This window comes from Micromonospora sp. WMMD710 (assembly GCF_029626045.1).
Lineage (GTDB): Bacteria > Actinomycetota > Actinomycetes > Mycobacteriales > Micromonosporaceae > Micromonospora.
Genome location: NZ_JARUBD010000001.1, coordinates 253,866 through 483,045 on the forward strand (window position 1 = coordinate 253,866; position 229,180 = coordinate 483,045).

Below are 229,180 nucleotides of genomic sequence, written 5' to 3' on the forward strand. Positions count from 1 at the left end.
GCAGCGGCGTGGGGGACACCCCACCATGCTGCCCCGGGGTGCGTGCGCGACGCGCGGCGACACTGCCAGACTGCCAAGCCATGAGGACCGAGGACTTCTGGCAGCTGATCGACCAGGCGCGGGCCGGCGGTGGGGGAGAGCCCGGCCCGGTGGCCGCGCGGGCCGTCGCGCTGCTCGCCGAGCGCGACCCGGAGGACATCGTCGGGTACGCCCGGCACCAGACGCGGGTGCTGGCCGCCTCGCACAAGGCGGACCTGTGGGGCGCCGCCTACCTGATCAACGGCGGTGCCTCGGCGGACGGGTTCGAGCACTTCCGGGGCTGGCTGATGACGCAGGGGCGGGCGGTCTTCGCCGGCGCGGTCGCCGATCCGGACTCGTTGGCCGAACTGCCCCAGGTGCGGGCGGCCGCACTCAGCGGGGAGGAGTTCTCCGCCGAGCAGATGCTGTCGGTGCCCTGGGACGCGTACCGCAAGGCCACCGCGACGGAACTGCCGGCGGACCGCGAGCCGGTGCGCACACCGGACCTCAACGACTTCTGGGACTTCGACGACGAGGAGGAGGCGCGCCGGCGGCTGCCCCGGCTGGCCGCGCTCTTCGTGGAGCCGCCGCCGGAGTGAGGTCCCCGGGGCCGATCCGTCGCCCGCGCAGTGGGCGCACCCCGGCGGCGTGGGAACATGGAGGGGGTCGGCGGCGCGCCGGCCTGTTCACGTCAGCCGACCAGAACGGACCGCTGTGCCACCGAAGCTCGATCCCGGCGCGAACGCCCCTGGTGCCACCGACCCCGGTCGCATCCGGAACTTCGGCATCATCGCCCACATCGACCACGGGAAGTCGACCCTGGCCGACCGGATGCTGCAGCTCACCGGCGTGGTCGACCCGCGGCAGATGCGCGCCCAGTACCTGGACCGGATGGACATCGAGCGCGAGCGCGGCATCACCATCAAGAGCCAGGCCGTTCGCATGCCGTGGACCATCCGCGAGGGCGAGCGGGCCGGTGAGCACGCGGTGCTCAACATGATCGACACCCCGGGGCACGTCGACTTCACCTACGAGGTGTCCCGGTCGCTGGCCGCCTGCGAGGGGGCCGTGCTGCTGGTCGACGCCGCGCAGGGCATCGAGGCGCAGACCCTGGCGAACCTCTACCTGGCCCTCGAAAACGACCTGCGCATCATCCCGGTGCTCAACAAGATCGACCTGCCGGCCGCCCAGCCGGAGAAGTACGCCGAGGAGCTGGCCCACCTCATCGGCGGTGACCCCGCCGACTGCATCCGGGTCTCCGGCAAGACCGGCGAGGGCGTGCCACACCTGCTCGACGAGATCGTCCGGCAGTTCATCCCGCCGGTCGGCGACGCCGAGGCGCCCGCCCGGGCGATGATCTTCGATTCGGTGTACGACGTGTACCGCGGCGTCGTCACGTACGTCCGCGTCATCGACGGCCGGATCAGCGCCCGCGACCGGATCAAGATGATGTCCACCGGCGCGGTGCACGAGCTGCTGGAGATCGGCGTCATCTCGCCGGAGATGGTGAAGGCCGAGGCGCTCGGCGTCGGCGAGGTCGGCTACCTGATCACCGGCGTGAAGGACGTCCGGCAGTCCCGGGTCGGTGACACGGTCACCATCAACAGCCGGCCGGCCGCCGAGCCGCTGGGTGGCTACAAGGACCCGAAGCCGATGGTCTACTCCGGCCTCTACCCGATCGACGGGTCCGACTACCCGAACCTGCGCGAGGCACTGGACAAGCTCAAGCTCAACGACGCGGCCCTGGACTACGAGCCGGAGACCTCCGGCGCGCTCGGCTTCGGCTTCCGCTGCGGCTTCCTCGGCCTGCTCCACCTGGAGATCATCCGGGAGCGCCTGGAGCGCGAGTACAACCTCGACCTGATCTCCACCGCGCCCAACGTGGTGTACCGGGCGATCACCGACGACGGCGCCGAGATCGTCGTGACCAACCCCAGCGAGTACCCCACCGGCAAGATCGCCGAGGTGTACGAGCCGGTCGTACGGGCCACCGTCCTGACGCCCAACGACTACGTGGGTGCCGTGATGGAGCTGTGCCAGGGCCGGCGCGGCACCCTGCTCGGCATGGACTACCTGTCCGCCGACCGGGTGGAACTGCGCTACACGCTGCCCCTCGCGGAGATCATCTACGACTTCTTCGACCAGTTGAAGAGCCGTACCAAGGGGTACGCGTCGCTGGACTACGAGCCCTCCGGCGAGCAGGCGTCCGACCTGGTGAAGGTGGACATCCTGCTGCACGGCGAGCCGGTCGACGCGTTCAGCGCCATCGTGCACAAGGACAAGGCGTACAACTACGGCGTCACCATCGCCGCCAAGCTGCGTACCCTCATCCCGCGCCAGCAGTTCGAGGTGCCGATCCAGGCGGCCATCGGCAGCCGGGTCATCGCCCGGGAGACCATCCGCGCGATCCGCAAGGACGTGCTCGCCAAGTGCTACGGCGGTGACATCAGCCGTAAGCGCAAGCTGCTGGAGAAGCAGAAGGAAGGCAAGAAGCGGATGAAGATGGTCGGCCGGGTCGAGGTGCCGCAGGAGGCGTTCATCGCCGCCCTGTCGTCCGACTCCGGTGACGGCAAGGCCGCCGGAAAGAAGTGACCCCGGCACCGGTGCGTCGGCTCTGAACCGGCGGCCCGTGGAGAAATTTTTCCGGCACCTGTCGGGGATCCAAGGCCCGACGAGATGGCCTCCTACCTGTGGGGACGCGCCCGGGCGCCAACCGACGCACCCTCCGAGCATCGACGTCTGACGCTGTCGCCTGACGTGAGTCGGTTTGGATTTTTGGCCGGCCGGGCACTTAGCCGCCACGACAGGAAGCACACACACCGTGTGTCAGACATTCTTTGAAGGAGGGCGACCGTGGAGCTCACCGTGTGGGGCATCATCACTGCGCTCGTTGTTGGTCTCATCGTCGGCGCGCTCGGCCGCCTGGTCGTCCCGGGTCGGCAGAACATGCCCATGTGGCTGCACATGCTGATCGGTGTGGGCGCCGCTCTGCTGGGCACCGTCCTGGCCCGGGCCATCGGCATCGCCACCGAGACCAACGGCGTCGACTGGGGCGAGCTGCTGGTGCAGGTCGTCGTCGCGGCCATCGCGGTCGCGCTGGTGGCCGGTGTGGGTCGCCGCCGCAGCGTCACCCACTGACACCCGCAACACCCCGTACCACCGCGACACTTCGATGGGCGCCCGACCGACAGGTCGGGCGCCCATCGGCGTTCCTGCCCGTGCGCCCCGCCTGCCGGGCCGCCCGGGATCGGCCGCCCAGGATCGGCCGTGCGGGAGGGCGGTGGCCGAGGAGAGCCTCGGCCCCGCGGGCGCGCTCATGATCGTGCTGGACCCATGAAGTAGTGGCCTCGGTGGGCAGACGAGGCCACTACTTCCATGTTCGAGCGCGATCTGGGGCGGGCCACCGCGATCTTGGGCGGGCGGGGAGCGCGGAACCTGCCCAGGTAGGCCAAGTCGTGATCGTCTGGTGGACAAAGTCGGTTTGGATTTTCCGCCGGTCGGGCACTTAGCGGTCACGACAGGAAGCACACACATCGTGTGTCAGACATTCTTAGAAGGAGGGCGACCGTGGAGCTCACCGTGTGGGGCATCATCACTGCGCTCGTTGTTGGTCTCATCGTCGGCGCGCTCGGCCGCCTGGTCGTTCCGGGCCGGCAGAACATGCCGATCTGGCTGCACCTGCTGATCGGTGTGGGCGCCGCCCTGCTGGGCACGGTGCTGGCGCGGGCGATGGGTATCGCGACCGAGACCGCCGGCATCGACTGGACGGAGCTGCTGGTGCAGGTCGTCCTGGCGGCCATCGCGGTCGCGCTGGTGGCCGGTGTGGGTCGTCGCCGCAGCGTCACCCGATAACAACCCGGTATCACCTGGTTGCATCGCACTGCATGGAAAGAGCGTCCGGCCATCGGCCGGGCGCTTTTTCGTGCTGGAGTGCCCGACTTCGGCCCGATGTCGCGGCGTCACCGCTCGGGCTGCTGCGGTACGGTCGCGACACCTCCCACTGTCGTAAAGGAATTCTTCGTACTAAGGTGCGGCGGAGAAGGTTAGTTCCAGGCGGCGCGAGGGGAGAAGTGGCGTGAACAGGTGGAAGCGGCTGGCCCCGGTCACCGCCATGGTGGCCTCGGCCGCGATGGTGCTGACCGGTTGCGGGGGCTCCGGTGACGAGGCTGCCGACGACAGCAAGCTCACGGTCTGGATGATGGGCGAGGGCGGCGAGGCGCAGAACGCCTTCCTCGATGGGGTCGAAACCGAGTTCCGCCAGAAGCACCCCGACACCGACGTGGTGGTGCAGTACATTCCCTGGCTCGAGGCGCCCAAGAAGTTCCAGGCCGCGCTCGCCGGTGGCGAGGGGCCGGACATCACCGAGCTGGGCAACACCGAGACCCAGGGCTGGGCGGCCCAGGAGGCGCTCGCCGACGTGAGCGGGCGGATGGGCGGCTGGGCCGACAGCAAGGATCTGCTGCCCGACCTGGTGCGCAACGCGCAGCTCGACGGCAAGCAGTACGGCGTGCCGTGGTACGCGGGCGTGCGGGCCATCTACTACCGCACCGACTGGTTCGCCGAGGCCGGCGTGCAGCCGCCGAAGACGTGGGACGAGCTGGTGACCGCGGCCAAGACCGTGCAGGCGAAGAAGCCGGGCACCTACGGCATCGCGCTGCCGGGCAACTCCGAGCTGCCCTTCTACTCCTTCCTCTGGGGCGCCGGCGGCGAGATCGCCAGCAACCAGGGCGGCACCTGGAAGTCCGGCTACACGACGCCGGAGGCGCAGCGGGCCGTCAAGTACTGGACCGACCTGGTAACCGTGCACAAGGTGGCCCCGCCGGCCGCCGCCGGGTGGAACGAGATCGACGCGCGCACGCAGTTCGCCACCGGCAAGGCCGCGATGGCGTTCGCCGGCAGCTGGCAGCAGGGCGCCATCAAGAAGGACAACCCCGAGATCGAGAAGGTCTGGGGTACGTTCCCGATCCCCGGCCCGGACGGCAAGGCCGCGCCCGGTTTCGCGGGCGGCTCGGACGTGGCGATCTGGAAGGACAGCGAGCGTCAGGACCTGGCCTGGGACTACCTGACCGTGCTGCTGAACAAGAAGAACTCGCAGAGCTTCGCGAGCAGCCTCGGCTTCTTCCCGGTCTACCAGGATCTGGTCGCCGGTGACACGTACGCCAACGACAAGGTGATGGCGGCGTTCGCCACCACCATGCAGAGCACCAAGCTCACGCCGCTCACCCCGAAGTGGGTGGAGGTCAGCCGGACGAAGACGGTGACCCAGGCGATGAACAGCTCGGTCATGAAGGGTCAGAAGACGGTCGAGAAGGCCACCGCCGACGCGGCCGCCGAGATGGAAAGCATCCTCAACGCCAAGTGACCACGCTGACCGAGGTGCCGGAGAACGCCGCCGCGCGGGAGACCCCCGCGCGGCGGCGTCGCCGGGTGGACCGCCTGCCCTACCTGCTGCTCCTGCCCGCACTGGTGATCATCGGGGTGTTGCTGCTCTGGCCGCTCGGCCAGGTGGTGACGATGTCCTTCTACCGCCTCAACAGCGTCCGGCAGTTGCGCGGCGACCGGGAGTGGCCGTGGGTGGGGCTCGGCAACTACGCCGACATCCTCTCCGACCCGTTCTTCCTGACCGTGCTGCGCAACACGGTCCTGTTCGCCGCGGCCAACGTGCTGCTCACCATGGTCCTCGGCACCCTCGTCGGGCTGCTGTTGAACCGGCTCGGTCGCAAGATGGCGACCTTCGTGGCCGGTTGCGTGATGCTCGCCTGGGCCACCCCGGCGTTGACCGGCACGATCGTCTGGAAGTGGATTTTCGACGACACGAGCGGCCTGGTCACGTGGCTGTTCAACGCGCTGCCGGACGGGCTGTCCAACGCCCTGTTCGGTCGTAGCGACTGGACGGGTTACGGCTGGTTCAACTCGCCGCTGCTGTTCTTCGCCATCCTCACCCTGGTGGTGGTGTGGCACTCGTTCCCGTTCATCGCGGTGAGTGTGCTCGCCGGCCTGAAGAGCGTGCCGAGTGAGTTGCACGAGGCGGCCCGGGTGGACGGCGCCAGCCCGTGGCGGGTCTTCTGGAAGATCACGTTCCCGCTGTTGCGCCCGGTCTTCGGGATCCTGATCGTGCTCTCCACGATCTGGGACTTCAAGGTCTTCACCCAGCAGTTCGTGCTGGCCGGCGGCACCCAGGACCGGCCCACGTTCATGCTCTCCATCTACTCGTACGCCGAAGCCTTCTCGCCGCCGCCGAAGTACGGGCTCGGCGCGGCCATCGCGGTGATCCTCACGCTGATCCTGCTCGTGGTGACCGGCTTCTACGTACGGATGGTGCTCAGGCAGGAGGACGAGTCGTGAAGAAGGTCGCCCTCAACGTCGCCGGGCTGCTGGTCGCGCTCTTCGCGGCGTTCCCGGTCTACTGGATGATCTCCACCTCGCTGAAGCCGAGCAGCGAGATCTTCTCGTCGACCCCGCAGCCGGTGCCGGCCCACCCGACGTTGGCGCACTACCGGGAGATCCTGACCGGCAACCTGATCCCGGGTGTGAGCTTCCTCGACTTCTTCCTCAACAGCGCGATCGTCGCGATCGCGACGGTGGTGCTCAGCGGCCTGGTCGCCCTGCTCGCGGCGACGGCGGTGGCCCGGTTCCGCTTCAGGCTGCGGACCAGCTTCCTGATCATGCTGCTCGTGGTGCAGATGATTCCGCTGGAGGCGCTTGTCATCCCACTGTTCCTGATGATCCAGCGGCTGGGGCTCTACAACACCCTGCCCAGCCTGATCCTCACGTACCTCGGCTTCTCGCTGCCGTTCGCGGTCTGGATGCTGCGCGGCTTCGTCGCCGCGGTGCCCAAGGAGTTGGAGGAGGCGGCGGCGATCGACGGCGCCAGCCGGGCCCAGACGTTCCGGCGGGTGCTGTTCCCGCTGGTCGCGCCCGGCCTGGTCGCCACCAGCATCTTCTCCTTCATCACCGCGTGGAACGAGCTGATCTTCGCGTTGACGTTCATCAACGACCAGGGCCGCTACACGCTGCCGGTGGCGATGACCTTCTTCTTCGGCCGTGACGACACCAACTGGGGACCGGTCATGGCCGCCTCCACCCTGTTCACCCTGCCGGTCATCATCTTCTTCCTGCTGGTGCAGCGACGGATGGTCTCCGGGCTGGTCGCCGGGGCCGTCAAGGGTTGACGTGTGAGCCGCCCGCCTGGAGGTCAGGCGGGAGGCTCCAGCCGCTTGATGGACTCGCGTACCTGGGTGGCCTGTGCCGCGACATCGAAGCCGTTGATGCGGGCGGTCCCCGCGTCAGCCTTGAGCAGCGTGGACAGGATCTTCACCACCGTGGTCTTGCCCGCCCCGTTGGAGCCGAGCAGGGCGAAGATGCTGCCCCGCGCCACGTCGATATCCACGCCGCGCAGCACCTTCTGCTGCCTGAACGACTTCTCCAGGCCGCTTATCTGGATTGCGGGCCGCTCGACCTGACCCGTTGTTGGTGGGGTGTTCATGGCCGACAGCATGGAGGGTTGACGTAGCGTCAAGGTCAAGCCCGGCGTGCGGATTCACCTAGGCTGGCCGGCATGACGGGCAGGGTGGCAGCGGTGAACCTCGGGATCGTGACCGAGGCGGAGTGGGCCGGCGACGCGAGCGGTCGTACCGGCATCGACAAGCGGCCGGTCGACGGGCCGGTGCCGGTGCTCGTCGAGGGCCTCGCCGGCGACTTCATCGGCGAGCGGCCCGTGCACGGTGGGGCGGACCAGGCCGTCTACGCGTACGCCGAGGAGGACGCCGCGTGGTGGTCGGCCGAGATCGGCCGGACGATCCGTTCGGGGGGCTTCGGCGAGAACCTGACCACCTACGCGGTGGACGTGACCGGGGCGGTCATCGGCGAGCAGTGGGCGGTCGGCACGGCACTGCTCCAGGTGACGATTCCGCGCACCCCGTGCACGACGTTCGCCGGCTTCTGGGGGGTGCCGGACCTGATCCGGCGCTTCACGGTCCGCGCCAGCCCGGGGGCGTACCTGCGGGTGCTGCGCGAGGGTGAGGTGGGCGCCGGCGACCCGGTCGAGGTGGTGGAGCGTCCCGCGCACGGGGTCACCATCGGCGAGGTGTTCCGGGCGACCACCCTGGAGCCGGAGTTGCTGCCCCGGCTGCTCGACGCGGAGGACCTGCCGGAGCGGATCCGGGAGAAGGCCCGCCGCCGGCTCGCCGGTCGCGGCTGACAAACGAGGTCCTGATCAATTGGGCGCCCTGCGGTGTAATGCCCGATTGTGCGGTAGCTGCCGGTTATATACGAAATTGGGGCGGCTCACCCCTCGGCGAAGACCTCCGCCAGCACCTGCCCGACCGGGCCCCGCTCGCCGTCGACCGGCCCCCAGGTGCCGTCCCGGGCGGTCCACTCCAGGTCGCCGAAACGGACCCACTTCACGCCGTGGTCCTGGGCGTGCGAGACCAGCCAGTGCGCGTACCGCCAGCCGTCACGCTGGTCGGCCGCGGGCACCGTCAGGCCGATCTGGTCGCCCGGGTCGGCGCCCGACAACCCCCAGTCCAACTTCAGGTTGCGGGTCAGCTGCGCGGCCGCGGCCGCGCCACGCATCACCGGGGTACGCCCCACGGTGCAGGCGACGGCGCTGGTGGCCTCGCCCAGCAGCGCCCTGCTGAGCACCTCGGACTCGTCGGCCCACTTCTGGTACGCCTCGGGGAACGCCGAGCGCTGCACCCGCTGGGCGGCGTCGGTGACCCGCATCTCCTCCCAGCCGCGCACCTTCTTCAGCGCCGCGTAGAAGCGTTTCGCCGCGTACCGCGGGTCGCGGATCTGCGCCTCGGTGCCCCAGCCCTGACTCGGCCGCTGCTGGAACAGTCCGACCGAGTCGCGGTCGCCGTCGGCGAGGTTGCGCAGCCCCGACTCCTGGTACGCGGTGGCCAGTGCGACCACGACGGCCCGCTCGGGCATGCCGCGCTGCGCCCCGATCGCCGCGATGGTCGCCGCGTTGGCCATCTGGTCGGCGTCCAACGCCACCCTGCCGTCGGCCTGGACGGTGCACTTGCGCGCCAGGGGCAACTGGAGACGGTCGCCGGCCTGCCGCACGACGAGCCAGATTCCGATCACGGCGATGAGGATGAGCGCCACTCCGCCTGCCACGGCTGTCCGAGTTCGCACCCACACCCCCTGGTCGACACAGTTCGACAAGCGTACGTCGCCGTTGGTGTCATCCGGGTCGTCCGACCGGTTCGGGGTCGGCTCTGCCGGCGCGTACCGATCGGGACCTTCCCGCTTCCGCGCCGATCTCACCTGCCGCGGCCGGCCTGTCTCCCGCGTCACCGGACCGGGCTCGGCGGGAGCGGTCGACTCGGGCCGTTCGCTCCTGCTGGAAGGCGTGAGGCCCTGCCGGCGCTCGTGACCCACATCGTCGTCATGCCGGGAGAGAAGTTCGCGCCCGGTCGGATCGTGCCGGTGCCGAGGTGGAAGAAGCTGGAAGTGTAGAGACGCGGCAAGGCCCCCAGCCAGTCGGCGCCGGGGGCCTTGCGCGGTAGTCACAGCGTGGCGTGGCTGGTTTCCTGCTGAGCAGCGCGCCGCAGCGCCCCCGACATCTCCTCGACGTTCAGGCCGGCGAGGTAGTCGATCATCAGCGACCGCGTGTCCTCGACCGTTGCCGGCATCCGGTCGGGGCCAAGCTCTGATGGCGGTATGACGGTGCGGAACCGGGGATCGTTGATTGCACTGCTAATCAGTCGCTCGGCCACCCACAGCGGTACGCGCTCCTTCAGTACGAAGGTCAGGTGCACGCTAGTCTCGACGGAGTTGCGCGAGTGCGGGTTGTGCACCCAGCCTCGCGGCAGCATGAGGATGTCGCCGGGGGTCAGCTCGACCGTCTGGTACGGGCCGTCCTCCTGCCACTGCTTGACCCAGTCGTCCTGCCACAGGTTCGTCGACATGGAGTGGTCGCGGTAGGGCGCGTCGACCTTGGGATTGAACAGCTCCCACGTCTTCGTCCCCTGGAGTTGCACCACGATCCCGAGGTACTGGTCCCAGTGGTAGTCAAGACCCTGCTTGCTGGGCGGGGTGATGAAAGCCGTGACGTACCCCGGATAGCCGGTCTCTGCCTGGATGCTCGCACAGATTGCGCTCAAGGGCGGGAACCAGCGATTCAGCTCGCGGAGCTGGATGGTGCAGCCCTGGTCGAGCAAGAGCTGTACGGAGGCTGGCGCAACCCGATCGTCGGCGGTGAAGCGGGCCGGGTGCAGCCCGTCGCCCTTGTGGAACACGTTCACGTAGTTGCTCGGTGCGCAGCCGGCGTCGAGGAAACCTCGGATCGTCTGCGCGTTGACCACCCGCCCGAGTGGGCTGCCGCTCGGGAGCCTCAGTGTGTACGGGTGCTCGGGCCATTCGCCGAGAATGGCGTTGGCAGCCTCGGGGCCGAGAATCATTTCGAGGGACATGTGCTTCTCCCAGTGTCGAAGGTCAGTTCGGCGGGAGGGGGCAAGGCGTCCTGGTGTGGTGGCGGTGCGGGCAACTGATGACCGCGTACACGACAACCCGGTTGGCGCTCAGGCTCACGGTGTAGTGCCAGATGGCGTCGCTGCCGCCCTCTAGACCTGTCCGGGAGTGCTCCAGTCGTGCCGCCGGGTCTACGTAGCTGAGCGTGGCGTCGGGTGGCTGTTGGGCGTAGGTGCTAGTAAGCCAGTCGAGCGCGCCCTGTACGTCGGTCCACGTCCGCTCCCGTGTTGTCTGGTCGCGTCGCAGCAGGTAGTGGCCGTTCTCCAGCGGCGGCGTCGATGCGCGGATGAACGCAGCCGTTCCGAGGTCGCCAGGAGTTGGACCGGGCCGCCGCTCGGGGTCATGCTCCCGCCCGAAGAACTGGTGTGGACCAATCCACGGCTCGTAAGCGTGCCAGTGATGCGTCACCAGCGCCATTGTTCCCCCCTAAAGGCGGGCTGGCCGCGCATCGTGCGCGGCCAGCCCTGGTCGATCAGACGATTTCGCCGGCCTGGTACGCGGCGAAGAAGTTGTCCAGCTCGCCGCGGCTGAACCGCAGGGTCGGCGAGTCGGCACCCAGCTTCGAGTCGCCAAGGATGATGGCGTCCTCGCTGCCGGGCAGGATGGCGGCGGCGACGCAGCTCTCCATCGTGTTGGTGATGCCGCCTCCGCAGAGCTTCCGGAGGTTGACGCCGGTGGTGTCGACCTCGTACAGGTCGAGCGGATTCTTGATCGTCATGAGACGATCTCCTTTCGGTGTACTGCCTGCGGGGATGCGGTCCCCGCGCCGGTGGCGCACCTTCACCCCGGCCTGGTCGTCTGCTTTCCACGGGAGGCGACCAGGCCGGGCTTATCGGGGCGGCCGGAATCTACGCGTCGTCGGCCCCTCGGAGGGCTCAGCGGCGGACTTCCGGTATGGCCCCCACGCAACGAAGCGCTCGTACAGCGCCTGCGGGGTCGGCCCATCGTGAGGGTTCAGGTGGTACAAGTCCTTGGTCGCCTCGTAGAACATGCCCGCCAGGTAGATGGACAGTCCGGGCGCGTTGTCCTCGAACTCAAGCCTCAGCCGGAGCTTGGCCTCGGCGCAGGGCCAGTGCTGACCGTCCACCCGGCAGAACCACATAGGGCGAAGCGGGGTGTGCGGCTTCTGCTCGTCCCGAGTGGACCGAGGTCGGTTCGGCGCCGGCCCCTTGAGAGGTGGGGCGGCCCGAGTGCTGAGGCTGCTCATGCGTCATCTCCTGCCTGCGGGTCACCAGCTCGGCGGCCAGCGTCCAATTGATCTGCGTCGGGGCGTTCCAGAGGTGATCGAAGGGTGGCGGCATCCGGGGGACTGGCGACGAGCTGATGCCGGTGATCGGCCGCTCAGGCGCGCTGGTCGCACGCTTCGGCTTGCGGGCGGTGCGGCAGGAGGGGCACGCACACTTCCGACCACCGGGGAAGCGCCTCGACCGATGCGGCCTGTGCCGTGGAAGGGTCAGGTCGGCGTCGTCATCGCTGAGCATCGCGCCCCTCCTGCCTGCCGAGGGAGTCCGGGCCGCGACCTACTCGTCCCCTCCACGACCCGGACCCCGAACCCTGGGAGCGGGCCGCTCCACCACGGGGGAGGCGGAGCGGCCCCGGGGCGAGCCCGCGGCAGCCGATTCACTGTCGAGCAAGTTCGCCTTGAGGACACTCTCTGTCGCCGAGCGTGATCGTGCAATGATTTACGTTGACACATGTCATGGTGGTTGTCCCATTCCTGCGAACCATCGAGAATCAGTCGCAGGTTCGATGGACGGATTGCTTCAATCTGAGACAAGGGGGCCGCATGACCCATGCGGGGTCGTCCATACCGCGCAGGCAACTCGGGCGGTATCTGAAGCAGGGCCGCGAAGAGGCCGGGCTGTCCTTGGAAGCTGCCGGCGAGGCGCTGGAGTGGTCCCGGTCCACCATGTACCGGATCGAAGGCGGCGGCTCAGCGGTCAAGGCCCGCGACGTAACGGCCATGTGCGTGCTGTACGGCATGTCCGCCGAGATGACGTCGGCGCTGATCGCGCTGGCCGCTGAGACCAAGGCAAACGGCTGGTGGCACGCCTACGGCGACACCTTGCCGACCTGGTTTGAGCTGTACGTCGGGATGGAGTCAGCGGCGTCGCGCCTGCGGCACTGGGAGCCGGACTCGCTTCCCGGGCTGCTTCAGACGCGGGCCTACGCCGAACACCTGCTTCGGTCGCACCCGGAGCTGGAGGAGCAGGAGGTCGGACGCCTGGTCGAGCTTCGCATGGAGCGCCAGAAGATCCTCAAGCGGAGACACCCGGAGCCTCCGCGCCTGGAGGTCATTGTGGACGAAGGCGTGTTGCGCAGGTCGTTCCCTGGCATGGCGGACCAGCTCAGCCACCTTCACAACCAGGTGGCCGCCGAGGTCGCGACGATCCGCATCGTGCCCCGGGACGCGCCGCCCAACTACGCCTTGACCGGCGGTGGTTTCGTCATGCTGGAATTTCCAACGATCGGAATTCGAACGCCGGAGCCCACGACCGTATACAGCGAGTCACTGACAGGCGCTTTATATCTCGACAAGCCAGCAGAGGTTGCGGCGTACTCTGTGAGGTGGAGAGCGCTCGAAGGTCTGTCGCTCGACGCGGACCGATCGGCCGACCTATTAGCCACGATCGCCAAGGAGATGTAGCAATGAGTAACCTAACCGGAGCCGTGTGGCGCAAGAGCAGCCGCAGTGGGGGCAACGGCGGGCAGTGCGTGGAGGTGGCCGACAACCTCTCCGGCATCGTCGGTGTGCGGGACAGCAAGGACCAGTCCGGCCCGGCACTGACGTTCGACCCGCAAGCCTGGAAGGCGTTCGTCAGCTTCGCCAAGCAGCACTGACCCGGAAACGCAAGAAGGCCCGGCTCCCACTCGGGGGCCGGGCCTTCGCGTTTCGTGCCTCTACCGCACACGTCGACCTTCGCTCACCAGTATCACCAGGGGGCGAACCGGGTCGCCCTCCGCTACCGACCCCTCCGGGCCGGGCAGGCTGGACAGCTTCATGGGGTCACCGTCGGGTGCGTACGCCCACGACCAACCCTGCGCGATGTTGCCCCGGTCGGCGCGAACCCACAGTCGGCTGCGGGCATCGATGACCAGGTCGTTGCCAAGCCACCGCTCGTCGGGGAACTCGCTGCTCATGCCCGCGAGAGTACCGATCTCCACCGACATCTCATTGCGCCTCCGAGACGCCGTCGACCGCAGTCGGCGGCGTCCCGGTCCGCTGGGGCCCGGTCCTACCCGGCATGCTCACCGGAATCCGTGTCGAGAGCGGCCACCCATCGAGTCAATCGCTTCTCCCGGAACGCCGTGACCCCCTCGCGACCCTCGTCGGAGAGGAAGAAGCCGGTCGAGAGAGCGGACAACCGGGCCAGGTCACCGCGCAGCTCGGCGGTCCCCGGTCGGCGCAGCAGCACCTTCGCGCCGGCCAGCGCGCCGGGCGCGCCGCGTACCAGCGAGTCGCAGTAGCGCCGCACCGCCTCGTCCAACCCGTCGGCCGGCACGGAGGCCGTCACCAGGCCGATCTCGGCCGCCCGTCGCCCGTCGAAGGTGTCCCCGGTCAGGTACAGCTCGGCGGCGGCGCGCGGGTGCAGCCGGGGCAGCACGGTCGCCGAGATCACCGCCGGGATCACCCCGATCCGCACCTCGGTGAACGCGAACGTCGCCTCGTCGGCGCAGACCGCCAGATCGGCGGCGGCGATCAGGCCCAGCCCGCCGGCCCGCGCCGGCCCGCCCACCCGGGCCAGCACCGGCTTCGGGCACTCCCAGAGGGCGGCGAGGACATCGCCCAGCATCCCGGCGGGCACCGTCCCGCTGGCGTACGCCGCGGCGGTCTCCTTCAGGTCCGCGCCCGAGCAGAAGACCGGGCCGGTGTGGTCGAGCACGATCACCCGGACCGCGTCGTCGGCGACCGCGTCGGCCAGCCCGGCCAGCAGTTGGGTCATCAGGCCGGTGGAGAGCGCGTTGCGGTTGTGCGAGCTGTCCAGGGTGAGGGTGGTCACCCCACGGGCCGTGGCGACCCGCACGAGGACGTCGGGAGAGGTCATGCCGGGCACACTAGTGGCCATGCCCGGCGTCCTTCCAGATGGTGAGACCGTCCCCGTCGACGGATCGCTGCCCGCCACCGCCACCACGGCGGTCGGCGCGCGCGGCTTCGGCGTGTACGTCCACGTGCCGTTCTGCGCCAGCCGCTGCGGCTACTGCGACTTCAACACGTACACGGCCGCCGAGCTGGGTGGCGGTGCCAGCCGTGAGGGGTATGCCGACACCGTCCTGGCCGAGCTGACGCTCGCCGCCCGGGTGCTCGGCGACAACCCGCCGCCCCGGGTCGACACCGTCTTCGTCGGCGGCGGCACGCCCACCCTGCTCCCCGCCGACGACCTGGCCCGCATCCTCGACGGCATCGACCGCACCTGGGGGCTGGCCGCCGACGCCGAGGTGACCACCGAGGCGAACCCCGAATCGGTCACCCCGGAATCGTTGCAGCGGCTGCGGGCCGCCGGCTACACCCGGATCTCGCTGGGCATGCAGTCCGCCTCGCCGGGAGTGCTGGCGATCCTCGACCGCACGCACAGCGCCGGCCGGGCCACCGCCGCCGCCCTGGAAGCCCGCGACGCCGGGTTCGAGCACGTCAACCTGGACCTGATCTACGGCACGCCGGGGGAGCGCGCCGAGGACTTCGCGGCCTCGCTGGAGCAGGTCGTCGCCGCCGGGGTGGACCACGTCAGCGCGTACGCCCTGATCGTCGAGGACGGCACCCGGCTCGCCGCCCGGATGCGGCGCGGCGAGCTGGCGTACCCCAGTGACGACGTCGCCGCGGACCGCTACCTGGCCGCGGAGGCCGCCCTCGACGCGGCCGGCCTGTCCTGGTACGAGGTCTCCAACTGGGCGCGCGACGACGCGGCCAGGTGCCGGCACAACCTGCTCTACTGGACCGGCGCGGACTGGTGGGGGTTGGGGCCGGGGGCGCACAGCCACGTCGGCGGGGTGCGCTGGTGGAACGTCAAGCACCCGTCGGCGTACGCCCAGCGGCTCGCCGCCGGCGTCTCACCCGGCCTGGCCCGGGAGGTGCTCACCACCGACGAGGCGCACATGGAGGACGTCATGCTCCGGCTGCGGCTCGCCAGCGGCCTGCCGCTGGCGGTGCTCGACGCCACCGGGCGGGCCGGCGCGCAACGGGCGCTGGCCGACGGCCTGCTGAGCGCCGAGGAGTACGCGGCCGGCCGGGCGGTGCTCACCCTGCGCGGCCGGCTGCTCGCCGACGCCGTCGTCCGCGACCTGCTGCCCTGAGCCGGCCCGCCGCCGGTGGCGGCGGTGTGCCGGGCCGGCCGGGGGAGCGGCCGGCCCGGGTCACTTGATGAAGCTGGCGGAGAGCGGGTAGCGGTAGAGCTGCCCCTCGTTGGCCTTGATGCCGGCGATGATGCCGAACACGGCACCGAGGATCACGGCGGCCGCGACCGGGATGAACCCGATCACGATGCAGGACAGCACCCAGCCGACCAGGCCGATGATCGACCAGATGAGCTGGAAGTTGAGCGCCGCCACGGCGTGCGCGCGGACCGTGGGGGACTGGTTGCTCCGGGCCAGCAGCGCCACCAGCGGCCCGATCCAGCCGAGCACACCGCCGCTGACGATCATCCCGGCGGCGCCGCCGAAGTGCGCGACCAACGCCCAGGTCTTGTCCTCGTTGTTGGCGTAGCCGCCGCCGGGGCCGCCGTAGGCGCCACCGGTCGGATATCCGCCACCAGGCGGCGGGAAGCCACCGGGCGGGTAACCACCCGGCGGAGGGTAGCCGCCCGACGGCGGTTGGTCACCGGTGGGCGGCGGATAGCCACCGGCCGGGGGATAGCCGCCCGGGCCGGGTGCCCCGGACAGTGGTGCGGTGGGTGGCTCGGCCGATGCGGACGAGCCCGGTGAGGTCGGCTCCGGCGGGTAGTTGCCGGGGTCTCCCGCTCCGGGAGGGCGAGGAGGTTCAGTCATGAGTGTCACGGTAGGGGCCGTTGGCAACGCCGCACCAGAGCGACACCGCCCGGTCGGGCGGGCCGATCGGCCCATCGGGGTGGCGCGGGCCGCACCGACGAGCTGTCGTTGATCATCGCGTCGGCGGGGGCCCCGACGTAGACTGGCACTCGTTACAGTCGAGTGCCAGGACGGTCCGCCGGCGTGAGGTGTCCGGCGGCCGACGTGCGACAGGAGGTGCGGAGGATGGGTCTCGACGACCGCAAGCTCGCCGTGCTCCGCGCCATCGTCGAGGACTACGTCTCCACCCAGGAGCCGGTCGGCAGCAAGGCGCTGGTCGAGCGGCACCAGCTCGGGGTCTCCCCGGCCACGGTCCGCAACGACATGGCCGTGCTGGAGGAGGAGGGCTACATCCGGCAGCCGCACACCAGTGCCGGCCGGGTGCCCACCGACCGCGGCTACCGGCTCTTCGTCGACCGGCTGTCCCGGGTCAAGCCGCTCAGCCCGGCCGAGCGCCGGGCCATCGAGCGCTTCCTCGTCGGCGCGGTCGACCTCGACGACGTGGTGCACCGCACCGTACGCCTGCTCGCCCAGCTGACCCGGCAGGTGGCCGTCGTGCAGTACCCGTCGCTGGCCCGCTCCTCGGTACGACACCTGGAGCTGGTGCCGATCTCCACGACCCGGTTGATGCTCGTCATGATCGCCGACACCGGGCGGGTGGAGCAGCGGCTGGTGGAACTGCCCGGCCCGGTGCCCGCCGACGACGTCACCGACCTGCGTCGACTGGTCAACGAGAAGCTCGCCGGCGCCCGCCTGTCGGACACGCCGCCGCTGGTGCAGGCGCTGGTCGAGGAGGCGCCGCCCGAGCTGCGTCCGACGATGACCACGCTCGCCACGGTGCTGCTCGAGACGCTCGTCGAACGGCACGAGGAACGCATCGCGCTGGCCGGCACCGCCAACCTCACCCGGGGCGGCCTGCTCGACTTCCAGGGTTCGCTGCGGCCGATCCTGGAGGCGCTGGAGGAGGAGGTCGTGCTCCTCAAGCTCATCGGCGAGACCGAGCCGAGCACGACCCGGGTGCTGATCGGCGACGAGAACGAGTTCGACAACCTGCGGGCCGCCTCCGTGGTCAGCACCGGGTACGGCCCGGGCGCCACCATCCTCGGCGGCCTGGGGGTGCTGGGGCCCACCCGGATGGACTACCCCGGCAATATCGCCACGGTGCGCGCCGTGGCACGCTACGTGGGCGAGTTGCTGGCCCAGAACTGACCAGTCAGGGCCGACGGCCGGCTGCGGCCGCCGGTCGGCGCAACGCGAGACGAACATGAGGACACGGAACGCAGTGGCCAGGGACTACTACGGCATTCTCGGTGTCAGCCGGGAAGCCTCCGATGACGAGATCAAGCGCGCCTACCGCAAGCTGGCGCGCCAGTTCCACCCGGACGTCAATCCGGACCCGGAGGCTCAGGAGAAGTTCAAGGACATCAACGCCGCGTACGAGGTCCTCTCGGACGACCGCAAGCGGCAGATCGTCGACCTGGGTGGCGACCCGCTCGCCCCGGGTGGCGGTGGCGCCGGCGGACCGGGTGGTCCGGGTGGTGCCGGCCCGTTCGTCGGCTTCCAGGACATCATGGACGCGTTCTTCGGCGGTGCGGCCGGCGGGGCTCGTGGCCCACGTCCGCGTACCCGGCCGGGCGCCGACGCGATCCTGCGACTCGAGTTGGACCTGCACGAGACGGCGTTCGGCGTCGAGGCCCCGATCACCGTCGACACCGCCGTGCTCTGCACCACCTGCTCCGGCGCCGGCACGGCCGCCGGCACCCACCTGGCCACCTGCGAGGCGTGCGGCGGCCGGGGCGAGGTGCAGTCGGTGCAGCGCACCTTCCTCGGCCAGGTGGTCTCGGCCCGGCCGTGCACCGTCTGCCAGGGCTACGGCACCACCATCCCGCACCCCTGCCCCACCTGCGCCGGCGACGGCCGGGTGCGCACCCGCCGCTCGCTGACCGTCAAGATCCCGGCCGGCGTCGAGGACGGCATGCGGATCCGGCTGGCCCAGCAGGGTGAGGTGGGCCCCGGTGGCGGCACCGCCGGTGACCTCTACGTGGAGATCCACGAGCGCCCGCACGACGTGTACTCCCGCAAGGGCGACGACCTGCACTGCCGGGTCACCGTGCCGATGACGGCGGCGGCGCTCGGCACCCGGCTGACCATCAAGACGCTGGACAGCGAGGAGACGGTCGACGTCAAGGCCGGCACCCAGCCGGCCAGCACGTTGCGGCTGCGCGCCCGCGGTGTGCCGCACCTGCGCGGCACCGGCCGGGGCGACCTCTACGTGCACCTGGACGTGCGGACGCCGACCAAGCTCGACCCGGACCAGGAGAAGATGCTGCGCGACTTCGCGAAGACCCGTGGTGAGGAGGTCGCCGAGCTGTCCAAGCAGGGCGGCTTCTTCTCCCGGATGCGCGACGCGTTCAACGGGCACGCCTGAGGTGTCCGCGCCGCTGTTCCTGGTCGAGGCGCTGCCCACCGGCGACACCCTGACCCTGGACGGCCCGGAGGGGCACCACGCCGCCACCGTGCAACGGCTGCGGGTCGGCGAGGAGCTGCTGCTCGCCGACGGGCGGGGCGGCACCGCCGCCGCCGTGGTCACCGCCGTCGGCCGGGGCACCCTGGAGGTCAGCGTCACCTCCCGGGGGTACGCGGACGCGTCCGTACCCCGGATCGTCACCGTGCAGGGCATCGCCAAGGGCGACCGGGGTGAGCTGGCCGTGCAGGCGATGACCGAGGTCGGGGTCGACGAGATCGTGCCGTGGGCGGCGTCGCGTTCGGTGACCCAGTGGCGCGGCGACCGGGGCGTACGGGCCCGGGACAAGTGGGTGGCCACCGCCCGGGAGGCGGCCAAGCAGGCCCGCCGGCCGTGGCTGCCGGTGGTGGCCGGTGCGCCGGACGAGTCCACCGCGACCGTGGCCCGCCGGATCGCCGGCGCGGCGGCCGCGTTCGTGCTGCACGAGGAGGCCGACGAGCGGCTGACCGTCGCCGAGCTGCCGAGCGCCGGGGAGATCGTCCTGGTGGTCGGCCCGGAGGGGGGCATCGCCCCGGCCGAGCTGACCGCCTTCCGCGAGGCCGGCGGCCGACCGGTGCGGCTCGGCCCGGCCGTGCTGCGCACCTCCACCGCCGGGGTGGCTGCCCTCAGCGTGCTCGCCACCCGCCTCGGCCGCTGGTAGCCGCCCCGCGCCGCCGCCGGCTCGACGGGAGGCTGCCAGGGTGCGGGCCGCAGGGCCTGGCGGTGGCCGTCGCGGTCAGCCACTCCGCGGGTGAGCCATCCTGCGGGTCCAGCCACCCTGCGGGTCAGCTGCGCAGGTAGGAGGCCCCGTTCAGGTCGACGATCGTGCCGGAGGCCCACTCGGCCTGCGGCGAGGCCAGCCAGTGCACCGCGGCGGCGATCTCCGCCGGCCGGGCCACCCGGTCGAACGGGCTCTGCGCCCGGATCGCCGCTCCCCGCTCGCCGCGCAGGTGCTCGGTGGTCATGTCGGTCGCCACGAAGCCCGGTGCCACGGTGGCCACCGCGATGCCGTACGGCGCGAGCGCCACCGCGAGGGACTGGCCCAGCGCGTTCAGCCCGGCCTTGCTGGCGCCGTACGCCGGCTGCTCCGGCTCGCCCCGGAACGCGCCCCGGGACGAGACGTTCACGATCCGACCGCCGCGCTCGCGCATGTGCTGGGCGGCGCACCAGGTGACGTTCCCAGCACCGGTCAAATTGGTCTCCAGCACCTGCCGCCAGCGCCGCTGCCACTGCTCGTAGGAGGCGCCGAAGATCGGGTGTGGGTCGTCCCGGTCGCCGTACATCCCGGCGTTGTTGACCAGCACGTCGAGCCCGCCGAGCAGTTCGGCCGCCCGGTCGACCATCACCCGCACCGCGTCCGGATCGGTGAGGTCGGCGCGGACCACCACGTGCCCCGTGCCGGGCAGGCTGGCGCGCACCCGCTCGGCCGCGTCGGCGGAGTCGCGGTGGTGGATGGCCACCCGGTCCCCGCTCGCCGCGAACGCCTCCGCCACCGCCCGGCCGATGCCACGCGAAGCCCCGGTCACCAGTACCGCCCGATCCGTCATGCCGGCCATCCTGCCGTAGCCGTTTCCTCCTTACACTGCCCGGATGGGATCCGACTGCCTGTTCTGCCGCATCGTCGCCGGGGAGATCCCGGCCACCCTGGTCCGGGAAACCGACACCACTCTCGCCTTCCGCGACATCGACCCGAAGGCGCCGGTGCACGTCCTGGTCATTCCAAAGGAGCACTACGCCGACGTCGCCACCCTCGCCCAGGGTGATCCAGGGCTGGCCGCGGACGTGCTGGCGACGTCCGCCGCGGTCGCCGAGGACGAGGGTCTGCTCGGCGACGGATTCCGGCTGATGTTCAACACCGGGACGTACGGCGGGCAGGAGGTGTTCCACGTGCACGCGCACCTGCTCGGCGGCGCGCCGCTCGGCCCCATGCTCGCCCGGGACCTGGCGTGACGGCCGGCCCCGACGTGCACGACCGGTTGCGTCGGCTGGTCCGCCGGGTGCAGGCCGACGCCCGGGTGCCGGCGGTGTCGGCGGCGCTGCACCGGGCCGACCGTCCCCTGTGGAGCTGCACGGTCGGCGACACCGGCACCGACAGCCCGCTGGGGCCGGACACCCAGTTCCGGATCGGCTCGATCACCAAGACCTTCACGGCGGTGCTCACCCTGCAGTGCCGCGACGACGGTCTGCTGGACCTGGACGACCCGGTGGGCCGGCACCTGGACCTGCCGGCGCACGGCGAGCTGACCGTACGGCGGCTGCTGTCGCACACCGGCGGCCTGCAACGCGAGCCGTACGGCGACGTCTGGGACACCCTGCGCGTACCGGACGCCGACCGGCTGACCGCGGACCTCAAGCGGGCCGAGCGGGTCCTGCCGCCGGGCCGCCGCTTCCACTACTCCAACCTCGGCATGGCCGTGCTCGGCCTGCTGGTAGCCCGGCTGCGTGGCGGCACCTGGGCGGAGGTGCTCGCCGATCGGGTGCTGACCCCGCTGGGCCTGACCGATACGACCGTGACGCCCGGGTCGACGGCGGCCGTCGGCTATTTGGTCGACGCGTACTCCGACGAGGCGCACCCGGAGCCACCGACCGACTTCGGCGCGGTCGGGCCGGCCGCCCAACTCTGGGGCACCGCGACCGACATGGCCCGGTGGGCGGCGTTCCTCGCCGACCCGGCGGCGCTCGACCCGACCGGCGCGGTGCTCGCCCCGGCGACCCTGGACGAGATGCGCTGGCCACTCACCACCACCGACGAGACCCTGTGGGGTGCCGGCTTCGGGCTCGGGCTGATCCTCATCCCGCAGGGCGAGCGTGTGGTGCACGTGGGCCACGACGGCGCCATGCCCGGTTTCCTGGCCGCCGCGTACGGCCGGCGGGGAGGCGACGGCACGGCCGGCGCGATGGGCGCCGCCGTGCTCGGTTCGTCCGGTACCGCGGCGGAGGTGTTCGACCTGCCACACCGGCTGCTGGCCGAGGCGGTCGAGCACGACCCGGCCGAGATCGAGCCGTGGCGGCCCGGTACGCCGGCTCCGGCGGCCCTGCGCGGCCTGCTCGGCCGCTGGTGGGGCGAGGGGTCGGAGTACGTCTTCTCCTGGCACGACGACGCCCTGCGGGCGCGTGGGGTGAAGGACCCGGCTGGGCGTCCGCCGGCGGTCTTCGCCCCGGTGCCGGACCGCCCGGACGTGTTCCGCACGATCTCCGGCCGGGAGGCCGGCGAGCTGCTGAGGCTGACCCGTGACGACGAAGGCACGGTGATCCGGATGCACTGGGCGACGTACCGGTTCACCCGTCACCAGGAGACGTTCGACCGGTACGACTTCCGGGCCGGGAGTTGATCGCGGCCAGCGGAAATGGGCGCGATGCGTCCCGCGTTGAACCGATACGATGGGTGTAACGTCCGCACGCCGTGCCACCAGGGCCGGCGCCGAGATCGAGAGCAGGTGGCGCAGGGCCCTTCGGCCCGACCTATGACCGGCACCCCACCTCCCGGCCCGCCCCGGGTGCAGACCAGGATCACCGTGCCCGACTCGAAGATCATGGTCAACCTCCTCGGCGCGGGTGACGAGATCCTGCGACTCGTCGAACGCTCGGTCACCAGTGACGTGCACGTCCGTGGCAACGAGATCACCATCACCGGCGCCCCGGCGGACAACGCCCTCGCCGAGCGGGTCTTCAGTGAGCTGCTCGAACTCATCGAGAAAGGCGAGACCCTGACCACTGACGCCGTCCGGCGTACCGTCGGCATGCTCGAGCAGGGCAGCGCCGAGCGGCCCGCCGAGGTCCTGACGCTCAACATCCTCTCCCGTCGCGGCCGCACCATCCGCCCCAAGACCCTCGGGCAGAAGCGGTACGTCGACGCGATCGACACGCACACCATCGTCTTCGGCATCGGCCCGGCCGGCACCGGCAAGACGTACCTGGCGATGGCGAAGGCCGTCCAGGCGTTGCAGGCCAAGCAGGTCAACCGGATCATCCTGACCCGGCCGGCGGTCGAGGCGGGCGAGCGACTGGGCTTCCTGCCCGGCACGCTGAACGAGAAGATCGACCCGTACCTGCGCCCGCTCTACGACGCGCTGCATGACATGCTTGACCCGGAGACCATCCCGAAGCTGATGGCCGCCGGCACGATCGAGGTCGCCCCGCTGGCGTACATGCGGGGTCGGACGCTCAATGACGCGTTCATCATCCTGGACGAGGCGCAGAACACGACGCCCGAGCAGATGAAGATGTTCCTCACCCGGCTCGGCTTCAACTCCAAGATCGTCGTCACCGGTGACGTCACCCAGGTGGACCTTCCCGGCGGGACGACCAGCGGCCTGCGGGTCGTCCGGGAGATCCTGGAGAACGTCGAGGACGTGCACTTCGCCCAGCTGTCCAGCTCCGACGTGGTCCGCCACCGGCTGGTCGGGGAGATCGTCGACGCGTACGCCCGCTGGGACGCCGAGCGGGAGACCCAGCAGGCGCAGGGCGTCCACGCCGTGCCCGGGCGACCCGCCCAGGGTGGCCGAGCCGGCCGCCGCCGCTAAAGCAGAGGAAAGCAGTTGTCCATCGAGATCGCCAACGAGTCCGGTGTCGAGGTCGACACCGACGCCGTGCTCGCCGTCGCCCGGCACGCCCTCGACGAGATGGGGGTCAACCCTCTCGCCGAGCTGTCCGTGCTGCTGGTCGACATCGACTACATGACCGAGCTGAACCACCGCTGGATGGGTGGCGACGGCCCGACCGACGTGCTCGCGTTCCCCATGGACGAGGGCAGCGTCGACCACGGCCCGGGCGAGAGCGCCCCGGCCGGTGGAGAGCCGGCCCTGCTCGGCGACATCGTGCTGTGCCCCGAGGTGGCGGCGAAGCAGGCGGCCACGGCCGGGCATGCCCCGGCCGACGAGCTGCACCTGCTCACCGTGCACGGGGTGCTGCACCTGCTCGGCTACGACCACGCGGAGCCGGAGGAGGAGCGGGAGATGTTCGGGCTCCAAGCCCGACTGCTGGCGAGCTGGCGGTCGACCCGCACCCAGTGATGTCCACTCCTCCGTTACTCGCGGCCGGCCCCACCGCCGGCCTTCCGGATGTGCAGCTGATCGTCTTCGCGGCCGGCCTGGTGGTGCTGGCCGGCGTGATCGCGATGACCGAGGCGGCGCTCGCCGCGGTCTCGCCGGCCCGGGCCGCCGAGTTGGCCCGGGACGGCGTACGCGGCGCCCGCACCCTGCAGGCCGTCGCCGGCGACGTGGTCCGGCACCTCAACCTGCTCCTGCTGTTGCGGCTGCTCGCCGAGTTGACCGCCACCACGCTGGTGGCGTTGGTCGCGGTGGACAGCTTCGGCGCCGGCTGGCGGGCCGCGCTGGTCACCGCCGGCGCGATGACCGTGGTCAGCTTCGTGGTGGTCGGGGTCGCCCCGCGCACCATCGGCCGGCAGCACGCGTACGCGGTGGGCCGGGCGGTGGCCCCGCTGGTCCGCTGGCTGGGCCGGGCGCTCAACCCGCTCGCGTCGCTGCTGATCCTCATCGGCAACACGGTCACCCCGGGGCGCGGCTTCCGGGAGGGCCCGTTCGCCACCCAGGTGGAGTTGCGTGAGCTGGTCGACCTGGCCGAGCAGCGCGGAGTGGTCGAGCACGGCGAACGTCAGATGATCCATTCGGTCTTCGCGCTCGGCGACACCATCGCCCGTGAGGTGATGGTGCCGCGTACGGAGATGGTGTGGATCGAGGAGGGCAAGACGCTCGCCCAGGCGCTGGCGCTCTTCCTGCGGTCCGGCTTCTCCCGCATCCCGGTGATCGGTGAGAGCGTCGACGACGTGCTGGGTGTGCTCTACCTCAAGGACCTGATCCGGCGGTCGAGAGGCGGCGACCCGTCGGCCGAACAGCTGCCGGTGGCCGAGCTGATGCGCCCGGCGACGTTCGTACCGGAGTCGAAGCCGGTGGACGACCTCCTGTCGGAGATGCAGGCGGCCCGCAACCACCTGGTCATCGTGGTCGACGAGTACGGCGGCACCGGCGGCCTCGTCACCATCGAGGACATCCTGGAGGAGATCGTCGGCGAGATCACCGACGAGTACGATGTCGAACGCCCGCCGGTCGAACGCCTGCCCGACTCCTCGGTACGGGTCACCGCCCGCCTGCCGGTGGAGAACCTGGGCGAGCTGTTCGACACCGATCTGCCCACCGACGAGGTGGAGACGGTCGGTGGTCTGCTCGCCCAGTCGCTCGGGCGGGTGCCGATCCCCGGCGCGGAGGTCGAGGTGGCCGGTCTCCGACTTGTCGCCGAGGGCACCACCGGCCGGCGCAACCGGATCGACACGGTTCTGGTCAGCCGGGCGGAGCCGGGCGACGAGCAGGACACCGCGGGGCGCGGCGAGCACGCCGGCCCCGGTGACGACCAAGGCCACAACCGAGACGAGGAGAGGCAACCCGCAGATGCCTGAGACACCCGCCGCGCCCACCGCACGGCCCACCCCCACCGCGCCGGCCGTACTGAGCGCCGAGGACGCCAAGCTGGTCGTCCTGGCCCGGGGCGCCCGCGGGCGGGTCGGTGCCGTGGAGGGCGCCGCGGTCCGGGACTCCGACGGCCGGACGTACGCGGCGGCGAGCGTCGCCCTGCCCTCGCTGACCCTCACCGCGTTGCAGTTGGCGGTGGCCTCGGCCGTGGCGGCCGGAGCGAACCGGCTGGAGGCGGCGGTGGTGGTGACCGAGGCGTCGACGCTGGACGGTGCCGGGCACGCCGCGGTTCGTGACCTGACCGTGGACGCGCCGATCCACGTGGCCGCGCCGGACGGCACCGTGCTCGGCACGGTGACCCAGTGAGCCCCGTGCAGGATCCGCAGGCACGCCCGTACCGGGCCGGCTTCGGTTGCTTCGTGGGCCGGCCCAACGCCGGCAAGTCCACGCTGACCAACGCGATCGTCGGCACCAAGATCGCGATCACGTCGAACAAGCCGCAGACCACCCGGCACGTCATCCGGGCGGTGCTGCACCGTCCGGATTCGCAGCTGGTCCTGGTCGACACGCCGGGCCTGCACCGCCCGCGTACGCTGCTCGGCGAACGCCTCAACGACCTGGTCCGGTCGACCTGGACCGAGGTCGACGTGATCGGCCTCTGCATCCCGGCCGACGAGCCGGTCGGGCGTGGTGACCGTTTCATCTCCGGCGAGTTGGCCGAGTTGAAGGCGACCGTGCTGGCGGTGGTCACCAAGACCGACCTGGTGGACAAGCGTCGGCTGGCCGAGCAGCTGCTCGCCGTCAGTGAGATGGGGGAGTTCGCCGAGATCGTGCCGGTGAGCGCGGTCTCCGGACACCAGGTGGACACGCTGGTCGACGTGATGACCACGTATCTGCCGCCGTCGCCGCAGCTCTACCCGGACGACATGCTGACCGACGACCCCGAGCAGGTGCTGGTCGCCGAGCTGATCCGGGAGGCCGCCCTGGAGGGGGTCCGCGACGAGCTGCCGCACTCGATCGCCGTGGTGGTCGAGGAGATGATCCCCGAGGGTCAGGTCATGAAGATCTACGCCGACCTGTACGTGGAGCGGCCCAGCCAGAAGGCCATCGTGCTCGGTCACAAGGCGAGCCGGCTCAAGGAGGTCGGCACCAACGCCCGCCGCCAGATCGAGGAGCTGCTCGGTGGCCGGGTCTATCTGGACCTGCACGTGCGGGTGGCGAAGGACTGGCAGCGCGACCCGAAGCAACTGCGCAAGCTGGGCTTCTGACCCACCACGCCGACCCGGCCGGACGCCCCGGTCGGGTCGGGCGCGGCGTACTCCATGATCTTTTCCGGTCGTACCGATGGCAGGTTTCACGTTTGGTCGGGGTGCCGGCCGTTTGGCGCCGGCACCGCGCAGGGTAGGGGAAGTACGCCCCGCGTCCCCGACCCAGATGCAGGCTGATGCGCAACAGGTATCTCGATCTGCTCCGTTTCCTGGCCATCGTCCGAGTGGTCGTCTACCACGTCACCGGGTGGGCGACCCTCACTCTCGTCTTCCCTGCCATGTCGGTGATGTTCGCCCTGGCCGGCTCGTTGATGGCCGCCTCGCTCACCCGGTCCGGTCCGGCCGCCGTCGGCCGCCGGTTGCGCCGGTTGCTGCCGTCGCTGTGGGTGCTGGCGGCGGTCTTCGTGCCGGCCATGCTGTTCAGCGGGCTGGCGTGGAGCCCTCGGGTGCTGCTGTGGCTGTTCCCGATCGCCGATCCGCCGGCCAACAACTGGGGTGCCCTGGCGCTGAGCATCATCTGGTACCTGCGCGACTACCTCTGGTTCGTGCTCGCCTCACCGATCGCGTTCTGGCTGTTCCGTAAGGCCCCGCTGCCCACCGTGGTCGCCCCGTACCTCCTGCTGGTGGCCATCGAGGTGGGCATCTATCAGGCGCCGCCACCGGTGCTGCGCGAGTTCGGGTTGTACTTCGGCGCGTGGCTGCTCGGGTTCGCCCACCACGCGGGGATGCTGCGCCGGCTCGCCGGCCGGGTGGTGTACCCGTTGGCGCTGGCGCTCGCGACGGCCGGCGGCGCGTGGATCGTCGCGCACCCCGGCCCGCGCGGATACGACCTCAACGACAACCACCTCGGCAACGCCCTCTGGTCCGCGGCGTTTATCCTGATCGTGCTCGGTCGGGCGCCGGCCGGGATCGCCTGGCTGGAGCGCAGCCGACTGGCCGACCGGACGGTGACCGTGGTGAACCGCCGCGCGCTGACGGTCTACCTCTGGCACATGCCGTTCGTGGTGGCGCTCACCCCGCTGGTCGACGTGGTCGGCTGGTCCCACCAGGACCCGTTGGGGTTGGCCATCCGCGTGCTGCTGGTGTTCGCGCTGGTCGGGGTCGTCACCCTGGTCGTCGGCTGGGTCGAGGACGTCGCCGCCCGGCGTCGCCCGGAACTGATCCCGGGCGGTCCGCCGGTGCCGGCCGAGCCAACCGCGCCGTCCGACGCGGAGCCAGCCGCCCGGCCCGGCGTGGAGTCGGCCGCCGGGCGGGGCGTGGAGCCAGCCGCTCGGCCCGGTGCGGAGTCGGCGGCTTGGCCTGGCGCGGCCGGGCGCGCCGTCGGATCGGCCGTGGTGCCGGCGCAGCGGACGGCCGGGGAGGCGGCCACCGTCGAGGTCAACGCTGGCTGATCGTGACGTTGCCGCTGCCGGCGGAGCCGTCGAGCACCAGGGACGCGGCCGGGTCGTCGGCGACGGTGACCCGCGTGTCGCCGGAGCCGGCGCTGGAGCGCACCCGGTAGCTGCCCGCCGGCACCAGCACCGTCACGTCGCCGCTGGACGCGTGTGCCCGGGCCGCCGCCGGCTTGTCCAGCTCGACGGTGACGTTGCCGGAGCCGGCCTCGGCGTCCGTCGCGCCCTCGAGCCGCCGCGCGGTGATGTCACCGGACCCGGCGCGCAGGCGAACCGCCGCGCTGGCCTCGCTGACATCGATGTTGCCGGAGCCGGTCTCCACCCCGACCGCGCCCGTGGCGCCGGCGATCCGCACGTCACCCGAACCCAGCCGAAGGTCCACCGTGCCGACCTGGCTCAGCTCGATGTCACCGGAACCGGACTCTCCCTGCACGGTCACACCCTCCGGCACGGTCACCTCGTAGGAGACGGTGCACCGGCTGCCGCAGTCGGTGTCCAGGACCAGTTCGCTGCCCTTGATCTCGTAGCGGGCCCGGGGCTCACCCCCCTGGTAGCGCACCACCCGCTTGATCCGCGCCTCGCCCGCCGAGCCGGTGCCCCGGACCACCACGTCGCCCGCGCCCCCCAGCATCCGGATCGTGGTGATCTTCACCGCCTCGGTGTCGTCGTAGTCGAGCCGACGGAACGAGAGGTTGTCGCACCCGGCGAGCAGGATGAGGGCGGCGGTCATCCCCATTGCGACGGGGGCCGTCGCACGACGACGGACGGCGGCGGTGGTCTCGAGCAGTGCCATGGTCAGCACGCTACGGCCGGGCACGAGTCGGGCGCATCGGGGTTCATCCGTGCGTCCACCCCGAACCGACCCTGATTTCACACCCCGAGGGAGAATGGTCCGATGGCCGGGTACCGCCGACAGCTCTACCGCGACGACGCGGTGGTGCTGCGCGTGCAAAAGCTCGGCGAGTCCGACCGGATCATCACCCTGCTCACCCGCCGGCACGGCCGGCTGCGCGCGGTGGCCCGAGGGGTCCGTCGCACCATGAGCAAGTTCGGTGCGCGACTGGAACCGTTCGGCCACGTCGACCTGCAACTCGCCGGCGACCCCAAGGGCAACCACGGCAGCTCGCTGCACACCGTCAGCCAGGTCGAGGGCATCGACCTGTACGGCAAGCGGTTCCTCGGCGACTATCCCCGCTACACGGCGGCCAGCGCGATCGCCGAGACCGCCGAGCGGCTGACCCCGGTGGAACGGGAGCCGTCGCTGCGACTGTTCCAGCTCACCGTGGGCGCGTTGAAGGCGCTGTCCCGGGGCGAACACGCGACGACCCTGGTGCTCGACGCGTACCTGCTGCGCGGGATGGCCCTCGCCGGCTGGGCGCCGGCGTTGACCGCGTGCGCGGTCTGCGGCACCCCCGGGCGACACCGGGCGTTCTCGGTGCCGGCCGGCGGCGCCGTCTGCCCGGACTGCCGCCCGCCCGGCGCCGCCCACCCCGCCCCGGCCACCATCGATCTGATGTCCGCGCTGACCACCGGTGACTGGGTGCTCGCCGACGCCACCGACACCGGCGTACGCCGGGAGTGCAGTGGGCTGGTCGCGGCGCACCTGCAGTGGCACCTGGAGCGCGCGCTACGCTCGCTGCCGCTGGTCGACCGGGGCCCCTCGGTCGACGGCACGGTCCCGCCGCCGGGCGGCGGTGGGGCTGCGATGCCCCGGCCGCGCGGCGACGTCGCGGCCGAGGCGGACGGTGCGAGCAGGGAGAGAGCCGAGTGATCCGATCGATGAGGGCCAGCCGGCGTGAGCCGACGCCGCCGACACCCCACCCGTCCGGCGCCCGGCCACCGGCCCTGCCCAGCGAGGCCGTGCCGAGGCACGTGGCCGTGGTGATGGACGGCAACGGGCGGTGGGCCAAGGACCGCGGGCTGCCCCGCACCAAGGGTCACGAGGCGGGGGAGCACAGCCTCTTCGACACCATCGAAGGCGCGATTGAGATGGGCATCCCCTACCTGTCGGCGTACGCGTTCTCCACGGAGAACTGGCGGCGCTCCCCGGACGAGGTCCGGTTCCTGATGGGGTTCAACCGGGACGTCATCCGCCGTCGCCGCGACCAGCTCGTCGACCTCGGTGTCCGGGTGGTCTGGTCGGGCCGGCCCGGCCGGTTGTGGAAGAGCGTCATCTCCGAGTTGCAGACCGCCGAGGAGATGTCCCAGGGCAACTCGACGCTGACCCTGCAGTTCTGCGTCAACTACGGCGGGCACGCGGAGATCGGCGACGCCGCCGCCGCGATCGCCCGCGAGGTGGCGGCCGGCCGACTGGACCCGGCGAAGGTCACCGAGAAGACCGTGGCGAAGTACCTCTACCACCCGGAGATCCCGGAGGTGGACCTGTTCCTGCGCCCGTCGGGTGAGCAGCGCACCTCCAACTTCCTGCTCTGGCAGAGCGCGTACGCCGAGTTGGTCTTCCTGGACACGCTCTGGCCGGACTTCGACCGCCGCCACCTCTGGTACGCCTGCGAGCTGTACGCCCAGCGCGACCGGCGGTTCGGCGGCGCGCTGCCCAACCCGGTGGCACCGACGGTCTGAGTCGAGGCTTACCGGCCGGTCACTCTGGGTACCAGATACGTCAGAAGCCACTGACGGAGGTGATCCCACATGATCCAGAAGCGCATTGCCCAGTGGGCGGTGATGGCTATCGCGGTGCCGCTGGCCGCGGCCGGTGCACGTCGGCTCAGCCACACCCTGGAGGCCCGGCGTGGTCCCTCCGGGGCGACCCGGCTGCTGACCAAGGGTGCGGACCTCATCCGCCCCCAGAAGGCCAAGCGCCGCCGTTTCTTCTAGCCAACCCCACGTCTCCCCGGCGCCGCCCGCACATGTTGTGCGGGCGGCGCCGCCCCATCCCCGCCCCGCCCGGTCGATCATGGAGTTGTGGTGGGCGGTTGGGCGGCATTCGCGACTTTCGTCCACCACCACAACTCCATGATCGACGCGGCCGTGGTGGGCGTTGCGGACCCCGGGGGCGGGGTGGGTGGTTTCGGGGTCTGGGGAGGTGGCGGCGGGTAGGGTCCGGAGGTGGTGGGACTCGGCGGGTGGGGGTGGGTGTGCGGGATCTCCGGTACAAGATGATCATGGCGTTGAACGCGGCGGATCTGGGCGACCCGATCTGCGAGCAGGTGGCCGAGATCTGCGCCGAGATCGCCGAGCAGCACTGCGCCGAGTTCGGCCACACGCCTGCGCTGCGTACCGGCGAGATCGCCGAACTGGCCACCGGCGAGCCGGCCCTGACCTGGGCGCCGTCCACCCCCGACGCCGGGCAGCGTGCCTGGTGACCGCCCCCGCCCCGGCGGTCGACGTACGCCGTGCCGACGACCGGTTCGCCACCCGGATCTCCTGGCTCGACTCCAAGCACTCGTTCTCGTTCTCCCGGCACTACGACCCGGCGAACACCCACCACGGCCTGCTGCTGGTCAACAACGACGACGTGGTCCGACCGGGCGCCGGCTTCGAAACCCACCCGCACCAGGACATGGAGATCGTTACCTGGGTGCTGCGGGGCTCGCTGGTGCACCAGGACTCGACCGGCCACTCCGGGGTGATCTACCCGGGTCTGGCGCAGCGGATGAGCGCCGGCACCGGCATCCTGCACTCCGAGAAGAACGACGCCTGGCGGCTCAACAACCAGGAGCCGCACAGCGACCCCGTGCACTTCGTGCAGATGTGGGTGCTCCCCGACGAGCAGGGCGTCGACCCCGGTTACGAGCAACTGGAGATCGAGGACGAGCTGCTCCGCGGCGGCCTGGTGCCGATCGCCTCCGGAATGGACCGCTACGACGGCGCGTCGGCGATCCGGATCCGCAACCGCTACGCGACCCTGCACGCCGCCCGGCTCGGCCCCGGCGACGAGGTCACCATCCCGGACGCGCCCTTCGTGCACCTGTACGTGCCCGACGGCACGGTCACCCTGGAGGACAGCGGCCCACTCGCCACCGGCGACGCCGCCCGGCTCACCATGACGGGCGGCCGACGGGTCACCGCCGACGAACCGGCCGAGATCCTCGTCTGGGAGATGCACGCCACCGTCGCGTGACCGGTGACAGCTCGCACCTGCGTCTCCCGTGATCACGCTCGAACATGGATGTAGTGGCCTCCCCGGATACGGAGGCCACTACATCCTGGATCGAGCACGATCTTGCGGGCACCCGCGCGGGCGCGCGGGCCGCGAGGCGCGCGGGCGTGGAGCGCCCGCGCGCCGTTGCGCCTACGCGGGGGACTCGGTGCGGTCGCCGGCCCAGGTGGTGTGGAACGAACCCGCGCGGTCGACCCGCTGGTAGGTGTGCGCGCCGAAGTTGTCCCGCAGACTCTGGATCAGGGCGGCGGGCAGCCGCTCCGCGCGCAGCGCGTCGAAGTACGCCAGGGACGACGAGAACGCCGGCGTCGGCACCCCGGCCCGCGCCGCGTCGGCCACGACCCGCCGCCAGCTCGGCACGCCGGCACCGACCGCCTCGGCGAAGTAGGGCGCCACCAGCAGCGTCGGCAGGTCCGGCTGCTCGTCGTACGCCTCGCGGATCCGGTTCAGGAAGCGCGCCCGGATGATGCAGCCGCCCCGCCAGATCGTCGCCGTGCCGCCGAGGTCGATGTCCCAGTCGTACTCCTGGCTGCCGGCGCGGATGTGGTCGAAGCCCTGCGCGTACGCGACGATCTTGGAAGCGAGCAGCGCCCGGCGGACGTCCTCGACGAACGCGTCCCGGTCGGCGACCTGCCACTTCTCACCGGCGTCCGGGAACGCCCGGCGTGCCGCCTCGCGCTGGTCGACGTGCCCGGACAGCGAGCGGGCGAAGGTCGCCTCGGCGATCCCGGTGATCGGGATGCCCAGGTCGAGGGCGCTCTGCACGGTCCACCGTCCGGTGCCCTTCTGCTCGGCCCGGTCCTGCACGATGTCGACGAACGCGCGGCCGGTCGCCGCGTCGGTGTGCGCGAGCACGTCGGCGGTGATCTCGATGAGGAACGACTCCAGCTCGCCGTTGTTCCAGTCGCGGAAGATCTCCGCGATCTCCGCCGGCGTCGCGTCCAGACCGGCCCGCAACAGGTCGTACGCCTCGGCGATGAGCTGCATGTCGGCGTACTCGATGCCGTTGTGCACCATCTTCACGAAGTGCCCGGCACCGTCCGGCCCGATGTGCGTGCAGCACGGGACGCCGTCCACGTGGGCGGCGATCTTCTCGAACATCGGCCCGAGCTTGGCGTACGACTCGGCGGAGCCGCCCGGCATGATGCTCGGCCCGAGCAGCGCGCCCTCCTCGCCACCGGAGACGCCGGTGCCGCTGAAGTGCAGGCCCTGCGCGCGCAGCGCCTCCTCACGGCGGCGCGTGTCGGCGAAGTGGGCGTTGCCGCAGTCGACGATGATGTCGCCCTCCTCCAGCAGCGGCACCAGTTCGTCGATCACCGCGTCGGTGGGCGCGCCGGCCTTGACCATCACGATGACCGCGCGGGGCCGTTCCAGTGACGCCACGAAATCGGTCATCGTCTCGCCGGGCACGAACGTGCCCTCGTCGCCGTGCTCGGCGACGAGGCTGCGGGTGCGCTCCGGTGATCGGTTGTGCACCGCCACCGTGAAGCCGTTGCGGGCCAGGTTGCGGGCCAGATTGCGGCCCATCACCGCCAGCCCGGTCACACCGATCTGCGCCGTCGCCTGCTCAGCCATCCGTGCCGCCACCTTTCGTCGCCACTATTGACTTGAACCTATCGTGACGCGCGCCGATACGGACCAGTGATCGACGTCCCGTTACTCCTGGTAGTTTCGGTGCTGCCGACGGTGGCCCCGGGGGTCAGCCCTCGGCGAGGCGGGCTTCGATCCGGGCGACCTTTCCGGCGAGCGCATCGGTGACCCCGGGCCGGACGTCGGCCTTGAGCACCACGCTGACCCGGGGTGCCTGCGCGGCCACCACGTCGACCGCCCGCTTCACCACCGCCATCACCTCGTCCCACTCGCCCTCGACGGTGGTGAACATGGCATCGGTCCGGTTGGGCAGGCCGGACTCACGGACCACCCGCACCGCCTCGGCGACCAGGTCGCCCACGGAGTCACCGCCACCGAGCGGGGTGATCGAGAACGCGATCAGCATGTGCCGATCGTGCCAGTAATTCGGGTGCGCGTCCGGCCGGGCGGTGGTTAGGGTTTCGGGCATGCGTAACTGACGCCCCATCTTCCGAGCCGGTCCGCCGCCCCGCGTCGCGGTCCGTGCGCTCCCGGGCGTCCCGCATCTCCCCGCCGCCGTGACACGGCTGGCGCTACCCGACCCCGGTGAGCAGTCCCTTCCCCATCCGACCGTCGCGTTTGCGGCGGTCGCCAGCCGATCCGACCGGCCGCCGGAGCGCGGGACCGGCCGTGCCGGTCGGCACCGAAGGAGGCCCGGATGCCCGCCAGGCGTAATCCGAAGAAGTCCCGTACCCCGCAAGCGACACCGCTCGGCATCGACCCGGCGGCCGGCCACGGCCCGCTCCCCACCCTGCCCGTGGAGTCGGCGCTGCCGGCGCTGCCGGTCGAGGTGGGAGCGGCCGGGACGCCGACGCCCGACGTGCCGGTCGTGGTCGACGTGCCCGCGGTGCTCGACGCACCGCCTGCGCTGGACGTGCCCGCGGTGCTGGAAGCACCCGCCGTGCCGGACGTTTCGCCGGTCGACCCCTCGCCGGCCGCGAAAGCGGTGGCACCGAAGGCCGGCCCGCCGCAGAACGGCGGAGCCCGCTCGGCAGGCGGCAAGAGCCAGCGAGCCGGCCAGCCCCGCCGCTACGCCTTCCGCCGCAGCTGACCAACCCACCGGGCCTCCCGGCCCCGCCCTCCCGGCCCCGCCGTTCCCGCCGATCTTGCTTGCACTTTCTGTCCCCGCATAACGGCTATACCAGCCGGGAACAGGCCGGGGGCGGGCGGGGGAATCAGCTGAGCAGGGGGCGGAAGGTGCCCAGGAGGACGCTTGTTGTCAGGGCTGCTCCGGCGAGCAGGACCGAGCCGGCGATCAGGAGGGCGTCGGCGCGGGTGAAGGACTGCCGGCGGGCCACGGTGCGGGGTGTGCCGGCGTCGAAGCCGCGCGCGTCCATCGCCACCGCGAGCCGGGTGCCCCGACGGATCGCCCCGACCAGCAGCGCGAACGCGGTGGAGGTGAACAGCCGCAGTTTCGCCACCGGGTTGCGTCCGGCGTCGACGCCCCGCGCCCGCCGGGCCATGCTGATCATCTGCCACTCCTGGCCGAGCAGCGGCACCAGCCGGAACGCGGCCAGCGCCCCGATGGCGAACCGCGCGGGTGCCTTCGCGTTCTGGATCAGCGCGTCGGCCAGGTCGGTGGGGTCCGTGGTGGCGAAGACGATCACGCCGGGCAGGGCCACCGCGAACACGCGCAGCACCAGACCGAGTGCGGTGAGCAGCACACCGGTGCTCACCAGCACTGGCCCCGCATCCAGCAGTACCCGGCCGGAGCGGTCGGCGGCGAACAGCACCAGGGTGACGAGGATGCCGGCGGCGCTGAGCAGTAGCGGCAGGGCGCGCCGGGCCAGCACCCGGTAGCGGATGCCGAACAGCGGCAGCAGCGCGAGTTCGAGGGCGATGGCGATCGCCGGGGCGACCGGGTCCAGAGTGGCCAGCAGGATGAACGAGAAGGCCAGCGCGGCGGCGACCTTCGCCACCGGGTTGCGGCGGGCCAGGGGCGCGCCGGGCGCGGCGACCGGCTCGATACTGATCATCGGCTGCCGTCCGGGGCCAGCTGGAGGGTGATGGTGCGGTCGGCGAGCGCGGCGACGAAGTCCGCGTCGTGGGTGACCGCGACGATGCCGTGCCCGGCGTCGCGGAGGTCGGCGAACAGGTCGACCAGTTCCCGCCAGGTCCGCCGGTCCTGGCCGAAGGTGGGTTCGTCGCAGATCAGCAGGCGGGGCGCGGTGGCCAGGGCGGTCGCCACGCTCAGCCGCCGCGCTTCCCCACCCGAGAGGGTGTACGGGTTGGCTGCCGCGAGCCGTGCCAGTCGTAGCCGCTCCAGCAGCGCGGCCACGGTGTCCTTGACGGCTGCCTCGGTCTGGCCGGTGCGGCGCGGGCCGAGGGCCAGTTCGTCGAAGACGGTGCCGGTGACGAACTGGTGCTCCGGGTCCTGAAAGACCGACCCGATGCGCCGGGCCAGCGCGGGCGCACGCCAGCGGTGCGGGGGAGTGCGGTGATCCGGCCCGGCCAGCTCGGCGGAGGCGGTGACCCGGCCGGTGCCCGGTCGCAGCAGCCCGCCGAGCAGTAGGGCCAGGGTGGACTTGCCGGCGCCGTTGGGACCTCGTACGGCGAGTGCCTCGCCGGCGCGTACCGCGAGGTCGGTGGGGCCCAGCCGGGGCGGCAGGCCGAGCCGTTCGGCGGTGATCAGCAGGTCCCCGGCGGCGGCGGTGGCCGGCCGGGGCGTGATGGGGTGACCGGGCACCCACACGCCCTGGGCGGCGAGGGCGGCACCGTGCGCGGCGAAGACCGCCTCGGGTGGCCCGTCGGCGCGGACCCCGCCGCCGGGTTCCAGGACGACCACCCGGTCGACCAGCGGCAGCGCCTCGGCGACCCGGTGCTCGACCAGGATCAGCGTGGTGTCGGCGTCCAGGGTGCCGGCCACCGCCTGCCGGACCAGGTCCGCGCCGGCCGGGTCGAGGTTGGCGGTCGGCTCGTCGAGCAGCAGCAGGCCGGGCCGCAGGGCCAGCGCGCCGGCCAGGGCGAGACGTTGCTGTTCCCCGCCGGAGAGCGCCGCCGTGTTGCGGTCCCGGGGGTACGGGAAGCCGACCCGGCGCAGCGCCTCGTCGACGCGGGGCCAGATCTCGCCGGTCGGTACGCCCCGGTTCTCCAGCCCGAACGCGACGTCGTCGCCGCTGCGGGCCATCACCAGTTGCGTCTCCGGGTCCTGGAAGACGATGCCGACCCGTTCCCGGCCCTTGCGCGGGTCGAGCCCGTCGATCTCGACGGTGCCCTCCTGCTCGCCGGAGTCCTCCGGCAGCAGCCCGGCGAGCGCGCTGAGCAGGGTGCTCTTTCCGGCCCCCGAGGGACCGAGCAGGAGAACCCGCTCGCCGTCCTCAACCCGCAGGTCAACCCCGCGCAGAGCCCACGCCCGCCGCCCGGCGTGCCGCCACCCGAACCCGCGCAGCAGTACCCCGCCCACCACACCCACCCCCTTCCGACCCGGGCTCCACCCTGCACGGTTGATCATGAGGTTGACGGTGGTTCTGACGATCCATCCACCCGTCAACCTCATGATCGACGCGAGTGGGTGGGGTCAGATGGGGGCTCGGTCCCGGGCCACCGGGAAGCGGTCCAGGACGCCTGTGTTGGCCAGGGCCTTTGTGAGCAGCCAGCCGCCTACGCCGGCGATCACGGTGGCGCTGACGATGGTCAGCAGCGCGTACGGGATGCGGTAGTCGACCAGCGCGTAGTCGACGTTCCAGATGAAGAAGTCGAACAGCGCGGCGCTGAGACCCGTCAACGCGCCGGCCAACACGGCGGTCGGCAGCCGGAACGACTGGTACCGGAAGGCGGCGAACGCCAGTTCGGCGCCGAGGCCCTGCACGATGCCCTGCGGGATCACCGTGCCGGCCCACTGGCTGCCCAGCAGCGCGGAGAGCACCGCCGCCACCGTCTCGCAGTAGAGGGCGGCGCCGGGCTTGCGGATGACCAGGCCGCCGATGACGGCCGGCATCAGCCACACGCCGTAGAGCAGGGTCTGCGCCGGTGGGAAGAAGGCGAACGCCCCCTCGGTGGCGCTCCAGACCAGGCCCCAGGCCCAGAAGATGACGCCGAAGGCCACCGCGATCACCGAGGCGACCACGATGTCGATGGTGCGCCAACGGTTGGTGGTGTTGTCCATGCTGTGCTCCCAGTTCAAGGAAAAGAACCAGGAGAAGACGCACGCCGCGCCCGGTGGCACCGGACGACGGCGCGGCTGGAGGTCGACCGAACTCCCTGCGCTGGCATTACCCAGATCAGGTTCGAGGGTCTGCGGGCGTGCCCGCACTCTCAGCGCTGTGCGCTCCCCTGTCGGATGTGAAGTTGTCTCGCTGACGCTAGCACCGACCAGGGGTGCCAGCCCAGCAGGGCGTCCGCCCCACCTCGGCGTCCGGCCCGGCGGAAGCCGGCTGGGTAGGCTGACGATCATGCGGGTCGACGCACGAGGTCTCATGTTCGAGGTACGCGCCGGTGGGCCGCCGGACGGCGAGGCCGTCCTGTTGCTGCACGGCTTCCCCCAGCACAGCGGCGAATGGGACGACGTCGTCCCCGCGTTGCACGCGGCCGGGCTGCGCACGTACGCGCTGGATCAGCGCGGCTACTCGCCCGACGCCCGACCGGCGGCGGTGGACGCGTACCGGATCCCGGAACTGGTCGCCGACGTGGTGGCGGTGCTCGACGCGCTCGGCCTGGACGCCGTCCACCTGGTCGGCCATGACTGGGGCGCGGTGGTGGCCTGGGCGGTGGCGGCCGCGCACCCCGAGCGGGTCCGCACGCTCACGGCGGTGTCGGTGCCGCATCCCGCGGCCATGGCGCACGCCCTCGCCACCGACACCGAGCAGAAGGCGCGCTCGTCGTACATGGCGCTGTTCCGCAAGCTGGGCACGGCCGAGAGGGTGCTGCTGGCCTTCCACGCCGCGGCCCTGTGCAAGATGCTCGGCAGCGTGGGTGACGCGTCCCGGGTGGCCCGCTACGCGGACCCGATGCGTGAGCCGGGCGCGCTCACCGCCGCCCTGAACTGGTACCGGGCGATGTCCCGATCCGACCTGGCCGGCGTCGGCCCGGTCGAGGTGCCCACCACGTACGTGTGGAGCGACCGGGACGTCGCGATCGGCCGCACCGCCGCCGAGGCGTGCGCCGCCAACGTCACCGGCGACTACCGCTTCGTGGCGTTGCCCGGGGTGAGTCACTGGATCCCGGACACCGCGCCCGGGCCGCTCGCCGAGGCGATCCTGGCCCGGGCCACCGCAACGGCCTGAGCCGGGCGGTCGACATCGGGATGTGGCGGGTCGATGCGCCGGCGGGCGGCGGTCGACCTCGCGTGCACTGGCTGGCCCGCAATCGGACGACGGAGGACGCATGACGGTGAGTGCCGAGGACTACCTGGCCGTGGTGACCGAGACGATCGGGCGGGTGGCCGCCAGTCAGCGCGAGGCGGTGGGGCGGGCCGCCGACCTGATCGCCGACGCGGTCCGTGCCGACGGGGTGGTGCACGCGTTCGGTACCGGCCACTCGGAGGCCCTCGCCATGGAGATCGCCGGGCGGGCGGGTGGCCTGGTGCCGACCAACCGGATCGCGCTGCGTGACCTGGTGCTGCTCGGCGGCGAACCGGCCGAGCGGCTCGGCCCGCTGCTGGAGCGCGACCCGGAGGTGGCCCACCGGCTCTACGAACTGGCCCCGGTACGGCCCACCGACGTGTTCGTGCTGGCCTCGAACTCGGGGGTCAACGGCGCGATGGTGGAGTTCGCCGCGCTGGTGAAGGAACGCGGGCACGGGCTGGTGGCGATCACCTCCGCGCTGCACTCCGGCCGGATGACCTCCCGGCACCCGTCCGGTCGCAAGCTGGCCGACCTCGCCGACGTGGTGCTCGACAACGGTGCGCCGTACGGCGACGCGACCCTGCCGTTGCCCGGCGGCGGCGCGGTCGGCGCGGTCTCCTCGATCACGGCGGCGCTGCTGGCCCAGCAGGTCACCGTGGAGGTGGTGGCCCGGTTGCTGGCGGCGGGGGAGCGGCCCCCGGTCTACCTGTCGGCGAACATCCCCGACGGTGACGCGCACAACGCGGAGTTGGAGGCCCGGTACGCGGGTCGGATCCGGCGCGGGTCCTGACACACGTCGCCGAGATGAACGGCAGGTGTCGTGAACCTGTTTCACGCTCGGCCGGGTGGGGCATTGGCGTTGCTGCCGGCGGCCGGGACCGCCGGCAGTAGCGTCTCACCGGAGGTAGCGCGTGTCGAAGGAGACCGAGAAGCAGCGCTGGCAGCGCAACTTCGCCGACCTGTTGCAGGAGTTGCGGGTCGCCCAGACCGGCGTGCAGATCCTCTTCGCATTCCTGCTCACGCTGCCGTTCAGCAACGGCTTCACCCAGACCACCGAGTTCCAGCGCGACGTCTACATCGTGGCGCTGCTCGCCGCGGCCGCCGCCACCGCGATGATCATCTCGCCGGTCGCGTTCCACCGGGCGCTGTTCCGTCAGGGGCGTAAGCCGGAGTTGGTCCGCTTCGCCCACCGGATGGCCACCGGCGGCCTGGCCTTCATGCTGATCGCGATGGTCAGCGCCGTCCTGCTGATCACCGACTTCGTGCTGGACCGGCCGATCGCCTTCGTGCTCAGTGCCCTGACCGGGCTCTGGTTCCTCACGTTCTGGGTGATGCTGCCGTTCGCCCGCCGCAGCTGGGGTGAGGACGACATCGACGACGAGGACGACGACCCGGACACTCTCAGCGGTCGCTGATCGGGCCGATCTTCACGCAGCGCTACCCCTGGGTAACAACCGGGGGTAGCGTGGCGGTAGTCGCGCACGTCGACGCAGCCGCACCGAGTTTCGAGGGGGCAGCCGTGACCACGACGCAGGACGGCCGACCGGCACCGGACGGCCCCGACGCCGATACCACGCCCGGCACCGCCGGTGCCGCCGCGCCACTTTCGGCAGAGGCCGGGCAGGTCTCGGAGAAGGAGGCCCGGCAGGTCGCCGAGGCCGCCCGCGAATCCGCCTGGGATCGGCCCAGCTTCGGCAAGGAGCTGTTCCTCGGCCGGTTCCGGCTCGACCTCATCGACCCGTGGCCCCGCTCCGACCCGGACGACGTGGCACGCGCCGAGGAGTTCCTCGCTCGGTTCCGCGCCTTTCTCACCTCCGAGGTGGACGGTGCCGCCATCGAGCGGGACGCGTCCATCCCGGACACCGTGTTCCACGGCCTGGCCGACCTCGGCGCGTTCGGCATGAAGATCGACCGTAGGTACGGCGGTCTGGGGCTGAGCAACCTGCACTACTGCCGGGCACTCATGCTGGCCGGCTCGGTCAGCCCGGCCATCGGCGCGCTGCTCTCCGCACACCAGTCGATCGGCGTGCCGCAGCCGTTGAAGATGTTCGGCACCGCCGAGCAGAAGCAGCGGTTCCTGCCCCGGCTCGCCGCCGGCGAGGTGTCCGCGTTCCTGCTCACCGAGCCGGACGTCGGCTCCGACCCGGCCCGGCTGGCCACCATCGCCGAGCCGACCGAGGACGGCACCGGCTACCGGCTCAACGGGGTGAAACTCTGGGCCACCAACGGCATCGTCGCCACCCTGCTGGTGGTGATGGCCCGGGTGCCGGCCGGCGAGGGCCGGCGCGGCGGAATCACCGCGTTCGTGGTGGACGGCGACAGCGCCGGCATCACCGTGGAACGCCGCAACGAGTTCGTCGGCCTGCGCGGCCTGGAAAACAGCCTCACCCGGTTCCACGACGTGTTCGTGCCCGCCGAGAACGTCATCGGCGGCGAGGGCAAGGGCCTCAAGATCGCGCTGACCACGTTGAACACCGGCCGGCTGTCGCTGCCGGCGATGTGCGTGGGCGCCGGCAAGTGGGCGTTGAACGTGGCCCGCGAGTGGGCCGCCGACCGGGTCCAGTGGGGTCGGCCGGTGGGCGAGCACGAGGCGGTCGCGCAGAAGCTCTCCTTCATCGCCGCCACCACGTACGGCATGGAGACCATGCTCGACCTGTGCTGCCTGCTCGCCGACGACGACCGCAACGACATCCGCATCGAGGCGGCGCTGGTCAAGCTGTACGCCAGCGAGATGGCCTGGAAGATCGCCGACGAGCTGATCCAGATCCGGGGCGGGCGCGGGTACGAGACGGCCGACTCGCTGGCCGCCCGCGGCGAACGCCCGGCCGCCGTCGAGCAGATGCTGCGTGACCTGCGGATCAACCGGATCTTCGAGGGCTCCACCGAGATCATGCACCTGCTGATCGCCCGGGAGGCCGTCGACGCCCACCTGTCGGTGGCCGGCGACATCATCGACCCGGACGCGGGGCTCGGCCGCAAGGCCCGCGCCGGCGCCCGCGCCGGTGCCTTCTACGCGAAGTGGCTGCCCACCCTGGCCGTCGGCCGAGGCCAGAGCCCGTCGGCGTACGCCGAGTTCGGGCCACTGGCCGCCCACCTGCGCCAGGTGGAACGGTCGTCGCGCAAGCTGGCCCGGTCGACGTTCTACGCGATGTCCCGCTGGCAGGGAAAGATGGAGCGCAAGCAGGCGTTCCTCGGCCGTGTCGTGGACATCGGCGCGGAGCTGTTCGCGATGTCCGCGGTCTGCGTCCGGGCGTCCGCCGAGCGGGACAGCCGTCCGGAGAACGTCGAGCTGGCCGACCTGTTCTGCCGGCAGGCGCGGGTACGGGTGGACGCGCTGTTCAACGCCCTGTGGGACAACACCGACTCGGTCGACACCGCCGCCGCGAAGCGGATCCTCGCCGGCCGCTACGCCGGCCTGGAGGACGGCGTCATCACCCCGTCCGACGAGCTGCCCTGGGTGGCCCGTTGGTCGCCCGGCCCGTCCACCGCCGAGGACGTCCGCCGTCGCATCCCGCCGAAGCCGTAACGCCCGCTGCTTATCGCGCTGCCCGCTGCTAGCTGCCCGCTGCCGCGCAGAGCCGAGAGCGGTCAGCGGTCAGCGGGCGACCGCCCAGGCCAGCACCGCCGCCAGGATCAGGCCGTTGAGCACCGCCAGACCCAGGTACGCCGCGGGCGGAATCTTCCTGCCCCGGCGGACGAAGGAGACCAGGACGGCGGCGTACACGAGCAGCAGGACGGCGATGACGACCAGGAAGTAGAACACCCGAAGACCTTAACGGCACCATCGCCGCAGGTCGGCTGCGGCAGGCGGGGGTGGCGTGGATCGCCGCCGGGGCGGCCGTCCGGGCCGTTCCGAAGAGCGCCGCCGACGTACGTCCGGCGGTATGGCCGGCCTCAGCGGCCTCTGCCGCGCAGGCCCAGCTGGCGCAGTTCAAGTGCGGCCAGGGCGTCGACGGTCTCGTCGTCGCCGCGTCGCCACGCCTCGGCGACGTCGGGCGCGATCCGGGTCAGCCGGCCCAGCGGCTGGGTGGCCAGCGCGCGCAGGGCGAGCAGATCCCGCCCGGCCGGCCCGGCGGCGAGCTTCGCGGCCGATCCGGCCCGGCGCATCCAGCGCACCCGCAGGGGCAGCCACCCGAACAGCACCAGACCGAGCGGGAAGATCAACACCGCGATGGTGAGGGCGAGGGCGAGCTGGTCGACGAAGTGCTGCTGGTCGCGGCCGGCGTCGGCGAGCCCCCGGGCGGCGTCGGCGGCCCGCTGGAAGGGCGCGGTCAACTCGTCGCCGACCAGCGGCACCCGGCGGACCTTGCTGCCGGCGTCGCCCAGGTTGTCGGCGAGTCCGCTGCCGGCGCCCTCCAACTTCTGCCCCGGCACGGCGAGCTTCTCCACCAGGTCGTGCAGCCAGAGCGCGCCGCGGATCGCCACGTACACCCAGGCGACGACGAGCAGGTCGGTGAGCAACTGGCGGGCGGCGGTCGGAAACCGATCGGCATAGATTTTCACGCCGGACAGCGTGCCACGAACGCCTTCGGCCCGACACCCGTCGAATCAGCGCTCGGGACGACACAAACCATGATCACTTTGTCGCCAGTAGTTGCCAGTGGGCTCGAAGAACTGCTGACGACAAAGTGATCATGACGGTGCCGCTCGGCGGCCAGGTGTCAGCGGACGCAGGCCGGGCAGGTGCCGAAGATCTCCATCGTGTGGCTGACATCGGCGTACCCGTGTTGGGCGGCGACCCGGTCGGCCCAGCTCTCCACCGCCGGGCCGGCCACCTCGACGGTGCGGCCACAGGCCCGGCAGACGAGGTGGTGGTGGTGGCCCTCGCTGCACCGGCGGTAGAGGTGCTCGCCGCCCGGCGGGCGCATGACGTCGATCTCGCCCGCGTCCGCCAACCCCTGCAGGGTGCGGTAGACGGTGGTCAGGCCGACCCGCTCACCGCGCTGGCGCAGCATCGCGTGCAGGTCCTGAGCGCTGTGGAAGCCCTCCATCTCGCCCAGCAACGCGCTCACCGCCGAGCGCTGTCGGGTGTTGCGCACCGCGGCGCTGCCCTCGCTCATGATCCCTCCCCGGCGTGGCTGACCGCGTCCGCCACGATGTGCGCGACGTGCTCGTCGACCAGGGTGTACGCGATCTCCCGACCTCTGCGGGAGCCCCGGACGACGCCCGCCCCGCGCAGCACCCGCAGGTGCTGGGAGACCAGCGGTTGCGCGGCACCCAGCTTCTCCACCAACTCGTGCACACACCGCTCACCGTCGGCCAGCTCGCTCACGATGGCCAGCCGGATGGGCGCCGACAGGGCGCGGAGCAGCTCGCTGGCCCCGTCGAACCCGTCGTACCCCGTGGTGCTGGTCATCGTGCAACGGTAACCAATACCGCCGGCCTGTCGCTGATCAGGATGAGCCCAGCACGACCTCGTGCGGCTCCGCCGTCGGCGCGGCGGCCGGCGTGGCCCGGCGACGCAGCCTCCGCCAGACCCCGGCCGCCACCGCCACCACCAGGAAGGAGGCGATCGCCAGCAGCACCACCGAGGCGCCCGGGGCGGTGTCCGCGGTGGCGGCCACCCAGACACCCGAGCCGGCGGCGAACAACCCGAGCGCCATCGCGGCGGTCATCGTGCTGCGGAAGCCCCGGGTGACCTGCTGGGCGGTGGCCACCGGCACCACCATCAGCGCGCTGATCAGCAGCACACCGACGGCGCGCATCGCGATGGTGACGGTCACCGCGGTGGTGACCGCGATCAGCAGGTTGAGCGTGCGCACCGGCAGGCCGGAGACCCGCGCGTACTCCTCGTCGTGGCTGATCGCGAAGAGCGCCGGGCGCAGCGCGATCATGGCGATCAGGATCGCCGTGCCGAGCACCGCGATGGTGATCAGGTCGCTGGGCGAGATGGTGGTCAGCGACCCGAACAGGTAGGCGTTCAGGGTGGCGCTGTTCGCGTCGGAGAGGCCGACCAGCATTACGCCGCCGGCGATGCCGCCGTAGAAGAGCAGCGCCAACGCCAGGTCGCCGGAGGTACGCCCGCGGGAGCGGACCAGCTCGATGGTGATCGCGCCGACGGTGGCCACGATCACCGCCACCAGCACCGGGGAGCGGTTGAGCAGCAGCCCGGCGCCGACGCCGGTCAACGCCACGTGCCCGATCCCGTCGCCGATCAGCGCGAGGCGACGCTGCACCAGGTAGATGCCGAGCGCCGGCGCGGCCAGGCCGATCACCAACGCGGCGATCAGGGCCCGCTGCATGTACGGGTACTGGAAGAGTTCCATGCTCAGTTGCTCCACAGCCCGGCGGGCTCGTCGGGACCGTGCGGATGCACGTGGTCGTGGTCGGGCTCCGCGTGATGGCCGGCCGGGTCCGGCACCGCGCCGTCGTGGCAGACACCCCCCTGGTGTACGACGACACAACGGGTGATCACCGGCCGCAGCGGACCCAGTTCGTGTGCCACCAGGAGCACCGTCCCGCCGCCGGCGACGAAGTCGCGCAGCGCGCTCGCGAACGCCTCCTGGCTGGCCGCGTCCACCCCGGCGGTGGGTTCGTCGAGGACGAGCAGTTCCGGCTGACCGGCCAGCGCGCGGGCGATCAGGGTGCGCTGCTGCTGGCCGCCGGAGAGGGTGGCGACCGGGTCGGCGGCCCGGTCGGCGAGCCCGACGGCGCGCAGCGCGGCGTCGACGGCGGCCCGGTCGGCTCGGCCCGGCGGGCGGAGCACCCCTCGGCGGGCCAACCGGCCGGAGGCCACCACCTCGCGGACGGTGGCCGGTACGCCGCCGCCGGCGCCCAGGCGTTGCGGGACGTACCCGATCCGCTCCCACTGCCGGAACCGGCGCAACGGGCGGTCGAAGAGGGTGACCGAGCCGGCGCTGAGCGGCACCAGCCCCAGCACGGCGCGGATCAGCGTGGACTTGCCGGAGCCGTTGGCGCCGAGCAGCGCGACCACCTCGCCGGCGGACACGGTGAGCGAGATATCCCGGAGCACGGGACGGCCGTCGTAGCCGACCGTCGCGTGCCGCACGGCGATGACAGGTGTGGTCACGAGCAGCTCAAGGCCGTCCGCAGTGCCTGCAGGTTCGTACGCATCACCGAAACGTAGTCCCCGTTGCTGCCCGCTGCGAGCCCTTCGATCGGGTCCAGCACCGCGGTCTTCGCGCCCACCTGACCGGCGATGGTCTCGGCGACCTTCGGGCTGACCAGCGTCTCGAAGAAGATCGTGGTGGTCTTGTGCTCCTTCGCCTCCTCGATGACCTGTGCGAGCCGCTGCGGGGAGGGCTCGACGTCCGGGCTCAGCCCGGTGATGCCGACCTGGTCGAGCCGGTACCGGTCGGCGAGGTAACCGAACGCGGCGTGGCTGGTGACGATCTCCCGCCGCTGGCAGGTCGCCAGGCCCTGGGTGAACTCGCCGTCCAGGGCCGTCAGGTCGGCGCGTAGCGCCGTGGCGCGCGAGGTGTAGTCGCCGGCGTGGCCCGGGTCGGCCTTGCCGAGCCGCTGGGCGAGCTGGTCACCGATGGCGGCCAGCCGGGTCGGGTCGAGCCAGACGTGCGGGTCCTTGCCGCCGGCGTTCTCCGCCTCGGCGTGCTCACCCTCACCCTCACCCTCGTGGTTGTGGCCGCCGGCGGTCGTGTCCAGCAGCGGTTGCACGCTCGTCACGTCGAACGTCCGGTCGCCGCCGTTCTGCGCGACGGCGTCGTCCACCGCCGGCTGGAAGCCCTTGAGGTAGACGATCAGCTCGGCCTCGGTGACCTGGCCGACCTGGCTCGGGGTGAGTTCCAGGTCGTGCGGCTCGGCGCCGGGCTTGGCGAGGTTGGTCACCCGTACCGCGTCGCCGCCGATCCGTTCGGCGAGGAACTGCAGCGGGTAGAACGCGGCCACCACGTCGACCCGTTGCGGGTCGGCGCCGGCGGGACCGCCGGTGGAGCAGCCGGCCCCGGCGCCCAGGGCGAGCAGGGCGGTCGCGGCGGCCAGGACGCGGGATGTGGTGTGGTTGGTCATGTCGTCAACTGTCCGTGGCAACGATAATGATTGTCAAAAACGCATGATTGCATGTCAGAGCAGCTTCGCGAGGCCCACCGCCACCAGGAGGGCCAGCATCAGCAGCCGGATCATCCGAGTCTGCGGCGCCTGAACCGGCCAGGTCGTCGCCAACAGGGCGATCAGCACCGCCGCGAGAGCGAGCGTCAGCAGCCCGCCGATCACGCCGGGCGTGAAGAACGCCACCAGCACCACCACCAGGGTGAGCAGGAACACCGACGTCGGGTTCGCCCCGGCCAGACGGGCCAGCAGAGGGCGCTGCGTACGCTGCATCCCACAGACTCTACGAGGAGGAACCCCCGGTGCTGGTGACCAACCGGTTCGTGGTCGACGTCGATGTCGCCGACGACTTCACCGAACGGGCGCACGCCGCCCTCACCGCGCTGGCCGCCTGCCCCGGCTACCTGCGTGGCCAACTGGTCCGGGCGCTCGACGACCCCCGGTACTGGTCCCTGGTCACCGAGTGGGAGTCGGTCGGCACGTACCGGCGGGCACTGGGCGCCTTCGAAGTCAAGGTCAGCGCCGTTCCGTTGCTCGCGCAGTCGGTCGACGAACCGTCCGCGTACGAGGCGCTGGCCACCGCCGCGCCCGGCGGGGCCGTGGTCGTCGCCGAGAGTGATCGGGCTGCGGGTCCTTACCGCTGAGCCGCCGGACACTACGCTGCTCCTATGACCGCACCCGCCCCGCCGCCCGGTCCCGGTGTGGCTCCGCCGTTCGCCGCGCCGCCCACCGAGGGCCGACGGACCCGGCTCTGGATCGGCCTCGGCGTCGGCGCGCTCGCCGTACTCCTCTGCTGCGGCGGTGGCGGCACGGCCGTCGTCGGCCTGGCCGTCAGTGGGGTGCAGGCCGTCCGGGAGCAGGGCCGCACCGTGACCGGCGACTACTACCAGGCGTTGGTCGAGAAGGACTACGGGCGGGCGTACGACCAGCTCTGCGACGACGCGCAGCGGCGCGAGTCGCGCGCCGAGTTCGAACGACGGGCCGCCGCCGAGCCCCAGGTGGCAGCCTTCCGGGTGGGTGAGGTGGACACCACCAACCTGACCGTCCCGGTCGACGTGACACTCGACGGCGGCGACCGGGAGCAGCAGCAGGTCGATCTGGGCCAGGACGGCCAGACCGGAGGTATGGAGGTCTGCGGGGTGAGCTGATCCGCCCCCGGTATTCTGCTGGGCTTGGGGTGACGGTGGTCGTACCGTTGTCCCGAACCGACCGTTCCATCCACATCTCGCCCCCGCCGACCGCCAGCCGGCGTAGGAGGAAACATGCCAGTCGACCGTATCGACGCCGTCGTCAGTCTCGCCAAGCGCCGAGGCTTCGTCTTCCCCTCCAGCGAGATCTATGGAGGCACCCGATCGGCGTGGGACTACGGTCCGCTCGGCGTGGAACTCAAGGAGAACGTCCGCCGGCAGTGGTGGAAGACCATGGTCCAGCAGCGTGACGACGTGGTCGGTCTCGACTCCGCCGTGATCCTGGCCCGCAAGGTGTGGGAGGCGTCCGGCCACATCGCCGAGTTCGTCGACCCGCTCACCGAGTGCCAGTTCTGCCACAAGCGCTTCCGGGCGGACCACCTGGAGGAGGCGTACGCCGAGAAGCACGGCAAGCCGCTGACCTCGCTCGCCGAGCTGAACTGCCCCAACTGCGGCAACAAGGGCACCTTCACCGAGCCGAAGATGTTCAACGGCCTGATGAAGACCTACCTGGGCCCGGTGGAGAGCGACGAGGGGCTGCACTACCTGCGCCCGGAGACCGCGCAGGGCATCTTCGTCAACTACAAGAACGTCGAGACGGTCGCCCGCAAGAAGCCGCCGTTCGGCATCGCGCAGACCGGCAAGTCGTTCCGCAACGAGATCACCCCGGGCAACTTCATCTTCCGGACCCGCGAGTTCGAGCAGATGGAGATGGAGTTCTTCGTCGAGCCGGGCACCGACGAGCAGTGGCACGAGTACTGGCTCCAAGAACGCTGGAACTGGTATCTCGACCTCGGCCTGTCGGCGGACAACCTGCGGCTCTACGAGCACCCGAAGGAGAAGCTCTCCCACTACTCGAAGCGCACCGTCGACATCGAGTACCGCTTCCAGTTCGGCGGCACCGAGTTCGCCGAGCTGGAGGGTGTCGCCAACCGCACCGACTTCGACCTCTCCACGCACAGCAAGCACTCCGGCGTCGACCTGTCGTACTTCGACCAGACGAAGAGCGAGCGTTGGATGCCGTACGTCATCGAGCCGGCCGCCGGTCTGACCCGCGCGGTGCTCGCCTTCCTGCTGGAGGCGTACGACGAGGATGAGGCGCCGAACACCAAGGGCGGCGTGGACAAGCGCACCGTGATGCGGTTCGACCCGCGGCTGGCCCCGGTGAAGGTGGCGGTGCTGCCGCTGTCCCGCAACGAGGCGCTGTCGCCGAAGGCGAAGGACCTCGCCGCACTGCTGCGCAAGCGGTGGGTGGTGGAGTTCGACGACTCGCAGGCGATCGGCCGCCGCTACCGCCGGCAGGACGAGATCGGCACCCCGTTCTGCGTGACCGTCGACTTCGACACCCTGGACGACAACGCCGTGACGGTGCGCAACCGGGACACCATGGCCCAGGAGCGGGTTTCCCTGGACCAGGTCGAGCGTTACCTGATCGAGCGCCTCCCCGGCTGCTGAGACGGTGGGCACGGGGCCCCGGCCGACGCGGAAAGCGCCGGTCGGGGCCCCGTACACTTGTGCGGTGACTGCGTCGACCGTGCCCGCGCTGCGCCCGCTGACCCTGGGGCCGCACCAGGTGTGGCCCCCGGTGGTCCTCGCGCCGATGGCGGGGATCACCAACGTCGGGTTCCGCCGGCTCTGTCGGGAGCAGGGCGGCGGCATCTACGTCTGCGAGATGATCACTACCCGGGCGCTGGTCGAGCGGAACCCGAAGACGCTGCGCATGATCGCCTTCGGTGACGACGAGAAGCCGCGCAGCCTCCAGCTCTACGGCACCGATCCGGAGATCACCGCGGCGGCCGTGCGCATCGTCGTGGAACGCAACCTGGCCGACCACATCGACCTCAACTTCGGCTGCCCCGTACCCAAGGTGACCCGACGTGGCGGCGGCGCGGCGCTGCCCTGGCGGCGTCGGCTGTTCGCCCGGCTGGTGAAGGCCGCGGTCGCTGCCGCGTCGCCGGCCGGGGTGCCCGTCACGGTCAAGATGCGCAAGGGCATCGACGAGGACCACCTGACGTACGTCGAAGCCGGGCTCGCCGCCCAGGACGCCGGCGTGGCCGCGGTGGCCCTGCACGGGCGGACGGCCGCGCAGCGCTACTCGGGCACCGCCGACTGGGACGCCATCGCCACCCTGAAGCAGGCCCTCGACGTGCCGGTGCTCGGCAATGGCGACATCTGGGAGGCCGACGACGCGCTGCGGATGGTCGCGCACACCGGCGTCGACGGCGTCGTGATCGGGCGTGGCTGTCTGGGCCGGCCGTGGCTCTTCGCCGACCTGGAGGCCGCGTTCAACGGTCGGCCGGAGCGGCGGCTGCCCACCCTCGGCGAGGTGGCGGTGACCATGCGCCGGCACGCCGAGCTGCTGGTCGACCAGTTCGTGGCGGGCGCGCGCAACCCGGCGCGGGGCGAGCGGGACGGCTGCACCGACTTCCGTAAGCACGTCGCCTGGTACCTCAAGGGCTTTCCCGTCGGCGGTGAGCTGCGCCGCTCGCTGGCAATGATCGAAAGCCTGGCCCAGCTCGACGACCTGCTCGGCAAGCTAGACCCGGCGGAGCCGTTCCCGGTCGCGGCCCTGGGCCAGCCGCGCGGGCGTACCAACTCGCCGGGCAAGGTCTTCCTGCCCGACGGCTGGCTCGCCAGCCGGGACGACGACACCGTCCCCGAGGGTGCCGAGATGGACGACTCCGGCGGCTGAGCCGCTCCGCGACCGGTGAGCGGACGGTGGTGGTCCCGTCCCCGCCCGTGGCCCGCTGCCGTGGCCGGCAGCCTGATGCCCGCGGTCCGCTGCCTGCGGCCGGCTGACGTTGGCGGCCGCGCCTGATTCGTTGACGACATCAACTCCAGGGGACTAGCGAGGTACACCCGCCCCCCGGGACATGCCGAAGGGCCGGGCCCCGGTTGGGGTCCGGCCCTTTCGGTGTGTGGGTGTGTGGGTCAGCTGGTGGAGTAGCCGCGGGTGGCGATCCAGTCGGCGAGGTGCTCGACGCTGATCCAGTAGGAGGCGGTGTCGGGGTTGGCGGAGTCGGCGATCTTCACGGTGTTGCCACCGTCGCGGTAGCCGACGACGCTGATGTAGTGCCCGCCCTCGAACGAGTGGGTGTTGCCGTCGGTGTCGGTGCTGGTGCCGGCGATGTTGGCGACCACGGCCCGTCCGTCGTCGACGGTGGTGACGATGTCGGCGCGCAGCTTGTCGGTCTGCGTGGCGTCGGCGTTCGGGTTGGGGATCTCGACGGAGTGGTAGGCGTTGGGCTTGCCGGTTTCCTTGTTCAGCACGGGGGTGATGTCGTTGATGGAGTTGGTGCCGGCCTCGGTGGTGCCCATTTCCTTGGCCATGTCGTCGACGTTGATGTTCTTGCCCTGTACGGACAGGGCGTTGCGGGTGGCGGCGGGGCCGCAGTAGTAGAAGTTCGGCTGGGCTTCGTAGCGCACGGCCAGTTCCCGCTCACCGCTCTTGCGGTCGGTGTGGGTGTGGGTGTGGGTGCTCGGTGTGGTCTGCGACGCGGCGTAGGCGGCGGTGACGGGGCCGGCGATGGCGCCGCCGGTGAACGCGAGGCCAGCGGCGGTCAGGGCGGTCTTACGGATCAGATCGGTACGCATGATGGCGTGCTCCTCTGCCTGTCGGGGGATACCGCAACGGCCGTGCCACGGGGGGTGCGTGCCGGTGCGGGGGAAGTTCAAGGGGAATCTGCCCGGCGACCCACAGGGGGGCCGGCGTCGGGACAGGATGTAACGGTCCGCAGCGGCGGATCATTCCGCCAGACCGTCGGGCCTGTGGTGCTCGGCTGTGCCGGGGTGTAACCGGGGCGGCCTGGCCGGTGTTCCCGGCGACCGCCGTGCGCCAGCGACCGTGCAGTCGCGGTGGCGTGCCAGGTATAACGACCCCGGCCCGCCGCCGATTCCGTCGGGCGGGTGGCCTTGACCACGGGACGGTGACGGTCAGACGGGACGATATGCGCGCCGGGCATCCCGACAAAACGGACAGGCGGCGTGATCGATTTCGGGTCGGTTATGTCGCTGTCTTCCGATGCCGGGCGGGCGGGGACACCCCGACATCGGCGAAGCCGAGTTGGATCAGGGGCCTATGTCGGGTTGACGTCCTCGCGCGTCGGGGTGCGCTGGGTGGGGACGGTCGGTGCGGACGGCCAGGGGATCTCGGGGGCGCGGTGGAAGGTGACGCCGGCGGTCGTCCAGCGCGGGCCGTGCCCGGCCAGCCGCTCGCGGAAGTCGTCCCAGTCGTGCGTGGCCCGGGGTGACCAACCCAGCTCGGCGATGGCGGGCAGACGGGGCAGCAGCATGAACTCGATCTCGGCGAGCGAGGTGACCGATTCGGTCCAGAGCGGGGCTTCCACGCCGAGTACGGCCGTGGCGGGTACGCCGGCAACGTGTGTGGCGGGATCCCAGTCGTACGCCCTCCGCACGTCGATCAGACCCGCCCAGTCGTGCCCGATCGGGGTGTCCGGGGCGTACTTCATGTCCAGGTAGGCGTGGTTGCCGGGGGAGACGATGAGCCGTGCACCGCGGCGTACCGCCTCGGTCGTCGTCGGGTCATCGCCGCCGTTCGTGCCCCACCACTGCAGGACCCTCCCGTCGACGTGCCCGGCCGGCGCGAGCTGGTGCCAGCCGACGACGGTCTTGCCGAGCCCGGCCACGATGCGCTGCACCCGCTCGACGAAACCGGTGTACACCTCACCCTTGACCTTGAACGCCTCGTCGCCGCCGATGTGCAGCCACCGGCCAGGGCTGAGCGCGGCCACCTCACCGAGCACGTCGGCGATGAAGTCGTACGTCCGCTCGTCGGTCGGGTCGACGTAGCTGAAACCGACCTCGGTGCCGGTGTACGGCGGGGGTGCGACCTTGTCCGGCGCCAGTTCCGGGTACGCGACGAGCGCCGCGTTGGTGTGGCCGGGCAGGTCGATCTCCGGGACGACGGTGATGTGGCGGTCGGCCGCGTAGGCGACGATCCGCTGGTAGTCGGCCTTCGTGTAGGACCCGCCGGGCGCCCCACCGACCGCCGTCGTTGCGCCGACGGCGGTCAGCTTCGGCCGGGAGTCGACCGTGATGCGCCAGCCCTGGTCGTCGGTGAGGTGCAGGTGCAGGTGGTTGAGCTTGTACCGGGCGAGGTGGTCGACGACGCGCAGGACGTCCTCGACGGTGAAGAAGTGCCGTGCCACGTCGAGCATCGCGCCCCGGTACGGGAATCGGGGAGCGTCGGTGATGGTGCCGCCGGGCAACGTCCACCGTTCGCTGACCGGGGTCGGGCTCTCGATCGACGGCGGCAGCAGCTGACGCAGGGTCTGCCCGCCGTAGAAGAGGCCGGTGGCCGTGGCGGCGGTGATGGTGACGCCGGCGCGGGTCACGGCGAGCCGGTACCCCTCGGCGCCCAGACTGTCGTCGCCGACCAGCGTGAGGGTAATGCCCCCGTCTTGCGTCGGTCGGGGTGAATCGGTGACCGGCAGCGGGTATCCGGTGGCCGGGCGCAGCAGGTCGGCGAGGTGCGTGGCGACCGTCAGCGCGCCCGGGTCGGCGCTGGCCACGATGACCGCGTCGGGTGGCAGCAGCCAGTCGTCGGTCGGAGCCGGCTCGACCTGCCGCGGGGCGGGTACGACGTCGGACAGCCGGATCGGAGTCGGTGGGGCGAGCAGATCGCCGGCGGACCGCTCGGCGGCCCGGGCCAGCGCGGCAGCGTCCGGTTCGTGCGACGGCAGCGGCACCGGGCCGGTGGGTCCGGTCGCGCCGGGGGTGAGACCGGGGGAGGGAATGGTCGACACGGCAGCGACTCCGAGGGGTGTATTCGCGTCGGTTATGGCAAAAGTGAGGTTCGCCGGCTGGCGTGCCGTCAAGCGTACGGCGCTCGGCCGGGATGCGTGATCCTGCGCGTGGAAGCGTTCCCAAAAACCGGTACGAACGCGGATAGTCGTGATGGCTGTGCCTATTGTCACCGAACGGTCGCAGCCCACTCGATGTTCGCTTAACCTTCGCCCTGAACCTTCGTTAAGTGTCAATCCCGGCGCGCGTGGGAGGCTCTGGTGGCATCGCAAGAGACCGTCGATCACAAATACGTCTACGACTTCTCCGAGGGCAACAAGGACCTCAAGGACCTGCTCGGCGGAAAGGGCGCCAATCTCGCCGAGATGACCAACCTCGGCCTGCCGGTGCCCCCCGGCTTCACGATCACCACCGAGGCCTGCCAGGCGTACCTCGCGACCGGTCGGGAGCCCGACGGGCTCGCCGGTCAGATCGAGAGGCACCTGGAATCGTTGGAGCGCGCCATGGGCAAGCGCCTCGGCGACCCGCAGGATCCCCTGCTGGTGTCCGTCCGCTCCGGCGCGAAGTTCTCCATGCCCGGCATGATGGAGACCGTCCTGAACGTCGGCCTCAACGACCAGAGCGTGGAAGGTCTCGCGCGGCAGGCCGGCGGCGCGACCGGCCAGGCCGCCTCCGGCGGCGCGACCGGCCAGGCCGCCTCCGGCGGCGCGGACAGGTCCGCGTGGGATTCCTACCGGCGACTCATCCAGATGTTCGGCAAGACCGTCTGCGAGGTGCCGGGCGAGGAGTTCGAGCACGCCCTCGACGAGATCAAGAGCGCCAAGGGTACGCACAACGACCTGGATCTGGACGCCGACGACCTGCGCGGGCTGGTCGACGCGTACAAGAAGATCTTCCTGAAGCACACCGGCCGGGAGTTTCCGCAGCAGCCGCGCGAACAGCTCGATCTGGCCATCCGTGCCGTCTTCGAGTCGTGGAACGCCGAGCGCGCGGTGCTCTACCGCCGCCAGGAGCGGATCCCGGCCGACCTCGGCACCGCGGTCAACGTGGTGAGCATGGTGTTCGGCAACCTCGGCCCGGACTCCGGCACCGGCGTCGCGTTCACCCGCGACCCGGGGAGCGGGGCGCAGGGCATCTACGGCGACTACCTGGCCAACGCCCAGGGCGAGGACGTGGTCGCCGGCATCCGCAACACGGTGCCGTTGCAGGAGCTGGAGCAGCTGGACAAGTCGTCCTACGACGAGCTGCTCGGCATCATGGCCCGGCTTGAGGAGCACTACAAGGATCTCTGCGACATCGAGTTCACCATCGAGCGCGGCAAGCTGTGGATGTTGCAGACCCGGGTCGGTAAGCGCACGGCCGCCGCCGCGTTCGTCATCGCCGGGCAGCTCGTCGACGAGGGTCTGATCGACCTGGACGAGGCGCTGCACCGGGTCAACGGCGCGCAGCTCGCGCAGTTGATGTTCCCCCGTTTCCAGATCGACCACGAGTTCGAGGCGGTCGCCACGGGCATCGGCGCCTCGCCCGGTGCGGCGTCCGGCACGGTCGTCTTCACCTCGGCGCGGGCCGTGGAGCTGGCCGCCGAGGGGCAGTCGGTGATCCTGGTCCGCCGGGAGACCAACCCCGACGACCTGAACGGCATGATCGCCGCCCAGGGCATTCTCACCTCCCGTGGCGGCAAGACCAGCCACGCCGCCGTGGTGGCGCGGGGCATGGGCAAGACCTGCGTGTCCGGTGCCGACGCGATCGACGTGAACGTGCCGGCGAAGCGGTTCACCGTGGCCGGACAGACCGTCAACGAGGGTGACGTCGTCTCCATCGACGGCACCACCGGCAAGGTCTACCTCGGTGAGGTGCCGGTCATGCCGTCGGAGGTCGTGCAGTACTTCGAGGGCAGCCTCGACCCCGAGCACATCGACAACGCGCTGGTCCGGGCCGTACACCGGATCATGACGCACGCCGACGGGAAGCGGCGGCTCGCGGTCCGCACGAACGCCGACACGGGCGCGGACGCCGCGCGTGCCCGGCGTTTCGGCGCCGAGGGCATCGGGCTGTGCCGCACCGAGCACATGTTTCTCGGCGATCGGCGGGAGCTGGTCGAGCGGCTGATCCTGGCGCGGGCCGAGGGTGAGCGGGAGGCGGCGCTGGCGGCGCTGCTGCCGTTGCAGCGGGACGATTTCGTGGAGATTTTCCGGGAGATGGACGGGCTGCCGGTCACGGTCCGGCTGATCGATCCGCCGCTGCACGAGTTCCTGCCGCCGTTGGAGCAGCTCGCGGTCAACGTGGCGGTCGCTCAGGAGCGCGGCGAGGACGTGGCCAAGGAGGAGGCGCTGCTCGCGGCCGTCCGCCGGATGCACGAGGAGAACCCGATGCTCGGGTTGCGGGGCGTCCGCCTCGGCCTGGTCATCCCGGGTCTGTTCGCGATGCAGGTGCGGGCCATCGCCGAGGCGGCCGTCGCCTGCGCCCGGGGCGGCGGGGTGGCCAAGCCGGAGATCATGGTGCCGCTGGTGGGTGCCGTGCAGGAGTTGGAGACCGTCCGCGCGGAGGCCGAGAAGATCATCGCCGAGGTGGTCGGGGACAGCGGCGTCGAGGTGCTGATCGGCACCATGATCGAGGTGCCCCGGGCGGCGCTGACCGCCGGGCAGATCGCCGAGGCGGCGCAGTTCTTCTCCTTCGGCACCAACGACCTGACCCAGATGGCCTGGGGCTTCTCCCGCGACGACGTCGAGGGCGCGTTCTTCTGGCGCTACCTGGAGTTGGGCATCTTCGGCATTTCACCGTTCGAGTCGATCGACCGCGACGGCGTCGGCCGGCTGGTGCGGATCGCCGCCGAGGAGGGCCGGGCGGCCCGCCCCGGGCTGAAGCTGGGTGTGTGCGGCGAGCACGGCGGCGACCCCGACTCGGTGCACTTCTTCCACGAGGTCGGGCTGGATTACGTGTCCTGCTCGCCGTTCCGGGTGCCGGTGGCGCGGCTGGAGGCCGGCCGGGCGGCCGTGGAGACCGGCGGGTCGGACAGCCGCTGACGTGGGCCGGCGGCGGACCGGGCGACCGGCCGCCGTCGGCACCGACGCTGAGATCGGCGGGCGACGCTCAGATCGGTGGGCGACGCCAGGTCGGTCGGGCCGAGCGGCGCAGCTGCGTGGGCAGGGTCGCCATCGGGGTACGCACGGCCAGCGGGGCGTGCGCGTCCGGAACGGGGGTGGCGCCGATCCCGCCGCCACGGGTGTCCAACACCGAACCGGCCCGGCGGGCCACCGCCCGAGCCTCCTCGTGCAGCGCCTCCAGGTCCTCTGTGGCCGACGCGGTGACCAGGGTCAGCAGGGCGGTGCGCCCCGCCGGGTAGGTCACCACGCAACCGGCGCTGGTGCGTACCACCGATTCCCGGAACTCGCCCCGGCGGACGGTGTCGGCCACCCGGTGGCCGAGCCCGAAACTGGCCGCGGCGAGCGCGGCGAGATGGGTGGCGTCGGTGCTGGGCAGGTCGCTGGAGATGAGCAGTCCGTCGGTGCCGGCCAGGACGGTGCCGGTGACCTCGGGGCGGCGTCGGCGCAGCCCGCGTAGTTCCGTTCCCACCACCGTGTCTGCGTCCACGAGATTGTCCCCTTACCGGTCGGGCTCTGCGCGTCGGTCGGCTGGTCACGTTCCGCGCTGGGAACGCTACCGGCGGCCACCCTCCGTCCGCGAGCCCGTAACCGTCGGCAATCGGTCGACAACTGCCGGCCGATCGGCGGTTGTGGACCCGCTACCGATGCGTCGCGGGCGGGTCGAGCGGGGTCGGCGGGCGTAACCTTGGCACGCTCGCACACGGCTGATTGCGTATGCCGGAGAACGGGAAGGGTGACTGAATGACCAGCGTCTGGGAGAGCCTCACCGTCGATGCCCGCGATCCGGCCCGGCTGGCCCGTTGGTGGGCCGAGGCGCTCGGCTATCAGATCGTCGCCGAGAAGCCGGGTGGCGTGGAGATCCGCCAGTCCGCGGACCGGTCTCCCGCTCTGTTCTTCGGTCTCGTGACCGAGGGCAAGGAGCGCAAGAACCGCCTGCACCTCGACCTGCGCCCCACCGATCGGGAGGCCGAGGTCGAGCGTCTGGTCGACATGGGCGCCCGGCACGTCGACATCGGCCAGGGCGACGTCGACTGGACGGTGCTGGCCGACCCCGAGGGCAACGAGTTCTGCGTCCTGCGTGAGCAGTGAGCCGGACGCCCGGCTGGTCGGGGAGTCGCCCAAGGACACCGGGCACCGCCGGTCACCGTACGAGCGTGACCGTGCCCGGGTGCTGCACTCCGCGGCGTTTCGTCGGCTGGCCACCAAGACCCAGGTGCACACCGCCGGGACGGACGACTTCCTGCGTACCCGGCTGACGCACTCGCTGGAGGTGGCGCAGATCGCCCGGGAGATGGGTGCCCGGCTGGGCTGCGACCCGGACGTGGTGGACGTCGCCGGGCTCGCCCACGACCTCGGGCATCCGCCGTTCGGGCACAACGGCGAGGCGGCGTTGGACCTGCTCGCCACGCCCTGCGGTGGCTTCGAGGGCAACGCGCAGACGCTGCGGGTGCTGACCCGGCTGGAGGCGAAGGTGCTCGCCCCGGACGGCTCGTCCGCCGGCCTGAACCTGACCCGGGCATCGCTGGACGCCATCGGCAAGTACCCGTGGCCGCGCCGTCCCGGGCAGCGCAAGTTCGGGGTGTACGCCGACGACCGGGCCGTCTTCGACTGGATCCGGGCCGGTGCGCCCGGCGACCGGCGCTGCCTGGAGGCGCAGGTGATGGACTGGGCCGACGACGTCGCGTACTCGGTGCACGACGTGGAGGACGGCATCCACGGCGGGTACGTCACGCTGCGCCCGCTGCTCGACGACGCCGACGAGCGGGCGGCGCTCTGCGCCGACGTGGCCGCCACGTACTCCGGGGAGTCCGCCGCCGACCTGGCCGACGTGCTGGTCGCGTTGCTGTCCGACCCGCTGCTCGCCCCGCTCGCCGGCTACGACGGCAGTCACCGGGCCCAGGTGGCCCTGAAGGCCACCACCAGCGGGTTGACCGGCCGGTTCGTCTCCGCCGCGGTCGCTGCCACCGAGGAGCGCTTCGGCCCCGGCCCGCACCGCCGTTACGCGGCCGATCTGGTGGTGCCGCGCCTGGTCCGGGCCCAGTGTGCCCTGCTCAAGGGCATCGCGTTGCGCTACGTGATGCGCCGTTCCGGCTTCCGGGGCCGCTACGAGCGGCAGCGCACGATGCTGGCGGAGTTGGTGGCCGCGCTGGTCCGGCGCGCGCCGGACGGGCTCGATCCGATCTTCGCGCCGCTGTGGCGGGCCGCGCCGGACGACGCCGCCCGCCTGCGGGTGGTGATCGACCAGGTCGCCTCGCTCACCGACCCGGCGGCGGTGACCTGGCACACCCGTCTGGTCGGCGACAGCGCATCGGGCGACTTAGGTTAACCTAACAATATGACGGTCACCTCGGTCCGGGTGCTGCGCACCGAGCGACCCACCCCGCATCTGATCCGGCTCGTCCTCGGTGGGGACGCGCTGGCCGATCTGCCGGTGGGAGAGTTCACCGACCACTACATCAAGCTGGTCTTCCCGCAGCCCGGCGTCGCGTACCCGCAGCCGCTGGACATGGCGGTGATCCGCCGGGACCTGCCCCGCGAGCAGTGGCCCCGGCTGCGCGCGTACACCGTGCGGCGCTGGGATCCGCTGGCCGAGGAGTTGACCGTCGACGTGGTGCACCATGGCGACGAGGGGCTCGCCGGGCCGTGGGCCGCCGCGCTGCGCCCCGGCGACCCGGTGCACTTCGTCGGCCCCGGCGGGGCGTACGCGCCGAGCCCGGACGCGGACTGGCACCTGCTGGTCGGTGACGAGAGCGCGCTGCCGGCCATCGGCGCCGCCCTGGAACGGCTGCCGCTCGGCGCCCCGGCCCACGTCTTCGTGGAGGTCGCCGACCCGACGGACGAGCAGAAGCTGCTCAGCCCCGGTGCCGTCCAGCTCACCTGGCTGCACCGCGGCGGCCGCCCGGTGGGCGAGGCGCTGGTGGCGGCGGTACGGGAGCTGGAGTTCCCGCCCGGGCAGGTGCACGCCTTCGTGCACGGCGAGGCGACCTTCGTGCGGGAGTTGCGCCGGCTGCTGCGCGCCGAGCGGGGCGTGCCCGCCGACCGGCTGTCCATCTCCGGTTACTGGCGGCGCGGCATGGACGACGAGGGGTGGCGCTCCACCAAGGCCGACTGGAACCGGCAGGTGGCGGCCGAGGAAACCTCCGCTCTTCCGGCTTGAGCGGGGGTCAGGCTTGCCGTTCGTCGAGGCCCGGGGCCGAACCGGGCAGCCCGATGGAGCGGGCAACGTCGAGCATCCGCCTGTCGTAGGTGACCAGGGCGGTCAGCGCCGGACCGATGATCTGCGCGCTGGCGACGTGAATGGCGTCGAGCGTCCTGACTCCGGCAGGCAGTAACGCAGCAGTGTCGCGCACCTCCTCGGTGAGGAGGATTTCGGTGAAGGTGCGCACGAGATCACTCATTGTGTCCGGAAAGTCGCCGACGCGGTCCAGCGTTCGGACGGTTTCCACGAAACCGATGGTGCTCGTCGCCATTGGCAGGCCGGGATGGGTGGCAAGGAAGTCCCGCAACTCGGACGCGTACGAGCGGCCCGAAACCAAGGTGATGATGGCGGACGCGTCGAGGTAGATCACCGTTCGTCCTCGGCTCGCTCGCCGAGAAGCTGGTCCAGCGGAGACATGTCGTCGGGTATGGCATATCGGGCAACGCGGTCGAGGTCGCTCGTGGTCGTGGCCTTGAGCTTGATCGCACCCTTGGCCACGAGCGGAGCGTACCGTCCCAGGGTGCCCGAGCCCGGCAGCAGCACGGCGATCACCTTGCCGTGTCTGGTCACCTCGATCGTCTCGCCTTGCTCGGCCCGGGCGAACATGCCACTCGGGTTGTACGAGAATTCGCGAACGGAGACACTGCTCATTCCTTCACCCCCCACATGTACCTACATGCTGCTCATCGTACCCACGTGAGTGCCAGGTGTGGCACGTTGAATGCCAGTAGAGGACCAGCCCGCAGAGCGTCCAGGCCACCACCGGGCGACGGTGACCGCCACACCCGGCGTCCCCCGGCGGGCACGTCGTCGGTCCGGCAGGGCAGGATGTACGGCGAGGGGGTGGCGCATGGCTGGGCGGATCCGGGACGAGGACATCGCACTGGTCCGGGAACGCACCTCGATCGGGGATGTGATCTCCGAGACGGTCACCCTGAAGTCCGCCGGTGGCGGCAACCTCAAGGGTCTGTGCCCGTTCCACGACGAGAAGAGCCCGTCGTTCAACGTCTCCCCGGCCCGCAACGTCTGGTATTGCTTCGGCTGCGGCGCCGGTGGTGACGCGATCAAGTTCCTGATGGACGCCGACCACCTGAGTTTCGTCGAGTCCGTCGAGCGGCTGGCCGGCCGCGCCGGCATCCAGCTGCGCTACGTGGAGGACGACCGGGGCACCCCGCGTCCGCGTCCGCAGCAGGGCCAGCGGCAACGTCTGGTCGTCGCGCACGCCGCCGCCGTGGAGTTCTACCGGGCGCAGCTCAGCACCGCCGGTGCCCGGCCGGCCCGCGAGTTCCTGGCCCAGCGGGGCTTCGACCGGGCCGCCGCCGAGCGCTACGGCTGCGGGTTCGCGCCCGAGGGCTGGGATCCGCTCACCAAGCACCTGCGCCAGCAGGGCTTCACGCATCAGGAGATGGTGACGGCCGGGTTGTCCCGGGAGTCCCGCTCCGGCACGCTGATCGACCGGTTCCGCCGCCGGCTGCTCTGGCCGATCCGCGACCTGGCCGGCGACGTGATCGGCTTCGGGGCGCGCAAGCTCTTCGACGACGACGACGGCCCGAAGTACCTGAACACCCCCGAGACGCCGATCTACAAGAAGTCGCACGTGCTCTACGGCATCGACCAGGCCAAACGGGAGATCGCCAAGCAGGGTCGGGCGGTGATCGTCGAGGGATACACCGACGTGATGGCCTGCCACCTGGCCGGCGTGACCACGGCGGTCGCGACGTGCGGCACCGCGTTCGGCGCGGACCACATCGGTGTGCTGCGCCGGCTCCTGCTGGACACCGACTCGGTGGCCGGCGAGATCATCTTCACCTTCGACGGTGACGCCGCCGGTCAGAAGGCCGCGCTGCGCGCCTTCTCCGACGACCAGCGCTTCGTCGGCCGGACGTTCATCGCGGTCAGCCCCGACAACATGGACCCGTGCGAGCTGCGGCTCGCCAAGGGCGACCTCGCGGTGCGCGACCTGGTCGCCCGGCGCGAGCCGCTTGTCGACTTCGCGCTGCGGCACGAGATCAGCCGCTTCGACCTGGACACCGTCGACGGCCGCGTCGAGGCGATGCGCCGCGCCGCGCCGCTGGTCGCGCAGCTGAAGGACCGGGAAAAACGCCCCGAGTACGTCCGCAAGCTCGCCATGGACCTCGGCATGGAGATCGAGCCGGTGCAACGGGCGGTGCTCGCCGCCGCCAACACCCCGCCGTCCGGCGGCCGGGACGGCGCATCCGCCGCGCGGCCCGCCCCGGCCCGCCCCGAACCGGTCCTGGACAGCCCGCAGTCGATGGTCGAACGGGAGGCGCTGAAGCTCGCCCTCCAACAACCGGTGCTGGCCGGGCCGATGTTCGACGCGGTCGAGGCAACCGAATACCGCCACCCGGTGCACGTCGCGGTCCGCACGGCCATCGCGGCGGCCGGTGGGGCCGCGTCGGCGACGGGTGGCGCGGTCTGGATCGAGAAGGTCCGCGACTCCTGCGACGATCTGGCGTCGGCGGCGCTCGTCGGCGAGCTGGCCGTCGAGCCGGTGCGGATCGACGGCGAACCGGATCCGCGCTACGTGTCGATCACCATGGCACGGGTGCAGTTCGGGTCGGTGACCGCCCGCATCCGGGACCTCAAGTCCCGGATCCAACGCATCAACCCGGTGAACAACAAGGACGAGTACTTCGCCGCCTTCGGCGAGCTGCTGTCACTGGAGCAGCACGCCCGGGCGCTGCGCGAGCAGGCCGCGGGAGGGCTCTAGATGGGACTGTTCAGCCGCAAGCCGAAGCTGCCCCCGGCCGACCGGCCGCCGCTGGCCGCCGACGAGCGGGTGCTCGCCTGGGCGGCGGCCGGCAACGGCGAGGGCGACGGCGTGGTGGTCGCCAGCAACCTCGGGCTGTGGCTGCCCGGCCGGGGCCACCGCCTCGGCTGGCACGACATCCTCAAGGCGGTGTGGTCCGGTCGGGAGTTGACCGTCACGCCCACCGAGCACGTCGCCGAACGCGACGGCTACGCGCTGGTCGCCGACGGCCCCGCCGAGACGTACCTGCTGCTCGACCCGGGTGAGCTGCCGCACCAGGTGCGGGCTCGGGTGACCCGCTCGGTCGCGTACACCGAACACCACCGACTGCCCGGCGGCGCGGCACGGGTCGCGGCCCGGCGGGTGGCCGGGGTCGACGGTCTGACCTGGACCGTCCGGCTCGACCCCGGCACCCCGGCGGACGACGTGGCCCTGCTCGCCGAGACCGACCATCTGGTCACCGTCGCCCGTGCCGCCACCGCACCGGTCGACGGCTGACCGGCCTCAGTTGGCGCCGAGATCCTTCAGCGCCTTGTCGGCGCCCCGGTGCAGCGGCACCGGCTCGGTCCGGCGGGCGGTCTCCAGGGAGATGCCCTTGGCCGCCGGGTTCCCCTGGGCCAGGGCGTCGCGCTTGTCGAACACCGTGCGGGTGATGGCGCAGGCGACGTTGGCGTCCAGATCCTTGCGGACCAGCAGCACGTTCGGCACCACGATGGTCGGCGTGTCGGTCGCCGTCCGGTAGGCGTCGCGGCCGATCGTGCCGGCCTGGTAGGCGGGGCTCAGCTCGGCCATCTTCGGCAGCAGGGGCGCGAGGTCGACGAGTGTGACCTTGTCGCCGGCCGTGGTGAACAGGTCGGTCAGGCCACCGGTGGGCAGGCCACCGGACCAGAAGAACCCGTCGACGCTGCCGTCCTTGACGCCCTCGACCGTCTTGGTCAGGTCGAGCCGCTGCGCCTTGACGTCCTTGGCCGGGTCGAGGCCGGCAGCCTCCAACAGCCGATTGGCGATGACCTCGGTGCCGGACTTCGGGGAACCGGTGGAGATCCGCTTGCCCCGCATCCCGGCCACCGAGGTGATCCCGGAGTCGGTGCGCACCACCACCTGCGTGTAGTTGTCGTAGATGCGGGTGAGCGCCTCGACCGGCTGCGGCGCGCTGAAGCTGCCCTTGCCCTCGACCGCGTTGACCGCCGTGTCGAACAGCGAGAACGCCACGTCGTACTGGCCGCCGACCAGCAGCGCCGCCGCCTGCGGCCCGAGGCCGGTCTTCATGGTGGTCGCCGTGATGATGCCGGCGGCGGCACAGACGGCGGTCACCGCGAGCACGCCGCGTACGCCGGTGTACGAGTGCGGTCACCAGCCGGGCCGGGGTGAGCCGGTACGTCCGGTCCGCCGTGCGGGTCCAGGAAGGACAGCGCGACCGCCAGGAGGGTGGCGAAGACGACCGCCCTGGTCGCGGACACCCCCACGGCCCGGGGGTAACCGGCGCGGCGCAACAGCGGCCAGGTCACCGCGCCGATGCTCACCGTCGTCGCCGCGCCGAAACCGGAGACGGTAAGACCCGCCGGGCGCGATCCGATCGGTGACTCGCGGTATCGAGTCGAAGGGCTGCCTGCCGCACCAATTAGCGCGGCAGGCAGCTCTTCAATTCGGGGTGCGGCTCACCGACGGACCCGGCGTCGCTCTGGTCTCGACAGACCAGCTCACAGCCCCGCGCAGCGACAACGCAAAGACCCTGACGTCCCGGGAGAGTCATCAATCGAGATGCCGCGCATTACAATCACCGGAGGGAAGGATGTGGAGCCGGATTTGGGTTAGAGCCAGAGCCTGATCCGCCGCGGTGGAGGTGGGACAGGTTTGCAGGGGAAGCCTGACCCGCAGTGGAATTACTTCCTGCGAACATCGCACCAGGATTCCTAATCGATACCAGGCTTGCTGCTGCCTCGACAACAGCGGCACCGTGCAGTCGGGTCATTTTCCTGTAGAAATCCATGTCTTGTGGACTCGCAACCCCCCTGCTGGACGGCGCCCCGCCAGGTATCGGCACACCGTGAGCACCCCCTCGCGCGCCCTGACCCACGCTCGAGGTGACGGGCTGCCGATACAACGGAGTGCTGTTCGCCAGCCTATTCCAGTCAGCCAACTTTACATTTTGATCACACCAGATCAGTTGGGGTTTTGGGGGCTCCCCAGAGTAGCCAAATCGGAAACCGAGCTTCTCCATAGCCCGAACTTCGTCCAGATCTTCAACTACGACATTCCCGAAGCGCCAAATTTTTTGATAAAGTGAATTGTTAACTGTGGCCGACGGCATGTTAGTTCTGTGCTGAGTTTGCCATTGGTTGATATCCGATATCAAACTTACAACCGACTTTCGCATTTCATCCCTCTCGTGACCATGTAGTGACTCGTCGTTCACGGCTGCTGCAGCGTTGCAGCACCACCGTTGGGTCGGTGACAAGATTTTCTTTCTTGTAAAGAAACGTGAAAATGGCCCTCCAGGTTCATGCCAGGTCGTGGGTCGCCCGTTCGGCGCTGCTCGGCTCGGTGCTGCCGGGCGGGGTGGGTTCGGCTGGCGCTCGCGGTCGGGGTGGCGCGCCATCGGTGCCCGCGGCCGACCCGCCGACGGGAGAGTTGCCTGGTCGGACGGGTGGCGACGAACCATCGGGCGAGCTGATGGGCGACACAAAGGGACGATGCACGTCGATCGGTCGACCGGTGGGGCATCGACCGGCGTTTCGGTGGCGGTGCCCGGGCGGCAGCGCGTCCGGCTGGTCGCGGGAGCTATGTGCGTGGAGGGCTGTCGGACCCGGCGGTTAGGGTCGGGCGGTGACTTCGGGGCGATCACTGATTGAGGCTCGCGGGCTGGTGAAGCGGTTCGGCGACTTCACCGCCGTGGCCGGCATCGACGTCGAGGTGCGCTCGGGGGAGGCGTTCGGCTTCCTCGGGCCCAACGGCGCCGGCAAGTCCTCCACCATGCGGATGGTCGGCTGCATCTCCCCACCGAGCGGCGGCGAGCTGCGCATCCTCGGCATGGATCCGGTGGTCGACGGGCCGGCGATCCGGGCCCGGCTCGGCGTGTGCCCACAGTTGGACAATCTCGACCCGGAGCTGACCGTCCGGGAAAACCTGACGGTGTACGCCCGCTACTTCGGCATCGCGCGCCGGGCGGCCCGCGAGCGGGCCGACGAGCTGCTCGACTTCGTCCAGCTCAGCGAGCGGGCCGACAGCAAGGTCGAGCCGCTCTCCGGTGGGATGAAGCGCCGGCTGACCATCGCCCGAGCGCTGGTCAACGATCCCGAGATCGTGCTGCTCGACGAGCCGACCACCGGCCTGGATCCGCAGGCCCGGCACCTGGTGTGGGAGCGACTGTTCCGGCTCAAGCAGCAGGGCGTCACGCTGGTGCTCACCACCCACTACATGGACGAGGCCGAGCAGCTCTGCGACCGGCTGGTGGTGATGGACGGCGGGCGGATCGTCGCCGAGGGCTCGCCCCGAGCGCTCATCGAGCAGCACTCCACCCGCGAGGTGGTCGAGCTGCGCTTCGCCGCCGAGTCGCAGGAGCCGTTCGCCGGCAAGCTCGACGGGCTGGGGGAGCGGGTGGAGGTGCTGCCCGACCGGGTCCTGCTCTACGTGCCCGACGGCGACGCGGCGGTCGCCGAGGTCTCCGCGTTGGGGCTCAACCCGGCGAACGTGCTGGTGCGGCGCAGTGGCCTGGAGGACGTCTTCCTGCACCTGACCGGCCGCACCCTGGTCGACTGACCGCACCGCCGGGCTGATCGTTGGCGGTTCAGCCGCCACATCCCCGGCGTGTCGTACCGCTGAGCTGCCAACGATCACCGCTCATCGCGTCCGGGCCCAGGTGAGGAAACGGTCGGTCAGCCCGTCGTGCCCGGCGAGGTCCCCGGTCGCCTCGTCGAGCAGCGTGGCGAGGTAGATGAGCAGGCCGATCCGGTTCTCGCGGTATTCGCCCAGCAACGCCAGGCGGGCCGGCGAGCAGGGCCACGCGGCGCCGCAGACCCGGCAACGCCAGGACGGGCGCGCCGCCACGTGCGGACGGTAGCGGGGCATCGGAGCCTCCCATGGTCGTGAGCCGGCCGGGCGAGTCGTACCGGGGTGGGTGGGAGCGCCCCGGATCGGGGGTCACGGGGCGCTCCCGGCCTGGTTCCGCCCGTCGTCCGATCCCGTGAGCGGTCCCGCTGCGTGACAGTCTGCTGAGCAGCCGACTACCGTGGGAGGTTCCGCGCGCCGACGACCAGCGCGTACGGCGATCGGCCCGGCGCGGTACGGGAATGTACGGAGGCTGTCCGTGGAGAGTTCGTCCATGCTGGAGCACTTCGCGGAGGAGCTACGGCTGGCCCGGGCCACCAGTGGCATGTCCCAGGCGGCGTTGGCCGAGGCGTTGAGCTATTCCGGGGCGCTGGTCGCCAAGGTGGAGACCTCCGAGCGTCGACCGAGTCTGGACTTCGCGCGGCGGTGTGACGCGGTGTTCGCGGCCGACGGGCGGTTCGAGCGCATCCAGCGGCGGATCAGCCGGGAGGCCGTGGTGCCCTGGTTCCGTGACTGGGCCGGCATCGAGCAGGAAACCACCGCGCTGCGCTCGTTCGAACCGCTCTACGTGCCGGGTCTCGTGCAGACCGAGGGCTACGCCCGCGCGATCCTTGCCGGTGCCGGCCTCTTCGCGGCGGACGAGGTGGAACAGCAGGTGACCGCGCGGCTCGACCGGCAGGCGGTGCTCACCCGAGACCGGCCACCGCTGCTCAGTCTGGTCGTCGACGAGTTCGCGCTACGCCGCCGCGTCGGCGGGCCGGAGGTGATGCGCGAGCAGTTGCGCCACCTCGTGAAGCTCGGCTCGGCCCTGCCCCGGGTCCGAATCCAGGTCGTGCCGCTGTCCGCCGGTGCGTACGCTGGGCTCGATGGTCCCTTCGTGATCGCCACCGCAGCCACCGGTGAGGATGTCGTCTACCTGGATGGGCAGCGCCACGGGCAGGTGATCGACCGCTCCGAGTACGTGCGGCAGATGGTCGAGGTGTGGGAGTCGATCCGCGGTGAGGCACTATCGCAGCAGCAGTCCCTCGACCTGATCGCGGAAGTGGCGGAGACATGGAGCTGAACGGCGCTCGGTGGCGCAAGAGCAGCCGCAGCAACGGCAGCGGCGGCAACTGTGTGGAGGTTGCCGACAACCTGCACGGGCTGGTGGCCGTTCGCGACTCGAAGGATCCGGGCGGTCCGGTGCTGGTCTTCGCGCCCGACGCCTGGCGCGCGTTCGTCGGGCCCGGTGCCGTCCGCCAGTTGTAGCGGGCAGCGCTCCTCGGAGATCTTGGTACGACAGTGCCTCTCCAGGGGCGGTGTCGTACCAAGATTTCGGCCCCGCCCACTCGGACCGGGTCATGATCAAATCAGGATCGCCGATCTCGGGGGTGTCCCGCTGCGGACACCCCGTTTGCAGTGACCCGAGCCGATCAGTGCGCCCGAAACCCGGACGACACGTCGACGGGGTCGCCGTAGGGTGACCGGCGGTCTGTCGTACCCCGGAGGTAGACAGGTCGGGGACGGGGGGTGGTCGTGGTGAGCGTTGTGCAGCGGGCGCGGGTCCCGTGGGTGCCGGCGTGGGCCGTGTTCGAGCACTACCTGGTCGGTCTGCGGCGCACGTGGCGGGCGGGGGTGTTCTCCTCGTTCCTGCTGCCGGTGCTGACCGTGCTGGGCTTCGGGTTCGGCGTCGGCGCGTACATCGACCAGGGTGTCGGCGGAGTGCGTTACCTCGACTGGCTGGTCCCGGGGCTGATCGCGTCGACCGCGCTCCAGGTGGCCGTGGGCGATTCGACGTGGCCGGTGTTCAGCAACTTCCGGTGGGTCAAGACCTACTTCGCGCAGGGCGCGTCGCCGCTGCGGGTGGGCGACATCGTCGCCGGGCACCTGGCGTTCGTGCTGTTCCGGGTGCTCACCACGATCGCGGCGTTCCTGCTGGTGACCGGGCTGTTCGGGGCGCTGCGCTCACCGTGGGCGGTGGCCGCCCTGCCGGTGGTCGCGCTGCTCGGGCTCGCCGTGGCCGCGCCGACCTTCGCGTACGCGGCGTCGGTGTCCAGCGACAGTTGGCTGGCGATGCTGTTCCGGTTCGCGGTCATCCCGATGACGCTGTTCGCCGGGGTGTTCTTCCCGGTCGAGTCGCTGCCCGAGGCGTTGCGCTGGCTGGCGTACGCGACGCCGCTGTGGCACGCCGTCGACCTGTGCCGGGCCGCCACGCTCGGCGTCGCACCGCAGTGGTCGATCGTCGGGCACCTGCTCTACCTGGCCGCCTGGGCGGTCGCCGGGTGGCTGCTGGCGCTGCGCGCGTTCCGTCGCAAGCTCGTCGTCTAGGGAGGGTTCGTGCTCACGCTGGTCCTGCCCCGGCTGGTCGACGTCTCCGCCGCGTCCCGGCGGTCGGTGTCGGTGGTCGAACGCAACGTCGCGGCGTTGAAGTCGGTCTACTGGCTGTTGCTGCTCTCCGGCTTCGTGGAGCCACTGCTCTACCTGCTCTCCATCGGGATCGGTGTCGGGGCGCTGGTCGGTGACCTGCCGTTGCCCGACGGGCGGCTGGTCTCGTACGCCGAGTTCGTGGCCCCGGCGATGCTCGCCTCGTCGGCGATGACCGGGGCGCTGGCGGAGACCACGTTCAACTTCTTCGGCAAATTCAAGTACATGAAGCTGTACGACGGGATGATCGCCACCCCGGTGCGGCCGTTCGAGATCGCCCTCGGGGAGCTGGGCTGGGCGATGCTGCGGGGCAGCGCGTACTCGGCGGCGTTCCTCGCGGTGATGGTCGCGTTCGACCTGACCACCGTGGTCCGGGCGCTGACCGCTCTGCCGGCGGCGGTGCTGGTCGGGTTCGCGTTCGGCGCGCTCGGCATGGCGGTGTCCACCTTCATGCGCAGTTGGCAGGATTTCGACCTGATGGGCTCGGCGCAGTTCACCCTGTTCCTGTTCTCCGGCACGTTCGTGCCGGCGCAGGCGTACCCGATGCTGCTGCACTGGCTGATCGAGGTCACTCCGCTGTACCGGTCGGTGCACCTGATTCGCGACGTGACCCTCGGCGTCGGTGGGTGGGCGTGGCTGCTCGACGTGCTCTACCTGCTGGTGCTGGTGGGGGTCGGCCTGCGGGTGGCGTCGCGACGGATGGGCAGGTTGCTTTACCCGTAGTGGTTACGCGCCGTCGTCGACGGGGCATGTCGGAGGTGACAACACCGACGATGAGGAGGGGCGATGGCCTCGGACGAGTCTTCCGCCCACCAGGCCCGTGAACGCGACGACGCCAGCGCGCCGGTCGGCCCCGACGCCGGCCCGGACAGCCCCACCGACCTGCCCGGCAGTGGCTGGAAGGCGGCGATGCGCCGCACGGTATCCGAATTCCAGGACGACAGCCTGACCGACTGGGCGGCGGCGCTGACCTACTACGGCGTGCTGTCCATCTTCCCGGGCCTGCTGGTGTTGATCTCCATCCTCGGCCTGCTCGGCACGAGTGCCACCAACGGCGTGCGGGACACCGTGAACCAGGCGGTGCCGGCCGGCAGCATCCGGCAGATCATCACCGACGCGATCGGCACGGCGCAGGACAACGGCGGCCTGGCCAGTGTCGCGGCGATCATCGGTCTGGTGGCCGCGTTCTGGTCGGCGTCCGGCTACATTGGCGCGTTCATGCGCGCCTCGAACACCATCTACGACGTGCCCGAGGGCCGGCCGATCTGGAAGACGCTGCCGATCCGGCTCGGCGTGACCGCGGTGATCGGGGTGCTGCTGCTCGCCGCCGCGGTGATCGTGGTCTTCACCGGTCGCCTCGCCGAATCGGTCGGTGACGTGATCGGGCTCGGCGCGACGGCGGTCACGGTGTGGGACGTCGCGAAGTGGCCGGTGCTGCTGATCATCGTCAGCCTGATGTTCGCCATCCTCTATTGGGCCTCGCCGAACGCGCGGCACGGCGGTTTCCGCTGGGTCAGCCCGGGTGGGGTGCTGGCCGTGGTGATCTGGCTGGTGATCTCCGGTCTGTTCGCCCTCTACGTGAGCAACTTCGGCTCGTACAACAAGACGTACGGGGCGCTGGCCGGGGTGATCATCTTCCTGATCTGGCTCTGGCTGAGCAACATCGCGATCCTGCTGGGCGCCGAGTTCGACGCGGAACTGGAGCGCGGCCGCGCCATCTCGGCCGGTCACGCGGTCGACGACGAGCCGTACGTCGAGCTGCGCGACGACCGCAAGCTGCGGAAGACCCGCCGGGCGCAATCCGATCGGTGACTCGCGTTATCGAGTCGAAGGGCTGCCTGCCGCACCAACTGGCGCGGATCGCTCACGCGGCTCTTCTGTATGCATGGGTCAAAGGTGTTTATCCGGACTAACGGGGCGCGCCGGCACGCATTGTGTTCTACATCACTCAATCCCCCTGCATGGATCACTGTGGGTGATCAGCCCTGCTGGCGATTGCTAGCTCATTGACGTCCGGCGACGAACTGCTCACGTCGTGTGCTGACTTCCTCGATCTATGAGTGGTCGGGGCTGTGGGAACGCCTGGCGGCTGGCTATGGTCCGTGCCTCTGCTCCTTGATCGATTGGGTGTGACGTGGACCGTCGGTGGCGCCGTGGGCTGGCTTTGTGGGTGGCGGCTTTGACGACTGCCGCGACGGTTGTCGCACCAGGAGCGGGTCGCGCCGCCGCCGCCCCGGCCTGCGCGGGCGTGGCCGGCTCTGACGCTGAAGCCTTGGCGTTAGCCGCCTCCTGCGACACGCCGGTGGTGGTGGACGGTTCGCGAACAGAGCTTGCGCAGGTGACAGCCCAACCGGATGGCAGACTGCGGTTTGAGGCCTCGGTCGTTCCTCAGCGCACTCGCAAGGCCGGTCATTGGGTGAATGTTGATCTGAGTCTTGCCCGGGCGGGGGATGGTTCGTGGCGACCTTCGGCCTCCGTCGCCGACGTGGCATTTTCTGGTGGCGGTACGTCTCCGCTGGTGACGCTTCGGCGCGAGAGCAAGACGATGACTTTGTCCTGGCCAGGTGGCCCGCTGCCTGCCCCGAGTGTGTCGGGTGACTCGGCCACCTACCCGGAGGTATTGGGTGGCGTGGACCTGGTGGTGCGGGCCACGCCGACGGGCTTCACGCACGCTTTGGTGATCAAGTCGGCGGTGGCTGCGGCGAACCCGGCGCTGCGCGAGATTCGGATCGGGCTGGGTGGGGATCCCGAGGTGAGCCTCGGCCCGGATGGGCGGCTGCAGGCGACGCTCGGTCGTAGCGTGATCGCTTCGTCGGAGCCTGCGGTGATGTGGGATTCGCGTGTCGCTGTCGGGAACTCGGCGTCGTCGCGGGTGTCGGGGCAGGGCTCAACGTCGACGGCTGCGGCTGCCGGTGATGCGGCGCAGGTCGCGCCGGTCGCGGTGGAGTTGTCGGGCGGGGATCTGGTGTTGCGTCCTGACGAAGAGTTGCTGACGTCGCCGGGAGCGGTTTTCCCGATATTCGTGGATCCCGCTTGGTCTGTCTATAAGACGAAGTGGGCGTATGCCACCAACAACGGATCATCGAACACGGACTACAGCGTGGCGCGGGTGGGGTTGAACCCGGACTCGGGGGTGCTGTACCGGTCGTTCTTCGAATTCCCGACGACCGCGAATGGGGTATCGCTCAAAGGTAAGCATGTCGAGTCGGCGTATGTACAGATGAAGCTGGATCATTCATGGTCCTGTGGAGACACTGTGGCCTCCATGTACCTGACGCCGGCGATCAACGCGACGATGAAGGCCAGCTGGTCGAGCATGACCTTGAAGAGCTTCCTGGACGATGCGTCGGGCCATGCGAACGAGTCCGGGGGTTGCTCATCCAACCAGCCTGACATGATCATGAACTTCTCCGGCACGACGGTAACGAACCAGGTCCAGACGGCGGCGACCGGCAGTTGGAGTTCCCTGACAGTCGGTTTCACTGCTCGGGCTGCGAATGGGTCAGGCGAGTCAGCCCAGGATCGGTGGAAGAAGTTTTTCCCGGGCGACGCCAAGCTGGTCGTCGACTACGACACCAAGCCGGGGGCACCCAACGGACTGCAGAGCGCCGCAGTGGCCTGTCCGGGCTCGGGGGTCCTGACCATCGGCACGTTGAGTCCGACCTTCTCAGCGGTGTTCCCCGACGCCGACCCGGCGGACTCGTTGACGGCCTCGTTCGAGTGGATCGAGGTGCCGAGCGGCGGGATCGGTGCCGTGACTGACACCTCTCCGGCACGGAAAACCCCACCACCGAGCAAGGGCGGTATCACCCCGAACGCACGGACCACCAGCGCTGCCGTGTCCGTGGTGTCGGGCAAGACGTACGCGTTTCGCGCCCGCGGTACCGACAAGGCGCCGTACTCGCTGACCAGTTCGTGGTCCGGGTGGTGTCAATTCACTGTGGACACGACGAGGCCGCCGGTGACGGCCCGTATGGTGACGGTCCCGGCCGGACCGGGCCTCAAGGGCAGGGTCCGTATCGAGTCGACCGCTACCGACGTGACGAAGTTCCGGTACGGCTGGGACGCCGCGACCAAGGAAGTGGCGGCGCAGGGCACCAGCCCGAAGTACGCCGAGGTCGACCTGACCGCCGCGAGCTTCGGCCGCAACGTGCTGTTCGTCAAGGCCATCGACGCCACCTTGAACGAGGGCACCGGATCGGTGGAGTTCAGCGTCCGGCGCCCATCTGGGCCTGTCGCCAAGTGGGGACTGGAGGCGTATCCCGGGTTTAGCCAGGATGCTGCGCTGGCGGATGGCCAGCCGGCCCCGGTCAAATCCCCCTTGATCGCTACCAAGGTCGCCTGGGCAAACGACCTACGGATCGTCGGTGGCCAGACCGTCACACTCGGCGGTCCTGCTGCCAACTCGTATCTGTCGACGTCGGCCCAGGTCGTCGATACGTCAAAGTCGTACAGCGTGGCGGCCTGGGTTCGCCTGCCGAGTATGCCGCCGCAAAACATGGCCATCGCGACCCAGAGTGGCGAGTGCGACTTCGGCTTCTTCTTCGGCGTCGTCATGGATTCGGGTGTGCCGAGGTGGAACGTGACGATGCGGAACAGCGACTGCAACGGGGCACAGTACACCGTGCTGAAAGCGCCGACCGCGATCACCTCGGCGGATGTCAATCGGTGGCGGCACGTGGCCTTTTCCTACGACGAGGCCGCCCGGACCCTGACCCTGTTCGTCGACGGCACGGCAGTGGCGTCCACACCGTGGATGACGGCATGGAATTCCCAGAAGTCCTTCCACATCGGCCGCAACTTCGCGGCGAACACCGGTGTGTCGGACAACTTTTTCAACGGGTCGGTGGCTGATGTGCAGGTGTTCGACCGCGTGCTGGTGACTCAGGATTTCACCGGTCAACTGGCGAGTGAGCCTGGTTCCAGTGGATTCAACGAGCCCGGAATCCTATCCCCGATTCCTGTCGGCGATTGGAACTTCGAGAACTCCCAAGCTTGTTACATGCCTGACTGGAAGGACACCTGCCAGGCAGGCGACTCGGTGACTGCGTGGGAGCGGTGGCTCGCGCTGACCAAGGGTGCCGAGGTGGGTACGGGATACAGCGACAAGGGTCTGTGGCTTGACTATCAGTACTTCCCGGATGCCGGCAACAATGAGGCTACGCAGGAGTACGGGCGCACCGCCACCAAGCTCCCACCCACCACCGACGTCGACGGCAACGAGCTGAACGTGTGGCAGGAACAGTCCGTGCTGCGCACCGACGACTCGTTCACCATGTCGACCTGGGTGATGCTCAGCCTGGAGGGAATGCGCACCGTACTGTCACAGCGCGGCGCCCATGAAAGTGCCGCCTGGCTGAAGATGGACTCCGATGCCGGCAAGTGGGAATTCGTCGTCGGTGCTCAGGACGTCGCAACCACGCCTTGGGCCAGCGTGCACTCCAAGAGCCTAGCCGAAACTGGCGTCTGGACTCATCTGGCCGGAGTTTACGACGCTGGCCGCAGCGAGATCCGCCTCTACGTCAACGGTGTGCTGGAAGGCACCCAGCCCATCACGTTCAGGCTGATGCCGTCCAGCGGGCCGCTGCTGGTGGGACGTACGTTCTGGCGCGACCAGTTCATCGACCAGTGGGTCGGCGGCGTAGACGGCGTCGCGGTGTTCCAGGGCGCTATGACCGACACCGCCATGTTCGACCTCTACAATTCGCAGATCCCGACGACCCCCGGTACGAACACGTTGGCCGAGGGCGAGAGCCTCACCGCCGGTCAGTATCTGCGCTCCGACGTCGGCAACTACCAACTGCTGATGCAGGAAGACGGCAACCTGGTGCTCAGCCAGGCGGGCTTCCCAATCTGGGACACCGGCACGTGGAACAATCCCGGCGCCTACGCCACCTTGCAGCCCGACGGCAACCTCGTGGTCTCCAACAGTGAGGGCAACCCGTTGTGGGACACGAAGACCGGGTCCACGGCTGGGAGCCAACTCGTGCTGCGCAATGACGGTGACCTGGTGCTGCTCGACCCAGGCGGATCGACTGTGTGGCACCGCTGATCGGACGGTAGACCACACCCTCGGCGGCCCGGTTCCCCGCTGGGCCGCCCAAGAGAGCTCACACGCAGTCGGCCAGCACTAGCCGGTCGCCCTTCAATCGAACGTCTCATGCTTTCGGTAGCGGTTGTCGGAGAGGAACAGCTCATGTCGGCACGGTCTGTGCGCGGCCTACGGCGGGTACGCCGGAATCTTCCCGGGACGAGCGGTCAGCGGTTGACGCTGGTCGGATCAGTAGTCGCCGCACTGGTGCTGTCCCTGCTGCCCTACCTGCCGGCGCAGGCGGCTGCACCTCGGCAGCCGTCGAAGCCGCCAGCCGAGAAGCTCGACCATGACGGCGGCCCGGTAGCCGCGGGCAAGGCATGGCAGCAGAACAGGGTGACATCCGGCCGCACGCCGGCGCCCAAGTGGCCCGCTCCGGCCGCCGCACGTGTCGACCTCGCCCCAGCCTCGGCGCGTGCAGCCAGCAGCCGAGGCGTTCAGGCAGGCTCCTTGCCGGTATGGGTAGACCGGGGCACCGGCAAGGCCGGCGAACCGCTCGCCCAAGTCGACGTGAAGATCGTCGACCGGGCAAGCCTCCCGCAGGCATGGCGCGACGGCCTGATGATGCAGGTGACCGTCCCGCAGGGCGCACCGACCGGCGTGACGAAGGTGTCGGTCAACTACGACTCCTTCCGCTACGCGGTCGGTGGCTCCTGGGCATCACGCCTGCGTCTGTGGCAGGTGCCCGGATGCGCGATGAACGACCCCGCCAACCCGAACTGTCGGTCGGTGCCTCTGCGTACCGTCAATGACGCCGCGGCAGGAGTCGCCACCGCCGAGGTGGGCATCACATCCGGAACTACGGCAGCTGGCTCCTATCTGATGTTGGCCGCAGCGGCTGCCGGCTCGGACGGGGACTTCGGCGCGACCAGCCTGGCTCCGTCGTCCACCTGGTCGAGCGGCGGCAGTGCCGGCGACTTCTCGTGGAACTACCCGCTTCGCATCCCGCCAGCGACCGGCCCAGCTCCATCGATCGCACTGAGCTATTCGTCCTCCGCCGTGGATGGCCGCTCGGAGGTCACCAACAACCAGCCGTCGTGGATCGGTGAGGGTTTCGACTACTCGTCCGGCTATATCGAGCGGCGGTATGTGCCCTGCGCCGACGACCTGAAGAACGGGGCAAACAACACCGCGAGCAGTGGTGACCAGTGCTGGCGCTCGGACAATGCGACCTTGAGCCTCAATGGCCATGGCGGTGAGCTGATCTACCAGGCTGGAAAGGGTTGGCACTCCCGCAGTGAGGACGGCTCGAAGATCGAGAAGCTGACGGGCGCGGCCAACGGCGACAGCGGCGACCCAGCCTACGGTGACGTGGGTGAGTACTGGAAGGTGACCACTACCGACGGCACTCAGTACTTCTTCGGCCTGCACAACCTGCCAGGCCAGGCGACCGGAACGAACTCCACCCTGACGGTGCCGGTGTTCGGCAACCACACCGGCGAGCCGTGCCACAAGAGCACCTTCACCGGGTCAGATTGCGTGCAGGCATGGCGGTGGAACCTCGACTACGTCGTCGACGTACGCGGCAACACCATGTCGTTCTGGTACGGCAAGGAAACCAACAAATACGCGCGCAACGTCACCGACTCCGACGACGTCACCTACGACCGGGCCGGCTACCTCACCCGCATCGACTACGGAACCTACGACCGAACGACCGCGACGCACGGTGTCACCGAGCGCAGCACCAACCCCTACGCGCAGGTCCTGTTCGAGACGGACCTTCGATGCTTTTCCAACTGTGGCACCGAGACCGCCCCGGTGACATCGAGTTGGAAGGACACCCCGTGGGACCAGGAGTGCAAGGCATCTGCCACATCGTGCCCCCAGCAGTACTCGCCGACGTTCTGGACGACCAAGCGGCTGAAAGCGGTTACCACCCGAGTGTGGGACACCACCAAGTCGACCCCTGATTGGCAGAACGTTGAGGCATGGACCCTGTCGCACACGTTTTCCGCGACGGCCGATTCCACCCACGAAGGGCTGTGGCTGGACCGCATCGACCACACGGGTTTGGTAGGCGGCACCATCAACCTGCCGCCGGTGACATTCGGCGCGGAATCGCTACCGAACCGGGTCTACACCGAACACGGCACCACCGACAACTGGCTGCGGATATCCAGCATCGTCACCGAGACCGGCGCCCGCATCAAGGTCGACTATTCCCCGACCGAGTGCACCGCAGCCATCGTCGCCGCACTGGACCCCCACGACAACACCAGGCGTTGCTACCCCGTCGTGGTGCCGGACCCAGCCGATCCGACGGGTAAGGCGCTGGTCACCGAGTGGTGGCACAAGTATCGGGTCGAGCACGTGGCTGAGGACGACGTGCAGTTGGCCGGTGGGCACCAGTCGCCGACCAAGCACACCTGGTACGAGTATGTTGGCTCCCCGGCGTGGCACTTCGACGACGATGACGGCCTGACCAGGCCGGACCGCAAGACGTGGGGGCAGTGGCGTGGCTACGGCCAGGTCAAGACCCGGGTCGGCGACGACGGGAATCCGCAGACACTGGCCGTCACGACCTTCATGCGCGGTATGCACGGTGACAAGCTCAGCCCGTCAGGCGGTACCCGCAGCGTGACCGTGCCGGCGTCACTCGGCGCGGAAATTGTCTATGACGAGGACCAGTTCGCCGGACAGGTCCGCGAGCAGGTCGTCTACAACGGTGTCGACACCAAGCCGGTGTCGAAGACGGTGAACGTGCCATGGCGGTCGAAGGCCACCGCGAGCCGCACGATCAACGGCGACCTGGTGGAGGCGCGGTTCGTCAACACCCAGACGACCTACGCCGCCACCGCGTTGGGCGTCGACGGCTCCCGAGGATGGCGCACCTCCCGCGGTACGAGCAGCTTCGACGACACCTATGGCACGACCAACTGGTCCCAGGACGACGGTGAATTCCCGAAGACTGGCGACGAAAACTGCATCACCTACACCTACAACCGCAACCTAGGCAAGAACCTCACACAGGTCGTCAAGCAGACCACGACCACCGCACTAACCTGCGACAAGAGCCCCACCAGCGTCGACGACGTCATCTCCGACGCTCGGACCTACTACGACGGCGCAACCAGCGTCGACACCGCGCCCACGTTCGGCTCGACGACCAAGACCGAGCAGCTCAACGACTGGACTCCCGGCACCGGCACGGTCTGGCAGGCGACATCCCAAGCCACCTACGACTACGCCGGCCGGCAAAAGACGTCGACCGACATCAGGGGAAACGTCACCACCACCGCGTACACGCCGGCGGTGGGCGGACCCGTCACCCTGGTCACCAGCACCAACCAGTTGAACTGGCAGTCCAAGGTTGAGACGAACCCCTACTGGGGTTCGACCACGAAGAGCACCGACCCGAACGGGAAGGTCACCTCCGAGGCTAGGTACGACGCGCTCGGACGCGTGGCCAGGGTATGGACGCAGGGGTGGACGAGTGCCGCCAACCCAAACAACCCCTCGGCGCAGTACACCTACACCTTTGCCGCTGGACGCGACAACTACCCCTACATCACGTCGAAGAGCTTGAACGCGACCGGCAACTACATCACCTCGTACCAGATCCTTGACGGGTTGATGCGTCCGCGGCAGACGCAGTCGCTATCACTGGGCGGCGGCAGCGACCGGGTGGTCACCGACACCGTCTACGACGAGTACGGGCGCGCGGCGGCAAGCTACCCCGCTCACGCCGAGCTAGGCGCACCGGCGGGCGCGCTCTGGTGGGAGCCGGACTGGTCCCTCCCCGCGGTGTCCAGAACCGTCTACGACCAAGCCTCCCGGGCCACGAACAGCATCTTCCTGGCCGGCGACGACGACACGAACCTGGTCGAGAAGTGGCGCACAGTCACCAGCTTCGAAGGCGACCTGACCAAGGTCACCCCGCCGAAGGGTGGCACCCCCACGACCACGGTCACCGACATCGAGGGCCGCACCGTCGCGCTGCGCCAACACACCACGCCCGCCGGAGTCAACGGGGCCTACCTCGAGACCACGTACACCTTCAACCGCAAGGGTCAGGCCACGACGACTACCGACTCCGCTGGGAACGAGTGGACCAACGAGTACGACGCCAAGGGCCGCCTCTGGCGAACCAAGGACCCGGACAAGGGCACCACGACCAGCACCTTCTACGACGACGACAGTTTGCAGAAGACCGTCGACGCTCGTGGGAATGCTCTGTGGTACGTATACGACCAGTTGGGCCGCAAGACGCAGGTCCGCGATGATTCCGCCATCGGCCGGCTGCGTACTGAGTGGAAATACGACACCCTCTTCAGCGGCCAGTCCGGGTTCAAAGGGCAGCTGACCCAGAGCATTCGCTACGAATACGACTCGGCAGGCACGGTGAGTGCCTATAAATGGCAGGCCGGCGGCTTCAACGAGCGCTACCAGTTGACCGCTGCCAACTACGTGATCCCACCGGTCGAAACTGGGCTCGACAAGACCTACCCGTACACCTACGGATACTCCCGATTCACCGGCGCCCCGACCTCGATCTCATACCCGTCGGGCGGCGGCCTGGTCACCGAACAGTTGACCACCGGCTACGACGCCACGACCGGCATGCCGGTCCGGCTTGATACCAGTCTGACAGGCTCCGTGGGCACCATGGCGACCGCCACCTACACCGCCTACGGCGAGCGCAAGAGTTCAATCTACAAGGTCCCGGGCAACAGCGACTCCTTCACCCAAGACGTCGTCTACCGGGATGAGGCGACCCGCCGGATTAAGCGAACTACCGTCGAGCTGTCGACGGTCGCCGGCACCGTCTCGGACCGCAACTACTTCTACCAGGACGCCGGCAACTTCGAGTCGATCACCGACACCCCAGAGGTCGGTCAGGCAGACACTCAATGCTTCCGCGACGACGCCCTCGGGCGCCTGAATACCGCCTGGACCCCGAAGACCGGCATCTCCTGCGACGGTGACCCCGGCCTCGACAACCTGGGCGGACCGGCACCGTACTGGCAGGACTGGACTCTCGACGACACCGGCAGCCGGCTCACCGAGACCAGCCACACCAGCAGCGGAGACACCACCCGCGGCTACCGCGTACCGGACGGCGGCCCGGGCGTCGTACGGCCGCACGCCGTCACCCAGATGACCACGGATGCCCCCGGACAGCCGACAAACGTCGCCAAATACGAGTACGACGAGGCCGGCAACACCACCTGCCGGCCCTCGGGCACCACTACGAACACGTGCGACACATCCAAGGCCGGCAGCCAAACCCTGGCCTGGGACGCCGAAGGCAAGCTCGCCACCGTCAGCGCCGGCGGAAACACCATCGAGACCAACATCTACGACGCCGACGGTGTCCGACTCATCCGCCGCGACACCACCGGCACCACCCTGTACCTGCCGGGGCAGGAACTCCGCCGCGAAGGCACCGTCACCACCGGCACCCGCTACTACAGCTTCGCCGGCAACGTCTGCGCCTCGCGTAAGGCAAGTTCAGCAGTCACCGACCTGACCTGGCTCTACAGCGACCACCAAGGCACCCAGCAACTCTCCATCAACGCCGGCACGCAGAAGGTCGACCTCCGCCGGCAAACCCCCTACGGCGCCCCCCGCGGGGCAAGCACGACGTGGGTCAACGGCAAGGGCTTCGTCGGCGGTGACATCGACCCCACCAACCTGACCAACATCGGAGCCCGCCAGTACGACCAGACACTGGGCCGGTTCATCTCGGTGGACCCGGTCATGGATCTCTCCGACCCGCAGCAGTGGAACGCCTACTCGTACGCCAACAACAGCCCCATCACCTCCAGCGACCCGACCGGCCTCAACCCCTTTGACGCGCAGTGGGACGGTGCGCCACCGTCGAAGCAGTCGCAGCAGAACATGGATTCTGCCTACGGCACCGCCTCGTACAACTCGGCCACCCGCCCCCCGAGCGTCGAAGATCAAGTCGCCGCGCAACAGGCGAAGGTGCGCCAAGAAGCCGAACGCAAGCAGCGTGAGTGTCGGGCCAGTTTCTGGTGCCGCCACGCCGGCGCCGTCGGCGCCGTCGCCGGCATCGCCGCCGGCGTCATCGTAGGTGGCATCTGTACGGCCGGAAGCTTCGGCATCGGCGCCGTCGGCTGCGCCGCGATCGGCGGATTCGTCGGCGGCGCCGTCAGTTCCCTCGTCACCGACGGTCTCGACGCCGAAGACGAAAGCATCTGGCAACTTGCGGGCGGAGCAATAGGCGCTGGGCTTCTCGGAGCCGCATTCGGAGCCGGCGGCGTCCTCCTCGGCGCCGCTGCCTTCGGTGGAGGTGTCGCCCTTACCTCAGGGATGGGGCTCAAGGCCTCCGGTCAGATGGCAATGGGTGCCATGCGTTCAAGCCTTAGCGGCAGCGGCGGAGGTGCAGCCGGTGGCCTTCGAGGCTGCCTGACAAACAGCTTCGTGCCCGGCACGGCGGTTGTCCTGGCCAATGGCACCACCAAGGCGATCGAAGATATTGCGGTAGGCGACGAAGTCTTAGCCACCGACCCCGAAACCGGCCAAACTCTGCCAGAGACGGTCTCGGCCACCATCGCTGGTCAAGGCAGCAAGAATCTCGTAAAGATCATTACCGACATCGACGGAGACAACGGGGACGCCACTGGCGCGGTGATCGCCACCGACGGGCATCCGTTCTGGGTTCCTGAACTCGGTCAGTGGCGCGACGCCACGGACCTGCAACCCGGGCAGTGGCTGCAAACCTCAGCCGGAACGTACGTGCAGATCACGGCCGTGCGGCGCTGGACCCAGAGCGCTCGGGTGTACAACCTCAGCGTCACCGAAATCCACACGTACTATGTGGTAGCCGGCACCACCCCGGTTCTTGTTCACAACTGTGGGGACGCCGCAAAACACAGCGTGGATAACTTGGCCGACTCCCTCGGAGATGACGTTTTCTTTCATTACACGGATGAGGCCGGACACGCCACCATCATGGGAGGTGGGGTGGTGAAGGCCAACTCGAAGGGCGTTAGCTACTTTACGCAGGACATGGTGAAGTCCGGCGATGCCAACAATGTTCTGTTCGCAGGCAACCCGCGGTATGCGGGTCGCGGTTCCCACGTAATTGGATTCCGTATCTCTCCCGATAGGCTCGGGCCAGGTGTTCAGCCGAACGAGTTGGTGCATCAGGGCTCATTCAGGTTCACGCCAGATGATGTCATTTATCACGGACCGAACCCCTTCGGTTAGGAGCAACAGTGCTGCAAGTTGACGACTACCAGGAACTCCTTGCTCTCAACCGGGCTCTAATGGAGGTTAGGTACCTCGCGCGCGATGTAGACGATGCCACACGGGGAAGCTCCTTTCTTAGTGACTTGCATGAGCGCGTTATTAAAGAAATAAAGGTAAGTCTGAGGGCTTCTGGGCGAGATGGGGAAGTTGCCCACTGGGAGCATTGGGAGGATTTTTCGAGCCGAAAAATCGAGCCTCCGCTAATAGCGGACTATCTGGTACAGGACTGGGCGCAACTGCCGTCTTCCGAAGTCAAGCGGGAGGTCGTGATAAATCAGCTCCGCCCATTCAAGTTCAGCGCAGAGGATGTTCAGCGTATGGTGCAGGAGCTTGATCGGCGGGCGTCGGAAGAGGCGCCTGAATAGAGCCGAGAGTCGTAACGTGCGCGTCACGGCCCGTAGGGATTCGGCTGCGCTGTGCGCCGGAGGGTGCCGGGGTCTACCCGCGTTGCTGTCATGACTGATGTCATGCGTTCGCAAGCATGCACATCTATCGATGATTGTGCGGTGGCGCGCCGCGTAGCGGTGCGGCGTCGATCCCCGGACCACTCGTCGAGGTTGGTTGGTGAAGGGATCGTCACGGCCTTGGCCGGTGGATTGGGGGCGACTTTTCGATAGGGAGCTTGGGTGTTGGTGGGCGTGCGCGCGGGGCCGTAGGCCGTAGCGCGTGCGCGCGGCCCGGCCGACAGGCCGGGCCGTCTTGATCTGGTGAAGCAATTCTTAGCCCAGTGGCTCCGTCGGTGGCGGGCTGCTGGGCTATGCCTTCGGGTTGCGGCGTGCCTTTTTCGGTGCCGGCGGCTCGGCGTGCTCGGGAGCTCCGCTGCCGGCGGCTCGTCCGAGGTTGGCTTCGTAGGCGGCGAGGTCGTCGGCGAGGTCGGTGTGTGTCTGTTGGAGGGTGGCGAGTTCTTCGGTGGCTTGCCAGGCGGCGGCGGTGTCCTTGCGCGTGAACGCGTCGACGATCTTGCCGCTGATGCGGTCGCGCTCCAGGAGGTAGAGGGCGAGGCGTCGGTTCAGGGCCGGGTTGTCGCTGATGACCGGGGTCTGGGTTGTCGCGGCGATGGGGTGGCCGTCGGCGTCGGTGCCGATGCGTTCGGGTGCCTGGGGGTGGACGAAGGTGCCTTTGCCGACGACGGCGTAGGTGAGGCCGCGGTGTTGCAGTTCGCGTAGGGCGCGTTGGGCGGTCATGGAGGCGACGCCGTAGGTGTCTGCCATGCGTCGGGCGGTGGGGAGCACGTCGCCGGGGGTGAGTTTGCCGGTGCGGATCTGGTCGACGATGTCGTCGACGACCCGTTGGAACAGGGCGCGTCGGTCGTCGGCGTCGTGCGGCATGTGCTGATCGTAGTCGTCTTGTCCTGATTGAGCTACACAGGCTACCCAAGATTCCTGGGTCAAACCCCTTGACCAGATCACGATTGTCACGTGAAGCTTAGGAAGCCTAGTAACCGTGCCGTTGGGGTGTGGTGGGCGAACGAGGGAGAACGCTCGTGTTGGTACTGCCGATTGACGGTGGCAGGGGACTGTTGGTGCTCGCCGGAGCGACACCGCAGTTCAAGGACAAGGAGAACGGGGTTGCCGCCACGGACCGCGCTACGGGTGCGCCGTTGGTAGAGGTGCCCCTGGCGTTGACGGTAGAGGGCGGGATCCCGCAGGTGTTGCGGGTGTCGGTGCCGCAGCCGTCGGTGCCGAAGGACCTCGCGGTCGGCCAGTGGGTGAAGGCGGCCGGGCTGACGTTGGTGGCGGGGGAGAAGAACGGCCGGCCGTGGCAGATCTTCCGTGCGTCGGCGTTGATGGCGGTGAAGCCTGGATGACGACAATCGATTCGGCTCATCTGAGGTTGCTCACCGTGGTTCCCGCCGTGCTGCTGGCCGGGGCGGGGGTCGTGGCGACGGTGTGGCTGACCGCGCATCTGGTGCGGTATCTGCTGGCCGACGCGGAGATCCGGCCGGCGTTGCGCGTCGGTTGGCGGATCCGATACACATGGCGGCGTACCGCCATGCGGGTGGGCCTGGTCCAGACCGAACACGTCCGCCCGCCGGTGTGGTCGTCCCGGCCGCAGACGGTGGCGGTGCGGCGGGAGTTGGTTCCGGCGGTCCGGGTACGGGCGCGACGCTGGGGCGCCGAGGTCGACGCTTCCACGATCGGCCGGCTCGGCCTGGCCGAGTTCCAGAACGCCGCCGCGCATCTCGCCGACGCGTGGCGCGTGCCGCAGGTCCGGGTGGCACAGGTCCGTCCCGGCCTGGTCCGGCTTCGGGCGCTGCTGGTCGACCCGCTCACCCAACCGACCGGCTGGTACGGACACGCCACGACCGTCGACCATCTGAAGGCGTGGTCGGCGGGTGTCGACGCCGACAGTCAGCCAGTCACCATCCGCTCCTCTGGGGTGTCCGGGGTGGTGGTCGCGGGGCTGGCCGGCTTCGGCAAGACCTCGCTGCTGAACGCCCGGTTCTGTCAACTCGCGCCGAGTCCGGCGGTGCAGTTCGTGTTGATCGACGGCAAGGGCGGCCCGGACTACGACGAACTGTTCCGCCGAGCGTGGCTGTCGGCGAAGGACGATCCGGAGCAGGTCCGTGATCATCTGGTGCGGGTGCATGAGCTGATGACGGGCCGTCAACGGTGTATCCGGGCGGTGCTCGGGGTGAAGAACGTGTGGCATCTCGGCCCGTCCGCCTCGTGGCCTCTGGTTGTGGTGGTGATCGATGAGGCGCACACGTTCTTCAACGAGTCCAAGGGCACCGATGTCGAGTCGAAGAAGCGCGATGCGGTGGCGCGGCAGACGGCCCGGCTGGTGGAGGAGTTGGTGCGTAAGGGCCGCAACGTCGGTGTCCAGGTGATCCTGGCGACGCAGAAGGCGACCGGGGATGCGATCCCGACGAAGATCCGGGACAACTGCCAGGTAGCGGTCAGTTTCGCGCAGCGCACCAGCGAGGCGGCCACGGCGGTGCTCGGTTCGGACATCACCGGCTTCCCGGATGAGCATCCGCGCCGGTTGCAGGACCCCGCCTACATCGGGGTCGCCTCGATGGTCGCCGAAGGCCGGCCCGGGTTCACACTGGTCCGCACCCCGTACGTCAGTGACGCCACCGCTGGCCGGATCGCGGCGGACACCGCCGCCCTGGTGCGCGACCCGCTGCGGCTGCTCGCCGACGCTGCCAGGGCGGACCGTCCCGGCGGTCAAGACAGGGAGGGCGGCGGCTCATTCCGCCAAGAACACCCCGCCGCTCTCCCCGCAAGCAGCCCTCCCACGAGTGGAGAGGAGCTGCGCCGATGATGCCATCCACCCCTCATGGCGACCTCGACACCCTGCTCCGCATCGCCGCCGCTCAGGAGGTGGAGGGCCGGGTCGGTGTGTGCCGGCATCCGATCCGGTTGACCGGGCGTGGTCTGCTGGTCGAGGCTGGCACCGGTCGTGTCCTCGCTGACACCGGCGACCGGCAGACGATTACGGTGCGGTGCCGTAACCGCCGTGCCGTGCGGTGTCCGGCGTGTTCGACGTTGTACAAGCTCGACGCCTTCCACCTGATCGCCGCCGGGCTCCGTGATGAGCCCACCACCGTGGCCCGGCCGCGGGTGTTCGTGACGGTGACCGCGCCGTCATTCGGGCCGGTGCACCTCGGCCCAGCCCGCAACGGCGTCCCTCGTGCCTGCCACCCCGACGAGTCCAGGTGCGGCCGATGGCACCTGCCGGGCGATCCGCTGATCGGCACCCCCCTCGAACCGGACGGCTATGACTATCCGGGGCAGGTGCTGTTCAACGCCCACGCCGGGATGCTGTGGGCGCGGTTCACCACCGAGGCACGCCGCACCCTCGCGGCTGCGGCGGGTCTGTCCCGGCGTGAGGCGGCCCGGCAGGTGCGGATGGCGTTCGCCAAGGTCGCCGAGTTCCAGGCCCGGGGCGTGGTCCACTTCCACGCGATCGTCAGGCTCGACGGACCGGACGGCCTGCCCACCCCGCCGCCGACCTGGGCAACCAGTCTCCTGCTGGAAACCGCGATCCGCCGGGCGGTCCCCGTCGTCACGCCAGCGGTCGTCGGCGGGCGTGTGCTGCGGTGGGGGCGACAGATTGACATCCAGCCACTTCCCGCAGGGGATGTGGTGGTGGCCCGGTACGTGGCGAAGTACGCCACGAAGACCGCCGAGGCCGTCGGCGTCGACGTGCCACCGCTGTTCTGCCGCGCATGCCGAGGCAACGGCCTGCGCCCCGGCGACGACGCTCGGCGCTGGTGCCGGGTCTGCTCGGGCACCGGCCGACGTCCCGACGTCAGCCTCGACCGGCTACCCGCGCACGGCCGCATGTTGGTGGAGACCTGCTGGCGGCTCGGCGGACTGCCCGAACTGCGGGGGCTGCGGCTGCGCCGGTGGGCGCACCAGCTCGGCTACCGAGGCCACGTCACCAGCAAGTCACTGGCCTACTCGACCACCTTCGCCGCGCTGCGCGATGAGCGGCGCCGCTGGCGGCTGACCCGACACGCCGCCGCTGTCGGCGTCGACCCGACCACCGACCTGCTCACCGTCGGGGACTGGCGCTACACCGGCCAACTCGGGGAGGGCCAATGAGCAGCCCCGACCTGTTGACCGTCACCGACGTGATGGCCCGCCTGCAAGTCGGCCGGCACACCGTCTACGACCTCATCCGCTCCCGCCGGCTGCACTCCGTCCGCATCGGCCGCTGCCGCCGCATCCCCGCCCGGTCCCTGGCCGGCTACCTCGACTCACTGACCAAGGAGGCCGATCATGGCCGGTAGAAAGGCCAACGGCGAAGGCACGATCTTCCAACGCGCCGACGGCCGCTGGTGCGGCGCCGGCTACGTCCTCGCAGCCGACGGCACCCGCAAGCGCATCTACGTCTACGGCGCCACCCGCCGCCAAGCGGCCGACAAGCTCGCCGAAAAGCTGGCCGACTCGAACCGTGGCCTGGTCGTGGCCGCCGACCCGAACCTCACCGTCGGCGAGTACCTGACCGCGTGGCTGACCGGCGTCGCCCGGCACCGGCTCCGCGCCACCACCTACGTCACGTACGAATCCCTGGTCCGCCGGTTCCTGATCCCCGGCCTCGGAACCGGGAAACTCGGCACGCTGACGGTTCGGGAGGTGCGGACGTTCCTCGACCGGCTGCCGAGTGTCTGCCAGTGCTGCGCGCAGGGATGGGACGCCGCCCGGAACCCGGCCCATCCGCTCAAGGCACGCCGGCCGCGCTGCTGCGCGATCGGCAAATGCTGCGGCAAGCACATCCGCCCGGCAACGGTCCGCTACATCCGGGCAGTCCTCTCGGCCGCCCTCGCCGACGGCGTCCGCGAAGACCTCCTCGGCCGCAACGTCGCCAGCTCGGTACGGCTCCCCACCCCGCGCAGCGACTTCCAACCGTTCACCGCCGGCGAGGCCCGCCGCTACCTCCTCGCCGCCGCCTACCACCGCCACGGCCCCCTGTTCGAACTGGCCCTACGCACCGGACTACGCCGGGGTGAACTGCTCGGCCTGCGCTGGGACGACATCGACCTCGACGCCGGGCACCTGTACGTGCGGCGCACCCTCGCCCGCACCCGAGGCGGCCCGACGTTCCAACCGGTCAAGACCCACCGCTCCGCGCGGCGCATCGTCCTGCCCCGCGACTGCGTCACCGCACTCAAGCGCTACCAAAGGCGGCAGGACATCGACCGGCGCGAGGCCGCCGACGAGTGGGCCGAAATCGGGCTCGTGTTCACCACCAGCACGGGCGGGCCGATAGACCCGGCCGCGGTGCACCGCCACCACCATGCCATCTGCGAACTCGCCGAGGTCCGCTACATCCGCTTCCACGACCTGCGACACACCTGCGCCACGCTGCTGCTGGAACAGGGCGTGGACCTGGTGACGATCAAGGACCTGCTCGGCCACGCACAGATTCACACCACCGCTGACATCTACTCCCACGTCCGGCTTCGCCTGCAACGCCACGCCGTCGAGTCCATGGACCAGGCGCTGCAACCCGACCAGCCCGACGACGACACCGCCTCCGACGACTGAACCCGACCACCGACAGAGCGCCCCGCTGGGATCACCGCCCCGGCGGGGCGCTCTCGTTGCTGTGGCGGCCGTCGGTCGGCTCGTAGGGCCAGGTGAAGAACCGCCGGTACAACGTTCCTGACGTGGTGGCGGGCATGTCCACGCACGCCTCGACGAAGAACCGCGACAGGTAGAGCATCAGCGACACCCGAGCCCCGGCGAATTCGGCCAACAGTTGACGTTTGCGGGTGAGGCACGGCCACGCCTGCCCACACCCCGCGCAGGTCCAGGCCGGGCGAACCGGCAGGTGCATCGACATCGCTGCTCAACCCTCCGGGCACGTCGGTGGTCTACGGTGGGAGGGCCGGGCACGCACCCGGGTATGAAGACTGCCGATCTTCGCGACCGGTCCCGGCCCTCCCGGAACAGCACCAGCCAGGTCCGGACTCGATGCACGTCCCCGCTGGGCCTGCCACCAGGATCAGCGGAAAGAGATGACCATGGAACCACCGCAGGGTCTTCCCCCGTCTACACCCGACACCGCCGACCTCGGTGCCCACCTGCGAGCCGCCCGCGAGGCTGCCGGACACAGCCTCGCCGGGATGGCCGCGCTCACCCACTTCAGCAAGCCCTACCTCGGCCTCGTCGAAACCGGCCGCCGCCCCGCCACCCCCGACGTCGTCGAACGCTACGAACACGCCCTCGGCGTGCCGATCGGCACCCCAGCAGACCCGGTCCGCCTCACCCATGAATGGCTCATCGGCGACCCACCCGTCCCCCGGCAGCTACGCGCCGGCCGTCGTATCGGCACAGGGCTCATCGAGACGCTGGAAGCCCGGGTGATTGAACTTCGCCACCTGGACGACACCGTCGGCAGCCGCACCCTGCTCCCCATCATCCGTGCCGAACTCGACCAGGCCGAACACCTCGCCCGCACCGCCTCCTACACCGATGCCTCCGGTAAAAGGCTGTACACCGTTATCGGTGAACTGGCCCAACTCGCCGGTTGGGTCGCCAGCGACGCCGGTCGCTACCCCGACGCCCAACGCCTCTACCTGTCCGGCGTCACCGCCGCCGAATCGGCAGGAGACAGGGCACTGGGCGCGCAGCTGCTGTCCAGCCTCGCCTACCAGATCACCAACGTCGGCAAACGTGAAGACGCGCTGCTCATTGCCCGCTCCGCTGTCACCGGTGCCCCCGAAGCCAGTCCACTTGTGCGGGCTCTGCTGCTGGAACGCCTCGCCTGGGCCGCCGCCCGGCTCCGCGACACCGACACCACCCGCCGTGCCCTCGACGCCGTCGACGACGCGTACGACCAGCGTTCCGGCAACGTCGCCGAGCCCGAATGGGTCTACTGGCTCAACCGGACCGAGATCGATGTCATGGCCGCCCGCTGCCTCATCGAACTCGGCCAACCCGCCACCGCCGAACCCCTGCTGACGCGAGCACTCGCCACCTACAACTGCGACCACGCCCGCGAGGTCGCTCTCTACCAAACCTGGCTCGCCGAAGGCCACGCTCGTGCAGGCGAGTTCGACGCCGCTCGCGCCGTCCTGCGCCGCATCGACAGCACTGCCATCGACGCCGGGTCCGCACGCCTCCACCGCCGCATCGCCGCCGTGGATCGCCTCATCGACCGTCGCGCACAGAAGAAGCCCGCCAACAGCACCAGACGGCCGACCGAGTAGACGCCCCGGCCGACGGCTCGCTCAGCCCGGCGTGCGCCCACGTTGCTGTCACGGCTGCTGTCAAAATCGCCAACAATCGATGAACTGCCGACGGGTAGTTAAGCGAAAGCCCAGATCCCTGCCAAGATCGACGCCATGACACCGCCGCAGCCACCGTAACAACGCCACACGTACTATGTGATGGCCGGCAACACTCCGGTGTTGGTACACAACTGCGGGGAGATAATCGCTGGCCCAAATTTGGGATCTCTCCGAGTGTCGGCAGCGAATCCGTCCGCATCTGAGGTTGCGGCTGCGCAGCACATGGCGGCTCGTGGAGGTAACGTTGTTCTTCGTGATCCGGTTGGCACAAGATCGGGAGGAATGACTAGCGATCTGCTGGTGGACGGTGTTGCGTGGGATGTCTATTCGCCAACAAGCCGATCCATCAACAACATCCTGACCAATGTTGCCAAGAAACATTCTCAGGTGAATGGGGGCGGCGTGGTCGTTGACCTTAGTGGCACGGGCTTGTCGGCAGGCCAGTTCGGCAATGCGCTGGGAAGAGTCAATGGGATGATCGGAAGCTGGGGCAAGCAGCCGATCGGTGGCTTGGAATTTATGGGCGGGTAGCGGTGGCCAAGATGATTTGTGCGTGCGGGACGATCCTAAGGGATGACGATCCCGACGACAGCCTGCTCTTGTTGTCTCGTCGTGAATTCGATGTGGATCTCGATAGCTCCCATCTATTCGGGTTGGCGAGAATTGTGCTGCACTGCCCAACATGTATGCGCCTTTGGGTTTTCTGGGAAGATGGAAAGGGGCCAACGGAGTACCTAGCCTCTCCGGAATTGCCAGATAATGCGCTCTGATGTAGCCATATCGAACGATGAGGCGAAGTGACGGTGAGTAGCGTGAGGGTGTGCAAGTTCGTAGTCGTTGGCCTGCGTTGCCGTCACGGTTGCCGTCAGCAACAGGGCATGAATCTCGATTCATCGATCATTGCGGGTCGTAAGATCGTCGGTGGCGTGCCGCGTAGCGGTGCGGCGTCGATCCCCGGAATCGCTCGTTGAGAGTGGCTGGTGAAGGGATCGCCACGGCCCTGGCTGGTCGATGGTCGGGCCTCGTGGTTGGTTCGGGTTGGTGGGCGTGCGCGCGGGGCCGGAACGGCTGTAGCGCGTGCGCGCGGCCCGGCGTAGCCGGGCCGTCTTGATCCTGTAGAGCAGTTTGAGCCAGTCGGATCTTGGTCGAGGGCCTTGGTCCGGCTGGCTTGCTGCTTCGGTGCGCGCGGTCGCGGCTGCTGCGGGGACGCTTGGCGGGCGGCGAGGGCTGGTCGCCGTGGGTGGCCCGTTGGAGGTGTCTGGGCTGTGGGCGAAGCTGCCTCGGTCGGCCCTGGTATTTGATCACTTCCCATGCGCTGCCTCGCTCGAGTCGCCGGCGGCACGCTGACCGTCAGCGACGAGTCTGCGACGAGTCCGTCGAGGTCCGCTTCATTCACCCCACCGAGTTCGACCACATCCCCATCCACGGCACCGTCCGACTCCGCCTCCACCACCACGCCGAGCACCGCGACGCCCCCTACCTCGGATGGCGCCACCCATCGATGCCTGACCGCTGAAGGGCGCGGACGTCTCTCCAGGTTGCCGTCACCGTCGCCGTCAACACTGATATTTGTCGATGCGTCGAGTTGGTGCCACAGGCGAAAGGCCAGGTGAAACGCCATGAACGCCTAAGTCGCACTGCGTGACGGGGTGAAAATCCCACACGTACTATGTGGGCTCTTCGAAGCTGAGCGGGGTTGGCGGGTGACGGCGACCCGGATATAGAGGGCTCGCAGCTCATCGGTGATCATCTGAGTGTCGAGTTCGGATGGTCACAAGTGAAGAGCTGCGAGCATGGTCAACGATACGACCCGGCTGCTGGGGCTGGACGGCCTGGTGGTGGAGCGGGTCGAGCTGGACGCCACCGGTGTCCCGGTGGTGGACTTGTCCACCGGTTGTGAGCAGGCGCGATGCTGCCCGAAGTGCGGGCAGCCGGCGGCCCGGGTCAAGCAGTGGACAACGACCCGGCCGCGAGACTTGCCGGTCGCAGGGCGGCCGGTGCGGCTGCGCTGGCGTAAACGGCGCTGGTACTGCCCGACCCCGGCCTGTCCGCGTCAGTCGTTCACCGAGCAGGTCGCCCAGGTGCCGGCCCGTGCCCGGCTGACCCTGCGATTACGGCAGGCGGCCGGGGCTGCGGTCGCCGACGCTGGCCGCACGATCGTGCAGTCGGCCCGCGATCACGGCGTCTCCTGGCCGGTCGTCGCGGCCGCGTTCACCACCCACGCCACTGCGGTGTTGCCGGACGAGCCGGAGCCGGTCGCGGTGCTCGGCATCGACGAGGTCCGGCGAGGAAAGCCGCACTGGATCTGGAACGCCCAAGCCGAATCCTGGACGGTCACGGCGGATCGCTGGCACGTCGGCTTCGTGGATCTGTCCGGCGGACAGGGGCTGCTCGCCCAGGTCGAAGGACGCACCACCGCCGCGGTCACCGGCTGGCTCGCCGCCCGCCGACCGGCCTGGCGCGAGCAGATCCAAGCGGTGGCGATCGACATGTGCACCGTGTTCAAGGCCGCGATCCGGCAGGTGCTGCCGCACGCGCTGCTGGTCGTCGACCATTTCCACGTCGTGCAGTTGGCCAACCGGGCCGTCACCGAGGTCCGCCGCCGGGTCACCCTCACCCAGCGCGGACGCCGCGGCCGCGGCACCGACCCGGAATGGCGGATGCGTAACCGGCTGACCCGCTCAGCTACGCGGATGCCCGCCAAGCACGTCGACCGCCTGGTCGACACCCTCGATGCCCTCCCGAGCACGATCGGCGCCCCGATCCTCACCGCGTGGAACGCCAAGGAAGACCTGCTCGACCTGCTCGCGACCGCCCGCACCCAACCCGACCGGGAACACGTCCACCGACTGCTGCACCGCTTCTACACCCGCTGCGCCGCCACCGACCTTCCCGAACTGCACCGACTCGCCACCACGATCGAGACCTGGTGGCCGCAGATCCACGCATTCCTGCACACCGGAATCACCAACGCCGGATCGGAAGGCACCAACCGCGTGATCAAGACCGTCGCCCGCGACGCCTACGGCTTCCGCAACCCCGAAAACCAGCGCCTACGCACCCGCACCGCGACCACCCGACGCCACCGCGGACACCTCAACCCCGCTTAACTTCGAAGAGCCACCATCGTTGCGAATCATCTTTCACGGATCGGTGCGATGGGTGCTGACGCGCCGTATAATCCCGCGATGATCAGTATCGTCTCGCGAGAAGTGGCTAACGGATCGCTGGGGCGGGCTTCTCAGAACTTCCTTAGGCACGAGCTTGTTGAACGATCCGCAGTTAAGTTTGGCGCTTCGCAGGATTCCGCTCACGCGTTTGCCCTCAGGATGCACCAACTGGGGCAGAATTATGCACCTGAGATCTATGAGCAATTTGGCGAGTGGTTCAGTCCCGCCATGAAGAGAGGTTGGCAGTAGGTTGACCGAGAAAAGGTTTGAGACGGAGGCGGGGTGGAAAATCTTGCTGCGTCATGACGAAGTCACTGCTCAAGTTCCAGATGTCCGGACTATTCGTACGTCCACGACGTCTATCTCAACTCAAGGCCGCAGACCCTTTAGGTGTTCGATTGAAATAAAGCGCAACATCGGTTCCATGATGCATCGAGCTCTACTTGGAGGTGAGTTTCACCCCGACGCCTCTACCGAATTGCAGTATATTGTTCGATGTAGCGAGGGGGCTGGCGTCGTGGAGGCGCCGTACAAGAGTGGCTTCGGTGGATCACTCCAGGTTGGATTGCCTCAGGAAATGGCCGAGGCGGTGTTGGGGATTTTTCGGCGCTTTAATCCCTGTGAAGAGCTGGGCTCGGGAACGCTGGTCGTAGACCGCTCTGCTTATGATGATGAGTCCTCGGTTATGACGTATCGTTTTGCGACGACGGTATTCTGCAGGGCTATTGTGGCGGGCGTTCTTCGGAGAAGTTTTGATGATTCATTCCTTGACCTTCCGAGCCTTGGGGAACTTTGGTGCGAAGGTCGAGGGTTGGCGTGATAAAGGAAGCAATTAATTGTTTCCTATGACTGCGGCGTAACTAGATAGGTGTCGTTTATTGGAATAATTTCGGCGCCGTCGCAGGGCTATTGCGTAGTCGCTTGAGTGCCGGCTGACCCGCGGGAACTCGCGGTCAACCGTCCGGTGCAGGTGGTCGGCTCGGCTGGGCACCGAAGCTGAGGTGGTGCGACCGAAGGCCCGTAGCTCCGTAGGCCGATAAACCGGGACCGCCACGACGGGGGCTGCGCTGGAGCTGACCTGCGAAAACGGACTATGCAAATAGCCCTGGGTGATGCCGGCGTGCGCGCGGGGCCGTAGGCCGTAGCGCGTGCGCGTGGGTCCGGCGTAGCCGGGCGCTCTTGATCCTGTAGAGCAGTTGTGAGCCAGCCGGATCTTGGTCGAGGGCCTTGGTCCGGCTGGCTTACTGCTTCGGCGTGCGCTGCCGGCTGCTGCGGGGGCGCTTGGCCGGTGGCGGGGTCTGGTTGCCATCGCTGGCCCGTTGGATGTGTGCGGGCTGCTGGGCGAAGTTGCCTCGGTCGGCCTGATATTTGACCACTTCGTCGATGAGGTCGTTGTTGGTGTCGGCGTGGCGCAGCGTCGTGCAGGGCTGCGTTCGTGTCGTCGGCGGTGCGGGCGTGGTGGTAGCGGATGGTGATGGCCTGCTGGTCGGCGAGGTAGGCGGCGACTCTGCGGCGGAGGTTGGGGTCGTCGATGGGTTCGTGGAGGACGCCGCCGCGTAGGAGGTCGAAGGCGTCGGGTGCACGAAGGTGCCTTTGCCGGCGACGCTGTAGGTGATGCGCCTACGACCTGTGGTCGCAGACTCGCCCCGACCAGGCTCCGCGACGCGCAGCGCACCCCCATGGCCGGCACGACCAAAACTTCTGTCCGTTTGAGCAAAAGTTGGCGTCGGGATTGCCGAAGCTCTGGACAGGCGGTGCGGAACGCTCCTACTGTGTCGGACACAACACATCGGCATTGCGTCGATGTGAACGAGTCCGATGACGAGGTGAGTCCCCGGTGCGCACCGTCGACCCCCTGCACGTTCGCCTGTTGCGGTTGCTCCGCGACGAGGGGGCCGTCTCCCGCGCCGAGCTGGGCGACCGGCTCCAGATGCCGCGCCCGCGCCTGCTGGCCGAGCTGGACCGCCTGGTCGCGCTCGGGTATGTCGCCGAGGCCGGCCTCGCCGCCTCCCGGGGTGGCCGCCGCTCCACGCTTGTCGAACTGAACCCGAACCTGCGCTTCGCCGCCGTCGACCTGGGTGCCAGCTCGATGGACGTCGAGGTGGTCAACGGTCGCCTCGAACCGGTGGCCCACTACGCCGAGCCGGCCGACATCCGCAACGGTCCGAAGGTGACCCTGCAACGGGTCAACGAGCTGCTGCACAAGGCCCGGGTCGACGGGGCGTACGAGCGACTGGACGCGGTGGGCATCGGCGTACCCGGGCCGGTGAGCTTCCGCGACGGCGTTCCGGTGTCGCCGCCGATCATGCCGGGTTGGGACCGGTTCCCGGTCCGCGAACTGCTCAGCCGCGAGCACGGCTGCCCGGCGGTGGTCGACAACGACGTCAACATCATGGCGATCGGTGAGCGCCACGGCGGTGTCGCCCACTCGGTGGACGACTTCCTCTTCGTGAAGATCGGCACCGGGATCGGCTGCGGTATCTACCTCACCGGCGAGGTCTACCGGGGCACCGACGGCTGCGCCGGGGACATCGGCCACATCCAGGTCGACTCGCACGGCCCGATGTGCTCGTGCGGCAACGTCGGCTGCCTGGAGGCGCTGTTCAGCGGCGCGGCACTGGCCAAGGACGCCACCGCCGCCGCCCGCAGTGGGGTGTCGCCGGCGCTGGCCGAACGGATGGCCCAGCGTGGTGTGGTCACCGCGTTGGACGTCGCCGAGGGCGCCGTCGAGGGCGACGTGACCTGTATCCAGCTCATCCGCGACGGTGGACGGCGGGTCGGCGGCGTGCTCGCCGGCCTGGTCAGCTTCACGAACCCGTCGATGATCGTGATCGGCGGCGGGTTGGCCCAGCTCGGGCACATCCTGCTCGCCGAGATTCGCAGCGTGGTCTACCGCCGGTCGCTGCCGCTGGCCACCGGCAATCTTCCCGTCGTGCTCTCCGAGCTTGGTGGTCGCGCCGGCGTCGCCGGTGCCGCTGTCCTCGCCAGCGACGTCGCCTTCGGGGAAGCCGCATGACGCTGACCGAGATTCCGTCGTGAGCGAGGAGGAGACCGTGGCCCTGCCCGAGGAGACCACCGCCACCGACCCGGCCGAGGTCGGCGTCGAGGCACCGCTGGTCGAGGCTCCGCCCGACACCGTCGCGGGCGAGGTGGTCCTGCGCCTCACCGACGTGGTCAAGACCTTCCCCGGCGTACGCGCCCTCGACGGTGTCCAACTTGAGGTACGCGCCGGCGAGGTGCACTGCCTGCTGGGGCAGAACGGCGCCGGCAAGTCCACCCTGATCAAGGTGCTCTCCGGTGTGCACCAGCCGGACTCCGGGCAGGTGCAGTGGCGCGGCGAGCCGGCCACCTTCGCCAACCCGCAGGCCGCGATGAAGGCCGGCATCGCCACCATCTACCAGGAACTCGACCTCGTCGAGGACCTGTCGGTCGCGGAGAACGCCTTTCTCGGTCACGAGCACCGCCGGTTCGGGTTCGTCCGGCGGGGCCGGATGGCCCGGCAAACCCGGCAGATCCTGAGCCGGCTCGGCCACGGCGAGATCCCGCCGGGCCGGATGGTCCGGTCGCTGCCGGCCGCCGGCAAGCAGATCGTCAGCATGGCCCGTGCGCTGTCGCACGAGGCCCGACTGATCATCATGGACGAGCCGAGCGCGGTGCTGGCGCACGACGAGGTCGGCAACCTGTTCCGGATCATCCGGGAGCTGACCGCGCAGGGCATCGCCGTCATCTACATCTCCCACCGCCTGGAGGAGATCCGCGAGATCGGCGACCGGGTCACCGTACTCAAGGACGGCCGGACCACGGCGGCGAACCTGCCGGCGCGCGACACCCCGACCCGCGACCTGGTCAGCCGGATGACCGGCCGGACCATCGAGTACGTCTTCCCGGACCGCCCCGTCGACGAGGGCACCGGCGCCGACCTGCTCCAGGTGGAGGGGCTGACCCGCACCGGAGAGTTCGCCGACGTCTCGCTGAACGTGCGGGCCGGGGAGATCGTCGGCATCGCCGGCCTGGTCGGCTCCGGTCGTTCCGAGCTGCTGGAGACCATCTACGGCGCCCGCCTCGCGGAGGCCGGCTCGGTGCGGATGGACGGGAAGGTCCTGCGTCCCGGCGTCGGCGCGGCGGTACGCGCCGGCATGGGCATGGCCCCGGAGGAACGCAAGAGCCAGGCGCTGCTGCTCGGCGAACCGATCTACCGCAACGTCACGCTGGCCACCTTCGGCCGGTACGCGCGGCTCGGCTTCACCGACGCCGCCAAGGAACGCGCCGAGGCGAACCGGATCGCCGACAGCCTGGAGCTGCGGCCCCGGGACGTCGACCGGCCGGTACGCACACTGTCCGGCGGCAACCAGCAGAAGGTGGTGGTCGGGCGGTGGTTGCTCGGCGGCACCAAGTTGTTGCTGCTCGACGAGCCCACCCGGGGCGTGGACGTGGGTGCCCGGGCCGAGCTCTACCAGGTCATCCGGTCGTTGGCCGCCCAGGGCGTCGGGGTGCTGCTGGTCTCCAGCGAGGTGCCCGAGGTGCTGGGCCTGGCCGACCGGGTGCTGGTGATGCGGGAAGGGCGGGTCGTCCGCGAGGCCGCGGCCGGCGAACTCGACGAGAACACCGTGCTCGACCTCGTGATGGCGGGGTCCTTGATGGAAGGCGCACCGGCATGAGCGACGCGACTCCCTCTCCCACCGCGACACCGGAGCGCCCGCAGCTTCCGGCGCAGTCGCCGCCGGTGGACCCGGCGGAGACGGCGGTGGCCAGTGACAAGGCGGCGGGTACGGGCCGGCTCTCCTGGTGGCGGGGGGACGGCGGCGACGGTGCCAAGCGGAACCTCGGCCTGATCGGTGTGCTGGCCGCGCTCATCGTGGTCGGCGCGATCACCAAGCCGGACCTCTACGGCGACCCGAACTGGGTGTGGAACAACGTCCTGGCCATCCTGCAGCTCGCCTCGGTCGTCGGGGTGGTCACGGTCGGCATGACCTTCGTGATCATCGGCGGCGGCATCGACCTGTCGGTCGGGGCGATCGTCGCACTGGCCGGCGTCTGGTGCACCACGGTGGCCACCCAGAGCTACGGCGCCGGCGGCATGATCTTCACCGCCCTCGCCGTCGGCATCTGCGTCGGCCTGGTCAACGGCGTCCTCATCTCGTACGGCCGCCTGGTGCCGTTCATCGCGACGCTCGCGATGCTGGTGGCCGCCCGCGGACTCGCGGCGTCCATCTCCAACAAGCAGACCCAGGTGTCGAGCAGCACCTTCATCAACGACATCGCCGCCCGCAAGGTGCTGGGGATCCCGATCCTCGTCTACATCCTCGGCGCGGTGGTGGTGGCCGGCTGGATCCTGCTCAACCGGACGACCTTCGGCCGGCGGACCATCGCCGTCGGCGGTAACCCGGAGGCGGCCCGCCTGGCCGGCATCAACGTCCGCCGGCACACCATGCTGCTCTACGCGCTGTCCGGTCTCTGCTGCGGCATCGCCGCCATCATGCTCACCTCGCAGGCCACCTCGGCACAGGCGGCAATGGCCAACCTGTACGAGCTGGACGCGATCGCCGCGGCGATCATCGGCGGGACGTTGCTCAGCGGGGGCCGCGGCACGATCGTCGGCTCGCTGCTCGGCGTCATCATCTTCGCCACGATCACGAACCTCTTCGCCATCAACGGCCTCTCCATCGAGGCGCAGAACATGGTCAAGGGCGGCATTATCGTCGCCGCCGTCCTGATCCAGCAGTTCCAGTTCAAGTCCGTCACTCGGCTCCTCGCGCGGAACAGGGTCACCACCGCAACCTGACGCACCGCACCGTTGTCCCTGGCGACGTCGAGAACTTCGACAGTGGCCGGGCCTCGCACACCCTCACCCATACAGAAACCGCTCCCAGGAGGTCGTTCATGACCCAGCACAGTCGCGACCTGTCGCGCCGCCGGTTGCTCTTCGGTGGAGCCGCAGTGGGCGCCGCCACCCTGCTGACCGCCTGCACCAGCAACGAGACCCCGGCTGCCAGCACCCAGACCAAGGCCGCCGGAAACAGCGAAGGCAACAACGCCCCGGGCAAGAAGGTCGTCATCGGCTTCTCCGCCCCGGCCGCCGACCACGGCTGGATGGGCGCGATCCACGCCAACGCCAAGGCCCAGGCCGCCGCCTACTCGGACGTGGAGTTCAAGGAGGTCGACGGTGGGTCGAACTCCGAGGCCCAGCGCTCCACGCTCGGCACGCTGATCGCCCAGAAGCCGGACATCATCGTCGTGCTGCCGCACGACGGCAAGGAGGTCAACGCCGTTGCCCTCCAGGCGATGCAGGCGGGCATCCCGATCGTGAACCTCGACCGGGCCTTCCCCGACGCGCTGGCCTCGCGGCTGGTCATCAAGGGCGACAACTACGGCATGGGCGTCTCCGCCGGGCACTTCATCGGCAAGCAGCTCAAGGACAAGGGCGTCGCCAACCCGGTGATCGGTGAGATCGCCGGTCTGGAGATCCCGCTGACCGTCGAGCGCAGCGCCGGCTTCGCCGCGGCCCTGGCGACCTACGGGTTCAAGGTGGGCAACCGCCGCTCGGCCGAGTTCACCTCGGACAGCGGTCAGCGCGAGGCGGCCCAGCTGCTCCAGGCGCTGCCGAAGATCGACGCGATCTGGAACCACGACGACGACCAGGGCATCGGTGTGCTCGCGGCCATCAAGCAGGCCAACCGGTCGGAGTTCTTCATGGTCGGTGGCGCGGGGTCCAAGCTCGCGATCGACGCCATCAAGGCGGACAACACCGTGCTCAAGGCGACGGTCACCTACAACCCGTCGATGGCGTCCTCGGCGGTCTCGCTCGCGCGGCTCATCGCGCAGGGTCGGGGCCTGGGCGACCTGACGGAGCTGCAGGTGCCCAAGGAGGTGACCCTCGCCTCCGAGACGATCACCAAGGAGAACGCGAGCAGCTACGACAAGCTCGGGTTCTGACATACCGGGGGGAGACCCACCTTGTCCACGACAGACAGAGAACTGCGGATCGGCATGGTCGGTTACGCGTTCATGGGCGCCGCGCACTCACAGGCGTGGCGCACCGTGAACCGCGTCTACGACCTGCCGGCGCGGGCCCGAATGGCGCTGATCTGCGGCCGGGACACACCGAAGGTGGCCGAGGCCGCCGACCGGCTCGGCTGGGACGCGTACACGACGGACTGGCGTGACCTGATCAACCGGGACGACATCGACGTGGTCGACGTCTGCACGCCGGGCGACAGCCACGCCGAAATCGCGCTCGCCGCGTTGGCCGCCGGTAAGCACGTCCTGTGCGAGAAGCCGTTGGCGAACACGGTGGCCGAGGCACGGGCGATGACCGCCGCGGCGGAGACAGCCCGGGCCGCCGGGGTGCGGTCGATGTGCGGGTTCAACTACCGCCGGGTCCCCGCGGTCACGATGATGCGCCAGCTGGTCGCCGACGGACGACTCGGGGTGATTCGACACGTCCGAGCGACGTACCTGCAGGACTGGATCGTGGATCCGCAGTTCCCGCTGGTCTGGCGGTTGCAGAAGGACAGGGCGGGCTCCGGCGCGCTGGGTGACATCGGTGCGCACATCATCGATCTGACCCAGTTCGTCACCGGCCAGCGGATCACCGGGGTCAGCGCCGTCACCGAGACCTTCGTCAAGGAACGGCCGCTGCCGGCCGAGTCGAGCGGTCTGGCGGCCACGGTGGACGGCGGCACGTCGCCCACCGGGCCGGTCACCGTCGACGACGCCGCGGTCTTCGTGGCCCGGCTGGACGGCGGCGCACTGGCCACGTACGAGGCGAGCCGCTTCGCCACGGGCCGCAAGAACGCCCTGCGGGTCGAGATCAACGGCTCGCTCGGCAGTGTGATCTTCGACCTGGAGCGCCTCAACGAGCTGGAGTTCTACGACGCCACCCGGCCCGCCCTGGAACAGGGGTTCAGCCGGATCCTGGTGACCGAGGGCGATCACCCGTACATGTCGGCGTGGTGGCCTCCGGGTCACATCATCGGCTACGAGCACTCCTTCACGCACGAGATGCGTGACTTCATCGAGGCGGTCGCCACCGGCGTCGACCCGACTCCATCCTTCGCCGACGCGTTGCAGGTCCAGCTCGTGCTGGACGCGGTGACCCGTTCGGCGGAGGTCGGTTCCTCCTGGACCGAGGTGGAGCCGACCCTGGCCGCGGTGGCCGTCTGACACTGACCATCCGCGACGGCGGTGTGTAGGCACCGTTGTCGCCCGACCGGCTTTCCGGAGCCGACCGGCGAGGGACCGGCCGCGGTTTGCGCCCCGCGGCCGGGACGAGGTCGGCGCCGGAGGGCGTGCGGCCGGGCCGTACGGCCCGGTGGCGCACGAGCAGAACGGTTGTCCGGTGTGGCCGGACCGGGATTCCCCGGCCGCACCGGAGGACCGCCACCATTCCCGGCGATCCGGAGGACCTGACGGTTCCGCCGGCCTGAGACGTCCGGTCGAGGCATGCCAACGCCCTGACCGGCCGGATGCGGGGGAGGCAGGGTCGAGACGCCGACCGACCCTGCCTACCAGCCCCGTCTGCCCGCACCCGCACCGGGAACCGGTCCGGCGTCGTCGCCGCCGACGCCGACGTCGGACCGGGTGCCGTCCCGGTGCGAGGCGGGCGGGCGGGGCCCATCCGCCCAGGGCGTATCTTTCCGAACAATATTCGGATATTCCTATATTTAATCACACCGACGGTTCCTCCTGAACGGGAAGGAGCACCATGCGAACGGGTGTCTGGTTGGTGGGAGCGCGCGGTTCGGTCGCGACCACCAGCATCGTCGGAGGGCTCGCGCTGCGAGCCGGCCTGGCCGGGCCGACCGGCTGCGTCACGGAACTGCCCGAGCTGCGCGGCCCCGCCCTGCCGTCCTTCGCCGATCTGGTCTTCGGCGGGCACGACCTGGCCACGACCCCGCTGTGCAAGCGCGCCGAGGCGCTGGCCGACGCCGGGGTCGTCCCCGGCAGGCTCGTCGCCGCGCTCCCCGACGAGCTGACCGCCGTCGAGCAGGAGCTGCGCCCCGCGCCCACCGGCGCCACCCAGGCCGACCGGGCCGCCGCCGTGGTCCACGACCTCACCGGCTTCCGCGAACGGCACGGGTTGGACCGGGTGGTGGTGGTCAACGTCTCCGCCACCGAACCGACCCCCCGGCCGCACCCCGGGCACGCCGATCCCGACGCGCTGCGCGCCGCGCTCGCCGGCCCGGACGAGGTGCTGCCACCCAGCTCCCTGTACGCGTACGCGGCGCTGCTCGCCGACTGCCCGTACGTCGACTTCACCCCGTCCACCGGGCTGCGGCTGCCGGCGCTCACCACGCTGGCCGAACAGCTGCGCCTGCCGTACGCCGGGCACGACGGCAAGACCGGGGAGACCCTGGTCAAGTCGGTGCTCGCGCCGATGTTCGCGATGCGCAACCTGGCCGTGCGCTCCTGGTCCGGGATGAACCTGCTCGGTGGCGGCGACGGCGCCACCCTCGCCGACCCGGCCGCCAACGCGGCGAAGGTGCAGAGCAAGCAGCGGGTGCTCGGCGAGACGCTGGGCTACGTCCCGCAGGGCAACACCCGGATCGAGTACGTCGAGGAGCTGGGCGACTTCAAGACCGCCTGGGATCTGATCACGTTCGCCGGCTTCCTCGGCACCGGCATGCGGATGGAGTTCACCTGGCACGGCTGCGACTCCGCGCTGGCCGCGCCACTGGTGCTCGACCTGGCCCGGCTCACCGCCGCGGCGCACGCCGCCGGGCACGTCGGGCCGCTGGCCGACCTGGGCTTCTTCTTCAAGGACCCGTTGGGTGCCCCCACCCACTCGCTGGCCGAGCAGTGGGCCCGACTGACCGACTTCACCCGGCAGCTGCACGCCGGCCGGGACGGTGGCCATGACCACGCTGGCTGACGTCGCCGAACTGGTCCGGGCGCCGGCGGCGCTGTCGGTGCCGGGTGACGTGATCGCCGGAGCGGCGGCGGCCGGCGCGCTCGGCCCGCGTACCCCCGCTCTGGCCGGCGCATCGGTCCTGCTCTACTGGGCCGGCATGGCCGCCAACGACTGGGCCGACCGGCGCCTGGACGCCGTCGAGCGGCCCGAGCGGCCGATCCCCAGCGGCCGGGTCACCCCGGCCGTCGCGGTCGGCCTCGCCGCCGGCCTCACCGCCGCCGGCGTGGGCCTGGCCGCCGCCGTGGGCGGGCGCCGCGCCGCCACGCTCGCCGTGCCCCTGGCCGCCACCATCTGGGGGTACGACCTGCTGGCCAAGAACACCGCCGCCGGGCCGGCCGTGATGGCCGCCTGCCGCGGGCTGGACGTGCTGCTCGGCGCGTCCGGCGGGCGGCTGACCCGGGCGCTGCCGGCGGCGGCGACCGTCGCCGCGCACACCTGGACGGTCACCGCCCTGTCCCGCCGTGAGGTCACCGGCGCCGACGCCGCCCTGCCGATGCGCACCCTCGCTGGCACCGCCATGGTCGCCGCCAGCGCCGCCGTCGCCGCGCCCGGCGCCCGCCGCGCAGCCGCCCGAGTCGACGAGCGGTCCGGTGCGACCGAGCGGGCCGGTGCCGTCGGCGAGGTCGGTGTCCGCGCGAGGCGCACCCGGTCGGCCGGGATCGCGGCCGCGCTGCCCGCCGTGCTGGCCGGCTGGTACGCCGCCCGCTACGGCGCGGCCCAGGTCGAGGTGGTGCGTGATCCGTCGGCCGGACGGGTCCGTGCCGCCGTCGGCGCGGGGATCACCGGACTGCCCGCCCTGCAGGGGGCGCTCACCGCCCGGGGCGGCGCTGGCCTGCTCGGGTTGGCCGTCGCCGCGGCGGCACCGCTGGGCCGGCGGCTCGCTCGGAAGATGTCCCCGACATGACCGTGCCCCAGCCGCGACCACCGGTCGCCGACGCGACGACGCTGCGCCTCGGGTACGGCACGAACGGCTTCGCCAACCACCGACTCGACGACGCGCTCGCCGTCATCGCCGACCTCGGCTATGTCGGGGTGGCGCTCACCCTGGACCACGACCACCTCGACCCGTTCGCGCCGGGGCTCACCCGCCGGATCGCCGCGGTTGGCCGACGGCTGAGTGAGCTGGGCCTCGCGGTGGTCATCGAGACCGGCGCCCGCTACCTGCTCGACCCGTGGCACAAGCACGCCCCGACGCTGCTGCACGACGACCCGACCCGACGGATCGAGTTCCTGCGTCGGGCCGTCCGCGTCGGCGCCGACCTCGGCGCGGAGGCGGTGTCGTTCTGGGCCGGCGTACGCCCCGAGTCGGTGTCGCCGCAGTGCGCGTGGGACCGGCTGGTCGCCGGCTGCGCCACCGTCGTCGACGCCGCCGACACCGCCGGCGTCACCCTCGGCTTCGAACCGGAGCCGGGGATGCTGGTGCAGGACATCGCCGACTGGCGGCGCCTGCGTGCCGCGCTCGACGCACCGGCCCGCTTCGGCATCACCCTCGACATCGGACACTGCCGGTGCCTGGAGCCGTGGCCGGTCCCGCAGTGCGTCGCCGAGGTGGCCGACCACCTGGTCAACGTGCAGATCGACGACATGCGTCGGGGCGTGCACGAGCACCTGGAGTTCGGCACCGGCGAGATCGACTTTCCGCCGGTGCTGGCCGCCCTGGCCGAGGCCGGCTATCGCGGACTGGTCGCCGTCGAGCTGCCCCGGGACTCGCACGCCGCGCCCGCCGTCGCCGCCCGCTCGATCGAGTTCCTGCGCGCCGCCGGGCAGACCGCCGCCGGGCAGACCGTGGCCGGGAGCGCCACCACGAGCACGGTGGCGACCGCCGGGTCCACCGACGGCGAGACAACCACCGCCGCCCTTTGCTCTGCTTCACCGGACGCAACACCTGCCGTCCGCTATCCGGACAGCGACCGTTGCGTGGGGTGAAGCAGAGCAAAGGACGCGCCTGAGGCACTCGGGCCGCCGGGTGCCTGCGGAGCAGCACGAGGGAGGAGACGGGATGACACCGGATTCACTACGGGCCGCGCTGCGGGGCGTACCCGATCCCGACTGGCTGGACACGGCGCTGCGCCGGGTCGCGGCCGAACCCACCGCGATCACCCGGCTCTTCCCCGCCGCCGCCCGGCGCTGCGGGCGCGGGCCGCTGCCCGACGCCCCCGGTTGGACGGCCGACGACGCGGCCCGGGTGCTGCTGCTGACCGCGCTGCCCGGCGACCACGCCGCGTACGCCGAAACCCTCTACCAGCACGGTGACGCGGCCGAGCGGCGGGCCGTGCTGCGCGCTCTGCCGCTGCTGCCGATCGGCGCCGCCGGGGTGCCCCTGCTGCACGACGCGATCCGGACCAACGACACCCGACTGGTCGCCGCCGCCCTCGGCCCGTACGCCCGGCACCTCGACCCGGCCGCCTGGCGACAGGCGGTGCTCAAGTGCGTGTTCAGCGGCGTACCCCTGACCGCCGTGGCCGACCTGGACACCCGGGCCGACGGTGAGCTGGCCGCGATGCTGGCCGCGTTGGCCGCCGAACGCCACGCCGCCGGCCGCGAGCTGCCCGCCGACGCCACCGACCTGCTCGACCGGCTCACCGCCGCACTGCCCCGGGAGGCGTGACATGCGCATCTTCGACCCCCACATCCACATGACCTCACGCACCACCGACGACTACGAACGGATGGCCGCCGCCGGGGTGCGCGCGGTGGTGGAGCCGGCGTTCTGGCTGGGTCAGCCGCGTACCAGCGCCGCCTCGTTCACCGACTACTTCGACTCGCTGATCGGTTGGGAGCCGTTCCGGGCCGGGCAGTTCGGGGTACGCCACTTCGCCACCATCGCGCTGAACCCCAAGGAGGCCAACGACCCGCGCTGCCGGCCGGTGCTCGACCTGCTGCCCCGCTACCTGGACAAGGACGCGGTGGTGGCGGTCGGCGAGATCGGCTACGACTCGATGACCCCGGAGGAGGACGAGGCGTTCGCCGCGCAGCTCGCCCTCGCCGTGGCGCACGACCTGCCGGCCCTGGTGCACACCCCGCACCGGGACAAGGCGCGCGGATGCGAGCGAACCCTCGCCGTGGTCGCCGAATCCGGCATCGACCCGGGGCGCGTGGTGGTCGACCACCTCAACGAGGTGACCGTCAAGTTGGTCCGCGACAGCGGCTGCTGGCTGGGCTTCTCGATCTACCCGGACACCAAGATGACCCCGTCCCGGATGGTCGAGCTGCTGCGCGAGTACGGCACGGACCGGATGCTGGTCAACTCGGCCGCCGACTGGGGGCGCTCCGACCCGCTGCTGACCCGGGCGACCGGCGAGGCGATGCTGCAGGCCGGGTTCAGCGACGACGACGTCGACACCGTGCTGTGGCGCAACCCGGTGCAGTTCTACGGGCAGTCCGGTCGGCTCGACCTCAGCGACCTGGAGGTCACCGCCGTGGACCCGCAGACCGGCAACTCGATCCTGCGCGGCGGCAGCTGATGCGGCTGCGACATTCCGGCGGCGACACCGTCCACCTCGGCTACTGCACGAACGTGCACCCCGCCGAGGACCTCGCCGGCATCCTCGGTCAACTCGACACCTACGCCGTGCCGGTCCGCGAGGGACTCGGCAGCGACCTGCTCGGCCTCGGCCTGTGGCTGGCCGCCCCGGTCGCCGCCGAGCTGGCCGCCGACCCGGCGCTGCGCCGCCGGTTGCGCACCGAGCTGGACGCGCGCGGGCTGGAGGTGGTCACCCTCAACGGCTTTCCCTACGCGGCGTTCCAGGCACCGGTGGTCAAGCAGGACGTCTACCACCCGGACTGGACCACCGAGCAGCGGCTGACGTACACCCTGGATCTGGCCCGGGTGCTCGCCGACCTGCTGCCCGACGACGCCGCCCGGGGCTCGATCTCCACGCTGCCGCTGGCCTGGCGGCAGCCCTGGGACACCGACCGGGCCGACGCCGCCCGACGCCGGCTCGACCAGCTCGCCGCCGGCCTGGCCGCGGTGCAGCGCGACACCGGCCGGCAGGTCCGGGTCGGCTTCGAACCGGAGCCCGGCTGCGTGGTGGAGAGCACCGACCAGGCCGCCGCGCTGCTGTCCGGGATGGACACCGAACGCCTGGGTGTCTGCGTCGACCTGGCCCACCTGGCCTGCGCCTGGGAGGAGCCGACCGAGGCACTCGACCGGCTGCGGGCGGCCGACCTGCCCGTGGTGAAGGTGCAGGTCTCCGCCGCCGTCGAGGCCACCGACCCGGCCGGTGACGCCGACGAGCTGCACCGCTGGGTGGAGCCACGCTTCCTGCACCAGACCCGGGGGGCCGGCTGCGCCGTGGGCGGCGACCCGGCCGACCCGGCGTACGCGGCCGACGACCTCGACGAGGCGCTGGAGCGGGCGCTGCCCGGCCCGTGGCGGGTGCACTACCACGTGCCCCTGCACGCCCCACCCGAGGAACCGCTCGGCTCGACCCTGCCCGTTCTGCGCGCCGCGCTGAGAGCGCTCTACACCGGCCCGGCCGCCGGCTGCGACCACCTCGACGTCGAGACGTACACCTGGGGGGTGCTGCCGGCCGCACGACGGCCGGGCACCGACGCGGAGCTGGCCGTCGGCATCGCCGCCGAGCTGGCCTTCGCCCGCAACGAACTGGTCAGCCTCGGGCTGACCCCGGAGAACACCGTGACCGCGGGAGTGACGAGATGAGCCGACGACTGGTGGTGCTCGACGTGGTGGGGCTGACCCCGCGACTGCTGGCACACATGCCCCGGCTGCGCGGAGTCGCCGACGGCGGCTTCCGGGCCGAGTTGGGCACCGTGCTGCCCGCGGTGACCTGCTCGGTGCAGTCCACCTTCCTGACCGGCGAGCCGCCCAGCGGGCACGGCATCGTCGGCAACGGGTGGTACTTCCGGGACCTGGGTGAGGTGCTGCTGTGGCGGCAGCACAACGCGCTGGTCGGCGGGGAGAAGCTCTGGCAGGCGGCCCGCCGGGCCGAGCCCGGCTACACCGTCGCCAACGTCTGCTGGTGGTACGCGATGGGCGCGGACGTCAACTGGACGGTCACCCCGCGCCCCGTGTACTACGCCGACGGGCGCAAGGAGCCGGACTGCTACACCGACCCGCCGGAACTGCACGACGCGCTCACCGGCCGGCTGGGCACGTTCCCGCTGTTCACCTACTGGGGGCCGACCGCCGGGCTGCCGTCGTCGCGGTGGATCTGCCAGGCGGCCGAGCAGATCCTGGCCGACGTGTCACCCGACCTGACCCTGGTCTACGTCCCGCACCTCGACTACGACCTGCAACGCTTCGGTCCGTCGTCGGCCCAGGCCGCCGCCGCTGCGGCCGAACTGGACGCGGTGCTCGGGCCGCTGCTGGACGCCGCCCGCGCCCGTGACGCCACCGTGGTGGTGCTGTCCGAGTACGGCATCACCGACGTGTCCCGGCCGGTGGACGTCAACCGGCTGCTGCGCGCCGAAGGGTTGCTGCGGGTGCACACGCAGGCCGGCATGGAGTACCTCGACCCGTGGACGTCGAAGGCGTTCGCGGTCGCCGACCACCAGGTCGCGCACGTCTACGTCAAGGACCCGGCCGACGTGCCGGCGGTGGCGAAGCTCTGCGCCGGGCTGCCCGGGGTGGCCGAGGTGCTCGACGCCGACGGCAAGGCCGCGCACGGGCTGGACCACGAGCGCGCCGGTGAGCTGGTGCTGGTGGCCGAGCCGGACTCCTGGTTCACGTACTACTACTGGTTGGACGACGCCCGCGCACCGGACTTCGCCCGGCTCGTCGAGATCCACCGCAAGCCCGGGTACGACCCCGCCGAGCTGTTCTTCGACCCGGCCAACCCCGGGGCGGCCAAGCTGCGGGCGGCCGCCGCGCTGGCCCGCAAGAAGGTCGGCATGCGGTACCTGATGAGCGCGATCGGCCTGGACGCCGGAGCGCGCGCGGTACGCGGCTCGCACGGGCGGCTGCCGGACGACCCGGCGGACGCCCCGGTGCTGCTCTGCTCCGACCCCACCGCCGCCCGTGACCGGATCGCGGCCACCGAGGTCAAGGAGTTGTTGCTGGAGCTGGCCGGGCTGAGTTCCGGTGGCGGGTCGGGGGAGGGGTCGTGACGGTCACCGTCGCGCCCACTGACACGAGCGGATTGCGGGCGCGCTTCGACGCCGAGCTGGCGGCGTTCCTCGACCGGCAGGGGCCGGACTGGCCGGACGGCGCGCCGCGCGGGGTGTTCACCGCGCTGCAACGGTTCGTGCTGGCCGGTGGGAAACGGCTGCGCCCGCTCTTCTGCTACTGGGGTTGGCGCGGCGCGGGCGCCGCCGACGGCACCCCGATCGTGGTGGCGGCGGCGGCCCTGGAGCTGTTCCACGCGTTCGCGCTGATCCACGACGACATCCTCGACGGCAGCGACCGCCGCCGGGGTGAGCCGTCGGTGCACCGGCTCTTCGCCGACCTGCACGCGCGCTCGTCGTGGCGTGGCGACCCCGAGGCGTACGGGCGCAACACCGCGCTGCTCTGCGGGGATCTCTGTGCGGCCTGGTCGGATCAGATGTTCCACGAGTGTGGCCTGGGCACCGAGCAGGTGCACCGGGGTTACGGCGTGTTCGCGCTGATGCGTACCGAGGTGATCGCGGGGGAGTACCTGGACCTGGTCTCCGGGGTGGGCGACGGCTCGGTGGCCAGCGCGCTCACCGTGATCCGGATGAAGGCGGCCCGGTACACGGTCACCCGACCGTTGCAGATCGGCGCGGCGCTGGCCGGCGGAGGGCCGGAGCTGATCGACGCGCTGGGCGAGTTCGGTGACCCGCTGGGCGACGCGTTCCAGCTCCGCGACGACGTGCTGGGCGTCTTCGGTGATCCGGCGGTGACCGGCAAGTCGGTGCTGGACGACCTGCGCGAGGGCAAGCCCACGGTGATGATGGCGCTGGCCCGGAGCGCCGCCGACCGGACGCAGACCGCGCGGCTGCGGGAGCTGTTCGGCAATCCCGGGTTGGACGCCGAGGGCGCGGCGGAGCTGCGCGCGATCATCGAGCAGACCGGCGCCCGGGACCGGATCGAGCAGATGATCCGGGTCCGTACCGAGGCGGCGTTGACGGCCCTGGAGAGCGCGGAGGTGGCCGAGGGGGCCCGGTCCGCGCTGATCGCGTTGGCCGCGCAGGCGATCGACCGCCGCGCCTGATCCGGCTGACTTTCAGCCAAATCGACGAAAGTTGATGCCGGATCATCGGAAGGTATGGACACATCGACACGCGCAATTTAGTGTCGTGGCCAACACGACAATGTTTCGTCGAGGTGAACCGGCGGCGCGGTAACCCATCGACCCCCACCACTCACCGCTACGGCATCCGGCGCGACGGCGCGCGCCCGGCCTGGCAGTCATTCGTCAGGAAGGGACAGCACAGATGTCCATGAAGGACGCTCCCCACCACCGGTCCCGACGATGGTTCTCCGCCGGATCGGCCCTGCTGCTCGCAGTCGCGGCCGGCACGGTCGCACTCGTGGCCGGCTCGACACCGGCCCAGGCGCACACGATCAACGCCACCGACTTCCAGCAGGTCGAGCTCGCCCGCGGTGTGGCCGACATGGGTGAGCCGATGTCGCTGGCCGTGCTGCCGGACCGCTCCGTCCTGCACACCGCCCGCAACGGCACCCTGCGCCGCACCGACGCGGGCGGCACCACCTCCGTGATCGGCACCCTGTCGGTCTACAACCACGACGAGGAGGGGTTGCAGGGCGTCGGGGTCGACCCGAACTTCGCCAGCAACCGGCAGATCTTCCTCTACTACGCCCCGCCGCTGTCCACCCCGGGCGGCGACGCGCCGGCCACCGGCACCGACTTCTCGGCCTGGGACGGAGTGAACCGCCTCTCCCGGTTCACCCTCAACGCCGACTTCACGCTCAACCAGTCCAGCAAGGTCGACGTGCTCGACGTCCCGGCCAACCGGGGCCTGTGCTGCCACGTCGGCGGGGACATCGACTTCGACGCCGCGGGCAACCTCTACCTGTCCACCGGCGACGACACCAACCCGTTCGAGTCCTCCGGCTACTCGCCGCTGGACGAGCGGACCAACCGCAACCCGGGGTACGACGCGCAGCGCAGCGCCGGCAACACCAACGACCTGCGCGGCAAGATCCTGCGGATCAAGGTGAACGCCAACGGCACGTACTCCATCCCGTCGGGCAACCTGTTCGCGCCCGGCACGGCCAAGACCCGGCCGGAGATCTACGCGATGGGGTTCCGCAACCCGTTCCGGATCAGCGTCGACAAGGCCACCGGCGTCGTCTACGTCGGTGACTACGGGCCGGACGCCGGCTCCACCAGCTCCACCCGCGGGCCGTCCGGGCAGGTCGAGTTCAACCGGGTCGCCGCACCGGGCAACTACGGCTGGCCGTACTGCACCGGCACCAACACCACCACCGAGACGTACAACGAGTGGGACTTCGCCACCAACGCCAGCGGTGCGAAGTACAACTGCACCGGCGGGCCGACCAACAACTCGTTCCGCAACACCGGCCTGACCACCCTGCCGCCGGCCCAGCCGGCCTGGATCCGGTACGCCGGAGACGCCGGCACCCCGACCGAGTTCGGCGGCGGCTCCGAGTCGCCGATGGGCGGCCCGGTCTACCGGTACAACGCCTCGTCGACCTCCACCACGAAGTTCCCGCAGTCCTTCGACGGGCAGTTCTTCGCCACCGAGTTCGGCCGTGGCTGGATCAAGCCGATCCACGTCAACGCCGACGGTTCCCGGGGCACCATCGACACCTTCCCGTGGGTCGGCAAGCAGGTGATGGACTCGGCGTTCGGCCCGGACGGCGCGTACTACGTGCTCGACTACGGCACCGGCTACTTCAACGGTGACGCCAACTCCGCGCTCTACCGCTTCGACTACGTCGGTGGCGGCAACCGGGCACCCACCGCCGCGGCCAGCGCCAACCGGACCTCCGGCGCCGCACCGCTCGCGGTGACCTTCTCCTCGGCCGGCTCGTCCGACCCCGAGGGTGGCGCGCTGACGTACTCGTGGGCCTTCGGTGACGGGACCACCTCGACGGCGGCCAACCCGACGAAGACGTACACCGCCAACGGCACCTACACCGCCACCCTCACGGTGCGCGACCCGCAGGGCGCCACCGGCAGCAGCAGCGTGCAGATCAGCGTCGGCAACACCGCGCCCACGGTGACCATCAACAACCCCGGCAACGGGCAGCTGTTCAGCTTCGGCGACACGGTGCCGTACAGCATCACCGTGACCGACCCGGAGGACGGCACGATCGACTGCACGAAGGTCAAGATGACCTACGTGCTCGGGCACGACCAGCACGGGCACCAGATCACCTCGAAGACCGGCTGCTCCGGCTCGATCACCATCCCGGTCGACGGTGAGCACGACGACGCGGCGAACATCTTCGCGATCTTCGACGCGGAGTACACCGACGACGGTGGGCTGACCACGCACACCCAGCACACGCTGCCGCCGCGGCACCGACAGGCCGAGTTCTTCGGCACCTCCTCCGGCGTCAACGTGTTCAGCAAGACCCCGGCCGAGGGCGGCAAGACCGTCGGTGACATCAACAACGGCGACTGGATCGCGTTCCAGCCGTACCGGCTGGGCAACGTGACCTCGTTCACCGCCCGGGTCTCCTCGGCGGGCGCCGGCGGCACCCTCCAGGTCCGGGCCGGCTCGGCCACCGGCACGGTGCTCGGCTCGGCCACGGTCCCGGTCACCGGCGGTTGGGAAACCTTCACCACGGTCACCGGGGCGATCACCAGCCCGCCGACCGGCACCACCACGCTCTACCTGACGTTCGCCGGAACGGGCACCGGGGCGCTCTACGACATCGACGCCTTCACCCTCGTCACCGGTACACCGCCCACCGGCGGGGCCGGCGCGATCAAGGGTCTGGGCGGCAAGTGCCTGGACGTGCGCAACGCCGCCACGGCGGACGGCACGCAGATCCAGATCTACACCTGCAACGGCAGCGCGGCGCAGACCTGGGCGGTCACACCGAACTCGACGATCAAGTCGTTGGGCAAGTGCCTGGACGTCTCCGGTGGTGGCACCGCCGACGGCACCAAGATCCAGCTCTGGACCTGCAACGGGACCGGAGCGCAGAACTGGGCCGCCCAGGCCGACGGCACGGTGCGCAACGTGTCGTCCGGCAAGTGCCTCGACGTCTCCGGCAACAACTCCGCCGACAGCACGGTGGTCCACCTGTGGACCTGCACCGCGGCTGCCAACCAGAAGTGGACCCTGCCATGAGAATCCTGCGACCCGTCCTCGGCGCGGCCATGGCGGCCCTCGCCGTGATCGCCTGCACCACCCCGGCCACCCCGGCCAGCGCCGCCGACGCCCCGTACGACGTGCTGGTGTTCTCCAAGACCGCCGGTTTCCGGCACGACGCGATCCCGGTCGGCATCCAGACCATCCGTGACCTGGGCGCCGCGAACAACTTCACCGTCACCGCCACCGAGGACGCCGCGGCCTTCACCACCGGCAACCTCGCCCAGTACGAGGCGGTGGTCTTCCTCAACACCACCGGCGACGTCCTCAACGCCAGCCAGCAGACCGCCTTCGAGTCGTACATCGGCTCGGGGCGCGGGTACGTGGGTGTGCACGCCGCCGCCGACACCGAGTACGACTGGCCGTTCTACGGCAACCTGGTCGGCGCGTGGTTCGCCTCGCACCCGGCCATCCAGCAGGCCAACATGAAGGTGGAGGATCGGGGTCACGCGGCGACCGCGCACCTGCCGCAGACCTGGACCCGCACCGACGAGTGGTACAACTACCGGACCAACGCCCGGTCCACCGCCCACGTGCTGGCCACCCTGGACGAGTCGTCGTACTCCGGTGGCGGCATGGGCGCCGACCACCCGCTGAGCTGGTGCAAGGGCTACAGCGGCGGCCGGTCCTTCTACACCGGCGCCGGGCACACCCAGGCGTCGTACGCCGAGCCGGCGTTCCGGGCACACCTGCTCGGCGGCATCCGGTACGCGGCCGGTCGGAGCAAGGCCGACTGCCGTCCGGAGACCGGCTACACGCCGCTCTACAACGGGTCGACGGCCGGTTGGTCGCAGGCCGGTCCGGGCAGCTTCACCAACTCCGACGCCACCCTCACCTCGGTGGGCGGCATGGGGCTGTTCTGGTACAACGCCAAGCAGTTCACCAACTACTCGTTGAAGCTGGACTGGAAGCTGGCCGGGGACGACAACTCCGGCATCTTCATCGGGTTCCCGCCGTCGAGTGACCCGTGGTCGGCGGTGGACAACGGTTACGAAATCCAGATCGACGCCACCGACGCGGTGGACCGCACCACCGGAGCGGTCTACACGTTCAAGTCCGCCGACATCGCGGCCCGCGACGCGGCGCTGAACGCCCCGGGGGAGTGGAACACGTACGAGTTGCTGGTCGAGGGGGAGCGGCTGCAGATCTTCCTCAACGGTGTGAAGATCAACGACTTCACCAACACCAATCCGGTCCGGTCGCTGGCCGGCCACATCGGCATCCAGAACCACGGCACCGGTGACGACGCCTCGTTCCGCAACATCCGGATCAAGGAGTTGGGCACCACCCCACCGCCGACCGGCAACACCACCGTCCAGGCCGAGGCGTTCAGTTCGGCCAACGGCGTCAGCCCGTTCACCAAGGCGGGCGCCAACGGTGGGCAGACCATCGGCTACATCGACCCGGGTGACTGGGCGGCGTACAACGGGGTGGACCTGACCGGCGTCACGTCGTTCACCTCCCGGGTCGTCTCGGGCGGCGCGGGCGGCACCATCCAGGTGCGGACCGGCTCGGCGACTGGCCCGGTGCTCGGTTCGGTCGCGGTGCCCAACACCGGCAGCTGGACCACGTTCGCCAACGTCACCACCGCCCTGTCCGGCGTTCCGTCCGGCGCCCAGAACCTCTACCTCACCTTCACCGGTAGCGGCACAGGGCTCTTCGACGTGGACGACTTCACCCTGGTCAAGGGCGCCGGTGGCGGCACCGGGGTCGGCCCGGTCAAGGGGCTGGCGGGCAAGTGCCTGGACGTCCGCAACGGTGCCACCGCCGACGGCACCCAGATCCAGATATACACCTGCAACGGCAGTACGGCGCAGACCTGGACGGTGACGCCGAACTCGACGATCAAGGCGCTCGGCAAGTGCCTGGACGTGTCCGGCAGCGGCACGGCCGACGGCACCAAGATCCAGCTCTGGACCTGCAACGGCACGGGCGCGCAGAACTGGGCGGCCCAGTCCGACGGCAGCCTGCGCAACCCGTCGTCGGGCAAGTGCCTGGACGTGTCCGGCAACACCTCGGCGGACAGCACGATCGTCCACCTCTGGACCTGCAACGGCGCGGCCAACCAGAAGTGGACCCTGCCCTGACCGACTGAGCCGGCTCGCCGCGAGTCGCGGTGAGGCTGGGGAGGCAGGTGCACCGATGAGCGTGATGCCTGTGAGTCATATTGATGACTCACAGGCATCACGCTCACACCCGTCATGGCCCGCCTTCGCCGTCTCCGCGAGGCCACGGGTCGACGCACAGTCGGCTGCCGTACCTTGATCGGCATGGGGCGTTTTGCGCGGTGGCGCCGGACGGTGCGGGCGCGGTGGCGCCGGACGGTGCGGGCGCAGGGGCACCGGCTGCGCGCGGCGCTGCGCCCGGCCGAGGAGCCCGACCCGTCGACCGGGCCGGAGCCCAGCCTGAACCGCCTCGACGCCCTGGTGGAGGGCTTCGCCGCAGGTCAGCCGGTGCGCTGGAGCCTGGCCGGGCAGCCCCGGCCGCTGCCGGGCGCGGTCGACGTCGCGGCGTACCGGATCATCGAAGAGTCCCTCACCAACGCGCGCCGGCACGCTCCGGGCGCGCCGGTCGCGGTCCGCCTGCGCTACGACGTCGAGGGCATCACCATCGAGGTACGCGACGAGGGCGCCCCACCGACGCAACCCGCGCCCACCGGGCAGACCCGTGCCGGCAGGGGCCTGCTGGCCGTACGCCGGCGGGCCGAGCGGGTCGGCGGCTCCTTCTCCGCCGGCCCGCGACCCGGCGGCGGCTTCACCGTCCGGGCCGTCCTGCCCGCGCCCGAAGAGGCGGCCGGCTGACGATCCGTCGGTGGGGCTTCCGCGATGGGGTGCGACGGAAATAGGGTGGGAGCGGCGACCGTGACGGTGGCCGGTGACCCGGTGGGAGGCGCAACCCGGCGGGCTCAGGTGTGTTCCGCACCCACCGGTGACCGCCCGGACGCCACGTACCGGTCCGACCGGTCACCCTCGCCCTGGTCCCGCACATGGAATCCCCATCACAACAGGGGAGAAGGACAATGGCGCGACCCATCACGCTCTTCACCGGCCAGTGGGCCGACCTGCCGTTCGAGGAGGTCTGCCGGCTCGCCTCCGAGTGGGGCTACGACGGTCTGGAGATCGCCTGCTGGGGCGACCACTTCGAGGTCGACAAGGCGCTCGCCGACGACTCGTACGTCGATCGCAAGCGGGAGACGCTCGCGAAGCACAACCTTGAGGTCTTCACGATCTCCAACCACCTCGTCGGTCAGGCGGTCTGCGACCACCCGATCGACGAGCGGCACCAGGACATCCTGCCCGCCCGGATCTGGGGCGACGGGGAGCCCGAGGGGGTCCGCCAGCGGGCCGCCGAGGAGATCAAGGACACCGCGCGGGCGGCGGCGAAGCTCGGCGTGAAGACCGTCGTCGGCTTCACCGGCTCGTCGATCTGGCACACCCTGGCGATGTTCCCGCCGGTCCCGCCGTCGATGATCGAGCGTGGCTACCAGGACTTCGCCGACCGGTGGAACCCGATCCTCGACGTGTTCGACGAGGTGGGGGTGCGGTTCGCGCACGAGGTGCACCCCAGCGAGATCGCGTACGACTACTGGACGACGAAGCGGGCGCTGGAGGCGATCGGCAACCGGCCCGCGTTCGGGCTGAACTGGGACCCGTCGCATTTCGTCTGGCAGGAACTGGACCCGGTGAACTTCATCTTCGACTTCGCCGACCGGATCTACCACGTGGACTGCAAGGACGCGAAGGTGCGCACCGGGGACGGTCGGCGTGGCCGGCTCGCCTCCCACCTGCCCTGGGCGGACCTGCGCCGCGGCTGGGACTTCGTCTCCACCGGGCACGGCGACGTCCCCTGGGAGGACTGCTTCCGCGCGTTGAACGCGATCGGCTACACCGGCCCCATCTCGATCGAGTGGGAGGACGCCGGAATGGACCGTCTGCTCGGCGCCCCGGAGGCGTTGCAGTTCGTCCGGCGGCTCGCGTTCGACGCTCCGAGCGCGGCCTTCGACGCGGCGTTCAGCAGCAAGGACTGACCGCACCCGGACAGACCACGGGCCGGTCGCCCTCTCGGCGACCGGCCCGTCGACGTGCGGTGGGTCTACGTGCGGTGGGTCTACGTGCGATGGATCAGAGCGTGCTGGCGTTGGTGCCCGAGCCGGACGGCTTGGTGCGGGGGTTGGTGGCCGACGGAGACCCGGAGGTCGTGCCGACCGGGCTGCTGCCCGCCTTGGCACCCACGGTGGCGGGCGTGCCGGCGAACGCGTCGTCGGCGGCGGTCAGTTCCTGCTTGCCGGTGCTGCCGTTGCCGGTGCCCAGCTTCTCGCCTAGCCTGGTCTGGCCAAGCTTGTCCTTGCCCTCGCTGTAGAGCTTGTTGGCCTGGGCCTGCGCGACCCCGGCCGCCTCCTGGACGGTCGGGTGGTCGAGCACCTTGCGGCCCCGGACCACGAGCTCTTCGTACTTCTCCCGGCCGGCACGGGCGCCCAGGACGAATCCCGCAGCCAGCCCGCCAAGAAACATGATCTTTCCGCGCATGGCGGCTCCTTCCGTACCTGACGCGCCGTCGCCTCGGCGAGTTGCCTCGTCGGGAGCGACCAATTCGCGCCTGCGTCCTCTGTCCGCAGCTAACTACCCATCCTGCTCTCCGCTCAAGCATGCTTGTGCCGGGATGACGATTTACCCGAATTGTCGATGCAGGGGTGGGGGAGGAACCCACTGGACCACCACCCCGGGATGTCCTGTACTCTTGTCCCGTCGCACAGCGCCGGCGAGATCCGGATTCTGGGCGGTGCACGATCCCCTGTAGCTCAATTGGCAGAGCAGCCGGCTGTTAACCGGCAGGTTATTGGTTCGAGTCCAATCGGGGGAGCTCTTCCACGTAACGCCCGTCGGCAGCACGCCGACGGGCGTTGTCGCGTACGTGGCCCTCCGGTTTCGCCCTCCCTCGACGAGCCCGCCCGGCAGGATGGTCGATGTCGACCTAGACTCCCGCTGCGTCGATTGATGCGTCGATTCCTGGGTGGTGTGGATGTCCGGACGAGGGGGCTTTGGGCGGGCCACGCTGATCGCGGTGGCGGTCGTGCTGGCCTGGCTGGTGATCGGCGGCGTCGCCGGCCCGTACGCGGGACGCCTCAGCGAGGTCGCCACCAACGACAACGCCGCCTTCCTGCCCACCGACGCCGAGGCGACCCGTGCCCAGGACCTCGCCGGCGGATTCGTCGACCGGGAGACCGTTCCGGCGTTGGTGGTCTACGAACGGCGCTCGGGGATCACCGACGCCGACCGGCAGCAGGTGAGCGCCGACGCCGCCCGGTTCGCCCAGATCCCCGGCGTGGTCACCCCGCTGCCCCCGCCCATCCCCAGCGAGGACGGCCAGGCCCTCCAGGTCGTCGTGCCGGTGGACGACGCCGAGGGTGAGGAGATCGGCGCGGTCGTCGAACAGTTGCGCGACATCACCGGCGACGGCCGCGGCGGGCTCACCGTGGACGTCGCCGGCCCGGCCGGCCTGCTCGCCGACCTCATCGAGGTCTTCTCCGCCATCGACGGGCCCCTGCTGCTGGTCACCCTGGTCGTCGTGCTGATCATCCTGCTGATCGTCTACCGCAGCCCGGTGCTCTGGATCTTCCCGCTGCTCGCCGCCGGCATGTCGTACGCCCTCGCGTCGGTGTTCGTCTACCTGCTCGCCGACGCCGACGTGGTCAAGCTCAACGGGCAGGCCCAGGGCATCCTCACCGTGCTCGTCTTCGGCGCCGGCACCGACTACGCGCTGCTGCTCATCGCCCGCTACCGGGAGGAACTGCACCGGCACGACCGGCCGTGGGACGCCATGCGTACCGCCTGGAGGGGCGCCGCGCCGGCCATCATCGCGTCCGGCGGCACGGTCATCGTCAGCCTGCTCTGCCTGCTGCTGTCCAGCCTCAACTCCAACCGGGCGCTCGGCCCGGTCGCCGCCATCGGCATCGCCGCCACCCTGCTGGTGATGCTCACCTTCCTGCCCGCGCTGCTGGTGATCGGCGGCCGGTGGGCGTTCTGGCCCCGACGGCCCCGAGCCGACCAGGCCGATCCGCGGGCCGAGCACGGCACCTGGAGCCGCGTCGCCGGCTTCGTGGCCCGGCACGCCCGACCGATCTCGTTGAGCACCGCCGTCGTGCTGGCCGTCCTCACGCTCGGCCTCACCCAGCTCGGCGCCACCACGCTCGGCCAGTCCGATCTGTTCACGCAGCGCACCGACTCGGTGGACGGCCAGGAGGTGATCGCCCGGCACTACCCGGCCGGCACCGGCAGCCCGGCCACCATCTTCACCACCGAACAGACCGCCCGGCAGGTCGCCCAGGTGGCGCAGGGCGTGCCCGGCGTCGCCGACGTCCGTCCGCTGACCGCCGGCGCGCAGACCGGCCCGCCGCAGGAGAACGCCGCACCGAAGGTCGTCGACGGGCGGGTGCAACTCCAGGCGACCCTGGCCGACCCGCCGGACAGCGACGGCGCCGAACGGACCATCCGCGAGCTGCGGGTCGCCGTCCACCAGGTGCCCGGCGCGGACGCCGTGGTCGGCGGCTTCACCGCGATCGACGTGGACACCTCCGACGCCGCGAAGCGCGACCAGAACGTCATCATCCCGATCGTGCTGGTGGTCATCGCCGTCATCCTGGCGCTGCTGCTGCGTGCCCTGCTCGCCCCGGTGCTGCTGATCGCCACCGTGCTGCTCAGCTTCGCGGCGACCCTCGGCCTCTGCGCGCTGCTGTTCCGGCACGTCTTCGGCTTCCCCGGCGTGGACTCGTCGTTCCCGCTGTTCGCGTTCGTCTTCCTGGTCGCGCTCGGCATCGACTACAACATCTTCCTGATGAGCCGGGTCCGCGAGGAGTCGGTCAAGCGGGGCACCCGCGCCGGTGTGCTGGCCGGCCTCGCCGTCACCGGCGGGGTGATCACCTCCGCCGGCATCGTGCTCGCCGCGACCTTCTCCGCCCTCGCCGTGCTGCCCCTGGTGATCCTGGTCGAGTTGGGTACGGCGGTCGCCATCGGGGTACTGATCGACACGATCATCGTCCGGTCGCTGCTGGTGCCGGCACTCGCGTACGACATCGGGCCGAAGGTCTGGTGGCCGGGCCGGTTGTCCCGGGCGAACGGTGAGCGGGAGGCGCGCGATGCTGGCTGAGACCGACGTGGTCATCGTCGGCGGCGGCCTGGCCGGCCTCGCCGCCGCGCGCCGGCTGCACCGTGCCGGCGTGCCCTGGCGGCTGCTGGAGGCCGGCGGCCGGCTCGGCGGGCGGGTCGCCACCGACGTCGTCGACGGCTACCTGATCGACCGGGGCTTCCAGGTGCTCAACACCGCCTACCCCCGGCTCGGCACGCTGCTCGACACCGACCGGCTCAACCTCGGCTACTTCACCTCCGGCGTGCTCGTCCGCAGGGGCGACGACCTGCTGCGACTGGTCAACCCGCTGCGCGAGCCGACCGGCGGGCCACGCACCGCCCTCGCCGGCGTCGGCTCGCTGCGCGACCGGCTGCGCTTCGCGGCGCTCGCCGCCGGCTGCGCCACCCTGCCCACGTCCCGGCTGCTCAGCGCAGCGGAGACCACCGCCGAGACGGCGTTGCGCCGCGCCGGCCTCTCCGACGCGATCATCGAGGAGCTGCTGCGGCCGTTCCTGTCCGGCGTGTTCATCGACCGGGAGCTGGCCACCTCCAGTCACGTCCTCGCGATGGTGTTGCGCTCCTTCGCCCGCGGCCGCATCGGTCTGCCCGCCGAGGGGATGGCCGCGCTGCCCCGGGCCGTGGCCGACCCGCTGCCGGCCGATCTGCTCGACCTGGACATCCCGGTCGCCGAGGTCGCGCCCGGCCGGGTCCGCACCCAGGCCGGCGACATCCGCTGCCGGGCCGTCGTGGTCGCCGTCGATCCGCCCGCCGCGTCCGCGCTGCTGCCGGCCCTGACGACGGTACGCATGCACAGCTACACCACCTACTACCACAGCGCACCGGAGCCGCCGCTCGCCGAGCCGATCCTGCTCGTCGACGGCGACCGGCGGGAGATCGTGGCGAACACGGTGGTGCTCAGCAACGCCGCCAGAACCTACGCGCCCGCCGGACGGCACCTCGTCGCGACGTCGGTGGTCGGCCCCACGGCCCCACCCGAGCCGACCGTACGGGCCGAGTTGACCCGGCTGTACGGGCGGTCCACAGCCGACTGGACCCACCTCACCACCGTCGCCGTGCCGAACGCGCTGCCCGCCGCGCCACCACCGCAGGGCCGGCTGCGTAAGCCGGTCGCGATGGGGGAGGGGCTGTTCGTGGCCGGTGACCACCGCGACAGCCCATCGATCCAGGGCGCTCTCGCCAGCGGCTGGCGGGCCGCCGGGGCGGTGCTGGAGGAGCTGCGCGCGGGCTGAGCCCCGACTCGAAACAGGACACCGCCGCCGAAGTTGATCACCTATGATCCCCGCCATGCCCGCCCACTTCCCGGCCCTCTCCTTCGACGCCGGTGTCGCGTACCCCGAGGTCAACGACCTGCGTAAGGCGCTCGACGCCGCCGACTGGCCCGCCGTCCGGGCGGTGTTCGCCGACCGCGACCCCGCCACCCGGACGCTGCTGGTCGGGGCCGCCGGCGACCAGGACGGGACCGAGCCGCTCCTGCGGCGGGCGTACGACGACGACCCGACCGACGCCCTCACCGGCACGCTGCTCGGCAACTGCCTCATCCGCACCGGCTGGCGGATCCGCAGTGCCGCCCGCGCCCAGTACGTGAGCCGTTCGCAGTTCGACCAGTTCCACGAGTACCTGCGTCGCGCCGAGCAGGTGCTCATCGACGTCACCGCCCGACACGAGGACGACCCGGCCGCCTGGACCCAGCGGATCACCCTCGCCCGAGGTCTGGAGCTGGGGCAGAACGAGGCCCGTCGCCGCTACGACCGGCTGGCCCGACATCACCCCCACCACCTGCCCGCGCAGGCGAGCCTGCTGCAACAGCTCTGCCCGAAGTGGAGCGGCGACTGGGACCGGATGTTCGGCTTCGCCCGCGAGTGCGCCCAGGCCGCGCCCGCCGGGGCACCCAACGCCGCACTGATCGCCGAGGCCCACCTGGAACGCTGGCTCGACGTCGACACCGAGCGGGAACGCGCGGCGTACCTGCGCAGCACCCCCGTCGTCGACGAGATCATGCAGGCCGGGCAGCGATCCGTGCTGCACCCGGACCACGTCGACCGGGGCGACTGGGTGTGGGTCCGTTCGACGTTCGCGCTGATGTTCAGCCTCACCGAACAGTGGACCGCGGCCGCGAGCCAGTTCACCGCCCTCGGCAACCTCGGCACCGAGTACCCGTGGACCTACGTCGACGGGGCTGAAGGCTTCACGCAGTACCGCGCGAAGGCGTACGCGAAGGGTGGCCAGTCATGATCCAGCACCTGGACGTGGACGGGGTGCCCACGCTGCTCGCCCCCACCGGCGGGCCGATGCACGCCGGGCTGACCTTCCGGGTCGGCACCGCCGACGAGACCCTCGGACGCGCCGGCATCACCCACCTCATCGAACACCTCGCGCTGGCACCGCTCGGGCTGGCCGACTACCACGTCAACGGCATGACCGCCCCCACCTTCACCATGTTCCACACCCAGGGCTCCGAGACGGACATCGCGGCGTTCCTCACCGCCGTCTGCGCGCACCTCTCCGACCTGCCGGCGGCGAGGCTGGACGTCGAGAAGGAGATCCTGCGCACCGAATGGAGCAGTCGGGGCGCCGCCGCCGCCGACGAGATCCCGCTGTGGCGGCACGGTGCCCGGGACTTCGGGTTGAGCAGCTACCCGGAGTGGGGGCTGGGCGCGCTCACCGTCGACGACCTGCGCGAGTGGACCGCCCGGTGGTTCACCCGGGAGAACGCCGTGCTCTGGATCACCGGTGACCGGGTGCCCGCCGGCCTGCGGCTCCCGCTGCCCGGCGGGGTGCGGCAGCCGATGCCGGTGGCCTCGTCGGCGCTGCCGCAGACGCCCGCGTACTTCGTCAGCGGCGCCCGCGCCGTGGTACTCGACTCGGTGGTACGACGCAGCACCGCCGCCAACATCTTCGCCGGGGTGCTGGAGCGCGAGCTGTACCGGTCGCTGCGCCAGGACGCCGGCCTGTCGTACACGACCACCACCGCGTACGAGCCGCGCGGCGACGGGTACGCCACCCTGCGGGCCCTCGCCGACGCGCTGGCGGAGAAGCAGGACGCCGTACTCGGCGGCTTCATCGACGTCCTCGCCAAGATGCGCGTCGGGCGGATCGAGCAGGCGGACCTCGACGCCACCATCGCCAAGCGGGAGGACCTCCTGGGCACCGCGGAGGTGGACGCCGCGCGGCTGCCGTCGTACGCCCTCAACGTGCTGACCGGGCAGCCGAACCTCACCATCGACGAGTACCGGGCCGAGTTGAAGGCCGTCAACCTCGCCGACCTGCACGAGGTGGCCGAGGAGGTGACGGCGTCGGCGCTGCTGATGGTGCCGGGCGGCCACACCGCCGACTGGGCCGGCTTCGTCGCCGCACCCACCCACTCCACCGACACCGTCGACGGCACGACGTACCGCGCGAAGGAGGGTGCCGGCGGGATCCGCATCGGCGCGGACGGGGTGACCTACCTGCGGGCGGAGGGGCCGCTGACCGTCCGCTACGACGACTGCTCCGCCATGCTCACCTGGCCCGACGGCGCGCGACAGCTCATCGGCGCGGACGCCATCGTGCTGCACATCGAACCGACCATGCTCGAGGTGCCGCCGGCGACAATCCAGAGCATCGACGCACGGGTGCCCGCCGACCGGCACGTCACCATGCCGGCCCGCACACCGGACCAGATCCCCCAGCCGAAGCCGATCGCCCGCGAGGCCGGCTCCGCCAGACGTTCCTGGTGGGAGATCCCGGTCATGGTGCTCAGCGGGCTGGGCACCCTGCTGATGGGCGGCCTCTGCCTGGTGCTGACCATCGGCACACTCGCCGCCGAAGAGAGCGACCCGGACGAAGCGTGGTTCTGGGGCGTCATCGCGGTCGGGTGGGTGCTCACTGTTATCCTCGCGGTGCCCATCGTGCTGCTGAAGCGACGACGGCAGTGATGAGGTGGGGCCGGATCGCTGCTGGCCCGTGATCCACCGGGCGGGTTAAGATCCGGCGCGGTGTCAGGGGCGGTAGCTCAGCAGGTTAGAGCAGTGGACTCATAATCCATCGGCCACGGGTTCGAGTCCCGTCCGCCCCACGCAACTTTCTGACCTGCCGTTTCTTCGCGACGTGTGTTCACCATGCGAACCATCGGCATGGTGTCTGGAGGAACGGTGGACGCCCCAGCGGATTTTGGTCATACTTGTGACCATGACGACGCTGCCGTTGGGGGAAGTGAAGACTCGGCTCTCTGAGCTGGTGGGGCGGGTGCACGACCACCACGAACGGGTGACCGTGACCGTGCATGGTCGGCCGTCCGCCGTGCTGGTGTCGGTGGAGGACTTGGAGCGTCTGGAGGAAACCGTCGCGGTTCTCGGGGATGCGGGCACCCTGCGGCGGCTGGCCGACTCCGACGCGGAACTGGCCCGAGGTGAAGAGGTCTCCACCGACCAGCTTGCGGAGACCATTCGTGCCCGTCGCGCCTCGGCCGCGTGAGCCCCCGGCTGCCGGAAGATCCGTACACGCTGCGCACCACGCCGACCGTCCGTCGAGCGCTCGCCGAGCGGTTGCCGGAGGCCGTAGCTGTCGCCGCGTACGAGTTCATGACCGGGCCGCTGGTGCGAGAGCCCTACCGGGTCGGGAAGCGTTTGTTGCCGCCGTTGTCGGATCGGTTCAGCGCCCGGCGAGGCACCTACCGGATCATCTACCGCATCGACGACGACACCCGCACCGTGACTGTTGTGGACATTGATCATCGAAGGGATGTGTACCGCTCCTGACGCCCCTGGCTCTCCGTGCCCGATGGCGTCGAGGCATTCAGTACGGTAGGTGCCGTGTCGATGAGTGTGGCTGACAAGGCTGCGGCCCTTGAGGCTGAGGTGGAGCAGTATCCGGACGAGCGAGGTGAGATCCTGCTCGAGGCTGCCGACGCATGGCGCCGGGCAGGGCGGTTCGACCGAGCAGCCGACCTGCTGAACAGGCTGATCACTGACGGCGGTGGGGACGGCTGCTACGCGATGGCGCAGCTCGCTGAGGTGCGATTCGAGCAGGGCGACGTCGATGAGGCGTATGTCGTGCTGGATGGCCTGGCTCGCAACGCGGCGATGGATGACGGTCACTGCACGTTGGTCGCCGAGTTGCTCGCCGAGCGAGGCGACCTGCATGGTGCGTTGCGCTGGTACGACCGGGCGGTGGCCCGCCTGTCGGCTGAGGAGTTGCAGGCGCTTCGCGGCCCGGATGGTTGGATGCAGATCTCCTCGGCGATGCTTCGCGGCCGTCGGGAGGTCCGTCGCCAGTTGGGCCTGGTGCCGGATGCCACCGATGAGTTGGCTCCGGCGGCGCCGCCACAGCGGCAGCGGCTTGTCAACGCGGATGGTGTGCGGGACGCCGTGGCCTCTGGACGAGTGCCACGACAGGTGCGGATGCTGATCTTTCAACGCCAGGAGCGGACCGAGGCGCGACGGCGGTGGCCGCAAGAGCTCGACATGACCGACGACGAGCACTATCAGGCTGTCGAGCGACGGTGGCGTGAGTTGGCGAACCGCGGTGTGCCAGCCATCCGGGTGGTGCCTGGAACTGTCGCCGATCTCTGTGAGTTCGCGGACCGGACCGGCGAGTCGCCTCTCGATCCAGCGCTCAAGGCCCGCTACAGCGAGACCCTTCCCGAGGAGCACACCATCGCGTGGCCGCCACCGCGGAACTCCCCATGCTGGTGTGGATCGACAGCTAAGTACAAGAAGTGTTGCGGGCGGACGGTCTGAGCGGCGTCCTCCGACGAGTCGCATGCGATAGTTCGTCACGACGCAGCCCTACCTGCCAGCGTTCCTGTTCGCGGCAGGGGTAACGGGGCACCGGCAATGGTTGCCGGTTGGTTCGCATGGTGGTACCTCCGGCCCACTCGAGACGGATATCCAAACGGAGGGGTGCAAGGCTGCGGAAGCGCAGGCACTGGGGATGTCGTGGCCGCGGCGTGGACCCTGCCGGCCACCCGACAGCTCCGGCGTCGTGTCCAGTGCGCGACGAACACAGCGAGGGTGCCCGGCCCCGGATCTAGCCTGATCCGGTGATGTCGACGGCTGGTACGGGCGTGCGCGTCAGGCTGCTCGGGCCGGTGGAGGTGGTCGTCACCGACACCCCGCAGGCGGTGAACGGCCTGCGCCGCAAGGCGGTGCTGGCGACGTTGGCGCTGCACGTGGGCCGGGTCGTGAGCGTCGACCAGCTCGTCGACGTGGTCTGGGGTGAACATCCACCGGCCACCGCCGCAAACACGCTGCAACGCCACATCTCGTACCTGCGCGCGTTGCTCGGCGAGCCCGGATCGATCGTGGCGCGCCAGCCCGGTTACGTGCTCGACACCGGGCCGGCATCCACCGACGTCCAGGCCGCCGAGCACCTCCTCGACCTGGCCCGGCGCACGGCGGACCGGACCGAGCGGGTGGCCCACCTGACGGCGGCGGTGGCACTGTGGCGTGGACCGCCGCTGGCCGACGTGGCCGGGTCCGCCTGGCTGGAGGAACAGGCGGACCACCTGGCACGCCTGCGGTTGGAGGCTGAACGGGCGCTCGCCGAGGCCCGGTTGTCCGTCGGCGAGCACGCCCGGCTCGTCCCCGGATTGGAACGGCTCGTCCGGCAGCAACCCTTCGACGAGCATCTGCACGCGCAACTGATGCTCGCCCTGTACCGCGACGGCCGACAGGGCGAAGCGGTCGCCACCTACCGGCGGCTGCGTGACGCCCTCCGTGACAACCTCGGCATCGACCCGAGCCCACGGCTGCGGGACCTGCAGAGCGCCATCCTGCGTCAGGACACCGCGATCGACGCGCCCGCCCCGGCCACGGCGGCACGGGTGGTGGCGGCACAGTTGCCTCCCGCCGTACCGACGTTCACCGGACGCGACGCGGAGCTGGCCGCCCTCGACGCGCTCGTGGACCGGGGCGGCGCCGTGGTGGTGTCGGGCACCGCGGGCGTCGGCAAGACCGCGCTCGCCGTGCACTGGGCGCACCGCGCGGCCGGCCGTTTTCCCGATGGGCAGCTCTACGTCAACCTGCGCGGCTTCGACCCGGCAGCCACCCCGACCGAACCGGCGCGAGCGCTGCACGGATTCCTGGAGGCGCTCGGTGTGCCGGCGGCACGGATGCCGAGCGACGAGGACCTGATGGTGAGCCTGTACCGCACGACGGTGGCGGGCAAGCGCCTCCTGGTGGTGCTGGACAACGCACGCGACGCGGAACAGGTCCGGCCGCTGCTGCCCGGCTCACCCGACTGCCTCGCGATCGTCACCAGCCGCGACCAGCTCGTCCCGCTGGTCGTCACCGAGAGCGCCCAACCGGTGATCCTCGATCTGCTGAGCCCCGGCGAGGCCCGCGACATGCTGGTCCGCCGGCTCGGGGCCCGGCAGGTCGCCGCCGAGCCCGCCGCGGCCGACGACATCGCCGACCGGTGTGCGCGGCTGCCCATCGCCCTGGCCATCGTCGCGGCCAGAGCCGCCACCAACCGGCACCTCCCGCTGGCGGCGGTCGCCGGTGAGCTGGGCAACCTGGACGCCTTCCACGGCGGCGACGAAGCCACCGACGTACGGGCGGTCCTCTCCTGGTCGTGCCGGACGCTCAGCCCACCCGCGCTGCGGCTGTTCCGGTTGCTGAGCCTGCATCCCGGCCCGGACGTCTCCACCCCGACCGTGGCCAGCCTGGCCGGCGTCCCGCCGCAGACGATCGGCCCCCTGCTCACCGAGCTGACCCGGGCGAACCTCCTCACCGAGCACGCGTACGGGCGCCACGCGTTCCACGACCTGCTGCGGGCGTACGCCGGCACCCTCGCCGACGAGGCGGAGTCACCGGCCGACCGCCGCGACGCCATCCACCGGCTGCTCGATCACTGCCTGCACACCGCGCACGCCGCCGACCTCGCACTGCACCCGCACTTCAGCGAGATCAGCCTCTCGCCATCACGGGCGGGTGTGACGCCGGAGCACCCCAGGAGCCGGTCGGCCGCCACGGCGTGGTTCACCGCCGAGATCCCCGTCCTGCTCGCCGCGGTACCGCTCGCGGCGCGGTCCGGGTTCGAGGGCCACGCCTGGCGGCTCGCCTGGACGATGGGCGGCTTCCTGCACCGGCAGGGGCACTGGCAGGACTGGCTCGGCACGCAACGCATCGCTCTCGCCGCCGCGTCCCGCATCGGGGATCGGGCCGGGCAGGGCCACGCCCACCGCAGCCTCGGTCTCGCCTGCTCCCGGCTCCGCCGCCACGACGAGGCCGACGACCACCTGCGGCGCGCGCTCGACCTGTTCACCGACGTCGGCGACGACGCCGGGCGGGCACACACCTACCTCAACCGTGGTCAGTTGGCCGAGCGTCAGGGGCGGTACCACGAGGCACTCGACCATTCCCGGCGGGCGCTGGCCCTGTTTCAGCGGACCGGCAACCGGGCCGGGCAGGGGTACACCCTCAACGCGGTCGGTTGGCAGGAAGCGCTGCTCGGCAACTACCACCGTGCCCTCGAGTCGTGCGGCGAGGCGCTGACGATGCTCCAGGAGGTGGACGACGTGCAGGGGCAGGCCGACACCTGGGACAGCCTCGGCCACGCCCATCACCAGCTCGGCGACGACCGGCGGGCGATCGCCTGCTACGAGCACGCGCTCGAACTCTTCACCCAGGTCAACGACCGCTACGCCGAGGCCAGCACGTACGTCAATCTCGGCGGCAGCCACCGGGCCCTCGCCGACCTCGGCGCCACCCGCGCGGCGTGGCGTCGTGCCCTGAGCATCCTCGACGACCTCGGCGACGCCGACGCCGACTCGATTCGCGCCGACCTCGCACAGCTCGACGCCACCAGGCTGCGCTGACGCTCCCCGCTTTCAGCGCGGTTTCCGGGCCGCTTCAGCGCACCCCGGCACTCTTCGGGCACCAGTTTCCTTCGAGGAATGGAGCGTTCGATGAGTCGCTTGGCACGCCGCCTCGCGGTGATCGGGGTGGTCAGCGGAACGGTGCTGGCCATGTCCTCCGCCGCCGTGGCCCAGACCGACAAACCGCCGACCAGAGGCACCGACTGTGTCGTCCAGTACGTCGACGACCGTGGTGAGGTCGTCCGCACCGGGACCGAGCCCGAGGGGCGGATGTACGGCCAGTTCCGTTGCGTCGGCGGGCAGTGGACGTTTGCCTGGGAGCCGTTCGGGGCGGACGACCTGATCGCGGCCGACGCGATCCGGATCGATCCGTCGGGCGCCGTCTCGGTGCGCCGATTCACCGGCCCCGCTCTCGGCAACGACCTCACGCTGGGCGAGATCGCCGCCATCGCCCGGGCCGTCACCGGCAGCCCGGCGGTGACGATCGACCGCGCGATCGTGGCGGTCGACGACGGCAAGGAGCGGACCCCGGAGCAGGTCGAGGCACTGCTGGCCGGCAAGGACGACACCGGCGTACGCGTGCTGGACATCATCGAGAAGCCGAATGCCGCCATGTCGACGAAGGACGTCATCGACGAGGCCGGCGGGCTGCCCGAGACGACGGTCGTCTACTTCAGTCTCTGGGGCGCGATCAAGTCGGTGTTCGCCTGGATCGTGGACACGATCAGCGACGTCGGTGAATGGATCGACGACCACTGCGACTGGGGGTCCCCGAACAACGTGGGCGACATCGTCACGTGCCGCTGGTAGCCCGTCCGACCCCGCCGACACCCGATCATCGAAATGAGGACAGCATGACAGCTCTGCGGGACATCACCAGGCGCGTCACCATCGTCACCGCGGCACTGATCGTCGGGCTGACCGCTTCGTACGCGCCGTCCCAGGCCGCCGAGGATCAGGCCCGGACGACGATCACCGACCAGCCCGCCGCTCCGGGGATCATGCTCCACCAGTTCGAGGACCTGACCGGCCGGCCCGTCGGCGATCTGGACACGGTGCTGGCGGTCGACACCGGTGGCCGGAACCTCACCGTCGACCAGCTCGACGCGCTCGTCGCCGGCAGAGAGGTCGACGGCGTCACGGTCCTGGGCGCGATGTCCGGCGGCCGGGACATCCTCAACACGACCATGGCCGACCTCGCCGACGGCGTGTACGACGGCAGGGGTGACACCCCGACGTCCTCCCTGCTCTTCGCCTCGTCCACGCCGGACGGCCGGGAGTGGTGCCTGACCATGTGCATGGCCTCGGGCAAGTCCTTCTGGGAATGCGTCCTGTCGCGTCGCGGCGACCAGACTCTCACCCTGGACCTCGGCGGCGGCACCACGATCGGCGGGATGAAGGCGGCCTTCGAGAAGGCCAACAACGCCGCCGCAGAGGGGCCGCACGCGGTGGAGACGTTGACCGGTGACGGCGAGCCCGCGGCGGAGGACATCGAGACGCTCCTCGACGGCGGGGAGGTCGACTCGCTGCGCCGGGTGGCGACAGTGGAGGGACCGGACCCCGAATGGGCGCTGGGCGACGTCGCCGAAAAGTCGGGCGTCCCCTATCTGAAGACGAGGATCCACATCTTCACCCTCGGGCTTCCCATCCTCGGGAAGATCGTCGTGGTCTGCGTCTCGCACAACGACGGAAAGACCTGGAAGTGCGCGGCCAAGCCGTGGGGCGGGTTCTAGCCGGTAGGCCGACGATCCCGCTCCGCGTCGACCTTCCGGGTCACGAACCAGCGATCGGAGATACTGGCTCGGCGGCGGAGCGTCCGCGCCGCCGCCGAGTCAGCACCAGGGCGGCGACCAGCAGAGGTATGGCGAGCGTGGCGTACAACCATGGTGGCGCGGCGAAGAGGGACGGCCGTGGCTCCGGACCGCCGAACGCGGCCCGTTTCAGCAGGTCGCCGGGCACCTCGAAATGGCTGACTCCGGCCGGGGCGGTCAGCAGCACGCGCTCCGGGCCGCGAGTGGAGACCGCCGCGAGGTCGGTGCGCCGCTTGTCATGGTTGGCCTCCGGCGACTGCCGCTCCACGACCGGGTCGCCGTCCTGCCAACCGACCAGCTCCACCGCCGAGCCCGGGACGGGGATCACGTCGCCGACCGGACTACCGGTGACGGCGTCGAGGAACTCGAGGTGCCAGGAGCGCCGCAGCATCTCGCCAGTGTCCGCGCACTGGCGGGTTGCGCAGCCGTCGAAGGCGAGCAGAGCGATCCTTCGACCGTCAGGGCTCCACGCACCCCGGCCGGCCAGCAGCCGTCGGTCACCCAGGTCGACCTGCCAGCGCACGCCACTGTCGAGGCCGGCCACCACCAGCCGCTCCCGCTCGCCGACCTCAGCAGCCGGATCCGCCGGGCCCACGACGGCGAACAGTCTGCCGTCCGGGGACCAGGCAGCCGCGCGGTGACTGGCGAAGGTGCCGACCGGCAGCACCCGCTCGGCCCCGGTCCGTGGGTTGAGGGTGAGCAGCTCGTCCGGCTTCGACGGATCGTTGAGCTGCTGATTGTCCGGCCCGTAAGTGATCACGTCATCGTCGTTGCTTCTGCTGGCGAGAACCATCTTCCCGTCCGGTGACCAGGCCAGCGTGTGTAGACCCGGCCGGTGCGTGCGCCGTGCCTCGCCGCTGCGGAGGTCGACGAGGCTCCCGATGCCGGGGCGCAGGTACCACTGACCGTCGGGCGAGAGCAGCCCGGGCGGCTCGCCCATGCTGATCGGCAGCAAGCGGTAGCCGCCGCCCCGGCCGACCACGACCCCGGTCGACTCGAAGTAGCGGGTGCGCGCGGTGAAGAAGAGCACCGAGGCCGGACCAACCGGGTGCTGGCCCACCGTCGCCTGCCACAGCCACGGATTTCGCACCCGGCTCGGGACGATCTGGGCGGGCGCCGCGTCGCGCTGGGCGGCGAGCCATCCGGGTGTCTGCGCGGCGATGACGACGAAGACCGCCGCGACGATGAAGGCCGCGACGACCGGCGCTCGGCGCGTGGACATCGCATTTATTGAACCAGACCGGGACGAACGCCGCCGCCCCAGCAGGCGGACATCTGCCGGCTGACGCCACCGGTCACCATGGCGGCATGGGTAGATGGGAACGCCCGTACTCTCTCGACGCCGCGACCGGCCTTGCGATGCTGGGGCTGGTCGGGGTGGCCTGTGCCGTCCCGTTATTTCGCGGTACCTGGCTGGTTACCCGTGGGTGGGGATGCGCAGTGGCCGGCGTGACTTTCGCACTGGCGCGTCGGGTGTACGAAGCCTCCTCGCCGGCATCGGGGTAGCGCAGGCTGTACCGGTAGAGGGCAGCAGGGGGGATCGCCCCCGTTTCGGACTTCTTGCACCGTTGATGGTGTCCGACGTTCCCGATACCGAGGAGCCATCATGCCCATGATTTCGAGCGATTCCACCCGCCGCCGGCTCGTACGGCTGGCCGCCGGCACGTTGGCCGCCGTCGCCGTCGGCGCCGCGTTGACCGGCCCCTCGGCGTTCGCCGACGCCGACGCCGGCCCGTCCGGCACCCCGCGTGACGCCGTCCAGCGGCGACTGGACCGTCTGGTCAGCGAGGACGGCTTCCCCGGCGCGCTCGCCTCCGTTCGGGGGACCAACGGGCGGGTCCGCGACTACACCGCCGGCCCGGTTCCCCGGAACGGCCAGGTCCGCATCGGCAGCAACACCAAGACCTTCACCGCGGTGGTCGTCCTGCAACTGGTGGGCGAGGGCCGCATCGACCTGGACGCCACTGTCGAGCACTACCTGCCCGGCGTCGTGCGTGACAACGGCAACGACGGCAGGAAGATCACGGTACGACAGCTCCTGCAGCAGACGAGCGGCCTGCCCGACTACGACGACGTGCTGTTCACCGAGCCGCAGGATCTCGTCGACAAGACCCACTCGTACTACCAGCCGCGCCGCCTGGTGGACGCCGCACTCACGACTGCCCCGCACTTCGCGCCCGGGGCGAAGTGGGAGTACAGCAACACCAACTACATCCTCGCCGGGCTCATCGTCGAGCAGGTCACCGAACGCCCGATCGGAGAAGAGATCACCAACCGCATCATCACACCGCTCGGACTGCGCGACACCTACTGGCCGGGCGTCGGGGAACAGCGCCTGCGGGGCACCCATCCGCGCGGCCACGTCCGGGTGGCTCCGGACGCCCCGTGGGTGGACGTCACCGACATGGACCCGTCCCTGGGCTGGTCCGCCGGCCAACTGGTCTCGACCCCGGACGAACTGCGGACCTTCTTCGAGGCGCTCGTGGGCGGCAGGCTGCTCAAGCCGGCGCAGCAGGCGGCCATGATGGCGACCGTGCCCGCGCCCGGCTTCGAACCGACCGGCGAGTACGCGTACGGGCTGGGCATCGCCCGGCACGCGTTGCCCTGCGGCGGCGACGCCTGGGGTCACGGCGGCGACATCCAGGGCTTCGAGACCCGCAACCTCGCCACCCGGGACGGCCGGAGCGCCGTCGTGGCCGTGACCGGCCTACCGACCAGCGAGCAGATGCTGAGCGAGGTGAACAAGAGCGTCGACACGGCGCTGTGCGGCACCGACCAGTAAACCTGGCCGAGCGTTGGCTCGGGGAGCTGACCAACAAGAGAGCGCAAGGTGCCCGCTCACGCAGTGACATCCGGCGACTGGATCGAGGCCTGGAGACGTTTCCGTCCAGTGAGCGATGGAGTTCGGACGTGTCCGTGCACCCCTTGAGGGACTTCCGAGCCGTAAGACGGGCGGTCGGGGCAGCCCGTGAGGGGTGGTGCATTCTCCGGCCATTCGAGCCAGCTCACGGATGCCCGGCTAGGCGGTTACCGCCCGGGGTGGCTGAATTCCCGCCAGGGCGAGGGTCAGCAGCCGCTCCGCCTTGGCCGCGTCGGCCGGCTGCGCGGCGAGCGAGATCGCGTTGGCGAGGGTCAGCACGTCCGCCATCGTGACGTCCGAGCGTACGGAGCCCTGGTCCGTGGCTCGGCGCAGCAGCTTCTCGCCTGCCGCGGTGAGCGTCGCGCCGCAGGTCCCGTCCTCCTCGGGTGGCGCGTTCAGCAGCGTCACCGCCAGGCCGCGGGTCGTCGTGGCGTACGCGGTGACCTCGTGCAACCAGGTGGTGAACGCGGCGAGCGCGTCCGGTTCGGCCAGTAGGTCGTCGGCGCGGGCGGCCAGGTTGCGGACGCAGGTGCGGAAGACGGCCTGGAGCAGGGACCAGCGGGACGGGAAGTGTCGGTGCAGGGTCGCCGAACCCACGCCGGCGGATCGGGCGATCTCCTCCAGCGACGCGTAGGCGCCCTCGCGGGCGATCGCCGCGGAGGCCGCCGTGACGATGAGGTCGTAGTTGCGTTGTGCGTCCGCTCTCATGGCCCGCCGTTGCCAAAGTGGGGTGGTCCCCCATATCGTAACCGACGAGAAGTGGGGGGATGCCCCACTTATTGTCGGAGGCGAACATGGCTGTCCTTGTCATCGGTGCGACGGGCAAGCAGGGCGGGGCGACGGCCCGCGCGCTGCTCGATCGTGGGGTCGCGATCCGTGCCCTGGTCCGCGATCCCAACGCCGACAACGCCCAGGCTCTGCTCAAGCGGGGCGCCGAGCTGGTCACGGGTGACCTGGACGATGCGGCGTCGCTGCTCGCCGCGGCCGAGGGGATGGACGGCGTCTTCTCCATCCCGTACCCCGACGTGACGAACATGCAGGGCGACGCCGAGTTGACCCGCGGCCGCAACGTGGTCGAGGCCGCACGCCGGGCCGGTGTGTCGCACGTGGTGCACAGCAGTGTCTCCGGTGCCGGTGACTTCCACCGCAGCCAGCCGGGCTGGGCCGAAGGGCGCTGGGACCGGCACTACTGGGAGAGCAAGGCATCCATCGACGAGATGGTGCGCACCGGCGGCTTCGCGCACTGGACCGTGCTGTTGCCCTCGACCTTCATGGAGAACCTCGTCGGCTGGTCCTACCTCTTCGGCGACTGGTCCAGCGGCACCATCATCACCGGCTTCGCCGCCGACACGCGGCTGCCCTGGATCGCCGTCGACGACATCGGCGAAGCCGCGGCGATCGCGTTCACCGACCCGGAAAGGTTCGGCGGCCTCGACGTCGAACTCGCCGGCGACCTGCTCACCATGACCGAGGTCGCGGCGATCCTCACCGAGGTCACCGGCCGGGAAATCGCCGCGCCCGTGCTCACCCCGCAGGAGGCGGTCGAGCGCGGCCTGCTCCCGGCCATGGTCAACGCGGTCGAGCGGATCAACGAGAACGGCAGCCCGGCCCGTCCGGAGATCGCCCGGTCGCTCGGCCTGCCCACCACCGACTTCCGTACCTGGGCACGGCGCACCTTCTCCTGACCTCACGGCTCACGACATCGTCGTGAGCCTCTCCGACCGGGTCGCGATGATGCGGTGGCGGCGTACCGGGTACGGGATCGGGTGCGAGATGCTCCAGGCGGCGCCCTTGCACACGATCTCCTTGTAGCGGGCCGCCAGCCGGCCCGTGAGCAGGGACGGCCTGGCCCGGTCGTCGGCGGTGACGTACTGGATGATGCCGTCGCGGCGGCCGAGGCTGATGCACTGGTTGAAGTAGCGCAACGGCGCCTTCGGGATCTTCTTCCGGCCGGTGAGGCGCGTGGCGATCGCGTCGGCGGCCTGCCAGGCCATCGGGGTGCCCGAGGCGCAGGACATGCGCAGCGGCTTGCCACCCGGCCCGGCGGCCAGTCCGGCGTCGCCCACCGCGTACACCTCGGGGTGGGAGACGGAGCGCATCGTGGCGTCGACGATGATCTGGCCGGTCGCCGCGACCGCGAGGGTCGTGGCGGCGGCGATGGGGTGGACGGCGAAGCCGGCCGTCCACACCGTCACGTCCGCCGGGAGCACCCGGCCGTCGGCGGTGACCGCACCGGTCGCCTCGACGCGGGCGATGTCGGTGTGCTCGTGGACGGTGATGCCGAGCCGGTCGCAGACACCGCGCAGGTGCCGCTGTGCCTTGTCGTTGAGCCAGTCGCCCAGGCCACCGTTGGCGGCGATCGAGACGTGGAGGTCCGGCCGGGCCTCCGCGATCTCGGTGACCGCCTCGATGCCGGTCAGGCCCCCGCCGACGACGAGGACGGTCCCACCGGCCGCGAGCCGGGCGAGGCGCTCGCGCAGCCGTAGCGCCGACGGCCGGCCGGCGACGTCGTACGCGTGCTCGGCGACACCGGGCACGCCGTGGTCCGCGGCGGCGCTGCCCAGGGCGTAGACCAGCGTGTCGTACGCGATCTCGTCGGCGCCGTGCCCGTCGGTCAGCGCGACGGTCCTGCGGTCGGCGTCGACGGCGGTGACCCTCGCCTGTCGAACCTCGACGCCGGTGCCCGCGTAGACATCGCTCAGCGCCCGATGCTTGAGGTCCTGCCCGGCGGCGAGTTGGTGCATGCGAACCCGCTCGACGAAGTCGGCCTCCGCGTTGACCACGGTGATCTCGGTGTCGTCGGGGTGCAGCCGCTTGGCGAGGCGTCCGGCCGCGATGGCTCCGGCGTAGCCGGCCCCGAGGACGACGATGCGGTGCTTCATGGTGGCACTCCTGTCTCGGTGGGTGGTCGCTTCCTGAACCGGACAGCGACGCGATCCCTGACAGGGGGCGGCTATGACCTGGGTCACCAGACGTGGAGCAGCGGCTCCCCGTGCTCGGACGCGGCCCACTGGCGGGTGGCGCGTTCGAGCTTGTCGGGGTTGACCTGGGTGTGGATGGCCGCGACGCCGTCGGACGTCACCTCCAGCGACATGACGCCGACGACCCGGTCGTCGATCACGACCACCACCGCCGGGCCGCCGTTGACGATCGCGGAGTGGAGGGCGGGGCTGCCGCCCACCAGGTCCCGCTTGACGCCGCTGGGCTTGAACAGGCCGCGCAGGAACTTCGCCACCGCCAGCGCACCGGAGATCGGCGTGGTCCGGGCCGGGATCTTGCCGCCGCCGTCGCCGACGCTCGTCACGCCGTCGGTCAGCAGCTCGATCAGCCGCTGGGTCTCGCCGCTGTTGGCCGCCGCGAGGAACTCCGCGACGATCTTGCGGGTGGCGGCCTCGTCGACCTCGGTGCGGGCCCGGTCGGTGGCGACGTGCTGCCTGGCCCGCCGGTAGATCTGCTGGCAGTTCGACTCGGTGATGCCGAGGATCTCGGCGATCTCGCCGTGCGCGTAACCGAACGCCTCGCGCAGCACGTACACCACGCGCTCGTTGGCGGACAGCCGCTCCATCAGGGTGAGCACCGCCATCGAGACCGACTCCCGCTGCTCGACCGTGTCGACCGGGCCGAGCATCCGGTCCCCGGCGAGGACCGGCTCGGGCAGCCAGGTGCCCACATAGGTCACCCGCCGGGCCCGTGCCGAGGTGAGCTGGTTGAGGCACAGGTTGGTGAGCACCCTCGTCAGCCACGCCTCGGGCGTCTCGACGTGCTCCCGGTCGGCGGCCTGCCAGCGCAGGAACGTGTCCTGCACCGCGTCCTCCGCGTCGGTCGCCGAGCCCAGCAGGCGGTAGGCGATCGCCTCCAGGCGCCCCCGGGAGCGCTCGAACACCTCGACGTCGTTCGGAGTCAACGGCATGGCTCGACAGTATCCACGGATGTCCCGCCGTCTGTCGGCGAGTGGACATGGCGCAACGTGGCCAGCAGCGCTTGACCTCGCCGTAACGCGTGCTCTGGAGCCTTGGTGCACCCGTTCCCTACCGCACAGGAGTCGCGTTGCTCGTCAATTCGATACTGGCCGTCCTGACGGCTGCCGCCATGGGCACACCGCTGCCCGTCCCACCGGCCGCCGAGGCCGCGTCGGCGACCGGGTCGCCGTCGCGTACGGTCACGCTCATCACCGGTGAACGGGTCACCGTGACCGGCACGGCGGTGACCCGCGTGGAGGCCACCGCAGGGGTACGCGTCAGCACGTTCCACGGCGAGACGTACGCCTACCCGGACGCCGCTCTGCCGTACGTCGCGTCCGGTCTGCTCGACGCCGACCTGTTCAACGTGACCCGGCTGATCGCCGACGGCTACGACGACGCGCACGCCGACCGGCTGCCGTTGATCGTCGAGTACGCCCCGGGTGCCCGGACCCTTCCGAAGAGCGCCGCCGACGTACGTCCGCTGGACAGCATCGGCGGCGCGGCGATCACCGTGGCGCGTTCCCGGGAGTTCTGGTCCACGATCGCCGCCCCGGGCACCTCGATGCGGGGCGGTGTCTCGCGGATCTGGCTGGACGGCAAGGTGCGCGCCGCGCTGGCGGACAGCACCGCGCAGATCGGCGCCCCGAAGGTGTGGGCCGGCGGGGACACCGGCGCGGGCGTGGACGTCGCGGTGCTCGACACCGGCGTCGACCGGGAACACCCGGATCTGGTCGGCCGGATCGAGGAGGTGACCAGCTTCGTTCCCGGCGAGGAGGTGACCGACCGGCACGGACACGGCACCCACGTGGCGTCCACGATCGCCGGCACGGGCGCGGCGTCGGGCGGTGCCGAACGGGGTGTGGCGCCCGGCGCCGACCTGCACATCGGCAAGGTCCTCAACGACCAGGGCGCAGGTCAGGAATCCTGGGCCATCAGCGGCATGGAGTGGGCGGCCCGCACCGCTCACGCCAAGGTGGTCAACATGAGCCTCGGCGCTGCGCCCACCGACGGGACCGACCCGCTCAGCGCCGCCGTCGACCGGCTCAGCGCCGAAACCGGCACCCTGTTCGTGATCGCGGCCGGCAACAGCGGGCCGGACCTCGAGATGGTCGGCGCACCCGGCGCGGCGGCATCGGCGCTGACCGTGGGCGCGGTCGACGCGCAGGACCGGCTCACCGTCTTTTCCAGCCGAGGGCCACGCCACGGCGACAACGCGCCCAAACCCGACCTGACCGCACCGGGCGTCGACATCCTGGCCGCCCGCTCTCAGTACGCGGCCGAGGGCGAGGGCGCATACCAGACGATGAGCGGCACCTCGATGGCCTCGCCGCACGTGGCCGGCGCGGCGGCGCTGCTCGCCGCGGCGCACCCGGACTGGACCGGCGCGCGACTCAAGGACGCGCTGATGAGCACCAGCCGGCGGACGCCGCAGCACCCCCTCGACTGGGCCGGCAGCGGCCGCGTCGACGTGAACGCCGCCGTGCACGCCACGGTGCTAGCGACCGGCACCACCTTCGCCGGGCTACGCTGGCCGTACTCGCCGGGGCAGCGGGCCGAGCAGACGATCACGTACACGAACACCGCCAGCCGGGCCGTCACCCTGGACCTGACGGTGGACGGGGCGGCGTTCACGCTGCCGCGCCGGCAGGTCACCGTACCCGCGCGGGGCACCGCCACCGCGTCGGTCGTGACGCCGCTCGACCCGATGCCGGACGGCACGTACGCCATCGGTTCGGTGACCGCGACCGGGCCGGACGGCATCTCCGTGCGCACGGTGGTCGGCGTCAACCGGGAAGCCAAGCACGCGAACCTCACCGTGACCAGCACCGACCCGGACGGCAAGCCGCTGGGCGGCGTGCTGATCGCGAAGGACGTGCTGAACGACACCCCCCCGAGGTTCCTCGAGGTGGACGCCAGCGGGAAACTCACGGTGCGTCTCCCCGCGAGCACGTGGGCGATGTGGATGTACGCCGACGTGCCGGGCGCCAACGGACCGCACTCGTTGGGCCGGGCCGTGCTGGCCGCGCCCGAGGTCGTCCTCGACCGCGACCGTGAGGTGCTCCTGGACGGCCGCACGCTCGTCCAGGCCCGCGCGGTGACCCCGTCCCGGAGCAGCCTGGCGCAGCTGCGGGTCGACCTGTTCCGCTCGCACCCCGGCAGGTACCCGTTCGGCGACGACTACGTTGTGGGCCCGCAGTACGACAGCATCTGGGCGACGCCGACCGGGCGGAAGGTCACCCAGGGCGCCTTCACGTTCGGCACCCGCTGGAGTTCCACCGAGCCGATGCTGTCGCTCACCGCGGCCGGTGAACGCTTCGACGATCTGCTGCCGCAATCCGGCTCGCCGAAACTCCCCGAGGGCGTCTACCGGCAGGGCGCGGTGCTGATCCCGGCCGGGGGATCGTTCGCACCGGCCCGCGGCAAGGTGGCCGTCGTCCGGTACGTCGACGTTCCGACCGCGATCGCGCAGGCGGACGCCGCCCACCGGGCCGGCGCGACGATGCTCCTCATCGTCAACACCGGTCCGGGTCGACTGGACGCCTGGTGGGAGGTGGGTGACCCGAGTACGCCGCTGCCGGTCGCCGCCATCGCCCGCGACCCGGGGGAGCGCCTGCTGTCCCTGCTCGGACGGTCGACGGTCACCGTGGAGTCGCATCCGGAGCCGCGCTACGTCTACGACCTCAACCGGTGGCACACCGGCGCGATCCCCGCCGACCTCACCTGGCGACCGCGCGAACGCGACCTGGCCCGGGTGGAGCAGGACTTCCGCAGTCGCAGCGCGGGTACGGGTTATCTCACCCGCGGCGACGCCCACCCCGACCGGCCCGGCTCGGCTCTCCTCGGGCCGATCGTGCCCATCCCGGTGCAGGGCCGGCGCACCGACTGGGTGTCCAGCGGGGCGTGGCGTGAGCAGGCCGGCGCACCCGAAATGATGATCTTGTCGGACGCGCACTCGTATCCGATCGGCCACACCACGACCACCTCCTGGTTCGCGCCGATCGGTCGGCCCCGGCTCTTCGACGACGGCACGTTCCCGGCCCCGGCGCGGATCGGTGAACTCGTCGGCGTCTTCGGCATCCCCGCCTTCGGTGACGGCGACCCCCACCACCAGGGCATCCTGGCCGGGGGTGCGACCCAGACCATCGCGCTCCACGACGGCGGCACCGAACTCGGCAGGGCCGACGGGGACATCCTGGTCGCCGAGGTCGGTACGGCGGCGAAGTCCCTGCGGATGGTCGTGCAGACCGCCCACGACGGCAGCGTGACGCCGTACAGCACCCGCACGGACACCGAGTGGGCCTTCCGCTCCCCGGCACCGGACCTGGAGCACGTGGAGTCCGTTCCGCTCGACCTGGTGCAACTCGACTACCAGGTGGCGACCAGCCGGTCCGGTGTGGCGTCGCGGCATGCCCGGCTCGGGGTCACCGCGAGCCGGATCGACGGCAGGCCGCTGGGCTCGGCGACCCGCGTCGAGGTGTCCTACGACGACGGTCGCACGTGGCACAAGCTCGGCCGCTCCGGCACGCTCGACGCCCCGAGGTCGGCCCGGTTCGTCAGCGTCCGGGCGACCGCCACCGACGCCGCGAAGCACGGCTCCGTCACCCAGACGGTGATCCGCGCGTTCGGCGTCCGCTGAGATGGTCCCGGCCCGGCCCTCCGGCCGGGCCGGGATCAACCGCGGGCAGCGGCTACCGCGCTCATCACCTGATCAACGGACCGGCTCACCGTGGACGCGGATCGCCGGCTCGCCATCAGGCAACCCATCCGGTACGCCACGGAATCCGCGACCGTGCCGTCCCGCGAGCAGGCGTGTGCTCCGTCGGGACAGCGGCCGGTGGGTCGCGGCGGCCACGGCCGACAGACAGATCACGACGGCGGCGACGAGTGGTGGGCGGGCGCCGAGGTGGACGGCCGCGGAGCCGAGCGGAGTCGCCACCACGAGGGGCCCGAACATCGCGGTGTTGGCGGTCGCGGAGACCCGGCCCAGCAGCGGTGCCGGCGTGTGCGTCTGCACGGCGGTCACCGCGGCCACCAGGGTCCAGGGCAGGCCGACGCCGGCGAGGACCGCACCGCCGACCGTCACCGGCCACCACGGGAGGCAGCGCGCCAGGCAGCCGAGCGCGAACAGCACCGTCCCGCCCACGCCGACGCCGACGGAACCCCACCGGCCGATGAGCCGCCCGACGGCCAGGCCACCGACGATGGATCCGGCGCCCTGCGCGCTGGCCAGCACCCCGAGGAACGTCGTCGGCAGGTGCAGTTCCGAGACGACGGTCGCGTAGATCGCCGCGGTCGAAAACCCGGACATGGCGATCGACACGGCGGCGAGCGCGACCGGCACCCGGGTCAGGTGTGCTGCCCGGCCACGTTCGGCTCGCGCACCATGAACACGTCCACCGGGTCCTCGGCTTCGAGCGCGAAGCCATGCCGCTCGTACAGCCGTCGGGCCGCGCTGCCCTGCAACACGTTGAGCCGGACCAGCGTGCCAGCGCGGTCGCACCGCTCCAGCAGTTCGCGCAGCACGGCCGTGCCGACGCCGCTGCCCTGTAGGTGTGGTGCCAGGTAGAAGTGCTCCAGCCAGTGGGCGTCCGCGGCCGGCCGCAACGCCACGCAGCCGGCGAACGCGCCGTCCACCACAACAACCCGGGTGTACGCCGGGGTGAACCCGTCGCGCAGCCGCTGCCGCACCCGCTGTTCGTCGTACCGCCCCAGTCGTTGCAGGTCCGCCCGCAGCACCACGGCGCGTAGCTCCGCGACCGCCTCGCCGTCCGCCATCGAGGCGGGTCGAAGCTTCCAGTCCACCATGATCACCAAGCTACCGGGTCGTGCCACAGGCCGCCCTTTGGTGGGCAAGTCGGCAGCACTGTCGCGAACCGGACAAGACGGTAAAGCCCCTGGTGGAGCACTGTTGGGGCAGGGGAAGAGACGGACGGATGTCGGGCTACATCCCATTCCTCCGGCCCGGCGCGGACAGCATCGTCCGCGCCGGTGCCTCCCTCGCCCACCCCGCCCACCGCTACGGGCGCCCGCAGCGGTGTATCGCCCACCGGGACAAGGACGTCATTCACCGCCGGCAGTCAGGCGCCGCTTTCGCGCCCGCCGGTCTTTCGCCACCGAGGACTCCGCGTGGGGTCGGTGTCGCTTCCGTACGCCCGACCCACGGCGGGACCCGAACAGAGAGGGTCCGACATGGCCAGTCCCATCGCGACCGCAGCTCTCGACGCACCCGCGTACGAACCGGGTGAGCAGATGCTGCTGACGATCACCTACTCCGACGCCGACACCAAACCGTTGACCATCACCCTCGTGGTCGCCGACGCGCAGGGCAACAGCAGCGCGCCGGTCAAGGTCACCGCAATCATCGACCCACTCACCGTGACCGTCAGCGACGACTCCGGGCGTACCTGGAACCGGGTATCCGACAACGGCGCCGTCGCCGTCTACCGGGCGGTGGCGTGATGCCCCGCGTCACCGTCCAGGTCCGTGACGTCGCCGGACACACCGCGACCGCCACCGCCGACTACGAGCTGCGTCAGTCGGTGCTCGGCGGCTACTACCTCTCCGGGGGTGCCGACCCGAGCGCCGACATGGCCGGCGGGAACTTCCGCTCGCTCACCCAGTACCGCAGCTTCGCAGACGGATACATCTTCCCCGGCTACAACCGGCCGTGGCTGATCAACCTGGGCAAGGCCGGCGTGCAGATGAACATGGTCCTGGAGTTGAAGCACTACGGCGCTCCGAGCGGGCCGCAGACCTTCACCGTGGACGGCACCAGCTACACGGTGCCGGCGCCGTCGATGACCATCCAGCAGCGCCCCGGCACCACCTGGCCGAAGGCGTACGGATACAACCAGGTCGTCGACGGTCAGTGTGACGGCCTGTTCGCCCGTGCCCTGTCGCAGTACCGGACGCTCGGCTTCGGGGTGAACATCCAGATCGCCTCCGAGCTGGACACCGACCACGAGTTCGGCACCACCGAGGCCGGCAAGGCGTACACCTGGGAAGGGTCCGACTGGCGGGCGGTGCAGGCCATCAACTACATCCTCACCTGGTTCAAGGCCCGGACGTTGCCCGCCGGGACCACCTTCTCGGTCGGAGTCGGCGGCTTCGACCGGGCCTGTTTCCAGCGCACCCACCCGGAGTCGCTGATGTCCCGCCTGGACTTCCTCCAGTGGAACGTCTACGCCACCGACGCGAGCCACACGGCGTTGGGCCGCTTCCGGCGTACGAAGGACTGGGCAGTGGCCGACCTCGGCCCGGTGGCGCTGTCCCGTCGGGTGATCATCGCCGAGTGGGGGGTGCGCTCGGCCGAGATCCCGAACCAGTCGGGCTGGATCGCCACCGTCCCGGCGGCCATCGCGCAGCTCAACGCCGAGCGTGGGCCACGGATCACCCAGACCAACTACTTCAACTCCGGGTGGGGCACTCTCTCGCCCAAGGAGGCCGGGCTGGCCGCGTTGCACAGCGCGTACGGCACCCGACCGTTCATCTGAGGGATCCCGGCGGCCCCGGGTCACCGGGGCCGCCGGGCCGCGGGCTCACACCCCGCCGAGCCGTTCGGTGTACGTGTCGCGCAGCTCGCAGGGTGAGCCGGCACAGCCGATCCGCGACCTATGCTCGGGATCATGGAACTGCGGATCTTCACCGAACCCCAGCAGGGCGCCAGCTACGACCAGTTGCTCGCGGTGGCCCGGTGCGCCGAGGACGCCGGGTACGGAGCGTTCTTCCGCTCCGACCACTACCTCAGGATGGGCGACGCCAGCGGCGAACCCGGCCCCACCGACGCCTGGACCACGCTGGCCGGCCTGGCCCGCGACACCAGCCGGATCCGGCTCGGCACGCTGATGACCGCCGCCACCTTCCGGCTGCCCGGCCCTCTGGCGATCACCGTGGCGCAGGTCGACCAGATGAGCGGCGGCCGGGTCGAGCTGGGCATCGGCACCGGCTGGTACGCCGACGAGCACACCGCGTACGGCATCCCGTTCCCGGCGCTGGGTGAGCGGTTCGACCGCCTGGAGGAGCAGCTCGCCGTCATCACGGGACTCTGGTCCACGCCGGCGGGGGAGCGGTTCCAGTACGACGGCCGGTACTACCCGATCGTCGACTCGCCGGCCCTGCCCAAGCCGGTGCAGCAGCCCCGCCCGCCGATCCTGCTCGGCGGGATGGGTCCGAAGCGCACCCCTCGGCTGGCCGCCCGCTACGCCGACGAGTTCAACCTGCCGTTCGCGTCCGTGCCGGACACGGTCGCGCAGTTCGACCGGGTCCGCGCCGCGTGCACCGAGGTCGGGCGCGACCCGGCCGAGATGACCTGGTCCAACGCGCTGGTGCTCTGCTGCGGGCGCGACGACGCCGAGGTGGCCCGCCGGGCTGCCGCCATCGGGCGCGAACCGGACGAGCTGCGCGCCAACGGCCTCGCCGGTACGCCCGCCGAGGTGCTCGACACCATCGGCCGGTACGCGCAGGCCGGCAGCCAGCGCATCTACCTCCAGGTGCTGGACCTGTCCGACCTGGAGCACCTTGAGCTGGTGGCCAGCGAGGTGATGGCGAAGCTCTGAGACGGACCGGCCGGTCAGGCGCCCCGGTGGGCGCCGACCGCGCCCGGGTCGCCCAGCACGGTGTCGAGCCGGCCGTCGCGGTCACTGTCCACGTAGGTGATGTCCGGGACCCCGTCGCCGTCCACGTCGATCTGGACGATGTCGGCGACGCCGTCGCCGTCGAGATCGGTGACCACCTCCACCGAACCGTCCAGATGCCGGGTCACGATGGACTGTGCCCCGGCGGCGCGCGGCGGCGGCCCGGGCGACGGTGCCGGCGTCGGCGCCGGTGTGGGGCGGGGGCCGGGCGTGGGCGACGGATGGCTCGCCTCGGCCGGCGGCGCGCTGGCCTGCTCGATCCCGCTGCCGGTCGGGTCCAGCTCCTCCTCGGAGGGGAAGACGTCGCCCCGTGGGGCCGGATCGCGGTAGCTGCTCATGGGCGTAGGGTTCCCCGACGATGGCGAGAACAACCGTGCCCGATCGTCCGGTGTCCGTGGCGCCCGGTCTGTCGGAGGATGCGGGGACCGACGCCACGGTCATGAACGGGGGTCCGAGCGTGGAACTGCGCCGGAGTCGGGGCGCCCTGGTGCTCGCCCTGGTCTGCGTACTCGGTGGGGTGGTTCTGCTGGCCCTGCCCCGCGACGGGGCGCTGCTACGGACGATCATCGCGGTCGGTGCCATCGCCCTCGGTGTCGTCGCGCTGGTCAGCGCGTTGCGGCCGTTCCGGTTCGGGATCGGCGCGGACGGGCTCACCATCCGCCGGCCCGGCCTGCGCCGGTCGATCCGGTGGGCCGAGGTCGACGCCGTGGTCCTCGACGAGCCGCCCCGGCGCGACGGCCGTCCGGAGCCGCCCCGGCTGCTGCTGGTGCCCGCGCCAGACGTGCCGCTCGAGCCGGTGACCGCCCGCCATCCGATCGACGGCCGGCCCGCCATCGAGTTGCTCGTCCTCGACCAGGTCCGCGAGCAACCCGAGCAGGTGTCGGCCGCGCTCACCCGCTACGCCGGCGACCGCTTCGTGGATCTGCCCGCGTTGCGCCGCGCCGCCTTCGCCGACCCGGACCTCCCCACCGGCCTGCGCGGCTACCGGATGGACCAGGTCGACCGGTTGATCCGGCGCGGCCAGGACGCCCTGGTGTCCGGCGACGCGCAGACCCGGCAGGCGGCGCGCGGCGAGATTGAACGCCTCCGCGCCGCCGGCCTGCCGGTCGCCCAGCGGGGGTACGGCACGCTGGCGACCGAGGCCGCTCTGGACGCCCTCGTCGCCGCGTTGGCCGACCACCAGTCCACCGATCGGGAGACCGCCACATGATCGCGCAAGACCGAAGCGGCCAGCCGGCCGTGGACGTGCCACGCCGCAACTGGGCCGGCAACGTGCGCTACTCCGCGCGGGCGTTCCACCGGCCCACGTCCACCGACGAGCTGCGCCGGCTCGTCGCCGGCAGCGACCGGATCCGGGCGGTCGGCACCGGGCACTCCTTCAACCGCTTCGGCGACACCGACGGCGACCTCGTCACCCTGGCCGGTCTGCCCCCGCGGATCGAGGTGGACCCGGAGCGCGGGCGGGTCACCGTCGCCGGCACGCTGCGCTACGGCGACGTTGCCCGACACCTGCACACCCAGGGGTACGCGCTGGCGAACCTCGCCTCGCTGCCGCACATCTCGGTGGCCGGCGCGGTGGCCACCGCCACCCACGGCTCCGGCCAGACCCAAGGCAACCTGGCGACCTCCGTCGCCGCGCTGGAGCTGGTCACCGCCGACGGCGAGCTGCTCCGGGTGGACCGCGACAGCGACGGGGACACGTTCGCCGGCATGGTGGTCGGGCTCGGCGCGCTCGGCCTGGTCACCCGGGTCACCCTGGACGTGGTGCCGACCTTCGAGCTGCGCCAGTACGTCCGCCTCGACCTGGCCCGCGAGGCGCTGGACGAGGCGCTCGGCTCGGCGTACAGCGTGAGTGTCTTCACCGACTGGCGTACGCCGCGACTGCGGGAGGTGTGGCGCAAGCAGGTGGTGGACCAGCCGCCGCCGGAGGCGGACTGGTTGGGCACCACGGCCGCCGACGAGCCCCGGCACCCGGTGCTCGGGATGCCGGCGGAGAACTGCACCCCGCAGCTCGGCGCGCCGGGCCCGTGGCACGAACGACTGCCGCACTTCAAGCTCGGCTTCACCCCGAGCAGCGGCGACGAACTCCAGTCCGAGTACCACCTGCCCCGCTCGGCGGCGATCGAGGCGCTGGCCGCGTTGGACGACGTGGCGCACCTGATCGCCGAGGTGTTGCAGGTGTGTGAGCTGCGGACGGTCGCGGCGGACGAGCTGTGGCTCAGCCCGAACCACCGGCGGGACAGCTTCGTCGTGCACTTCACCTGGATCGACGACGCCACCGCGGTGCTGCCGGTCCTGGCCGCCGTCGAGGAGCGCCTGGCACCGTTCGCGCCCCGCCCGCACTGGGGCAAGGTCTTCGTCACCGACCCGGCGGAGCTGGCCGCCCGCTACCCGAGGTACGACGACGCCAGGGCCCTGCTGACCCACCTGGACCCGACCGGGAAGTTCCGCACCGACCTGCTGGACCGCTACTTTCCGCGCTGACCGGCCGGGGTGCGCAGGGTGCCGCGCTGGACGGCGCGGCTGATGTCGCTGGGGGAGACGATGCCGGCCAGACGGCCGTCGTCGTCCACCACGAGGGCGCGGCCGTCGGCGCACTCGCTGAGCCGGGGGAGCAGGTCGTTGAGCTGTTCACCGGGACGGGCGAGGACCAGTTGGTCGGCCCGGCACGCCACCTCGGCCAGGCTGGTCGACGCCCGCCGGTCGGCCGGTACGCCCCGCACCCGGTCCAGGGTGACCAGGCCGGTCGGCCGGCCCTCCTCGGTCAGGGGCAGCGCCGAATGCCGGTACGCGAACAGGTAGTGGTCGACGAAGTCGGCCACCGTCATCTCCGCCGACGCGGTCTGCGGCTGCGGCGTCATCACCTCGCCGACCCGGATGCCCCGCAACGCGCTGCCGGTGCGGGCCTGCCGCTCCTCCATCCCGGCGGCGCCGATCAGGAACCAGCCGATCAGCGCCAGCCAGAGCCCACCGAACCCGACCCCGGACAGGAACTGCCACAGCCCGAGGCCGATCAGCAGCACCCCCAGCACCCAACCGGCGCGGGCCGCGACCACGGACGCCCGAGTCCGGTCACCGGTGGCCTTCCAGACGGCGGCGCGCAGCAACCGACCGCCGTCCAGCGGCGCGGCCGGCAGTACGTTGAAGACGGCCAGCAGCACGTTGATGCCGGCCAGCCACGCCACCGCCCCGAAGAGCAGCCCGCCGGGCCCGACCAGCGCCAACAGCACCGCGATGGCACCGAAGAACGCCCCGATCAGCAGACTGACCAGCGGGCCGACGCCGGCGATCCGCAGCTCCGCGCCCGGGTCGCGCGGCTCGCCCCGCAGCTCGGCCACCCCGCCGAACAACCACAGCGTGATGCCGTCGACCTCCAGCCCGTTGCGCTTCGCCACCACCGCGTGCGACACCTCGTGGGCGAGCAGACCGACGAAGAAGACCACCGCCGCGGCCAGGCCCGCGAGGGCGTACGCCACCGGTGACCGATCGGGGTACGAACGGGGGAACTGGTTGGCGGCCAGCCCCCACGCGATCAGCGCGAAGATGACCAGAACGCTCCAGTTGACCCCGACCGGCACACCCGCGATCCGGCCAAGCCGGAAACTCGCCCTCATCCCTTGCCGTTACCCCGGGCCGGCTGGCCCATGCGCTCAGCGGCGAGGGGTCTCGCTGGCGATGGTCGCCTCCCGGGGCAGCGCCGCCGCCCGCAATGCCCAGTCCAGCGCGTAGTCGGCGATGTCCTCCCAGCCGTCCTGCCCGACGGTGAAGTGCGACCGGCCGGGGAACTCCTCGTACGCGGTGAGGGCCCGGGACTTCTGGTACAGCCCCGCGTTGGCGCGGACCACCGACGCCGGCACCACGTGGTCGACCTCGCCGGCCATCAGCAGCAGCGGCGCGCGGTCGTCGCGCCCGACGTCGACGCGGGCGGGTGAGCGCGGGTCGACGTTGGCGAACGCGCCCTCGAAGAAGACCCGCCCGGCACCGGGGACGGCGTAGCGCTGCCAGGCCCGGTCGGAGTCTTCGCGGCTCATGGCGTTGCCGAAGGTGTAGGCGAAGTCGTCCGGGGTGAACGGGACGGCCTTGCTCCGGTTGGCGGGGCTGCGCAGGATCGGGAAGCCGGAGCGCAGCTGGCTCAACGGCACCTTGAGCACGCCCTTCACCGCCGCCGGATGCACCCCCACCACCGCCGCGCCGAGACCCCGGTCGGCGAGGACCTGGGCGAACAGGCCGCCGAACGAGTGCCCCATGATGATCGGCGGTCGGGGCAGCGCCCGGATGATCCGGTCGTAGTGCGCGACGATCGTGGCCATGCTCTGCTCGGCGATCGGGCCGGGATCGTCGCGCAACTGCTCCACGGACCGGTCCATCCCGGGCCAGGCGGGGGCGATGACGTGCATGCCCCGCGTGGTGAACCGCTCGGCCCACCCCTCCCAGCTGCGCGGGGTCATCCAGAGTCCGTGGATCAGCACGACCGTGTCGACCCGGCCCTGCGGCCGGCCCTGCGGTGTGGCGTCCATCGCTGTCCCTCCCGGTGTCGCGGCGTCCGGCCCGGCGGTTACCCGTTGGCGCGGGGGGAATTCCTCCGATGAGCGTGATGACCCACAGGCATCTTGATGACTCAGGGGCATCACGCTCGTTGCGGTCCGTGCCCGCGTGTCAGTCACTCTCCGTGTCGCCCGGGCCCCTGACAAATGTCACGGCCGGGACGTGACGGCCGCTCCGGGCATCGGGGTACGCGCCGCCGGAGCATCGGTGACATGACCACGGCACCCACGCATCCGACACCCACGCATCCGGCCGTCGAGTTGGACGGCCTCACCAAGACGTTCGGCGCGGTCACCGCGGTCGACGGGCTGAGCCTGCGGGTGCAGCCCGGCGAGGTGGTGGCGTTCCTCGGCCCGAACGGCGCTGGCAAGACCACCACCATCGACATGCTGCTCGGGCTGGCCCGGCCGGACGCGGGCGCCGTCCGCGTCCTCGGCGGTACGCCGGACGAGGCGGTGGCCCGGGGGCGGGTCGCCGCCGTACTCCAGACCGGCGGGCTGCTCAAGGACCTCACCGTGGGTGAGACGGTCCGGATGACCGCCCACTTCTACCGGCACACCCGCCCGGCGGCGGAGGTGCTGGAGCGGGCCGGGATCGCCGACATCGCCGACCGGGTGGTCGGGCGCTGCTCGGGCGGTCAGCAGCAGCGGCTGCGTTTCGCACTGGCCCTGCTGCCGGACCCGGACCTGATGGTCCTCGACGAGCCGACCACCGGCATGGACGTGGAGGGTCGGCGGGACTTCTGGCAGGCCCTGCGCCGCGACGCCCGGGCCGGACGGACGGTCATCTTCGCCACCCACTACCTCGACGAGGCGGACGCGTACGCCGACCGGATCGTGCTCGTCCGGCAGGGGCGCGTCGTGGCCGACGGCACCACCGCCCAGATCAAAAACCTGGCTGCCGGCCGCACGGTACGGGCCACCCTGCCCGGGGCCGACCAGGCCGCGCTCGCGGCGCTGCCCGGTGTGGACGCCGTGGAGGTGCGCGGCGACAGCGTGCTGGTGCGCACCGGTGACTCGGACACGATCGCCCGGCACCTGCTCACCCGGACCGCCGCCCGGGACGTGGAGATCACCTCCCGCAACCTCGAGGACGCCTTCCTCGCCCTGACCACCGAGCGCATCGGAGCCTGAGAGATGACCATGTTGGGTGGGTTCGCCCCTGCCGTTCTGCACATCGAGTTGCGCCGGGTGCTGCGCAACCGCCGTACCCTCGCCTTCACGTTGATCATGCCGGGGGTCTTCTTCCTCATCTTCGGCCTGCCGCAGGGCGGTCAGAGCCTGGACAACGGCCGGCCCGTGACGGCGTACGTCATGATCAGCCTGGCCGTGTACGCGGCCATGGTGGCGACCACCAGCGCGGGTGGCGCGGTGGCCACCGAGCGGGCGCTGGGCTGGAGCCGGCAGTTGCGGCTCACCCCGCTGCGCCCGACCGCGTACGTGGCCACGAAGCTGGTCACCGCGATGACCCTCGGCCTGCTCGCGGTCGTAGTCGAGTTCCTGGTGGGCGCCGCGGCCGGGGTCCGCATCCCGGCGTACGTCTGGCTGCTGTCCGGCCTGGCCGCCTGGATCGGCTCGCTGGTCTTCGCCGCGTTCGGTCTCTTCATCGGCTACCTGGTGCCGGCCGAGAACGTCATGCAGTTCATCGGCCCGATCTTGGCCGTGCTGGCCATGTTCGGCGGGCTGTTCGTCCCGGTCGAGGTGCTGCCGCACGTGCTTCAGCAGGTCGCGAAGTTCACCCCGGTGTACGGCATGGGAGAGCTGTCCCGTGCCCCGCTGACCGGTGACGGGGTCAGCATGGCCGGGGTGGCGAACATGGTCTTCTGGGCCCTGGTCTTCGGCATCGGTGCGGCCCGGCTGTTCCGCCGCGACACCGCGCGGGTCTGACGGCCGGCGGCCGTTAGCGTGGACCCGATGGACTCGCTGACGGGTCAGCCCCGACCGGTGAGCCGCCGCTGGCGGTTCACCGGCTGGCTGCTGGCCGCCGTCTGGCTGTTCTTCCTCAACGTGCCGCTCTCCACCGCGCTGGACCAGCCGCAGCCGTGGCGGCGGATCGTCGGCGTCGCCACCCTTGTCGCCTTCGGCCTCGGCTACGTGCTGCTCTTCCAGTGGGCCCGCAACCTGCGCGAGCACCTCCGACCGATCCCGTCACGCCGGGCCGGGATCTTGCTTGTGGGGTTGGTCGTGCTGGGTCTGGCCAGCATCCCGGGCACCGCCGGGGACTGGACGGCCACGCTTGTGTTCGTGGCCGCGGCAGCGGTGTTCCTGCTGCAGGCGGTGCAGGCGTTGATCATCGTGGCGCTCTGCGCGCTGATCCCCCTGGTGGGGGCCTGGCTGGTGCCGTCCTGGACGGGGGAGAGCACGGTCACCGTCGCGGTGCTGCTCGCCTCGTTCGCCATGTTCGGCGTGTCCCGGCTGGCCCAGCGCAACAGCGAGCTCCGAGGTGGAGGCGCTGGCCCGGGCGGCGCTGGCCGACGTGCGGCAGACCGTCGGGGCGTACCGCGAGGTCACCCTCGCCGCGGAGCTGGCCGGCGCCCGCTCCGCGCTGGCCGCGGCGGGCATCGCGGCCGAGCTACCGGTCGCCGTGCCGGAGCTGCCGCACGACTGGGACCGGTTGTTCGGCTGGACGGTGCGGGAAGGGGTGACCAACGTGGTCCGGCACAGCGGGGCGCGGTGCTGCACGATCCGGGTGGACCCGGACGGGGTCGAGGTGAGCGACGACGGGCGCGGGCCGTCCGCTCCGGACGCCACCGGGCACGGGCTGCTCGGCCTGCGCGAGCGGGCGCGGCGGCTGGACGCCGTGGTCACCGTGGGGCGCCGGGACGGCGGCGGCTTCCTGCTGCGGGTGCACGCGCCGGGGGAGGCCCGGTGAGCGGTCCGTCCACGCCGATCCGGCTGCTGCTCGCCGACGATCAGGCGCTGGTCCGTGGCGCGCTGGCCGCGCTGCTCTCGTTGGAGTCGGACCTGACCGTGGTGGCCGAGGTCGGCCGGGGCGACGAGGTGGTGCCCGAGGCGCTGCGACACACGCCCGACGTGGCCCTGCTGGACGTGGAGATGCCCGGCCTGGACGGGATTGCCGCGACCGCCGCGCTGCGGAGCGCGTTGCCGACCTGCCGGGTGCTGGTGGTGACCACGTTCGGTCGGCCCGGCTACCTGCGCCGGGCCATGGAGGCCGGCGCGAACGGCTTCGTGGTCAAGGACACCCCGGCCCGGCAGCTCGCCGACGCGGTCCGCCGGGTGCACGCCGGCCTGCGGGTGGTCGACCCGACGCTGGCCGCGGAGACCCTGGCGACCGGTGCCAGCCCGCTGACCGAACGGGAGACGGCGGTGCTGCGGGCGGCACGGGGTGGCGGCACCGTCGCCGACCTGGCCGCGACGCTGCACCTGTCCGAGGGGACGGTGCGTAACCACCTGTCGGCGGCGATCGGCAAGACCGGTGGCCGCAACCGAGCCGACGCGGTCCGTGTCGCCGAGTCCAACGGTTGGCTGCTCGGCGAGTGAGCGGGCTCCGCTCAGGCGGTCGGCGGCGGCGTGGGCAGCTGGTCGACCACCACCAGGCTGCTGCCGGGACGCACCTCGGCGAGCAGTTCCCGTTGGCCGCTGCGGGTGACCCGGATGCAGCCGTTGGTGGTGTTCTCGCCCAGTTCGTCGTCGTTGTACCAGGTGTGCAGGCCGATGTGCGCGCCGCGCAGCCCGGTCGGCACCGCCTCGGGGTCGTCGGGCACCGAGCCGAGGGCGTAGATGTCCACCCCGCCGTAGACCTCCTCCGGTGGCGGCGTGCGGCCCAGGATGAAGGTGCGGCCCAGCGGGGTCTCCTGCCCCTCCTGGCCGAGGCTGGTCTGCCACGAGCGCACCGCCTTGCCGGCCCGGTACCAGGTCAGCCGGTGGACCTTGCGTTCCACCACGATCTGGTCGCGCAGCGCCACCGTGGCGAACCCGCCCGGCGGCAACCAGGCGAGCATCCGGTTGGCCGAGGGCAACAGGACGGCCGTCCAGCCGACCCGCTTCTGGGCGACCGGCACGGTCAGCTCGACACCGGCGAGCGTCGGTTCGAGGAAGGCCAGCGGACGTCCACCGGGCGCGTCGTACGCGGCGATCCGGCGGGTCGGGTGCACGCCCTCGGTCAGCGGCGTGGTGTCCATGGTGGCCGGATCGGCGGGGAACCCCTTCGGCGCGGGGTCGTAGTCGATCACCGGCAGCCCGTCCGGGGCGGGCGCGGCCGGCGGGATCGACTCCTGCGGGCTCTGCTCGACACTGCTCGGCGTCGGGTCGGCGGCCACCACGCGCCGGTCGTCGGGGGCCGTCGCGCGCGGGGTGAGAGCCTGGCCGACCAGCAGCGCGACGACCAGCAGCACGGGTACGGCGATGGCGGCGGCGATCCAGCGAGGGCGACGGCGGTACGGCGACATTCGGTCAAACGGCACCAAACCACTTTATGGTGGCGGATGGCTCGGGGCCCCCGGTTCGGCGATACCCGCCGGCCGGGAGCCCCGGTCGATCAGACCCGCGCGCCGATGTGGATGGCCACGGCGTCGTGCGCCGGCACGTTGGCGGCGAACCACCCGTTACCGTCCACCGTGATCACCGGACCGCTGCACGAGCCGCCGGCGTACGTGCCGTGGATGACGTCGCAGTACCGGCCGGCGGGCAGGCCCGTGAAGTACGAGCGGCCGTTGACCGCGGAGTCCTCGTCGTTGACCGTGATGAAGCCCTTGCCGCTGCGGCTGAACGCGATGTGGTTGTTGCCGTTGTCGTACCAGTTGGCCACGCCGGCGCCCTCGGTGGCGTTGCGGAAGCCGACCATGTTCGCGATCACCGGCCAGCGGTGCTCGCACTCCCAGCCCGAGTAGCAGGTGGTGTTCAGCGTCTTGTTGGCGCCGTCCGAGGGCGGGCCGGCGTCGCGGTTGCTGAAGGTGTAGCTGGACATGACGGTCGGCGACCCGTACGGCCAGGCCAGCATGAAGGCGTTCGCCAGGGCGTAGATCCCCCGGTCCTTGTAGGTGAGCACCCCGCCGGAGTCGCGCTGGGTGTCGTGGTTGTCCACGAACACCGAGGCCGGGCCGGTGGGTAGGTGGCCCCAGCCCTCGCCGAAGTTGCGCAGGTACGCCAGCCGCTCGGAGCGGAACACCCGGGCCAGGTCCTTGCCGTAGCGGAACTCGTGCACGTCACCGATGCCGGTGTACTCGGTCGGCTGGACCGGCTCGCCGGCGCCGTAGATGACCTCCTGCACGATGTACGCCGAGCGGGACAGCTTGCCCTTGATCGCGGCGATGTCGGCGGCCGGCATGTGCTTGCTGGCATCCATCCGGAACCCGTCGACGCCGAGCGAGAGCAGGTCGTTGAGGTACGCGGCGATCTTCGTGCGGACGTAGTCGGACTCGGTCTTCAGGTCCGAGAGGTTGACCAGCTCGCAGTTCTGCACCTCGTACCGGTCGTTGTAGTTGGCGATGTCGTCGCCGCCGTTGCGGCCGCAGTGGTGGAAGTCCTGGGTCTGGTAGATGCCCGGGTAGTCGTAGTGCGCGTACGACGAGCCGGCCCAGCCGGTGCCGCCGCTGTCCTGACCGGACATGTGGTTGACCACCGCGTCGACGATGACCTTGACCCCGGCGGCGTGGCAGGTGTTCACCATCGAATGGAACTGGGCCCGGGTGCCCTTGCGGGACTCGATCCGGTAGCTGACCGGCTGGTACGCCAGCCACCACTGGTTGCCCCGCACATGCTCCTGCGGGGGTGAGACCTGGACGTAGCCGTAGCCCTTCGGGCCGAGCGTGCTCTGGCACTCGCTGGCCACCGAGGGCCAGTTCCACTCGAAGAGCTGGACGATGACCTTCTTGCCGCCGGACGGGGCGGCGACGGCCGGGGGTGCCGTCACGGCGGTGGGGGCGAGCAGGGCGGCGATCAGGCCGAGGGCGAGGATCGCCGGACCGCGTCGACGTCGGTGCATCGGGACTCCTGACGGGAGCGGGGGTGGGGGTGGTGGCGCCGTGGGGGAGAAGCCTGAGGCTGCCGGAATCTTGCAACCCAGACTGAAATTTGCGGAAAGGTTACAAGCGTGTTGCAACGACTGTCAATGCATGGACATTCGTCGCTGTCCGCGCCGGCGCGCGCGGGGAGGCCCGACGCACGCCGACCCCACCTGGTTCGATCGCGGCCCATAAATTTTCGCCGACGGATGATCCGCCAACCCCGCCGGTCCGTACTGGATGGGGGAGCAGGGGTCGGCCGGTGGTACGCCGCCGCGAGACGATCGAGGAGCAGATGGCCCGGGCACAGCAGAACCAGAAGGCGGCCACCGTCCGGACCAGCGAGAGCAGTCGGGGGGTACGCACCCGATCGCGGTCCGCGACCGCCGTGTTGATCGCGTCGGCACTCGCCGCGCTCTGGGCGGCGACCATGCTGACCGGCGCCGGCCAGACGGCGTACGCGTACGGCTTCTTCTTCACCGAGTTCTTCGCCGGGGTGATCGCCCTGGTGGCGTTGAGCCTCACCGTGATGCTCGGCCTGCTCGCCACCGACAGGCTGGTGCTGCGCATCTCGCACCGGGTGCTGATGCAGTCGGCGCACCGGGCCACCGGCGTGCTCGGCGTGGCCGGGCTGGTCTTCCACGTCCTCACGAAGATCGCCACCGGGCGGGCTGCGGCCACCGACGCCCTGGTGCCGTTCGTCGGCGGTAGGGGACTCTACGTCGGGCTCGGCACGGTGGCCGCCCTGCTGATGGTCAGCGTGATCTGGACCGGCATCATCCGGGCCCGCTTCGCCGGTGTCGGTCCGAAGTGGCTGTGGCGCGCGCTGCACTCCACCGCGTACCTGTCCTGGCCGTTCGCCGTGTTCCACGGCCTCAACGCCGGTCGGGCCGCGGCCTCCTGGGTGGTCCTCAGCTATCTCGGCTGCATCCTGCTGGTCGTGCTGGCGCTGCTGGTGCGGCTGTCGGTCACTATCGGCCGGCGCAGCCGCGAGCAGCACCAGGCCGCGGTGCGCAACAAGGTCATGGCCGGCCGGGCCGACGAGGAGAGCCGCGGCCGGTCGCTGCTCGCCGGGCTGGGACGACGCCGCGACTCCACCGAGGACAAGCGTCCGGCCTGGGCGGAGGCCACCACCGCCACGTGGACCGCGCCGGCCGGCACCGCGCGGCGCGACCCCGACCGGTTCACCGTCCCGGTGGTGCCCGAGCCCGGCTCGCTCGTCGAGCCCGCCCGGCCCAGCCGCCGCCGACGCGAGGAGGAACCGGCGGCCCGCCGCGACACCGTACGGTCCACGCGTGACCGGCGCGACGAGGCGGAGCCGACCACCCGCCGGTCCACCCGCCGCGGCACCGAGGAGACCGTCACCCGTCGACGCGACGAGGAGGAACTGGAGCCGGTGACCCGGCGACGCGGGTCGCGCACCCGCGAGCGGGACGAGGAGACGGCCCCGACCCGGCGGCGACGCGCCGAGGAGCCGGCCGCCGAGCGGACCGGCCGACGGTCCCGCTCCGAGGAGGACGGCACCCGCTACTCGGCGCCTCCGCAGCGGACCGTCGACGAGCCCGAGGAGCCGTGGGACAGTCCGCGCCGGTGGCAGGCCGCCGAGCCGATCTCGGCCGGCCCGGTCTCCGCCGAGCCGATCTCGGCCGGCCCGATCTCCGCCGGCCCGATCTCGGCGGCGCCGCGCAGCGGCAGTGGTCGGCACAGCGCCGAGGACGACCTGCCGGAGGAGCCGGACTACTGGCGTCCGCCGGCCCGGTACGTGCCGGACGAGGTGGCGCCACCCGCCGACGACACCCCGACCCTGGTCGACCTGGCGTCGCGGCGCGCGCGACGGGCCGAGGGCCGGTCCGCCAAGCGCCGCAAGGCCAACGCGGACGCGGTGGACGGCGCGTACTGGGCGGGGCTGCGGGGTGAGGCCAAGTGATGCGGACGGCCGTGCCCCCGGTTGCCTGTGTCGGCGAGCCACGCCTGACCGCCGGCTTCGCCGAGTTCGGCCGGCTCGACCTGGCCGCGCACGAGGAGGTGCACGGGCCGATCGGGCCGATGGAGCCGGCGCAGTTGCTCCGACTCGCCGAGGGCATGCAGCTCAAGGGCAAGGGCGGGGCGGGCTTCCCGTTCGCCCGCAAGCTGCGCGCCGTGCTGGAGTCCTGCGAGCGGCAGGACCTCGCCGCCGTGGTGGTGGTCAACGCCAGCGAGGGGGAGCCGGCCAGCTGGAAGGACAAGGTGCTGCTGACCCGCGCCCCGCACCTGATCCTCGACGGCGCGGCGCTGGCCGCGTACGCGCTGGACGCCGAGGAGATCGTGATCGGCGTCGCCGACGACGGCGTGGGCCGGGACTCGCTGATGGAGGCCCTGGCGGAGCGCCGGATGCCGGTGCAGACCACCATCGTCACCGTGCCGCACCGGTTCATCTCCGGCGAGGGCGGCGCACTCGTCAACGGCATCAACGGGCTGCCGCACATCCCGCCGGGCACCAAGAAGCGCTCCAGCGACTCCGGCGTCGGCGGCCTGCCCACCCTGCTGTCCAACGCCGAGACGTACGCCCAGCTCGCCGTCGGTGCGCGACTCGGCCCGTACGAGTACGCGGCGCTCGGCACCGACGACGAGCCGGGCACCGTGCTGCTCACCGTGACCGGCGCGGCGGCCCGCCCCGCGGTCGTGGAGTGCACCGCCGGCATGCCACTGCGTGACGTCCTCGACTTGTGCGAGGTCCCGGACGTCCAGGGCATCCTGATGGGCGGCTACCACGGCAAGTGGATCACCCCGGAGGCGGCGGAGAAGGCCGAGGTGTCCCGCAGGGGCCTCGCCGCGGTCGGCGGTGCCCTCGGCGCGGGCATCATCATCCCGATCGGAGTCGACACCTGCCCGCTCGGCGAGGCCGCCCAGGTGGTGCGTTACCTGGCCGGCGAGTCCGCCGGCCAGTGCGGACCGTGCAAGATGGGCCTGCCCGACCTGGCCCGCGCGGTGGACCTGGCCGTCGCCGGCAGCCAACCGGCGGACGTGGTGCGGGCCGCCGCCGGCGAGGTGAAGGGCCGGGGCGCGTGCAGCCATCCGGACGGCACCGCCCGGTTCGCCCTCTCCGCCATCGAGGTCTTCACCGAGGACCTGCGGCTGCACAGCACCGGCGACGGCTGCGGCCGGCGGGTCAAGGGCGTCATGGGGCTGCCCGGCGCACCCGACCCCAACCCGCAGAAACTCACCCTGGACTGGTCGCGCTGCGACGGCCACGGGCTCTGCGCGCACGTGGTGCCCGACTTCATCCGGCTCGACGGCAACGGATACCCGGCCTTCCCGCCCACCCCGGTGCCGACGTGGCTGCGCGAGGGCGCGCTCAAGGCGGTGAAGGTCTGCCCGGAGCTGGCGCTGCGCCTCGCCAAGGCCGAGTAGGAACGGCACCACTCACCCCTGTCGAACGGAGAAGCTGATGCGGTTGCGGATCGGGCGAACAGGGGCGAGCGCCGCCACCGCCGGGGCGTTCCTCGCCGCCCTGCTCGCCGTGGCCTCCTGCACGGGACCGGTGCCGCCCGACGCGGTCGCCGTCGGCGCCACGCCGAATCCGACCGGCACCCCTGCGGCCGGCCCGAGCGGCACCGCTGCGGCCGGCCCGACCGGTTCACCGTCGGCGATGCCGGCCCGGGTGCCGGACACCCTGCGCTTCACCGGGACCACCCTCACCGGCGCCGCGTTCGACGCGGCGAACCTCGCCGGCCGGCCCGTCGTGCTGTGGTTCTGGGCGCCCTGGTGCGCCACCTGCGCCAGCCAGGCGTGGACGGTGGCCGAGATCGCGCCCCGGTACCGGGACACCGTGCCGATCATCGGCGTCGCCGGGCTGGGCGAGCAGCGGGCCATGAAGGAGTTCGTCACCGAGTTCGACCTCGCCGGGACACCGCAGATCGACGACCGTAAGGGCGCGCTCTGGAAGCGGTTCACGGTGACCGAACAGAGCACCTTCGTGATCATCGACCGGGACGGCAGGGTCGTCCACCAGGGCTTCCTGGACGGTGAAGCGCTCACCGCCCGCGTCGGCGCGCTGGCCGGGGCGTGACCGCCGCACTGCTGCTCGCGCTGACCGCCGGCATGCTCGGCGCGGTCAACCCGTGCGGCTTCGCGTTGCTGCCCGCGTACCTCTCGCTGTTGGTCGCCGGCGCGTCGGACACCCGCGGCGCGGTCGGCCGCGCGCTCACCGCGGCGGCCGGGCTGACCGTGGGGTACGTGCTGGTCTTCGGCGCCTTCGGCCTGGCACTCGCGCCGCTCGCCGGCTGGCTGCGGCCCCGGCTGCCGTGGTTGACCGTGACGCTGGGGGTGCTGCTGCTGGTGGCCGGCTGCTGGCTGCTCGCCGGACGGCGACTGCCTTCCCCCGGCTGGTCGGCCCGGGCACCTCAGCTGACCCGGTCCTGGCCGTCGATGGCGCTGTTCGGCGCGGTGTACGCCCTCGCCTCGCTCGGCTGCGCCATCGCGCCGTTCCTGGCCATCGTGGTGACCAGCCTCCAAGCCGGCTCGACCGGGAGGGGGCTGGCCCTGTTCGGGGCGTACGCCCTCGGGATGGGGTTGGTGGTCGCGGTCGCCGCGCTCGGTGTGGCGCTGCTGCGCGACGGTCTGGTGGCCCGGCTGCGGGTCGCCGGCGCCCTGGTGCCCCGCCTCAGCGGCCTGGTCCTGCTGCTCGCCGGCGGCTACGTCGCCTGGTACGGCTGGTACGAGCTGCGCCTGGCCGCCGGCCGCCGCGACGCCCTCCAGGACCCGGTCATCCGGGCGGCGTCCCAGGTCCAACGAACCCTGGCCGACGCCCTGGATGCCGTAGGCCCAGCGCTCCTCCTGACCGCCCTGACCGCCCTACTCTGCGTGACAGCCCTAACCCGCCGTCGCTCCCGCCCCCGCCCCCGCGATCTTGCAGTTTCTGTGGCGACAGAAGCCGCACACCGCCGCAATGCAGCGACAGAAAGTGCAAGATCGGCGGAGAGGGTGGGGGGTGCGGGCTAGCGGGGGGTCAGGCGGTCGGTGCCCAGACGGTTCTGGAGGACCTCGGGGATCAGGACGCTGCCGTCGGCCTGCTGGTACTGCTCCAGGATGGCCGGGAAGAGCCGGCTCGTGGCCAGCGCGGAGCCGTTGAGCGTGTGCACGAAGCGGGTCTGCTTGCCGCCCGGCTCCCGGTAGCGGATGGCCGCCCGGCGGGCCTGGTAGTCGCCGCCCCAGGAGACCGACGACACCTCCTTGTACTTGTCCATGCTCGGCATCCACACCTCGATGTCGAGGGTCTTGCGCATGGAGGCGCTCGCGTCGCCGGCCGACAGCAGGCTGCGCTGGTAGTGCAGCCCCAGCCTCTCCACCAGGCTCTCGGCGTGGGTGACCATCTCCTCCAGCGCCGCGTCCGCCTGCTCCGGCAACGTGAACTGGAAGATCTCCACCTTGTTGAACTGGTGACCGCGCACGGTGCCGCGCTCGTCCGAATGTGAGCCGGCCGCCTCCCGGCGGTAGCACGGCGTGTACGCGAAACGCTTCAGCGGCAGCTTCGGCGTCTCCAGGATCTCGTCCTGGTACGCCCCGAGGATCGCCGTCTCCGAGGTGGGCAGCAGGAACTGCCCGCGCGGGGCCGACTCGGAGTCCAGGTGGTAGACGTCGTCGTAGAACTTCGGGAACTGCCCGGCGGCGAAGCCGGCCGTGTCGAGCAGCAGGTGAGGCGGCAGCAGGAACTCGTAGCCGGCCTGGACGTTCTCGTCGATGAGGAAGTTGAGCAGCGCCCACTCCAGCCGGGCGCCCATCCCCGTGTACATCCAGAAGCCGGAGCCGCCGAGCTTCACGCCGCGCTCGTGGTCGACGAGACCGAGCATCCGCGACAGCTCCACGTGGTCGCGGACCTTCTCGATCACCGGCGGCTCACCGAAGGTCTTGACGACCCGGTTGGCTTCCTTGCCGCCGGCCACCACGTCGTCGGCGGGCAGGTTGGGCAGCTCGCTCATCGCGGTGCGCAGCCGCCCCTGCACCTCGTTCAGCTCGGACTCCAGCTCGGAGAGCTGCCGGCGACCGGCCTCGGGCGCGACGACGTCCGGCTCGCGGCCGGCGCGCTTCGCCTCCGCGTACGCGCGGGCCTCCGCCTTGCGGCGCTGCCGATCGGCGTCGATCTCCGTGATCAGGGCGCGTCGTTCCTGGTCGAGCCGCTGGATCTCGTCCAGGGATCGGGTGACCTCGGCGGGATCCAGTCGCTTCGCCAACGCGGTCGCCACCGCCTCGCGATCCTTCCGGATCAACTCCATGTCGAGCATGCTGCTCCGTACGCCTCCGTCCGGGGTCACAGGTGGACCCCCAGATGCTACCGTCGCGCCCGTTTCGACCCGGGACGGGGAGTGACGAGCCCGGTTCTACAGCCGGATCGGCATCAGCACGGAGTAGGTGTCCGCGTCGTCCGGTCGTCGTACCGCCAGCGGGGCGACCGGCCCGTCCAGCTCCAGCACCAGCTGGGGAGCGCCGGCGGCGTCCAGCGCGTCCAGCAGGTAGCCACCGTTGACGCCGACCCGCAGCGCGTCGGTGCCCAGGTCGGCGGCGGGCAGCAGGCGCAGGCCGCCCTGGTCGTCGACGCCGAGCACGGTGACCGCCAGCGCCTCGCCGTCGTGCTCGCGGGCCACCGTCGGGGCCGCCGGGTCGGCCAGCGCGGCGCGCAGCGCCGCCACGTCCACCGGGATCCGCCGTGCGGCCGGCCGCTCGCCGACGGCCTTGCGCAGCAGACGGCGGTAGTCCGGGAAGTCGTACGACAGGGCGCTGCCGGTCAGCGTCCGGCCGGCCACCGCCACACGCAGATCCGCGCCCGCCACGGTCAGCCGCACCGGCCAGGCGTCGGCCGCGTCGAGCAGCGGCCGGAGCTGGTCGACGAGATCCACCGGCACGAACACCCGCACCGGCGGGCCGTCGACGTCCGCCCCGGCCCGGGCCAGCGCGAGCCGGTACCGGTCGGTGGCGACGAGCCGGACACCGTCGGACTCCACGTCGAGCAGCACACCGGAGAGCATCGGCAGTTCCGGGTCGGCGCCGACGGCGAAGCGCACCGCGTCGACCGCGGCGGCCAGGTCGGCGGGGGTGAGCAGCAGCGTGGTGGTGGCCGGCTGGGCCGGGTCGACCAGGGCGCGGAGCCGGGTCACCTCACGGCGGGCGTCGGCGAGGCCGTCGACCAGCCGGCGCAGGTGCGTGTCGAGCAGCCGGTGCACCGCGGCCGGCTCGGCGCGTACCGCGGCGGCGATCTCCGGCACCGGCATGCCGATCCGGCGCAGCCCGGCCACCAGCCGGGCCGGGGCGATCTGCTCGTTGGTGTACCAGCGGTAGCCGGTCACCGGGTCGACCAGGGCCGGCTCCAGCACCCCCGCCGAGTCGTAGAAGCGCAGCGCGCTGACGGTCAGGCCGCTGGCCCGGGCCAGCTCACCGATGCTGTGCAGGTCGCTCACGCCGGGCATCCTGCCCCCTCGACCGGGTCGAGGGTCAAGCCGGGTGCTCCGCGGTGGTCTGCTCGAGCACCCGGAAGGTGAGCCCCGCCCGGACCAGCCGGTCGAGCAGCGCGTCGCCCATCGCGGTGACCGGGGTGACCTGCCCGGCGGTCGGCGGCAGCTCGTCGAACGCCAGGCAGAGCGCCGACTCGGCGAGCATCTTCGCCGTCTCGTCGTAGCCCGGGTCGCCGCCGGCCACCTCGGTGAGCACCCGCCGCCCGCCGCCGGCGCCGACGAACCGGACCCGGAACCAGGCCGCCGCCCGCTGCTGCGGCGTCGGCCCCTGCCCGGAGCTGAGCCGGCCGAGCAGCCAGCGTCGGGTGGGTGGCACCTTCACCAGGCCCACCAGCGCGCCGAGCCCGGCCGCGCCCGCCAGCACGGTCGGTAGCCGCTTCACCGCGGCGAAGTGCCGGTAGCGGAAGTCCGGGCCGTACTCCGGGCGGGCCGCCGCCGAGCGGCGCACCACCTGCGGGTCGATGGTGGGCAGCGGCACGGTCCAGATGCCCAGCTCCGCCGAGCGGGTCAGCCGGCCCGGCACCGCCCGGACCCGGCGGTCGGTGGGGCGCGGTTCGACCGCCCGGCGGTCCCGTGCGGCCCGACTGGCCTGCCCGGTACGGGAGAACGCGGTGAGCGCGGAATGGTACGTGCCGGCGGAGAACCGGGCCGAGGCCCGGACGTAACCGTCCACGGTGATCGGCCCGTCGGCGGGCAGTTGCTTGACGGTGAACCAGACGCCCAGGTCGTGTGGGACGGAGTCGAACCCGCAGGCGTGCACCAGCCGCGCGCCGGTGCGGGTCGCCTCGGCGTGGTGGCGGACGTACATCAGGTCGACGAACTCCGGCTCACCGGTGATGTCCAGGTAGTCGGTGCCGGCCCCGGCGCAGGCGGCGACCAGCGGCTCCCCGTGCCGGACGTACGGGCCGACGGTGCTGGCGACCACCCGGGCGCTGGTGGCCACCGCGCGCAGCGAGTCGGCGTCGGTCACGTCGGCGCTGAGCAGCGGCAGGTCGGCCAGGGCGGGGTCGATCGCGGCGAGCCGGTCCCGCACGGCGGCGAGCCGGTCCGGGTTGCGCCCGGCCAGCGCCCAGCGCAGCCCGGGTGGTGCGTGCCGGGCCAGGTACTCGGCCGTGAGCCCGCCGGTGAACCCGGTCGCCCCGAACAACACCACGTCGTACGTTCGCTCCCCAGCCATCCCGCGAGTCTGCCATCCGCCGGCTCCGACGGCTCATCGGTCACGGGCTGAAGACCGCCCGGACGCAGCCGTCGGCGCGGTCCCGGAACAGCGCGTACCCCTGCGGGGCGTCCTCCAGCGGCAGCCGGTGGGTGGCCAGATGCTCGGTCCGCAGCTCGTCACGGGCCATCCGGTCCAGCAACATGGGTACGTCCCGCAGGTCGGGCCGGCGGGCCCCGCGCAGGGCGAGCCGCTTGCCGGTCACCGTGCCCAGCGGGAACGCGTCGACGAAACCGTCGGTCCCGCCGAGCACCACCACGGTGCCGCCCTTGCGGCAGGCGTGCACCGCCTCGCGCAGCGCGTCCGGGCGGTCGCCGAGCCGGACGCCGAAGCGGTCGGCGATCGACCGGGCGGGTGGCTCGCCGACCGCCACCACACACACGTCCGGTCCGCGCCCACCACTGCGGACCCGCAGCTCGGCCGAGACGTCGGTGTGGTCGTAGTTCAGCGGCTCCGCGCCCGCGTGCCGTCGCGCCATCCGCAGCCGCTCCTCGTGCCGGTCCACCACGATCACCTTCGCGCAGCCGTGCAGCACCGCCGCGCGGGCGGTCAACTGGCCCACCGCCCCGGCGCCCCAGACCGCCACCACGTCCCCCGGGCGTACCGCGCCCAGCTCGGCGGCCAGCCAGCCGGTCGGGGCCGCGTCGGCGGCGAACAGCGCCCGTTCGTCGTCCACCACGTCCGGCACTCGGAACGCGCTCGCGTCCGCGTACGGCACCCGCACGTACTGGGCGTGACCACCGGCGAAGCCGCCCGCCGCGCGGGGCCGCCCGAAGCAGCCGACGTCGGAGCGTCCCCAACCCTCGTCCGCGCTCGCCGGCTCGGTGCTGCCGTTGTCGCAGCAGGAGTGCAGGCCGGCGCGGCAGTACCAGCATCCGCCGCAGGCGACGCTAGCGCCGACCACCACCCGGTCACCGGTCCGGTGCCGGCGGACCGCCGGCCCGGTCTCGACGACCTCGCCGAGGAACTCCGCGCCGAGCACGTCACCGGTGCGCAGCAGCGGATCCCGTCCGGCCAGCAGCGGCAGGTCGGCGCCGCAGGTGGCACTTCGACGCACCCGCACGATGACGTCCCGCTCGTTGCGCAGTTCCGGGTCGGGCACCTCGCGTACCGCCAGCTCGCCCGCGCCCACCCAGCACAGCGCCCTCACCCGCGGGCCTCGGGCCGGTCCAGCGCCGAGCGGTCCGCGCGCAGCACCTCGCCGGTCTCGACGCGTTGCTTGACCTGGCGCAACGTCCGGCGGACCAGCAGCATCGGGTCGTCGCCGACCAGGTGCGCGGTGAGCCCGGCGGCCGGGGTCGCCCCGGCCAGCGGGCGGGCAGCCAGCTCGGTGCCCCGGTCACCCGGCGCCGTCCGCACCCGCACCTCGACGGAGCCGTCCAGGCGCCGCAGCGGCTCGGGCCACCGCCCGCCGGGAAGCACCTGCTCCGGCGGCCGGTCCACGGTGACGACCTCCCACCCTCCCCGTCGATCTTGCAATTTGGGTCGTCGGAGTGCGGTGTCGTGCGGCTTTTGTCGCGACAGAAACTGCACGATCGCGGAGGTGCGGCGGCGGGGTATCCGCAACAGGCGTGTCAGGGGTCGCATCGGTCCACCCGTCCTCCCGGTCCACGTCCCTCGATCGTCGGGCCCGAACGGGTGAAGCGGGCTCGCCCGGAAGGGGTGAACGGGTCCGCGCCGGGTAACCGCTCGCCGACCGGGGGTGGGACGCGTCGCTGGGGGTGGGGCCGAGTGCCGGAACAGCAGGATCGCGCACGGGTCGGTACGGCACCGGGGCGCCCGGCGGACCGGCCGTTGCTGGCGTCCCGGTTGACGCCGGCCGTGCCACCCGAGCCGGTGGTGGCCCGGCCCCGCCTGCTGCGCCGCCTGGACGAGGGCAGCGCGGGACCGATCACCCTGGTCGCCGCACCGGCGGGCTGGGGAAAGACGACACTGCTCGCCTCGTGGGTGCGGCTGACCGGCGGCGACGAGGCTGGCCCGAATGCGGTGGTGCCCGAGGACGGGGCAGCTCCGGCGGTGCCCGGGCCGGAACCGGCGTGGGTGTCGGTGGAGGCCGGCGACGACGGTGAACGACTGTGGGCGTACCTCGCGGCGGCGCTGCGGGCGGCGACCGTGCCGACCGACGACGGCCCGGTGCCCGACCGGCCGCCGCGCCCCGACCAGCTGGAAGCCCTCGCCGCCGCGCTCGCCGCCGCGGACCGTCCGGTGCTGCTCGTCCTCGACGACCTGCACCGGGTCACCGATCCGGCGGCGCTCACCGGCCTGGAGTTCCTGCTCCGGCACGCCGAGCAGCGGCTGCACCTGGTGGTCGGAGCGCGGGCGGGGCTGCCGCTGGCCCTGCACCGGCTCCGCCTCGCCGGCGAGCTGACCGAGATCGGCCCCGACGAGCTGGCCTTCACCGACGACGAGGTGGCCGACCTGCTCACCGCGCACGGGGCGGCGCTGCCGGCGGCTGCGGTGCGCCGGCTGCGCGACCGTACCGGTGGCTGGCCGGCCGCGCTGCGGATCGCCGCCCTGGCGGTACGCGGTCAGGCCGACCCGGAGCGCTGGGTGGGGCAGTTCGGCGGCGACCAGCCGGAGATCGCCGGGTATCTCCAGGAGGAGGTTCTCGCCGGGATCGATCCGGCCGACCGGGACCTGCTGCGCCGCACGGCCCTCACCGAGACGGTCTGCGCGGACCTGGCGCAGGCGTTGACCGGGCGCACCGACGCCGCGCAGGCCCTGGCCGACCTGGCCGGCGCCGGCGGTCTGCTGCACCGGGAGGACGGCCGCCCACCCTGGTACCGCTGCGACCCACTGCTGGCCGACCTGCTCCGGGCCGAGCTGGGCCGGCTGCCCGCCGACGACCTGCGTGAGCTGCACGTGCGGGCGGCCGACTGGTACGCCGGCGCCGGACGCCCAGCCGACGGCCTGCGGCACGCGTTGGCCGCCGGCCGGTGGGACCTGGCCGGCGACCTGTTCGTCGCGCACTGGCCGGAGCTGACCCGCTACGACGGCGACACGGTCAGCGGTCCGCCGCCTCCGTCGCCGCCGCCGGACGTGGTCCGCGCCGACCCGGAGGTGGCCCTGGCCTGTGCCGCCGAGCGGGCGTACGCGGGTGATCTGCCGGCCGCCGGCGGGCACCTGCGCACCGCCGCCGCGTACGCCGGTGGTCTGCCGGTGCCCCGCCGGGGCCGGTTCCTGCGGTTGGCCACCGCGCTGGAGCTGACCGTGGCCCGGCTCGCCGGCGATCCGGCGGAGGTCCGGGCCGCTGCCGCCCGGTTGCTGCGAACCCGACCGGCCGGGGCCGACCCGACCGGGCTGCCGGACGCCTCGCCGACCAGCGGTGGGGGAGGCGCGGTCGAGGACGCGGACCTGCGGGCGTTCACCGGCACCGCGCTGGGGCTCGTGGAGCTGGCCGCCGGCTCGCTGCCGCACGGCCGGTTCGTCCGCGCCCGGGCGGCGGCCCGGGAGGCCGGCCGGGCGCGGACCGAGCTGGTCGACGCCAGTCGCGCCGCGCTGCTGCTCGCGGTGCGCGGCGACCTGCGCGGGGCCGAACGGGCGGCCCGGGACGCGCTGGGCATGCCGCCCTGCCGGGGCTGGTCGTGCCGTCTCGACTGCGGTTACGCGTACCTCGCGTTGGCATTGGTGGCGCTGCACCGTGACCAGCCCGACGAGGCGGCCGCGAACCTCGCCCTCGCCACGTCGGCGACCGGCCCGGCCGGCCCGGTCGCGGCGGATCCGGAGGACGCCTCGCCCGGCGTCCTCGGGGCGGAGGCGGGGGACGGCGCACCGGGGGAGCTGGTGGCGGCGGCGGTCGCCGCATTGTGTCGGGCGCGGCTGCACGGCGACTCCGGCGACCCGGCGGCCGGGCAACGGCTGCTCGTCCGGGCCCGGGCGACGTTGACCGACGCCCCGGACGCCACCGAACTGGCCGCCCTGCTACGCGCCGCCGAGGCGGAACTGCGGGCCGAGCGGGGTGACCTGGACAGCGCCCGCGAGCTGCTGACCGGCGACGACGCCGAACCGCCGCTCGCCGTGAGCCTCGCGCGGGTGGAGCTGCGGGCCGGCGACGCCGGTGCCGCCGGCCGGGCACTGCCGGACTGGCAGGCGCCGCAGGCGGACGCCTGGCCGCTACCGGTACGCCTGGACGCCGGCCTGCTGGACGCGGTGCTCGCCGAGCGGGCCGGGGACGGGCGACGGGCGGGACGGATCCTGGAACAGGTGCTCGACCTGGCCGGCCCGCAGGGCTGCCGGCGGGCCTTCACCCGCGCCGAACCGCCGGTACGGGGCCTGCTGGCCGCGCACCTGGACGCGGGCACGGCACACTTCGCGCTGGTCAGCGACCTGGTCCGGGACGCCGACCAGGCCCCGACCCGGCCGCCGGCCGAGCCGGCGGGAACGCTCGACGAGCCGCTGACCGAGCGGGAGCTGACCATCCTGCGCTACCTGCAGAGCATCCTGTCCAACGTGGAGATCGCCAGCGAGCTGTCCCTGTCGGTCAACACGGTGAAGACCCACGTCCGCAACATCTACCGCAAGCTCGACGCGACCCGCCGGCGCGAAGCGGTCCGGCGGGCGCGCGAGCTACGACTGATCTGAGCCCAGCGGCGGTCAGGCGTTGGCGGCGGCGTCCACCGCGGCCAGCAGGTCGGGCAGGTCGTACCCGGCCTCGTGCCGGACCTCGTTGACGAAGAGGGTCGGGGTGCCGTTCACGCCGCTGCGGATCCCGCCCACGAAGTCGCGGCGTACCCGGTCGGCGTGTATCCGGCTCTCCACCTCCGCGTTCAGCTCGTCCGGCGGCAGACCGACCTGCTCGACGCCGAGCGAGAGGTGCACCGGGTCCAACTGGTCCTGGTGCTCGTACAGCCAGTCGTGCATCTCCCAGAACCGGCCCCGGGTGGCGGCGGCCTCGGCCGTCTCGGCGGCGCGTTCGGCGTACGGGTGCACGTTGGCGATCGGGAAGTAGCGGTAGACCAGGCGTACCGTGTCGGCCCGCTGGCGCAGCAGCTCGTGCAGGTTGGGATACGCCGCACCGCAGAACTGACACTGGAAGTCGCCGTACTCGACGACCGTCACCGGCGCGTCGACCGGCCCACGGGCGTGGTCCTCGGCGGTCACCGGGTCGCGCAGGCGGGCGGTGACCTGAAGTGGCGTGGTCATCGGGCCATCACCCCCTGCCGGGCGAGCCGGTCCAGCGCGTCGAAGATGCCGTCCGCGCCCGGATTGACGTCGGGCGCGGATAGGTAACTCCAGGCCACCGTCCCGGCCTGGTCGAGCACCACCAGCGCCCGCGCCGCTTCACCCCCCGAGGTGTACGCGCCATAGCGGCGGGCCACCTCGCCCTTGGGCTCGAAGTCGGCCAGCAGCGGGAACTCGATGCCCCGGGCCTGCGCGAAAGCGCGGTGCGACCAGATGCTGTCCACCGAGATGCCGAGCAGCGCGGCCTGATACTGGTCGAACACCGGCATCGCCGCCTGGTAGAGCGCCATCTGGTCGCCGCAGACCGGGCTCCAGTCGGCGGGATAGAAGGCGAGCACGACCGGCCGGCCGCGGAACTGCTCCGGCCCGACCTCGTGCCCGTCCGGGGTAGCCGCCAGGGTGAAGCCCGGCGCGGAGTTCCCCGGTTGGATCAGCCCGTTCGGATCACTCATGCCCCCAGCCTGCGCCCGGGGCGGGTGAGGCCGGCTCACCCGCCCCGGGTGGTTCCACGCTGACGCTCAGCGCAGCACCGGGGCGACCGCGATGTGGTTCTGCACCTCCCGGACGCCCGGCGCCGACCATGCCACCTGCTCCACCTCGGCCCGCTCGGGCATCGAGTGCACCAGCCCGCCGAGCACCGCGGTGTCGCCGTGCACCCGCACGCTGACCCGTTCGGCCTCGGTGGCGCCAGCGCGGGCGAGCGCGTCGACGATCCGGTCGGCCAGGTTCTGGCCGTCCGGAGGCGCGGCCGGGCGGACGGTGATCCCGTTGCTCACCCCGCGTACGCCGGTCAGCCGGCTCACCGACCGTTCGGCGGCGCGGCGCTGGTACTCCCACTCGACCTCGCCGTGCAGCGTCACCCAGCCGGTCGAGACGGTGACCTGGAGCTTCTCGACGGGTACGAACGCGTCCCACTCCAGGGCGTGACCGGCCGCGGCGGCCAGGTCCGGGTCGGTGCGTTCGGCGCTGCCGGGCAGTCGGACGGCCAAGTCGTTGGCGACCGCCCGGACTCCGACGACGCGGTGTGCGGCCCGCTCGGCGGCCCACTTCTTCGCGTAGCCGTCCACCCGTCCGGTCAGCGTGACGACGCCCTCGTCGACGGTCACCCCGATCTCGTGCGGCTGCACGCGGGGCTCCCAGGTCAGTTCGTCGAGGACGGCGGACTGGATGTCCTGGTCGGTACGGCTGATCGTCGCGATGGCCATCTGTCCCTCCTCCGGTGCGTCGGGTGGCGGACCGGCCGGCAACCGGCGCCGCAGGTCCGCCGGGATCCGATCCTGCCGCCGGCCGGGGTGAGCCGTCCTCGCCCGGTGCGGGTGACGGTGCCGCCCGGGGCTGGGCCTGCCTCATCCGTACCGGTCATGGACATCGATGATGGGAGCGCTTCCAAAGTGGCGGGGGATCGGTTACGGTAAGCCCATTCCTCGATCGCGGGAGCCGTCGCGTCGGGTGGTGGGAGCCAGGGCAGCTCCGAGCCGTCCCCGTCGTGGCACCCGTCCCTGTCGTGGCACCCGTCCCTGTCGTGGCACCCGTTCCCGCCGTCGCGCTGTCCCTGTCGTCGCGCTGTCCCCGCCGCCGTGCTCGTCCCCCGGGCCACGGCGCCACCACCGGAGGTTGGCCCCGTCCCCCGGGCGTCCACCTCCGCCGGGGACCCGCAAGATGCGGAGAGGTCCGCCGGCACGGCCAAGTCCGTGTCGGCCGCCGGTCGCCGGTCGGCGTCCTCGGCCTCCTCGGCCTGCGGGCCGGCGGCAACGCCCCGCCCGGCCACGTCACCTGCGTGAGCAGGCAGGCCGAGCGGCCCGGGCGACACCACCCGGGCCGCACCCGATCACCGGTCCGCCGGGCTGCCTGAGGGGTCCGGCACCCGGCGGACCGGCCTCCGCCGCCCCCGCCGCGCCCTGCCCCTGCGTCCCCGTGCCCGCGTCCCCGTGCCCGCGTCCCACCCCGCTCGGGTCGATCAAGGAGTTGTGGTGGTGGATGAAAGGGTCAAAAACCAATATACCGCCCACCACAACTCCATGATCGGCGTGGCGTGGCGTGGCGTGGCGTGGCGTGGCGAGGTGGGTTGGGCTGAGGCGAGCAGGGCGAGGCGCGGTGTGGCGGGGTGGGGCGTGGCGAGGTGGGTTGGGCTGAGGCGAGCAGGGCGAGGCGGGGCGATCGGTGGGGCGGGGCGATCGGTGGGGCAGGGCGATCGGTGGGTGGGGCGATCGGCGGGGTGCGGTGGGGACGGCGACGGGCCCCGCTCGACCGGTCGAGCGGGGCCCCTCGGGTGCGGGTGGTTCGGGTGTTCAGACTGCGGGGGAGCTGGGGCGGTCGACGTCGACGAACTCCACGTCCTCGACGGCGCGGTCGTCCCGGCTGCCGGCGGCCCGGGCGGCGGAGCCGACGGCCCAGCCGACCGCCGCGCCGACGAGCGCGGCGCCGATCAGCAGGGTCCAGGGCAGTGCCGGCTGACGCCCGGCGAGCGCGTCGAAGGCCAGCGAAGCCCGACGCCGCGCCTCTTCGGCCGCCGATCCGACCAGGTCGCCGGCCCCGTCGGCGAGGTCGCCGCTGCTGCGACGGGCCGAGCGGGCGGTGTCGCGGACGCTGTCCCCCGCGGAGCTGACGGCGGAGACCAGGTGCTCCCACGCCTGGTCCGCGATCCGCTCCGGCTTGCTGCGGCGGTCCAGCAGGTTGGTTCCGAACATCGTGGTTACCTCCTCGGGTGCCGAAATCCGCCGGCCACTTCGGACTTCGGCGTCTGTTCAGCGCGTCACGGTTTCGCCTACCCCGCAGTGCCCCACCCGGCCCGGGCGCAAACCCGGCCCGGGCCGCGGGGCACGGTTCAGCGCACCGTCACCACGGCCGCGCCGCGGGCGAAGTCGTCGTCATCGTCGTCATCGTCGTCGCCGCCACCGAAACCGCAGGCCAGTACGAGGGCGAGCAGTACGCCGACGCCGGCCAACCCGGCCAGTCTCTTGATCATTGAAGGTCCTCTCCGTCACGGTGGGTGTCCCGGGTCGATGCTAGGTGGCGTCGACAACCCCGCGACCGTGCCACGTGGACGCAACGAGCGCGACACACCGGTGACACGGGGCGGAGGGCGCTGGCGGCGGGTTGTCGGGCGGTACGGAACGGGACCGCTACCCTGGTTCGGCGGCGCCGGCTCCGACCGGCCGCCGAGTGATCGAATAACGAAAATTTTGGATCTGGGAGACCAGATGTGCCCGGATCCGCGAATTGCTCATCCCGAGGGGTGGCGACCGAGGCCGTCGGAGGAATACTCTCGGTCGCGGCCCGCGTACTGATGAGGCGCCCGGGGGACGGGCGGGTGGAGGTGCTCGCGTGAGCCTGTCGATCGTGAAGTCGGTTTTGTCCGGTGGTGTGGTAGAGATCGCCCCGCGAGGTGAGATCGACGTCGACACCGCGTACGAGGTGCGCGAGGCGATCGCAGAGGTGTTGGCCAAGGGCCGCCCGCTGCGTATCGAGCTGAACATGAGGCTGGTCACCTTCATCGACTCCGTCGGCATCAGCGCCATGGTCGCCGGCTTCCAGACCGCCGAGGTCAGTGGCGTCAAGCTGGTGGTCACCGAGCCTAGCCGGTTCGTGCACCGGCAGCTCTGGGTGACGGGCCTGCTCGGCCTGTTCGGCGCACCGGAGCCCTACTTCGCCGGTGCCGCCACCCCTGAGGTGCTCCCCGGCGCCTGACCCCCCGCTCAACCCAGCTCGTCCAGGCCGGTCAGGTCGACATCGGTCGCCTCGGTCACGGCCCGGATGGCCGTCACCGAGGCGTACCCCGCTGCCAGCAACGCCACGTCCGTGCCGGGCTGCGCGGCCTGACCCGGCTCCTCCAGTGAGGTACGGACGAAGCCGTGCCCGGACTCCGCCACCGTCATCTGTACCTGGCCGAAGCTGGCCAACGTGCCGCGTCGTACCCCACGCAGGCGTTCGTGCGGCAGGTCCGGGGCATTCACGTTGAGCACGCTTTCCAGCGGCGCGGAGGTCAGCCGGGGGAGCAGGTCGAGGGCGACCCGCGCGGCGGTGCTCCAGTGCCGCTCGCTGTCGCGTACCCGGGCGGCGGCGTCCACGGCGGCGCCCCCGCTGGCGGCCGTGGCCTCGCCCGCGGTGAGGACGTCCAGTGAGACGGCCATCGCCCGGCAGCCGTTCGTGGCGGCGGTGAACGCGGCACCCACCGTGCCCGAGTGCAGCACGGCACGACCGGCGTTGGCGCCCCGGTTGATGCCGGAGAGCACCACCGACGGCGGCGGGCCGAACGCTCCGTGCAGCGCGATCAGCGTGATGAACCCGGGTGAGCCGCCAACCCCGTACGCCGGCACGCCGTCGAGATCCGGCAGCGGATGGTCGTGCACGACGACCCGCCCGTCGCGCTCCACCGCGCTCATCGCGGCGCTGGTGCCGCTAGCCTCCTCCAACGGCGCGGCGATCACCACGTCCAGCCCTCGCTGGGTCGCCGCCCGGGCCAGTGCGTGGATGCCCGGCGCGGCGATCCCGTCGTCGTTGGTGACGAGGACCCGCAGTGTCATCGCTCGACCACCCGGTCGGCCAGCTCGTCCGGGGTGGTGCGCTCCTGTGGTCGGCTGTCGGCCGGCACCAGTCGGACCCGGTCCACCAGGCCGGTGATCGAGTCCAGCCGTCCGGTGCCGAGGCCGTGCCGGGTCACGTTCAGCGCGCCGGCGGCGGCGCCGGTGCGGATGGCGGTCCGGATGTCGCCACCGCCCGCTACGACGGCGGCCACCCCGGCGGTCATCGAGTCGCCCGCGCCGCGCGGGTCGGCTGCCTCCAGTCGAGGCATCTCCACGTCGAACAGCTCCCCGTCGATGAGCGCCAGCGCCGGCCGGTCGGCGCGGCTGACCACCACGGTCTCGGCGCCGGCGGAGTGCAGGTCGTACATCGCCCGGGTCAGCTCCGGGAGGTCGTCGTTGCGGGCACGGCCGTCGCGGATCAGCTCCTCGTGGCTCACCTTGAGGAAGAAGACCCCGCTGTCCAGCACCGCGCCGAGGTGATCGCCGGAGAGGTCGACCACGACCTGGCCACCGTTGGCTCCGAGGTCGGCGGCGAAGCGCCGGTACAGGTCGGCCGGGACGAGCCACGGCTCGTTGGGTCCACTCAGGATGCTCACCGACGCCCGCAGACCCTCGCCCAGGGCCAGGTTGTACAGCTCGTCCAGCTCGTGGCGGCTCAACGGCTGCCCGGGCACGTCGGCGACCTCCTGCCGCGACCCGCCCCGGCGGTCGTGGACGTATCCGCCGCTGCCGGAATCGCGGACCACCACCTTGAGGTCCACCCCCTCGCTGACCAGCAGCGGCTCCAACACCTGGCCGATCTCGCCGCCGAGCGCGGCGCAGAGCACCACGTCGACACCCAGCGACATCACCATCCGGGCCTGCCAGACGCCCTGCCCACCGGGGTGCAGATGCAGTTCGGTGTGGTCGTTCGGCTGGTCCACGGTCACGGTCAGTTGCGGAGTGGGCGCGAAGACCATCACGTGCCCGCTCACTGGTCGGCACCGTTCATGAATCCACCCTCTCCGTCACGCCCGGTGATTCGTCACTAACCGACCCTAATGGGGCAAGTGATGGACCGCGACGCATCGGCCGGTGTCCGTCCGGGCGTTGCCAGCCCGTTCGGTGTACGGGACGATCGTGCGACCAGCGACGGCAGGAGACGGTGTGCTCAGGCGCGATACCTTCAGCTACACCGTTCAGGCCCGGTGCGCCCCCGCCGAGGCGGCCGCCCTGCTCAGCGACCTGACTCGGCAGGGTGAGCTGCATCCGCTGATCGTCAGCGTCCAACGGCTGCCACCACGCCCCGGCGCCCTGGCCAGCTACGCGATCAGCGACCGGTTGCAGGCCGGCCCGCTGCGCTTCCGGACCACCTACCAGGCCGACGTGCTGATCAACGAGGAGGACGAGATCGTCATGGTGGCCCGGCAGTGGCCGGCCACCACCGTGCGCAACCACACCCGACTGCGCGCCGAACCGGACGGACTGCTCCGGGTCGACGTGGAGATCACCCTGAGCGCGCCGGCCCCGCTGTTCCGGTACGCGTTCCGCCAGGCCCGCGCAGCCCACCTCGCCCTGGCCAGCCGCCTCGGCGCGGCCCTGGACCGCGCCGGCAACCCCCCACCCGCCACCTGACCCGCGCCCTCGCGCCCTCGCGCCTCCGCGCCCTCGCGCCTCCGCGCCCTCGCGCCTCCGCGCCCTCGCGCCTCCGCGCCCTCGCGCCTCCGCGCCCTCGCGCCTCCGCGCCCTCGCGCCTCCGCGCCCTCGCGCCTCCGCGCCCTCGCGCCTCCGCGCCCTCGCGCCTCCGCGCCCCGCGCCTCCGCGCCCTCGCGCCTCCGCGCCCCGCGCCTCCGCGCCCTCGCGCCTCCACGCCCCGCGCCCTCGCGCCTCCACGCCCCGCGCCCTCGCGCCTCCGCGCCCCGCGCCCTCGCGCCTCCGCGCCCCGCGCCCTCGCGCCTCCACGCCCCGCGCCCTCGCGCCTCCGCGCCCCGCGCGGGGCGGACCGGCGGTCCCCTGTCTCGCAAGATCGTGCTCGATCCTGGATGTAGTGGCATCCCGCGGCGCCGAGGCCACTACATCCTGGTTGTAGCGCGATCATGGGCGGCGGGGCCGGTGGGGCCGGTGGGGCCGGTGGGGCCGGTGGGGCCGGCGGGGCCGGTGGGGCCGGCAGGACCGGCAGGACCGGCGGGACCGGCAGGTGCGCGACGGCCGCGGGCGGCGTGGGCGGTGGCCGTGGGGCGGGCGAGCGCGGCAGGGGCGGCGGGGCGGGCGGGGCGGCGGCCCCACGGCTTGTACGTGGAGAGCACCGTCGCGATGATCATCAGGCTGGTCGAGACAGCGGGTGCGATCACCAGGTCGGCACGGTCCCGGGTGGGTAGTGCGGCACCCAGGTCACCGGCGTGGCGCAGGTTCGGGGTGAGCAGGAACAGGACCAGTCCGACCATCACCGTGGTGAGCACGAGTTTGACCAGTACCCAGCGGTAGCGCAGCAGACCCCACGGGGTGAGGAGGGCGCTGGCGACACCGATCAGCCAGACCAGCACGCTCAGCGGCGCGAACAGCACGGTGCCGAGCAGCGCGGTGACCGGGTAGACGGTGGCCGGGTCGGCGCCGCGCTGCACCGCCACGCCGAGGGTGAGCAGCACCAGGTCGGTGCCGAGCCAGCCGAGGGAGGTGACCAGGTGCAGGGTGAGCAGCGCCTTGCGGGCGGTGGGTGGAATTCGAGGCATACCCCGGATGCTGCCCGCCGGGCCCGGCCGGGTCGTCCGACGGCCGGCGACGTCCGGTGTACGCCCGCTGACGTACCCGTGGCCGGCACCCCCGGGTGAGGCGGGCGCCGGCCACGGGTGGGGTCAGTACACCGACAGGTGCACGTGGTTGGTGTGGTCGCTGGCCGGGTCGCCACCCGCCCCGCTGTACGACCTCCATCCGCTGCTCGGCAGCCAGATCTGCCGGTACCAGATCACGTAGAGCACGGCGAGCCGGTCGGCGTTGCGGATGAAGTACGCGGCCAGGTTGTTGCCGTACGTCTTGTCGGCGCCGGTGGCGTCACCGCCGAAGCCGCCCTTGGCCGCGGCGAAGTCGCAGGCCCGGCCCTTGGGGTGTTCGCCGGAGCCGCCGGAGCGGTGACAGGAGACGTAATGGGTGAAGCCGGCCGCCTTGGCCTGGTTGAGGGCGTGCAGGGTGCGGGGGGTGATGCAGCCGCTGGCCGGGGTGGGGTCGTTGATGCTGCACGATTCCGATGGCCAGGAGCCGTCGGAGTTGCGCGGCGCGGCCGTGGCGTTGGCGCTGGAGGTGCCCCGGTTGGAGCCGGTGTCGGCGGTGGTCTGCGGTTTGGGCGTGGTGGCCACGGTGAGAGCCCGTTCGGCCTGTTCCTTGCGCTTGGCCATCACCGCGACCTGCTTGCGCTGCTCGCGGATCTCGCCGTCCAGGGCGACCCGGGTACGGGTGGCCTCGTCCCTGGTGGTGAGCAGGTCGCGCAGCACCCGGTCCTCGTTGGCGGCGACCGCGTCCAGGGCGGCGGCCCGGTCCATGAAGCCTTCCGGGGTGTTGCTGTTGAGCAGCGCCGACATCGCGCCGAGCCGGCCGGTGCGGTAGGCCAGGCCGGCGATCTCGCCGACCTTGCCGCTGCGGACGTTCAGCTCGGCCTCGGTGGTCTTCAGCTGGGTGGTGAGCTGTTGCTGGCGCTGCAGCGAGGTGTCCAGGGCGCGCTTGGCGTCCAGGTAACCCTTGCTGGCGGCTTCCAGTTGGGCCCGGAGGGCGGGGGTGCCGCCCTCCTCGTCACCGTCGGGCGCCGCGGCGGCTCGTTGGCCGGTCGGGGGAGCGGCCGAGGCGGTGCCGGGCGGGAGTGCGATGCCGAGGGCCAGCATCGCGACGATCAGGGCCGCCAGGCGGCCGGCGGGTGGTCGTGCTGGTGCCACTACGCATGTCCTTCCGTCAGCCGCCGACCGGGTTAGCTGACGGGTTCGGGACGGAAGATCCCTACCGCTGACGCGGATGCACCCCAGGAACATGGTTCCCCGGTTCGCCCGCTCGGGCGATTAGGCGGCGGCCGCCACCGGCGCCGGGTGGGCGCCGCCTGGTGGAGGCCGGGACCGAGCCTACCGGTGCTGGTGGGGCCGCTGCAGCCGATGTGACGGACGGTGCGTACGTCGTCACGAAAAACTCGGACCAATCCGAGTGAATCTCCTGAAATGCTGTCACCACTCGACCGAACCGCAGGCACCGGGTGCGGCACCGGGTTCGATCTGCAGCGTGGCGTGCTCGATCCGGAAGTCCTCGTGCAGGGCCGTGCGCGCGGCGCTGAGCACCGTACCGACCTCGGCGCCGGGTGCCATGGTCAGGTGCGCGGAGGCCACCTCCATGCCCGAGGTGAGCGTCCAGACGTGCAGGTCGTGCACCTCGACCACGCCGGGAACCGCGGCGAGTCGGTCGTGTACGGCGGTGACCTGGAGGTGCTCCGGGGCGGCCTGCACCAGGATGCGGACGGCGGCCCGGCCGAGTCGCCAGGTGCGCGGCAGGATGAACACGCCGATGGCGACCGCGACCAGTGGGTCGGCCCACCACCAGTCGGTGACCGTGATGAGCAGTGCCGCGCCGATCACGCCGAGCGAGCCGAGGAGATCGCCGAGCACCTCCAGGTAGGCCCCCTGGAGGTTGATGCTCTCCCGGGCGCCCGCGCGGAGCAGGGCGAAGGCGGCCACGTTGGCGAGCAGGCCGAGTACGGCGACCGTGAGCATCGGGCCGGTCAGCACCTCGTGCGGATCGCCGAACCGGCCGATCGCCTCGATCACCACGTAGACCGCCACGCCGGAGAGCAGGGCGGCGTTGGCCAGCGCGGCGAGCACCTCGAGGCGGTAGAGCCCGAAGGTGCGCTGCGGGTCGCCGGTCGTCCGCCGGGTGGCGGTGATCGCGGCGAGCGCCATGCCGATGCCGAGCACGTCGGTGAACATGTGCCCGGCGTCGGAGAGCAGAGCCAGCGAGCCGGTGTGCAGGGCCGCCACGGCCTCGACCACCATCAGGGTGGCGAGCAGCCCGAACGCCGCCCAGAGCCGGCCCCGGTGCTGCTGCGCCGCGTTGGTGACCGACGCGTGGTGGTGGTCATGACCTGCGCCCACGAAATCCACCCTCCGTCGCCAGTCGGGACCCGGTCAAATGTATGCGCACATCGCTATGTATGCAAGTGTACGGTCGACGGGCGGCCGACGGTGCCCGCCAGGGCGGATCAGCCGGTCGGGTCGATGGTGGTGAGCCGCTGCGTGGCCCGGGAGAGCGCGACGTAGAGCGTCCGTACGCCGGCGCCCGGATCCGCCCGGATCTCGCTCGGAGCCACCAGCACCACCCCGTCGTACTCCATGCCCTTGGCCTCCAGGCTGGTCACCACCTGCAGGCGCGGCGCGCCGAGCGTGCCCAGCCAGCCGGCGACCTCGTCGCGGCGGGGGACCGGCGTGATCACCCCGACCGTGCCGTCCACCTCCGCCAGCAGGGCGGTGGCGGCCTCCACGACGGCGGTCTCCAACCCGGTCGCCGGCACCACCAGCTCGACCGGGTCGACCCCGGTGGAGCGGACGGCGGTCGGCAACGGCAGGTCCGGGTAGAGCCGGCGGATCTCCGCCGCCGCCACCGCGAAGATCTCCGAGGAGTTGCGGTAGTTGGTGGTGAGCGTGAAGTCGGCCCGCTTGCGCCGGCCCAGCGCCTGGTCGCGCGCACGGGTCAGCTCCTCCGGGTCACCGGTCCACGCCGTCTGCGCCGGATCGCCCACCACCGTCCAGGAGGCCAACCGGCCGCGCCGGCCGATCATGCGCCACTGCATCGGCGAGACGTCCTGCGCCTCGTCGACCACCACGTGCGCGTACTCCCGGTAGTCCTCCGGCCGCTCCCGGGCCGCCGCCCGGGCGGCCCGCTGCCGGTCCGCGGCGGTGCTCAGCTCGCGGACCCCGCCCGCGAGCTGGAACGGGTCGCGCCGGGCCCGCGCCGGCTGCGCGGGCCGGCCGAGCAGGGCGTCCAGCTCGTCCAGCAGCGCCACGTCGGCGATGGTCAGACCCGTGGAGTCCAGATCCCGGTACGCCGCGCCCAGCAGCCGGATCTCCGCGCCGGAGAGGATCCCGCCCGCGTAACGGCGCAGGCGCTCCGGCCGGGCCAGCCAACCGAGCACGTGCCGGGGGTGCAGACGTGGCCACCACGCCTTGAGGAACTCGCGGAACTCCGGCCGCTCGGCGACCTCGTCCTCGAAGGCCCGCTGCTCCGGCAGCCGGCCGATGTTCAGCCGGCGGGCCTGCGCCCAGAGCGCGGCGAACACCCCGTCGAAGCCGGCCCGGCGTACCTCGTTGCGCCGCGCGCCCCGGTGCAGCACGCGATCCCGGATCCCGTCCAGCTCGGCCCGGTCCAGTCGCAGCAGCGAACCCCGGTACAACAGTCGCAACTCGCCCGGACCGCCCGGCACCGCGTCGCGCACCGCCCGCTCCAACACCCGGCGCATCCGCAGCGAGCCCTTCACCGCCGCCACCTGCGGCGGGTCGGTACGGGTGGCGGTCATGCCGGGGAAGAGCGTCCCCAGCGAGTGCAGGGTCGCGGTGTCCTCACCGAGCGACGGCAGCACCGAGGCGATGTACTCGACGAAGACCGAGGACGGGCCGACCACCAGGATGCCGCCGCCGGCGTACCGGCTGCGGTCGGAGTACAGCAGGAAGGCCGCCCGGTGCAGGGCGACCGCGGTCTTGCCGGTGCCCGGGCCGCCGGCGACGATCGTCACCCCGGAGCTGGGCGAGCGGATCGCCTCGTCCTGCTCCCGCTGGATCGTCGCCACGATGTCGCGCATGCCCCGGCCGGTGGCCCGGGACAGGGTGGCCAGCAGCGCGCCGTCGCCGACCACCGTCATCCCCTCGGGGGCGGCGCTCGGGTCGAGCAGGTCGTCCTCGATGCGGGTGACCTGCTCGGCGCGGGACTGGATGGTGCGGCGACGCACCACGCCCAGCGGCTGGTTCGGGGTGGCCTGGTAGAAGGCGGCGGCGGCCGGCGCGCGCCAGTCGACGACCAGCGTGGTGGCGTTCTCGTCGCGGATGCCGAGCCGCCCGACGTGCAGCGTCTGACCCTCCCGCAGGTCCAGCCGGCCGAAGACCAGCCCCTCGTGCTCGGCGTCCAGGGTATGCCGCCGCTGCGCGGCGTGGAAGACCATCGCGTCGCGCTCGACGAGCGCGCCGAACGTGCCCACCCGCGCCATCCGGTAGCCGTCCCGCTCGGCCAGTACCGCCGACCGGCGCAGCTCGGCCAGCCGGGCGTACACCCGGTCGAGGTGCCGTTGCTCGACGGCGATCTCCTGCTCCAGGACGGTCTGGTCGGTCAACGCACGCTCCTTCGGGGTCGCCGGCAAGCGGCGCGAACCGCGCGGGCCAACCGCAGAAGGGTACGGCCCCCGGCCCGGCCCGCCGCGCCCGAGGTGCGCGAACGTGGCTCAGGCACCCGCGCCGGCGGTGGTCGCGCCGCCCAGTCGCGGCGGCGCCTCGGCGAGTACGCGGTGCAGGACGCCGGTCAACGCGGCGTTCACCTCGTCCGGGCGTTCCATCATCAGCATGTGACCGGCACCCGGGCAGACGGTCAGCTCGGTGGCCGGTAGGGCCGCGGCGATCGACTCGGCGCACGGCGGCGGGGTCAGCCGGTCCCGGTCGCCGACCAGGGCGGCCGCCGGCAGGTGAGCCAGCGCGGCGAGAGTGTCCAGCCGGTGCTGGGCGCCGATGGACGCGCGGAAACCGCCGATGGAGCGCAGCGAGGCGCGGGCCACCGCCGAGGTCACCAACCGGATGTCGGCCGGTTCGCAGTGGTTGCCGAAGAGCATCCACCGGATGCTGGGTTGCAGGGCGCGCAGCAGCGCCCGGGGTGCCCGCCAGGACCCGCAGCGGGCCAGCACTCCCGCGCCGGTCGTCTCGGCCAGTCGGATCAGTCGGGCGATCCGCGGCGAGAGCCCGTACACCGTGTGCGTGTGCCCCTCGGCGGTCGTCGAGACGAAGACCAGCCCGGCCGTGCGGGCGGCGAAGTGCGCGGGGTGGCGGTGCGCGTACTCCATGATCGTCATACCGCCCATCGAGTGCCCCACCAGGACGATCCGCCCGGACGGCGCCACCGTGTCAATCACCGTGGCCAGGTCGTCGCCGAGTTGGGCCAGGGTGGCTGTCGGCAGTGCCATGCAGCTGGACCGCCCGTGGCCCCGCGCGTCGTAGGTGACCACCCGCACCCCGCCGGCGGGCGCGCTGAGGGCGTCGACCTGCCGGTGCCAACTGCGGCCGTCGAGCGTCCAGCCGTGCAGCAAAATGGCCGTGACCTGGGCATCTGCCGGCCCTGCCGCCTCCACGTGCAGCCGCACACCGTCGGGCAGACCGACCTCGAACCGCTCCGGCATCGCCACCTCCCCCAGGGCCGCCCGGCACCACCAGCACCGGGATACCCGGCGGTAACACCGGCTACCCGCCATCAGACCACGTCAATCGCGCCGTGGCGAACATTCCCGACCTCGCCCGTCAACCGCGGACGGCGGGCCAAGCTGAACGGCATGGAGTCGGCGGGACAGGGACGGCAGGCCGGCGGCACGCCCCGCGCCGCGCTGGCCGAACTGCTCGCCGGCAACCGACGGTTCGTCAGCGGACAACCGATCCACGGACACGACGTGACGGCCGCCGCGGCGACGGCCTCCGGCGACCAGCAGCCGTACGCGGTGGTGCTCGGCTGCATCGACTCACGGGTGCCGCTGGAGGCGATCTTCGACCAGACCTTCGGTGCGATCTGCGTGATCCGTACCGGTGGGCACGTGCTCGACCGCGCCGTCTGCGGCTCCATCGAGTACGTCGTGGGCCAACTCGGCGTACCGCTGGTGATGGTGCTCGGCCACGAGCGGTGCGGCGCGGTCGGCGCCGCGGTGGACGCGCTGCGTGGCGGGGAACGTCCCGGAGGCTCCCTCGCCCACCTGGTCGACGAGATCGCGCCAGCGGTCCTGGAGGTGGGGCTGGACGACCCGGCGGTGCTCCCGCTGGCGATCCGCCGGCACGTCCGGCGCACGGTGGACGCGCTGCGGGTCGACGACCTCCTCGCCGGGCCGGTCGCCGCGGAGCGGGTGGCCGTGGTGGGCGGCCTCTACGACCTGGCCACCGGCGAAGTCGTCCTGCTCGACCCGACCTGAACGGCGCGGCCCGGCGCCACGTGGCCCGGCCGCGGTCGAGTCAAGGCGCGCGCCGAACCCTGTCGCTACGGGTGCGGACGCGAAACCGCCCGCCGGGACATCCCGGCGGGCGGTTTCAGGCGTTGCGGTGGGGGAGGGCTCAGCCCTCGAAGACGCCGGCCGCGACCAGACGCTTCTCGGTGGCCTCCCAGCCGTCGTTCGGGTGGGTGGTGGCCAGGGTGTTGATCTCCGCCCGGATCTTGGCGGCGTGGCCGGCGGCGGCCAGCACCCGGATCTCCTCGACGAAGGCGTCGGAGTCGGTGCGCAGGTGCGCGGTCTTGCCGTTGGTCAGGTTCCGCACGTAGGCGTGCTTGCCGCCGTTGAGCGGGATGAGGTACTTGAACTCGCCCAGCACGCTGAGGGCGCCACCCTGGCCAGCCTGGCCGGCCCGGACGGACGCGCGCGCGGTCTTAGAGGTGTTGCTCGCCACGGAGGTACTCCTTGCAAGACGTACGGGAGGACTGGACGTCCGGGGGCTGTGTGCGGGCCACACAGACTCGGCCCGCGAAGGTGTAACGCGGCATAAGCCGCCGGTGGAACTGTACACGACCACGACATCAGGCTGGTCGTCGCGGTGTCCTGAGAGGCAACGGAGACCACCCGTCCGGCTATTCCACCCGGCGTTTTTTCCGATTCCCTGGCGCACCATCCGTCACACAAGTCATCATGTGTTGCAGCAACCACTCGGTGGACGAGGTCGTAGGGGAAGACGCACCTCGCTCTCCGGGAGGTCACCGTGCCAACGCGTGGCGTCGTATACGTCCACTCGACCCCGCTCGCCGTGTGCTCGCACGTCGAGTGGGCGATCGCGCGCGTCCTAGCCGCGCCGGTCAACCTGCAGTGGACGACTCAGCCCGTCGATCCCGGCGCCCGCCGGGCCGAATGCGGGTGGACCGGCCGTCCGGGAACGGGCGCCGAGCTGGCTGCTGCCCTACGGCAGTGGCCCATGATCCGTTTCGAGGTGACCGAGGAGCCGAGTCCCGGCGTGGACGGCGAACGCTTCATGTACGTGCCGGCCCGTGGCCTGTTCCGGGCCACCGTCGGCGCGGCCGGTGACATCCAGCTCGGCGAGGACCGGCTGCGGGCGCTGATGGCTGGCTCCCGCGCCCCGGAGGCGCTGGCGCACGCCCTGGACAAGGCGCTCGGCACTGCCTGGGACGCCGACCTGGAGCCCTATCGCTACGCCGGTGACGGCGCCCCGGTGACCTTGCTCACCAGGGTCGGTTGACCCGGGCACCGGTCACCTGCCCGCATGCCGTCCGGCCGGCCACCTGTCCCGGCCGACCGGTAAGGTCAAGTTGCCCCGATAAGGGGGAACTGGTGGGATAGGCGGCGTGCCGATTCGCCCGCGTCGCGCCAGCGTCGCCGTCGCCGCCCTGACCGCCCTGCTCGTCTCCGGCTGTACGGGTTCCCCGGACCGCCCCGAGCCGACGCCCGGCCCGACCGGCACCTCCGCCGGTCCGAGCGCACCCGCCGCGTCGACGCCGCCCGGTGATCCCGCCGCCCGTGCCGCCGCCCTGGCCGCCACGCTCTCCGACGAGGATCTGGTCGGCCAGGTGCTGATGCCGTACGCGTACGGCGACTCCGCGACGAAGGTCTCACCCGGCTCGGCGGCCGGCAACCAGGCCCTCGCCGGTGTCGACACCCCCGCCGAGATGATCGCCCGGTACCGGCTCGGTGGGCTGATCCTGGTCGGCTTCAGCGCCGACGACCCGACCAAGGGCAACCAGGAGACCACCAACGTCGACAACCCGAAGCAGGTGCACGACCTCACCGCGGGGCTGCGCGCCGCCGCCGGCCGGCTCGCCACCGGCCCGGCACCCTTCCTGGTCGGCACCGACCAGGAGTACGGCGTCGTCACCCGCATCACCGACGGCGTCACCGTGCTGCCCAGCGCCCTCGCGGCCGGGGCGGCCGGCGACCCGAAGCTCACCGAGGCCGCCTGGCGGGCCGCCGGCGCCGAGCTGGCCGCCATGGGGATCAACGTGGACTTCGCCCCGGTGGCCGACGTGCTGGCCACCCGCAGCACCGTGATCGGCTCCCGGTCGTACGGCGCGGACCCCAAGCAGGCCGCCGCGCAGGTCGGCGGCGCCGTCCGGGGCCTGCAGGCGGGTGGCGTGGCGGCCACCCTGAAGCACTTCCCCGGGCACGGCCACAGCGCCGACGACTCGCACCAGGACCTGCCGGTGCTCACCCAGTCCGCGGCGGCCCTGCAGAGCGGCGCGTGGCCGCCGTTCACCGCCGGTATCGACGCCGGGGCGATGGCCGTCATGTCCGGCCACCTGGACGCGCGGGCCATCGACCCGGGCACCCCGGCGACCTTCTCGCACAAGCTGCTCACCGACGTGCTGCGCGGCCAACTCGGCTTCCAGGGCGTCGTGATCACCGACGGGATGAACATGCCGCCGGCCAAGCGCTGGGCCCCCGGCGAGGCCGCCGTCCGCGCGTTGAACGCCGGCAACGACCTGATCCTGATGACCCCGAACGTCGGCCAGGCGTACGACGGGCTGCTCGCCGCGCTGCGCGGTGGGTCGCTGCCCCGGACCCGGCTCGTCGAGGCCGTCACCCGGGTGCTCACCATGAAGTTCCGGCTCGCGGAGCTGCCCACCGCGCCGATGTCCACGCTCAACATCCCGGCGCACCGGTCGGCGGCGGAGGCGCTGGCCGCCGGTGCGGTCACCGTGCTGCGGGGCGCCTGCGGCGGCGCGATCCGTGGGCCGGTGACCGTCACCTCGTCCGACGGTCGGGACGGCACCCGGGCGGCGCTCACCGCCGCCCTGACCGCGGCCGGTGTGTCGGTCAAGGCCAGCGGCGGCACGGTCGTGCACCTGGTGGGCTACGGCGACGGCACCTCCGATCTGCGCGCCGACGCCGCCGTCACGGTCGCCATGGACACCCCGTACGTGCTGGCCAAGGCCACGTCGCCGACCCTGCTGGCGACGTACTCCTCCAGCCGGGCGTCGATGACCGCGTTGGCCGCCGTGCTGGCCGGCAAGGCCCGACCGGGCGGCCGGTCCCCGGTGGCGGTGCCCGGCCTGCCCGCCACGACCTGCGGCACCTGACCCGTCCGACCGTTCCCGGGCCGGCGCGCGCGGAAAACGCCTCGCGTCGGCGACGCCGGCCTGGGAGCCTCGAGGCCATGTCAGCGGCACAGGGCTTCCGGTACGACCAGCGTGCCGACGGCACGGTGGTGATCACGCACCACGGGCGGGTGGCCGGCACGTTGCGCGGCGCCCGGGCGGCGGAGTTCCTCGCCGAGGTCGACGACGACCCGCAGCTCGTGATGGCCCGCTGGACCGGCAACTACCGGCGGGGCAACGAGCGCACCGCGAAGCAGCACCCCCGCAACCGGGCCTGAACGCCCGGAAGGGCCCCCGCTCGTGCGGGGGCCCTTCCGGGCGATGGAGCGGCGGCCTCAGGGGCGCGTGAACACCAGAGCCACGTTGTGACCACCGAAGCCGAACGCGTTGTTCAACGCGGCGGGGATCTCCATGTGGCGCGGCTTGTGCGCGGCCACCTCAAGGGTGAGCCCCGGCTCCGGGTCGTCCAGGTTGATCGTCGGAGGCACGACACCGTCGCGGATGGCCAGGATGGTGGCGATCGACTCCAACGCGCCGGCCGCACCGAGCAGGTGACCGGTCATCGACTTCGTCGCGGCCAGCACCGGGTGGTCGCCGAGCGCCTTGTGCAGCGCGCCGATCTCCAGCATGTCGCCGACCGGGGTCGACGTGGCGTGCGCGTTGACGTGCACGATGTCCCGCTTGGCGACGTCCGCGTCCGCGATCGCCTTGGCGATGGCCCGGATGGCGCCCTCACCCTCGGCGTGCGGCTGCACCATGTCGTAGGCGTCGGACGTGATGCCGGCGCCGGCCAGACGCGCGTACACCCGGGCACCCCGGGCTGCGGCGTGGTCGGCACGCTCCAGCACCACGATGCCGGCGCCCTCGCCCAGGACGAAGCCGTCGCGGCCGGTGTCCCACGGGCGGGAGGCCCGTTCCGGCTCGTCGTTGCGGGTCGACATGGCCCGCATCGAGCTGAACCCGGCGATCGGCAGCGGGTGGATGACCGCCTCGGTGCCGCCGGCCACCACCACGTCGGCCCGGCCGGCGCGGATGATGTCCAGGCCCAGAGCGATCGCCTCGGCACCGGTGGCGCAGGCGCTGGCCACCGAGTGGACGCCGGCCTTGGCGCCCAGCTCCAGCCCGACCCACGCGGCCGGACCGTTCGGCATCAGCATCGGGATGGTGTGCGGGGACACCCGCCGCGGCCCGGACGCCTCCAGGACGTCGTCCTGGGCGAGCAGGGTGATGGCACCGCCGATGCCGGAGCCGACGCTGACCGCCAGGCGTTCACCGTCGAGGCCGGAGTCGGCCAGGCCGGCGTCCGCCCAGGCCTGCTGGGCCGCGATGAGAGCGATCGCCTCGGACCGGTCCATCCGGCGCAGCTTCACCCGGTCCAGCACCTCGGACGGGTCCACGGCCAGCTGGGCGGCGATCCGGACCGGCAGTTGCTCGGCCCACTCCTGGGTGAGGGCAGTCACCCCGGAGCGGCCGGCGAGCATGGCGTCCCAGGTCGACGCGACGTCCCCGCCAAGCGGGGTCGTCGCGCCGAGCCCGGTGACGACGACGTCAGGACGACTCATGATCAGGACTGCGCCTCGATGAAGCTGACGGCGTCGCCGACGGTCTTCAGGTTCTGCACCTCGTTGTCCGGGATCTTGACGCCGAACTTCTCCTCGGCCGCCACGACGACCTCGACCATGGAGAGCGAGTCGACATCAAGGTCGTCGGTGAAGGACTTCCCCTCGGCCACGTCGTCCGGGTTCACCCCGGCAACCTCTTCGAGGATCTCGGCGAGGCCGGTGGTGATCTCGTCACGGGTCATTGCGGTTGGTTCCTTTCATCGGGGGTTGTCCGACGGTCGGCGTCGCCGACCGCCACTCCTGGAGCGCGTACGCGCCCGAGGGGATCTCAGGGGCAGCGGACGACCTGACCGGCGTAGGTCAGGCCGCCGCCGAAGCCGAACAGCAGCACCGGTGCGCCCGAGGGCACCTCCCGCCGCTCGACCAGCTTGGACAGGGCCAGCGGGACGCTCGCCGCCGAGGTGTTGCCGGACTCGACGATGTCCTTCGCGATGATCGCGTCGGGGATGTTGAGTCGCTTGGCGATGCCGTCGATGATCCGCGCGTTGGCCTGGTGCGGCACGAACGCGGCCAGCTCCGACGGGTCGACCCCGGCGCGCTCGCACGCCTGCAGGGCCAGCGGCGCCAGCGCGGTGGTGGCCCAGCGGAAGACCGACTGCCCCTCCTGCTGGATGTACGGGCGCCAGCCCTCGATGCGTACCGCGTCGCTCTTCTCCGGCGCCGAACCCCAGACCACCGGGCCGATGCCGGCCGGCTCGTCGTCGGGGCTCGCGGTCACCACCGCGGCGCCGGCGCCGTCGGCGAAGATGATGCAGGTGGAGCGGTCGGTCCAGTCGGTGAAGTCGGAGAGCTTCTCGGCGCCGATGACGATCGCGTTGCGCGACGCCCCGGCGCGGATGGCGTGGTCGACGATGCCCAGCGCGTAGGCGAAGCCCGAGCAGGCGGTGTTGACGTCGAACGCGCCCGGGGCGGTGATGCCCAGCTTCGCGGCGACCCGGCAGGCCACGTTGGGGCTGCGGTCGATCGAGGAGCAGGTGGCGACGACGACGAGGTCGATGTCGGCGGCGCTCAGACCCGAGTTGGCGAGCGCCTTGCCGGCGGCGGCGGTGGCCATGTCGGCGACCGTCTCGCTGTCGGCGATCCGGCGGCTGACGATGCCGACCCGGTCCCGGATCCACTCGTCGTTGGTGTCGACGAGCTGGGCGATGTCGTCGTTGGTCACCACTCGCGAGGGCTGGTAGTGCCCCATCGAGACGATGCGGCTGCCAGTCATGAGAGACCTCCGATGGGGGCGAGCGGTTGGCCCGGCGTGCCGTGCCGGGCGATCAGGTCCCGTGCGGCCGGCAGGTCGTCCGGGGTGTTCAGGGTGACGATCTCCGGGGCGCCGTCGCCCTTCAGTTCGCGCTTGACCAGGCCGGCGAGCGTGCCCGCCGGGGGCAGCTCGATCACGCCGGTCACCCCGAGGTCGGCCAGCGCGCGCATGCACAGGTCCCAGCGGACCGGGGCGGTGACCTGGCGGACCAGACGCCGCACCATCTCCTGGCCGTCGTCGACGGCGGTGCCGTCGAGGTTGGACAGCAGGATCCGGGCCGGGTCGGCGGGGGTGATCCCGGCGGCGACCGCGGCGAGCGCGCTCTCGGCCGGTGCCATGTACGGGGTGTGGAACGCGCCGGCCACCTGGAGCCGGATGATCCGGGTCTTCGCCGGCGGTTCGGCGGCGAGCTTGTCCAGCCCGTCCAGGGCGCCGGCGGCGACGATCTGGCCGGCGCCGTTGCGGTTGGCGGGGTGCAGCCCGTGGGCGGCGATGGCGGCGAGCACCTCGTCGGGGTCGCCGCCGAGCACGGCCGCCATGCCGGTCGGCTCCAGCGCGCACGCCGCGGCCATCTCGCGACCGCGTACGCCGGCGAGGGTGATCGCGGCCTCGGCCGACAGGACCCCGGCCAGTGCCGCGGCGCCCAGCTCGCCGACGCTGTGGCCGGCGGTGAGGGTCACCTCGTGCAGCGGCAGGTGCTCGGCGGCGAGCAGCGCCGCGGCGACGAGCAGCGGCTGGGTGCGGGCGGTGTCCTTGATCTCGTCGGCGTCGGCGGTGGTGCCCAGGTGCACCAGGTCGACCCCGGCCAGCGCGGACCACGAGCGCAGGCGCGCCTCGGTGCCGGTCAGGTCGAGCCAGGGGGTCAGGAAGCCGGGTTTCTGGGAACCCTGGCCAGGACTAAGTACGGCGAGCACGACTATGACTCTCCCGGATACGCGTGGGTAACGCTGTGCCGGCCTCGACCAAACCACACTAGAACCTTTGGAGACTTCCTACAAAGATCGTCGGTGGTCATCATCGGTTTGGGCGGTTTTCCGGGCGGCCGGGGTCAATGTCTGGGTCGGGACCGTCGAGGTCACCGGGACCGGATCCAGCCGGCCGACGGTCAGCGCCACCTGGAGGGCGAACGCGTCGCGGGGCGACAGCGGCGAGAAGCCGGTCACCTCGGCGATGCGGCGCAGCCGGTACCGCACCGTGTTCGGGTGCACGAACAGCGCCCGTGCGGCGCTCTCCAGCGTGCCGCCGGCCGCCAGGAACGCGTCCAGGGTGCCCAGCAGCTCGCCCCCGGCACGCACCAGCGTCGCGTACACGTCGTGCCGCAGCCGGCGGCGTGCCTCCGCGTCGCCGGCGAGAGCCCGCTCCGGCAACAGGTCGGCGGCCGGCACCGGCCGGGGGGCCGTCGGCCACGCCGGTGCCGCCCGGAAGCCGGACAGCGCGGCGCGCGCCGACTCCGTCGCCTCGTCCAGGCTCGGCACCGCCGGACCGACCACCACCGGGCCGTCCCCGAACGCGTCCAGCAGCTTGGCCGTCGCCGTCAACGGGTCCGGTGCGCCGCCCAGCACGATCACCAGCCGGTCGCCGTGCACACCGCCGATCACCTCCACGCCGATCCGGCGGGCCTGGCGGTAGACCACGTGCAGCACGGCGGAGACCTCCCCGCCGGGGGAGCGGCCGACCGCCACGGCGACCGGTGGCGCGTCCGCCCAGCCCAGCGCGGCGGCCCGGCTGGCCAGCACGTCGGGCGAGTCGCCACGCAGCAGCGCGTCGACCAGCAGGGCCTGCAACCGGGCGTCCCACGCGCCGCGCGACTCGGCGGCCCGCGCGTACACCCGGGCGGCGGCGAACGCGATCTCCCGGGAGAAGCGCAGCACCGCCTCGCGTAGCTGCTGCTCCTCGCCCTCGGCGGCCAGGTGCGACACCTGCTCCTCGACCACGTCGATGGTCACCTTGATCAACGCCACGGTCTGCTGGAGGGTGATCGACCGGGCCAGCGCCTGCGGAGCGGCGGCGAAGACCTCGTCGGAGACCTCCTGGGTGCTGTCCGCCGTGCCGCCACCGTCCTGCAGCCACTGCACCAGCGACCGGGCGCCCGCCTGGGCCACCAGCATCACCCAGGAACGCTGGTCGGCCGGCAGGGCGCGGAACCAGGGCAGGGTGTCGTCCATCCGGGCCACGCTCGCGGTCGCGAGGGCCCCCGCCGCGCGTTCGATCCGGCGCAGCGTGGCCGTCAGCTCTCCACCGCCGCGCGTACCCACGGGCCTAGCCTGACACGCGCTGACCTGGATCTTCCGGTCGGGCCGGGGTGGGCGCGGTCACGGCGGCGCGGGCAGGCCCACCTCCTGGGCCAGGATCGCGGCCTGCACCCGGCTGCGCAGGTCCAACTTCGCCAGGATCCGGCTCACGTGTGTCTTGGTGGTGCTCTCCGCCATCGTCAGCCGCTCGGCGATCTGCTGGTTGGACAATCCCAGCCCCAGGCAGGCCAGGACGTCCCGCTCGCGCGGGGTGAGCGTGCCGAGCGCGGCATGGGTGGCCGCCGACGCGCCCGGCGCGGTCGACGCGAAGGCCGCGATCAACCGACGGGTCACGGCGGGCGCGATGAAACCGTCCCCACGCGCCACCGTGCGCACCGCGTCGACCAGGCCGGCGGCGTCGGTGTGCTTGAGCAGGAAACCGGCCGCTCCGGCGCGTAGCGCGCCGAAGACGTACTCGTCCAGGTCGAAGGTGGTGAGCACCAGCACGTCGGCGAGCCCTTCGGCGACGATGGCGCGGGTCGCCGAGATCCCGTCCCGGCGCGGCATCCGGATGTCGAGCACCGCCACGTCCGGGTGCAGCTCCCGGCACAGCCCGACCGCCTCGTCGCCGTCGGCGGCCTCGCCGACCACCTCGACGCCGGGCGCGCCGGCCAGAATCAGCGTCAGCCCGGCGCGGACCGCCGGCTGATCGTCGGCCAGCACCACGCGTACCGCCGTCTCCGTCGCGCGGACGCCGACCGGCTCGCTCATGCGTCGACCCCGGTGGGCAGCGTCGCCCGGACCTGCCAGCGGCCGTCCCGCGGCCCGGCGCTGAACCGACCGGCGAGCAGCGTGGCGCGTTCCCGCATCCCGATCAGCCCGGCCCCGGCGCCGGGCAGGCCGGCGCCACCTCGACGGACCGGGTTCTCCACCGTCACCACCACCTCCGCCGGTCGGTACGCGATGGTCAGCTCCGCGTCGCCGGTGCCGTGCTTGAGGGCGTTGGTCAGTGACTCCTGCACGATCCGGTACGCGGCCAGGTCCACCCCCACCGGCAGGGGGCCCGGCCTGCCGTCGGTGCGGACCCGCACCGCGAGGCCGGCGGCCCGGATGCTTTCCACCAACCGGTCCGTCTCGGCGAGCCGCGCGGTGACCGTCTCGGCGAGCGCGTCGTCCGGTGCCGTGCCGCCGGTGCCCGGATCACGCAACACCTCGATCATCTGCCGCATCTCCGCCAGGCCCTGCACGCTGCTCTCCCGGATCACCCGGAGCGCCGACTCGACCTGGCCGCGATCCAATCCGGGCACCGACAGCGCCGCGGTCGCGTGGATGGCCACCGCGCTCAGGTGGTTGGCCACCACGTCGTGCAGCTCCCGCGCCATCCGGGCCCGCTCGGCGCTGACCGCCTGCCGGCGGTCCAGCTCGACCAGCCGGGCGGTCTGCTCGGCCCGGGCCCGCTCGGCGGCTGCCTGGTCGCGGTACTGCCGCACGCTGATCCCGGTCAGCACCGGCAGCAGTCCGGCGAGCACCACCGGCACCCCGACCGCCGCACCGCGCCACTGGCCGAACCCCAGCACGCCGGCCACGACACCGATCAGGCTCAGCGCCACGGTGATCCGCAGCAGCCACCGCCACAGCCGGGGCGGGCCGTACACGCAGGCGTCGTAGAGCACCTGCGTGTAGACCACGACGGTGCCCAGCGAGTTGCCCAGCGCCGTGTCCACCACCAGCGCCGCAGTCCCCACGGCCAGGCTGGTGCGCGGCGCGGCCCGACGGAGGCCGACGGCGACGCACACCACCAGCAGGGGCGCCAGGAAGAGGGCGGGCGGTACGTCCGGGTGTGGGACGATCTGCGGTTGCATGCCCAGGCCGTACAGCACCAGGCCGCCGGCCAGCGACGCACCGGCCAGCGCGAGGTCCCGGCCGGGTGTGCCGGAGCCGAGCCACGGTGGCGGTCGCATGCTCCGATCCCACCACAGCCGTCGGCCCGCCGGCTCCGACCGGGGGACGACCTTGCCGGCCCCGGCATGCGCCGAAAGGGGTACGCGCACCCCGCGCCGAACCGGCGGACGCCCCGGGGGGAGCACTGGCCCCCGGGGTACGCCGTGCACGCCCGTCGGTCCCGGCCAGTACGGTGACAGGGCACGTCGGGGGAGCACCCGCGGGTGAGTGTGAGCGTGAGGAGACCGGGATGGCGCACGGGGAGGCCGAGCACGGCTGCGCCCAGGGCGAGCCCTGCCGGCCGGGGCACCACGACCCGCAGTCGGCGAAGCACCGCCGGACGACCGGCGGCGCGGCAGCGCACCCGACGGAGCCGCTCGCCGGCCGGCCGGACGACGAGAGTGCGCTCCCGCGGCAGCGCTCCGCGGAGCCCGCGGCGCTGGCCGAGCCCGAGTTCGACGTGCCGGCTGGTTGCCTCAGCGAACTTCCTGGATGGGCGGGGGCCCACCGGCACGGCCCGGTCCGGCCGCGTCAGCGGGCCACCCGTCGGGAGCGCCCGCCGCGCCGCTGGTGCTGACCCGGGCCGCCCCGGGCGGGGTCAGCGGGTGCGGCGGCGGATGAGCAGCGCGATCCCGGCGAGGCCGACCGTGATGGTCAGCATCACCGCGACGTTGAGCAGCAGCAGGTGCTGCAGCTCGCCGAGCGCCTCGTCGAGGTCCTTGGCGGGGTCGAGAGTGTCTTCCGGGAGCACCCTCTCGCCGCCGCCCACGCCGCCGCTGACCGTGTCGAACTGCCGCTCCAACGGCACCCCGGCGCTGCGCAGCGTCTCGGACATGGTGAGCCGGCCGAGGAACCAGCCGGTGCTGGTCTTGTGCCCGTCCGGCTGCTTCGCCGGGCGGAAGATCCGGGGGCCGCCGGCCGCCGCGGGGTACAGGTCGTAGGTCTGCTTCGGGGTGTCGCCGACGAGCACCACGACCGTGTACTTCGGACCGAGGCCGGCCGCCTTCGGCCCGCTCGATGCGCCGGTGCGACCGAGGAAGTTGACCTGGTCGATGACCGCGACCACGAGTTCGGGCTGTGTGTCCGCGCGCAGCCGAAGCGGCTCGGGCAGATCCGTGCCGGTGATGTCCACCCCGGCGGGCGGCGGTGCCGGCGCCGCGGCGGCCGGTCCGGCGGTGCCGAACGACAGCAGCGCCGCCGCCAGCGTCCCCGCCAGCACAGCGGCCCACCGCCTCATCTGTCGGACCATCCCGCCTCCTCGCCCCGTTCGATGGATGGCTTCGTCGTAACGTCCGGACGGTCGGCCGGTGACGACACCGACCGGGCGGTCGGGCCCACTCTCACAGACTCGCAGAACGTCGATGATGTGCAGCTTGTGGAACAGTAATTGGAACTATCTGCGATCTCTGCTCGACTAATGAGGAGCGGTTTGATCAGCGGGCGGATCGTACCCTTACGGAGGGGTTCATGGGGGGCAGGGTTACACGTTTGGGACGGGTCATGCCAGTGGTGATCGGCGTGGCGTTCGGTGTGTCGTTGCTGGCTCCGGCGACGCCGGCCGCCGCACACAACGAGCTGACCGGCAGCGATCCGAGCAACGGCGCCCGGGTGGCCACCGCGCCCACCCGGATCCAGCTTCGTTTCCTGGCGAAGCCGGACCCCGCTACGACGAAGATCACAGTAACCGGACCGGACAATGTGGTCGCTGGCGGCCCGCCGGCGTTCGCCGGCAGTCGGGTGAACGTGCCGTTCAAGCCCGGTGCCGCCGGGCTCTACATCGTCGGTTACCAGGTCACGTCCGGTGACGGGCATCCGGTGAAGGGCGAGGTGCGCTTCACCCTCACCACCGGCACCGCCGCCGGCCCGTCCGCCACGCCGTCGGTCGGCGGCACCGCCGCGACCGGCTCACCCTCGGCCGGCCCGTCGACCGTCGGGCCGTCCTCGGCCCCGACGGGCAGCTCGACGGCGTCCGCCGTGCCGGCGGCGTCGCAGCGGTCCGACTCCGGGAGCCGTTGGTGGCTCTGGGCGCTCGGCGGCCTGGTGCTGCTCGCCGCCCTGGCCGCGGGCCTCGTGTTCCGCCGCCGGCGCGGGGCGCGGTGACGACGGGACGCCCGGGCGTGATCAGGTGCTGAGAAGGAGGGGTCAGGGCCGCCCCTGACCTGCTTCTCAGCACCTGATCACCGCAGCGCCGGTGGGCGGGGCCGGTCGGTCAGACCAGGCGGAGGCGTGCGGCGCGCATCCGGGCCAGGGTGCGCTCGCGGCCGAGCACCTCCAGCGACTCGAACAGCGGCAGGCCGACGGTGCGGCCGGTGACCGCGACCCGTACCGGCGCCTGCGTCTTGCCGAGCTTGAGGCCACGCTCGGCGCCGACCGCCTCCAGCGTCGACTTCAGCGACTCGGCGTCCCAGGACTCCAGAGCCTCGAAGGCCGCGACGGCGTCGTCCAGCAGCTCCGCCGAGCCGTCCTTCATGGTCTTGGTCCAGGCCGCCTCGTCGATCAGCGGTGAGGCGAGGAAGAGGAAGTCGACGTTCGGCACGATCTCGCTGAGTACCGCGAGCCGGGTCTGGGCCAGCGGTGCCACCGCGGCGAACGCCTCGGCGTCGTACTCCTCGGGCTGCCACGGGGGCGGCGCGATGGTGCCGGTGCCGGTCAGCCACGGCTGGCAGGCGTCGATGAACTCGGCCACCGGCAGCGCCCGAATGTACTCACCGTTGAACGCGCGCAACTTCTTCTCGTCGAAGAACGCGGGGGAGGGGTTGACCTCCTCCAACCGGAACTCGTCCTCGATGACCGACCAGGGGACGATCTCCCGGTCGCCGGAGGGTGCCCAGCCGAGCAGCATGAGGTAGTTGCGCATCGCGCCGGCGAGGTAGCCCTCCTCGCGGTACGCCTCCAGGGCCACCTTGTCCCGGCGCTTGGAGAGCTTCTGCCGCTTCTCGTTGACGACCACCGGCACGTGCGCCCAGACCGGCGGCTTGACCCCGAGGGCGTCCCAGAGCAGCTGCTGCTTGGGGGTGTTGGGCAGGTGCTCCTCGGCCCGGATCACGTGGGTGATCCCCATGGTCATGTCGTCGACGACGTTGGCCAGCAGGAAGACCGGCGAGCCGTCGCCCCGGGCGATGACGAAGTCCTCGATGAGCTTGTTCTCGAAGGTGGGCTCACCCCGGATCAGGTCGACGACCACTGTCGTGCCCTCGTCCGGCGTACGGAAGCGCAGCGCGTGCCCCGGACCCGGGCCGAGGCCACGGTCGCGGTGGTAGCCGTCGTAGCCCTGGTACTGCGAGCCGGTGCGGGCCTGCACGTCCTCGCGGGTGCAGTCGCAGTAGTAGGCGCGGCCCGACTCGTAGAGCCGTGCGGCGGCGGCGCGGTGCTCGCCGGCGTTCTCCGACTGGAAGTACGGGCCCTCGTAGCTGCCCCGGGAGATGCCGATCCAGTCCAGCGCGGAGAGGATGCCCTCGGTCCATTCGGGCTTGTTGCGCGCCGCGTCGGTGTCCTCGACGCGCAGCACGAACACCCCGCCCTGCTGCTTGGCGTAGATCCAGTTCTGCAACGCCGAGCGGGCGCCGCCGACGTGGAACATACCGGTCGGGGAGGGGGCGAAGCGCACACGTACTGTCACGTCCCCCAGCCTACGGCGCTACGCGACTGCTTTCCGCCACGCCCCCTGGCTCACGGGACTGAGCGGATCTTGACGACCAGGGCGCTGCCGACCAGGGTCACCACGGCGGTGACCGCGTAGAGCGTCGGATAGCCGCCCAGGTGGACGACGAGCGGCGCGGAGAGCGCCGGCCCGAGCACCTGCGGCGCGGAGTTGGCAATGTTGATCACGCCGAGGTCCTTGGCCCGGTCGGTGGCCCGGGGCAGCACCTGGGTGATCAACGCGGCGTCCACCGAGAGGTAGACGCCGTAGCCGGCGCCGAGCAGCAGCGCGGCGACGATCGCCATCGGCCAGATTGGCGCGACGGCGAGCAGCAGCGCCGCCACCGCCATGATCAGGCCGGAGGCGATCACGTAGACCTTGCGTCGCCCGGAGCGGTCGGACAGCCGTCCGGCGACCACGGCGGTCAGCATCATGCCGAGCGTGTACAGCAGGATCAGCACCAGCAGGCCACCCTCGGGGTCGGGGTGGCGCACCCCGTCGGTGAGGAAGTACAGCAGGTACAGGGTGCCCAGGGCGTTGCCGAGCTGGACCAGGAACCGGGTGATCCAGGCCCAGGCGAAGTCCGGGTGCCGGCGCGGGCTGATCCACATCGACGCCAGCAGCGCCCGCGTGCGCAGCGCCGGCCGGTGCGCGCGGGGCAGCGGGTCGTCGGGCGTGAACAGCGCGAACGGCAGCGACAGCAGCAGGATGGCCACCGCGATCGCCAGATAGCCGGCGGCGTTGCCGGTGACCACGGCGGTGACCAGCACCGCGCCGAGCACCAGCCCGAGCGCCTGCGGGATGCCCACCCAGCCGGACACCCCGCCACGCTGCGGCACCGGAACCCGGTCCGGGATGGCGGCGGTCAGGCTGGCCAGCATCGCGTTGAAGCACACCTGGGCGGCGACCCAGCCCAGCGCGACCCCGGCGATGGTGCGCTGCTGGGCCAACAGCACCAGCGCCGCCGCGCCGAGCACCGCGCCGCCGGCGGTCCAGACGTGCCGCCGGCCGAACTCCCGGCCGAGGATGCGCAGGCAGGTCCGGTCGGACAGCGCGCCCGCGAGGGGGTTGGCGAGCACCGCGGCCAGCGCGCCCAAGCCGGTGACCACGGCCAGCATGGTCTCCTTGTCGCCGGGCGCGATCTGCTCGATCTGCTGCGGCAGCAGCACCTGGATCGGGGTGAAGAACGCCATCCACACGCCGAGGTTGGCCGCGAAGATCAGCCCGATCCAGCCGCGCCGCACGGGCACGGTCGGCTCGGCGAGCGCCGCCGGCAGCGACGTCGGCGTCGGGTCGACGGTGGTCACCGTGCCGACCCCGGCCGGCTGGCCGCGAGCACGTCCCGCAACCAGGTGTACGACGACTTCGGCGTACGCGTCTGAGTGTCGTAGTCGACGTGCACCAGACCGAAGCGCTTGGTGAACCCCTCGGCCCACTCCCAGTTGTCCAACAGCGACCAGACGAAGTACCCGCGTACGTCGACTCCGTCGTCGATGGCGGCCCGCACCGCCCGCAGGTGCCCGTCGAGGTACGCGATCCGCTCCGGGTCCGCCACCTGCCCGTCGGCGTCCGGCACGTCGTCGTACGCGCAGCCGCTCTCGGTGACCTCGATGGGCGGCAGCGCGTCGCCGTACGTGTCACGCAGCCAGCCGAGCAGCTCGCGCAGCCCGTCCGGTGCCACCGGCCAGTCGAAGGCGGTACGCGGGTAGCCGTCCAGCGCGACGAGGTCGAACGGCAGCGGGGAACCCTCCTCGGCGGCCCGTACACCGGTGGGGTTGTAGTAGTTGACCCCGAGCACGTCGAGGGGCGCGGCGATGGTCTCCAGGTCGCCGGGGTGGATGACGCTCGCGTCGAAGCCGGGCAGGTCCGGGTAGCCGCGGCCGAGCAGCGGATCCGTGAAGAGCCGGTTGTGCAGCGCCTCGTACGCGGCGCCGGCGGCCCGGTCGGCGGCGGTGTCGCCGAGCACCCGCACCGGGGAGTAGTTGTTGGCGATCGCCACCGGGCTGCCGCTGCGGGCGCGCAACGCGGCGACCGCGAGCCCGTGCCCGAGCAGCTGGTGGTGGGCCACCGGAAAGGCGTCGAAGAGCAGCATCTGGCCGGGGGCGTGCACGCCCATCCCGTAGCCGAGGCTCATGTGGATGAACGGCTCGTTGAGGGTGATCCACAGCCGGACGCGGTCACCGAGGCGGGCGGCGGTGAGATCGGCGTATTCGGCGAGGCGGGCGGCGGTGTCGCGGTGCAGCCAGCCGCCGGCGTCCTCCAGGGGCTGGGGCAGGTCCCAGTGGTAGAGGGTGGCCACCGGGTCGATGCCGGCGGCCAGCAGTTCGTCGACCAGCCGGTCGTAGAAGTCCAGACCGGCGGGGTTGGCCGGGCCGGTGCCGGTGGGCTGCACCCGGGGCCAGGCGATGGAGAACCGGTACGCGGAGACGCCCAGGCCGGCCATCAGCGCGACGTCCTCGGCGTACCGGTGGTAGTGGTCGCAGGCGACCTCGCCGCTGCTGCCGTCGCTGATCCGGCCGGGGGAGTGCGCGAACGTGTCCCAGATGGACGGCCCGCGTCCGTCGACCGTGGCGGCGCCCTCGATCTGGTGCGCCGAGGTGGAGACACCCCAGCGGAAGCCGGCGGGGAACTGGGGCATCGGTGCGGTCGGCATGCGCCCTCCCGATCAACGTGAAACGTGTTCGGGACTCTAGGGCGCTGTCGATGAATGCGCCATAGGCCGGCTTGGCGCATTCCGCAATGGTTGATCGGCGTGTCTTTTTCCGAACCCGTCCAGGTAAGTCCGATTTAGCGCATAGAGTGCCGATATCGTGGGATGTCCTCACTGGAGGAAAGACGGAAATGATCCTCGTGGAACGCAGTGCGCACGTGGCGGCGCCGGTGGAAGTGGTCTGGGACGTCGTACAGCGGGCCGAGCAGTTGCCGGCCTGGCTGGCGGGAGTCCGCGCGGCCGAAGTGCTCTCCGGAGAGGGCTTCGGACGGCGGCAGTTGGTCCAGGCGGGGCGCGGTTCGGCGCATGAGGCCGAGGTGATCGCCTACCAGGAGCCGAACCTGATCGGCTGGCGGGAACGGTCCAAGGGCGCCGGTGCTCGCGCGGAGGCGCGCACCGAGATCTACGTCCAGCTCACTCCCGACGAGGAGGAGGGCGGGACCATCGTGCGGCTCATCGTGGTCCGCTGGCCGGCCGGTCCGGTCAAGGCGGCCCTGCTGCGCCTGGGGCTGCGCCGGGTGGGCGCCGACCTGGAGGACTCGCTGGCCCGGTTGACCGACCTGGCCGCCGTCGGCTGACAGCGCCCGTCCTCCCGGCGCCCCCCGCGTGAGCGGTGGTCCGGATCCCACCCAGGAACCCAGACCCCCGCCCCGCCCCCGCGCCCCCGCCCCCGACGTGGTCGATCATGGACTTGTGGTGCCTGGAACGCGGTGACTTCACCACTTCGTCCCCCACCACAACTTCATGATCGGCACAGCGGGGGTAGGGGAAGCCAGAAGGGCCCGGCGCACCAGCGCCGGGCCCTTCCTGGTCGTACTCGAAGTCAGCTGTCGCCGCCGGTCTCGCCGACCGGGGCGGCGTTGACGTCGTCGATCGCGTACTTCTTGGCGGCCTCGGCCGGCACGGTGGCCGCCACCGCGCCGCTGCGGGCGAGCTGCCGCAGCGTGGCCACCACGATCGACTCGGCGTCGACGTGGAAGTGCCGACGCAGCGCGTGCCGGGTGTCCGACATGCCGAACCCGTCGGTGCCGAGCGACGTGTAGTCGCCCGGTACCCAGCGGGCGATCAGGTCCGGTACGGCGCGCATCCAGTCGCTGACCGCGACCTTCGGCCCGTCCGCGTCCGCGTCCGCCAGCTTCTGCTGGATGTACGGCACCTTCGCCTCGGCGCCCGGGTTGAGCAGGTTGTACTCCTCGGCCTCCACCGCGTCGCGGCGCAGCTCGGTCCAGGAGGTCACCGACCAGACGTCCGCGGCCACACCCCAGTCCTGGGCGAGCAGCTGCTGGGCCCTGAGCGCCCACTGCATGCCGCTGCCCGAGGCGAGCACGTTGGCCTTCGGCCCGTCCACCTGCGGCGCCGGCGAGTAGCGGTAGATGCCCTTGAGCAGGCCCTCCACATCCACGCCGGCCGGCTCGGCCGGCTGCAGGATCGGCTCGTTGTAGACCGTCAGGTAGTAGAAGACGTTCTCCTGCGCGTCCCCGTACATCCGGTGCAGGCCGGCTTCCATGATGTGCGCGATCTCGTACGAGAACGCCGGGTCGTACGCGACCACCGCCGGGTTGGTGGCGGCGATCAGCAGCGAGTGGCCGTCCTCGTGCTGCAGACCCTCACCGTTGAGCGTGGTACGCCCCGCGGTCGCGCCGAGCAGGAAGCCGCGCGCCATCTGGTCGGCCGCCGCCCACAGCCCGTCGGCGGTCCGCTGGAACCCGAACATCGAGTAGAAGATGTACATCGGGATCATCGGCTCGTCGTGGGTGGCGTACGCCGAGCCCGCGGCGGTGAACGACGCGACCGAACCGGCCTCGTTGATGCCCTCGTGCAGGATCTGCCCGGTCGTCGACTCCTTGTACGACAGGAACAGCTCCCGGTCGACCGAGGTGTAGCGCTGGCCGTGCGGCGAGTAGATCTTCGCGGTCGGGAAGATCGAGTCGAGGCCGAAGGTGCGCGCCTCGTCCGGGATGATCGGCACCCAGCGCTTGCCGAACTCCTTGTCCTTCATGATGTCCTTGAGCAGGCGGACGAAGGCCATCGTGGTGGCCACCTTCTGCTTGCCCGAGCCGCGCTTGACGTCGGCGAACCGCTCCGGACCGGGGATGGTCAGTCGCTTGGTGCTGGTCCGCCGCGACGGCAGGTAGCCGCCGAGCTGCTCGCGCCGCTCCTTGAGGTACTGGACCTCCTCGGACTTCTCACCCGGGTTGTAGTACGGCGGCAGGTAGGGGTTGTCCTCCAGCGCCGAGTCCGGGATGTCCAGGTAGAGCCGGTCGCGGAAGGTCTTCAGATCCTCCAGCGTCAGCTTCTTCATCTGGTGGGTCGCGTTGCGGCCCTCGAAGTGCGAGCCGAGCGTCCAGCCCTTGATCGTCTTCGCCAGGATGACCGTCGGCTGACCGGTGTGCTCGGTGGCCGCCTTGTAGGCCGCGTAGAGCTTGCGGTAGTCGTGCCCACCCCGCTTGAGGTTCCAGATCTCGTCGTCGCTGAGCGGCTCGACCATCTTGCGGGTCCGCGCGTCGCGGCCGAAGAAGTGCTCCCGCACGTACGCGCCGGACTCGGCCTTGTAGGTCTGGTAGTCACCGTCGGTCGTGGTGTTCATGAGGTTGACCAGCGCGCCGTCGGTGTCCGCGGCGAGCAACGGGTCCCACTCACGGCCCCAGACGACCTTGATCACGTTCCAGCCGGCACCCCGGAAGAACGCCTCCAGCTCCTGCATGACCTTGCCGTTGCCGCGGACCGGGCCGTCCAGCCGCTGCAGGTTGCAGTTGATCACGAAGGTGAGGTTGTCCAACTCCTCGCGGGCGGCCACACCGATGGCGCCCAGCGTCTCCGGCTCGTCCATCTCGCCGTCGCCGAGGAACGCCCACACGTGCTGCTGCGAGGTGTCCTTGATGCCGCGGTGCTGTAGGTACCGGTTGAACCGGGCCTGGTAGATCGCGTTCAGACCGCCGAGCCCCATCGAGACGGTGGGGAACTCCCAGAAGTCCGGCATCAGCCGTGGGTGCGGGTACGACGGAAGACCGCCGCCCGGGTGGGACAGCTCCTGACGGAACCCGTCGAGCTGGTGCTCGTTGAGCCGCCCCTCCAGGAACGCCCGCGCGTACATGCCGGGGGAGGCGTGGCCCTGGTAGAAGATGTGGTCGCCGCCGCCGGGGTGGTTCTTGCCCCGGAAGAAGTGATTGAAGCCCACCTCGTAGAGCGACGCGGAGCTGGCGAAGGTGGAGATGTGCCCACCGACGCCGATCTCCGGGCGCTGCGCCCGGTGCACCAGCATGGCGGCGTTCCACCGGACGTACGCCCGGATCCGACGCTCGACATGCTCGTCGCCCGGGAACCACGGCTCGCGTTCCGACGGGATGGTGTTGATGTAGTCGGTGGTGGTCAGGGGCGGAACCCCGACCTGGCGCTCACGGGCCCGCTCCAGCAGGCGCAGCATGACGTAGCGGGCGCGTTTGGCACCCCGCTCGTCGATGACACCGTCAAGCGACTCGACCCATTCGCTGGTCTCTTCAGGGTCGATGTCCGGAAGCTGGCTCGGTAGGCCGTCGCTGATCACCGGGCGCTTGCGTTCCGTAGCCACAGGCGTTCCCTCGGTTGTGTGTGGGATAGGTCTCTGGCGTCATCCTGCCCCCTGGTGGCACCCGCCGTCACGTCTAGGTGCCCCGGACGCGATGCTGAACACAGGTACCCGTCGGTAACTTAGCGCTACGGCCCGTCTTCTCCCACCCTCCCGCCGTCTGTGCCCACTGCGGCAGAATGCGACGTATGCGCAGTGACGTGATCACCGTCCAGACCGGGTCCCGGCCGACCGTCCGGGACATCACCGCGGAGGCCCAGCAGTTCGTCTCGACCGAGGGCGACGGCCTGCTGCACGTCTTCGTGCCGCACGCCACCGCCGGACTGGCGATCATCGAGACCGGGTCGGGCTCCGACGACGACCTGATCACCGCCCTGGACGCGCTGCTGCCCACCGACAACCGCTGGCGGCACCGGCACGGCTCACCCGGCCACGGCCGCGACCACGTGCTGCCCGCGTTCGTCCCCCCGTACGCCACGCTGCCGGTGCTCGGCGGCCGGCTGGCCCTGGGCACCTGGCAGTCGATCTGCCTGGTCGACACGAACGGTGACAACCCGACCCGACAGGTCCGCTTCTCCTTCCTCCCCGGCTGACCGCTGTCCTGGGGCGACCATCCCGCCTCTTGTCGCGTCGGGCGAGTGATGGCCGGGCGGTCTCCTACTCGACGGTCTGCTGACCGATGTGGCCCGGTCGTCAGGCCTCGCCGCCGCGTCGACCGCCGGACTGCCGCTGGTCGCCCCGGCCGCCGCCGGCTGGTGCGCCCGGTCGCTGCGTCCCGCGGACCCGGTGCCGGCCGAGCCGGCCCCGCCCCCGGCCCGCGCCCCCCGCCCGCCCGGCCGGTGTGCCCGGGCCGGATCGCTGAGCTGGACGAACGGCACGACTGCGTACGATGTGGCGGTGACTCAGGAGGCAGGAGCCGCAGCAGGTCGACCGGTGGACCGGGACGGTCTCGCGGCCGACGTGGTGCGTCGGATGGCGCACCTGACGGCCTCCGTGCGGCACCGGCAGGGCACCGCGTTCGCCGAGTTGGGGCTCACCCCGGCGGCGGCCCGGGCGCTGCACGAGCTGGACCCGGACCATCCGCTGCCGGCCCGTGACCTCGCCGACCGGCTCAGCTGTGACCGGTCGAACGTGACGGCGTTGGTCGACCGGCTGGAGCAGGCTGGTCTGGTCGAGCGCCGGACCGACCCGGCCGACCGCCGGCAGAAGACGCTCGTGGTGACCGGCGACGGCCGGGCCGTGCGGGACCGGGTGGCCGAGGTGATGTCCGACTCCCGACTCCTGGCCGGCCTGACCGACGAGGAGCTGGGCACCCTCCGTGACCTGGTGTGGAAGGTGTCCGACGGCGGCCTTCCGGAGCCGTGCGGCCCGGAGTGAGTCGACCCGTGCCGGCCGTGTCCCACTGGGCGACCAGGGCTCGCGTCGGTAATGCTGTCGGACGTGACCACCCCGCAAGATCTCGACGACCGGTTCCGGGAGACGCTGGCGGCACTTCCCGCCGCGCCGCGGCGGCGTGACCCCGCCGCCCCGGTCACCGACGACGCCCCGCTGACCGGCGCGCGACTGTTGGACCTGTTCGACGCGCAGGTGACCAGCCGGCAGCTCGACCTGGCCGGTCGTTGGCTGCGCAGCTTCGGTGAGGGCTTCTACACCATCGGCTCGGCCGGGCACGAGGGCAACGCGGCGGTCGCCGCCGCGCTGCGCCCCACCGATCCGGCGTTGCTGCACTACCGCTCCGGGGCGTTCTACTGCGTGCGGGCCGCCCAGGCCGCCGCCGACACCGCGCCGGCCGAGACTCCCGACGCCGAACCGGCCGCCGACCGGCAGCAGGCCGCCGACCGTGAGCAGGGCACCGACCCGGATCCGGCCACCGAGGTCGAGCCGGCCGGGTCCGCGCCGCCTGCCGGCGGATTCGCGCCGTACGCCGAGGCGGCCCGCGACGTGCTGCGCGGGATGGTCGCCTCCAGTCAGGAGCCGATCGCCGGCGGCCGGCACAAGGTGTTCGGCCGGGCCGACCTGAACGTCGTACCGACCACCTCCACCATCGCCTCACACCTGCCCCGGGCGGTCGGGATGGGGCTCGCGGTGGAGCGACTGCGCCGGCTGGACAGCGCCGGACGCCGTACCGGCGCGGGAGTGCGCGTCGGCGACGGCGTCTCCCCGTGGCCGTCGGACGCCATCGTGGTCTGCTCCTTCGGCGACGCCTCGGTCAACCACGCGAGCGCCACCGCCGCGTTCAACACCGCCGGCTGGTACGACCACGCCGGACTGCGCATCCCGGTGCTCTTCGTCTGCGAGGACAACGGGCTGGGCATCAGCGTTCGCTCCCCGCAGGGGTGGGTGGAGGCGGCGTTGCGGGCCAAGCCGGGCATCCGGTACGTCAGCGCCGACGGGGCCGACCCGGTGCGGACGTACGAGGTGGCGCAGGAGGCCGTGGACTGGGTGCGCCGGCACCGCCGTCCGGCCGTGCTGCACCTGCGCACCGTGCGGCTGATGGGGCACGCCGGCGCCGACGCGGAGTCGGCGTACCGCGGCCCGGCCGAGCTGGCCGAGGACCTGGACCGGGATCCGGTGGTCGCGACCGCGCGGCTGCTCGTGGACGCCGGCGTGGCCACCGGCGAGGAGCTGCTGGCCCGGTACGACGAGACCGGCTGGCAGGTACGCCGGATCGCCGAGGAGGTGTTGGGCGAGCCGAAGCTGGCCTCCGCGGCCGACGTGGTGTCGGCGTTGGCGCCCCGGCGTCCGGTGCGGGTGGCGCGGGCAGTGGGTGACGCGGCGGCGCGGGCCAGCGGGCCGGGCGCCGCCGCGCGGGCGGAGGCCTTCGGGGGTAAGCCGCCGGAGCTGGCCGGCCCGCTGACCCTGGCGCAGAGCATCAACGCGGCGCTCGCCGACGGCCTGCTCGACCATCCGCAGATGGCCATCTTCGGCGAGGACGTGGCCGCCAAGGGCGGGGTGTACGGGGTGACGAAGGGGCTGCGCGACACGTTCGGGGCGGCCCGGGTCTTCGACACCCTGCTCGACGAGACGTCGGTGCTGGGGCTGGGGTTGGGCGCGGGGTTGGCCGGGATGCTGCCGGTGCCGGAGATCCAGTACCTGGCGTACCTGCACAACGCCGAGGACCAGCTGCGCGGCGAGGCGGCCACCATGCGGTTCTTCTCGCAGGGGGCGTTCCGTAACCCGATGGTGGTGCGGGTGGCCGGGCTGGCGTACCAGGAGGGGTTCGGCGGGCACTTCCACAACGACAACTCGGTGGCCGTACTCCGGGATGTGCCCGGTCTGGTGATCGCGGTGCCGGCGCGGCCGGACGACGCCGCGCCCATGCTGCGGACCTGCCTGGCGAGCGCGGCGGTGGACGGCAGCGTCTGCGTGTTCCTGGAGCCGATCGCGCTCTACCACACCCGCGACCTGTACGCCGAGGGTGACGGGGAGTGGCTGGCGGGCTATCCGGAGCCGGGCGCGTGGGTGGCCGGGCACGTGCCGGTCGGGCGGGCACGGGTCTACCAGGTGGGCTCGGCCGACGACCTGACCATCATCACCTTCGGTAACGGGGTGCGGATGTCGCTGCGGGCCGCGGCGGTCCTCGCCGAGGAGGGGGTGGGCACCCGCGTGGTGGACCTGCGCTGGTTGGCTCCCCTGCCGGTGGCTGACATCATCCGGGAGTCCTCCTCGACGGGCCGGGTGCTGGTGGTGGACGAGACACGCCGGTCCGGCGGGGTCGGCGAGGGCGTGATCGCCGCCCTGGTCGACGCCGGATATGTGGGCGCGGCGCGCCGAGTGGCCGGGGTTGACTCGTTTGTACCATTAGGTCCGGCAGCACGTCATGTTCTGGTCTCCACGGAAGCCATTACCGACGGTGCCCGTACGCTGCTGGCACGGTAAATTCCGTTCCACCCGGTGCGCCACTTGCGCGCAGAGGCACAACTGTGTGGACTTTGCCTGACGGCGTCGGTCCCGACGCCGCGAGCAGGGACGAGATGAGGAGGCACGCGACAGTGAGCGCGACCGCTGGTCAGGCCGCCGACGGGGTACGCAGCCTGGCGGACCGGTTCGGGATCGAACCGGGGATGGTCGTCATGGAGATGGGGTACGACGACGACGTCGACCAGGATCTCCGCGACGCCCTGACCGACCGCTGTGGAGAGCTTGTCGACGAGGACACCGACGAGGTGGTCGACGCGGTGCTGGTCTGGTACCGCGACGGCGACGGTGATCTCTTCGAGCTTCTCGTCGACGCCCTCGGCCCGCTGGCCGACAACGGGGTCGTGTGGCTGCTCACGCCGAAGGCGGGGCGTGACGGGCACGTCGAGCCGAGCGAGGTCGCGGAGTCCGCGCCCACGGCCGGCCTGCAGCAGACCTCGACCGTCAACGCCGGCCGGGACTGGAGCGGCGCCCGCCTGGTGCTGCGCCGCGGGGCCAAGGCCAAGAAGTAGGCCCGGCCGCATCGCACGCCCGGCGGTCGGTACCGCCGGGTGTGGCAGCCTGGTGCCGTCCCTCTGACTCGAGCGAGGAGATCGCATGCCCATCGAGGTTGGTGCCGAGGCACCGGACTTCGTGCTGAAGGACCAGAACAACCAGGAGGTCCGGCTCTCCGACTTCCGGGGCAGGCGCACCGTGCTGCTGGTCTTCTACCCGCTGGCCTTCACCGGCACCTGCCAGGGCGAGTTGTGCGAGGTGCGGGACAACCTCAACGAGTACGTGAACGACGACGTCCAGGTGCTGACGATCAGCGTCGACTCGGTCTACAGCCACAAGATCTGGGCCGACCGGGAGGGCTACCAGTTCCCCCTGCTGGCCGACTTCTGGCCGCACGGTGGCGTCGCTCAGGCATACGGGGTCTTCGACGACGTCGCCGGCTTCGCCAACCGGGGCACCTTCGTCATCGACAAGGCCGGCGTGGTGCGCTTCGCCGAGATGAACGGCCCGGGCGAGGCCCGCGACCAGCAGGGCTGGCGCAAGGCCCTCGCCGAAGCGGCCATCTGACCGGGGTACGCCGTGCGTCCGGGCCGGCGGCAAGCAGGTAAGCTTGCCAGCCACCGGCCCGCCACACGGGGCGTTCCGGGCGCGTAGCTCAGTGGGAGAGCACTCGCCTTACAAGCGAGGGGTCGCAGGTTCGAAACCTGCCGCGCCCACCCTTCACCACCAGCGGAAATCCCCCCGGGAAGATCAGCTCCCGGGGCGGTGACAGCAACGGGGGTCCAAGCTGTGCTGCTGCCCACGCCGCCGCCACCCGGATCATCCGGGCCATCCTTGTACGCCGAGTCGCCGAGGGGGCCCGCTACCCATGATGAAAACGGCTCATCTTTACCTTCCTGAGCCCTGGCGTGAACCTGCCGACCGCCACAGCCGTTTAGTTGATGACGGGAAGATGCTGGGTTGCTGGCGTCTCGCAACATGAAGCCCGGTCAGGGCGGCGCTTAACGCGAAGGAGCGCAAAGTGCGTGATAAGGACGTGGTAACCAATGAGGATTTGCAATGGTCGGCCAGATATCTAAGAGGCATGGCTCAGCCGTGTAATTTGCGCGCAATTGAGTTTCCCCCGGATACTCCGATTTCCCGAGCCGGGCATGCCTCATTCAGGTTCTGGAATGCGAATGGTAAAGATCCATATAAGTCATCTGAATTTTACAAACGTTTGAGTGCTCGAATCGAGTCAGTAAGGGCGGCTCGTGCTCGCGCCTCGACCTCATCTGTTTCGATGATTAGAAGCGGAACAGATAGTCCAGCTCCCTATTCGGCCTCCGGGTCCTCTAGTTCAGCCTATTTGGTCTCTGGGTCCTCTAGTTCAGCCTATTTGGTCTCTGGGTCCTCTAGTCCAGCTGTAACCAATCAGCAGGGCGCAGGGCAGGCGGCAGCGCCTAAGCGGTGATTCGGATGACCGCGACGCCTCGCGGTATTCACTGGAGCTGAACGCAGATCCCGCTTGTCGATGGCGTTGCCCCGGTCGTCGAGTTGGTAGCCCGTGAGCCATGCCCAGCCTCGATAGGCCGGCTTGCCGGCTTTGGGCCGTCCGGACTGTAGTGGGTGCCCGGCTGAGCCTAAGATCATGCCATTACCAGGTCGTCAGGGAAGCTGGGGGACGCCCAACAACTGACCATCGATGCGAGGCGTAACAGCAGCTCGCAAGGCAAAGAGTCCACTTTGGTCGACTACACCCCTGCCGCAGATCAATACAACGTCAAGTGTTTGAAGGCTTACTCCTGCGGCGGGGGTGTGAGCCAGGCGAGTGGTTGTCCGGTGAGGGCGGCGTCGGCCAGGCGGTGGGCGCTGGCGGTCTTCAGGGCGGCTCGTGAGCTGTCGATCCAGCGCTGGACGTTGTCGATGCCTTGGTGGCGGTACTCGACGGCTTGGACGAGGCATTCCAGCTTGTCGGCGTCACGGGCGACGACAGCTTCTAGTGTCTCGCCAGCTTCGTATTCGGCGACTGCGGCGGTGATGACGTCGGCGACGGCTGGTGGGCAGGCGGCCACCTGGTCGTCGGTGACGGCGGTGTTGGGTACGGCGGTGAGATAGCGCTTGGCGATGTGTGGGATGTCGGTGATTCGGGTTTCCTGGGTGTCGTGCAGGGTGCAGAGCATCGACACTCGGGCTGGGTCGGCGCCCTCGATAGCGGCGAGCATCATTCCGATGAGCGCCGTTCGGAAGGAGTGCTCGGCGATGGACTCGGGTTGCTTGACGCCGGCGAACCACCAGCCGGTCCGGGCGGCGCGTTTGAGGACGCCGGCTTCGAAGATGAAGTTCATCGCTCCGGCGGCGTCGTGATCGTCGGTCATCTGCCCGTCCCTGTGCCGGTGAGTCCGTCCGCCCGCAGGCTGTAGACGATAGAGGTTAGTTCCTGCCGCGACTGCGCGGAGATCCGGTCACTGTCCAGGAGCGGGACGCTGCGGTCGAGGAGCGACCGAGTCGCGGCGGGGTTGTCGAGAGCGAGACCGCGTCGTGCGGCCAGCAAAGCCCAGACGTTGTGGATGTTGAGGTCGACGAAGGGATGCCCTGGATCGAGACGACGGACCAGGTGCCGAAGAAGGATTGAGCCGTGCCAGTCGGCGAGCGCTTCGGGCATGAAGGAGTCGTCGCGGTGGCGGAACGGGATCTCGCCCACCCAGTAGGCCGAGTAGTTGAGGGCTGCTCGCTCGCAGGCGTCGTCGGGGTGCGCGCGAGCAATGAAGTCTCTCAACGGTTCCGGGTCGCCCTGGTTAGCGAGGGACGTGACGACGGAGCGGGCGTCGGGCCACAGCGGTGACCAGGTGCGGAAGGTGGTCGTGCGGTGTGCTCGGGCGGTGGTCTGGCTGAGCCAGCCTGCTGCTGCCTTGGTGGGGTCCATGCCGGCAAGGAAGCAGGCTTGCCGGTGCAGCAGAACGTTCCGATGCCGTCCGGCTGCGGTGCGATCGGCGAGCACGTGAAGGTGAGCGAAGAACGCTTGTTGCTCGTCGACGGGCAGGGTCGGTCCGGACGCAACTGGACCCCGCCGGGGATGGGCGATGGGTAGTCCTCTGGCGAAGGTCGGTGTCTGCCCGAGGAGGGCCCAGAGGATCAAGTCGGTCAGACGGTGGGTGAGTACGGACCAGCCCAGCGGATGTTCGGCGATGTCGCAGCGATTCACATGTTCGTCGAGGACGGCGGCGAGGATGAGATCCGCCTCGGCGGCGTCGTCGAGTGCTGCGAGCAGGGTTGTGTTCGCGCCGAACCGTCCGAGCCGGCGTCGGACGGCGATTGCCTGCCCGAGCGGTACCGCGGTGAATGGCCGACGCCCGGACTCCCAGCTCTGCACGGTCACGCGATCGATGTCCAGGTCGACGGCGAGCTGCTCCTGCGTGAGCGGGATGGACTCCCGGATCAGCTTGAACAGGTAGCCTGTAGCAATTCCGCGTACACAAAGTGACCCCGTTTTCGACAGCCCGTCGGACTCAGGTGCGATCGGCGACCATCACCCGGCTGTGGGTCAGTGACGTGGCATGGCGGATCGGCACCCGAAGTGCGCGCGCCGTCTCGAGCAGGTCGTGCTCACCGGTGACGGTGAAGCCGTGTCGGGCGAGCAGGGCGGCCATGGCCGCAGGCGTCCAGGTCGAACGCCATGGCTCGGTCGCCCAGACACTTCGCCGGCCGGTCGACGCCATCAGTAGCCGCGCGACGAGCCGGCCCAGCGTCACGGACGTTCCGGGCAGTTGAAAGTTGACGATGAGGCGGCTGTTCGGCGCCGAGCAGGCGGCGAGCGCGGCGACCGTCGTGGACACCTCCGCCGTGGTCAGGTAGGGCACGACGCCCTCCCAGATCCACGACGTCGGCTCGCTGGGGCGATGCCCCGCGGCTGCCAGCGCCTCGGTGAGCCGGTCGTGGCCGAAGTCCACCGCGACGAACGTCGGTGGGGTACCGGGCAGGCCCTCGGCGCGTTCCCGTTTGTCGCGTTGACTGCTCGGCTGGTCCACCTCGAAGACCAGCGCATCGGCGAGTTCCGGCATTCGCCAGGCGCGACCGTCCAACCCCGCCCCCAGGATCACCACCTGCGGGCTGGGGTGAGCGCGTACGGCGTCGTCGATCGCGACCGTCCGGGGCACGATCATCTCGGCGTTGGCCCGTACCGACTCGTAGTCGACCCGTTGCCGCCACGGCTGGGGAACAGCAGCGTCGCGTACCCACTGGACCGCCTCGCGCTCGTCGGCGCGGAGCAGGCGGATGGCCGTCGGATCCGCGAACCGGCCGGCGGCGATCAGCCCGTGCGCCGCCGCGCGGCCCTGGCAGACCAGCACCGCTGTACGACTCGCGGGCAGGGCCTCCGGCACGGTTTCGCTCCTGTCCTTGGTCTGGTGTCTGCGCTGCGGTCGACGGTAGCTGACACCGGCCGCGTCGGCGCTTCATGATGGGCGCGTGCAGGACACCGTCGCCGTCGCGCTGATCACCGCACTGTCCACGTTGGCCGCCGCGGCCCTGACCGGGCTGGTCGGTGCCCTCAGCACCCGCCGGCAACTGGCCCATCAGCTCACCGTCGCCGGCCAGGAGAGCGCCGAGCGGCGGGCGACCCGCCGCGACGAGCTGCGGCGGGAGGCGTACGTCGGGTTCCTGAGCGCCTGCGACCGGGCGTACCGGCAGTTGGACCGGCGCTGGCTGGAGGCTGCCAAGAGCGAGCCAACGTCCGGCTACGACGAGGCGTACACGGCGATGCGCGCCGTCGACGAGGCGTACAACCTGGTGTTGCTGGAGGGTCCGGCGGACGTCGCGGCGGTGGCCCGGTCGGTGCTGGCCAGTCTCACGACTGAGTACGCCGACCAGCGCCGGCTCGGCGACGAGCCGGGCGACGCGGCAGCGCCGCTGCGGGACCGACATCGCGACCGTTGGCTCGCCGCGATCGAGGTACGGACGAATCGCCGGATTGTGTTCGTCGACGTCGTTCGTCCGGTGTTGGATCGGGACGGGTGACGCCGACGAGCGGGAGGGCCGGGTGAGCTACGCCGAGGTCAACGGGCTGCGGCTCTGGCACGAGTCGGACGGCGACGGCCGGCCGTTGGTGTTGCTGCACGGCGGCTACGGGTCGGGGGAGATGTTCGCCCCGATCGTCCCGGCGTTGCGCGGTCGACGTCGGGTGATCACCGTCGACCTGCAGGGCCACGGGCGCACCGCGGACGTCGACCGCCCGCTGCGCTACGAGACGATGGCCGACGATGTCGCCGCGCTCCTCGGCCTCCTCGGGCTGGCCACGGCCGACGTACTGGGCTACTCACTGGGCGGCGGTGTCGCGTTGCGAACCGCCATCCAGCATCCGGCGCTGGTGCGGCGGCTGGTGCTGGTGTCCACGCCGTGCCGGCGCGCCGGGTGGTATCCGCAGGTCCTGGCCGCCATGGCCGGCCAGGACGAGCGGGTCGGCGAACAGATGCGCGGCACGCCACCGCACCTGCTCTATGAGCGCGTCGCCCCGCGACCGCAGGACTGGCCGCGACTGTGGGCCAAGAGCGGTGACCTGCTGCGTCGGGACTACGACTGGTCGGGCGAGGTGGCCCGGCTGAGCATGCCGACGTTGCTGGTCTTCGCCGACGCCGACTCGATCCCGATCAGCCACGTGGCCGAGTTCTACGGGCTGCTCGGCGGCGGGCACCGCGACGCCGGAGGGGACGGCACCGACCGTCCCGCCGCCCGACTGGCCGTGCTGCCCGGCCATACGCACGCCGACATCGTCGGCGCGCCAACCCTGCCGGCCGTCGTGCTGCCGTTCCTCACCCACCCGGTCGGCGCCCCCACCTGACCCACCGACCGCCGAGGTCCGAGATCGGCTCAACGGGGCACCGCCCTATGCTCTGGTCGTGGATCTGTCCGGCATCGACGCGGTGCTCTTCGACATGGACGGCACCCTGGTCGACTCCGACGCCGCCGTCGAGCGGGCCTGGGAGCGATGGGCCGCCGAATACGACACCGACCCGGTGGCGGCGCTGGCCATCGCGCACGGCAGTCCCGCCGACCGCACCGTGCGCCGGTTGCTGCCCGGGCTGGACGATTCGGCGGTCGCCGCCGCCTCGGCCCGTCAGTTGGCGTTGCAGTACGACGATCTGTCCGACGTGACGCCCACCCCCGGTGCCCACGAGCTGCTGCGGACGCTGGCCCGGCTGGGGCTGCCCTGGGCGGTGGTGACCAGCGCCGACGCCCGGCTGGCCACGGCCCGGCTCGGTGCCGCCGGCATCGACCCTCCCGTGCTGGTCACGGTCGAGGACGTCCGCGCGGGCAAGCCGGACCCGGAGGGTTACCTGCGGGCCGCCGCGCTGCTCGACGTGTCGCCGGCGCGCTGCCTGGTCGTCGAGGACGCCGAGGTGGGGCTGGAGGCGGGGCGGGCGTCCGGCGCGGTGACCGCCGCGTTGAAGGGCCTCGACGGCGACGTCCGTCTCGACGACCTGACGCAGTTGGCGCACCGGCTGGAGTCGGCACCCGCGTCCTCCTGACAGCGGGCCGCGACCGCCGCCGCAGCTGACCGACCGGGCCGGTGCCGGCCCTCGGCAGGCCCAGCGGGTCAGGCCAGGCGCTGGGCCAGCCAGGGGAGCAGGGCGTCGGCCTGGGCCTGCTGGAACGCGCGGACGGTGGGGATGCCCTGCGGCGGCGGGCGCCGGGCGCTGTCGGCGAAGAACCCGGCCAGCCCGGCGTACACGCCGGTGAGCGCCCAGGCCATCACCTCCAGGGCGTTGCGCACGCGGTTCAGTTCGTCGGCCCGCCACGGCGTGGCCGGGTGTCGACCCTCCACATCGGAGAAGACCAGGGCCACCCACTCGCCGTCGTCGACGCAGCCCAGCAGCCGGGGCGTCCCGCCCGACCCAACAACCCCATTCCCCAACCCCTCCCTCGGGGTGATCATGAGGTTGGCGGGCATTGTTGAGATCAGATCGTCCGTCAACCTCGTGATCACGAAAGGGAGGGGTCGGTGACACTTCACCTGACGCCGATGACCGGGCAGGAGTTGGACCGGTTGTTGGGGCCGCTGGAGCGGGCGTACGCCGAGGATCTGGCCGCGCACCGCGGGTTCACCCCGCAGGCCGCCCTGGAGCACTCCGCGCTCCAGCTTCGGCAGCTGCTGCCGGCGGGCGCGGTCACCGAGGGCGCGCTGCTGCGGGTGGCCCGGGTCGGCGACACCGAGGTCGGCTGGATCTGGGTGACGCTGCCCGGGGCGGCCGGAGCGACCGACAAGCGCCGGGCCTGGATCCACAACATCGAGGTGGATTCCGCGCACCGGGGACGCGGGTACGCACGGCGGATGATCCAGCTCATGGAGGCCGAACTGGCCCAACTCGGCGTACCCGAGCTGGGACTGAACGTGTTCGGCTCGAACACCGTGGCGATCGGGCTGTACCGCAGCCTGGGCTTCGAGGTCACCGCCCAGCAGATGGCCAAACGGATCGAACCGGTCGACTGAGCCGGCCCCGGGGCGGTCTCCCCGGCAGGACTGTTCACCTGCCCAGCGGGAAACCCGCGCAGACCGCACCTGGGGAGGAGCGACGGATGACGCACGGCGCCGGACTGACCATCGGTGTGCTCGGCTCGTACGGTGGCCGGAACCTCGGCGACGAGGCGATCCTCACCGGTCTGCTGACCGACCTGCGCACGCAGGAACCGAATGCCCGGATCATTGTCTTCTCTCGCAACCCGGAACACACCCGGGCCGCCCACCCGGACGTCGAGGCGGTGCCCTGGGAGGGCGTCAGCCGCACCGACTCCGCTCTCGTGCTGGCCCAGCTCGACCTGCTCATCCTGGGCGGCGGCGGGATCCTCTACGACCGGGAGGCCCGCCGCTACCTGCGGGTCGTCCGGGTCGCCCAGGAGCGCGGCCTGCCCCTGATCACGTACGCGGTGGGGGTCGGGCCGCTCAGTGACGCGGTGGACACCGGCATGGTCCGGGAGACGTTGGCCAGCGCCACCCAGGTGACGGTCCGGGACCAGGAGTCCCGGATGGTGCTGGAGGAGGCCGGACTGCTCAACCCGATCACGGTCACCGCCGACCCGGCGTTCCTCCTGGAACCGGCCGACTTCCCGGCCCACCTGCTGGCCGAGGAGGGTGTGCCGGCCGGCAAACGCCTGGTCGGCATCAGCGTGCGGGAGCCGGGACGGGCCGCCGAACGCCTCGACGTGGACGGCTACCACCGGTTGCTCGCCCAGATCGGTGACTTCCTGGTGCACCGGATCGACGCGTACGTGCTGTTCGTGCCGATGGAACGCGACGACATCCGGCACTCGCACGGCGTGCTGTCCCACATGGTCGCCGCCGAGCGGGGGCGGATCCTGCACGGCACGTACTCGCCGGAGCAGATCCTCGGGCTGATGCGCCACTTCGACCTGGCCGTCGGGATGCGCCTGCACTTCCTGATCTTCGCGGCGATGGTCGGCACACCGTTCCTGCCGCTGCCGTACGCCGGCAAGGTCTTCGACCTGGCCCAGCGTCTCGGTGTGCCGGCGCTGCGTGGCGTGGAACGGGAGGTCGAGGGCCCGCTGCTGGCCGAGGTGGACCGGCTGTGGGACGAGCGGGAGCAGCGCGCCGACGCCACCGCCCGACGGGTCGCGGAGGTGTGCGAGCAGGCCCGGGGCACCTCCGAGGTCACCCGCGGCGTGCTCGACAGCCTGCGCAACCAGACCCTGACCCGGGTCTGAGCCGGCGGGTCACATCGCCGGGCCGGTCCACCGGTAGCGCCACTCGCGGGACTCCTCACGGGCGTTTTCCAGCTCGTAGATCTGCGCCTGGGCCAGGCCGCCGGACCCGAGGTGGTGGTGGGTCAGCGGCGGGCGGCCATTGGTGTCCAACTCGACGGTGACGGTCTGCCCGTCCGCCGTGCCGCCGACGAGGAGGATCTGCACGGATGAACCCATGCGCCCATCCTGCCCGTCGTGTCGGCCGCCCGCAGCGGTTAGCGGGGCAGCGCTGGAGCTGTTCCGTCGCTAGGGTCGGTGGATGGATCAGAGGATCGATCCGACGCTCGGCCCGGTGCTGGCCCGCCAACATCCTGCGTGAGCTGACCGACGGCGCCACCGGCGCACTCTGAGCCGACCACGGCGTCAACTGGTGGGCAGCAGTCCCGGCGGATACTCCATGCCGTCGTGGGTGCAGGCCGCGGCGGCCACCCGCGCCGCGTACCGGGCCGCGTCCGCCAGCGGCTCGCCCCGTAGCCGGCCGGCGATCAACCCGGCCGCGAAGGCGTCGCCAGCCCCGTTGCTGTCCACCACCGGCCTCGGTGGGACGGCCGGTGGCACCGGCACCACCGAACCGTCGCCCGGGTACAGCTCGGCGCCGTCCGCGCCCCGGGTCACCACCACGGTCCGGGGCGCCAGCGTGCCGGCGAGCGACGCGGCCCGTCCGGCCAGCCGCACGCCGCTGACCAGGATCAGGTCGGCGACCTCGGCGAACGGCGGATGGTAGGGGTTCTCGCCGTCCCAGTCGTGCAGGTCGGTGGAGAGCGTCACGCCCGCCGGGAGGGCGGCCCGCACGGCGGGCAGCAGCGGCACCGTCCAGTCCATGATCGAGACGTGTACGTGCCGAGCGTCGCGGACCAGTTCGGCCACCTCCGTGGCCGCGAACGGCGGACCGCCCCGCCACGGGCGCGGGTCGTACAGGGAGGTGCGCCGGCCGCCCGGGTCGACCAGGTTCACCGAGCGTCGGGTGCCGCCGCGGTCCTCGGCCAGCACCGCCGGCACCCCGGCCCGGGTCAACGCCGCCCGCACCAGATCGCCGGCCGGGTCCGCGCCGAGAGTGTCCACCACCCGTACCCGCAGGCCAACCGCCGTGGCGGCGAGCGCCACCCCGGCGCCGGTGTTGCCGATCCGCAGCTCGATCGGCTCGACGGTGTGCGAATCGGCGGCCGGTAACGGCAGCGCCGGCACCCGCACCCGCACGTCGATCCCGAGCCCGCCAACAACCACCAGGTCAACCATGCCCCCGACGCTAACCCGTCGCGGCCACACCTCCACCCCACGCGATCTTGCACTTTCTGTCGCGGGCAAAAGGTGCATCCCGCGCACACCGTCGACACACAGTGCAAGATCGCGTAGGTGGGGTGCGGAAGCTCGTCCACGAGGCCGCCTATTCTGGGCGCGGGCGGCGACGAGGGGGAGCAGGTGCTGGTCATCCACGGGCTGTGGTTGCCCGGCGACGGCTCGGCCGGCGGCCTCGCCGTCTGGGGCGAGGACAGCGGCGCGGCTCCCGCTCCGACCCGCTCCGGCCGGCCGCCCCGGGAACGCCCGCACCCCTTCGCCGCCGGGCACGCCGACCTGGTCGCCGCCCTCGCCGACGCCGCCGAGCCGGCCCGTCCGGACACCGCGCTGGTCACCCTGCCCACCCGGGCGGGCGCGCCGACCGACTCACCCGAGCTGATCCGGACCGCCGTCGCACCCCCGGCCCGCGGCCGGCTCACCCTGGCCGGGTGGCGGGTGCCCATCCTCGTGTACGCCCCGGACGACGCACTGCCGCTGCTGCGCGCCCTGGACGAGGTTGCGGCGGTGCCCGGGGCGACCCTGCGCCACCTCGCCGAGCTGGCCGACTTCGCCGCCGACCTGGTGGCCCGGGGCCGCGTCCTCCCGGGCGTGAGCGCGACGGTTCCTGAGCCTGGCGTGCCCGCGCGGGCGGCCGGACGGCTCCCGTCCGGGGGCGGGGCCGAGGTGACCGCGCGTGCGGCCGGACCGCTGCCGTCCGGGGGCGGGGCCGAGGTGACCGCGCGTGCGGCCGGACCGCTGCCGTCCGGGGGTGGGGCCGGGGTGACCGCGCGTGCGGTGTGGCGTCCGCTGCTGACCGGCACCGACGCCGGCTGGGCGCGGTCGCTGGCGCTGGCCCTGCCGCCGGCCGCCCGGGCCACGGCCGGCCCCGGCGGCACCGAACTGGCGGCCGAGGCGCTGGTAGCGGACGCGTTGGCCGCGTTGACCGACGCCGCCGCGCGGGCCGCCCTCGCGACCACCACGCTGGCCCGCGGGGTACGCCCGGGCGGCCCGGCACCGGCCTGGCTGGCCGCGCTCGCCGGCCCGCACCGCGAGTTCACCGTCGATCCGGCGGCGCTGGACACGTTGCGCGGCGAGCTGGACACCTGGCAGCGCGACGCCGCAGGCGGCCCGGTGCGGGCCAGCTTCCGCCTGGTGGAACCGGCCCCCGACGAGGTGACCGAACCGATCCTGGCCACCCGCCCGGCCGCCACGGTGCCGACGGCGGCCGACTCCGTGCCGACGGCGGTGGACACCGTGCCGACGGCGGCGGACACCGTGCCGACGGCGGTCCACACCGTGCCGTCGCTGGTGGACGCCGCCGGTGCCGGGCGGTGGCGGCTGGAGTTCGGGCTGCAGCCGGCCGACGAGCCGGGCCTGCACGTCGACGCCGGGCAGGTCTGGCGGGCACCGCAGACCCTCGCCGGCCTTGCCGGCCGTACGACGAGCCCGCAGGAGACGCTGCTCGCCGAGCTGGGGCGGGCCAGCCGGCTCTGGCCGGACCTGGACTCCGCGCTGCGCACCGCCGCCCCCGAGGCGATGGAGCTGGACGTCGAGGGCGCCCACCGCTTCCTCAGCGAGGGTGCCCCGGTGCTGCACGCCGCCGGGTTCGGGGTGCTGCTGCCGTCCTGGTGGCAACGCCGGTCGGCACGGCTCGGCGCCCGACTGCGCGCCCGCAGCCGCACCGCGCCCGGCACGGTGGCCAGTGTGGACGCCGGCGTCGGACTGGACGCCCTGGTCGACTACCGCTGGGAGGTGGCGCTCGGCGACCATCCGCTGACCGCCGACGAGTTGGCGGCGCTGGCCGAGCTGAAGACCCCGCTGGTGCGGCTGCGCGGCCGGTGGGTGGAGCTGGACCCGAGCCGGCTCGCCGCGGGCCTGCGCCTGCTCCGCTCGGCGGGGGAGCTGACCGTCGCCGACCTGCTCCGCCTCGGGCTGACCGACGGCGACGACACCGGGGCGCTGCCGGTGCTGGAGGTGACCGCCGACGGGGCGCTGGGCGACCTGCTCGCCGGTGCCGTCGAGCGGCGGCTCACCCCGCTGGACCCGCCGCCCGGCTTCCGGGGCACGCTGCGGCCGTACCAGCAGCGGGGGTTGGCCTGGCTGGCCTTCCTGCGGTCGCTGGGCCTGGGCGGTGTGCTCGCCGACGACATGGGACTGGGCAAGACCGTGCAACTGCTCGCGCTGCTGGCCGGGGATCCACCGGACGCCGGGCCGACACTGCTGGTCTGTCCGATGTCGCTGGTCGGCAACTGGCAGCGCGAGGCGGCACGGTTCACGCCGAAGCTGCGTGTGCACGTACACCATGGTGCGGAGCGGGCGCGGGGGGCGGAGTTCACCGCGGCCGCACACGGCGCGGACCTGGTCCTGACCACCTACTCGGTGGCCGCCCGCGACGCCGCCGACCTGGCCGGCATCGACTGGCACCGGGTGGTGGTGGACGAGGCGCAGGCGATCAAGAACGCGTCCACCCGGCAGGCCGAGGCGGTCCGCGCGCTGCCGGCCCGGCAGCGGGTGGCGGTGACCGGCACACCGGTGGAGAACCGGCTCGCCGACCTCTGGTCGATCATGCAGTTCGCCAACCCGGGCCTGCTCGGGCCGGCCGCGACGTTCCGCAAGCGGTTCGCCGAGCCGATCGAGCGGCACGGCGACGCCGAGGCGGCCGAGCGGCTGCGCCGGATCACCGGCCCGTTCGTGCTGCGCCGGCTCAAGACCGACTCGTCGATCATCTCCGATCTGCCGGAAAAGCTGGAGATGGAGGTGCTCTGCAACCTCACCGCCGAGCAGGCCGCCCTGTACCGGGTGGTGGTCGACGACATGCTCGCCCGGATCGAGACCAGCGACGGCATCGAACGACGCGGGCTGGTGCTGGCCACCATGACCCGCCTCAAGCAGGTCTGCAACCATCCCGCCCAGCTGCTGCGCGACGGATCACCGTTGGAGGGCCGCTCCGGCAAGCTGGCCCGGCTGACCGAGATCCTGGAGGAGGTCCTGGCGGCGGGGGAGCGGGCGCTGCTGTTCACCCAGTACGCCGAGTTCGGCGCGATGCTGCGCGGCCACCTGTCGGCGCGCTTCGGCCGGGAGGTGCTGTTCCTGCACGGCGGCCTCGGCAAGGCCGAACGCGACGCCATGGTCGAGCGTTTCCAGTCGGCGGACGGCCCGCCGCTGTTCGTCCTCTCCCTCAAGGCCGGCGGCACCGGGCTCACCCTGACCGCCGCGAACCACGTGGTGCACGTGGACCGCTGGTGGAACCCGGCGGTGGAGGACCAGGCCACCGACCGGGCGTTCCGGATCGGGCAGCGTCGGCGGGTGCAGGTCCGCAAGTTCGTCTGCGCCGGCACGGTGGAGGAGAAGGTGGCCGCGCTGATCGCCGACAAGCGCAACCTCGCCGAGCGGGTGGTCGGCACCGGCGAGCAGTGGATCACCGAGCTGTCCACCGGGCAGCTGCGTGACCTGTTCAGCCTGGAGGCCGAAGCGGTGGTGGAGTGATGAGCACCGACCGGTTCGCCGACTACGGCCGTCCCCGCCGGGTCGACGGTGGACTGCGGGCGCGCAGCGCCCGAGGGGCGATCGGCCGGTCCTGGTGGTCGCGACGCTTCCTGGAGGTGCTCGAGTCGTTCGCGCTCGGCACCCGGCTGACGCGGGGCCGGTCGTACGCGCGGGCCGGTCAGGTGCTCCGCCTCGACATCGCGCCGGGGCGGGTCAGCGCCGAGGTGCAGGGCTCCCGACCCCGGCCGTACGAGGTCTCCATCGCGCTGTCGCCGTTCCCGGCCGCGCTCTGGACCCGGATCGAGGAGGAGCTGGCCGGACAGGCGTTCTTCAGCGCCCGGCTGCTCGCCGGGGACCTGCCCGACGAGCTGGAGGAACTGTTCGTCACCGCCGGCGCGCCACTCTTCCCGACCGGCGTGGACGAGCTGACCCAGCGGTGCAACTGCCCCGACTTCGCGGTGCCGTGCAAGCACCTCGCGGCCACGTTCTATCTCCTGGCCGAGGCGTTCGACGCCGACCCGTTCGAGCTGCTGCACTGGCGTGGCCGGTCCCGGACCCAGTTGCTCGACGCGCTCCGCGCCCGGCGTGCCGAGGCCACCGGCACGCCGGCGCCACCCGGACCATCCGCCCTGGACATCGAACCGTCCCTGGTGGACACGACACCGGCCGGTACGGCCCGCGCGCTCACCGGCCTCTCGGCGGCCCTGATGACACAGGCCCTGGACCGGTTCTGGTCACCGCCCGTGCCGCTGCCCGACCGGCCGCCCCGACTGGCGACCGGCCCCGACCTGCTGCTGCGTCAGCTCGGCCCACCGGCGCCGAGCATCGGCGGGCCGGGGCTGCTCGAACGGCTGCGCCGCGCGTACCGGGCGTTCGGCCCGGCCGACCGCTGAGCCGTCACGTGCACCGGCTGAGCCGTCACGTCCGCCGGCTGAGCCGGCACGTGCACCGGCTGGGTCGTCACGTCCAGCGGCGGCGGAATCGCCACATGATCGCGGCGTTTGCCACCAGCACCACCGCGCAGATCGCCCCGGCGAGCCGGCCGGCGAACACGGTCATCGCCGGCAGCGACGCCCACAGCACGATCGTCAACAACATCAGATAACGGCCCCGACGGGCCCGGACCCGATGGTCCAGCCGGGCGAAGAAGGCCGGGTCACTCTCCCGGAGCTGACGGGTGATCTGGTCGAACCTGCGCTGATCCTCTTTGCTGAGCATGGCGCTGCCTTCCCCTCACGCGTTCAGCGGTCCGGCGGCATACCCGCTGCGGTGGCCGCTCACGCTCACCCGCTGCTGGTACTTTTCCCTCGCGCGAGAGCACTTCACGTCTGGCTTATCCGAACCTTAAGTTTGCCTGTGGTGCCGAACCACTCCGAAAGTGCCGCGTACGACCGCACGGTCCGCTCCGTGCCCGGCTGCCGCACGTACGCCCTGCTGAGAAGGTGCGCGGCCCGCCTCGGCGCGCGGCCCGGCGCGGATGTCGTACTGAGGGCTGTCTTAAGTGCCCGCACGAGGGCGTTCGGGCTGCCTTGAAGGCACCTGAGCGCTTGGTTACCTTGCCGTAGCAACCCCCTCAGGCAACAGTCGCCGCACCTGCCGCACCTGCCCGGTCGCAGCTTCCGGCGCTCATCAGAAATCGGGATTGGTACATGGCCGACCAGAATGTGCCACCACGTCGACCGCGGGACGACCGCGGTTGGGACGGACGCCAGCACCACACCGCGGACGGGTACGCCGAGCACCACCCGTCCGCGTCGTACGGGTACGACACGCCCCACCCCTATCAGGGCGGCTACCCGGCGCAGGCCGACCCGCGCGAGCAGTACGGCGACGGCTACGCACAGCCCGCCCCCGCCCCGCGTGGGCCGCAGTGGGTCGGCCCGGAGGGCCTCGGCCGCCCGGCCCCCGCCCGCACGGCCGGCACCGGACTGCCCACCCTGGACGATGACGATGAGCCGGGCCGCAAGGTCGGCCGGCGCAGGGCCATGGTCGCGATCGGTGGCACCGCCGCCGTCGTGGCCGGTGGCGCGGCCCTCGCCATGACCCCGCAGATCCGCAGCCTCTTCGGTGACGAGGCGGCCGGTGACGCGACCGGCAGCACGGTGACCGACGGCACCGCGGCGCGGCCCAGCGGCCAGCAGCCCAGCACGGTGCGCACCTACACCGAGCAGAACGAGAGCTACATGGGCTCCCGCGCCGGCGAGGCGCTGAAGAAGAACGCGCCCACCGGCGGCCGGACCTTCTCCGGCCCCGCCGCCGCGGCGGCGGAGACCCAGGTGACCGTCAAGACGGTGCTGGCCAAGGACCCGATCCTGCACCTGGCCCGCCGGACCACCTTCGGCGCGACGCCGGCCGTGGTCGCCGACATCAAGAAGCTGGGCATCGACGGCTGGATCCGCGCCCAGATGGAACCGGACAAGCTGGAGCCGAGCAAGGCCGAGTTGAAGCTCGCCGAGCTGCCCACCCAGAAGCTCGACGTGCAGCAGTTGCGCGCCCAGCGGGACCAGCTCAACGAGCAGGGCGCCCAGCCGGAGCGGGAGATGGTCGACGCCACCATCGCCCGGCAGATCTGGTCCAAGCGCCAGCTGTTCGAGGTCATGGTCGACTTCTGGAACGACTTCCTGCACGTCGCCGCCGACTTCGACGGCGGGGAGGTGTACCGCAACTCGTTCGACAAGGACGTCGTGCGCAAGCACGCCCTGGGCAGCTACCCGGAGATGCTGGTCGCCGCGAACAAGCACCCCGCGCTGCTGATCTACCTGAACCAGAAGGACTCCCGCAAGGACGCCATCAACGAGAACCTCGCCCGGGAGAACCTGGAGCTGTACTCGGTCGGCGTCGACGGCGGCTACAAGGAGCCGGACGTCCGGCAGGCGGCCATGCTGCAGACCGGCCGCGGTGTCGACGACAAGGGCAAGTACGTCTTCCGGCCCGAGCAGCACTATGTCGGCAAGGTGAAGATCCTCGGCTTCAGCCACGCCAACAACTCGTCGGACCCGAAGAAGGCCGAAGCGGCCATCGACGCGTACATCACCTACATCGCGATGCACCCGTCGACCGCGAAGTACGTGGCGCAGAGCCTGGCCACCCGGTTCGTGTCGGACACGCCGCCGAAGTCCCTGGTGGACCGGCTGGCGAAGACGTACACCACCAACAAGGGCATGATCAAGCCCGTGCTGATGACGCTGTTCAGCTCCTCGGAGTTCTGGGCCGCCGTCGGTCAGAAGGTGCGCCGGCCGATGGAGTACCTGGTCGCCACGTACCGCACCCTGGGTGTGTCGCCGGACGCGTCGCCGAAGCACAACAACGGTGACAACAAGCGCACCCCGTACGCCCGGGGCCTGCGGCAGATCCACGACAAGATGCGCGAGCTGGGCCACTTCCCGATGGGCCAGCCCACCCCCGACGGGTACCCGGACGTCTACGTCGCGTGGACGTCGGCCGGCACCATGCTCAACGGCTGGAACGAGGCCGGTGAGATCGTCGCCGGTTACCGGACCACCTTCACGTTCACGGCGCCGGAGAAGTTGGTCGCCAAGCCGCCGACGACGGCCGGCGCGTACGTGGACGCGCTCGCCCAGCGCCTGGTGAACCAGAAGCTGAGCACCCGGGAGAAGAACCTGATCCTGGGCGTGGCCGGTGTTTCGGCGACCGCCAAGGTCGACGCCACGTTCAACGGGGCCATCACCGCCGTCGCGCGGGCGATCCTCGCTTCCCCCCAGCACCACCTCCGGTGAGGCACCCGATGGAGACGACTGTGTACAACTCATTCCCCCTGCACCCCGAATGCCCCGACCTGCGGCGGCTGGCGGACAACCCGACCGAGGCCCTGCTGCGCGCCGAGGCCGACCTGGTCGCCGCCGAGAACGCGGCCGAGGCCGATCGCTACCGCACCCTGGAGGACCTGGAGGAGGCCCAGCAGGACGGTCGCGGCGTCACCCGGCGTACCTTCGTCGCCGGTGCGGCGGCCACCGCCACCGCGCTGGCCACCGCCCAGTTCGTCACCACCTCGGCGTCGTTCGCGGCGACCAAGACCGGCACCCTGATCCACGTCTTCCTCTACGGCGGGCTGGACGGGCTGAGCCTGATCGCGCCGGACAACGACCCGGTGCTCGCCAAGGCCCGCCCCGACCTGCTGCTCGGCAACGACTCGCTGGCCCTGGGCCGCGGCTTCAAGCTGACCAGCGCGTTCAAGCCGCTGGAGAAGTGGCTCACGGCCGGCCAGTTGGGCTTCATCCCGGCCGTGTCCGACGAGCGGCTGTCGCGCAGCCACTTCCAGGCCGCGGACGCCTGCAACCTGGGCGGGCTGCCCAACGAGACCGGCGGCCGGGGTTGGCTCGACGGACTGGTCGACAACCTCGGCAAGGGCACCGCGTTCCGCAGCGTCGGCATCGGCAGCACGCTGCCCCGCTCGCTGGTCGGCAACAACGGCGCGATCTCGCTGAACAACGTCGGCTCCCTGCGGCTCAACGGTGACGATCGGTTCCGGGCCGCCACCGAGAAGGCCATCAAGGGGCTCTTCACCGGGATCAACCACCCGGTCGAGGAGGCCGTGCAGGAGGGCATGGGGGCGCTGGCCACCGCGCAGAAGCTCGCCGCCAAGCCGTACCAGCCCGTCGAGGGCGTCAAGTACGAGGGCGTCGGCAACGCGTTCCAGCAGCTCGCGCAGCTCATCAAGGGTGGCGCCAACGTGCGGGTCGCCACGGTCGGGATGGGTGGCTACGACACCCACGAGAACCAGGGCACCCGTGAGGGTGGTCAGCTGCACCGCCGGTTGAACGAGCTGGCCAGCGCGATGGCCGCGTTCTTCACCGACCTCGGCCCGCAGGCCGCCGACGTGACGATCATGGTGTCCAGCGAGTTCGGCCGCCGGGTCGGCTCCAACGGCGGCGGCACCGACCACGGGCACGGCGGCGTGGTCACCATCCTGTCCGGCAAGAAGCTGGCCGGCTCGCTGCTGGGCACCTGGAACGGTCTGGACAAGCTGGACTCCGGTGACGTGCCGGAGTACAACAACATGTTCAACGTCTACGGCGCGGTCGCGCAGGGCCGGTTCGGGCTCACCAACGCGGAGGTCGACAAGGTCTTCCCCCGCCAGAAGTACGCCCCGATGAAGCTGTACGCGTGACGGATTCGCACACCCACGCCGCCGGCCGCCGCACCGGGACCTCGTCCCGGCACGGCGGCCGGTCGGCGGTACCCGTACCCCCGCAGATCCCGGCCCGGCGCGGACCCGGCGGCCGGCGGCTGCTGGCCGCGCTGCTCCTGGTCGGGTTGCTCGCCAGCGTGCTGCCCTGGTGGCTGGGCACCCCCGCCGGTTCGCTGAAGTCCACCGCGGCCACCCTCAGCGCGGCAGGTCGGATCACCGGCCTGGTCGCCGGCTACCTGCTGCTCGTGCAGGTGCTGATGATGAGCCGGCTGTCGGTGCTGGAGCGCTGGATCGGCGGCGAACACCTGAGCCGCTGGCACCGCGATGTCGGTGCCACCCTGCTGGTCGCGGTGCTGGCGCACCTGTCGCTGATCCTCGCCGGGTACTCCGAACTGCGTAAGCAGTCGATCCTCGCCGAGGTGGGCACGCTCCTCGGCGAATACGAGGACATGGTCTCGGCGTTCGTCGCCGCCGGCATCATGATGCTGATCGGGTTCAGCAGCATCCGGGTGATCCGGCGCGCGCTGCCCTACGAGCTGTGGCACCTGCTGCACCGGTCCAGCTATCTGGTGCTGCTGCTCGGGTTCGGGCACCAGTTCACCCACGGCGCGCAGCTCTACCGGCCCGGTCCGGTACGCACCGGCTGGATCGCGATGTACGTGCTGGTGGTCGCCGCCCTGCTCTGGGGTCGGGTGATCGCGCCGCTGGCGTTCAACCTGCGTCACCAGCTGCGGGTCGCCGACGTGGTCGCGGAGAGCCCGGACACCGTCTCCATCTACCTCACCGGCGAGCGACTCGACCGGCTGGCGATGCTCGGCGGTCAGCACTTCCGCTGGCGGTTCCTCACCCGCGGCTGCTGGTGGCAGTCGCACCCGTTCTCCGTCTCGGCCGCGGCCAACGGCCGTTGGCTGCGGCTCACCGTCAAGGTGGTCGGCACGCACACGGCGGACCTGCGCGACCTGGACCAGGGCACCCGGGTCTGGGCGCAGGGCCCCTCGGGCACCTTCACCGCCGCGCACCGGGTCCGCGAACGGGCGCTGCTGATCGCCGGCGGCAGCGGCATCACGCCGATCCGGGCCATGCTGGAGGAGCTGCCGCCGGGCGCCGCGCTCATCTACCGGGCCCGCACACCGGCCGACGTGCTGCTCAGCCGGGAGCTGGACTGGCTGGCCCAGGAACGCGACACCTCCCTCTGGTACGTCATCGGCTCCCGCGACGACCCCGGCCCCCGCCAGCTGATGAGCCCCGACGGGTTGCGTCAACTGGTGCCCGACGTGGCCCGACGCGACGTCTACCTGTGCGGGCCGCCCGGGCTGGTGGAACAGTCGGTGCGCGCCCTGCGCCGGGCCGGCGTCCCCCGCCGGCAGATCCACCTGGCCACCTTCGAGTTGTAGGAGGGCATCGCATGCGTCGCGCGTTCCTCGCGATCACCGGCCTGGCCGCCAGCACCACCGCGCTGGTGGTGCTCAAGGGTTCACCGGAGGCCACCCAGGTCGCCCAGAACCTGCCGAGCGGGCAACCGGTCAACCCCGCCGGACCGGGCGCCGACCCGAGCGCCGAACCCGCCGCCGATCCGGTGGCGGCCGCCTCGACGCCGTCGGCGGCCCCCGGCGCGCCCTCGTCGCCCACACCCACCAAGACCACCACCGCCCGCCCGTCCGGCACCAAGACGACCACGAAGGCCCCCAGCGCCCCACGGACCACCACCAAGGCGCCGCAGTCGACCACCCGCCGGGTCACCGGAGCCGGCTTCGACGCCAAGGACGGCAGCGAGACGTACGGGTA

207 protein-coding genes, 3 tRNA genes, 9 pseudogenes and 2 riboswitches (2 of these 221 only partly in view) are annotated in these 229,180 nt (G+C 71.5%); of the genes and pseudogenes, 132 read left to right on the plus strand and 87 right to left on the minus strand.

Annotation, left to right across the window (positions count from 1 at the left end):
* Positions 1-19 carry the start of a phosphotransferase gene (locus tag O7620_RS01290; protein ID WP_278121372.1) on the minus strand. 968 nt of this gene lie to the left of the window's left edge, so 19 of the gene's 987 nt are visible here — the first part of the coding sequence; its start codon is at positions 17-19; the stop codon falls past the left edge of the window.
* Positions 20-80: 61 nt separating this feature from the next.
* Between O7620_RS01290 and O7620_RS01295 the strand changes: the two genes are divergently transcribed.
* The 7 genes from O7620_RS01295 to O7620_RS01325 all read left to right on the plus strand — a co-directional run bounded on the left by O7620_RS01295 (position 81) and on the right by O7620_RS01325 (position 7,190).
* Positions 81-617 (plus strand): DUF4240 domain-containing protein, encoded by a 537-nt coding sequence (locus tag O7620_RS01295; protein WP_278121373.1) that lies wholly within the window; start codon positions 81-83, stop codon positions 615-617.
* Positions 618-732: 115 nt separating this feature from the next.
* Positions 733-2,610: a translation elongation factor 4 gene (lepA, locus tag O7620_RS01300; protein ID WP_151488702.1), complete on the plus strand. Its 1,878-nt coding sequence runs from the start codon at positions 733-735 to the stop codon at positions 2,608-2,610.
* Positions 2,611-2,871: 261 nt separating this feature from the next.
* On the plus strand, positions 2,872-3,156 hold the full coding sequence (locus tag O7620_RS01305) for a GlsB/YeaQ/YmgE family stress response membrane protein (RefSeq protein WP_278121374.1): 285 nt from the start codon (positions 2,872-2,874) through the stop codon (positions 3,154-3,156).
* A 429-nt stretch (positions 3,157-3,585) separates the two neighbouring features.
* Entirely contained in the window at positions 3,586-3,870 is a 285-nt protein-coding gene (locus O7620_RS01310) for a GlsB/YeaQ/YmgE family stress response membrane protein (RefSeq protein WP_278121376.1), read from the plus strand.
* A gap of 223 nt (positions 3,871-4,093) precedes the next feature.
* Positions 4,094-5,380, plus strand: a complete 1,287-nt coding sequence (locus tag O7620_RS01315; RefSeq protein WP_278121378.1) for a sugar ABC transporter substrate-binding protein — start codon at positions 4,094-4,096, stop codon at positions 5,378-5,380.
* The gene (locus O7620_RS01320) at positions 5,377-6,363 is read left to right on the plus strand and encodes a sugar ABC transporter permease (RefSeq protein WP_278121380.1); all 987 of its coding nucleotides are present in this window, start codon (positions 5,377-5,379) and stop codon (positions 6,361-6,363) included. The genes O7620_RS01315 and O7620_RS01320 overlap by 4 nt, the downstream gene beginning before the upstream one ends.
* On the plus strand, positions 6,360-7,190 hold the full coding sequence (locus O7620_RS01325) for a carbohydrate ABC transporter permease (RefSeq protein ID WP_278121381.1): 831 nt from the start codon (positions 6,360-6,362) through the stop codon (positions 7,188-7,190). Before O7620_RS01320 ends, O7620_RS01325 begins: the two co-directional genes overlap by 4 nt.
* Positions 7,191-7,237: 47 nt before the next feature.
* Here O7620_RS01325 and O7620_RS01330 read toward each other — a convergent pair.
* Positions 7,238-7,504: pseudogene (locus O7620_RS01330) on the minus strand (ATP-binding cassette domain-containing protein); the annotation flags it as partial.
* A 72-nt stretch (positions 7,505-7,576) separates the two neighbouring features.
* Between O7620_RS01330 and O7620_RS01335 the strand changes: the two are divergent.
* A complete protein-coding gene (locus O7620_RS01335) occupies positions 7,577-8,218 on the plus strand; it encodes an MOSC domain-containing protein (RefSeq protein WP_151488696.1) in 642 nt (213 codons plus the stop codon).
* 86 nt (positions 8,219-8,304) lie between these two features.
* Here the strand turns inward: O7620_RS01335 and O7620_RS01340 are convergent, their stop codons facing one another.
* The 5 genes from O7620_RS01340 to O7620_RS01360 form a co-directional block, all read right to left on the minus strand.
* On the minus strand, positions 8,305-9,162 hold the full coding sequence (locus O7620_RS01340) for a hypothetical protein (protein WP_151488695.1): 858 nt from the start codon (positions 9,160-9,162) through the stop codon (positions 8,305-8,307).
* 368 nt (positions 9,163-9,530) lie between these two features.
* Positions 9,531-10,436: a cupin domain-containing protein gene (locus O7620_RS01345; RefSeq protein ID WP_278121384.1), complete on the minus strand. Its 906-nt coding sequence runs from the start codon at positions 10,434-10,436 to the stop codon at positions 9,531-9,533.
* Between the two features lie 22 nt (positions 10,437-10,458).
* The gene (locus O7620_RS01350; protein ID WP_278121386.1) at positions 10,459-10,911 is read right to left on the minus strand and encodes a hypothetical protein; all 453 of its coding nucleotides are present in this window, start codon (positions 10,909-10,911) and stop codon (positions 10,459-10,461) included.
* Between the two features lie 55 nt (positions 10,912-10,966).
* A complete protein-coding gene (locus tag O7620_RS01355; protein WP_151488693.1) occupies positions 10,967-11,212 on the minus strand; it encodes a DUF397 domain-containing protein in 246 nt (81 codons plus the stop codon).
* A gap of 111 nt (positions 11,213-11,323) precedes the next feature.
* Complete coding sequence (locus O7620_RS01360; RefSeq protein ID WP_278121388.1) at positions 11,324-11,701, minus strand: hypothetical protein; 378 nt, start codon at positions 11,699-11,701, stop codon at positions 11,324-11,326.
* A gap of 579 nt (positions 11,702-12,280) precedes the next feature.
* On the opposite strand from O7620_RS01360, the gene O7620_RS01365 reads away from it, so the two are divergent.
* The gene (locus O7620_RS01365) at positions 12,281-13,141 is read left to right on the plus strand and encodes a helix-turn-helix transcriptional regulator (protein ID WP_151488691.1); all 861 of its coding nucleotides are present in this window, start codon (positions 12,281-12,283) and stop codon (positions 13,139-13,141) included.
* 2 nt (positions 13,142-13,143) lie between these two features.
* The gene (locus tag O7620_RS01370) at positions 13,144-13,335 is read left to right on the plus strand and encodes a DUF397 domain-containing protein (protein WP_151488690.1); all 192 of its coding nucleotides are present in this window, start codon (positions 13,144-13,146) and stop codon (positions 13,333-13,335) included.
* A 60-nt stretch (positions 13,336-13,395) separates the two neighbouring features.
* Here the strand turns inward: O7620_RS01370 and O7620_RS01375 are convergent, their stop codons facing one another.
* Positions 13,396-13,635 (minus strand): hypothetical protein, encoded by a 240-nt coding sequence (locus tag O7620_RS01375; RefSeq protein WP_278121392.1) that lies wholly within the window; start codon positions 13,633-13,635, stop codon positions 13,396-13,398.
* 95 nt (positions 13,636-13,730) lie between these two features.
* A complete protein-coding gene (locus tag O7620_RS01380) occupies positions 13,731-14,540 on the minus strand; it encodes an enoyl-CoA hydratase-related protein (RefSeq protein ID WP_278121394.1) in 810 nt (269 codons plus the stop codon).
* 19 nt (positions 14,541-14,559) lie between these two features.
* Between O7620_RS01380 and hemW the strand changes: the two genes are divergently transcribed.
* Positions 14,560-15,783 (plus strand): radical SAM family heme chaperone HemW, encoded by a 1,224-nt coding sequence (gene hemW, locus O7620_RS01385; protein WP_278126807.1) that lies wholly within the window; start codon positions 14,560-14,562, stop codon positions 15,781-15,783.
* 60 nt (positions 15,784-15,843) lie between these two features.
* Here the strand turns inward: hemW and O7620_RS01390 are convergent, their stop codons facing one another.
* Positions 15,844-16,473 carry a DUF4870 domain-containing protein gene (locus tag O7620_RS01390; protein ID WP_278121396.1) on the minus strand — a complete coding sequence of 210 codons (630 nt, stop codon included), beginning with the start codon at positions 16,471-16,473 and terminating at the stop codon, positions 15,844-15,846.
* A 225-nt stretch (positions 16,474-16,698) separates the two neighbouring features.
* On the opposite strand from O7620_RS01390, the gene hrcA reads away from it, so the two are divergent.
* From hrcA to O7620_RS01405, 3 genes are all read left to right on the plus strand, one after another.
* Positions 16,699-17,721 carry a heat-inducible transcriptional repressor HrcA gene (gene hrcA / locus O7620_RS01395; protein WP_278121398.1) on the plus strand — a complete coding sequence of 341 codons (1,023 nt, stop codon included), beginning with the start codon at positions 16,699-16,701 and terminating at the stop codon, positions 17,719-17,721.
* A 73-nt stretch (positions 17,722-17,794) separates the two neighbouring features.
* Positions 17,795-18,940 carry a molecular chaperone DnaJ gene (gene dnaJ, locus O7620_RS01400; protein ID WP_192580165.1) on the plus strand — a complete coding sequence of 382 codons (1,146 nt, stop codon included), beginning with the start codon at positions 17,795-17,797 and terminating at the stop codon, positions 18,938-18,940.
* Position 18,941: 1 nt separating this feature from the next.
* Positions 18,942-19,676 (plus strand): 16S rRNA (uracil(1498)-N(3))-methyltransferase, encoded by a 735-nt coding sequence (locus O7620_RS01405; RefSeq protein ID WP_151488684.1) that lies wholly within the window; start codon positions 18,942-18,944, stop codon positions 19,674-19,676.
* Positions 19,677-19,800: 124 nt separating this feature from the next.
* On the opposite strand, the gene O7620_RS01410 is transcribed toward O7620_RS01405, so the two are convergent.
* Positions 19,801-20,562 carry an SDR family oxidoreductase gene (locus O7620_RS01410; protein ID WP_278121400.1) on the minus strand — a complete coding sequence of 254 codons (762 nt, stop codon included), beginning with the start codon at positions 20,560-20,562 and terminating at the stop codon, positions 19,801-19,803.
* Positions 20,563-20,605: 43 nt separating this feature from the next.
* Between O7620_RS01410 and O7620_RS01415 the strand changes: the two genes are divergently transcribed.
* The 8 genes from O7620_RS01415 (at position 20,606) to O7620_RS01450 (ending at position 28,099) form a co-directional block, all read left to right on the plus strand.
* Positions 20,606-20,965, plus strand: a complete 360-nt coding sequence (locus O7620_RS01415) for a histidine triad nucleotide-binding protein (protein ID WP_278121402.1) — start codon at positions 20,606-20,608, stop codon at positions 20,963-20,965.
* Positions 20,962-22,347: a serine hydrolase domain-containing protein gene (locus O7620_RS01420; protein WP_278121404.1), complete on the plus strand. Its 1,386-nt coding sequence runs from the start codon at positions 20,962-20,964 to the stop codon at positions 22,345-22,347. The genes O7620_RS01415 and O7620_RS01420 overlap by 4 nt, the downstream gene beginning before the upstream one ends.
* Before the next feature lie 132 nt (positions 22,348-22,479).
* Positions 22,480-23,538, plus strand: a complete 1,059-nt coding sequence (locus O7620_RS01425; protein ID WP_151488680.1) for a PhoH family protein — start codon at positions 22,480-22,482, stop codon at positions 23,536-23,538.
* A 15-nt stretch (positions 23,539-23,553) separates the two neighbouring features.
* Positions 23,554-24,027 (plus strand): rRNA maturation RNase YbeY, encoded by a 474-nt coding sequence (gene ybeY, locus O7620_RS01430; protein ID WP_151488679.1) that lies wholly within the window; start codon positions 23,554-23,556, stop codon positions 24,025-24,027.
* Positions 24,003-25,427, plus strand: a complete 1,425-nt coding sequence (locus O7620_RS01435) for a hemolysin family protein (RefSeq protein WP_278126808.1) — start codon at positions 24,003-24,005, stop codon at positions 25,425-25,427. The genes ybeY and O7620_RS01435 overlap by 25 nt, the downstream gene beginning before the upstream one ends.
* Entirely contained in the window at positions 25,420-25,806 is a 387-nt protein-coding gene (locus tag O7620_RS01440) for a cytidine deaminase (protein WP_151488678.1), read from the plus strand. Before O7620_RS01435 ends, O7620_RS01440 begins: the two co-directional genes overlap by 8 nt.
* On the plus strand, positions 25,803-26,708 hold the full coding sequence (gene era / locus O7620_RS01445) for a GTPase Era (RefSeq protein ID WP_278121409.1): 906 nt from the start codon (positions 25,803-25,805) through the stop codon (positions 26,706-26,708). The genes O7620_RS01440 and era overlap by 4 nt, the downstream gene beginning before the upstream one ends.
* Positions 26,709-26,884: 176 nt before the next feature.
* A complete protein-coding gene (locus O7620_RS01450) occupies positions 26,885-28,099 on the plus strand; it encodes an acyltransferase (RefSeq protein WP_278121411.1) in 1,215 nt (404 codons plus the stop codon).
* Here the strand turns inward: O7620_RS01450 and O7620_RS01455 are convergent.
* Positions 28,086-28,892 carry a DUF4097 family beta strand repeat-containing protein gene (locus O7620_RS01455; RefSeq protein ID WP_278121412.1) on the minus strand — a complete coding sequence of 269 codons (807 nt, stop codon included), beginning with the start codon at positions 28,890-28,892 and terminating at the stop codon, positions 28,086-28,088. The two genes, O7620_RS01450 and O7620_RS01455, sit on opposite strands and share 14 nt — an antisense overlap.
* Positions 28,893-28,994: 102 nt before the next feature.
* Here O7620_RS01455 and recO point away from each other — a divergent pair, with 102 nt between their 5' ends.
* The 5 genes from recO to O7620_RS01480 all read left to right on the plus strand — a co-directional run bounded on the left by recO (position 28,995) and on the right by O7620_RS01480 (position 32,180).
* Entirely contained in the window at positions 28,995-29,870 is an 876-nt protein-coding gene (gene recO / locus O7620_RS01460; protein WP_278121414.1) for a DNA repair protein RecO, read from the plus strand.
* Positions 29,871-29,878: 8 nt separating this feature from the next.
* Positions 29,879-30,679: an isoprenyl transferase gene (locus O7620_RS01465; protein ID WP_151488721.1), complete on the plus strand. Its 801-nt coding sequence runs from the start codon at positions 29,879-29,881 to the stop codon at positions 30,677-30,679.
* Positions 30,680-30,748: 69 nt separating this feature from the next.
* Positions 30,749-30,934, plus strand: a complete 186-nt coding sequence (locus O7620_RS01470) for a hypothetical protein (RefSeq protein ID WP_030336441.1) — start codon at positions 30,749-30,751, stop codon at positions 30,932-30,934.
* A gap of 260 nt (positions 30,935-31,194) precedes the next feature.
* Positions 31,195-31,422 (plus strand): thioredoxin reductase, encoded by a 228-nt coding sequence (locus tag O7620_RS01475; RefSeq protein ID WP_151489075.1) that lies wholly within the window; start codon positions 31,195-31,197, stop codon positions 31,420-31,422.
* Positions 31,419-32,180: a pirin-like bicupin family protein gene (locus tag O7620_RS01480; RefSeq protein WP_278121420.1), complete on the plus strand. Its 762-nt coding sequence runs from the start codon at positions 31,419-31,421 to the stop codon at positions 32,178-32,180. The genes O7620_RS01475 and O7620_RS01480 overlap by 4 nt, the downstream gene beginning before the upstream one ends.
* A 171-nt stretch (positions 32,181-32,351) precedes the next feature.
* On the opposite strand, the gene gndA is transcribed toward O7620_RS01480, so the two are convergent.
* Both gndA and O7620_RS01490 read right to left on the minus strand, forming a co-directional pair.
* The gene (gndA, locus tag O7620_RS01485; protein WP_278121421.1) at positions 32,352-33,794 is read right to left on the minus strand and encodes an NADP-dependent phosphogluconate dehydrogenase; all 1,443 of its coding nucleotides are present in this window, start codon (positions 33,792-33,794) and stop codon (positions 32,352-32,354) included.
* 124 nt (positions 33,795-33,918) lie between these two features.
* Positions 33,919-34,215: an MTH1187 family thiamine-binding protein gene (locus O7620_RS01490; protein WP_151489094.1), complete on the minus strand. Its 297-nt coding sequence runs from the start codon at positions 34,213-34,215 to the stop codon at positions 33,919-33,921.
* 291 nt (positions 34,216-34,506) lie between these two features.
* Between O7620_RS01490 and O7620_RS01495 the strand changes: the two genes are divergently transcribed.
* Positions 34,507-34,899, plus strand: a complete 393-nt coding sequence (locus tag O7620_RS01495; protein ID WP_278121423.1) for a hypothetical protein — start codon at positions 34,507-34,509, stop codon at positions 34,897-34,899.
* Positions 34,900-35,023: 124 nt separating this feature from the next.
* Here O7620_RS01495 and O7620_RS01500 read toward each other — a convergent pair whose 3' ends face one another.
* The 3 genes from O7620_RS01500 to O7620_RS01510 all read right to left on the minus strand — a co-directional run bounded on the left by O7620_RS01500 (position 35,024) and on the right by O7620_RS01510 (position 37,953).
* Complete coding sequence (locus O7620_RS01500; RefSeq protein ID WP_151489096.1) at positions 35,024-35,824, minus strand: energy-coupling factor transporter transmembrane component T; 801 nt, start codon at positions 35,822-35,824, stop codon at positions 35,024-35,026.
* Complete coding sequence (locus tag O7620_RS01505) at positions 35,821-37,251, minus strand: ABC transporter ATP-binding protein (RefSeq protein WP_278126809.1); 1,431 nt, start codon at positions 37,249-37,251, stop codon at positions 35,821-35,823. The genes O7620_RS01500 and O7620_RS01505 overlap by 4 nt, the downstream gene beginning before the upstream one ends.
* Before the next feature lie 114 nt (positions 37,252-37,365).
* A complete protein-coding gene (locus tag O7620_RS01510) occupies positions 37,366-37,953 on the minus strand; it encodes an ECF transporter S component (RefSeq protein ID WP_278121426.1) in 588 nt (195 codons plus the stop codon).
* A gap of 74 nt (positions 37,954-38,027) precedes the next feature.
* Positions 38,028-38,132: riboswitch (TPP riboswitch) on the minus strand.
* 107 nt (positions 38,133-38,239) lie between these two features.
* On the opposite strand from O7620_RS01510, the gene O7620_RS01515 reads away from it, so the two are divergent.
* From O7620_RS01515 to O7620_RS01530, 4 genes are all read left to right on the plus strand, one after another.
* Positions 38,240-39,070 (plus strand): alpha/beta fold hydrolase, encoded by an 831-nt coding sequence (locus O7620_RS01515; RefSeq protein WP_278121428.1) that lies wholly within the window; start codon positions 38,240-38,242, stop codon positions 39,068-39,070.
* A 100-nt stretch (positions 39,071-39,170) separates the two neighbouring features.
* Positions 39,171-39,920, plus strand: a complete 750-nt coding sequence (locus tag O7620_RS01520) for an SIS domain-containing protein (protein WP_151489099.1) — start codon at positions 39,171-39,173, stop codon at positions 39,918-39,920.
* 121 nt (positions 39,921-40,041) lie between these two features.
* On the plus strand, positions 40,042-40,545 hold the full coding sequence (locus tag O7620_RS01525; RefSeq protein WP_151489100.1) for a DUF6328 family protein: 504 nt from the start codon (positions 40,042-40,044) through the stop codon (positions 40,543-40,545).
* A gap of 104 nt (positions 40,546-40,649) precedes the next feature.
* Positions 40,650-42,656 (plus strand): acyl-CoA dehydrogenase family protein, encoded by a 2,007-nt coding sequence (locus tag O7620_RS01530; RefSeq protein ID WP_278121431.1) that lies wholly within the window; start codon positions 40,650-40,652, stop codon positions 42,654-42,656.
* Between the two features lie 69 nt (positions 42,657-42,725).
* Here the strand turns inward: O7620_RS01530 and O7620_RS01535 are convergent, their stop codons facing one another.
* From O7620_RS01535 to O7620_RS01570, 8 genes are all read right to left on the minus strand, one after another.
* Positions 42,726-42,893: a hypothetical protein gene (locus tag O7620_RS01535; RefSeq protein ID WP_192580195.1), complete on the minus strand. Its 168-nt coding sequence runs from the start codon at positions 42,891-42,893 to the stop codon at positions 42,726-42,728.
* Positions 42,894-43,024: 131 nt separating this feature from the next.
* Positions 43,025-43,633 (minus strand): hypothetical protein, encoded by a 609-nt coding sequence (locus tag O7620_RS01540; protein WP_278121434.1) that lies wholly within the window; start codon positions 43,631-43,633, stop codon positions 43,025-43,027.
* Between the two features lie 158 nt (positions 43,634-43,791).
* Entirely contained in the window at positions 43,792-44,190 is a 399-nt protein-coding gene (locus tag O7620_RS01545; protein WP_151489103.1) for a Fur family transcriptional regulator, read from the minus strand.
* Positions 44,187-44,486, minus strand: a complete 300-nt coding sequence (locus O7620_RS01550; RefSeq protein WP_151489104.1) for a metalloregulator ArsR/SmtB family transcription factor — start codon at positions 44,484-44,486, stop codon at positions 44,187-44,189. Before O7620_RS01550 ends, O7620_RS01545 begins: the two co-directional genes overlap by 4 nt.
* 37 nt (positions 44,487-44,523) lie before the next feature.
* Entirely contained in the window at positions 44,524-45,396 is an 873-nt protein-coding gene (locus tag O7620_RS01555; RefSeq protein ID WP_278121437.1) for a metal ABC transporter permease, read from the minus strand.
* 2 nt (positions 45,397-45,398) lie between these two features.
* The gene (locus O7620_RS01560; protein ID WP_151489106.1) at positions 45,399-46,160 is read right to left on the minus strand and encodes a metal ABC transporter ATP-binding protein; all 762 of its coding nucleotides are present in this window, start codon (positions 46,158-46,160) and stop codon (positions 45,399-45,401) included.
* Positions 46,157-47,113, minus strand: a complete 957-nt coding sequence (locus O7620_RS01565; RefSeq protein ID WP_278121439.1) for a metal ABC transporter substrate-binding protein — start codon at positions 47,111-47,113, stop codon at positions 46,157-46,159. Before O7620_RS01565 ends, O7620_RS01560 begins: the two co-directional genes overlap by 4 nt.
* Positions 47,114-47,167: 54 nt before the next feature.
* Entirely contained in the window at positions 47,168-47,425 is a 258-nt protein-coding gene (locus O7620_RS01570; RefSeq protein WP_278121440.1) for a hypothetical protein, read from the minus strand.
* A 29-nt stretch (positions 47,426-47,454) separates the two neighbouring features.
* Between O7620_RS01570 and O7620_RS01575 the strand changes: the two genes are divergently transcribed.
* The 4 genes from O7620_RS01575 (at position 47,455) to dusB (ending at position 51,031) form a co-directional block, all read left to right on the plus strand.
* A complete protein-coding gene (locus tag O7620_RS01575; protein ID WP_151489109.1) occupies positions 47,455-47,796 on the plus strand; it encodes an antibiotic biosynthesis monooxygenase in 342 nt (113 codons plus the stop codon).
* A 24-nt stretch (positions 47,797-47,820) separates the two neighbouring features.
* Complete coding sequence (locus O7620_RS01580) at positions 47,821-48,300, plus strand: hypothetical protein (RefSeq protein WP_151489110.1); 480 nt, start codon at positions 47,821-47,823, stop codon at positions 48,298-48,300.
* 114 nt (positions 48,301-48,414) lie between these two features.
* Positions 48,415-49,794 carry a glycine--tRNA ligase gene (locus O7620_RS01585; RefSeq protein ID WP_151489111.1) on the plus strand — a complete coding sequence of 460 codons (1,380 nt, stop codon included), beginning with the start codon at positions 48,415-48,417 and terminating at the stop codon, positions 49,792-49,794.
* A gap of 64 nt (positions 49,795-49,858) precedes the next feature.
* Positions 49,859-51,031: a tRNA dihydrouridine synthase DusB gene (gene dusB, locus O7620_RS01590; RefSeq protein ID WP_151489112.1), complete on the plus strand. Its 1,173-nt coding sequence runs from the start codon at positions 49,859-49,861 to the stop codon at positions 51,029-51,031.
* A 239-nt stretch (positions 51,032-51,270) separates the two neighbouring features.
* Here the strand turns inward: dusB and O7620_RS01595 are convergent, their stop codons facing one another.
* A complete protein-coding gene (locus O7620_RS01595; protein WP_278121442.1) occupies positions 51,271-51,933 on the minus strand; it encodes a C39 family peptidase in 663 nt (220 codons plus the stop codon).
* Between the two features lie 482 nt (positions 51,934-52,415).
* Complete coding sequence (locus O7620_RS01600; protein ID WP_278126810.1) at positions 52,416-54,095, minus strand: beta-N-acetylhexosaminidase; 1,680 nt, start codon at positions 54,093-54,095, stop codon at positions 52,416-52,418.
* Between the two features lie 267 nt (positions 54,096-54,362).
* On the opposite strand from O7620_RS01600, the gene ppdK reads away from it, so the two are divergent.
* Complete coding sequence (ppdK, locus tag O7620_RS01605) at positions 54,363-57,125, plus strand: pyruvate, phosphate dikinase (RefSeq protein WP_278121444.1); 2,763 nt, start codon at positions 54,363-54,365, stop codon at positions 57,123-57,125.
* A gap of 67 nt (positions 57,126-57,192) precedes the next feature.
* Here ppdK and O7620_RS01610 read toward each other — a convergent pair whose 3' ends face one another.
* Positions 57,193-57,693: a roadblock/LC7 domain-containing protein gene (locus tag O7620_RS01610; RefSeq protein WP_278121446.1), complete on the minus strand. Its 501-nt coding sequence runs from the start codon at positions 57,691-57,693 to the stop codon at positions 57,193-57,195.
* A 254-nt stretch (positions 57,694-57,947) separates the two neighbouring features.
* Between O7620_RS01610 and O7620_RS01615 the strand changes: the two genes are divergently transcribed.
* The 3 genes from O7620_RS01615 to O7620_RS01625 are packed head-to-tail and all read left to right on the plus strand — an operon-like array spanning position 57,948 to position 60,363.
* Positions 57,948-58,295 carry a VOC family protein gene (locus tag O7620_RS01615; protein ID WP_151489116.1) on the plus strand — a complete coding sequence of 116 codons (348 nt, stop codon included), beginning with the start codon at positions 57,948-57,950 and terminating at the stop codon, positions 58,293-58,295.
* Positions 58,285-59,532 carry a deoxyguanosinetriphosphate triphosphohydrolase gene (locus O7620_RS01620; protein ID WP_278121448.1) on the plus strand — a complete coding sequence of 416 codons (1,248 nt, stop codon included), beginning with the start codon at positions 58,285-58,287 and terminating at the stop codon, positions 59,530-59,532. The genes O7620_RS01615 and O7620_RS01620 overlap by 11 nt, the downstream gene beginning before the upstream one ends.
* 9 nt (positions 59,533-59,541) lie before the next feature.
* A complete protein-coding gene (locus O7620_RS01625; protein ID WP_278121449.1) occupies positions 59,542-60,363 on the plus strand; it encodes a siderophore-interacting protein in 822 nt (273 codons plus the stop codon).
* 7 nt (positions 60,364-60,370) lie between these two features.
* Here O7620_RS01625 and O7620_RS01630 read toward each other — a convergent pair whose 3' ends face one another.
* A complete protein-coding gene (locus O7620_RS01630) occupies positions 60,371-60,775 on the minus strand; it encodes a type II toxin-antitoxin system VapC family toxin (RefSeq protein ID WP_278121451.1) in 405 nt (134 codons plus the stop codon).
* Complete coding sequence (locus O7620_RS01635) at positions 60,772-61,056, minus strand: type II toxin-antitoxin system Phd/YefM family antitoxin (RefSeq protein ID WP_151489120.1); 285 nt, start codon at positions 61,054-61,056, stop codon at positions 60,772-60,774. Before O7620_RS01635 ends, O7620_RS01630 begins: the two co-directional genes overlap by 4 nt.
* 177 nt (positions 61,057-61,233) lie before the next feature.
* Here O7620_RS01635 and dnaG point away from each other — a divergent pair.
* Together dnaG and O7620_RS01645 are read left to right on the plus strand one after the other, a co-directional pair.
* Positions 61,234-63,136: pseudogene (gene dnaG / locus O7620_RS01640) on the plus strand (DNA primase).
* Positions 63,137-63,673, plus strand: coding sequence for a hypothetical protein (locus tag O7620_RS01645; RefSeq protein WP_278121453.1), 537 nt, complete (start codon positions 63,137-63,139; stop codon positions 63,671-63,673). It abuts the pseudogene before it with no gap.
* 6 nt (positions 63,674-63,679) lie between these two features.
* Here the strand turns inward: O7620_RS01645 and O7620_RS01650 are convergent, their stop codons facing one another.
* Together O7620_RS01650 and O7620_RS01655 are read right to left on the minus strand one after the other, a co-directional pair.
* Positions 63,680-64,498, minus strand: coding sequence for a TAXI family TRAP transporter solute-binding subunit (locus tag O7620_RS01650; protein WP_278121454.1), 819 nt, complete (start codon positions 64,496-64,498; stop codon positions 63,680-63,682).
* Complete coding sequence (locus O7620_RS01655) at positions 64,486-64,698, minus strand: hypothetical protein (protein ID WP_278121456.1); 213 nt, start codon at positions 64,696-64,698, stop codon at positions 64,486-64,488. The genes O7620_RS01650 and O7620_RS01655 overlap by 13 nt, the downstream gene beginning before the upstream one ends.
* A gap of 1,303 nt (positions 64,699-66,001) precedes the next feature.
* On the opposite strand from O7620_RS01655, the gene O7620_RS01660 reads away from it, so the two are divergent.
* Positions 66,002-66,934 carry an ABC transporter ATP-binding protein gene (locus tag O7620_RS01660; protein ID WP_151489124.1) on the plus strand — a complete coding sequence of 311 codons (933 nt, stop codon included), beginning with the start codon at positions 66,002-66,004 and terminating at the stop codon, positions 66,932-66,934.
* Positions 66,935-67,015: 81 nt separating this feature from the next.
* Here O7620_RS01660 and O7620_RS01665 read toward each other — a convergent pair whose 3' ends face one another.
* Positions 67,016-67,243, minus strand: a complete 228-nt coding sequence (locus tag O7620_RS01665; protein ID WP_151489125.1) for a flavin reductase — start codon at positions 67,241-67,243, stop codon at positions 67,016-67,018.
* 238 nt (positions 67,244-67,481) lie between these two features.
* On the opposite strand from O7620_RS01665, the gene O7620_RS01670 reads away from it, so the two are divergent.
* The 7 genes from O7620_RS01670 (at position 67,482) to O7620_RS01700 (ending at position 82,895) form a co-directional block, all read left to right on the plus strand.
* Positions 67,482-68,285, plus strand: coding sequence for a helix-turn-helix transcriptional regulator (locus O7620_RS01670; RefSeq protein ID WP_278121458.1), 804 nt, complete (start codon positions 67,482-67,484; stop codon positions 68,283-68,285).
* Positions 68,276-68,470: a DUF397 domain-containing protein gene (locus tag O7620_RS01675; protein ID WP_278121459.1), complete on the plus strand. Its 195-nt coding sequence runs from the start codon at positions 68,276-68,278 to the stop codon at positions 68,468-68,470. Before O7620_RS01670 ends, O7620_RS01675 begins: the two co-directional genes overlap by 10 nt.
* A 261-nt stretch (positions 68,471-68,731) precedes the next feature.
* Positions 68,732-69,529 (plus strand): ABC transporter permease, encoded by a 798-nt coding sequence (locus O7620_RS01680; RefSeq protein ID WP_151489127.1) that lies wholly within the window; start codon positions 68,732-68,734, stop codon positions 69,527-69,529.
* A 9-nt stretch (positions 69,530-69,538) separates the two neighbouring features.
* Positions 69,539-70,348 (plus strand): ABC transporter permease, encoded by an 810-nt coding sequence (locus O7620_RS01685; protein WP_151489128.1) that lies wholly within the window; start codon positions 69,539-69,541, stop codon positions 70,346-70,348.
* A 63-nt stretch (positions 70,349-70,411) separates the two neighbouring features.
* Positions 70,412-71,437 carry a YihY/virulence factor BrkB family protein gene (locus O7620_RS01690; RefSeq protein ID WP_151489129.1) on the plus strand — a complete coding sequence of 342 codons (1,026 nt, stop codon included), beginning with the start codon at positions 70,412-70,414 and terminating at the stop codon, positions 71,435-71,437.
* A gap of 817 nt (positions 71,438-72,254) precedes the next feature.
* A complete protein-coding gene (locus O7620_RS01695) occupies positions 72,255-75,677 on the plus strand; it encodes a LamG-like jellyroll fold domain-containing protein (RefSeq protein ID WP_278121461.1) in 3,423 nt (1,140 codons plus the stop codon).
* A gap of 246 nt (positions 75,678-75,923) precedes the next feature.
* Positions 75,924-82,895 (plus strand): polymorphic toxin-type HINT domain-containing protein, encoded by a 6,972-nt coding sequence (locus O7620_RS01700; protein WP_278121463.1) that lies wholly within the window; start codon positions 75,924-75,926, stop codon positions 82,893-82,895.
* 797 nt (positions 82,896-83,692) lie between these two features.
* Here O7620_RS01700 and O7620_RS01705 read toward each other — a convergent pair.
* Positions 83,693-84,265 carry a GntR family transcriptional regulator gene (locus O7620_RS01705; protein WP_278121465.1) on the minus strand — a complete coding sequence of 191 codons (573 nt, stop codon included), beginning with the start codon at positions 84,263-84,265 and terminating at the stop codon, positions 83,693-83,695.
* 155 nt (positions 84,266-84,420) lie between these two features.
* Between O7620_RS01705 and O7620_RS01710 the strand changes: the two genes are divergently transcribed.
* Genes O7620_RS01710 through O7620_RS01730 form a run of 5 tightly spaced genes read left to right on the plus strand, consistent with a single transcriptional unit; the run spans position 84,421 to position 88,936 of the window.
* Entirely contained in the window at positions 84,421-84,744 is a 324-nt protein-coding gene (locus O7620_RS01710) for a hypothetical protein (RefSeq protein WP_278121466.1), read from the plus strand.
* Positions 84,741-86,204 (plus strand): FtsK/SpoIIIE domain-containing protein, encoded by a 1,464-nt coding sequence (locus O7620_RS01715; protein WP_278121467.1) that lies wholly within the window; start codon positions 84,741-84,743, stop codon positions 86,202-86,204. Before O7620_RS01710 ends, O7620_RS01715 begins: the two co-directional genes overlap by 4 nt.
* Positions 86,201-87,490: a replication initiator gene (locus O7620_RS01720; protein WP_278121469.1), complete on the plus strand. Its 1,290-nt coding sequence runs from the start codon at positions 86,201-86,203 to the stop codon at positions 87,488-87,490. The genes O7620_RS01715 and O7620_RS01720 overlap by 4 nt, the downstream gene beginning before the upstream one ends.
* Positions 87,487-87,678 (plus strand): helix-turn-helix domain-containing protein, encoded by a 192-nt coding sequence (locus O7620_RS01725; protein WP_018802379.1) that lies wholly within the window; start codon positions 87,487-87,489, stop codon positions 87,676-87,678. Before O7620_RS01720 ends, O7620_RS01725 begins: the two co-directional genes overlap by 4 nt.
* Positions 87,668-88,936, plus strand: a complete 1,269-nt coding sequence (locus O7620_RS01730) for a site-specific integrase (RefSeq protein ID WP_278121473.1) — start codon at positions 87,668-87,670, stop codon at positions 88,934-88,936. Before O7620_RS01725 ends, O7620_RS01730 begins: the two co-directional genes overlap by 11 nt.
* A 31-nt stretch (positions 88,937-88,967) precedes the next feature.
* Here O7620_RS01730 and O7620_RS01735 read toward each other — a convergent pair whose 3' ends face one another.
* Positions 88,968-89,234, minus strand: a complete 267-nt coding sequence (locus tag O7620_RS01735; RefSeq protein ID WP_278121474.1) for a flavin reductase — start codon at positions 89,232-89,234, stop codon at positions 88,968-88,970.
* Between the two features lie 175 nt (positions 89,235-89,409).
* Between O7620_RS01735 and O7620_RS01740 the strand changes: the two genes are divergently transcribed.
* From O7620_RS01740 to O7620_RS01760, 5 genes and pseudogenes are all read left to right on the plus strand, one after another.
* On the plus strand, positions 89,410-90,603 hold the full coding sequence (locus O7620_RS01740) for a helix-turn-helix transcriptional regulator (protein WP_278121476.1): 1,194 nt from the start codon (positions 89,410-89,412) through the stop codon (positions 90,601-90,603).
* Positions 90,604-90,966: 363 nt separating this feature from the next.
* Positions 90,967-91,215, plus strand: coding sequence for a hypothetical protein (locus O7620_RS01745; protein WP_278121477.1), 249 nt, complete (start codon positions 90,967-90,969; stop codon positions 91,213-91,215).
* 788 nt (positions 91,216-92,003) lie between these two features.
* Positions 92,004-92,200, plus strand: a pseudogene (locus O7620_RS01750) (hypothetical protein); the annotation flags it as partial.
* Between the two features lie 277 nt (positions 92,201-92,477).
* On the plus strand, positions 92,478-93,794 hold the full coding sequence (locus tag O7620_RS01755; protein WP_278121478.1) for an ISL3 family transposase: 1,317 nt from the start codon (positions 92,478-92,480) through the stop codon (positions 93,792-93,794).
* A 577-nt stretch (positions 93,795-94,371) separates the two neighbouring features.
* A complete protein-coding gene (locus O7620_RS01760) occupies positions 94,372-94,674 on the plus strand; it encodes a hypothetical protein (protein ID WP_278121480.1) in 303 nt (100 codons plus the stop codon).
* A gap of 421 nt (positions 94,675-95,095) precedes the next feature.
* Here the strand turns inward: O7620_RS01760 and O7620_RS32025 are convergent.
* Positions 95,096-95,524, minus strand: a pseudogene (locus O7620_RS32025) (hypothetical protein).
* Between the two features lie 167 nt (positions 95,525-95,691).
* On the opposite strand from O7620_RS32025, the gene O7620_RS01775 reads away from it, so the two are divergent.
* From O7620_RS01775 to O7620_RS01855, 17 genes are all read left to right on the plus strand, one after another.
* Positions 95,692-96,870, plus strand: a complete 1,179-nt coding sequence (locus O7620_RS01775) for an ROK family protein (protein WP_278121486.1) — start codon at positions 95,692-95,694, stop codon at positions 96,868-96,870.
* A 133-nt stretch (positions 96,871-97,003) separates the two neighbouring features.
* Positions 97,004-98,512 carry a sugar ABC transporter ATP-binding protein gene (locus O7620_RS01780; protein ID WP_278126811.1) on the plus strand — a complete coding sequence of 503 codons (1,509 nt, stop codon included), beginning with the start codon at positions 97,004-97,006 and terminating at the stop codon, positions 98,510-98,512.
* Positions 98,509-99,636: an ABC transporter permease gene (locus O7620_RS01785; RefSeq protein WP_278121488.1), complete on the plus strand. Its 1,128-nt coding sequence runs from the start codon at positions 98,509-98,511 to the stop codon at positions 99,634-99,636. Before O7620_RS01780 ends, O7620_RS01785 begins: the two co-directional genes overlap by 4 nt.
* Positions 99,637-99,734: 98 nt before the next feature.
* The gene (locus O7620_RS01790; protein WP_151489663.1) at positions 99,735-100,787 is read left to right on the plus strand and encodes a substrate-binding domain-containing protein; all 1,053 of its coding nucleotides are present in this window, start codon (positions 99,735-99,737) and stop codon (positions 100,785-100,787) included.
* Between the two features lie 21 nt (positions 100,788-100,808).
* Positions 100,809-102,017 (plus strand): Gfo/Idh/MocA family oxidoreductase, encoded by a 1,209-nt coding sequence (locus O7620_RS01795; RefSeq protein ID WP_278121492.1) that lies wholly within the window; start codon positions 100,809-100,811, stop codon positions 102,015-102,017.
* 541 nt (positions 102,018-102,558) lie between these two features.
* On the plus strand, positions 102,559-103,725 hold the full coding sequence (locus O7620_RS01800) for an inositol-3-phosphate synthase (RefSeq protein ID WP_278121494.1): 1,167 nt from the start codon (positions 102,559-102,561) through the stop codon (positions 103,723-103,725).
* Complete coding sequence (locus O7620_RS01805; protein WP_151489666.1) at positions 103,709-104,668, plus strand: SCO3242 family prenyltransferase; 960 nt, start codon at positions 103,709-103,711, stop codon at positions 104,666-104,668. The genes O7620_RS01800 and O7620_RS01805 overlap by 17 nt, the downstream gene beginning before the upstream one ends.
* Positions 104,665-105,690, plus strand: coding sequence for a sugar phosphate isomerase/epimerase family protein (locus O7620_RS01810; RefSeq protein ID WP_278121497.1), 1,026 nt, complete (start codon positions 104,665-104,667; stop codon positions 105,688-105,690). Before O7620_RS01805 ends, O7620_RS01810 begins: the two co-directional genes overlap by 4 nt.
* A gap of 73 nt (positions 105,691-105,763) precedes the next feature.
* The gene (locus tag O7620_RS01815; protein WP_151489668.1) at positions 105,764-106,372 is read left to right on the plus strand and encodes an EboA domain-containing protein; all 609 of its coding nucleotides are present in this window, start codon (positions 105,764-105,766) and stop codon (positions 106,370-106,372) included.
* A 1-nt stretch (position 106,373) separates the two neighbouring features.
* Positions 106,374-107,228: a TatD family hydrolase gene (locus O7620_RS01820; protein WP_278121500.1), complete on the plus strand. Its 855-nt coding sequence runs from the start codon at positions 106,374-106,376 to the stop codon at positions 107,226-107,228.
* The gene (gene eboE / locus O7620_RS01825; protein ID WP_278121502.1) at positions 107,228-108,427 is read left to right on the plus strand and encodes a metabolite traffic protein EboE; all 1,200 of its coding nucleotides are present in this window, start codon (positions 107,228-107,230) and stop codon (positions 108,425-108,427) included. Before O7620_RS01820 ends, eboE begins: the two co-directional genes overlap by 1 nt.
* Positions 108,424-109,833, plus strand: a complete 1,410-nt coding sequence (locus O7620_RS01830) for a nucleotide pyrophosphatase/phosphodiesterase family protein (protein ID WP_278121503.1) — start codon at positions 108,424-108,426, stop codon at positions 109,831-109,833. The genes eboE and O7620_RS01830 overlap by 4 nt, the downstream gene beginning before the upstream one ends.
* Positions 109,830-110,897 carry a polyprenyl synthetase family protein gene (locus tag O7620_RS01835; RefSeq protein ID WP_278121505.1) on the plus strand — a complete coding sequence of 356 codons (1,068 nt, stop codon included), beginning with the start codon at positions 109,830-109,832 and terminating at the stop codon, positions 110,895-110,897. Before O7620_RS01830 ends, O7620_RS01835 begins: the two co-directional genes overlap by 4 nt.
* A 223-nt stretch (positions 110,898-111,120) precedes the next feature.
* Positions 111,121-113,976 (plus strand): PQQ-dependent sugar dehydrogenase, encoded by a 2,856-nt coding sequence (locus O7620_RS01840; RefSeq protein ID WP_278121507.1) that lies wholly within the window; start codon positions 111,121-111,123, stop codon positions 113,974-113,976.
* Positions 113,973-116,084 (plus strand): ThuA domain-containing protein, encoded by a 2,112-nt coding sequence (locus O7620_RS01845; protein WP_278121509.1) that lies wholly within the window; start codon positions 113,973-113,975, stop codon positions 116,082-116,084. The genes O7620_RS01840 and O7620_RS01845 overlap by 4 nt, the downstream gene beginning before the upstream one ends.
* A 183-nt stretch (positions 116,085-116,267) precedes the next feature.
* On the plus strand, positions 116,268-116,798 hold the full coding sequence (locus O7620_RS01850; protein ID WP_278121511.1) for an ATP-binding protein: 531 nt from the start codon (positions 116,268-116,270) through the stop codon (positions 116,796-116,798).
* Between the two features lie 218 nt (positions 116,799-117,016).
* Positions 117,017-118,024 (plus strand): sugar phosphate isomerase/epimerase family protein, encoded by a 1,008-nt coding sequence (locus O7620_RS01855; RefSeq protein ID WP_151489674.1) that lies wholly within the window; start codon positions 117,017-117,019, stop codon positions 118,022-118,024.
* Between the two features lie 94 nt (positions 118,025-118,118).
* On the opposite strand, the gene O7620_RS01860 is transcribed toward O7620_RS01855, so the two are convergent.
* Positions 118,119-118,523: a hypothetical protein gene (locus O7620_RS01860; protein ID WP_151489675.1), complete on the minus strand. Its 405-nt coding sequence runs from the start codon at positions 118,521-118,523 to the stop codon at positions 118,119-118,121.
* Positions 118,524-118,784: 261 nt separating this feature from the next.
* On the opposite strand from O7620_RS01860, the gene O7620_RS01865 reads away from it, so the two are divergent.
* From O7620_RS01865 to O7620_RS01920, 12 genes are all read left to right on the plus strand, one after another.
* Positions 118,785-118,857: transfer RNA gene (locus O7620_RS01865), tRNA-Asn, on the plus strand.
* Positions 118,858-119,016: 159 nt separating this feature from the next.
* On the plus strand, positions 119,017-121,140 hold the full coding sequence (locus O7620_RS01870) for an MMPL family transporter (protein ID WP_278121514.1): 2,124 nt from the start codon (positions 119,017-119,019) through the stop codon (positions 121,138-121,140).
* Positions 121,130-122,368: an NAD(P)/FAD-dependent oxidoreductase gene (locus O7620_RS01875; RefSeq protein WP_278121515.1), complete on the plus strand. Its 1,239-nt coding sequence runs from the start codon at positions 121,130-121,132 to the stop codon at positions 122,366-122,368. Before O7620_RS01870 ends, O7620_RS01875 begins: the two co-directional genes overlap by 11 nt.
* Before the next feature lie 55 nt (positions 122,369-122,423).
* Complete coding sequence (locus O7620_RS01880; protein ID WP_278121517.1) at positions 122,424-123,371, plus strand: hypothetical protein; 948 nt, start codon at positions 122,424-122,426, stop codon at positions 123,369-123,371.
* Positions 123,368-125,053, plus strand: a complete 1,686-nt coding sequence (locus O7620_RS01885) for an insulinase family protein (protein ID WP_278121519.1) — start codon at positions 123,368-123,370, stop codon at positions 125,051-125,053. The genes O7620_RS01880 and O7620_RS01885 overlap by 4 nt, the downstream gene beginning before the upstream one ends.
* A 66-nt stretch (positions 125,054-125,119) precedes the next feature.
* A tRNA-Ile gene (locus O7620_RS01890) sits at positions 125,120-125,193 on the plus strand.
* Positions 125,194-125,306: 113 nt separating this feature from the next.
* Positions 125,307-125,591: a type II toxin-antitoxin system Phd/YefM family antitoxin gene (locus tag O7620_RS01895; protein ID WP_278121521.1), complete on the plus strand. Its 285-nt coding sequence runs from the start codon at positions 125,307-125,309 to the stop codon at positions 125,589-125,591.
* A complete protein-coding gene (locus tag O7620_RS01900; protein ID WP_278121522.1) occupies positions 125,588-125,875 on the plus strand; it encodes a type II toxin-antitoxin system RelE/ParE family toxin in 288 nt (95 codons plus the stop codon). The genes O7620_RS01895 and O7620_RS01900 overlap by 4 nt, the downstream gene beginning before the upstream one ends.
* A 60-nt stretch (positions 125,876-125,935) precedes the next feature.
* Complete coding sequence (locus O7620_RS01905) at positions 125,936-126,856, plus strand: SEC-C metal-binding domain-containing protein (RefSeq protein WP_278126812.1); 921 nt, start codon at positions 125,936-125,938, stop codon at positions 126,854-126,856.
* Positions 126,857-127,161: 305 nt separating this feature from the next.
* Positions 127,162-129,936: a BTAD domain-containing putative transcriptional regulator gene (locus O7620_RS01910; protein WP_278126813.1), complete on the plus strand. Its 2,775-nt coding sequence runs from the start codon at positions 127,162-127,164 to the stop codon at positions 129,934-129,936.
* Positions 129,937-130,026: 90 nt separating this feature from the next.
* Positions 130,027-130,746 carry a hypothetical protein gene (locus O7620_RS01915; RefSeq protein WP_278121524.1) on the plus strand — a complete coding sequence of 240 codons (720 nt, stop codon included), beginning with the start codon at positions 130,027-130,029 and terminating at the stop codon, positions 130,744-130,746.
* 44 nt (positions 130,747-130,790) lie between these two features.
* Positions 130,791-131,669: a hypothetical protein gene (locus O7620_RS01920; protein WP_278121526.1), complete on the plus strand. Its 879-nt coding sequence runs from the start codon at positions 130,791-130,793 to the stop codon at positions 131,667-131,669.
* A gap of 40 nt (positions 131,670-131,709) precedes the next feature.
* On the opposite strand, the gene O7620_RS01925 is transcribed toward O7620_RS01920, so the two are convergent.
* Positions 131,710-132,969, minus strand: a complete 1,260-nt coding sequence (locus O7620_RS01925; protein ID WP_278121528.1) for a hypothetical protein — start codon at positions 132,967-132,969, stop codon at positions 131,710-131,712.
* A 384-nt stretch (positions 132,970-133,353) separates the two neighbouring features.
* Here O7620_RS01925 and O7620_RS01930 point away from each other — a divergent pair, with 384 nt between their 5' ends.
* A complete protein-coding gene (locus O7620_RS01930; protein WP_278121529.1) occupies positions 133,354-134,529 on the plus strand; it encodes a serine hydrolase domain-containing protein in 1,176 nt (391 codons plus the stop codon).
* A gap of 237 nt (positions 134,530-134,766) precedes the next feature.
* On the opposite strand, the gene O7620_RS01935 is transcribed toward O7620_RS01930, so the two are convergent.
* Positions 134,767-135,315 (minus strand): helix-turn-helix domain-containing protein, encoded by a 549-nt coding sequence (locus O7620_RS01935; RefSeq protein WP_278121530.1) that lies wholly within the window; start codon positions 135,313-135,315, stop codon positions 134,767-134,769.
* An 86-nt stretch (positions 135,316-135,401) separates the two neighbouring features.
* On the opposite strand from O7620_RS01935, the gene O7620_RS01940 reads away from it, so the two are divergent.
* Positions 135,402-136,292 carry an NmrA family NAD(P)-binding protein gene (locus O7620_RS01940; RefSeq protein WP_278121532.1) on the plus strand — a complete coding sequence of 297 codons (891 nt, stop codon included), beginning with the start codon at positions 135,402-135,404 and terminating at the stop codon, positions 136,290-136,292.
* A 9-nt stretch (positions 136,293-136,301) separates the two neighbouring features.
* Here the strand turns inward: O7620_RS01940 and O7620_RS01945 are convergent, their stop codons facing one another.
* On the minus strand, positions 136,302-137,489 hold the full coding sequence (locus tag O7620_RS01945) for an FAD-dependent oxidoreductase (RefSeq protein WP_278121534.1): 1,188 nt from the start codon (positions 137,487-137,489) through the stop codon (positions 136,302-136,304).
* An 83-nt stretch (positions 137,490-137,572) separates the two neighbouring features.
* On the minus strand, positions 137,573-138,517 hold the full coding sequence (locus tag O7620_RS01950) for an RNA polymerase sigma-70 factor (protein WP_278121536.1): 945 nt from the start codon (positions 138,515-138,517) through the stop codon (positions 137,573-137,575).
* Between the two features lie 179 nt (positions 138,518-138,696).
* Here O7620_RS01950 and O7620_RS01955 point away from each other — a divergent pair, with 179 nt between their 5' ends.
* Positions 138,697-142,206, plus strand: coding sequence for a S8 family serine peptidase (locus tag O7620_RS01955; RefSeq protein ID WP_278121538.1), 3,510 nt, complete (start codon positions 138,697-138,699; stop codon positions 142,204-142,206).
* Between the two features lie 72 nt (positions 142,207-142,278).
* On the opposite strand, the pseudogene O7620_RS01960 reads toward O7620_RS01955, so the two are convergent.
* Together O7620_RS01960 and O7620_RS01965 are read right to left on the minus strand one after the other, a co-directional pair.
* Positions 142,279-142,914: pseudogene (locus O7620_RS01960) on the minus strand (MFS transporter); the annotation flags it as partial.
* A 2-nt stretch (positions 142,915-142,916) separates the two neighbouring features.
* Positions 142,917-143,375, minus strand: coding sequence for a GNAT family N-acetyltransferase (locus O7620_RS01965; protein WP_278121540.1), 459 nt, complete (start codon positions 143,373-143,375; stop codon positions 142,917-142,919).
* Positions 143,376-143,759: 384 nt separating this feature from the next.
* On the opposite strand from O7620_RS01965, the gene O7620_RS01970 reads away from it, so the two are divergent.
* The 3 genes from O7620_RS01970 (at position 143,760) to O7620_RS01980 (ending at position 146,125) form a co-directional block, all read left to right on the plus strand.
* Positions 143,760-144,029 carry a hypothetical protein gene (locus O7620_RS01970; RefSeq protein ID WP_278121542.1) on the plus strand — a complete coding sequence of 90 codons (270 nt, stop codon included), beginning with the start codon at positions 143,760-143,762 and terminating at the stop codon, positions 144,027-144,029.
* Complete coding sequence (locus O7620_RS01975; RefSeq protein ID WP_151488340.1) at positions 144,029-145,063, plus strand: hypothetical protein; 1,035 nt, start codon at positions 144,029-144,031, stop codon at positions 145,061-145,063. Before O7620_RS01970 ends, O7620_RS01975 begins: the two co-directional genes overlap by 1 nt.
* A gap of 132 nt (positions 145,064-145,195) precedes the next feature.
* The gene (locus O7620_RS01980; RefSeq protein ID WP_278121545.1) at positions 145,196-146,125 is read left to right on the plus strand and encodes an LLM class F420-dependent oxidoreductase; all 930 of its coding nucleotides are present in this window, start codon (positions 145,196-145,198) and stop codon (positions 146,123-146,125) included.
* A gap of 14 nt (positions 146,126-146,139) precedes the next feature.
* On the opposite strand, the gene O7620_RS01985 is transcribed toward O7620_RS01980, so the two are convergent.
* Positions 146,140-146,541: a hypothetical protein gene (locus O7620_RS01985; RefSeq protein ID WP_278121547.1), complete on the minus strand. Its 402-nt coding sequence runs from the start codon at positions 146,539-146,541 to the stop codon at positions 146,140-146,142.
* A gap of 101 nt (positions 146,542-146,642) precedes the next feature.
* On the opposite strand from O7620_RS01985, the gene O7620_RS01990 reads away from it, so the two are divergent.
* Positions 146,643-147,413, plus strand: a complete 771-nt coding sequence (locus O7620_RS01990; RefSeq protein ID WP_151488343.1) for a hypothetical protein — start codon at positions 146,643-146,645, stop codon at positions 147,411-147,413.
* Positions 147,410-148,687, plus strand: a complete 1,278-nt coding sequence (locus O7620_RS01995; RefSeq protein WP_278121548.1) for an FAD-binding protein — start codon at positions 147,410-147,412, stop codon at positions 148,685-148,687. The genes O7620_RS01990 and O7620_RS01995 overlap by 4 nt, the downstream gene beginning before the upstream one ends.
* Here the strand turns inward: O7620_RS01995 and O7620_RS02000 are convergent.
* Both O7620_RS02000 and O7620_RS02005 read right to left on the minus strand, forming a co-directional pair.
* A complete protein-coding gene (locus O7620_RS02000; protein ID WP_278121549.1) occupies positions 148,672-149,817 on the minus strand; it encodes a site-2 protease family protein in 1,146 nt (381 codons plus the stop codon). The genes O7620_RS01995 and O7620_RS02000 overlap by 16 nt on opposite strands.
* A gap of 36 nt (positions 149,818-149,853) precedes the next feature.
* A complete protein-coding gene (locus tag O7620_RS02005; protein WP_278121551.1) occupies positions 149,854-150,720 on the minus strand; it encodes an alpha/beta fold hydrolase in 867 nt (288 codons plus the stop codon).
* A 240-nt stretch (positions 150,721-150,960) separates the two neighbouring features.
* Here O7620_RS02005 and O7620_RS02010 point away from each other — a divergent pair, with 240 nt between their 5' ends.
* Positions 150,961-151,881, plus strand: coding sequence for an ABC transporter ATP-binding protein (locus O7620_RS02010; RefSeq protein ID WP_278121552.1), 921 nt, complete (start codon positions 150,961-150,963; stop codon positions 151,879-151,881).
* Positions 151,882-151,884: 3 nt separating this feature from the next.
* The gene (locus O7620_RS02015; RefSeq protein ID WP_278121554.1) at positions 151,885-152,634 is read left to right on the plus strand and encodes an ABC transporter permease; all 750 of its coding nucleotides are present in this window, start codon (positions 151,885-151,887) and stop codon (positions 152,632-152,634) included.
* Between the two features lie 44 nt (positions 152,635-152,678).
* On the opposite strand, the gene O7620_RS02020 is transcribed toward O7620_RS02015, so the two are convergent.
* Both O7620_RS02020 and O7620_RS02025 read right to left on the minus strand, forming a co-directional pair.
* The gene (locus tag O7620_RS02020) at positions 152,679-152,816 is read right to left on the minus strand and encodes a hypothetical protein (protein WP_278121556.1); all 138 of its coding nucleotides are present in this window, start codon (positions 152,814-152,816) and stop codon (positions 152,679-152,681) included.
* A 21-nt stretch (positions 152,817-152,837) separates the two neighbouring features.
* On the minus strand, positions 152,838-153,176 hold the full coding sequence (locus tag O7620_RS02025) for a hypothetical protein (protein WP_278121557.1): 339 nt from the start codon (positions 153,174-153,176) through the stop codon (positions 152,838-152,840).
* Between the two features lie 14 nt (positions 153,177-153,190).
* Between O7620_RS02025 and O7620_RS02030 the strand changes: the two genes are divergently transcribed.
* Entirely contained in the window at positions 153,191-153,619 is a 429-nt protein-coding gene (locus tag O7620_RS02030; RefSeq protein ID WP_278121558.1) for a hypothetical protein, read from the plus strand.
* Positions 153,616-154,248, plus strand: a complete 633-nt coding sequence (locus O7620_RS02035) for a response regulator transcription factor (protein WP_278121560.1) — start codon at positions 153,616-153,618, stop codon at positions 154,246-154,248. The genes O7620_RS02030 and O7620_RS02035 overlap by 4 nt, the downstream gene beginning before the upstream one ends.
* Before the next feature lie 11 nt (positions 154,249-154,259).
* On the opposite strand, the gene O7620_RS02040 is transcribed toward O7620_RS02035, so the two are convergent.
* Together O7620_RS02040 and O7620_RS02045 are read right to left on the minus strand one after the other, a co-directional pair.
* Positions 154,260-155,171 (minus strand): L,D-transpeptidase, encoded by a 912-nt coding sequence (locus O7620_RS02040; protein WP_278121562.1) that lies wholly within the window; start codon positions 155,169-155,171, stop codon positions 154,260-154,262.
* Positions 155,172-155,245: 74 nt separating this feature from the next.
* Positions 155,246-156,691 carry an alpha-amylase family protein gene (locus O7620_RS02045; protein WP_278121564.1) on the minus strand — a complete coding sequence of 482 codons (1,446 nt, stop codon included), beginning with the start codon at positions 156,689-156,691 and terminating at the stop codon, positions 155,246-155,248.
* A gap of 281 nt (positions 156,692-156,972) precedes the next feature.
* On the opposite strand from O7620_RS02045, the gene O7620_RS02050 reads away from it, so the two are divergent.
* From O7620_RS02050 to O7620_RS02065, 4 genes are read left to right on the plus strand one after another with little or no spacing between them, the layout of a single operon-like run.
* Positions 156,973-158,637, plus strand: a complete 1,665-nt coding sequence (locus tag O7620_RS02050; protein WP_278121565.1) for a hypothetical protein — start codon at positions 156,973-156,975, stop codon at positions 158,635-158,637.
* Positions 158,637-160,100 carry an NADH-quinone oxidoreductase subunit NuoF family protein gene (locus O7620_RS02055; protein WP_192580346.1) on the plus strand — a complete coding sequence of 488 codons (1,464 nt, stop codon included), beginning with the start codon at positions 158,637-158,639 and terminating at the stop codon, positions 160,098-160,100. Before O7620_RS02050 ends, O7620_RS02055 begins: the two co-directional genes overlap by 1 nt.
* A gap of 37 nt (positions 160,101-160,137) precedes the next feature.
* Positions 160,138-160,758, plus strand: coding sequence for a redoxin domain-containing protein (locus O7620_RS02060; protein WP_278121568.1), 621 nt, complete (start codon positions 160,138-160,140; stop codon positions 160,756-160,758).
* Positions 160,755-161,690: a cytochrome c biogenesis protein CcdA gene (locus O7620_RS02065; protein ID WP_278121570.1), complete on the plus strand. Its 936-nt coding sequence runs from the start codon at positions 160,755-160,757 to the stop codon at positions 161,688-161,690. Before O7620_RS02060 ends, O7620_RS02065 begins: the two co-directional genes overlap by 4 nt.
* Here the strand turns inward: O7620_RS02065 and serS are convergent.
* The 5 genes and pseudogenes from serS to O7620_RS02090 form a co-directional block, all read right to left on the minus strand.
* On the minus strand, positions 161,687-162,970 hold the full coding sequence (gene serS, locus O7620_RS02070) for a serine--tRNA ligase (protein ID WP_278126814.1): 1,284 nt from the start codon (positions 162,968-162,970) through the stop codon (positions 161,687-161,689). The two genes, O7620_RS02065 and serS, sit on opposite strands and share 4 nt — an antisense overlap.
* A 96-nt stretch (positions 162,971-163,066) precedes the next feature.
* The gene (locus tag O7620_RS02075; protein WP_278121572.1) at positions 163,067-164,149 is read right to left on the minus strand and encodes a MerR family transcriptional regulator; all 1,083 of its coding nucleotides are present in this window, start codon (positions 164,147-164,149) and stop codon (positions 163,067-163,069) included.
* Positions 164,150-164,174: 25 nt separating this feature from the next.
* Positions 164,175-165,371 carry a saccharopine dehydrogenase NADP-binding domain-containing protein gene (locus O7620_RS02080; RefSeq protein WP_151493108.1) on the minus strand — a complete coding sequence of 399 codons (1,197 nt, stop codon included), beginning with the start codon at positions 165,369-165,371 and terminating at the stop codon, positions 164,175-164,177.
* Positions 165,372-165,411: 40 nt separating this feature from the next.
* Positions 165,412-166,560: an alcohol dehydrogenase catalytic domain-containing protein gene (locus O7620_RS02085; protein ID WP_278121575.1), complete on the minus strand. Its 1,149-nt coding sequence runs from the start codon at positions 166,558-166,560 to the stop codon at positions 165,412-165,414.
* Positions 166,557-166,874 (minus strand): annotated as a pseudogene (locus O7620_RS02090) (hypothetical protein); the annotation flags it as partial. The gene O7620_RS02085 and the pseudogene O7620_RS02090, both read right to left, overlap by 4 nt.
* A gap of 198 nt (positions 166,875-167,072) precedes the next feature.
* Between O7620_RS02090 and O7620_RS02095 the strand changes: the two are divergent.
* Positions 167,073-169,991: a LuxR C-terminal-related transcriptional regulator gene (locus O7620_RS02095; RefSeq protein WP_278121576.1), complete on the plus strand. Its 2,919-nt coding sequence runs from the start codon at positions 167,073-167,075 to the stop codon at positions 169,989-169,991.
* Between the two features lie 12 nt (positions 169,992-170,003).
* Here O7620_RS02095 and O7620_RS02100 read toward each other — a convergent pair whose 3' ends face one another.
* From O7620_RS02100 to O7620_RS02120, 5 genes are all read right to left on the minus strand, one after another.
* Positions 170,004-170,552 carry a thioredoxin domain-containing protein gene (locus O7620_RS02100; RefSeq protein WP_151493122.1) on the minus strand — a complete coding sequence of 183 codons (549 nt, stop codon included), beginning with the start codon at positions 170,550-170,552 and terminating at the stop codon, positions 170,004-170,006.
* Positions 170,549-171,043, minus strand: coding sequence for a redoxin domain-containing protein (locus O7620_RS02105; RefSeq protein ID WP_278121578.1), 495 nt, complete (start codon positions 171,041-171,043; stop codon positions 170,549-170,551). Before O7620_RS02105 ends, O7620_RS02100 begins: the two co-directional genes overlap by 4 nt.
* 66 nt (positions 171,044-171,109) lie before the next feature.
* Complete coding sequence (locus O7620_RS02110; RefSeq protein ID WP_151493120.1) at positions 171,110-171,796, minus strand: BON domain-containing protein; 687 nt, start codon at positions 171,794-171,796, stop codon at positions 171,110-171,112.
* A gap of 1,083 nt (positions 171,797-172,879) precedes the next feature.
* The gene (locus O7620_RS02115) at positions 172,880-173,278 is read right to left on the minus strand and encodes a hypothetical protein (protein ID WP_151493213.1); all 399 of its coding nucleotides are present in this window, start codon (positions 173,276-173,278) and stop codon (positions 172,880-172,882) included.
* A 137-nt stretch (positions 173,279-173,415) separates the two neighbouring features.
* Positions 173,416-173,556, minus strand: coding sequence for a hypothetical protein (locus O7620_RS02120; RefSeq protein ID WP_192580526.1), 141 nt, complete (start codon positions 173,554-173,556; stop codon positions 173,416-173,418).
* Positions 173,557-173,915: 359 nt separating this feature from the next.
* Here O7620_RS02120 and O7620_RS02125 point away from each other — a divergent pair, with 359 nt between their 5' ends.
* Entirely contained in the window at positions 173,916-174,278 is a 363-nt protein-coding gene (locus tag O7620_RS02125; RefSeq protein ID WP_130403378.1) for an STAS domain-containing protein, read from the plus strand.
* A gap of 8 nt (positions 174,279-174,286) precedes the next feature.
* On the opposite strand, the gene O7620_RS02130 is transcribed toward O7620_RS02125, so the two are convergent.
* Together O7620_RS02130 and O7620_RS02135 are read right to left on the minus strand one after the other, a co-directional pair.
* Entirely contained in the window at positions 174,287-175,114 is an 828-nt protein-coding gene (locus O7620_RS02130) for a 5'/3'-nucleotidase SurE (RefSeq protein ID WP_278121586.1), read from the minus strand.
* On the minus strand, positions 175,111-176,088 hold the full coding sequence (locus O7620_RS02135; protein ID WP_225854873.1) for a PfkB family carbohydrate kinase: 978 nt from the start codon (positions 176,086-176,088) through the stop codon (positions 175,111-175,113). Before O7620_RS02135 ends, O7620_RS02130 begins: the two co-directional genes overlap by 4 nt.
* 172 nt (positions 176,089-176,260) lie before the next feature.
* On the opposite strand from O7620_RS02135, the gene O7620_RS02140 reads away from it, so the two are divergent.
* Positions 176,261-176,728, plus strand: coding sequence for an SRPBCC family protein (locus tag O7620_RS02140; protein ID WP_278121588.1), 468 nt, complete (start codon positions 176,261-176,263; stop codon positions 176,726-176,728).
* 437 nt (positions 176,729-177,165) lie between these two features.
* Here the strand turns inward: O7620_RS02140 and O7620_RS02145 are convergent, their stop codons facing one another.
* The 5 genes from O7620_RS02145 to O7620_RS02165 all read right to left on the minus strand — a co-directional run bounded on the left by O7620_RS02145 (position 177,166) and on the right by O7620_RS02165 (position 183,485).
* Complete coding sequence (locus tag O7620_RS02145) at positions 177,166-177,822, minus strand: hypothetical protein (protein ID WP_278121590.1); 657 nt, start codon at positions 177,820-177,822, stop codon at positions 177,166-177,168.
* Positions 177,823-177,945: 123 nt separating this feature from the next.
* Entirely contained in the window at positions 177,946-178,962 is a 1,017-nt protein-coding gene (locus tag O7620_RS02150) for a hypothetical protein (protein ID WP_278126816.1), read from the minus strand.
* A gap of 56 nt (positions 178,963-179,018) precedes the next feature.
* A riboswitch (cyclic di-AMP (ydaO/yuaA leader) is annotated at positions 179,019-179,150 on the minus strand.
* A gap of 142 nt (positions 179,151-179,292) precedes the next feature.
* A complete protein-coding gene (locus O7620_RS02155; RefSeq protein ID WP_151491065.1) occupies positions 179,293-180,210 on the minus strand; it encodes a cation diffusion facilitator family transporter in 918 nt (305 codons plus the stop codon).
* 107 nt (positions 180,211-180,317) lie between these two features.
* A complete protein-coding gene (locus O7620_RS02160; RefSeq protein ID WP_278121593.1) occupies positions 180,318-182,435 on the minus strand; it encodes an AAA family ATPase in 2,118 nt (705 codons plus the stop codon).
* A gap of 108 nt (positions 182,436-182,543) precedes the next feature.
* Positions 182,544-183,485 carry an alpha/beta hydrolase gene (locus O7620_RS02165; RefSeq protein ID WP_278121595.1) on the minus strand — a complete coding sequence of 314 codons (942 nt, stop codon included), beginning with the start codon at positions 183,483-183,485 and terminating at the stop codon, positions 182,544-182,546.
* A gap of 150 nt (positions 183,486-183,635) precedes the next feature.
* Between O7620_RS02165 and O7620_RS02170 the strand changes: the two genes are divergently transcribed.
* Positions 183,636-184,259, plus strand: coding sequence for a carbonic anhydrase (locus O7620_RS02170; RefSeq protein ID WP_278121597.1), 624 nt, complete (start codon positions 183,636-183,638; stop codon positions 184,257-184,259).
* 139 nt (positions 184,260-184,398) lie between these two features.
* On the opposite strand, the gene O7620_RS02175 is transcribed toward O7620_RS02170, so the two are convergent.
* The gene (locus O7620_RS02175; protein ID WP_151491068.1) at positions 184,399-184,728 is read right to left on the minus strand and encodes a hypothetical protein; all 330 of its coding nucleotides are present in this window, start codon (positions 184,726-184,728) and stop codon (positions 184,399-184,401) included.
* A 306-nt stretch (positions 184,729-185,034) separates the two neighbouring features.
* Here O7620_RS02175 and O7620_RS02180 point away from each other — a divergent pair, with 306 nt between their 5' ends.
* The 3 genes from O7620_RS02180 to O7620_RS02190 all read left to right on the plus strand — a co-directional run bounded on the left by O7620_RS02180 (position 185,035) and on the right by O7620_RS02190 (position 187,656).
* A complete protein-coding gene (locus O7620_RS02180) occupies positions 185,035-185,526 on the plus strand; it encodes a DUF3145 domain-containing protein (protein ID WP_151491069.1) in 492 nt (163 codons plus the stop codon).
* A 97-nt stretch (positions 185,527-185,623) separates the two neighbouring features.
* Complete coding sequence (locus O7620_RS02185) at positions 185,624-187,360, plus strand: glycoside hydrolase family 3 protein (protein WP_278126818.1); 1,737 nt, start codon at positions 185,624-185,626, stop codon at positions 187,358-187,360.
* 77 nt (positions 187,361-187,437) lie between these two features.
* Positions 187,438-187,656, plus strand: a complete 219-nt coding sequence (locus O7620_RS02190) for a hypothetical protein (RefSeq protein WP_151491071.1) — start codon at positions 187,438-187,440, stop codon at positions 187,654-187,656.
* A gap of 57 nt (positions 187,657-187,713) precedes the next feature.
* On the opposite strand, the gene fabF is transcribed toward O7620_RS02190, so the two are convergent.
* The 7 genes and pseudogenes from fabF to O7620_RS02225 form a co-directional block, all read right to left on the minus strand.
* Entirely contained in the window at positions 187,714-188,940 is a 1,227-nt protein-coding gene (fabF, locus tag O7620_RS02195; RefSeq protein WP_151491072.1) for a beta-ketoacyl-ACP synthase II, read from the minus strand.
* 2 nt (positions 188,941-188,942) lie between these two features.
* A complete protein-coding gene (locus O7620_RS02200) occupies positions 188,943-189,182 on the minus strand; it encodes an acyl carrier protein (RefSeq protein WP_007463517.1) in 240 nt (79 codons plus the stop codon).
* Between the two features lie 86 nt (positions 189,183-189,268).
* Complete coding sequence (locus O7620_RS02205; protein WP_151491073.1) at positions 189,269-190,213, minus strand: beta-ketoacyl-ACP synthase III; 945 nt, start codon at positions 190,211-190,213, stop codon at positions 189,269-189,271.
* Between the two features lie 41 nt (positions 190,214-190,254).
* Positions 190,255-191,166: pseudogene (locus O7620_RS02210) on the minus strand (ACP S-malonyltransferase); the annotation flags it as partial.
* A 78-nt stretch (positions 191,167-191,244) separates the two neighbouring features.
* A pseudogene (locus tag O7620_RS02215) lies at positions 191,245-192,534 on the minus strand (helix-turn-helix domain-containing protein); the annotation flags it as partial.
* Between the two features lie 30 nt (positions 192,535-192,564).
* Positions 192,565-193,254 carry a response regulator transcription factor gene (locus tag O7620_RS02220; protein WP_278121604.1) on the minus strand — a complete coding sequence of 230 codons (690 nt, stop codon included), beginning with the start codon at positions 193,252-193,254 and terminating at the stop codon, positions 192,565-192,567.
* Complete coding sequence (locus O7620_RS02225; RefSeq protein ID WP_278121605.1) at positions 193,251-194,444, minus strand: histidine kinase; 1,194 nt, start codon at positions 194,442-194,444, stop codon at positions 193,251-193,253. The genes O7620_RS02220 and O7620_RS02225 overlap by 4 nt, the downstream gene beginning before the upstream one ends.
* Positions 194,445-194,674: 230 nt before the next feature.
* Here O7620_RS02225 and O7620_RS02230 point away from each other — a divergent pair, with 230 nt between their 5' ends.
* Positions 194,675-195,001 (plus strand): hypothetical protein, encoded by a 327-nt coding sequence (locus tag O7620_RS02230; RefSeq protein WP_278121607.1) that lies wholly within the window; start codon positions 194,675-194,677, stop codon positions 194,999-195,001.
* Between the two features lie 21 nt (positions 195,002-195,022).
* Here O7620_RS02230 and O7620_RS02235 read toward each other — a convergent pair whose 3' ends face one another.
* Positions 195,023-195,673: a hypothetical protein gene (locus tag O7620_RS02235; RefSeq protein ID WP_278121609.1), complete on the minus strand. Its 651-nt coding sequence runs from the start codon at positions 195,671-195,673 to the stop codon at positions 195,023-195,025.
* Between the two features lie 251 nt (positions 195,674-195,924).
* Here O7620_RS02235 and O7620_RS02240 point away from each other — a divergent pair, with 251 nt between their 5' ends.
* Positions 195,925-196,524 (plus strand): copper resistance protein CopC, encoded by a 600-nt coding sequence (locus O7620_RS02240; RefSeq protein ID WP_278121610.1) that lies wholly within the window; start codon positions 195,925-195,927, stop codon positions 196,522-196,524.
* A gap of 109 nt (positions 196,525-196,633) precedes the next feature.
* On the opposite strand, the gene gltX is transcribed toward O7620_RS02240, so the two are convergent.
* From gltX to O7620_RS02255, 3 genes are read right to left on the minus strand one after another with little or no spacing between them, the layout of a single operon-like run.
* Positions 196,634-198,043 carry a glutamate--tRNA ligase gene (gene gltX / locus O7620_RS02245; protein WP_278121611.1) on the minus strand — a complete coding sequence of 470 codons (1,410 nt, stop codon included), beginning with the start codon at positions 198,041-198,043 and terminating at the stop codon, positions 196,634-196,636.
* Between the two features lie 50 nt (positions 198,044-198,093).
* Entirely contained in the window at positions 198,094-199,371 is a 1,278-nt protein-coding gene (locus O7620_RS02250) for an MFS transporter (RefSeq protein WP_278121612.1), read from the minus strand.
* Positions 199,368-200,717 (minus strand): GH1 family beta-glucosidase, encoded by a 1,350-nt coding sequence (locus tag O7620_RS02255; protein ID WP_278121613.1) that lies wholly within the window; start codon positions 200,715-200,717, stop codon positions 199,368-199,370. Before O7620_RS02255 ends, O7620_RS02250 begins: the two co-directional genes overlap by 4 nt.
* 188 nt (positions 200,718-200,905) lie before the next feature.
* On the opposite strand from O7620_RS02255, the gene O7620_RS02260 reads away from it, so the two are divergent.
* Positions 200,906-201,352, plus strand: coding sequence for an SRPBCC family protein (locus O7620_RS02260; protein ID WP_278121614.1), 447 nt, complete (start codon positions 200,906-200,908; stop codon positions 201,350-201,352).
* A gap of 245 nt (positions 201,353-201,597) precedes the next feature.
* On the opposite strand, the gene aceE is transcribed toward O7620_RS02260, so the two are convergent.
* Positions 201,598-204,342, minus strand: coding sequence for a pyruvate dehydrogenase (acetyl-transferring), homodimeric type (aceE, locus tag O7620_RS02265; RefSeq protein WP_347403747.1), 2,745 nt, complete (start codon positions 204,340-204,342; stop codon positions 201,598-201,600).
* Positions 204,343-204,527: 185 nt separating this feature from the next.
* Between aceE and O7620_RS02270 the strand changes: the two genes are divergently transcribed.
* From O7620_RS02270 to O7620_RS02295, 6 genes are all read left to right on the plus strand, one after another.
* A complete protein-coding gene (locus O7620_RS02270) occupies positions 204,528-204,932 on the plus strand; it encodes a YjbQ family protein (protein ID WP_192580533.1) in 405 nt (134 codons plus the stop codon).
* Positions 204,933-205,311: 379 nt separating this feature from the next.
* Positions 205,312-205,716, plus strand: a complete 405-nt coding sequence (locus O7620_RS02275; protein WP_151493336.1) for a MarR family transcriptional regulator — start codon at positions 205,312-205,314, stop codon at positions 205,714-205,716.
* Positions 205,717-205,767: 51 nt separating this feature from the next.
* The gene (locus tag O7620_RS02280; RefSeq protein ID WP_278121615.1) at positions 205,768-208,218 is read left to right on the plus strand and encodes a thiamine pyrophosphate-dependent enzyme; all 2,451 of its coding nucleotides are present in this window, start codon (positions 205,768-205,770) and stop codon (positions 208,216-208,218) included.
* A gap of 113 nt (positions 208,219-208,331) precedes the next feature.
* Positions 208,332-208,769, plus strand: coding sequence for a DUF3052 domain-containing protein (locus O7620_RS02285; RefSeq protein WP_110565654.1), 438 nt, complete (start codon positions 208,332-208,334; stop codon positions 208,767-208,769).
* A gap of 85 nt (positions 208,770-208,854) precedes the next feature.
* Positions 208,855-209,319, plus strand: a complete 465-nt coding sequence (locus O7620_RS02290; protein WP_278121616.1) for a peroxiredoxin — start codon at positions 208,855-208,857, stop codon at positions 209,317-209,319.
* 77 nt (positions 209,320-209,396) lie between these two features.
* A tRNA-Val gene (locus O7620_RS02295) sits at positions 209,397-209,468 on the plus strand.
* A 1,062-nt stretch (positions 209,469-210,530) separates the two neighbouring features.
* On the opposite strand, the gene O7620_RS02300 is transcribed toward O7620_RS02295, so the two are convergent.
* From O7620_RS02300 to O7620_RS02310, 3 genes are read right to left on the minus strand one after another with little or no spacing between them, the layout of a single operon-like run.
* A complete protein-coding gene (locus tag O7620_RS02300) occupies positions 210,531-211,109 on the minus strand; it encodes an HD domain-containing protein (protein WP_278121617.1) in 579 nt (192 codons plus the stop codon).
* Positions 211,106-212,230 carry a helix-turn-helix transcriptional regulator gene (locus O7620_RS02305; protein WP_278126820.1) on the minus strand — a complete coding sequence of 375 codons (1,125 nt, stop codon included), beginning with the start codon at positions 212,228-212,230 and terminating at the stop codon, positions 211,106-211,108. Before O7620_RS02305 ends, O7620_RS02300 begins: the two co-directional genes overlap by 4 nt.
* Positions 212,231-212,240: 10 nt before the next feature.
* Positions 212,241-213,113, minus strand: a complete 873-nt coding sequence (locus O7620_RS02310) for a class I SAM-dependent methyltransferase (RefSeq protein WP_278121618.1) — start codon at positions 213,111-213,113, stop codon at positions 212,241-212,243.
* An 85-nt stretch (positions 213,114-213,198) separates the two neighbouring features.
* Here O7620_RS02310 and O7620_RS02315 point away from each other — a divergent pair, with 85 nt between their 5' ends.
* The 3 genes from O7620_RS02315 to O7620_RS02325 are packed head-to-tail and all read left to right on the plus strand — an operon-like array spanning position 213,199 to position 215,255.
* Positions 213,199-213,747, plus strand: coding sequence for a hypothetical protein (locus tag O7620_RS02315; protein WP_278121620.1), 549 nt, complete (start codon positions 213,199-213,201; stop codon positions 213,745-213,747).
* A 22-nt stretch (positions 213,748-213,769) separates the two neighbouring features.
* Positions 213,770-214,567, plus strand: coding sequence for an alpha/beta fold hydrolase (locus O7620_RS02320; RefSeq protein ID WP_278121622.1), 798 nt, complete (start codon positions 213,770-213,772; stop codon positions 214,565-214,567).
* Positions 214,568-214,625: 58 nt separating this feature from the next.
* Positions 214,626-215,255: an HAD-IA family hydrolase gene (locus O7620_RS02325; protein WP_278121624.1), complete on the plus strand. Its 630-nt coding sequence runs from the start codon at positions 214,626-214,628 to the stop codon at positions 215,253-215,255.
* A 68-nt stretch (positions 215,256-215,323) separates the two neighbouring features.
* Here O7620_RS02325 and O7620_RS02330 read toward each other — a convergent pair.
* Positions 215,324-215,608, minus strand: a pseudogene (locus O7620_RS02330) (hypothetical protein); the annotation flags it as partial.
* Between the two features lie 120 nt (positions 215,609-215,728).
* On the opposite strand from O7620_RS02330, the gene O7620_RS02335 reads away from it, so the two are divergent.
* Complete coding sequence (locus tag O7620_RS02335; protein ID WP_151489701.1) at positions 215,729-216,217, plus strand: GNAT family N-acetyltransferase; 489 nt, start codon at positions 215,729-215,731, stop codon at positions 216,215-216,217.
* 86 nt (positions 216,218-216,303) lie between these two features.
* Positions 216,304-217,446 (plus strand): polysaccharide pyruvyl transferase family protein, encoded by a 1,143-nt coding sequence (locus tag O7620_RS02340; protein WP_151489700.1) that lies wholly within the window; start codon positions 216,304-216,306, stop codon positions 217,444-217,446.
* A 9-nt stretch (positions 217,447-217,455) separates the two neighbouring features.
* Here the strand turns inward: O7620_RS02340 and O7620_RS02345 are convergent, their stop codons facing one another.
* Both O7620_RS02345 and O7620_RS02350 read right to left on the minus strand, forming a co-directional pair.
* Entirely contained in the window at positions 217,456-217,662 is a 207-nt protein-coding gene (locus O7620_RS02345) for a hypothetical protein (RefSeq protein WP_278121629.1), read from the minus strand.
* Between the two features lie 186 nt (positions 217,663-217,848).
* Complete coding sequence (locus tag O7620_RS02350) at positions 217,849-218,721, minus strand: carbohydrate kinase family protein (RefSeq protein ID WP_278121631.1); 873 nt, start codon at positions 218,719-218,721, stop codon at positions 217,849-217,851.
* A 183-nt stretch (positions 218,722-218,904) separates the two neighbouring features.
* Here O7620_RS02350 and O7620_RS02355 point away from each other — a divergent pair, with 183 nt between their 5' ends.
* Positions 218,905-222,246: a DEAD/DEAH box helicase gene (locus O7620_RS02355; RefSeq protein WP_278121632.1), complete on the plus strand. Its 3,342-nt coding sequence runs from the start codon at positions 218,905-218,907 to the stop codon at positions 222,244-222,246.
* Positions 222,246-223,139, plus strand: coding sequence for an SWIM zinc finger family protein (locus O7620_RS02360; RefSeq protein WP_278121634.1), 894 nt, complete (start codon positions 222,246-222,248; stop codon positions 223,137-223,139). Before O7620_RS02355 ends, O7620_RS02360 begins: the two co-directional genes overlap by 1 nt.
* A gap of 67 nt (positions 223,140-223,206) precedes the next feature.
* Here the strand turns inward: O7620_RS02360 and O7620_RS02365 are convergent, their stop codons facing one another.
* On the minus strand, positions 223,207-223,464 hold the full coding sequence (locus O7620_RS02365; RefSeq protein ID WP_139586530.1) for a DUF3040 domain-containing protein: 258 nt from the start codon (positions 223,462-223,464) through the stop codon (positions 223,207-223,209).
* 431 nt (positions 223,465-223,895) lie between these two features.
* Here O7620_RS02365 and O7620_RS02370 point away from each other — a divergent pair, with 431 nt between their 5' ends.
* The 4 genes in view from O7620_RS02370 to O7620_RS02385 are tightly spaced (at most 11 nt apart) and all read left to right on the plus strand, a layout consistent with a single transcriptional unit that may run on beyond the window.
* Entirely contained in the window at positions 223,896-225,983 is a 2,088-nt protein-coding gene (locus O7620_RS02370; RefSeq protein WP_278121635.1) for a DUF1800 domain-containing protein, read from the plus strand.
* Positions 225,984-225,991: 8 nt separating this feature from the next.
* Positions 225,992-227,374, plus strand: coding sequence for a DUF1501 domain-containing protein (locus O7620_RS02375; protein ID WP_151489695.1), 1,383 nt, complete (start codon positions 225,992-225,994; stop codon positions 227,372-227,374).
* On the plus strand, positions 227,371-228,789 hold the full coding sequence (locus O7620_RS02380; RefSeq protein WP_278121636.1) for a ferredoxin reductase family protein: 1,419 nt from the start codon (positions 227,371-227,373) through the stop codon (positions 228,787-228,789). The genes O7620_RS02375 and O7620_RS02380 overlap by 4 nt, the downstream gene beginning before the upstream one ends.
* An 11-nt stretch (positions 228,790-228,800) precedes the next feature.
* On the plus strand, positions 228,801-229,180 hold the 5' portion of the coding sequence (locus O7620_RS02385; RefSeq protein WP_278121639.1) for an FMN-binding protein. It continues 235 nt past the right edge of the window; only the first 380 of its 615 coding nucleotides appear in the window; the start codon lies at positions 228,801-228,803; the stop codon falls past the right edge of the window.

Bases quoted from the DNA above. Each gene is read 5' to 3' on its own strand.
- O7620_RS02010 (WP_278121552.1), top strand. From the start codon at position 150,961: ATGACCACGGCACCCACGCATCCGACACCCACGCATCCGGCCGTCGAG.
- O7620_RS01470 (WP_030336441.1), top strand. From the start codon at position 30,749: ATGATCCAGAAGCGCATTGCCCAGTGGGCGGTGATGGCTATCGCGGTG.
- O7620_RS01570 (WP_278121440.1), bottom strand. From the start codon at position 47,425: ATGCAGCGTACGCAGCGCCCTCTGCTGGCCCGTCTGGCCGGGGCGAAC.
- O7620_RS01500 (WP_151489096.1), bottom strand. From the start codon at position 35,824: ATGATCAGTATCGAGCCGGTCGCCGCGCCCGGCGCGCCCCTGGCCCGC.
- O7620_RS01585 (WP_151489111.1), top strand. From the start codon at position 48,415: ATGCCAGTCGACCGTATCGACGCCGTCGTCAGTCTCGCCAAGCGCCGA.
- O7620_RS01805 (WP_151489666.1), top strand. From the start codon at position 103,709: ATGACCACGCTGGCTGACGTCGCCGAACTGGTCCGGGCGCCGGCGGCG.
- O7620_RS01410 (WP_278121400.1), bottom strand. From the start codon at position 20,562: ATGACGGATCGGGCGGTACTGGTGACCGGGGCTTCGCGTGGCATCGGC.
- O7620_RS01860 (WP_151489675.1), bottom strand. From the start codon at position 118,523: ATGCGCGGAAAGATCATGTTTCTTGGCGGGCTGGCTGCGGGATTCGTC.
- O7620_RS02150 (WP_278126816.1), bottom strand. From the start codon at position 178,962: ATGCTGGCCCTCGGCATCGCACTCCCGCCCGGCACCGCCTCGGCCGCT.
- O7620_RS01985 (WP_278121547.1), bottom strand. From the start codon at position 146,541: ATGAGCAGCTACCGCGATCCGGCCCCACGGGGCGACGTCTTCCCCTCC.
- O7620_RS01930 (WP_278121529.1), top strand. From the start codon at position 133,354: ATGCCCATGATTTCGAGCGATTCCACCCGCCGCCGGCTCGTACGGCTG.
- O7620_RS01635 (WP_151489120.1), bottom strand. From the start codon at position 61,056: ATGAGCAGTGTCTCCGTTCGCGAATTCTCGTACAACCCGAGTGGCATG.
- O7620_RS01810 (WP_278121497.1), top strand. From the start codon at position 104,665: ATGACCGTGCCCCAGCCGCGACCACCGGTCGCCGACGCGACGACGCTG.
- O7620_RS01920 (WP_278121526.1), top strand. From the start codon at position 130,791: ATGACAGCTCTGCGGGACATCACCAGGCGCGTCACCATCGTCACCGCG.
- O7620_RS01840 (WP_278121507.1), top strand. From the start codon at position 111,121: ATGTCCATGAAGGACGCTCCCCACCACCGGTCCCGACGATGGTTCTCC.
- recO (WP_278121414.1), top strand. From the start codon at position 28,995: ATGGCCGGGTACCGCCGACAGCTCTACCGCGACGACGCGGTGGTGCTG.
- O7620_RS01425 (WP_151488680.1), top strand. From the start codon at position 22,480: ATGACCGGCACCCCACCTCCCGGCCCGCCCCGGGTGCAGACCAGGATC.
- O7620_RS01995 (WP_278121548.1), top strand. From the start codon at position 147,410: ATGATCGCGCAAGACCGAAGCGGCCAGCCGGCCGTGGACGTGCCACGC.
- eboE (WP_278121502.1), top strand. From the start codon at position 107,228: ATGCGGCTGCGACATTCCGGCGGCGACACCGTCCACCTCGGCTACTGC.
- O7620_RS02110 (WP_151493120.1), bottom strand. From the start codon at position 171,796: ATGGCCATCGCGACGATCAGCCGTACCGACCAGGACATCCAGTCCGCC.
- O7620_RS02375 (WP_151489695.1), top strand. From the start codon at position 225,992: ATGGAGACGACTGTGTACAACTCATTCCCCCTGCACCCCGAATGCCCC.
- O7620_RS01645 (WP_278121453.1), top strand. From the start codon at position 63,137: ATGGGACTGTTCAGCCGCAAGCCGAAGCTGCCCCCGGCCGACCGGCCG.
- O7620_RS01870 (WP_278121514.1), top strand. From the start codon at position 119,017: ATGTCCGGACGAGGGGGCTTTGGGCGGGCCACGCTGATCGCGGTGGCG.
- O7620_RS02260 (WP_278121614.1), top strand. From the start codon at position 200,906: ATGATCCTCGTGGAACGCAGTGCGCACGTGGCGGCGCCGGTGGAAGTG.
- O7620_RS02230 (WP_278121607.1), top strand. From the start codon at position 194,675: ATGGCGCACGGGGAGGCCGAGCACGGCTGCGCCCAGGGCGAGCCCTGC.
- fabF (WP_151491072.1), bottom strand. From the start codon at position 188,940: ATGAGTCGTCCTGACGTCGTCGTCACCGGGCTCGGCGCGACGACCCCG.
- O7620_RS02370 (WP_278121635.1), top strand. From the start codon at position 223,896: ATGGCCGACCAGAATGTGCCACCACGTCGACCGCGGGACGACCGCGGT.
- O7620_RS01950 (WP_278121536.1), bottom strand. From the start codon at position 138,517: ATGCCGTTGACTCCGAACGACGTCGAGGTGTTCGAGCGCTCCCGGGGG.
- O7620_RS01915 (WP_278121524.1), top strand. From the start codon at position 130,027: ATGAGTCGCTTGGCACGCCGCCTCGCGGTGATCGGGGTGGTCAGCGGA.
- O7620_RS01440 (WP_151488678.1), top strand. From the start codon at position 25,420: ATGCCTGAGACACCCGCCGCGCCCACCGCACGGCCCACCCCCACCGCG.
- O7620_RS01355 (WP_151488693.1), bottom strand. From the start codon at position 11,212: ATGACGATCAAGAATCCGCTCGACCTGTACGAGGTCGACACCACCGGC.
- O7620_RS02165 (WP_278121595.1), bottom strand. From the start codon at position 183,485: ATGCCGGAGCGGTTCGAGGTCGGTCTGCCCGACGGTGTGCGGCTGCAC.
- hemW (WP_278126807.1), top strand. From the start codon at position 14,560: ATGCCCGGCGTCCTTCCAGATGGTGAGACCGTCCCCGTCGACGGATCG.
- O7620_RS02350 (WP_278121631.1), bottom strand. From the start codon at position 218,721: ATGGTTGACCTGGTGGTTGTTGGCGGGCTCGGGATCGACGTGCGGGTG.
- O7620_RS01880 (WP_278121517.1), top strand. From the start codon at position 122,424: ATGCCCGCCCACTTCCCGGCCCTCTCCTTCGACGCCGGTGTCGCGTAC.
- O7620_RS01850 (WP_278121511.1), top strand. From the start codon at position 116,268: ATGGGGCGTTTTGCGCGGTGGCGCCGGACGGTGCGGGCGCGGTGGCGC.
- serS (WP_278126814.1), bottom strand. From the start codon at position 162,970: ATGCTCGACATGGAGTTGATCCGGAAGGATCGCGAGGCGGTGGCGACC.
- O7620_RS01875 (WP_278121515.1), top strand. From the start codon at position 121,130: ATGCTGGCTGAGACCGACGTGGTCATCGTCGGCGGCGGCCTGGCCGGC.
- O7620_RS01720 (WP_278121469.1), top strand. From the start codon at position 86,201: ATGATGCCATCCACCCCTCATGGCGACCTCGACACCCTGCTCCGCATC.
- O7620_RS01580 (WP_151489110.1), top strand. From the start codon at position 47,821: ATGACCGCACCCGCCCCGCCGCCCGGTCCCGGTGTGGCTCCGCCGTTC.
- O7620_RS01965 (WP_278121540.1), bottom strand. From the start codon at position 143,375: ATGGTGGACTGGAAGCTTCGACCCGCCTCGATGGCGGACGGCGAGGCG.
- O7620_RS01375 (WP_278121392.1), bottom strand. From the start codon at position 13,635: ATGAGCAGCGAGTTCCCCGACGAGCGGTGGCTTGGCAACGACCTGGTC.
- O7620_RS02365 (WP_139586530.1), bottom strand. From the start codon at position 223,464: ATGCTCAGCAAAGAGGATCAGCGCAGGTTCGACCAGATCACCCGTCAG.
- O7620_RS01895 (WP_278121521.1), top strand. From the start codon at position 125,307: ATGACGACGCTGCCGTTGGGGGAAGTGAAGACTCGGCTCTCTGAGCTG.
- O7620_RS01800 (WP_278121494.1), top strand. From the start codon at position 102,559: ATGCGAACGGGTGTCTGGTTGGTGGGAGCGCGCGGTTCGGTCGCGACC.
- O7620_RS02045 (WP_278121564.1), bottom strand. From the start codon at position 156,691: ATGCACCGACGTCGACGCGGTCCGGCGATCCTCGCCCTCGGCCTGATC.
- O7620_RS02170 (WP_278121597.1), top strand. From the start codon at position 183,636: ATGGAGTCGGCGGGACAGGGACGGCAGGCCGGCGGCACGCCCCGCGCC.
- O7620_RS01940 (WP_278121532.1), top strand. From the start codon at position 135,402: ATGGCTGTCCTTGTCATCGGTGCGACGGGCAAGCAGGGCGGGGCGACG.
- O7620_RS01370 (WP_151488690.1), top strand. From the start codon at position 13,144: ATGAGTAACCTAACCGGAGCCGTGTGGCGCAAGAGCAGCCGCAGTGGG.
- O7620_RS01980 (WP_278121545.1), top strand. From the start codon at position 145,196: ATGGAACTGCGGATCTTCACCGAACCCCAGCAGGGCGCCAGCTACGAC.
- O7620_RS02015 (WP_278121554.1), top strand. From the start codon at position 151,885: ATGACCATGTTGGGTGGGTTCGCCCCTGCCGTTCTGCACATCGAGTTG.
- O7620_RS01510 (WP_278121426.1), bottom strand. From the start codon at position 37,953: ATGGACAACACCACCAACCGTTGGCGCACCATCGACATCGTGGTCGCC.
- O7620_RS01520 (WP_151489099.1), top strand. From the start codon at position 39,171: ATGACGGTGAGTGCCGAGGACTACCTGGCCGTGGTGACCGAGACGATC.
- O7620_RS02235 (WP_278121609.1), bottom strand. From the start codon at position 195,673: ATGGTCCGACAGATGAGGCGGTGGGCCGCTGTGCTGGCGGGGACGCTG.
- O7620_RS01555 (WP_278121437.1), bottom strand. From the start codon at position 45,396: ATGGAACTCTTCCAGTACCCGTACATGCAGCGGGCCCTGATCGCCGCG.
- O7620_RS02300 (WP_278121617.1), bottom strand. From the start codon at position 211,109: ATGACCGACGATCACGACGCCGCCGGAGCGATGAACTTCATCTTCGAA.
- O7620_RS02220 (WP_278121604.1), bottom strand. From the start codon at position 193,254: ATGAGCGAGCCGGTCGGCGTCCGCGCGACGGAGACGGCGGTACGCGTG.
- O7620_RS02060 (WP_278121568.1), top strand. From the start codon at position 160,138: ATGCGGTTGCGGATCGGGCGAACAGGGGCGAGCGCCGCCACCGCCGGG.
- O7620_RS01715 (WP_278121467.1), top strand. From the start codon at position 84,741: ATGACGACAATCGATTCGGCTCATCTGAGGTTGCTCACCGTGGTTCCC.
- O7620_RS02205 (WP_151491073.1), bottom strand. From the start codon at position 190,213: ATGACTGGCAGCCGCATCGTCTCGATGGGGCACTACCAGCCCTCGCGA.
- O7620_RS01910 (WP_278126813.1), top strand. From the start codon at position 127,162: ATGTCGACGGCTGGTACGGGCGTGCGCGTCAGGCTGCTCGGGCCGGTG.
- O7620_RS01755 (WP_278121478.1), top strand. From the start codon at position 92,478: ATGGTCAACGATACGACCCGGCTGCTGGGGCTGGACGGCCTGGTGGTG.
- O7620_RS02005 (WP_278121551.1), bottom strand. From the start codon at position 150,720: ATGGACGCCACACCGCAGGGCCGGCCGCAGGGCCGGGTCGACACGGTC.
- O7620_RS01455 (WP_278121412.1), bottom strand. From the start codon at position 28,892: ATGGCACTGCTCGAGACCACCGCCGCCGTCCGTCGTCGTGCGACGGCC.
- O7620_RS02075 (WP_278121572.1), bottom strand. From the start codon at position 164,149: ATGCCCGGCGTGAGCGACCTGCACAGCATCGGTGAGCTGGCCCGGGCC.
- O7620_RS02345 (WP_278121629.1), bottom strand. From the start codon at position 217,662: ATGGGTTCATCCGTGCAGATCCTCCTCGTCGGCGGCACGGCGGACGGG.
- O7620_RS01745 (WP_278121477.1), top strand. From the start codon at position 90,967: ATGACTAGCGATCTGCTGGTGGACGGTGTTGCGTGGGATGTCTATTCG.
- O7620_RS02130 (WP_278121586.1), bottom strand. From the start codon at position 175,114: ATGACACTGCGGGTCCTCGTCACCAACGACGACGGGATCGCCGCGCCG.
- O7620_RS02360 (WP_278121634.1), top strand. From the start codon at position 222,246: ATGAGCACCGACCGGTTCGCCGACTACGGCCGTCCCCGCCGGGTCGAC.
- O7620_RS01595 (WP_278121442.1), bottom strand. From the start codon at position 51,933: ATGCGTACCGATCTGATCCGTAAGACCGCCCTGACCGCCGCTGGCCTC.
- O7620_RS01365 (WP_151488691.1), top strand. From the start codon at position 12,281: ATGACCCATGCGGGGTCGTCCATACCGCGCAGGCAACTCGGGCGGTAT.
- O7620_RS02240 (WP_278121610.1), top strand. From the start codon at position 195,925: ATGCCAGTGGTGATCGGCGTGGCGTTCGGTGTGTCGTTGCTGGCTCCG.
- O7620_RS01690 (WP_151489129.1), top strand. From the start codon at position 70,412: ATGGCCTCGGACGAGTCTTCCGCCCACCAGGCCCGTGAACGCGACGAC.
- O7620_RS01970 (WP_278121542.1), top strand. From the start codon at position 143,760: ATGGCCAGTCCCATCGCGACCGCAGCTCTCGACGCACCCGCGTACGAA.
- gndA (WP_278121421.1), bottom strand. From the start codon at position 33,794: ATGGCTGAGCAGGCGACGGCGCAGATCGGTGTGACCGGGCTGGCGGTG.
- O7620_RS01465 (WP_151488721.1), top strand. From the start codon at position 29,879: ATGAGGGCCAGCCGGCGTGAGCCGACGCCGCCGACACCCCACCCGTCC.
- O7620_RS02225 (WP_278121605.1), bottom strand. From the start codon at position 194,444: ATGCGACCGCCACCGTGGCTCGGCTCCGGCACACCCGGCCGGGACCTC.
- O7620_RS02100 (WP_151493122.1), bottom strand. From the start codon at position 170,552: ATGACCACGCCACTTCAGGTCACCGCCCGCCTGCGCGACCCGGTGACC.
- O7620_RS01905 (WP_278126812.1), top strand. From the start codon at position 125,936: ATGAGTGTGGCTGACAAGGCTGCGGCCCTTGAGGCTGAGGTGGAGCAG.
- O7620_RS02275 (WP_151493336.1), top strand. From the start codon at position 205,312: ATGGCGCACCTGACGGCCTCCGTGCGGCACCGGCAGGGCACCGCGTTC.
- O7620_RS02290 (WP_278121616.1), top strand. From the start codon at position 208,855: ATGCCCATCGAGGTTGGTGCCGAGGCACCGGACTTCGTGCTGAAGGAC.
- O7620_RS01925 (WP_278121528.1), bottom strand. From the start codon at position 132,969: ATGTCCACGCGCCGAGCGCCGGTCGTCGCGGCCTTCATCGTCGCGGCG.
- O7620_RS01975 (WP_151488340.1), top strand. From the start codon at position 144,029: ATGCCCCGCGTCACCGTCCAGGTCCGTGACGTCGCCGGACACACCGCG.
- O7620_RS01665 (WP_151489125.1), bottom strand. From the start codon at position 67,243: ATGCCCCGCTACCGTCCGCACGTGGCGGCGCGCCCGTCCTGGCGTTGC.
- O7620_RS01615 (WP_151489116.1), top strand. From the start codon at position 57,948: ATGACCAGCGTCTGGGAGAGCCTCACCGTCGATGCCCGCGATCCGGCC.
- O7620_RS02055 (WP_192580346.1), top strand. From the start codon at position 158,637: ATGCGGACGGCCGTGCCCCCGGTTGCCTGTGTCGGCGAGCCACGCCTG.
- O7620_RS01360 (WP_278121388.1), bottom strand. From the start codon at position 11,701: ATGAGCAGCCTCAGCACTCGGGCCGCCCCACCTCTCAAGGGGCCGGCG.
- O7620_RS02190 (WP_151491071.1), top strand. From the start codon at position 187,438: ATGTCAGCGGCACAGGGCTTCCGGTACGACCAGCGTGCCGACGGCACG.
- O7620_RS01730 (WP_278121473.1), top strand. From the start codon at position 87,668: ATGGCCGGTAGAAAGGCCAACGGCGAAGGCACGATCTTCCAACGCGCC.
- O7620_RS01785 (WP_278121488.1), top strand. From the start codon at position 98,509: ATGAGCGACGCGACTCCCTCTCCCACCGCGACACCGGAGCGCCCGCAG.
- O7620_RS02270 (WP_192580533.1), top strand. From the start codon at position 204,528: ATGCGCAGTGACGTGATCACCGTCCAGACCGGGTCCCGGCCGACCGTC.
- O7620_RS01625 (WP_278121449.1), top strand. From the start codon at position 59,542: ATGACGGTCACCTCGGTCCGGGTGCTGCGCACCGAGCGACCCACCCCG.
- O7620_RS01955 (WP_278121538.1), top strand. From the start codon at position 138,697: ATGGGCACACCGCTGCCCGTCCCACCGGCCGCCGAGGCCGCGTCGGCG.
- O7620_RS02115 (WP_151493213.1), bottom strand. From the start codon at position 173,278: ATGTTCGGAACCAACCTGCTGGACCGCCGCAGCAAGCCGGAGCGGATC.
- O7620_RS01885 (WP_278121519.1), top strand. From the start codon at position 123,368: ATGATCCAGCACCTGGACGTGGACGGGGTGCCCACGCTGCTCGCCCCC.
- O7620_RS01820 (WP_278121500.1), top strand. From the start codon at position 106,374: ATGCGCATCTTCGACCCCCACATCCACATGACCTCACGCACCACCGAC.
- O7620_RS01450 (WP_278121411.1), top strand. From the start codon at position 26,885: ATGCGCAACAGGTATCTCGATCTGCTCCGTTTCCTGGCCATCGTCCGA.
- O7620_RS01675 (WP_278121459.1), top strand. From the start codon at position 68,276: ATGGAGCTGAACGGCGCTCGGTGGCGCAAGAGCAGCCGCAGCAACGGC.
- O7620_RS01350 (WP_278121386.1), bottom strand. From the start codon at position 10,911: ATGGCGCTGGTGACGCATCACTGGCACGCTTACGAGCCGTGGATTGGT.
- O7620_RS02280 (WP_278121615.1), top strand. From the start codon at position 205,768: ATGCTGTCGGACGTGACCACCCCGCAAGATCTCGACGACCGGTTCCGG.
- O7620_RS01380 (WP_278121394.1), bottom strand. From the start codon at position 14,540: ATGACCTCTCCCGACGTCCTCGTGCGGGTCGCCACGGCCCGTGGGGTG.
- O7620_RS01740 (WP_278121476.1), top strand. From the start codon at position 89,410: ATGACCATGGAACCACCGCAGGGTCTTCCCCCGTCTACACCCGACACC.
- O7620_RS01855 (WP_151489674.1), top strand. From the start codon at position 117,017: ATGGCGCGACCCATCACGCTCTTCACCGGCCAGTGGGCCGACCTGCCG.
- O7620_RS01830 (WP_278121503.1), top strand. From the start codon at position 108,424: ATGAGCCGACGACTGGTGGTGCTCGACGTGGTGGGGCTGACCCCGCGA.
- hrcA (WP_278121398.1), top strand. From the start codon at position 16,699: ATGGGTCTCGACGACCGCAAGCTCGCCGTGCTCCGCGCCATCGTCGAG.
- O7620_RS01845 (WP_278121509.1), top strand. From the start codon at position 113,973: ATGAGAATCCTGCGACCCGTCCTCGGCGCGGCCATGGCGGCCCTCGCC.
- O7620_RS01490 (WP_151489094.1), bottom strand. From the start codon at position 34,215: ATGCTGATCGCGTTCTCGATCACCCCGCTCGGTGGCGGTGACTCCGTG.
- O7620_RS02340 (WP_151489700.1), top strand. From the start codon at position 216,304: ATGACGCACGGCGCCGGACTGACCATCGGTGTGCTCGGCTCGTACGGT.
- O7620_RS01515 (WP_278121428.1), top strand. From the start codon at position 38,240: ATGCGGGTCGACGCACGAGGTCTCATGTTCGAGGTACGCGCCGGTGGG.
- O7620_RS01735 (WP_278121474.1), bottom strand. From the start codon at position 89,234: ATGTCGATGCACCTGCCGGTTCGCCCGGCCTGGACCTGCGCGGGGTGT.
- O7620_RS01990 (WP_151488343.1), top strand. From the start codon at position 146,643: ATGAACGGGGGTCCGAGCGTGGAACTGCGCCGGAGTCGGGGCGCCCTG.
- O7620_RS01935 (WP_278121530.1), bottom strand. From the start codon at position 135,315: ATGAGAGCGGACGCACAACGCAACTACGACCTCATCGTCACGGCGGCC.
- O7620_RS01295 (WP_278121373.1), top strand. From the start codon at position 81: ATGAGGACCGAGGACTTCTGGCAGCTGATCGACCAGGCGCGGGCCGGC.
- O7620_RS02120 (WP_192580526.1), bottom strand. From the start codon at position 173,556: ATGATCAAGAGACTGGCCGGGTTGGCCGGCGTCGGCGTACTGCTCGCC.
- O7620_RS02145 (WP_278121590.1), bottom strand. From the start codon at position 177,822: ATGCCTCGAATTCCACCCACCGCCCGCAAGGCGCTGCTCACCCTGCAC.
- O7620_RS01390 (WP_278121396.1), bottom strand. From the start codon at position 16,473: ATGACTGAACCTCCTCGCCCTCCCGGAGCGGGAGACCCCGGCAACTAC.
- O7620_RS01545 (WP_151489103.1), bottom strand. From the start codon at position 44,190: ATGAGCGAGGGCAGCGCCGCGGTGCGCAACACCCGACAGCGCTCGGCG.
- O7620_RS01725 (WP_018802379.1), top strand. From the start codon at position 87,487: ATGAGCAGCCCCGACCTGTTGACCGTCACCGACGTGATGGCCCGCCTG.
- O7620_RS01550 (WP_151489104.1), bottom strand. From the start codon at position 44,486: ATGACCAGCACCACGGGGTACGACGGGTTCGACGGGGCCAGCGAGCTG.
- O7620_RS01415 (WP_278121402.1), top strand. From the start codon at position 20,606: ATGGGATCCGACTGCCTGTTCTGCCGCATCGTCGCCGGGGAGATCCCG.
- O7620_RS01945 (WP_278121534.1), bottom strand. From the start codon at position 137,489: ATGAAGCACCGCATCGTCGTCCTCGGGGCCGGCTACGCCGGAGCCATC.
- O7620_RS01335 (WP_151488696.1), top strand. From the start codon at position 7,577: ATGACGGGCAGGGTGGCAGCGGTGAACCTCGGGATCGTGACCGAGGCG.
- O7620_RS02200 (WP_007463517.1), bottom strand. From the start codon at position 189,182: ATGACCCGTGACGAGATCACCACCGGCCTCGCCGAGATCCTCGAAGAG.
- O7620_RS01815 (WP_151489668.1), top strand. From the start codon at position 105,764: ATGACACCGGATTCACTACGGGCCGCGCTGCGGGGCGTACCCGATCCC.
- O7620_RS01705 (WP_278121465.1), bottom strand. From the start codon at position 84,265: ATGCCGCACGACGCCGACGACCGACGCGCCCTGTTCCAACGGGTCGTC.
- O7620_RS02080 (WP_151493108.1), bottom strand. From the start codon at position 165,371: ATGGCTGGGGAGCGAACGTACGACGTGGTGTTGTTCGGGGCGACCGGG.
- O7620_RS01345 (WP_278121384.1), bottom strand. From the start codon at position 10,436: ATGTCCCTCGAAATGATTCTCGGCCCCGAGGCTGCCAACGCCATTCTC.
- O7620_RS02255 (WP_278121613.1), bottom strand. From the start codon at position 200,717: ATGCCGACCGCACCGATGCCCCAGTTCCCCGCCGGCTTCCGCTGGGGT.
- O7620_RS01565 (WP_278121439.1), bottom strand. From the start codon at position 47,113: ATGACCAACCACACCACATCCCGCGTCCTGGCCGCCGCGACCGCCCTG.
- O7620_RS01790 (WP_151489663.1), top strand. From the start codon at position 99,735: ATGACCCAGCACAGTCGCGACCTGTCGCGCCGCCGGTTGCTCTTCGGT.
- O7620_RS01495 (WP_278121423.1), top strand. From the start codon at position 34,507: ATGCCCGCCAGGCGTAATCCGAAGAAGTCCCGTACCCCGCAAGCGACA.
- O7620_RS02000 (WP_278121549.1), bottom strand. From the start codon at position 149,817: ATGAGGGCGAGTTTCCGGCTTGGCCGGATCGCGGGTGTGCCGGTCGGG.
- O7620_RS02105 (WP_278121578.1), bottom strand. From the start codon at position 171,043: ATGAGTGATCCGAACGGGCTGATCCAACCGGGGAACTCCGCGCCGGGC.